220 protein-coding genes and 3 pseudogenes (2 of these 223 running past the window's edge) are annotated in these 230,686 nt (G+C 42.7%); 178 read left to right on the top strand and 45 right to left on the bottom strand.

The annotated features are described in order from the left end of the window. The 5 genes from G7035_RS15395 to G7035_RS15415 form a co-directional block, all read left to right on the top strand. Window positions 1–1,323: the end of a WIAG-tail domain gene (locus tag G7035_RS15395; RefSeq protein WP_019688256.1), read on the top strand. Its footprint begins 5,454 nt before the window's first position; the window shows 1,323 of its 6,777 coding nt (coding positions 5,455–6,777); the start codon falls outside the window, past its left edge; the stop codon is at window positions 1,321–1,323. 157 nt (window positions 1,324–1,480) lie between these two features. Continuing rightward, complete coding sequence (locus tag G7035_RS15400) at window positions 1,481–1,978, top strand: hypothetical protein (protein ID WP_019688255.1); 498 nt, start codon at window positions 1,481–1,483, stop codon at window positions 1,976–1,978. Between the two features lie 181 nt (window positions 1,979–2,159). Next, window positions 2,160–2,870 carry a response regulator transcription factor gene (locus tag G7035_RS15405; RefSeq protein ID WP_016821908.1) on the top strand — a complete coding sequence of 237 codons (711 nt, stop codon included), beginning with the start codon at window positions 2,160–2,162 and terminating at the stop codon, window positions 2,868–2,870. Window positions 2,871–2,872: 2 nt separating this feature from the next. After that, window positions 2,873–4,252 carry a sensor histidine kinase gene (locus G7035_RS15410; protein ID WP_016821907.1) on the top strand — a complete coding sequence of 460 codons (1,380 nt, stop codon included), beginning with the start codon at window positions 2,873–2,875 and terminating at the stop codon, window positions 4,250–4,252. Between the two features lie 213 nt (window positions 4,253–4,465). Beyond that, a complete protein-coding gene (locus G7035_RS15415; protein ID WP_019688254.1) occupies window positions 4,466–5,533 on the top strand; it encodes an ABC transporter ATP-binding protein in 1,068 nt (355 codons plus the stop codon). A 146-nt stretch (window positions 5,534–5,679) separates the two neighbouring features. Here the strand turns inward: G7035_RS15415 and G7035_RS15420 are convergent, their stop codons facing one another. After that, on the bottom strand, window positions 5,680–6,963 hold the full coding sequence (locus G7035_RS15420; protein ID WP_019688253.1) for a pectate lyase family protein: 1,284 nt from the start codon (window positions 6,961–6,963) through the stop codon (window positions 5,680–5,682). 399 nt (window positions 6,964–7,362) lie between these two features. Between G7035_RS15420 and G7035_RS15425 the strand changes: the two genes are divergently transcribed. Beyond that, complete coding sequence (locus tag G7035_RS15425) at window positions 7,363–8,100, top strand: cyclase family protein (RefSeq protein ID WP_017426786.1); 738 nt, start codon at window positions 7,363–7,365, stop codon at window positions 8,098–8,100. Between the two features lie 123 nt (window positions 8,101–8,223). Here G7035_RS15425 and G7035_RS15430 read toward each other — a convergent pair whose 3' ends face one another. After that, window positions 8,224–8,637 carry a DUF4183 domain-containing protein gene (locus G7035_RS15430; RefSeq protein WP_017426787.1) on the bottom strand — a complete coding sequence of 138 codons (414 nt, stop codon included), beginning with the start codon at window positions 8,635–8,637 and terminating at the stop codon, window positions 8,224–8,226. A 449-nt stretch (window positions 8,638–9,086) separates the two neighbouring features. On the opposite strand from G7035_RS15430, the gene G7035_RS27680 reads away from it, so the two are divergent. Then, entirely contained in the window at window positions 9,087–9,674 is a 588-nt protein-coding gene (locus G7035_RS27680) for a DUF4183 domain-containing protein (RefSeq protein WP_019688251.1), read from the top strand. A gap of 39 nt (window positions 9,675–9,713) precedes the next feature. Here G7035_RS27680 and G7035_RS15440 read toward each other — a convergent pair whose 3' ends face one another. Continuing rightward, window positions 9,714–10,325, bottom strand: coding sequence for an oxidoreductase (locus G7035_RS15440; protein WP_019688250.1), 612 nt, complete (start codon window positions 10,323–10,325; stop codon window positions 9,714–9,716). 305 nt (window positions 10,326–10,630) lie between these two features. Here G7035_RS15440 and G7035_RS15445 point away from each other — a divergent pair, with 305 nt between their 5' ends. The 3 genes from G7035_RS15445 (at window position 10,631) to nfi (ending at window position 12,658) form a co-directional block, all read left to right on the top strand. Beyond that, complete coding sequence (locus G7035_RS15445; protein ID WP_019688249.1) at window positions 10,631–11,215, top strand: TetR/AcrR family transcriptional regulator; 585 nt, start codon at window positions 10,631–10,633, stop codon at window positions 11,213–11,215. Between the two features lie 74 nt (window positions 11,216–11,289). After that, a complete protein-coding gene (locus tag G7035_RS15450) occupies window positions 11,290–11,871 on the top strand; it encodes an NAD(P)H-dependent oxidoreductase (protein ID WP_019688248.1) in 582 nt (193 codons plus the stop codon). A gap of 82 nt (window positions 11,872–11,953) precedes the next feature. Continuing rightward, window positions 11,954–12,658 carry a deoxyribonuclease V gene (gene nfi, locus G7035_RS15455; RefSeq protein ID WP_019688247.1) on the top strand — a complete coding sequence of 235 codons (705 nt, stop codon included), beginning with the start codon at window positions 11,954–11,956 and terminating at the stop codon, window positions 12,656–12,658. A 90-nt stretch (window positions 12,659–12,748) separates the two neighbouring features. Here the strand turns inward: nfi and G7035_RS15460 are convergent, their stop codons facing one another. Together G7035_RS15460 and G7035_RS15465 are read right to left on the bottom strand one after the other, a co-directional pair. Then, window positions 12,749–13,078, bottom strand: coding sequence for a hypothetical protein (locus G7035_RS15460; protein ID WP_013372497.1), 330 nt, complete (start codon window positions 13,076–13,078; stop codon window positions 12,749–12,751). Window positions 13,079–13,330: 252 nt separating this feature from the next. Continuing rightward, window positions 13,331–14,524: a glycoside hydrolase family 5 protein gene (locus G7035_RS15465; RefSeq protein WP_019688246.1), complete on the bottom strand. Its 1,194-nt coding sequence runs from the start codon at window positions 14,522–14,524 to the stop codon at window positions 13,331–13,333. Window positions 14,525–14,711: 187 nt separating this feature from the next. Here G7035_RS15465 and G7035_RS27990 point away from each other — a divergent pair, with 187 nt between their 5' ends. From G7035_RS27990 to G7035_RS15505, 9 genes are all read left to right on the top strand, one after another. Then, on the top strand, window positions 14,712–14,909 hold the full coding sequence (locus G7035_RS27990) for a hypothetical protein (RefSeq protein WP_230877310.1): 198 nt from the start codon (window positions 14,712–14,714) through the stop codon (window positions 14,907–14,909). Then, window positions 14,891–15,610 (top strand): PTS transporter subunit IIC, encoded by a 720-nt coding sequence (locus G7035_RS15470; protein ID WP_230877466.1) that lies wholly within the window; start codon window positions 14,891–14,893, stop codon window positions 15,608–15,610. The genes G7035_RS27990 and G7035_RS15470 overlap by 19 nt, the downstream gene beginning before the upstream one ends. Before the next feature lie 73 nt (window positions 15,611–15,683). Further along, the gene (locus tag G7035_RS15475; RefSeq protein WP_019688245.1) at window positions 15,684–16,025 is read left to right on the top strand and encodes a cupin domain-containing protein; all 342 of its coding nucleotides are present in this window, start codon (window positions 15,684–15,686) and stop codon (window positions 16,023–16,025) included. A gap of 153 nt (window positions 16,026–16,178) precedes the next feature. After that, on the top strand, window positions 16,179–16,622 hold the full coding sequence (locus G7035_RS15480) for a HEAT repeat domain-containing protein (RefSeq protein WP_016821892.1): 444 nt from the start codon (window positions 16,179–16,181) through the stop codon (window positions 16,620–16,622). A gap of 274 nt (window positions 16,623–16,896) precedes the next feature. Continuing rightward, on the top strand, window positions 16,897–18,657 hold the full coding sequence (locus tag G7035_RS15485) for a cache domain-containing sensor histidine kinase (protein ID WP_017426797.1): 1,761 nt from the start codon (window positions 16,897–16,899) through the stop codon (window positions 18,655–18,657). A 2-nt stretch (window positions 18,658–18,659) separates the two neighbouring features. Continuing rightward, window positions 18,660–19,460, top strand: a complete 801-nt coding sequence (locus G7035_RS15490) for a response regulator (RefSeq protein ID WP_017426798.1) — start codon at window positions 18,660–18,662, stop codon at window positions 19,458–19,460. Window positions 19,461–19,596: 136 nt separating this feature from the next. Beyond that, the gene (locus tag G7035_RS15495; protein WP_019688244.1) at window positions 19,597–20,940 is read left to right on the top strand and encodes an extracellular solute-binding protein; all 1,344 of its coding nucleotides are present in this window, start codon (window positions 19,597–19,599) and stop codon (window positions 20,938–20,940) included. A gap of 27 nt (window positions 20,941–20,967) precedes the next feature. Beyond that, window positions 20,968–21,849, top strand: coding sequence for a carbohydrate ABC transporter permease (locus tag G7035_RS15500; RefSeq protein WP_013372488.1), 882 nt, complete (start codon window positions 20,968–20,970; stop codon window positions 21,847–21,849). A 56-nt stretch (window positions 21,850–21,905) separates the two neighbouring features. Next, window positions 21,906–22,787 (top strand): carbohydrate ABC transporter permease, encoded by an 882-nt coding sequence (locus tag G7035_RS15505; protein ID WP_019688243.1) that lies wholly within the window; start codon window positions 21,906–21,908, stop codon window positions 22,785–22,787. A gap of 345 nt (window positions 22,788–23,132) precedes the next feature. On the opposite strand, the gene G7035_RS15510 is transcribed toward G7035_RS15505, so the two are convergent. From G7035_RS15510 to G7035_RS15525, 4 genes are all read right to left on the bottom strand, one after another. After that, window positions 23,133–23,642, bottom strand: coding sequence for an ankyrin repeat domain-containing protein (locus G7035_RS15510; RefSeq protein ID WP_019688242.1), 510 nt, complete (start codon window positions 23,640–23,642; stop codon window positions 23,133–23,135). A gap of 20 nt (window positions 23,643–23,662) precedes the next feature. Beyond that, window positions 23,663–23,800, bottom strand: a complete 138-nt coding sequence (locus G7035_RS15515; protein WP_196478903.1) for a hypothetical protein — start codon at window positions 23,798–23,800, stop codon at window positions 23,663–23,665. Window positions 23,801–23,948: 148 nt separating this feature from the next. After that, entirely contained in the window at window positions 23,949–24,557 is a 609-nt protein-coding gene (locus G7035_RS15520) for a hypothetical protein (protein WP_182096014.1), read from the bottom strand. After that, the gene (locus G7035_RS15525) at window positions 24,544–27,726 is read right to left on the bottom strand and encodes a contractile injection system protein, VgrG/Pvc8 family (protein WP_019688239.1); all 3,183 of its coding nucleotides are present in this window, start codon (window positions 27,724–27,726) and stop codon (window positions 24,544–24,546) included. The genes G7035_RS15520 and G7035_RS15525 overlap by 14 nt, the downstream gene beginning before the upstream one ends. A gap of 324 nt (window positions 27,727–28,050) precedes the next feature. Here G7035_RS15525 and G7035_RS15530 point away from each other — a divergent pair, with 324 nt between their 5' ends. The 4 genes from G7035_RS15530 (at window position 28,051) to G7035_RS15545 (ending at window position 32,010) form a co-directional block, all read left to right on the top strand. Beyond that, window positions 28,051–29,013, top strand: coding sequence for a helix-turn-helix transcriptional regulator (locus tag G7035_RS15530; protein ID WP_019688238.1), 963 nt, complete (start codon window positions 28,051–28,053; stop codon window positions 29,011–29,013). 109 nt (window positions 29,014–29,122) lie between these two features. After that, a complete protein-coding gene (locus tag G7035_RS15535) occupies window positions 29,123–29,749 on the top strand; it encodes a type 1 glutamine amidotransferase family protein (protein WP_019688237.1) in 627 nt (208 codons plus the stop codon). 51 nt (window positions 29,750–29,800) lie between these two features. Next, window positions 29,801–30,325: a VOC family protein gene (locus G7035_RS15540; protein ID WP_019688236.1), complete on the top strand. Its 525-nt coding sequence runs from the start codon at window positions 29,801–29,803 to the stop codon at window positions 30,323–30,325. 179 nt (window positions 30,326–30,504) lie between these two features. Continuing rightward, window positions 30,505–32,010, top strand: a complete 1,506-nt coding sequence (locus tag G7035_RS15545; RefSeq protein WP_019688235.1) for an alpha/beta hydrolase family protein — start codon at window positions 30,505–30,507, stop codon at window positions 32,008–32,010. A gap of 274 nt (window positions 32,011–32,284) precedes the next feature. Here the strand turns inward: G7035_RS15545 and G7035_RS15550 are convergent, their stop codons facing one another. The 4 genes from G7035_RS15550 to G7035_RS15565 all read right to left on the bottom strand — a co-directional run bounded on the left by G7035_RS15550 (window position 32,285) and on the right by G7035_RS15565 (window position 38,455). Beyond that, on the bottom strand, window positions 32,285–33,712 hold the full coding sequence (locus G7035_RS15550; protein ID WP_019688234.1) for a pyridoxal phosphate-dependent decarboxylase family protein: 1,428 nt from the start codon (window positions 33,710–33,712) through the stop codon (window positions 32,285–32,287). Between the two features lie 622 nt (window positions 33,713–34,334). Further along, the gene (locus G7035_RS15555; RefSeq protein ID WP_013311396.1) at window positions 34,335–34,694 is read right to left on the bottom strand and encodes a putative zinc-binding protein; all 360 of its coding nucleotides are present in this window, start codon (window positions 34,692–34,694) and stop codon (window positions 34,335–34,337) included. A 282-nt stretch (window positions 34,695–34,976) separates the two neighbouring features. After that, complete coding sequence (locus G7035_RS15560) at window positions 34,977–35,504, bottom strand: hypothetical protein (RefSeq protein WP_019688233.1); 528 nt, start codon at window positions 35,502–35,504, stop codon at window positions 34,977–34,979. 2 nt (window positions 35,505–35,506) lie between these two features. Continuing rightward, window positions 35,507–38,455 (bottom strand): contractile injection system protein, VgrG/Pvc8 family, encoded by a 2,949-nt coding sequence (locus tag G7035_RS15565; RefSeq protein WP_019688232.1) that lies wholly within the window; start codon window positions 38,453–38,455, stop codon window positions 35,507–35,509. 460 nt (window positions 38,456–38,915) lie between these two features. On the opposite strand from G7035_RS15565, the gene G7035_RS27685 reads away from it, so the two are divergent. Continuing rightward, on the top strand, window positions 38,916–39,047 hold the full coding sequence (locus G7035_RS27685; protein ID WP_019688231.1) for a hypothetical protein: 132 nt from the start codon (window positions 38,916–38,918) through the stop codon (window positions 39,045–39,047). A gap of 340 nt (window positions 39,048–39,387) precedes the next feature. Here G7035_RS27685 and G7035_RS15570 read toward each other — a convergent pair. Further along, window positions 39,388–39,640, bottom strand: a pseudogene (locus G7035_RS15570) (phenolic acid decarboxylase); the annotation flags it as partial. A 200-nt stretch (window positions 39,641–39,840) separates the two neighbouring features. Here G7035_RS15570 and G7035_RS15575 point away from each other — a divergent pair. Then, window positions 39,841–42,081, top strand: a complete 2,241-nt coding sequence (locus tag G7035_RS15575; protein WP_019688229.1) for a carbohydrate binding domain-containing protein — start codon at window positions 39,841–39,843, stop codon at window positions 42,079–42,081. A gap of 702 nt (window positions 42,082–42,783) precedes the next feature. Here the strand turns inward: G7035_RS15575 and G7035_RS15580 are convergent. Then, entirely contained in the window at window positions 42,784–43,509 is a 726-nt protein-coding gene (locus G7035_RS15580; protein ID WP_019688228.1) for a hypothetical protein, read from the bottom strand. Window positions 43,510–43,780: 271 nt separating this feature from the next. On the opposite strand from G7035_RS15580, the gene G7035_RS15585 reads away from it, so the two are divergent. From G7035_RS15585 to G7035_RS15605, 5 genes are all read left to right on the top strand, one after another. Further along, window positions 43,781–44,830, top strand: coding sequence for a helix-turn-helix domain-containing protein (locus tag G7035_RS15585; RefSeq protein WP_019688227.1), 1,050 nt, complete (start codon window positions 43,781–43,783; stop codon window positions 44,828–44,830). Between the two features lie 635 nt (window positions 44,831–45,465). After that, window positions 45,466–47,313, top strand: a complete 1,848-nt coding sequence (locus G7035_RS15590) for an ATP-dependent nuclease (RefSeq protein ID WP_019688226.1) — start codon at window positions 45,466–45,468, stop codon at window positions 47,311–47,313. Window positions 47,314–47,318: 5 nt separating this feature from the next. Further along, window positions 47,319–49,289, top strand: coding sequence for a UvrD-helicase domain-containing protein (locus tag G7035_RS15595; protein ID WP_019688225.1), 1,971 nt, complete (start codon window positions 47,319–47,321; stop codon window positions 49,287–49,289). A 161-nt stretch (window positions 49,290–49,450) separates the two neighbouring features. Continuing rightward, window positions 49,451–51,529 carry a retron Eco8 family effector endonuclease gene (locus G7035_RS15600; protein ID WP_019688224.1) on the top strand — a complete coding sequence of 693 codons (2,079 nt, stop codon included), beginning with the start codon at window positions 49,451–49,453 and terminating at the stop codon, window positions 51,527–51,529. 253 nt (window positions 51,530–51,782) lie between these two features. Next, a complete protein-coding gene (locus G7035_RS15605; RefSeq protein ID WP_019688223.1) occupies window positions 51,783–52,805 on the top strand; it encodes a reverse transcriptase family protein in 1,023 nt (340 codons plus the stop codon). 292 nt (window positions 52,806–53,097) lie between these two features. On the opposite strand, the gene G7035_RS15610 is transcribed toward G7035_RS15605, so the two are convergent. Next, a complete protein-coding gene (locus G7035_RS15610) occupies window positions 53,098–53,325 on the bottom strand; it encodes a helix-turn-helix domain-containing protein (RefSeq protein WP_019688222.1) in 228 nt (75 codons plus the stop codon). 108 nt (window positions 53,326–53,433) lie between these two features. On the opposite strand from G7035_RS15610, the gene G7035_RS15615 reads away from it, so the two are divergent. The 7 genes from G7035_RS15615 to G7035_RS15645 all read left to right on the top strand — a co-directional run bounded on the left by G7035_RS15615 (window position 53,434) and on the right by G7035_RS15645 (window position 61,647). After that, the gene (locus G7035_RS15615; RefSeq protein ID WP_019688221.1) at window positions 53,434–53,700 is read left to right on the top strand and encodes a hypothetical protein; all 267 of its coding nucleotides are present in this window, start codon (window positions 53,434–53,436) and stop codon (window positions 53,698–53,700) included. A gap of 422 nt (window positions 53,701–54,122) precedes the next feature. Beyond that, on the top strand, window positions 54,123–55,517 hold the full coding sequence (locus tag G7035_RS15620) for a TldD/PmbA family protein (RefSeq protein WP_019688220.1): 1,395 nt from the start codon (window positions 54,123–54,125) through the stop codon (window positions 55,515–55,517). 3 nt (window positions 55,518–55,520) lie between these two features. Beyond that, the gene (locus G7035_RS15625; RefSeq protein WP_019688219.1) at window positions 55,521–56,864 is read left to right on the top strand and encodes a TldD/PmbA family protein; all 1,344 of its coding nucleotides are present in this window, start codon (window positions 55,521–55,523) and stop codon (window positions 56,862–56,864) included. Window positions 56,865–57,079: 215 nt separating this feature from the next. Further along, a complete protein-coding gene (thrC, locus tag G7035_RS15630) occupies window positions 57,080–58,471 on the top strand; it encodes a threonine synthase (protein ID WP_019688218.1) in 1,392 nt (463 codons plus the stop codon). Between the two features lie 419 nt (window positions 58,472–58,890). Beyond that, a complete protein-coding gene (gdhA, locus tag G7035_RS15635) occupies window positions 58,891–60,267 on the top strand; it encodes an NADP-specific glutamate dehydrogenase (RefSeq protein ID WP_019688217.1) in 1,377 nt (458 codons plus the stop codon). 283 nt (window positions 60,268–60,550) lie between these two features. Then, window positions 60,551–60,943 (top strand): MarR family winged helix-turn-helix transcriptional regulator, encoded by a 393-nt coding sequence (locus G7035_RS15640; protein WP_049789358.1) that lies wholly within the window; start codon window positions 60,551–60,553, stop codon window positions 60,941–60,943. Between the two features lie 50 nt (window positions 60,944–60,993). Continuing rightward, window positions 60,994–61,647, top strand: a complete 654-nt coding sequence (locus tag G7035_RS15645; RefSeq protein WP_016821829.1) for a nitroreductase family protein — start codon at window positions 60,994–60,996, stop codon at window positions 61,645–61,647. A 120-nt stretch (window positions 61,648–61,767) separates the two neighbouring features. On the opposite strand, the gene G7035_RS15650 is transcribed toward G7035_RS15645, so the two are convergent. Together G7035_RS15650 and G7035_RS15655 are read right to left on the bottom strand one after the other, a co-directional pair. Then, window positions 61,768–62,931, bottom strand: a complete 1,164-nt coding sequence (locus G7035_RS15650; RefSeq protein WP_019688215.1) for a VanZ family protein — start codon at window positions 62,929–62,931, stop codon at window positions 61,768–61,770. A gap of 7 nt (window positions 62,932–62,938) precedes the next feature. Continuing rightward, on the bottom strand, window positions 62,939–64,282 hold the full coding sequence (locus G7035_RS15655) for an amino acid permease (protein WP_193775538.1): 1,344 nt from the start codon (window positions 64,280–64,282) through the stop codon (window positions 62,939–62,941). A gap of 371 nt (window positions 64,283–64,653) precedes the next feature. On the opposite strand from G7035_RS15655, the gene G7035_RS15660 reads away from it, so the two are divergent. Then, the gene (locus tag G7035_RS15660; protein WP_080561210.1) at window positions 64,654–66,606 is read left to right on the top strand and encodes an AraC family transcriptional regulator; all 1,953 of its coding nucleotides are present in this window, start codon (window positions 64,654–64,656) and stop codon (window positions 66,604–66,606) included. A 117-nt stretch (window positions 66,607–66,723) separates the two neighbouring features. Here the strand turns inward: G7035_RS15660 and G7035_RS15665 are convergent, their stop codons facing one another. Continuing rightward, window positions 66,724–67,776, bottom strand: coding sequence for a 2,3-butanediol dehydrogenase (locus tag G7035_RS15665; protein WP_019688213.1), 1,053 nt, complete (start codon window positions 67,774–67,776; stop codon window positions 66,724–66,726). 342 nt (window positions 67,777–68,118) lie between these two features. On the opposite strand from G7035_RS15665, the gene G7035_RS15670 reads away from it, so the two are divergent. After that, complete coding sequence (locus G7035_RS15670; protein ID WP_016821824.1) at window positions 68,119–69,156, top strand: LacI family DNA-binding transcriptional regulator; 1,038 nt, start codon at window positions 68,119–68,121, stop codon at window positions 69,154–69,156. A gap of 85 nt (window positions 69,157–69,241) precedes the next feature. Then, window positions 69,242–69,886 (top strand): hypothetical protein, encoded by a 645-nt coding sequence (locus G7035_RS15675; RefSeq protein WP_019688212.1) that lies wholly within the window; start codon window positions 69,242–69,244, stop codon window positions 69,884–69,886. A gap of 97 nt (window positions 69,887–69,983) precedes the next feature. On the opposite strand, the gene G7035_RS15680 is transcribed toward G7035_RS15675, so the two are convergent. Then, window positions 69,984–70,913, bottom strand: a complete 930-nt coding sequence (locus tag G7035_RS15680) for an AraC family transcriptional regulator (protein WP_019688211.1) — start codon at window positions 70,911–70,913, stop codon at window positions 69,984–69,986. 261 nt (window positions 70,914–71,174) lie between these two features. On the opposite strand from G7035_RS15680, the gene G7035_RS15685 reads away from it, so the two are divergent. The 3 genes from G7035_RS15685 to G7035_RS15695 all read left to right on the top strand — a co-directional run bounded on the left by G7035_RS15685 (window position 71,175) and on the right by G7035_RS15695 (window position 73,612). Next, the gene (locus G7035_RS15685) at window positions 71,175–71,912 is read left to right on the top strand and encodes an SDR family oxidoreductase (protein WP_016821821.1); all 738 of its coding nucleotides are present in this window, start codon (window positions 71,175–71,177) and stop codon (window positions 71,910–71,912) included. 171 nt (window positions 71,913–72,083) lie between these two features. Continuing rightward, entirely contained in the window at window positions 72,084–72,362 is a 279-nt protein-coding gene (locus G7035_RS15690; RefSeq protein ID WP_016821820.1) for an ArsR/SmtB family transcription factor, read from the top strand. Between the two features lie 77 nt (window positions 72,363–72,439). Continuing rightward, window positions 72,440–73,612: an MFS transporter gene (locus tag G7035_RS15695; RefSeq protein WP_019688210.1), complete on the top strand. Its 1,173-nt coding sequence runs from the start codon at window positions 72,440–72,442 to the stop codon at window positions 73,610–73,612. Window positions 73,613–73,705: 93 nt separating this feature from the next. On the opposite strand, the gene G7035_RS15700 is transcribed toward G7035_RS15695, so the two are convergent. Both G7035_RS15700 and G7035_RS15705 read right to left on the bottom strand, forming a co-directional pair. Further along, a complete protein-coding gene (locus tag G7035_RS15700) occupies window positions 73,706–74,515 on the bottom strand; it encodes a GNAT family N-acetyltransferase (RefSeq protein ID WP_019688209.1) in 810 nt (269 codons plus the stop codon). A 92-nt stretch (window positions 74,516–74,607) separates the two neighbouring features. Then, on the bottom strand, window positions 74,608–74,787 hold the full coding sequence (locus G7035_RS15705; protein WP_013311365.1) for a hypothetical protein: 180 nt from the start codon (window positions 74,785–74,787) through the stop codon (window positions 74,608–74,610). A gap of 183 nt (window positions 74,788–74,970) precedes the next feature. Here G7035_RS15705 and G7035_RS15710 point away from each other — a divergent pair, with 183 nt between their 5' ends. The 5 genes from G7035_RS15710 to G7035_RS15730 all read left to right on the top strand — a co-directional run bounded on the left by G7035_RS15710 (window position 74,971) and on the right by G7035_RS15730 (window position 78,071). Beyond that, the gene (locus G7035_RS15710; RefSeq protein ID WP_016821817.1) at window positions 74,971–75,342 is read left to right on the top strand and encodes a hypothetical protein; all 372 of its coding nucleotides are present in this window, start codon (window positions 74,971–74,973) and stop codon (window positions 75,340–75,342) included. Window positions 75,343–75,778: 436 nt separating this feature from the next. Further along, entirely contained in the window at window positions 75,779–76,564 is a 786-nt protein-coding gene (locus G7035_RS15715) for an isocitrate lyase/PEP mutase family protein (protein WP_017426842.1), read from the top strand. A gap of 137 nt (window positions 76,565–76,701) precedes the next feature. Further along, the gene (locus G7035_RS15720) at window positions 76,702–77,262 is read left to right on the top strand and encodes a bifunctional transcriptional activator/DNA repair enzyme AdaA (RefSeq protein ID WP_019688208.1); all 561 of its coding nucleotides are present in this window, start codon (window positions 76,702–76,704) and stop codon (window positions 77,260–77,262) included. A 22-nt stretch (window positions 77,263–77,284) separates the two neighbouring features. Further along, a complete protein-coding gene (locus G7035_RS15725; protein WP_019688207.1) occupies window positions 77,285–77,770 on the top strand; it encodes a methylated-DNA--[protein]-cysteine S-methyltransferase in 486 nt (161 codons plus the stop codon). A gap of 13 nt (window positions 77,771–77,783) precedes the next feature. Further along, window positions 77,784–78,071 (top strand): antitoxin Xre/MbcA/ParS toxin-binding domain-containing protein, encoded by a 288-nt coding sequence (locus tag G7035_RS15730; RefSeq protein WP_019688206.1) that lies wholly within the window; start codon window positions 77,784–77,786, stop codon window positions 78,069–78,071. A gap of 148 nt (window positions 78,072–78,219) precedes the next feature. Here G7035_RS15730 and G7035_RS15735 read toward each other — a convergent pair whose 3' ends face one another. Then, complete coding sequence (locus tag G7035_RS15735) at window positions 78,220–78,777, bottom strand: YdhK family protein (protein ID WP_019688205.1); 558 nt, start codon at window positions 78,775–78,777, stop codon at window positions 78,220–78,222. 288 nt (window positions 78,778–79,065) lie between these two features. On the opposite strand from G7035_RS15735, the gene G7035_RS15740 reads away from it, so the two are divergent. Then, on the top strand, window positions 79,066–79,905 hold the full coding sequence (locus G7035_RS15740; protein WP_019688204.1) for a MetQ/NlpA family ABC transporter substrate-binding protein: 840 nt from the start codon (window positions 79,066–79,068) through the stop codon (window positions 79,903–79,905). Window positions 79,906–79,973: 68 nt separating this feature from the next. Beyond that, window positions 79,974–81,149: an aminotransferase class I/II-fold pyridoxal phosphate-dependent enzyme gene (locus tag G7035_RS15745; RefSeq protein ID WP_019688203.1), complete on the top strand. Its 1,176-nt coding sequence runs from the start codon at window positions 79,974–79,976 to the stop codon at window positions 81,147–81,149. Window positions 81,150–81,193: 44 nt separating this feature from the next. Here the strand turns inward: G7035_RS15745 and G7035_RS15750 are convergent, their stop codons facing one another. From G7035_RS15750 to G7035_RS15765, 4 genes are all read right to left on the bottom strand, one after another. After that, window positions 81,194–81,679 (bottom strand): DUF5381 family protein, encoded by a 486-nt coding sequence (locus G7035_RS15750; protein WP_019688202.1) that lies wholly within the window; start codon window positions 81,677–81,679, stop codon window positions 81,194–81,196. Further along, window positions 81,672–82,508, bottom strand: a complete 837-nt coding sequence (locus G7035_RS15755) for a hypothetical protein (protein WP_019688201.1) — start codon at window positions 82,506–82,508, stop codon at window positions 81,672–81,674. Before G7035_RS15755 ends, G7035_RS15750 begins: the two co-directional genes overlap by 8 nt. A 33-nt stretch (window positions 82,509–82,541) precedes the next feature. Next, window positions 82,542–83,627 carry a WXG100 family type VII secretion target gene (locus G7035_RS15760; RefSeq protein ID WP_019688200.1) on the bottom strand — a complete coding sequence of 362 codons (1,086 nt, stop codon included), beginning with the start codon at window positions 83,625–83,627 and terminating at the stop codon, window positions 82,542–82,544. Between the two features lie 275 nt (window positions 83,628–83,902). Next, window positions 83,903–84,649 (bottom strand): MORN repeat-containing protein, encoded by a 747-nt coding sequence (locus tag G7035_RS15765; protein ID WP_019688199.1) that lies wholly within the window; start codon window positions 84,647–84,649, stop codon window positions 83,903–83,905. 157 nt (window positions 84,650–84,806) lie between these two features. On the opposite strand from G7035_RS15765, the gene G7035_RS15770 reads away from it, so the two are divergent. Both G7035_RS15770 and G7035_RS15775 read left to right on the top strand, forming a co-directional pair. Next, the gene (locus G7035_RS15770) at window positions 84,807–85,733 is read left to right on the top strand and encodes a cell division protein ZipA C-terminal FtsZ-binding domain-containing protein (protein ID WP_019688198.1); all 927 of its coding nucleotides are present in this window, start codon (window positions 84,807–84,809) and stop codon (window positions 85,731–85,733) included. An 11-nt stretch (window positions 85,734–85,744) separates the two neighbouring features. Further along, complete coding sequence (locus G7035_RS15775) at window positions 85,745–86,455, top strand: DUF1963 domain-containing protein (RefSeq protein WP_230877311.1); 711 nt, start codon at window positions 85,745–85,747, stop codon at window positions 86,453–86,455. Window positions 86,456–86,460: 5 nt separating this feature from the next. Here G7035_RS15775 and G7035_RS15780 read toward each other — a convergent pair whose 3' ends face one another. Beyond that, complete coding sequence (locus tag G7035_RS15780; protein ID WP_016821802.1) at window positions 86,461–87,192, bottom strand: hypothetical protein; 732 nt, start codon at window positions 87,190–87,192, stop codon at window positions 86,461–86,463. A 132-nt stretch (window positions 87,193–87,324) separates the two neighbouring features. Here G7035_RS15780 and G7035_RS15785 point away from each other — a divergent pair, with 132 nt between their 5' ends. The 30 genes from G7035_RS15785 (at window position 87,325) to G7035_RS15930 (ending at window position 117,968) form a co-directional block, all read left to right on the top strand. Further along, the gene (locus G7035_RS15785; RefSeq protein ID WP_016821801.1) at window positions 87,325–87,801 is read left to right on the top strand and encodes a DUF6097 family protein; all 477 of its coding nucleotides are present in this window, start codon (window positions 87,325–87,327) and stop codon (window positions 87,799–87,801) included. Between the two features lie 46 nt (window positions 87,802–87,847). After that, a complete protein-coding gene (locus G7035_RS15790) occupies window positions 87,848–88,315 on the top strand; it encodes a hypothetical protein (RefSeq protein WP_016821800.1) in 468 nt (155 codons plus the stop codon). A gap of 44 nt (window positions 88,316–88,359) precedes the next feature. Then, complete coding sequence (locus tag G7035_RS15795; RefSeq protein WP_016821799.1) at window positions 88,360–89,154, top strand: hypothetical protein; 795 nt, start codon at window positions 88,360–88,362, stop codon at window positions 89,152–89,154. 123 nt (window positions 89,155–89,277) lie between these two features. Then, the gene (locus G7035_RS15800; protein ID WP_039269172.1) at window positions 89,278–90,066 is read left to right on the top strand and encodes a YwiC-like family protein; all 789 of its coding nucleotides are present in this window, start codon (window positions 89,278–89,280) and stop codon (window positions 90,064–90,066) included. Between the two features lie 15 nt (window positions 90,067–90,081). Then, complete coding sequence (locus G7035_RS15805; RefSeq protein WP_016821798.1) at window positions 90,082–91,188, top strand: TIGR04053 family radical SAM/SPASM domain-containing protein; 1,107 nt, start codon at window positions 90,082–90,084, stop codon at window positions 91,186–91,188. After that, window positions 91,181–92,602, top strand: coding sequence for a protoporphyrinogen oxidase (gene hemY, locus G7035_RS15810; RefSeq protein ID WP_019688195.1), 1,422 nt, complete (start codon window positions 91,181–91,183; stop codon window positions 92,600–92,602). The genes G7035_RS15805 and hemY overlap by 8 nt, the downstream gene beginning before the upstream one ends. A 108-nt stretch (window positions 92,603–92,710) precedes the next feature. Beyond that, the gene (locus G7035_RS15815) at window positions 92,711–93,418 is read left to right on the top strand and encodes a DUF542 domain-containing protein (RefSeq protein ID WP_016821796.1); all 708 of its coding nucleotides are present in this window, start codon (window positions 92,711–92,713) and stop codon (window positions 93,416–93,418) included. A gap of 48 nt (window positions 93,419–93,466) precedes the next feature. After that, window positions 93,467–94,318 carry a molybdate ABC transporter substrate-binding protein gene (gene modA, locus G7035_RS15820; protein ID WP_019688194.1) on the top strand — a complete coding sequence of 284 codons (852 nt, stop codon included), beginning with the start codon at window positions 93,467–93,469 and terminating at the stop codon, window positions 94,316–94,318. Further along, on the top strand, window positions 94,315–94,992 hold the full coding sequence (gene modB / locus G7035_RS15825) for a molybdate ABC transporter permease subunit (protein WP_019688193.1): 678 nt from the start codon (window positions 94,315–94,317) through the stop codon (window positions 94,990–94,992). The genes modA and modB overlap by 4 nt, the downstream gene beginning before the upstream one ends. A 199-nt stretch (window positions 94,993–95,191) precedes the next feature. Next, window positions 95,192–98,866 (top strand): nitrate reductase subunit alpha, encoded by a 3,675-nt coding sequence (locus G7035_RS15830; RefSeq protein ID WP_019688192.1) that lies wholly within the window; start codon window positions 95,192–95,194, stop codon window positions 98,864–98,866. Beyond that, window positions 98,856–100,445: a nitrate reductase subunit beta gene (gene narH, locus G7035_RS15835; protein WP_016821792.1), complete on the top strand. Its 1,590-nt coding sequence runs from the start codon at window positions 98,856–98,858 to the stop codon at window positions 100,443–100,445. The genes G7035_RS15830 and narH overlap by 11 nt, the downstream gene beginning before the upstream one ends. Next, window positions 100,438–101,004 (top strand): nitrate reductase molybdenum cofactor assembly chaperone, encoded by a 567-nt coding sequence (gene narJ, locus G7035_RS15840; RefSeq protein WP_019688191.1) that lies wholly within the window; start codon window positions 100,438–100,440, stop codon window positions 101,002–101,004. Before narH ends, narJ begins: the two co-directional genes overlap by 8 nt. Beyond that, window positions 101,001–101,684 (top strand): respiratory nitrate reductase subunit gamma, encoded by a 684-nt coding sequence (gene narI, locus G7035_RS15845; protein ID WP_013372381.1) that lies wholly within the window; start codon window positions 101,001–101,003, stop codon window positions 101,682–101,684. The genes narJ and narI overlap by 4 nt, the downstream gene beginning before the upstream one ends. A gap of 45 nt (window positions 101,685–101,729) precedes the next feature. Continuing rightward, entirely contained in the window at window positions 101,730–102,182 is a 453-nt protein-coding gene (locus tag G7035_RS15850; protein WP_016821790.1) for a GAF domain-containing protein, read from the top strand. Window position 102,183: 1 nt separating this feature from the next. Beyond that, window positions 102,184–103,248, top strand: a complete 1,065-nt coding sequence (locus G7035_RS15855) for a PAS domain-containing sensor histidine kinase (protein WP_017426863.1) — start codon at window positions 102,184–102,186, stop codon at window positions 103,246–103,248. Window positions 103,249–103,255: 7 nt separating this feature from the next. Next, window positions 103,256–103,903 carry a response regulator transcription factor gene (locus G7035_RS15860; RefSeq protein WP_038978085.1) on the top strand — a complete coding sequence of 216 codons (648 nt, stop codon included), beginning with the start codon at window positions 103,256–103,258 and terminating at the stop codon, window positions 103,901–103,903. A gap of 207 nt (window positions 103,904–104,110) precedes the next feature. After that, the gene (locus tag G7035_RS15865) at window positions 104,111–105,307 is read left to right on the top strand and encodes a nitrate/nitrite transporter (RefSeq protein ID WP_017426864.1); all 1,197 of its coding nucleotides are present in this window, start codon (window positions 104,111–104,113) and stop codon (window positions 105,305–105,307) included. Between the two features lie 108 nt (window positions 105,308–105,415). Next, entirely contained in the window at window positions 105,416–106,435 is a 1,020-nt protein-coding gene (locus G7035_RS15870) for a ThiF family adenylyltransferase (protein ID WP_019688190.1), read from the top strand. A gap of 86 nt (window positions 106,436–106,521) precedes the next feature. Next, window positions 106,522–106,965, top strand: a complete 444-nt coding sequence (locus G7035_RS15875) for a molybdenum cofactor biosynthesis protein MoaE (protein WP_026065414.1) — start codon at window positions 106,522–106,524, stop codon at window positions 106,963–106,965. After that, entirely contained in the window at window positions 106,958–107,191 is a 234-nt protein-coding gene (locus G7035_RS15880; RefSeq protein WP_016821782.1) for a MoaD/ThiS family protein, read from the top strand. The genes G7035_RS15875 and G7035_RS15880 overlap by 8 nt, the downstream gene beginning before the upstream one ends. Before the next feature lie 68 nt (window positions 107,192–107,259). After that, complete coding sequence (gene moaA / locus G7035_RS15885; RefSeq protein ID WP_019688189.1) at window positions 107,260–108,276, top strand: GTP 3',8-cyclase MoaA; 1,017 nt, start codon at window positions 107,260–107,262, stop codon at window positions 108,274–108,276. Window positions 108,277–108,671: 395 nt separating this feature from the next. Continuing rightward, complete coding sequence (gene licT / locus G7035_RS15890) at window positions 108,672–109,499, top strand: BglG family transcription antiterminator LicT (RefSeq protein WP_019688188.1); 828 nt, start codon at window positions 108,672–108,674, stop codon at window positions 109,497–109,499. 116 nt (window positions 109,500–109,615) lie between these two features. Beyond that, complete coding sequence (locus tag G7035_RS15895) at window positions 109,616–111,532, top strand: beta-glucoside-specific PTS transporter subunit IIABC (RefSeq protein WP_019688187.1); 1,917 nt, start codon at window positions 109,616–109,618, stop codon at window positions 111,530–111,532. A gap of 28 nt (window positions 111,533–111,560) precedes the next feature. Then, complete coding sequence (locus G7035_RS15900; protein ID WP_019688186.1) at window positions 111,561–113,018, top strand: glycoside hydrolase family 1 protein; 1,458 nt, start codon at window positions 111,561–111,563, stop codon at window positions 113,016–113,018. A gap of 226 nt (window positions 113,019–113,244) precedes the next feature. Next, entirely contained in the window at window positions 113,245–114,081 is an 837-nt protein-coding gene (locus G7035_RS15905; RefSeq protein WP_016821777.1) for a methyl-accepting chemotaxis protein, read from the top strand. A 106-nt stretch (window positions 114,082–114,187) separates the two neighbouring features. Then, the gene (locus tag G7035_RS15910; RefSeq protein WP_206704146.1) at window positions 114,188–114,538 is read left to right on the top strand and encodes a hypothetical protein; all 351 of its coding nucleotides are present in this window, start codon (window positions 114,188–114,190) and stop codon (window positions 114,536–114,538) included. Between the two features lie 86 nt (window positions 114,539–114,624). After that, window positions 114,625–115,431 carry an alpha/beta fold hydrolase gene (locus G7035_RS15915; RefSeq protein ID WP_019688184.1) on the top strand — a complete coding sequence of 269 codons (807 nt, stop codon included), beginning with the start codon at window positions 114,625–114,627 and terminating at the stop codon, window positions 115,429–115,431. Window positions 115,432–115,455: 24 nt separating this feature from the next. After that, window positions 115,456–116,439: a sensor domain-containing diguanylate cyclase gene (locus tag G7035_RS15920; protein ID WP_019688183.1), complete on the top strand. Its 984-nt coding sequence runs from the start codon at window positions 115,456–115,458 to the stop codon at window positions 116,437–116,439. A gap of 40 nt (window positions 116,440–116,479) precedes the next feature. Further along, window positions 116,480–116,875, top strand: coding sequence for a hypothetical protein (locus tag G7035_RS15925; RefSeq protein WP_019688182.1), 396 nt, complete (start codon window positions 116,480–116,482; stop codon window positions 116,873–116,875). A gap of 130 nt (window positions 116,876–117,005) precedes the next feature. Continuing rightward, window positions 117,006–117,968 carry a helix-turn-helix domain-containing protein gene (locus G7035_RS15930; RefSeq protein ID WP_019688181.1) on the top strand — a complete coding sequence of 321 codons (963 nt, stop codon included), beginning with the start codon at window positions 117,006–117,008 and terminating at the stop codon, window positions 117,966–117,968. Window positions 117,969–118,057: 89 nt separating this feature from the next. On the opposite strand, the gene G7035_RS15935 is transcribed toward G7035_RS15930, so the two are convergent. Then, window positions 118,058–119,653: an S-layer homology domain-containing protein gene (locus G7035_RS15935; RefSeq protein WP_019688180.1), complete on the bottom strand. Its 1,596-nt coding sequence runs from the start codon at window positions 119,651–119,653 to the stop codon at window positions 118,058–118,060. Window positions 119,654–119,954: 301 nt separating this feature from the next. Continuing rightward, a complete protein-coding gene (locus G7035_RS15940; protein ID WP_019688179.1) occupies window positions 119,955–121,715 on the bottom strand; it encodes a methyl-accepting chemotaxis protein in 1,761 nt (586 codons plus the stop codon). 251 nt (window positions 121,716–121,966) lie between these two features. Between G7035_RS15940 and G7035_RS15945 the strand changes: the two genes are divergently transcribed. The 3 genes from G7035_RS15945 to G7035_RS15955 all read left to right on the top strand — a co-directional run bounded on the left by G7035_RS15945 (window position 121,967) and on the right by G7035_RS15955 (window position 124,137). Beyond that, entirely contained in the window at window positions 121,967–123,166 is a 1,200-nt protein-coding gene (locus G7035_RS15945) for an MFS transporter (RefSeq protein WP_017428314.1), read from the top strand. Window positions 123,167–123,386: 220 nt separating this feature from the next. Further along, window positions 123,387–123,713, top strand: coding sequence for a hypothetical protein (locus G7035_RS15950; RefSeq protein ID WP_016821768.1), 327 nt, complete (start codon window positions 123,387–123,389; stop codon window positions 123,711–123,713). A gap of 16 nt (window positions 123,714–123,729) precedes the next feature. Then, the gene (locus tag G7035_RS15955; protein ID WP_230877312.1) at window positions 123,730–124,137 is read left to right on the top strand and encodes a hypothetical protein; all 408 of its coding nucleotides are present in this window, start codon (window positions 123,730–123,732) and stop codon (window positions 124,135–124,137) included. A 129-nt stretch (window positions 124,138–124,266) separates the two neighbouring features. On the opposite strand, the gene G7035_RS15960 is transcribed toward G7035_RS15955, so the two are convergent. Both G7035_RS15960 and G7035_RS27405 read right to left on the bottom strand, forming a co-directional pair. Next, window positions 124,267–125,091 (bottom strand): hypothetical protein, encoded by an 825-nt coding sequence (locus tag G7035_RS15960; protein ID WP_019688177.1) that lies wholly within the window; start codon window positions 125,089–125,091, stop codon window positions 124,267–124,269. Beyond that, window positions 125,084–125,266 (bottom strand): hypothetical protein, encoded by a 183-nt coding sequence (locus tag G7035_RS27405; RefSeq protein ID WP_019688176.1) that lies wholly within the window; start codon window positions 125,264–125,266, stop codon window positions 125,084–125,086. Before G7035_RS27405 ends, G7035_RS15960 begins: the two co-directional genes overlap by 8 nt. 278 nt (window positions 125,267–125,544) lie before the next feature. Here G7035_RS27405 and G7035_RS15965 point away from each other — a divergent pair, with 278 nt between their 5' ends. From G7035_RS15965 to G7035_RS16005, 9 genes are all read left to right on the top strand, one after another. Next, complete coding sequence (locus G7035_RS15965; RefSeq protein WP_019688175.1) at window positions 125,545–128,292, top strand: alpha-L-rhamnosidase; 2,748 nt, start codon at window positions 125,545–125,547, stop codon at window positions 128,290–128,292. A gap of 28 nt (window positions 128,293–128,320) precedes the next feature. Beyond that, window positions 128,321–129,514, top strand: a complete 1,194-nt coding sequence (locus G7035_RS15970) for an MFS transporter (protein ID WP_019688174.1) — start codon at window positions 128,321–128,323, stop codon at window positions 129,512–129,514. A gap of 28 nt (window positions 129,515–129,542) precedes the next feature. Further along, window positions 129,543–130,541, top strand: a complete 999-nt coding sequence (locus G7035_RS15975) for an AraC family transcriptional regulator (protein WP_019688173.1) — start codon at window positions 129,543–129,545, stop codon at window positions 130,539–130,541. Between the two features lie 90 nt (window positions 130,542–130,631). Next, window positions 130,632–131,666 (top strand): phosphotransferase, encoded by a 1,035-nt coding sequence (locus G7035_RS15980; RefSeq protein WP_019688172.1) that lies wholly within the window; start codon window positions 130,632–130,634, stop codon window positions 131,664–131,666. A 56-nt stretch (window positions 131,667–131,722) separates the two neighbouring features. Continuing rightward, the gene (locus G7035_RS15985; RefSeq protein WP_019688171.1) at window positions 131,723–132,883 is read left to right on the top strand and encodes an immunity 26/phosphotriesterase HocA family protein; all 1,161 of its coding nucleotides are present in this window, start codon (window positions 131,723–131,725) and stop codon (window positions 132,881–132,883) included. Between the two features lie 30 nt (window positions 132,884–132,913). Beyond that, a complete protein-coding gene (locus G7035_RS15990; protein WP_019688170.1) occupies window positions 132,914–133,432 on the top strand; it encodes a hypothetical protein in 519 nt (172 codons plus the stop codon). A 35-nt stretch (window positions 133,433–133,467) separates the two neighbouring features. After that, a complete protein-coding gene (locus G7035_RS15995) occupies window positions 133,468–134,127 on the top strand; it encodes a DUF2625 domain-containing protein (protein ID WP_019688169.1) in 660 nt (219 codons plus the stop codon). A gap of 28 nt (window positions 134,128–134,155) precedes the next feature. Further along, window positions 134,156–134,590 carry a hypothetical protein gene (locus G7035_RS16000; protein WP_019688168.1) on the top strand — a complete coding sequence of 145 codons (435 nt, stop codon included), beginning with the start codon at window positions 134,156–134,158 and terminating at the stop codon, window positions 134,588–134,590. A gap of 53 nt (window positions 134,591–134,643) precedes the next feature. Further along, the gene (locus G7035_RS16005; RefSeq protein ID WP_019688167.1) at window positions 134,644–135,180 is read left to right on the top strand and encodes an SMI1/KNR4 family protein; all 537 of its coding nucleotides are present in this window, start codon (window positions 134,644–134,646) and stop codon (window positions 135,178–135,180) included. 153 nt (window positions 135,181–135,333) lie between these two features. On the opposite strand, the gene G7035_RS16010 is transcribed toward G7035_RS16005, so the two are convergent. Both G7035_RS16010 and G7035_RS27690 read right to left on the bottom strand, forming a co-directional pair. Next, on the bottom strand, window positions 135,334–136,944 hold the full coding sequence (locus G7035_RS16010) for an endo-beta-N-acetylglucosaminidase (protein WP_256620795.1): 1,611 nt from the start codon (window positions 136,942–136,944) through the stop codon (window positions 135,334–135,336). Then, complete coding sequence (locus G7035_RS27690) at window positions 136,881–138,080, bottom strand: endo-beta-N-acetylglucosaminidase (RefSeq protein ID WP_256620794.1); 1,200 nt, start codon at window positions 138,078–138,080, stop codon at window positions 136,881–136,883. Before G7035_RS27690 ends, G7035_RS16010 begins: the two co-directional genes overlap by 64 nt. 188 nt (window positions 138,081–138,268) lie before the next feature. Between G7035_RS27690 and G7035_RS16015 the strand changes: the two are divergent. From G7035_RS16015 to G7035_RS16060, 10 genes and pseudogenes are all read left to right on the top strand, one after another. Then, window positions 138,269–140,112 (top strand): annotated as a pseudogene (locus G7035_RS16015) (sensor histidine kinase). Further along, the gene (locus G7035_RS16020) at window positions 140,105–141,628 is read left to right on the top strand and encodes a response regulator transcription factor (protein WP_029515151.1); all 1,524 of its coding nucleotides are present in this window, start codon (window positions 140,105–140,107) and stop codon (window positions 141,626–141,628) included. Before G7035_RS16015 ends, G7035_RS16020 begins: the two are co-directional and overlap by 8 nt. A 185-nt stretch (window positions 141,629–141,813) precedes the next feature. Next, the gene (locus G7035_RS16025) at window positions 141,814–143,292 is read left to right on the top strand and encodes an ABC transporter substrate-binding protein (RefSeq protein WP_019688164.1); all 1,479 of its coding nucleotides are present in this window, start codon (window positions 141,814–141,816) and stop codon (window positions 143,290–143,292) included. Between the two features lie 110 nt (window positions 143,293–143,402). Beyond that, complete coding sequence (locus tag G7035_RS16030; RefSeq protein WP_017428298.1) at window positions 143,403–144,332, top strand: ABC transporter permease; 930 nt, start codon at window positions 143,403–143,405, stop codon at window positions 144,330–144,332. A gap of 23 nt (window positions 144,333–144,355) precedes the next feature. Beyond that, entirely contained in the window at window positions 144,356–145,276 is a 921-nt protein-coding gene (locus tag G7035_RS16035; protein ID WP_019688163.1) for a carbohydrate ABC transporter permease, read from the top strand. 21 nt (window positions 145,277–145,297) lie between these two features. Continuing rightward, window positions 145,298–147,601 carry a glycoside hydrolase family 3 N-terminal domain-containing protein gene (locus tag G7035_RS16040; RefSeq protein WP_019688162.1) on the top strand — a complete coding sequence of 768 codons (2,304 nt, stop codon included), beginning with the start codon at window positions 145,298–145,300 and terminating at the stop codon, window positions 147,599–147,601. Beyond that, a complete protein-coding gene (locus G7035_RS16045; RefSeq protein WP_019688161.1) occupies window positions 147,601–150,714 on the top strand; it encodes an alpha-mannosidase in 3,114 nt (1,037 codons plus the stop codon). Before G7035_RS16040 ends, G7035_RS16045 begins: the two co-directional genes overlap by 1 nt. 67 nt (window positions 150,715–150,781) lie before the next feature. Continuing rightward, entirely contained in the window at window positions 150,782–152,101 is a 1,320-nt protein-coding gene (locus G7035_RS16050) for a glycoside hydrolase family 125 protein (protein WP_019688160.1), read from the top strand. Continuing rightward, window positions 152,098–155,253: a beta-galactosidase gene (locus G7035_RS16055; RefSeq protein WP_019688159.1), complete on the top strand. Its 3,156-nt coding sequence runs from the start codon at window positions 152,098–152,100 to the stop codon at window positions 155,251–155,253. The genes G7035_RS16050 and G7035_RS16055 overlap by 4 nt, the downstream gene beginning before the upstream one ends. 38 nt (window positions 155,254–155,291) lie before the next feature. Continuing rightward, window positions 155,292–158,084 carry an alpha-mannosidase gene (locus tag G7035_RS16060; protein ID WP_019688158.1) on the top strand — a complete coding sequence of 931 codons (2,793 nt, stop codon included), beginning with the start codon at window positions 155,292–155,294 and terminating at the stop codon, window positions 158,082–158,084. Between the two features lie 149 nt (window positions 158,085–158,233). Here G7035_RS16060 and G7035_RS16065 read toward each other — a convergent pair whose 3' ends face one another. Further along, window positions 158,234–158,818, bottom strand: coding sequence for an RBBP9/YdeN family alpha/beta hydrolase (locus tag G7035_RS16065; protein ID WP_019688157.1), 585 nt, complete (start codon window positions 158,816–158,818; stop codon window positions 158,234–158,236). A gap of 349 nt (window positions 158,819–159,167) precedes the next feature. On the opposite strand from G7035_RS16065, the gene G7035_RS16070 reads away from it, so the two are divergent. Then, window positions 159,168–160,913 carry a methyl-accepting chemotaxis protein gene (locus tag G7035_RS16070; protein ID WP_019688156.1) on the top strand — a complete coding sequence of 582 codons (1,746 nt, stop codon included), beginning with the start codon at window positions 159,168–159,170 and terminating at the stop codon, window positions 160,911–160,913. A gap of 111 nt (window positions 160,914–161,024) precedes the next feature. Here G7035_RS16070 and G7035_RS16075 read toward each other — a convergent pair whose 3' ends face one another. Both G7035_RS16075 and G7035_RS16080 read right to left on the bottom strand, forming a co-directional pair. Continuing rightward, on the bottom strand, window positions 161,025–161,594 hold the full coding sequence (locus tag G7035_RS16075) for a DUF1697 domain-containing protein (protein ID WP_017428290.1): 570 nt from the start codon (window positions 161,592–161,594) through the stop codon (window positions 161,025–161,027). Between the two features lie 34 nt (window positions 161,595–161,628). Then, on the bottom strand, window positions 161,629–162,279 hold the full coding sequence (locus tag G7035_RS16080) for a hypothetical protein (protein WP_019688155.1): 651 nt from the start codon (window positions 162,277–162,279) through the stop codon (window positions 161,629–161,631). 181 nt (window positions 162,280–162,460) lie between these two features. On the opposite strand from G7035_RS16080, the gene G7035_RS16085 reads away from it, so the two are divergent. The 4 genes from G7035_RS16085 to G7035_RS16100 all read left to right on the top strand — a co-directional run bounded on the left by G7035_RS16085 (window position 162,461) and on the right by G7035_RS16100 (window position 166,704). Then, a complete protein-coding gene (locus tag G7035_RS16085) occupies window positions 162,461–163,456 on the top strand; it encodes a hypothetical protein (RefSeq protein WP_019688154.1) in 996 nt (331 codons plus the stop codon). Further along, complete coding sequence (locus G7035_RS16090) at window positions 163,453–164,544, top strand: hypothetical protein (RefSeq protein ID WP_230877313.1); 1,092 nt, start codon at window positions 163,453–163,455, stop codon at window positions 164,542–164,544. The genes G7035_RS16085 and G7035_RS16090 overlap by 4 nt, the downstream gene beginning before the upstream one ends. An 83-nt stretch (window positions 164,545–164,627) precedes the next feature. Next, window positions 164,628–165,566: an ADP-ribosylglycohydrolase family protein gene (locus tag G7035_RS16095; protein WP_019688152.1), complete on the top strand. Its 939-nt coding sequence runs from the start codon at window positions 164,628–164,630 to the stop codon at window positions 165,564–165,566. A 217-nt stretch (window positions 165,567–165,783) separates the two neighbouring features. Continuing rightward, the gene (locus G7035_RS16100) at window positions 165,784–166,704 is read left to right on the top strand and encodes a hypothetical protein (RefSeq protein WP_019688151.1); all 921 of its coding nucleotides are present in this window, start codon (window positions 165,784–165,786) and stop codon (window positions 166,702–166,704) included. 43 nt (window positions 166,705–166,747) lie between these two features. Here the strand turns inward: G7035_RS16100 and G7035_RS16105 are convergent, their stop codons facing one another. Next, window positions 166,748–167,317 (bottom strand): TerD family protein, encoded by a 570-nt coding sequence (locus G7035_RS16105; RefSeq protein ID WP_019688150.1) that lies wholly within the window; start codon window positions 167,315–167,317, stop codon window positions 166,748–166,750. 178 nt (window positions 167,318–167,495) lie between these two features. On the opposite strand from G7035_RS16105, the gene G7035_RS16110 reads away from it, so the two are divergent. The 7 genes from G7035_RS16110 to G7035_RS16135 all read left to right on the top strand — a co-directional run bounded on the left by G7035_RS16110 (window position 167,496) and on the right by G7035_RS16135 (window position 175,707). Further along, a complete protein-coding gene (locus G7035_RS16110) occupies window positions 167,496–169,883 on the top strand; it encodes a polyprenyl synthetase family protein (protein ID WP_019688149.1) in 2,388 nt (795 codons plus the stop codon). Window positions 169,884–170,018: 135 nt separating this feature from the next. Then, window positions 170,019–170,558 (top strand): CueP family metal-binding protein, encoded by a 540-nt coding sequence (locus G7035_RS16115; protein WP_019688148.1) that lies wholly within the window; start codon window positions 170,019–170,021, stop codon window positions 170,556–170,558. 285 nt (window positions 170,559–170,843) lie between these two features. Next, complete coding sequence (locus G7035_RS16120; RefSeq protein ID WP_019688147.1) at window positions 170,844–172,907, top strand: methyl-accepting chemotaxis protein; 2,064 nt, start codon at window positions 170,844–170,846, stop codon at window positions 172,905–172,907. 330 nt (window positions 172,908–173,237) lie between these two features. Then, window positions 173,238–173,834 (top strand): tyrosine-type recombinase/integrase, encoded by a 597-nt coding sequence (locus G7035_RS16125; RefSeq protein WP_237709736.1) that lies wholly within the window; start codon window positions 173,238–173,240, stop codon window positions 173,832–173,834. Further along, window positions 173,752–174,057, top strand: a complete 306-nt coding sequence (locus G7035_RS27695) for a tyrosine-type recombinase/integrase (RefSeq protein ID WP_259347986.1) — start codon at window positions 173,752–173,754, stop codon at window positions 174,055–174,057. The genes G7035_RS16125 and G7035_RS27695 overlap by 83 nt, the downstream gene beginning before the upstream one ends. A 131-nt stretch (window positions 174,058–174,188) precedes the next feature. Then, complete coding sequence (locus G7035_RS16130) at window positions 174,189–175,088, top strand: GIY-YIG nuclease family protein (protein ID WP_019688146.1); 900 nt, start codon at window positions 174,189–174,191, stop codon at window positions 175,086–175,088. A gap of 151 nt (window positions 175,089–175,239) precedes the next feature. Next, on the top strand, window positions 175,240–175,707 hold the full coding sequence (locus G7035_RS16135) for a DUF2691 family protein (protein WP_019688144.1): 468 nt from the start codon (window positions 175,240–175,242) through the stop codon (window positions 175,705–175,707). A 202-nt stretch (window positions 175,708–175,909) separates the two neighbouring features. Here the strand turns inward: G7035_RS16135 and G7035_RS16140 are convergent, their stop codons facing one another. Further along, window positions 175,910–176,197 carry a hypothetical protein gene (locus G7035_RS16140; RefSeq protein ID WP_115293078.1) on the bottom strand — a complete coding sequence of 96 codons (288 nt, stop codon included), beginning with the start codon at window positions 176,195–176,197 and terminating at the stop codon, window positions 175,910–175,912. Between the two features lie 171 nt (window positions 176,198–176,368). On the opposite strand from G7035_RS16140, the gene G7035_RS16145 reads away from it, so the two are divergent. The 25 genes from G7035_RS16145 (at window position 176,369) to G7035_RS16265 (ending at window position 195,076) form a co-directional block, all read left to right on the top strand. After that, on the top strand, window positions 176,369–176,572 hold the full coding sequence (locus G7035_RS16145; RefSeq protein ID WP_019686344.1) for a helix-turn-helix domain-containing protein: 204 nt from the start codon (window positions 176,369–176,371) through the stop codon (window positions 176,570–176,572). A gap of 226 nt (window positions 176,573–176,798) precedes the next feature. Beyond that, on the top strand, window positions 176,799–177,242 hold the full coding sequence (locus G7035_RS16150; protein ID WP_019688338.1) for a hypothetical protein: 444 nt from the start codon (window positions 176,799–176,801) through the stop codon (window positions 177,240–177,242). A 54-nt stretch (window positions 177,243–177,296) separates the two neighbouring features. Beyond that, window positions 177,297–178,745: a hypothetical protein gene (locus G7035_RS16155; protein ID WP_147288174.1), complete on the top strand. Its 1,449-nt coding sequence runs from the start codon at window positions 177,297–177,299 to the stop codon at window positions 178,743–178,745. A gap of 120 nt (window positions 178,746–178,865) precedes the next feature. Then, window positions 178,866–179,282, top strand: coding sequence for a DUF2569 family protein (locus G7035_RS16160; RefSeq protein ID WP_019688336.1), 417 nt, complete (start codon window positions 178,866–178,868; stop codon window positions 179,280–179,282). A gap of 230 nt (window positions 179,283–179,512) precedes the next feature. Further along, a complete protein-coding gene (locus G7035_RS16165) occupies window positions 179,513–180,004 on the top strand; it encodes a GNAT family N-acetyltransferase (RefSeq protein WP_019688335.1) in 492 nt (163 codons plus the stop codon). Between the two features lie 240 nt (window positions 180,005–180,244). Beyond that, window positions 180,245–180,613 (top strand): hypothetical protein, encoded by a 369-nt coding sequence (locus G7035_RS16170; RefSeq protein WP_115293077.1) that lies wholly within the window; start codon window positions 180,245–180,247, stop codon window positions 180,611–180,613. A 72-nt stretch (window positions 180,614–180,685) separates the two neighbouring features. Next, window positions 180,686–181,453 (top strand): hypothetical protein, encoded by a 768-nt coding sequence (locus tag G7035_RS16175; RefSeq protein ID WP_230877786.1) that lies wholly within the window; start codon window positions 180,686–180,688, stop codon window positions 181,451–181,453. A 150-nt stretch (window positions 181,454–181,603) separates the two neighbouring features. Next, entirely contained in the window at window positions 181,604–182,200 is a 597-nt protein-coding gene (locus tag G7035_RS16180; RefSeq protein ID WP_019688353.1) for a hypothetical protein, read from the top strand. Between the two features lie 167 nt (window positions 182,201–182,367). Continuing rightward, entirely contained in the window at window positions 182,368–182,670 is a 303-nt protein-coding gene (locus G7035_RS16185; RefSeq protein WP_019688352.1) for a hypothetical protein, read from the top strand. A gap of 241 nt (window positions 182,671–182,911) precedes the next feature. After that, window positions 182,912–183,802, top strand: coding sequence for a phosphotransferase (locus G7035_RS16190; protein ID WP_019688351.1), 891 nt, complete (start codon window positions 182,912–182,914; stop codon window positions 183,800–183,802). A 191-nt stretch (window positions 183,803–183,993) separates the two neighbouring features. After that, window positions 183,994–184,446: a GNAT family N-acetyltransferase gene (locus G7035_RS16195; protein ID WP_019688364.1), complete on the top strand. Its 453-nt coding sequence runs from the start codon at window positions 183,994–183,996 to the stop codon at window positions 184,444–184,446. 165 nt (window positions 184,447–184,611) lie between these two features. Then, the gene (locus G7035_RS16200; RefSeq protein ID WP_019688363.1) at window positions 184,612–185,079 is read left to right on the top strand and encodes an NUDIX domain-containing protein; all 468 of its coding nucleotides are present in this window, start codon (window positions 184,612–184,614) and stop codon (window positions 185,077–185,079) included. A 160-nt stretch (window positions 185,080–185,239) separates the two neighbouring features. Then, entirely contained in the window at window positions 185,240–185,761 is a 522-nt protein-coding gene (locus tag G7035_RS16205; RefSeq protein ID WP_019688362.1) for a hypothetical protein, read from the top strand. A 180-nt stretch (window positions 185,762–185,941) separates the two neighbouring features. Beyond that, entirely contained in the window at window positions 185,942–186,307 is a 366-nt protein-coding gene (locus tag G7035_RS16210) for a hypothetical protein (RefSeq protein WP_019688361.1), read from the top strand. 207 nt (window positions 186,308–186,514) lie between these two features. Further along, a complete protein-coding gene (locus G7035_RS16215) occupies window positions 186,515–187,513 on the top strand; it encodes a ubiquitin family protein (RefSeq protein ID WP_196478864.1) in 999 nt (332 codons plus the stop codon). A gap of 280 nt (window positions 187,514–187,793) precedes the next feature. Continuing rightward, window positions 187,794–188,405, top strand: a complete 612-nt coding sequence (locus G7035_RS16220; protein WP_019688359.1) for a hypothetical protein — start codon at window positions 187,794–187,796, stop codon at window positions 188,403–188,405. Window positions 188,406–188,549: 144 nt separating this feature from the next. After that, complete coding sequence (locus G7035_RS16225) at window positions 188,550–189,398, top strand: DUF5677 domain-containing protein (protein WP_019688358.1); 849 nt, start codon at window positions 188,550–188,552, stop codon at window positions 189,396–189,398. Between the two features lie 167 nt (window positions 189,399–189,565). Then, window positions 189,566–190,120, top strand: a complete 555-nt coding sequence (locus G7035_RS16230; RefSeq protein ID WP_241753136.1) for a GNAT family N-acetyltransferase — start codon at window positions 189,566–189,568, stop codon at window positions 190,118–190,120. After that, window positions 190,120–190,281: a hypothetical protein gene (locus tag G7035_RS16235; RefSeq protein ID WP_154654548.1), complete on the top strand. Its 162-nt coding sequence runs from the start codon at window positions 190,120–190,122 to the stop codon at window positions 190,279–190,281. Before G7035_RS16230 ends, G7035_RS16235 begins: the two co-directional genes overlap by 1 nt. A gap of 195 nt (window positions 190,282–190,476) precedes the next feature. Next, entirely contained in the window at window positions 190,477–190,935 is a 459-nt protein-coding gene (locus tag G7035_RS16240; protein WP_029515178.1) for a hypothetical protein, read from the top strand. Between the two features lie 184 nt (window positions 190,936–191,119). After that, complete coding sequence (locus tag G7035_RS16245; protein ID WP_019688355.1) at window positions 191,120–191,488, top strand: hypothetical protein; 369 nt, start codon at window positions 191,120–191,122, stop codon at window positions 191,486–191,488. A gap of 223 nt (window positions 191,489–191,711) precedes the next feature. Beyond that, complete coding sequence (locus G7035_RS27410) at window positions 191,712–192,002, top strand: GNAT family N-acetyltransferase (protein ID WP_019688350.1); 291 nt, start codon at window positions 191,712–191,714, stop codon at window positions 192,000–192,002. Between the two features lie 314 nt (window positions 192,003–192,316). Further along, on the top strand, window positions 192,317–193,489 hold the full coding sequence (locus G7035_RS16255) for an HNH endonuclease (protein WP_019688349.1): 1,173 nt from the start codon (window positions 192,317–192,319) through the stop codon (window positions 193,487–193,489). 185 nt (window positions 193,490–193,674) lie between these two features. Beyond that, on the top strand, window positions 193,675–194,325 hold the full coding sequence (locus tag G7035_RS16260; protein WP_049789360.1) for an HNH endonuclease: 651 nt from the start codon (window positions 193,675–193,677) through the stop codon (window positions 194,323–194,325). A gap of 103 nt (window positions 194,326–194,428) precedes the next feature. Then, window positions 194,429–195,076: an NHL repeat-containing protein gene (locus G7035_RS16265; RefSeq protein WP_019688347.1), complete on the top strand. Its 648-nt coding sequence runs from the start codon at window positions 194,429–194,431 to the stop codon at window positions 195,074–195,076. A 217-nt stretch (window positions 195,077–195,293) separates the two neighbouring features. Here G7035_RS16265 and G7035_RS16270 read toward each other — a convergent pair whose 3' ends face one another. Beyond that, window positions 195,294–196,133 carry a toll/interleukin-1 receptor domain-containing protein gene (locus G7035_RS16270; RefSeq protein ID WP_019688346.1) on the bottom strand — a complete coding sequence of 280 codons (840 nt, stop codon included), beginning with the start codon at window positions 196,131–196,133 and terminating at the stop codon, window positions 195,294–195,296. Window positions 196,134–196,413: 280 nt separating this feature from the next. On the opposite strand from G7035_RS16270, the gene G7035_RS16275 reads away from it, so the two are divergent. From G7035_RS16275 to G7035_RS16290, 4 genes are all read left to right on the top strand, one after another. Further along, window positions 196,414–196,992: a hypothetical protein gene (locus tag G7035_RS16275; RefSeq protein WP_019688344.1), complete on the top strand. Its 579-nt coding sequence runs from the start codon at window positions 196,414–196,416 to the stop codon at window positions 196,990–196,992. 175 nt (window positions 196,993–197,167) lie between these two features. Continuing rightward, complete coding sequence (locus tag G7035_RS16280) at window positions 197,168–197,674, top strand: hypothetical protein (RefSeq protein WP_019688343.1); 507 nt, start codon at window positions 197,168–197,170, stop codon at window positions 197,672–197,674. A 360-nt stretch (window positions 197,675–198,034) separates the two neighbouring features. Beyond that, window positions 198,035–198,742 (top strand): hypothetical protein, encoded by a 708-nt coding sequence (locus tag G7035_RS16285; RefSeq protein WP_196478865.1) that lies wholly within the window; start codon window positions 198,035–198,037, stop codon window positions 198,740–198,742. Between the two features lie 189 nt (window positions 198,743–198,931). Beyond that, complete coding sequence (locus G7035_RS16290) at window positions 198,932–199,876, top strand: restriction endonuclease (protein WP_019688340.1); 945 nt, start codon at window positions 198,932–198,934, stop codon at window positions 199,874–199,876. A gap of 128 nt (window positions 199,877–200,004) precedes the next feature. Here the strand turns inward: G7035_RS16290 and G7035_RS27415 are convergent, their stop codons facing one another. After that, the gene (locus G7035_RS27415; RefSeq protein WP_115293076.1) at window positions 200,005–200,292 is read right to left on the bottom strand and encodes a hypothetical protein; all 288 of its coding nucleotides are present in this window, start codon (window positions 200,290–200,292) and stop codon (window positions 200,005–200,007) included. A gap of 171 nt (window positions 200,293–200,463) precedes the next feature. Between G7035_RS27415 and G7035_RS16295 the strand changes: the two genes are divergently transcribed. The 7 genes from G7035_RS16295 to G7035_RS16320 all read left to right on the top strand — a co-directional run bounded on the left by G7035_RS16295 (window position 200,464) and on the right by G7035_RS16320 (window position 205,681). Next, the gene (locus tag G7035_RS16295; protein ID WP_019688142.1) at window positions 200,464–200,676 is read left to right on the top strand and encodes a helix-turn-helix domain-containing protein; all 213 of its coding nucleotides are present in this window, start codon (window positions 200,464–200,466) and stop codon (window positions 200,674–200,676) included. A gap of 193 nt (window positions 200,677–200,869) precedes the next feature. Continuing rightward, window positions 200,870–201,166: a DinB family protein gene (locus G7035_RS27420; protein WP_230877314.1), complete on the top strand. Its 297-nt coding sequence runs from the start codon at window positions 200,870–200,872 to the stop codon at window positions 201,164–201,166. A 68-nt stretch (window positions 201,167–201,234) separates the two neighbouring features. Next, complete coding sequence (locus G7035_RS27830; protein WP_330165458.1) at window positions 201,235–201,402, top strand: DinB family protein; 168 nt, start codon at window positions 201,235–201,237, stop codon at window positions 201,400–201,402. A 243-nt stretch (window positions 201,403–201,645) separates the two neighbouring features. Next, window positions 201,646–201,843 carry a hypothetical protein gene (locus G7035_RS16305; protein ID WP_016821717.1) on the top strand — a complete coding sequence of 66 codons (198 nt, stop codon included), beginning with the start codon at window positions 201,646–201,648 and terminating at the stop codon, window positions 201,841–201,843. A 185-nt stretch (window positions 201,844–202,028) separates the two neighbouring features. Next, window positions 202,029–203,072 carry an ABC transporter substrate-binding protein gene (locus tag G7035_RS16310; RefSeq protein ID WP_016821716.1) on the top strand — a complete coding sequence of 348 codons (1,044 nt, stop codon included), beginning with the start codon at window positions 202,029–202,031 and terminating at the stop codon, window positions 203,070–203,072. A gap of 1 nt (window position 203,073) precedes the next feature. After that, the gene (locus tag G7035_RS16315) at window positions 203,074–203,850 is read left to right on the top strand and encodes a (2Fe-2S)-binding protein (RefSeq protein WP_019688141.1); all 777 of its coding nucleotides are present in this window, start codon (window positions 203,074–203,076) and stop codon (window positions 203,848–203,850) included. 109 nt (window positions 203,851–203,959) lie between these two features. After that, window positions 203,960–205,681 (top strand): helix-turn-helix domain-containing protein, encoded by a 1,722-nt coding sequence (locus G7035_RS16320; RefSeq protein ID WP_019688140.1) that lies wholly within the window; start codon window positions 203,960–203,962, stop codon window positions 205,679–205,681. Window positions 205,682–206,100: 419 nt separating this feature from the next. Here the strand turns inward: G7035_RS16320 and G7035_RS16325 are convergent, their stop codons facing one another. Then, window positions 206,101–206,850 carry an SDR family oxidoreductase gene (locus G7035_RS16325; RefSeq protein ID WP_019688139.1) on the bottom strand — a complete coding sequence of 250 codons (750 nt, stop codon included), beginning with the start codon at window positions 206,848–206,850 and terminating at the stop codon, window positions 206,101–206,103. A gap of 240 nt (window positions 206,851–207,090) precedes the next feature. On the opposite strand from G7035_RS16325, the gene G7035_RS16330 reads away from it, so the two are divergent. The 19 genes and pseudogenes from G7035_RS16330 to G7035_RS16420 all read left to right on the top strand — a co-directional run bounded on the left by G7035_RS16330 (window position 207,091) and on the right by G7035_RS16420 (window position 219,826). Beyond that, the gene (locus tag G7035_RS16330; RefSeq protein ID WP_019688138.1) at window positions 207,091–207,660 is read left to right on the top strand and encodes a TetR/AcrR family transcriptional regulator; all 570 of its coding nucleotides are present in this window, start codon (window positions 207,091–207,093) and stop codon (window positions 207,658–207,660) included. Between the two features lie 390 nt (window positions 207,661–208,050). After that, complete coding sequence (locus G7035_RS16335) at window positions 208,051–208,500, top strand: GNAT family N-acetyltransferase (protein WP_019688137.1); 450 nt, start codon at window positions 208,051–208,053, stop codon at window positions 208,498–208,500. Between the two features lie 89 nt (window positions 208,501–208,589). Next, entirely contained in the window at window positions 208,590–209,003 is a 414-nt protein-coding gene (locus tag G7035_RS16340) for a GNAT family N-acetyltransferase (RefSeq protein WP_019688136.1), read from the top strand. A gap of 265 nt (window positions 209,004–209,268) precedes the next feature. Continuing rightward, window positions 209,269–209,730, top strand: a complete 462-nt coding sequence (locus G7035_RS16345; protein WP_230877315.1) for a DMP19 family protein — start codon at window positions 209,269–209,271, stop codon at window positions 209,728–209,730. 126 nt (window positions 209,731–209,856) lie between these two features. After that, window positions 209,857–210,306, top strand: a complete 450-nt coding sequence (locus G7035_RS16350; protein WP_019688134.1) for a hypothetical protein — start codon at window positions 209,857–209,859, stop codon at window positions 210,304–210,306. After that, window positions 210,300–210,857 carry a hypothetical protein gene (locus G7035_RS27425; protein WP_230877787.1) on the top strand — a complete coding sequence of 186 codons (558 nt, stop codon included), beginning with the start codon at window positions 210,300–210,302 and terminating at the stop codon, window positions 210,855–210,857. The genes G7035_RS16350 and G7035_RS27425 overlap by 7 nt, the downstream gene beginning before the upstream one ends. 11 nt (window positions 210,858–210,868) lie before the next feature. After that, window positions 210,869–211,150: a hypothetical protein gene (locus G7035_RS27430; protein ID WP_230877788.1), complete on the top strand. Its 282-nt coding sequence runs from the start codon at window positions 210,869–210,871 to the stop codon at window positions 211,148–211,150. 683 nt (window positions 211,151–211,833) lie between these two features. Next, complete coding sequence (locus tag G7035_RS16360) at window positions 211,834–212,184, top strand: MerR family transcriptional regulator (protein ID WP_019688133.1); 351 nt, start codon at window positions 211,834–211,836, stop codon at window positions 212,182–212,184. Window positions 212,185–212,414: 230 nt separating this feature from the next. After that, window positions 212,415–212,939 (top strand): hypothetical protein, encoded by a 525-nt coding sequence (locus G7035_RS16365; RefSeq protein WP_019688132.1) that lies wholly within the window; start codon window positions 212,415–212,417, stop codon window positions 212,937–212,939. Window positions 212,940–213,075: 136 nt separating this feature from the next. Next, a complete protein-coding gene (locus G7035_RS16370) occupies window positions 213,076–213,660 on the top strand; it encodes a hypothetical protein (protein WP_230877318.1) in 585 nt (194 codons plus the stop codon). 29 nt (window positions 213,661–213,689) lie between these two features. Then, on the top strand, window positions 213,690–214,313 hold the full coding sequence (locus tag G7035_RS16375) for a hypothetical protein (RefSeq protein WP_019688130.1): 624 nt from the start codon (window positions 213,690–213,692) through the stop codon (window positions 214,311–214,313). 71 nt (window positions 214,314–214,384) lie between these two features. Then, window positions 214,385–214,825 carry a hypothetical protein gene (locus G7035_RS16380; RefSeq protein ID WP_019688129.1) on the top strand — a complete coding sequence of 147 codons (441 nt, stop codon included), beginning with the start codon at window positions 214,385–214,387 and terminating at the stop codon, window positions 214,823–214,825. A 110-nt stretch (window positions 214,826–214,935) separates the two neighbouring features. Further along, window positions 214,936–215,409: a hypothetical protein gene (locus tag G7035_RS27435; RefSeq protein ID WP_019688128.1), complete on the top strand. Its 474-nt coding sequence runs from the start codon at window positions 214,936–214,938 to the stop codon at window positions 215,407–215,409. Between the two features lie 48 nt (window positions 215,410–215,457). After that, window positions 215,458–216,339, top strand: a complete 882-nt coding sequence (locus tag G7035_RS16395) for a class I SAM-dependent methyltransferase (RefSeq protein ID WP_019688127.1) — start codon at window positions 215,458–215,460, stop codon at window positions 216,337–216,339. Between the two features lie 42 nt (window positions 216,340–216,381). Continuing rightward, window positions 216,382–216,600, top strand: coding sequence for a hypothetical protein (locus G7035_RS16400; RefSeq protein ID WP_019688126.1), 219 nt, complete (start codon window positions 216,382–216,384; stop codon window positions 216,598–216,600). A 79-nt stretch (window positions 216,601–216,679) separates the two neighbouring features. Continuing rightward, window positions 216,680–217,135 (top strand): DinB family protein, encoded by a 456-nt coding sequence (locus G7035_RS16405; RefSeq protein WP_019688125.1) that lies wholly within the window; start codon window positions 216,680–216,682, stop codon window positions 217,133–217,135. A 21-nt stretch (window positions 217,136–217,156) separates the two neighbouring features. Continuing rightward, a pseudogene (locus G7035_RS27920) lies at window positions 217,157–217,779 on the top strand (class I SAM-dependent methyltransferase). A 406-nt stretch (window positions 217,780–218,185) separates the two neighbouring features. Further along, window positions 218,186–218,785, top strand: a complete 600-nt coding sequence (locus tag G7035_RS16415) for a YdeI/OmpD-associated family protein (RefSeq protein WP_019688122.1) — start codon at window positions 218,186–218,188, stop codon at window positions 218,783–218,785. A gap of 36 nt (window positions 218,786–218,821) precedes the next feature. Next, entirely contained in the window at window positions 218,822–219,826 is a 1,005-nt protein-coding gene (locus G7035_RS16420) for a phosphotransferase enzyme family protein (RefSeq protein ID WP_019688121.1), read from the top strand. 142 nt (window positions 219,827–219,968) lie between these two features. Here the strand turns inward: G7035_RS16420 and G7035_RS16425 are convergent, their stop codons facing one another. Together G7035_RS16425 and G7035_RS16430 are read right to left on the bottom strand one after the other, a co-directional pair. Continuing rightward, the gene (locus G7035_RS16425) at window positions 219,969–220,832 is read right to left on the bottom strand and encodes a sulfurtransferase (RefSeq protein WP_017428242.1); all 864 of its coding nucleotides are present in this window, start codon (window positions 220,830–220,832) and stop codon (window positions 219,969–219,971) included. Window positions 220,833–220,907: 75 nt separating this feature from the next. Next, window positions 220,908–221,852 carry a DMT family transporter gene (locus tag G7035_RS16430; RefSeq protein WP_019688120.1) on the bottom strand — a complete coding sequence of 315 codons (945 nt, stop codon included), beginning with the start codon at window positions 221,850–221,852 and terminating at the stop codon, window positions 220,908–220,910. Window positions 221,853–222,084: 232 nt separating this feature from the next. Here G7035_RS16430 and G7035_RS16435 point away from each other — a divergent pair, with 232 nt between their 5' ends. The 7 genes from G7035_RS16435 to G7035_RS16465 all read left to right on the top strand — a co-directional run bounded on the left by G7035_RS16435 (window position 222,085) and on the right by G7035_RS16465 (window position 229,103). Continuing rightward, the gene (locus G7035_RS16435) at window positions 222,085–222,990 is read left to right on the top strand and encodes a hypothetical protein (RefSeq protein WP_019688119.1); all 906 of its coding nucleotides are present in this window, start codon (window positions 222,085–222,087) and stop codon (window positions 222,988–222,990) included. A gap of 212 nt (window positions 222,991–223,202) precedes the next feature. Further along, on the top strand, window positions 223,203–223,916 hold the full coding sequence (dapD, locus tag G7035_RS16440) for a 2,3,4,5-tetrahydropyridine-2,6-dicarboxylate N-acetyltransferase (protein ID WP_013372273.1): 714 nt from the start codon (window positions 223,203–223,205) through the stop codon (window positions 223,914–223,916). 182 nt (window positions 223,917–224,098) lie between these two features. Continuing rightward, the gene (locus tag G7035_RS16445; protein WP_019688118.1) at window positions 224,099–225,235 is read left to right on the top strand and encodes an N-acetyldiaminopimelate deacetylase; all 1,137 of its coding nucleotides are present in this window, start codon (window positions 224,099–224,101) and stop codon (window positions 225,233–225,235) included. A gap of 75 nt (window positions 225,236–225,310) precedes the next feature. Next, window positions 225,311–226,420 carry an ABC transporter ATP-binding protein gene (locus tag G7035_RS16450; protein ID WP_019688117.1) on the top strand — a complete coding sequence of 370 codons (1,110 nt, stop codon included), beginning with the start codon at window positions 225,311–225,313 and terminating at the stop codon, window positions 226,418–226,420. Continuing rightward, complete coding sequence (locus G7035_RS16455) at window positions 226,410–227,222, top strand: ABC transporter permease (protein WP_016821692.1); 813 nt, start codon at window positions 226,410–226,412, stop codon at window positions 227,220–227,222. The genes G7035_RS16450 and G7035_RS16455 overlap by 11 nt, the downstream gene beginning before the upstream one ends. Next, window positions 227,212–228,033: an ABC transporter permease gene (locus G7035_RS16460; RefSeq protein ID WP_016821691.1), complete on the top strand. Its 822-nt coding sequence runs from the start codon at window positions 227,212–227,214 to the stop codon at window positions 228,031–228,033. The genes G7035_RS16455 and G7035_RS16460 overlap by 11 nt, the downstream gene beginning before the upstream one ends. Next, the gene (locus G7035_RS16465) at window positions 228,030–229,103 is read left to right on the top strand and encodes an ABC transporter substrate-binding protein (protein ID WP_016821690.1); all 1,074 of its coding nucleotides are present in this window, start codon (window positions 228,030–228,032) and stop codon (window positions 229,101–229,103) included. Before G7035_RS16460 ends, G7035_RS16465 begins: the two co-directional genes overlap by 4 nt. Window positions 229,104–229,628: 525 nt before the next feature. On the opposite strand, the gene G7035_RS16470 is transcribed toward G7035_RS16465, so the two are convergent. Continuing rightward, window positions 229,629–230,686 carry the 3' portion of an aminotransferase A gene (locus G7035_RS16470; protein ID WP_019688116.1) on the bottom strand. 97 nt of this gene lie beyond the right edge of the window, so 1,058 of the gene's 1,155 nt are visible here — the last part of the coding sequence; its start codon lies off the right edge, out of view — the gene reads right to left on this strand; it ends in the stop codon at window positions 229,629–229,631.

A 230,686-nucleotide genomic window follows, 5' to 3' on the forward strand; every position in this document is an offset into this window, starting at 1 on the left:
GGTGCAGTGAAGTCCGTGCATATTGCCCCGGAATCGATCCAGTCGCACCATCTGCACACTGGAACCATTCAGGGCGAGCATCTGGCGTCCCAGTCAATATCGACGGAGGCCTTACAGGATGAGTCCGTTACGTCCGACAAACTGGCAGATGAGGTTGTGACAGCTGCCAAAATATCTCCACATTCCGTCCAGCCATGGCACATTACGGACGAAGCCGTGCAAGCCCATCATTTGGCAGAAGAGACCATCCAGTCGAGCCATCTGGCGCCGGAATCTATCACCTCAGCCCACTTGCAGCCTTCGGCAGTGACGATCCAGCATATTGCGCCAGGGAGCGTATCTGTTCACGCGCTCCAGGCAGGCAGCGTGAACGCTGAGAAGCTTGCGCTTCGCGCGGTGCGTGCTTCGAATCTGGCGGAAGCCAGTGTAAGCTCCGTACATTTGACAGAGCATGCCGTGCACTCCCAGCATTTGTCCGATGGGGCGATTCAAGAGTCAGCACTGGCAGAGGGGGCTGTGCAGTCCCGTCACATTTCACCGGATTCTGTTCAATCTGAGCATTTGCAAGCAGGAGCTATTCAGTCACAGCATATCGGCTGGCAGGCGGTGTCAGAGCAAGCTATACAGGATGGAGCAGTGACGTCCGGCAAACTCGCAGATGGAACGGTGGAGTCCCGCCATGTGGCTGAGGAGGCAATTGAAGGTCAGCATATTGCAAAGGAAGTCATTGATTCGCACCACATAAAGCCCGGCTCGGTGACACTGGATCAATTATCCACAGATATTCATCTCTCGGGGCTTTTACCGGAGGAAGGGATCAGTGGCGACAAACTTCAGGCAAACAGTATATCCCGCGGCCATCTGCAGGATCAGGTCGTCAACAGTGAGGTGCTAAGCCCAGAAGCTGTAGGTCCAGAGCATCTACAGGCTGCTGCGGTACAAAGTCATCATGTGGCAGAGCAGAGCATCGAAGGTCATCATCTGGCAGAAGGTTCCGTTGGCTCACGTGAGCTGGAACTGAATGCAGTGACACCGGAGCATTTGAGCATCACCCCGGTTCGTACTTGTGCGAACCAGCCTGCATTACAGCAGTTTGGCAGAGCGCCGTTTCTTTTAAAAGGAAGCGAAGGAGAGACGGAAGTAACCATTGTATTTGGGGAGCCATTTGTGAACCCGGACTACACGTTGGTAGCGATGACGAACCATCCTCTCTTTCATGCAACACTGAAATCCCAGACGACTAATGGAGCGGTGATCGTTGTAACCAAGTGGAGTGAAACCGCGCATAACTACGGTATTATTTCCTGGATTGCCATCGGTTAGTGGAGATGATGGTTGCAACACTTATAGCGTGCAGACTCATGTGTTTTCCAGATACAGAGCTGCACGCTTTTTCATATACTTTTCACATATTTGCTCCACAATTATCCCGAATTCTCCTGATAAGCTAAAGATACTTTAAAGGAGAGGTGATTCAATCATGAAAAAATGGACTAAAAATGCAGCAGCCGTATTGACCGTAGTAAGCGTACTGGGAGGAGCAAGCAGCGCATTCGCCGCTACAGCAACCACAACTCCAGCCACCACTGCACCAGCCATCAAAACTCCTGCGGTTACGACTCCTGCTAGCAAAGCACCGTCAAAAGCGCCTGCAACGAAAACACCTGTGGTGAAAGCACCTGTTAAAAAAGCTGCAACAGCTCATAAAGCAACAACCAAAGCAAAAAAAGCTCCTGCCAAAAAAGCCATTGCGAAAAAAGTGGCAAGCCACAAAGCAAAAGCAGTGAAAGCAAAACACCGCACAGTTAAACATCATGTGAAAAAACATAACGCTGTTCAACACAAGGTAGCAGCACATAAAACTCGTGCACAACATGTCGTAGCTAAAAAAGCAACCCATAAAGTTCCAGTAAAAAAAGCAGTCCCAGCCAAAACTGCTCCAAAGGCAGCAGCTAAAGTAGTAACAACTAAGAAATAAGGTAGAAAATAAGGTAGAAGTGTAGTTAGCTTTCAGTTCACCTGGCATATACAGCAGCGATTCATGATAAGAAAAGACGGGACCGGGAACGGTATACCCGTCTTTTGTCTATTCTGCTGGGCTTCTGTTAAGCTTAAAGAAAGGATGCTAGCATCCAGAACAACGGCAAGGGGTTAAGGCCATGACAAAAATAGTAGTAGTGGATGACGATGTGTTCATTTTGCAATTAATATCTGAATATTTGAAAAAAGAGTCCTACGAGGTAACTTCCTTTTCCAGTGGGAAAACATTGGTAGAGCATATCCGAACAAACCGTCCAGATTGCCTCGTGCTTGATATTATGATGCCGGGCATTGACGGGCTTTCTCTATTGACTCAGCTTCGTGAGTTTACAGAAATGCCGATCATTATGATCTCCGCGCGCGGAGAGGAAAGTGACCGTATCCACGGGCTGGAATTGGGATGCAGTGATTTTTTGACCAAGCCCTTTAATCCAAGAGAGCTGGTGGGAAGGGTCAAAGCGATGCTGAGACTGAGCAAGGCGGGCACGTCTGCATCCGATGACAAGCAAGCAGCAGAGAGCACAAATCTTTGCCATGCAGGCAATCTGTGCATTTTTGCTGACTTTCGTAAAGTTACAGTAGACGGACAAACGTTAAATTTGACCTCACGTGAATTCGACCTGTTGCTGTTTCTTGCGAATCATCTGGAAAGGCCTTTTGGCAGAGAGCATTTGATTCAGCAGGTGTGGAGCTATGACTTTATAGGTGATGTGAGAGTCGTAGATGATCTGGTCAAACGTATTCGCAAAAAGTTGGCAGAATACCACTCTACGCTTGTCATTAACACGGTATGGGGATTTGGATATAAAGCAACGGTTCAGGAGATGTAGCCATGCGTACGATGAGAGCCAAAATTCTGCTGTCCCTGTCCATTGCCATGCTGATTACTGTCTGTATTACGGTGGTCTTATTTATTAGGCTCATCGATGACATTCTGGTGAATCAGGCCAAATCCAAGCTTCATGAGCAGGCACGCAAAGCCGTCCACATTATGAGTGACGGAGGCTTTGATCGACTGGATAATGCCGAATTTAACTATGTTATCAAGGGTGTGCTTTTATCTGCCGATTACTTTATTTTAAGCACGGATAACCGCATCATCGACTCCAGCGTCTCTGGGATGGAAGGCAAAAAGATCGAGCATTTGCTTTTGACCCGCCAAGGATTTTTTGCATCGGTTCATCCCTCTGCCCACGATCTGGTTACTACACATGAAGGCGTTGCGGTGCTTCAAGGTAAAAAGGTGTTGTTTACGAATGAAGAACTGCCCGGACAACCTTTCCGCATCTTTGTATACTCACCCTTATCTTCTTTGAGAGCCCTCTATGTACCGTTAATGAGGACTACGTTACTATCGATCGTAGCGAGTTTTCTGGTGATTCTCGTTATTGGTCTGATGATTGTTTCACGTCTGGTGCGTCCACTCAAACGATTGAAAGAGGCGGTAGGCAACTATGAGCCGAATCAGCCACAGGATAGTGAGTTTCCGCAGGCGGACAAAAGCGAAATTGGCGAACTAATAGGCACCTTTCATTCCATGTCGGCCCGCATTCAGCAGCACCACCACAGCCAAATTGAATTTCTGCAAAATGTATCACACGAGCTAAGGACACCGTTAATGTCCATTCAAGGTTATGTATATGCCATTCAGGATCAAGTAGTATCCCAGGACGAGGGACTGAGCATCATTAAAGTGCAATCCCAGCGATTAATTGATATGGTGGAAAAGTTGCTTCAGCTATCGAGGCTGGAGGCGTTGAATGAGGAATGGCCTGTCTCTCTGATTGATCTGAGAAGTATGGCGGAGGACGCTGTTCATCTATTGATGCCGATGGCCAGTGAACGCTCTATCTCGCTTCGAGTGGAGGGAGAGGGTCTGCATGTGGCCGTTCCGGCTGAGCAATTATTCCGCATGATATTGAATTTGCTGCAAAATGCAGTTCGACACACCTCTACGGAGGTTGTCATTCATTTGGAGACGGGGACAACGGCGGAGGTTGTGTGGGTTATGCATGTAGATGATGATGGGAGAGGACTAACCGAGTCTGAAGCAGCCGAGGTGTTTGGAAGATTCTATACAGGATCAAATGGCGTCACGGGACTAGGATTGGCCATCTGCCGTCAAATAGCCTCCCGACTGAATGGAGAACTACTTTGTACACGATCGCCATTAGGTGGTGCACGCTTTAGTTACATTCAACACATGTTATAAATGAGGCAAAAATGGTTAAAAATGATCACTTTTTCGCTTATATATACCACTAACGTGACATATCATGAAAGGTTTTTGGTGATATTTTAGATATTGCTTGACTGGCAGGTACTAAAATGAGTAAAATTATTCGTATATACCTTGACTCATGAACGTCGTTTTTTTAGATAGTGGTCAATAATAGTGATGAATAATAAATGAAAGAGTGATGAGATGAACCGCCTTTTGGAAGTGAAGGACTTAACGATATCTTTCAAGACCCGTCAGGGACTAGTGCAGGCCATTCGTGGCGTAAACTTTCATGTCAATAAAGGAGAGACGCTGGCGATTGTCGGTGAATCCGGCTCAGGCAAAAGCGTAACCTCACAAGCTGTTATGAAGCTGATCCCGACCCCTCCAGGCATTTATCAAAAGGGTCAAATTATGTTTGACGGACAAGAGCTGATTAATAAAACGGAAAAGCAGATGCAAAAAATTCGTGGTAAGGAAATTGGCCTGATTTCTCAGGACCCAATGACTTCACTTAACCCGACGATGAAAGTCGGTAAGCAGATCACGGAAGTGCTTTTCAAGCATGAAAAGATATCCAAGGACGCTGCTCGCAAGCGGGGGATTGAGTTGCTGAATCTGGTAGGTATTCCGCATCCTGAACAGCGTTTTAACCAATATCCGCATGAATTTAGTGGCGGTATGCGTCAACGTGTCGTCATTGCGATGGCATTGGCTGCTAATCCGAAACTTCTGATTGCCGATGAGCCGACGACTGCGCTGGACGTAACGATTCAAGCTCAAATTTTGGAACTGATGAAGGATCTTCAGAAAAAGATTGATACTTCTATCATCTTTATTACTCATGACCTCGGTGTTGTGGCGAAGATGGCGGATCGCGTTGCTGTTATGTATGCAGGGCAAATCGTGGAAACAGGTACGGTTAATGAAATTTTCTATAACCCAAAACATCCATATACATGGGGACTCCTTGCTTCCATGCCTAGTTTGGACAGCCATGGTCAGAAGCTGGCTGCGATCCCGGGAACACCACCGGATCTGCTTCACCCACCTGTAGGGGATGCGTTTGCAGCCCGCAGTTCTTATGCCATGAAAATTGACTTTGAGAAAGAGCCTCCGCTCTATCAATTGTCTGATACACACTTTGTGAAATCATGGTTGCTTCATCCAGATGCACCTGCAGTTGAGCCACCAGAAGCGGTGAAAGCTAAACTTCGCAAGTTGGATAACGCATTTGAAAAGTCGGTTTTAGTTGAACAATACGGCAGTTAAAGCAATATATAATTTATAAATAAGCAGATGATAAATAAAAAAAGGCTGTTTTCTCCGTATGGAATAATATTACGGAGGAAACAGCCTTTTTGGTGTAACACCACAGGTTGCATGAGTCTGTGGTGATTTGTATTATACGGTAGCGCTTACAGCTTGCCGGAACCGGCTTGGGAAGTGACCTCTGCCTTCACGCTGGCGGATGGGGAAATTTTATCGTTCAAGGATGGCTTCCAGCCTACAGAGGAGCTAAGACCCGCGCTGGAGCCTGCGTTTACGGCCTGTCCATTCAGAAGTGTGCCAGTATCTGACAAGGCAGTCCCACCAAAAACAGTCACAATTTTGCCTGCGGATAGTCCCGCAACGTCAATGACATTGTTTTCAGCAAAGATTTTGGAGGATTTGCCTGCGCCCCATATATACAGCGTAGGGTATTCAGAGCGTTTTACATCACCTGTATAGTAATTGTTATAGAGATGGACTTGTCCATAACGTACGCGCGGTGTGCGTTGTACTGTATTCTCATAATAATTGTGATGCAGGGTTACACGTAAAGCCCCTTCATCTGCTGTTTTGCTGTCGCTGTTGCCGATAATGGATGTTTTGTCATGATCGTAAAAGTGATTGTATGAAACGGTAACCAGATCACCCTGGTTAATCACATCGAGCAGTCCATCATGATGTTGGTATTCTTGACCGTAGAAGGTGCCGTTTCCGCTATCGGGGTGAGCCCCGTCATTGAACGTATTGTGATCCACCCATACATGCGTAGCTCCGTTAATGGTAATGCTGTCATATTCTGAATTCCAGTTGCCTGTACTGCCGTCAGTTGGGTCCCACTGCGGGAAATAATCGTAGGCATCCTGAAACTCAATATTACGGATAATGACGTTGTCTGTACCCTTTTTCAGTTGGAAGTTTGCACCATTAATGATAGCATTGTTGCCCAGACCGACAATCGTTGTATTGGATGGGATTTCAATAACGGTACGACTAGCTTGATTCTTCTGTGATGCCTTACGTGCGTCTTCCAATGTACCAGAAGGAACCTTTTTACCCCATGTAGACGGATCATACGCCTTGAGATACGCATTGAAATCATACTTAGGGTCTTTGTAATCGTTCAATCCTAGCGCTTTATTATTGTCATCGACATTGGCATTGATTGTACCTTTGACATAAATAATTTTAGGTGTAGTGTTGCTGCTTTTGCCTAACGCATCGACAAGTTGTTTGCGGTTCGTTACGGTGAAAGTATTGGAGGAAGTAGCAGTAGCTCCACCTGTCGTGCCTGTAGAAAAGGCGGCCCAACCGTTTTTGCTGCCAAGTGTCTCCTTGCCAATATCGCTTGCTGCATGAGCAGGTGCACCCATAGGAGCCAGAGTAGCGAACAATAACACGGCTGCGATTCCGAGTGAACATCTCTTTTTCATAAAATACCTCCGTATATTGGATAAATGGAGTAGACGAACGAGGGAGTCCCGGGTGCTCCTGTAGTTTCTACATGTTCTATCATACTTTGTGTACCAGTATTTGTTAATATAATAAAAGTTACATACTAAAATTTTTGTCGAATTTTTAAATAATTCAATAGAGACCTTCTTTTTCCAATCAAAATGCATATATATAAATGAAAACGTTAACAATCATAGGAAATGGGAATTGTATATATGATTATATGGAGTTATTTCAGTGAATAAAGATAAAATAGTTTTTCTAATAATGTTAACGATTCCAAGTCAAAAAGTGATGAAAAATGACAGGAGAATTATGGATTTTTGTAGTATCCTCAGGTACAATGCTTGTAATAAAGCTGAGGAGGAATCGGCATCATGGCAGAGGATTTAGCAAATGTATTGAAGTTGTTGAAGCAAAAAGAGTGGGTGGACTTGTCCCATGCCTTTTATCCTGAAATTCCCCATTTTCCGGTTTTTGATAACGTTCAGGTGGATACCTTGTTTACCCACGACGATGGCTTTTTTGTAAAACAATACTGCTTTCCAGGGCAGTATGGAACTCATATTGACGCTCCCGTTCATTTTGTGAAGGGGAAACGTTATTTACATGAGCTTTCGTTGAAGGAACTGGTTTTACCGCTGGTTGTCATTGACCGTTCAGCAGCCGTTGCAGCCAATTCCGACTATGAGCTTACGGTCGCGGATATTCTGGATTTTGAAAAAGAGCACGGACGTATTGCCGAACAGTCCTTTGCCGCCTTTCGCAGTGATTGGAGCAAGCGCTGGCCTAATCCAGATGCCTTCTCGAACAAGGACAATGCCGGAGATGCACACTGCCCAGGCTGGTCGCTGGATGCGCTGCGCTTTTTGGTAGAAGAACGGAATGTTGCTGCTATCGGGCATGAAACACTGGATACGGACTCCTCTGTAGCTTATCGAAAAGCGGGCAAACTGGTAGGGGAATATTACATATTGGAGCAGGATCGATATCAAGTTGAGGTGCTGACAAATTTGGACAAGCTGCCTCCGACGGGCGCAATCATTTATAATATCGTTCCGAGCATTCAGGATTCACCCGGTTTTCCGGTGCGCTCCTTTGCTATTTTGCCTTAATCTTGAGCTTAAAAGACCGATTCAGATATCGACATCTGAATCGGTCTTTTTCTAGCGTATACGGGGTAGTGTACAGCGTGAATGACCATTCAGTCCGGCTTGGTTCAAAATCATTGAAACGCCTTATGTGATAATCGTTACAGTAGGGGCCGAGATGGTAGGCTGAGTGGTGATAGTAGAGGTTGTACCGCTAAAATCTGCTATTTCTATAACAACCGGGACACCTGGTGTAATATCTACGGAGGCAATGACCAGACTTGCTGTGGAGAGGGTGAATAAGGAGCTCTGCTGAATGACTCCGTTAATATAATAATTAGAAGAATCTGTGGCTGTTAATGCCGGTAAAGCAACCACGGGAGCATCGGCGTCATCTACGAAGCTGGCAGCAGGAACAGTTGTTTCTGTTGCTCCGATCATCCCGGCTGTAATGGTTGCAAAAAAACGGGTAGTTGCTGGGGTTATGGTCGTGGTTATAGCACCCCCCGTTGACACTGGAGCCGTGGCTACTGCTGTAAATACAGGTTTTATGATTGGCATAGTTCTCATCTCCTTTCTTTACTGGTATGTGGTATGAGCCATTCGCTGGCTCTTAATCAATAAATGATTTTTCAACCTATTCGGAAACGGCATATGAACCTTTCTATTAATAATAGGGTAAATGGAGAAGGTCCTATTTTACTGCACAAAAAATGAAAGCGAATACTTGGAATCTGCATATTACAAATGCCTAAGACTCTAATGAGAGATGTGCATACAATACATAAGCATGAGAGGAGGAGGTGTATACGGCTGGTATGAGGAGACGTGATGCATTACTAAGAAGGCAAGGAAAGAGAACAGTACATTGCAAGATCAACAAACGAAAAAAGTGTAAGCCCAGGTATCCATTCAAAGGTAAAACAAAAACGGGGTTGCATGCCCCAAAGCATCCAAAGCTAATTATTGTACAACGGCGCTTCAGAAATACTCCTGCTAAACGGAAGAGGATGGAGCATACAGGAAAGCAAGGTATGCCCTGTTCAGCAGGTCTTCCAGGTGAAGCCGGGGTGCCAGGAGCGCCAGGAGTGCCAGGAGTGCCGGGAGTGCCAGGAGTACCAGGAATACGGGGCCCTGCAGGAACACAGGGAGCACCGGGAGTGCCCGGTCCAACTGGAGCTCAAGGTAGTGCAGGCGCAACAGGTGCACCCGGTCCTACCGGAGCACAGGGCGTAATCGGTCCTACTGGAGCCCAAGGTATAACGGGTCCAACCGGTCCGGCACCTGACATCTCCAATATTGAAATTGTCCCTACGGCTGAGCGGTATTTTTATTTTACTCCTGATCCGATTGAATCTTCAGTCACGATTATGGCGGATCAATTTTCTGTAGATGGTGTGCAGGGAGCTTCTCAGAGGTTTCATGTCGGAAGCAATAGTTATGCTAATCTGTATATTAACGGAATGTTACAAGAAAGAACGTTGTTCAGCTTGACACCTTCATCGCTGACGATTCACCTCGGCGAAGGGGAGACAATTTCCTCCGGCACACCTATTATTGTGGAAATTGTTCAATTTAGTGTGCGATACAGTGCATGACATCGCTCGCGATAAATACTTCAAGTGATGGGCATTATTTTAAAACCAAAAATGGTTATAGGGTGCAGGTCCTTCAATACGAACACCGAGTTGTTCGGCTGCCTGTCTGGGCCAGAATGGATTACGCAGCAGTTCCCGGCCTACCGCAACCAGATCCGCCCGACCATTACGCAAAATTTCCTTGGCTTGAGTACCGTGAGTAATCAAGCCTACGGCTGCGGTAGCTATACCAGCAGTCTGACGAAATTCAATGACATCTATTCCAGCTTGCGAAGCCCGTACAGCGGCATCTCTGAAGGCAAGCACAAGATTATGGATTTCTTCTAAAGACAGTGCGGAGGTCGCCCGTTCGCGGTGAGGCAAACCAGAGGCGGATACAGCTGTTTCTTGAGGCAACGAGCCCTTGCGTCCGACATGCCAAAGCTGGAGACCGACTTTAGAGCCTTGGTCATGAATGGCTTGCACCACTTTTTGCAGCGGGGAAATGTGCTCGTCGCTCCATATGCCAAGGCTGCCTGAATCTTTTCCCTGCTGGGTGACTGCATGCACTTCAAGCATGATTAGCCCCACTTGTCCTAGCGCCCGAGCGCCGTAATGCAGCGTATGCCAACCGGTTGCTTTTCCGTCTTCTGCCGCTGAGACGGTACCCATGGGAGACATCATAATCCGATTTTTTAGCTCTACATCGCGTATTTGAAGTGGTTGAAACAGTAAGCTCTATTGGGTTCACTCCTTTTTATTAACGGTTCAGAACGCCCGCCTTATTCGGTTACATATGTATTTTATAGGAATAAAATGAGGCAATACACGTATCATTTAACGTATTCATGAACATTCACTTATAAAAACATGGTATTTTAGGTTTATTACGATGGATTTTAAATTAAGCACATAGACAGGATGAGCATGCATAAACATGACTTGCATTTTAGTTAGTATTAACTTACTATAATTTTATGAACAAGAAAACACATGTAGACAGCAAAAAGAAAGATATTCTGCAGGCAGCGATGTGCTTATTTGCAACCAAAGGGATTGACGGGATTTCAGTCAAAGAGATTGGAGAGGCTGCCGGTGTGACGGATGCCGCGATTTATAAGCATTTTAAGAGTAAAGATGCAATGGCCTTGGAGGTATTTGGGCAATATTGTAATAGCTACACCACCTTAATTGACTTCTATCGCAAGCAGAGTGGGAGCTTCGTCAGCCGTTTCCATCAACTGGTGGATGAAGTGCTGAATATGCATGATGAGGACCAGTATGGATTGCTTCTACTATCACAGCATCATGAGCTGTATGTTGAAGCAAGCCAGAGCCAGAATGTGCGTCAGCCGCTGGAGGCGTTGACTGAATTCATCGAACAGGGGATTCAACAAGGTGAACTGCCGAAGCAGGATGTTCAGCTATCCGGTGTGCTCATCATTGGAGCCATTACACGCTTGTCCGTGTCCAGCCTGGAAGGGGAACTTCCACAGCTACTGGCTCCATTGGCAGCAGAGGTCAAACAACGTTTAACTGCTTTATTAAGTAAAGGTCAGTAATGACCTTTTCTTTTTAAATATAAAGTTAGTGTTTTCTAACTAAAGTCATAATATGAAGGTAGGAAGTGGCTTATATGTCTAAAAAAATATTGGTGATTCAAGGGAATCCGGTCGATGGTAGTTATGGAGAAGCGCTGGCTCAATCCTATGTAAAAGGAGCGAAGGCTGCAGGAGCAGAGGTTCGTTTGTTGCAGCTATCCGTGTTGGACTTTAATCCAAATCTATTAGGTGGATATCGTAATAAATTGCCGTTGGAACCTGATTTGATCCAAGCACAGGAGTCGATTAAATGGGCAGAACATCTCGTTTTTGTCTTTCCAATCTGGTGGGGCAGCTTGCCTGCATTAATGAAAGGATTCATTGACCGTACCTTTATGCCGGGGTTTGCGTTTAAGTATCAAAAAGGAAAACCCCTGCCTGACAAGCTTCTAAAAGGAAGAACAGCCCGCCTCATTACAACGATGGACGGTCCGCACTGGTACTATCGATTTTTCCAGGGACAGCCTGGGCATCGGATGATGAAGGATTCCACACTACATTTATGCGGTGTCAAGCCAGTGCGTTCTACGACCATTGATCTTATGAATAAGAGGACAGATCAACAGCGTAACGAATGGCTGAGCAAGGTTGAGCAGCTAGGACGAAGCATGAGCTAGGTTTTCGCCATCTCAATAGCAAACACGCTGATCCATTAACATATAGAGGACATTCGGAAAATTACATTCTAAGAGGATAGAAATGAGGCACAGAAAAATGGAACCAATCATAAATCATGAATGGGATCTAGATGAAAAAGAAGCGGTGAAATTACAGCAGGAGTTATCTTTAAAAGTTACAAAAGAAGATCGATTCCCTGAAATTCAATATGTTGCTGGGGTAGACGTGGCATACAGTGAACAAAGTGATCTCTTAGTTGCGGCCATCGTGATTTTAGATGCTAGCTCATTACAAGTAGTGGAATCCATAGTGGTTGAAGATGCTGTCTATTTTCCCTACATCCCCGGATTGTTTTCATTCAGGGAGCTGCCGCCTATAGTAAAAGCATTGAAGCAAATCAAGACCTTTCCCCAGCTGGTGGTCTGTGATGGACAAGGAATTGCCCATCCTAGACGATTCGGATTAGCCAGTCATTTAGGTGTTATATTTGATATTCCTACAATTGGATGTGGTAAAACGAGGCTATGGGGTGAATTCGAAGAGCCATCTCGAGAACGAGGGGCATGTTCGTTATTAATGGATCATGAGGAGATTATCGGCGGGGCGTTAAGAACCCAGGACAACATTAAACCTTTGTTTGTATCTGTAGGGCATCGTATTTCATTAGAAACGGCCTGCAACTGGATATTAAAGCTTTGTCCACAATATCGCTTACCTGAGACCACTCGACAAGCTGATCAGCTTGTGAGAAAAGCTTTATCACAAATAAACCAGGGGAGTATCTGATCATAATCGCTCTACATAAGGGAAAACACCACAGTGGAGCAACTAGCTCGCATTGTGGTGTTTGGAATAGCTCATGTTTTGCAATCAACGTTATATAAATATCGATGCAACGATTAAAATAAATCCGATCGCTAGACCGGCAGGGCCCCAATAATGCATAGGGATAAAAAACAGACTGTGCTGGGTTCCCATTCGATAGCGTTGTCCTGTTTCCATATCAACGAGCACCTTGTCCGAGTCGGCGTTAAGTGCTTTACCCAAATACCAGATAATAACTCCCGACACAATGAACACAAAAGCCATCGGCAGCCGGGAATCTATGGAGTCAAGCCCAAGAGCGGATACTAAACTGCCGACAATAACGAATAAAATTCCTGGAATAATGATATTTAAAATACCAAAGCCCTTCCAAATAATCACATGAAAACTTCCTTCCTAATTATGTTTACGTTCATGGTGAGTCTCTCGTCGAAATGATTTTCACATCCAACATATGTATTTATCGGTTAAAAGAGAGATTTAGTTTACAATATGACCCATTCATTAGGGAATTTACAATGTGTAAAACTGGAAAATGGAAAAAGCCGTTTCTCCACCTTTTCGTAGTTCCAGCACAAACTGGACTGAAGGAGGGAAATCAGCTTTTTTAATAATCGGATTGAAGTCCTGTGCCTATTCAGCTGCTGCCTTCGCTTGCTCCGCTACGAAAACAACAGGCTTCATAATCCGGCTCAGCATATCCTGCTTTGGACGATTCCAGGTAACCCAGTCATCCAGCAGCAGACCGCCTGTGTCACCGCTATTCGGATTCAGGGACCAATACGTAAAGTACAGGTTGTTGGCACCAATATAGTCTACGAGTACATTTTGCCATTTACCCTCAGGGGAAGACGAATCGACATTGCGACCGCCGAATTCACCAACCAGCACTGGAGCTATGTTTTGCTTACTGATGTAGCCCCAGGTTTGATCCCAAATTGCTGGCAGGTTGGACGGGAAGGTCGTGTCGTTGAACCATGGCTGCGAAGACACACCAGGACCATAGTCATGTGGTGAATATACGACACGGTTCGGCACGTCCAGTACGACAGGATAATTAGCCACACCTGTCAGGTTGCCGCCCCACCAATATTGGCTGTTGTTGCCTTGTACATTATGGTCCACACCTTCTACGAGAATCAGCCAATTTGGATTCACGGACAGAATGGCATTCCCTGCACGCTGCGCTGCGAGACGCCAGTCTGTGGAGACATCGCCTGTTCCCCAGCTTGCCTGACCGTGTGGCTCGTTGTGTAAATCTGCACCGATGACGGTAGGATTGTTTTTATAACGTTCAGCTAACATCTTCCAGTCGCTGATCCAGCGGGACTCAGGGTACTGAGAGGTATACCATAGCTCGGATTGTCCACCTGAGCCTGGGCGGTGACGGTCAAGGATAATCTGAATACCGCGTTGTCCAGCTTTTTCGATCAGCTTGTCCATAATTTGAATCGGAGTCAATCCGACCAGATCAGGATTTTTGTAGTAATCAATACTGTCAGCACGGGAGCTGGAATCAAATAACTGATTGCTGTAAGGCAGACGGATGAGATTATAGCCTTCCTTTTTCACCTGATCCAGCATGTCGTCCATTGAGCGGCTCCACAGTCCATGCAAGGTGTAATTAGGGGTTTCCAGGCCGAACCAGTTCAGACCGTTAAATGCGGCCTCTTTCCCGGATTCATCTACAATCTTGTTTCCTTGGGTGTGATAATATCCTTTCACGCTGGCTGCATCTGCCGAAGGTGGAGTGTACCCATACAGTGTAAGGCCCATGACGAGAGAGGCAATGACGAAAAATGTTTTTTTGAACCCTTTTTTCTTCATGATTCTTGCTTCCTCCTTTATATAAATGATATTGTAACCGATTACATTTTCATTTTATGTTCAAATCTTCCATCAAACAAGTTCATAAAATTCGTATATTTTTAAGATTTTGTTCGAAATTATTAGATTTGCAACAAGGTATATTTAGGTTAGGAGTCCAGCATTTATGGGGTAGGGGTATATTTATTTGTCTCTTCACTTGATTCTGTTCATGAGCTTTGCCGCTACAGCCGTTATGAAAGGTCTGGGTCTCAGTTCGCTGACTACAATCATCGTTGGTTCTTGGGTCATTGGTAGCTACATGGCGGTGTTCCTTACCTGCTCCGGAATGCCAGCAAAAATATTATCAAATCGGATGAGTATACAATTGCTCATGCTTCCATGACTTCTTACATTCTCGGTACCTATCTAGGAAAAGTTTTAGGCAATCGTGAACATGACACCGAAAATGTAAAAATAAATGACCGCATCAGTTTTTTGCGTGATCCCAATGTGGCAACGACCTTGACGATGCTGGTGCTTTTGCTGGTATCTGGACTGGTTGCTGGTTCTGATTATGTCAGCAAATTATCTGACAGCAAAGAATACCTCGTCTTTATCCTCGAACAATCAGCTATTTTTGCTGCCGGCTTGTATATCGCAAAAGCAGGTGTTAAGCTGTTCACGACTGAAATTGTACCCGCTTTCAAAGGCTTCTCCCAAGTGTTTGCACCTGGAGCAATCCCTGGGGTAGATGTTCTGGTACTGTTCGACAAATCACCTAATTCCGCGTTGGTAGGCTTCTTGGTCAGCTTTTTCACAGGTGTTGCCTGCGTCTTTCTTTTCCCGCTTATCGGACTGCCTGTTATTGTACCGGGGATCATGGCCTGTTTTCTCGCTGGCGGTGCAGCCGCGATATTTGGCAATTCTAGCGGTGGTTTTAGAGGAGCAGTCATTTCCAGTTGTCTTAATGGATTTTTGCTCTGTCTGCTGCCGGCTCTCACCTTACCGCTCTTTTCTTTTTTGGGTGCCGAAGGAGTGACATTCGCCGATCCCGACTTTACTACCCTTTCCGGATTACTTTGGCTTATTTTCCGCTGGTTTTAAACTAAACCGATTTATGAATCTTTAAAAATAACTCATCTAAATAAAATGGGTTCTAAATGAGGAGGAATGATTCATGTTTTTTAATGACCAAGATATTCTAATGGATACAGTAGACAGTAATACAACCCGGAAAGTGTTGGCCCACAGTGACCAGTTGATGTATGTCAAAGTGATGTTTGCTAAAGCTCAAACTGGGGAAATCCTGTTGCATAAGCATGTCCATGAACAGGTCACTTATGTATTGAAGGGAAGCTTTAAGTTCATGATCGATCAGGGCGAAACAAAGGATGTGCAGATTGTTAAAGAAGGAGACAGCATTCATTTTCCATCTGACACTCTTCATGGCTGCATCCCGCTGGAGGATGACGGAATTCTGCTAGATGCATTTACACCAGCACGTGCGGACTTCTTATAAATCTCCTTACTAAGCAAGGCTCTTATTAAATTGGAATCCGCTACATTTCATTCTGATCTTTTTTAGAAGAAGACCTGCAAGTATGTTATATTTAACAAACGGCAATCGTGATAAACAGCAGTGTAGTGATTTTTAGAAAAGGATGAGATTATTTTGGAAAACAACGAAACTCAGCAGGAATTTGCAGAAGTATATGAGCAGCTTAAGGTGGCTGCAAACCGAACCTCCGATTGGAAAGCGCGTCTAGCTGCGGTGAATGATCTGGGTGCATGGAAGAACCAGCAGACAATTGACTTGCTGACGCACCGAATGAATAATGATATGGTATATGCTGTTCAGGAAGCCGCTTACCACAAGCTTCAGGAATGGGGAGAAAACGTACAGCCGCCTGTGCGCAAAGAGGGTGAGCTTGTTAAGGGGCTGACGAAGATTCTGGTGCGGATTAAAAAAAGCCTGCCAGCCGACCATACCTATAACGATTTTCGCGAGAAGCTGCACAAGATGAGAGTTGATATTTATGACGCATATGAAGGTGACAAGGGTGCTGAATTTGATCAGTGGCTGGAGCAAAAATGGGCTTCGTTATCCACAAGATAATGTCTGAACCCTGTCATTGAATGTAATGCTGAGGATTATTATTGGTAATGCAAACGAAGTCTTAACAAGGATAAGGTGTTATCTTTGTTAAGGCTTTTTTAATATACATCGTTATTACGTGTTATTATCAAACGTAATGATTCCAAAGAGTGCTGGCCGTTTTCATTAATCTCTGCTAAAAAGATGCCAACAAAGGGGAACGATGAGCTAGAATAGAAAATAGAAAGCGCTATCATTATCAACTTTTCTGCAATGATTCAGGGGGAGAAGGCTTATGCGTTCAAGGTTCCAACCATTAAACACGTTGCGTAATCAGATTTTTATCGGCTTTATATTGGTGATGCTCATTATGATGAGTGTGGCGGGGGCGTTCATTTACCTCAATGTCTCTCACCTGCTAAAAGACAGCGCCGAGCGGCATATTGGTCAGACCGCAGTGCAAGCAAGCGGCAGACTGGATGCATTAATCGGCCAGATGGACAGCCTGACGGAACAAGTGGCGAATCATCCATCTGTTCAGCATATTTTGCTGGAGGAGCGCAATGGGGGCAAGGTGACTTTCGGCCAGCGTCAATCGCTACTGCAAGTGATGCATAGCTATCAGGCTTATATGCCGAGCGTTGGCTCGCTGGAGCTGTATACCGCCGAAGGGAAGATGTTGTTTCCAATTAGAGAAGGCAGTCTGGAGGACCGTATCGGACAGGCGGACATTCGGGAAGCAAATGAGATGAAAGGCAGGCTGGTCTGGATCGGCATAGATCCTGAAAACCCCCAGTCGCTGCTGGCGATTCGGCAGGTGAGCCTGGTAGATCGCTGGTTTTCACGCGGAGGATATCTGATTACCCGCATGGACCGAAGTTATTTTGGGCTAAATGGTACGTCAGCGACCAATGAAGAAGCAAATGAGACCATGCTGCTTGTAGATCGTGGAGGCGAGTTGCTATCGGGTGAACCTATGAATCAGACTAATTTGTTAGATGTATTGCACAGCAAGACACAGACGGTTCATATTGGAGAGCGCGAGTATGTGAAGGCAGTTCAGCAATCGGAACGGACAGGATGGTCGCTGCTGATCCTCATTCCAGTTAGCGTCGTCACAGACGGAATTACGGTTTTACGGACGACACTTATTATTTCGGCGTCTCTTGGTGCCGTATTGTTCCTGTTCATGTCTTTTATGTTGTCAACATTGATTACCAGACCGATAGGTCACTTGATTCAGGCCATGCGTCGTTCACGGGAAGGGGCATTGGCCCTGAATCCAGAACCGGCAGCAGCGGTTGAACTACGGGAATTAAATGCAGAGTACAACACGATGATTGTCGATATCAATGAATTGATCCATGTCATTTGCGAGAAGGAGGCTTTACAAAGCCAGACCGAGCTTAAAGCACTGCAAGCGCAGATCAACCCGCATTTTCTTTTTAACACGCTGGATGCTTTTAACTGGTCGCTACAGGAGAAGGGAGAGGAAGAACTTGCCGGGCTGATGGTGTCCATGTCGCGGCTGTTTCGTTATGTGATCGAACCGGCTCACCATGACTCTTGGGTGACACTTGGAGAAGAAATAGCACAAGTCCGTCGTTATCTGGAACTGATGGAGATGCGCCTGGGCGAACGCCTGAGCTGGCAAATTCATATGCCACCAGAGGCAGCAAGAATTCCGCTTCCTAAGCTGCTGATCCAGCCCATTTTAGAAAATGCAATCTTACATGGTGTCGAAAATCGCATCGGCAATGGCCGTGTTGAAATTCGAATCACTCCTTCGGCGAGGTTGGGCTGGACTAAGATCGAGGTAGTAGATAACGGACCTGGAATGACACAGGAGGAACTTGCAGCTGTGCGTACAGCGTTGATGGAGGGATCTGCTTGTCAGAGCAAGGGAACTGGTATGGGACTGGTTAATGTGCAGCGCAGGCTTGCTCTCTATTATGATAGCGCATCTTATCGAACGGACGGCGTGCTGATCCACAGTGCTGTGCAGGAAGGAACTGTGGTCGCTTTTGAAATTCCTGATGAATACGGGGGGCGGTAGGAATGAGTTTTTCATCCAAGACTATTGTTATTGTGGACGATGAACAAAGAACACGTCAGGGGATACATCAGACACTGGAGCAGTGGGCCTCCGGGAAATACCGAATTATGACATCGGGGAATGGCCTGGAGGCATTACATATGCTGCAAGCGGAGAGGGTTCATCTGCTGATTACAGATGTCCGTTTGCCGGAATTCAGCGGGCTGGATTTAATCCGTTCTCTGGAACGGGAGTCATATCGTCCGGCGATCATTGTGATCTCGGGATATGCGGAATTTGATTATGTCCAGCAGGCGCTTCGTCTCGGAGCCGTTAATTACTTGCTCAAGCCGATCGATAAGCAGGAGCTGCTGAATGCGGTAAATGAGGCGCTTCAGCTGGAAGAGGAGCGGCAGCGATACAAGAAGCTGGACAAGCTGGCTGACCCTGTTCTGCTGGAGCTTGACCTCCAAACGGCTACGCTTAGCGATCCGGTACGGCAAGCCTTCGCCTATATGGCGGAGCATCTACACGAGCCCATTACGATGGCGCAGACTGCGGCGCATTCACACCTGAATGCGAGCTATTTTAGTGTTTTATTTAAGGAGCAAAGTGGTTTGTCCTTCAGCGAATATCTGCACCGGTTGCGGATTCAACGGGCCAAGGAGTTGCTGCTGCATACCCAGTTGACGATTGCCCAGATCGGTGAGCGCTCAGGCTACCGGACAGATAAATATTTTATTAAAGTATTCAAAGCGACCGAGGGGGTAAGTCCCAGCCGCTATAGGCAGCAGATGCGTAAAGGACCGGAGAATATCGACTGACATATAGGCTGCTCACAACCCAATAAAAGTGGAATTATACCCAATGAGCGTACCCTGTTGGAAGCAGGAATAGAGTGCTAAACTTACAAATGATAACGGTTACAAAAAATATAATTACAATAACGGAGGTCTAACGATGTCCAACAAGTATTCAGTTCGTAAGCGCTCACATCGAAAATGGGTTGCTGGGTTGACCCTGCTGCTGTCATTCATGCTAGTGCTGTCCGGTTGTGGTGTTGGTAAGGATGGTCAAGGCGGTTCCAGTGGAGCAGGGGGCAAGGTTACGCTCAAAATGATGCACCTGTGGCCAGAGGGAAGCTCGGCACAGCAAAGCAAGCTTGTAACTCAGATTATAGATCAATACCAAAAGGATCATCCGAATGTCGTCATTCAGCAGGAAGTGCTGGAAAATGAACAATACAAAAACAAACTCAAAGTGCTATCAGCTTCCAATGAATTGCCAGATATCGGTATCACCTGGGCAGCGGGCTTCATGGAGCCTTACGTTAAAGGCGGATTATTTACGCCGATGGATGACCTGCTGCAAGGTTCCAAGCTGAAGGACAAATTCGTACCGGGAACGACCGATGCCTATGCGCTGGATGGCAAAACGTATGCGCTTCCGATCGAATTGAACATAACACCCATTTATTACAACAAAGCCATATTCCAAAAATACAACTTGAAGGTACCTGCGACATTTGATGAATTTAAGCAGGTGGTGAAAACACTCGTAGATCATGGAGTTGCACCGATTGCATTGGGCAATAAAGATCGCTGGACGGGCTCGCTTTGGTACATGTATCTGGCAGACCGTATAGCAGGTAGCGAAACGCTGAAAAAAGCAATTGACGGCTCAGGATCGTTCGATGATCCTGGTTTAATTCAGGCGGCCTCCGAAATTCAGACGCTGGTGGATATGAATGCCTTTAACAAAGGATTTAACGGCTTGTCCAATGATGAAGGAAAATCCGAGTTTATGAACGACAAAGCGGCGATGTATTTGATGGCTACCTGGGAGCTGCCGAATTTTACGACTAATCCCGAAATTCCACAAGCGTTTAAAGATCAAATTGGCTTCTTTAAATTCCCGATGGTTGCAGGCGGCAAGGGCGACGAGAACAGCTGGGTAGGAGGTCCGGGAGTAGGCTTGTTCGTTTCGGAAAATTCCAAAGTGAAAGCAGAAGCCAAAGCATTCGTTGAATACTTCGTAGAAAAATGGGGAGAGCAATCGGTCACACAGGCAGGCGTTATTCCAGCGACAAAAGTGGATACCTCCAAAGAAAAATTGCCCAAGCTGTATGTCGATCTGCTGAATGGGCTGAACGAAGCCAGCAACATTACATTATTCGCTGATGTTCAGATGAAGCCGAATGCGGCACAGGTGCATTTGAATATGATTCAGGCGTTGTTTGGTAAAGCGGTGACACCGCAGCAATTTGCCGACCAGCATAAGGCTGCCATTGAGAAAGGAAATTGAAAATTGACCACCTAAGGAGGTCTGACCGTGGAAAAGGTCATGTCCAATAAGCTCGTCATTGCTCTCTATGTGTTGCCTTCCCTGCTGTTGTTATTCGCCGTGATTTATGTGCCCATCGTACTGACCGGCTATTACGGTCTGAATCAGTGGAATGGAATCGGCCCTATGACTTTCGTAGGGCTGGACAACTATCAACATCTGTTTACAGACGCGGCGTTTTGGCAAAGTGCCTGGCATTCGCTGCTGTTGGCCTTGTTTTCAGGTATCAGTCTGATCGGTTATCTGGTCGTTGCGATGATTTTGTCAGGAAAAATCAAGGGAGCGAACCTGCTGCGGAAAATTTATCTGATTCCCATGCTGCTGTCTTCTGTAGCGATCGCTCAATTGTGGCTCAAAATGTATCACCCGACCAACGGAGTGCTGAATTCTTTGCTGGCGTCAGTCGGAGTTCACAACCCACCCGAGTGGTTAGCTAATCCGTCTCTGGTGCTGCTTGCCTTGTTCATTCCGATTATTTGGCAATATGCAGGCTTTTATATCCTGATCTATTATGCCGGACTGAAAAACATTCCCGAAACGCTGATGGAGGCTGCCCGCATCGACGGAGCCAGTGCCTGGCAGATTGCAACTCGTATCAAATTACCTCTGCTGCGCGAGGTAATTAATGTGACGATCATATTGTCGATTGTCGGCTCGCTCAAATATTTTGACCTGATCTACGTCATGACGGACGGTGGGCCAAACGGAGCCAGTGAAGTGATGGCTTCGTACATGTACCACCAGGCGTTCCGCAGCTTCGATTTCGGATATGGTAGCGCTACAGCCTTTGCCTTGCTGCTCATCTGTCTGGTTGCTACGTGGGTGATTCGCAAGGTGACCGCTACTAGTGATACCATCCAGTATTCATAGGACACTCATGCAATTAGATCAGGAGTAACAGAGGACAGAAAGAGGGAGGAACGGATATGAAAACCCAGGCAGCCGCCAACTATCCGCTTGGAGTCGCTATCCGCGGCAAACTGTTAACTCGGGTCGGTTATGCCGCTTTGTATATACTGTTGATCATCTTGGCGGTGACGCAGCTTTTACCACTGGTATGGCTGATGCTTTTCTCGCTTAAAAATAATCAGGAAGTGTTTAACCTTCCACCGTTTGCATTTCCGTCCCAGCCGCATTGGGAAAACTATATGAATGTGTGGACCAGTGGCAATATCGGGCGGTATTTCTTCAATAGTGTATGGATTACGGTCATATCCGTGGCGTTGACCGTGCTGCTCGCAAGCTTTGTTACATTTGCCATTACACGTATGAGCTGGAAAGGAAGTCAGCTGGTCCTCGGGCTCTTTATGGTCGGACTCATGATTCCGGTCCATTCCACCTTGATCCCGCTGTTCAGTATGTTTCTCAAACTGCACTTAACAGACACTTCAGTGTCCATCATCCTGTCGTATGTCGCTTTTAATCTACCGACCACGATGATGATTTTGCTGGGCTTCTATTACGCCCTGCCCCGTGAAGTGGAAGAAGCGGCCGTTATGGACGGCTGCTCTGTCAACCGGATGTTCTTCCGGATTGTGCTGCCCATGACCACCCCCGTCATGGCAACGACGTCTATTATTAACATGATCTACAACTGGAATGAGTTTATTTTCGTCAATACGTTCATCAGCTCCGACGAAAATAAAACACTGACCGTCGGCGTTCAAAACTTTATCGGACAATATACGACCGACTGGGGCGCTATCGGAGCCACGTTGATGATCAGCATTTTGCCCATTTTGCTCGTGTTCCTCATTATGAGTGACCGGATTGTGGAAGGAATCGCAGCCGGGTCGGTTAAGGGGTAAAACAAATATTCCCTGATTAGAAGAGCACCCCCTAGTGTAGACATTAGAACGAACCTCTTGGTTTGTCCGATGAATGCTAGGGGGTGCATTTTTATGTGACTAGTTTGAGTTGAAGGAAAAAGAGGTGGAAAATTTATGAATTTAAGTTTTTTCAGAAAGTAAATGTTGAGCAAACATGTTGATATTTATGATGCCGACCAATTGCGTGAATCCATCAGACGTTATGGTGTGGTTGTCAACTCTGATAGGGAGGGATGAAGAGGTCTTATTATACTACTTATAAAACATTATGACCAATTTGATTGTAACATTTCGGTAGCGAATACTATTAAATTAAGTCTTTTTCTATATTTTTTCATCCATCTTCTGATTTAAATATTCAGCAATTTCTGTTTGTCCTCTTTCAATGGCAAATGCATAAGCATCCATATCTTTAATGTTGTCACCAGAGTATTTTGTAGATATATCTATATTATTCTCAACTAGCAATCTGACAATCTCAAAATGACCACCATATATTGCAGCGAACAGAGGATTTCTATCTGGCTCACTAGTATCAATCTCAGCATTCTGGTTAATGAGATATTCAGCAATATTTAAGTGCCCTTTTGTAGCTGCTCTTTCAAGGGCATTTGTAGAAAAAGTTCCACCCTGCGCATTAATATCTATCCCTGCATTAATTAGATATTCAATTATTTCTAAATGTCCATAAGCTGCTGCTACATGTAGCCATGTACCAAAGGGTGTCATCCATGTTAACATTTCTGGTTCTTTCTCAAGTAAATATCTTAACCTATCCAATTGGCCACTTTTTATAGCACCTCTAATGTCTTTCGCACTTTGAACTTTATCCATTTTAGTTTCTCCTTTGAATTTTATCTTCTAGAAGCAGCCTGTTTCCCAAGGTCTTCTAGTATTTCAATAATATCATCTAAGTCTGCGCCTGCCGCATCAACTCCCTTTAAGTTATTAACAACATTTTCCACAACATGGAAAATTATATTGTCAGGCACTGGGGAGGGAGCTTTTAAGAAACCGCCCGCCAGTCCATACACTAAAAAAGGCCACAATACGGGCGGTAGCTCACATTGTGGCGTGTTTACACAAAGTTATTGACAGACTCTGGGCCGACAGTCTACTATTCCTGAAAATGCCCAATTACTAATCATTCATCTTATTTTCATCTTCTAAAATAATAATCCTATAAGTTTTATCTTTGACAATTAGTTTATTACCAACTGAAATGTCAATATCATCAAACTTTGTACCTATAATGGTTTTCAGTTCATTCAGATCTGGTATTTCGTTAACAAATAAATATAGGTTATTGATTTTTAAACTTTCAATGTCAATATCCATTTCTATTTTAGATATATCTTGATCTTTACGTTCAACGTTTTTGACTCTACAAATAATTTTGTCTCCATTATCCATACCTGCCTTACCTTTACCAAACCGTCTTTCAAACTCTTCTTTCTCTTTTCGAGCAGTTTCTAATCCATAACGAGATATCAAATATCCTTGTACTATTTCATAACTCATGCTAAAAAGTGAAGAAAGCTCGTAGTAGTTTGGCAGTCCTTCTTTGAAAATATGAACCAATTCACATATAAGGTCATCAAAGTTACTCTCCTTTATGATTATCTCTAATTGACCCCTCTCGTCGTTCCCAAACCAATCAAACCCATTTGAATCTGTGTCTACAATCACTCCGGCAAAATAGGGTTTAGCATATAGGAACTTCCTTTCTTCACTATTATTTGTATACATTAAAACTACCTCCCATCAATTCAGCAAATTCTTTCATCCATGCCATATCTAGCGCCGCTTGATCTCTTTGCCTTAATAATTCTGCGTACTCAGGTTTAGTAAGTACATTCTGTTTTGCTTTATTCAGAGTTATTTGCGTATCCATATTATCCCAACTCCAACCATTTGGTCCCCGTTCTATACTAAGTGTTGTTCCATTCGGTAATGTAGCTCTTATTTCTGCCATATCAAAGCCCCTTGCTGTTTCTAAATCCTGCCAACTAAACACACCATTATTAGGATGGTTATGTGTATATACTCCATCTTTAGACAAAACTTTATATTTTGATACATCAATCTTACCTGGATGATAGTCTGTGATAAGTTTACTTATCGGGTTACCATTTTTATCGAATATAAGACCCCACTCATGAGGTTCAACTGCATCTCCATCTCTCGTCATTTTAAAGTAATCCTCTGCGTTCTTAACATTTGGTGGTGATGGGTCATTAATCGCAAATCGACTGTAGTCCCGTCCTGTTTTACCTTCAAATGTAGCCCCACTACCTGCTTTAATAACATCACCCGTCCCCCCAATCTCTTTTCCTTTATTGAGCTTCAGGTTTGGAAGTTGGGGTGGCTCTGTTTTGATTTTAGTACCTGCATGAATAGGTTCTTTAACGGGCAATTTTAGTGTAGGTTTCGGCTTTAAAAATGAACCGGTTCCCTCAACAATCCCTACTAGACCAATAATGTTGGACCAATGTTCTGCTGACAAAGGATCTTTAGGTGTCAACGCTCCACGTATAGTCTCTGTTATTCCGAACGTAGCGAAATTGATAGCATCGCTACCAGAATTCCCCTGATTACGTGCACGCTCCATATAAGCCTGATAGATTCCCTTAGGAATACCGTACGACAAGTAATCCAAATATGCACCAACTGAATCGTAGCGTTTTTGGATCCTTTCCATATTAGCTTCATAAATTCCTGTTCCTATTTCAGTTAGGCTATCTGCCGACTTTGTAGTCACATATTGTGCTGTGTGTGCTTGTTCCATTGCTATTTGACTTTTTATCATCGCACTACTACCCGTATATTCCAGGTAACGATCCCACCAAGACTTAGGCTTCTCAACTTGTTGTTTAGGCTGTTGCTGTGCCATGCGGCTGTCGTAATCGGCTCTCCAGCGTTTTCTTACTTCTTCCGGAACCTGCTGATACGCATGAACCATGGCATTCGATTCTTTAAGCAGGTTCTGTACTAGTTCCAATGGGCCTCCGGAATGCGCTATATGACGGGCGCTCGTAAACACTTTCCCAAGAATCCATTTACTATAATAGGCTTGTTTAGCTTTCTCATGCTCGTGTAGACTAATCAACCCTTGCATGGCCAAACCAGCCAAGTGTTTCAATGGATGAATACCGTTCCCTTTAGCTCCTCCAACGGTAGGGGTTCCTTTGCTCCGAACAGGGATCGCTGCAGTTGCTCTCAGAATCATACCTCCCGCAGGTCCGCCTAAAGCTCCCGCTACAACACCAGCCACTTTTCCCATCACTGGAATGGAGCCTAACAGTTTTGATACTGTACCCAATAAAGCATCAGCCTGTTTTTGTGCCGCCGGAGTCGTAATCTTTGCAATAGGTGCAGAAGCTGCGCTGCTGGATGAAGCCTTGGCTGCTGCTGCGGATTGTGCCGCCTCATATGCCTTTATGTTCATCAATGGCGGTTCTGGAACAGGAGGGAGGTCAGCTACGAAAACAGGTGCCTTCACCGTGCCTTCCTGATAAATCACTGGAGCCTTGGTATCTGTCTCACCATCCAGCACCATGCTGCTGGCACCGCCTTTTAAATACAGCGCCGTTCCAGCTTCGAGGGAAAGTTTCTGCCCAGCATCAAGCTTCACGTGACCACCCTGAATCTGCACATTCCCGGGACTATCAATCGTAATGCCGCTACTTTCATGCAGTGTAATGGAAAATTCACCGGAAGTGGATAGGGTCAGATCATGCTTAGACATTTCTACGCTGCTACCTTGCACATGTTGCCATACCTTCACATTCGGCTGACCATTGGTGTGGCGTTGTTGTCGCAGTGAATCCGTGACATAGGCATCTTGTTCGCGATGGGTAGGCAAATACAATTCCACCTGTTCCCCGACCTCAGGCATATCGTACCAGCCACTGTGTTCTTCGGCGACATAACGGGTGGCGATGGGAAACCAGCAGGCTTTGGCAGGATCTTGCTTCGGGTCAATGTCTAGTTGAAGCTGTACGAAATCCTGCTGTACCTTCAGTACTGTTCCTGTCAGCGAAATTCCAGTAGCCTGATCATTTTCATAGCGGGCATAGCGGATATCTTGTTCGGATTGAAGATCGTAACAGGTGCGCAGTAAGCCATCCGTTAGTGTGGTCACTGCTCGAACCACGACCAGTTCTTTGCCTTGTCCAATGGGTAACGTGATGAGGTCGCCCAGCGCATAGTATTGTAGGCTTTCGATCATATAGGTGATATACGAGCCAGCACGTTCTCCCGGCTTTTCCGCATCCAGCTCATGAAATGTTTTCCGTACTCGATAAAATACATCCCGCTCGATCTTATGCTGCTTGCCTTCCGGCATTCCGAAGAAAACCTTGGGCGAAGCTGCGGTTACCTCTGGCACAAGTACGGAACCAAAGCGAGAAGCGAGGCGTTTTAAAAACGCCCAATCAGTCTCCTCATATTGTAAAACAAATGTCTCCAATTTGGCATGGTTGCTTACCGTGTCAATGGCATCTCCATACTGATACTTTCGAACCAGCGCAGTGACCAGATCATCATAGGTACGGTGAGTATCTTGATAGGAGCGCCTTTTACGCTTAATATCCATTTGGTATGAATGGGAAGCGGCCTCTAGTTCAAACGTATACAGGCCTCGCACACAGTGTACGGACATACGTGTAACAATCCCATGGAACAGCCTTCTTAGCGATTGTCCCTGATCATTCAACTGACGAATCACAATCGGCTCTTGATCCATATTTTGACCAATACAAGCTGCTCCCTGTTCTTCAGAGAGCAACCCACTGATATGTAAATAGGCATGATCGTTAATGGCACGTGTTATTTGAAGTTGTTCGATGTGTAATGGCTGAAAGGGACCATAAAAGCGTAGGCTTTCATATCCAATCCCATCTAATAATACGCTCAAGTGAGTTCATGACTCCTTTCTAGATGCGATGGGTATTTCCAAGTAAAGCACGTCATCTATGTAATGTATTACTGGGGTTGTTTGGTATTAAGAAACAAGAGTTGATATTTAATAAACAACCCAGCATATGTATTTATCGGTTAAAAGAGAGAGTTAGTTTACAGAATGACCCATTCATTATGGTATTTACTATGTGTAAATCTGGAATTAGAAGATATGAGAGGGAAGTATAAGATGGAAAAAAGCATATAATAGGTGGTATGAGGGAGTATAAAGTGATATTTATAAAAGATTGAGCTTTAATGAGAGAGGAGGGTTCATATTATGCCAAAAAACGATAATATGCTGGCCATTCTATGGATGCTGAATTCGGGTGTAAAAATGACGGCAAAACAAATATCCGAAAAGTTAGAAATAAATATAAGGACAGTTTATCGGTATATTGATGCACTATGCGCCAGTGGAGTGCCTATCATATCCGACACGGGTCATCATGGCGGGTATAGCCTGCTGAATAATTTTATTAGAGCACCCTTACTATTTGATATGGAGGAAAAAAAGGCACTCCTTCATGCTGCTGTTTTTGCAAAAGAAGCTGGATCTCCTTTAAGTGAGGCATTAAGCAGTGCGACCTCAAAATTGAAAATGTATTCGAATCAAGAGCAAGAAAGTATACTTAGCCGTCATTTAGCCGGATTTGAAGTGATAAATCGCATAGGAGATCCTTCTCTTCAGCCGATATTGGCAGAATTGGAGCAGGCTGTAGCCAACCAATTCTCTGTCGAAATGGATTATCGCACGAGCCATGAAGAACAACCCAAGAATAGGGTGATAGACCCCTATGGAATGGTTTACTGGAACAACAAATGGTATACTGTTGCATTTTGTCACCTAAGAAATGAGATCCGTAGCTTTCGGGCAGAACGGATTTTACAGATCAAACGCACTCCAAGCCTATTTAAGCGTCCTGAGGCTTTTTCAGCTCGTGAATTTTTCATGCAAAATCTGTTACCTGATTTAGTGGGCAAGGACGGTTTAATTTCTTTAATGATCGAAGGCAGGTCAGAGGCATTGGATGACTTATGTCTACATTGGTTTTTGGGGCATCATCTGAAAGAGCGAACCGCTAACCAAGCCATCTTTTTGCTTGAGGAAAAATCACTTCATACATATGTCCCTCATTTACTCCTACCCTACGGGAAATCCATTCAGATCATCGAACCACAGAGCTTGAAGGAAAAACTTGTTGCGGTTGCGTCGGAGTTAATGGAATATTATCAACGTTAGAAGCTTCACTGACAGCAGATGTCAGTGAAGCTTTTTTATAATGAGAATAATCACGGGTTACCGAGGATTGGTATCACTTGATAAATTATAAAATAGGGAGAACCTGTGAATGAATAGTACGGTATATCTTTATGTATTTGACACCATGGCAGACTGGGAAATCGGTTACTTAACTGCCGAACTGAACTCAGGAAGATATTATAAAAAAGGGCTGGGCCCATCCAAAATAGTTACCGTGGGAATGGAAAAGACTCCTGTCACTACCATGGGCGGATTGACAATCCTGCCTGACATCAAACTGGATGAGTGCAGCATTAAGAGCACAGATGCATTGATTTTACCTGGTGGAAATACATGGACAGAAACCATTCACCAACCCATCTTAAAAATCGCTGAGAGGTGTTTAGAGGAAGGTATATGGGTTGCTGCGATTTGTGGTGCTACCATCGGACTTGCCCAGGCAGGATTGCTGAATTCACGTTCGCATACAAGCAATGATCTGGAATACCTTAAAATGATCTGTCCCACCTATACGGGCGAAAAGTATTACAAAATGGAGTCTGCTATAACGGATGGAAAACTGATCACTGCATCTGGAACGGCTCCGTTGGAATTCACCGTACATGTTTTGAAAGCTTTGGGCGTGTTTTCTTCTAAAACATTAGAAGCCTGGTATAGTCTAAATAAGACTCGTGCATCCAAACATTACTATGAGTTGATGGATTCAATCCAATAAAGGTATGAGCATTAAATTGAACTGTTAAGATCATTTAAAGGAGGAGTTAAAATGACTGAAAGCAGAGAATATGTGGGAGTGTCAGGTAAATATACAAGTAAGGGTATACCCAACGGCTTTACATCTATTACCCCGTTTATAACCGTGAAGAATCCTTCGGAAGCGATAGAGTTTTATAAAACAGTTTTCAATGCAAGGGTTAAGGACATTACTGAATATCCTGATGAGAATGGCAATACAATCATTGTTCATGCGGAATTAGATTTTGGAAATGGTTTTTTGCAGCTGGGAGCAGCGAATCCGACATATCAATTGGTTTTGCCGCCAGATGGAGATAATGCGTGTTATTCTTTCGGAATTTACGTTATGAATGTGGATCAGGTCATTGAAAAGGCGGTAGCAAGAGGAGCGAAAGTAAGGGAACCCGTTACAAACTTTGTTTCAGGGGATCGATTCGCAAGTATATTAGATCCTTGTGGAGTAAGATGGTCTATTATGACCAGGATCGAGGATTTGTCCGAAGAAGAAAGCAGTCGTAGGGTTGCTGAATGGGCCAAAAGCTTTAGTGGAGAATAAATGCATGCGATCACTTTTTGGTAAAACGTATTAATCAGCACATTACATGCTGCTTTTTGCGCCATCGTCACGCGACCTTACAAGAGTGTTAGGCAATTGTCATCTAGATCAATGGTATCAGCCTAGCTACTTCTCTATACTAATCCATTGATATGATTATTTTTTAAGGGGGAGTTGGCGTGAGGATTTTTGAAATGCTGCTATTCTTTTCAAGTGCTTGTTTGTTGGCACTCCTGTTCCTTACCAATCAACGTATCCGAAGATCAGCCTTGCTCCTGACAAGCGGAGCAAGCTCCATTTTTTTAGTGATACATTTGCTTGTCGAAGGATACAGGGTTCAGCTTTTATTTTTATACGGATTTACGATCCTGATGCTTATGCTTTCGCTTATAAACGTTTTCATAACGCCGAAAGTCGTTCGGACTGCCTCGCGAATCCGTAGGGTGCTGGGCCGCCTTTTTATCGTGATTGGGCTAATCGCAACAGGGTGCTTCCTCTATGTGTTTCCCGTATTCAACTTTCCGGCGCCAACCGGCGAGTTGAAGGTAGGCACGCAAATCTTTCATTTCATCGATCCAAGCCGGGAGGAGACATTTGGCAAAACTGAGACAGGCAAGAGGGAATTGATGGTTCAGGTCTGGTATCCGACTCAAGCTAGCACCAGCAAGTACGCTCCCTTTATTCCCGATACCGAGATTTTACGTTATATGGCCGCCAACTATGGCCTTCCCGGGTTTACGTTTCAACATCTGAAGTACGTATCCAGTCATGCTTATTCGGGAGCAGAAGTCTCTTCGGCACAGACTTCATACCCGCTGATCCTTGCGAATCCCGGCAACGGCTCGTCCAGGTTCCTCCACACGTCGCAAGCTGAAAATCTCGCGAGTCACGGATATATCGTGGCAGTGATCGACCACACCTACAATACATTTGCAACCGAGTTTCCGGACGGTCGAATCACGACCAGCACAACCGACGACTTATTCTCGCCCGACCATGATTACCGGACGGAAAGCGAAAATCGTGACAAGTTGGGAAAAGTTTTAACCGGTGATGTGGCGTTTACGCTGGACCAATTCGAGCTCATCCAATCGGGACAGATTCCAAGTCAACTAAAAGGGAAGATTGATCTCGGTCATGTCGGGGTGTTCGGCCATTCCATCGGCGGAGCGACGGCCTATGACGCTTCTTACGATCCGCGAATCGCGGTTGGAATAGACTTTGATGGAGGGCTTTATCGACTGCGTGACAGAGAGGGTCTGCGAAAGCCGTTTTTGTTTATCAACACGGAAAGCTATTTCGAAAAATTAAAAATGGTGATGGATAACCGGGTCTACACGGATGCAGAGCTTAAGCGTATGGGATCAACAAGAGAGTGGGAGGATCAAGTAACGGAAGATAAAAAGTTGGAGCTTGAACGGATGCGCGAAACGGTCGACGAAGGGGGACAAGTCCTCTATATCGAAAATACGGAGCATTTGAATTTTACCGACGTACAGTTCATTTCTCCGATTTTTAAAATGCTGGGCATTACAGGACAGATTGCACCCGAAAGAGCGAATTCCGTTATCAATGCCTACATGCTGGATTTCTTTGATATGTATCTGAAAAATCAAGGCGGAATCTTAATGAAAGGACCGGATAGCCGCTTTCCAGAGGTGAAGTTCGTAACCTCGCTATTATAAATTACGGAACAGGCTGCCGATTTTGACATGCTCCCCTTCAAGTAGACAGGTTTAATAAATAAACCGCTACTTGAAGGGAAGTTTTCCTTTGTCTAAGAAGAACGAATACAATACGATTGAGAAACTAGCCATCATACACATAAAATTTTAAAAATATATTTTGACCTGCTTCAAAGAGTGACCAAAGAGGGACGGCGTGCCCCTCTTATTTGCGTGATGTTGAGCATTTTTATTTATTTACAGAAAGTGTAGCATTTCATTTCATAATTTTTCATCACAAAAAGGCTTTTGTCTCATTCAATGAGCGTGCTATATTCGATAAAAGCTGAATTGTATTCCTGATTTCATGTTCCGTAGTATCTGGGTGAATTGCACAGATTCGGAGAACCGTTTTTCCATTAAGTTGTGTCGTAAGCACTGTGGCGTACCCGTTCGTCACCATTTCTTGGGAGATCCTTTTATTGAGTGAATCTAATTCCTGGTCGGATAGCCCAGGTGGTGCATATTGAAAATTAACAATCGCTAATTGCGCGGGACATACAATTTCCCAATGATTATGTTTTTTGATTTCATCTTCAGCCCATTCTGCGAGTTGAACTCCATGCTCTATAACTTCACTGACAGCATTCGTGCCTAAAGCTTGCAATGTCACCCATAGTTTCAAACTTCGAGCAGGCCGCGTTAATTCAGGGCCCAGATCCCAATAATTAATATGTTCTTCATTAGTCTCAGCATCTTTCAAATATTCTGGATGTGTGCTGAAGCAGTCTCTGAGCTGTTGATTTTCTTTGGCTAAAACTACGCTACAGGAATAGGTCTGCATTAACCATTTATGTGCATCCCAAGTAATGCTATCTGAACGCGATATTCCGCTCAAAAGGGACTTATATTTCGAAGAAGCCAAAATTGACGCACCGTAAGCTCCATCCACATGTAACCAAATATTATGTTTTTCACATAGGTCAGCAATTTCGTTTAGCGGGTCAATGCTTCCTGTATTGGTTGTGCCTGCCGTGGCAATGATCGCAAAAGGCTTCATGCCAGCTGCCTGATCATCCATTACTTTTTTTTCTAAGGCTGAAACATCCATACGAAAATTTGTATCACTTGGAATCTTTCTGATTTGATCACCACGGAATCCGAGAATGCGTAACCCTTTGGCGACCGATGAATGAGTTTGGTCTGAAACATAAGCAGTTCCAAGGGCATATTCCTGCTCAGATAACTTTGCATTGCGTGCAGCTGCCAAAGCGGTCAAATTGGACAACGATCCGCCGGACAGAAATAAGCCTCCAGCCGTATCGGGATATCCTGCTTGGTCACACATCCACCGGATTACTTCCCCCTCTAGAAGGCTTGCGCTCGAACTCAGCATCCAGCTTCCGGCGTGGGTATTATAAGCGCTGGTCATGATATCTCCTAGCCAAGAGTAAAGAGACATTGGACTAGGAACCAATGCGAAAAAGCGAGGGTGTTGCATAAACGTTTGATAAGGATAGACGTTTTTCCTCATTTCATTGACAACTTCTTTTATCGGTCTTCCTTTTTTGGGAAAACCAATTTCCCGTAAATGAGCTATGGTATCCTCATCTGCAGTGTTGATTACTTTTTGAGAGCGGATATTGTTATTTTCTGCCATGTATGAATGTATGAACTGCTCAATAATTTCACCTAATTGCTGATTTGGTTCTTGATTCATCATAAGCATCTCCATCTCCTTTGTTTAACTTCAACCAAAGTATAATATAACATCTGTTGTCATATTGTGATATTCACCGATTTCATCATTAAGTTTATTTTTAGGCTCTTCGCTATTACGCAAAGTAGTTCTCAAAGGCAAAGAGGGCTATTCAAAATCCCCGTTCAGTGCAAATGCAGGAAACGTGATGTTGGGAATGAGATAGTACTCCAGTTCAAGGCTGGTAAGCAGCTATATAGTGCTGTGTTGCTTGGATGGTAACGACGAGTAATTTTACAAGACAGCTAAGGAGACGAGGGATATTGTAATATAGGGGGGGAACCTTAGTTATCTGAAAATAATTTAATACAAGAATAAATATATAGTACTTGTAAGAAAATTGTTCGAAAACGCTTTGCCAGATGTTGCAACTGAGCTATTTAATGATTTAAAAAATGACTCCAATTAGAGCTCCAAATTCTTGAGGATTTTTATATCCAATGATTCAACTGGGAGAAAAAAATACTGGTGGCCCCTAAAGATGTGTTAGGAGCCACCAGTACAAACTAATTTACAATATTGTTACATAATATGAGCCAGCTATACTTTTACTATATATACACAACACCTTAACTTCGGTCGGGAATTATTGTCCAATTTGTTCTAAGATTTGTGTGTAAGCATTCCTATAATGATCGGGGTTAGGATCTTCTCCTATTATTTTGGGTACATCAAAGTCAGACAGCAGGAAATGGTGTTTGGGTTGAACTTCATGTCTTGCTAAGCAACTCTTGCAACAGGACAAGGGGCAGCCGTCAATTGCAATGATGTCACGTCCCGATTTTGCTGTTCTGACAAGTGGTTTGACATCACCGCCAACACCAGCTATACAGGACATTTCAGCGACTTTTTCTCGATCCATTTGTATAGCGATCATGTTAGCGGTTTGTGCTGCGGAGGAACATCCAGAACAAGAATAGACAAGAGGTAAATCCGTTCTTTTCATCTTTGTACACTTCCTTGTTTTTTTCTTTGTGGTCCATCACGGTATCTTTGGTTTTAGGTAAAATAAATTTTAAATTGTTTGTATTTTAACTTAAATTTACAGTCTAAACCGTGATCGTGATCACGACAATATTTTTGTGAAATCTGTTATAGGGCTAATTGTGTGTATATATAAATCAGCTAGATCTTTAGAAAAAAAGCTCATCCCAACTCATAGATTGAAGTTAGAATAAGCTTTTGAAAGTTTAATGTTTAGGTACACTTAAACTAATCAATTTCCGTGTTAAAGAATTTTAGACAATTTTGTACCATCAAACTTGTCACCCCATCCTCTATTTTCTTCTATAGAAAATTTTAGAAATGGGTCGATACTTGGCAATGGGAAATCGTAATCTATCATGAGTTTTATAATTCTCTCCAAAGATTTCAAACTGCTTTCGCCGTATCCTTCGATTACAGCGTACGCATGACTGATACCAAGGTCATAAATACCTCGCAGTAGGGCGTCGACTGACGCATCTATATTTTGATATAAGCTATACAAATATATGAATTCATCTTTACTCAACTTTTCAAACTCTTCCTCCTCGTATGTTTTGAATTCTGTTAAATTCTCAGGAATTAATTCAACGACTATATCGTTCCAATCATCCAAGTAATGTATATTAGTGAATTCCCATAAATAATTTAAAACGATCTTCCAATCATTAATGTCATACTTCAAGGCTATAATAGCGTTCTCAAAACAGCTAATACCAAATGCAACTCTACCTCTCATTGAAATATGTCTAAATTTTTCCATGTCCATCATCGTTAGTCTCCTTTATACCATCCGGTTAGTGCGTCAGCAACATTTCCTTTAAAAGTAAATGTGCAGTTTTCGCAAGCTATTTTTGCTGCTCCAAATTCGTGTGGAGTTGTTTTAATAGTGTATAAATATAAATCATTTACATTAGCCTTTTGATTTAGTGCTTGATTCACTGCATCTACTTCTGCGCAATTTCCCACTCCATATTCATTAAGAGAATCTTTTGGCAATAATCCTGCTTTGTCTTTGCTTCCAAATAACACTACATTCTTTTTATCTCCACTAAGTTGTATACCTTTATTCATTCCATAATAATACTTCCCTGTTCTTGCGTCATAAGCTACAGCAGCTGTATTGAAATTATCCATTTTCCTTTTTGAAGGAGCAAGCTTTTTTTGCATGCTTGACCAATCAGTAATAGCCTCAAGTAATTTTTTATCAGAAGGTAACTTAGGTTTACCAATAATCGTTCCTTCAGTTTTGGGTGGTTCAATAGGTTTAGAAGATGCAGGTTTTACGACTCCTGGTTCTTCAACGATAGACACTGGAGTTGTAATTGATTTAGAAGGTATCTTTATGTTTCTACCAAATTTAGCACCGTATAAACTTCCAACCATCTGAAATTCAGAAAATACGCTGCTGACAATAATCGCATTAGCCTGCCATTTTGGTATTTCTTCGCCTGTCCAATAGTTTTTTCCTTCTCTAGCTGCTTTAATTTGTTCTACAAAAATATCCACATTTTCTGGTTCGTGATGTAATTTGATTTCTCCATTTTTGATAGCTTCGTTATAGGCAAGAGAAGCCTGTGCAGCTTTCTGATCGGTAACTCCATTTTTGCTGAGAACCCACATAGTACCCATAAATTTTTTATCATACTCATCGAAATTATAGGATACTTTGGCTTTTTCAGCTGCCACGTAGCTATTATAATTTGCTCTCCAGCGTTGTCTCAGATCTACAGGAACCTGCTGATATGCATGAGCCATGGCATTTGACTCTTTTAACAGGTTTTGGACCAGTTCCAGTGGACCACCCGAAAGTGCTATGTGACGTGCACTTGTATACACTTTGCCTAAAATCCACTTGCTATAATAGGCTTCTTTAGCTCGTTCATGCTCGTATTGGCTTATTAGCCCTTGGAGCGCTAAACTAGCCAGATGCTTCAGCGGATGCAAACTACCTTTAGGAGCACCGCCTCCAGCACGACTTGTTCCCGTGCTACGAACAGGAATAGCTGCGGTTGCTAGCAGCACTGAGCTTGCAACAATCGCCGCAGGTCCACCTAAAGCTCCCGCAACAACGCCAGCCACTTTTCCCATCACTGGAATGGAGCCTAACAGTTTTGATACTGTACCCAATAAAGCATCAGCCTGTTTTTGTGCCGCCGGAGTCGTAATCTTTGCAGTAGGTGCAGAAGCTGCGCTGCTGGATGAAGCCTTGGCTGCTGCTGACTGGGCTGCTTCATAGGCTTTTATGCTCATGAGTGGCGGCTCAGGCACAGGAGGGAGGTCGGCTACGAAAACAGGTGCCTTTACCGTACCTTCCTGATAAATCACTGGAGCCTTGGTATCCGTCTCACCGTCCAGTACCATACTGCTGGCTCCGCCCTTCAGATACAGCGCCGTTCCAGCTTCGAGCGAAAGTTCCTGCCCAGCATCAAGCTTTACGTGACCACCCTGAATCTGCACATTCCCAGGACTGTTGATGGTAATTCCGCTACTTTCATGCAGTGTAATGTAAAATTCACCGGAGGTGGATAGGGTCAGCTCGTGCTCAGACATTTCGACGGAGCTACCTTGCACATGTTGCCATACCTTCACATTTGGCTGTCCATTGGTGTGGCGTTGTTGTCGCAGTGAATCCGTTACATAGGCATCTTGTTCGCGGTGGGTAGGCAGATACAATTCCACCTGTTCCCCGATCTCAGGCATATCGTACCAGCCACTATGTTCTTCCGCGACATAACGGGTGGCGATGGGAAACCAGCACGCTTTGGCAGGATCTTGCTTCGGGTCAATGTCCAGTTGAAGCTGTACAAAATCCTGCTGTACCTTGAGCACCGTTCCTGTCAGCGAAATTCCAGTAGCCTGATCGTTTTCATAACGGGCATAGCGGATATCTTGTTCGGCTTGAAGATCATAACGGGTGTGCAGTAAGCCATCTGCTAAGGTTGTCACTACTCGAACCACGACCAGTTCTTTGCCTTGTCCAATAGGTAACGTGATAAGGTCGCCTAGTGCATAGTATTGCAGGCTTTCGATCATATAGGTGACATACGAGCCAGCACGTTCGCCTGGCTTTTCCGCATCTAGCTCATGAAACGTTTTCCGAACTCGATAAAATACATCCCGCTCTACCTTATGCTGCTTGCCTTCTGGCATTCCGAAGAAAATCTTGGGCGAAGCTGCGGTTACCTCTGGCACAAGTACGGAACCAAAGCGAGAAGCGAGACGTTTTAAAAACGCCCAATCCGTCTCCTCATATTGTAAAACAAATGTCTCCAGTTTGGCATAGTTGCTTACCGTATCAATGGCATCTCCGTACTGATATTTTCGAACCAGCGCAGTGACCAGATCATCATAGGTACGGTGAATATCTTGATAAGAGCGTCTTTTACGCTTAATATCCATCTGGTATGAATGGGAAGCAGCCTCCAGTTCAAACGTATACACGCCTCGCACACAGTGTACGGACATATGTGTAACAATCCCATGGAACAGCCTTCTTAGCGATTGTCCCTGATCATTCACCTGACGAATCACAATCGGCTCTTGCTCCATATTTTGACCAATACAAGCTGCTCCCTGTTCTTCGGAGAGCATGCCACTGATATGTAAATAGGCATGATCGTTAATTGTACGTGTTATTTGAAGTTGTTCGATGTGTAGTGGCTGAAAGGGACCATAAAAGCGTAGGCTTTCATATCCGATCCCATCTGATAATACGCTCAAGTGAGTTCATGACTCCTTTCTAGATGCGATGGGTATTTCGAAGTGAAGCATGTCATCTTGCATTTGCTTCTGAATTATCGAAGCTACAGATGAGTACAACAGTGAGTCAAAATAGATATGTATTACAAGGTTTGTACGCTATAAAGGGACGAGAGGTGATATTTAATAAACAACCCAGCATATGTATTTATCGGTTAAAAGAAAGATTTAGTTTACAGAATGACCCATTGATTGGGGGATTTACTATGTTTATTTTTGGAAGTAGGAGGATGAGAGGGAAGTGTAACATGAGTTAATATAGGAATATGGTAATATGCAAGTGCCGAGATCGGATACCATTTTTGAACGTAAGGATTTGGAGTTGAACAAAATAAGGTTATTCCCTTCTGTGACGTGCAATCAACTTGCTGTGGTTCAATTACTTTAATAAAACAGATGCAGGGAAGGTCAACATATACCAATGATGTATGTATTTGCGGGGAATAATGGAAGCGATAAAAGTACGATTGAGAACCTGGTTGTTGACCGACTGGGAATTAGCGTAAATATTGATTCTAATGCCCTGCCCAGAGGAACCGAAGAGACTTTCTGAGATGGATATTGTGAACAGACCTGAATTCTCGGAATGGGAGGATAAGCATCATTACAAGCAAGCATTGGAGAATGAAGCTTTGTACTGGCAGGGCATGAAGGACGGAGCATAGTTTGTATATGTTGTATTAGAGATGATGCTTCATGATGAAAAAGAGAAAGAAGAATAGCCAATGGAGATTAGATGGTTATAGAGAACATTAAAAAAGATGCTGGGCACCTACCAATCTGGTCATACCCCTGTCAAGTAGACAGGGTATGACCAGGTTGGTAGGTGTTTTAATTTGTCTTACGTTATGAGGCACAGGCTCAGGCTTTTCAGTTCAATTCGTCTTGATTGACTATGCTTGCAACTTACCCGCACGAATATCATCTGTCATGCCCGCGTAAGGTGCCTGGGCAATCAACTTCTCGTTGTTCACACCTGCATTTTCAATGAAAGTAATATATGCGAATTCAGGAACTACAATGCTTCGGATAAGTCTCATACTTTTCACGCGATTCTTCCATCAGAGGGATGAAATCATTTTGATAGCGTACTTTAATCTCTGGATGCTCATGCACCCATTTCGGAAAGAAAATAATACCATGCATGGTCAATGAAATGGCTGGATGGGTTCAGTATCGGAGAAGCTTCGCCGAAAGAATTATAAACTTTAAGTCGGTATAAGTCGATTAAATAATTAAGGGCTTATATATACACAAATTTCTATATTAGAACATATCTAGCAGTGAACTTAAGCCCAGGCGTAGAAGCCGTATCTAAAAATAGAATTCATTCCAGGAGGTAAGCTATGAATAAGAGAACAGGCTTTAGATTTTTAGTTGTAATTATGATGATTTATGTATTTACTTTTAATCTGGGTGTGGAAACTGTAAAGGCGAATTCCGTATATTATGTTTCTACAACGGGGAATGACATCACTGGGACCGGTACACTATCAAATCCATGGAAAACCATACAAAAGGCAGCCGATTCCATGAAAACCGGAGATACCTGCATCATACGAGGTGGTACATACCGAGAAACAGTAACACTTCATACTTCCGGAACTTCTGCAAAACCCATAAACTTTGAGGCTTATACAGGAGAGAACGTAACGGTATCCGGTGCTGATCCGGTTACTGGCTGGAAAAATTACTCCGGATCCATCTATTATGCGGAAATGACGGGTTCCCTTGGAACAAAAAATCAGATATTTGTTAATAAGCAAATGCAATTTGAAGCCAGATGGCCCAATTCACCAACACTTGATCCCTTAAATTCAACATATGCAACAGTTGCTTCCGGTTCCACTACAACCATCAAGGATGGAAACTTAACTCAGGCACCTGGATACTGGGTTGGCAAAACGGTTTGGAGTGTTCCGGGAACAGGCTACAAATCTTATAAAAGTACCATTACCAGCTCAAGTGACGGCTCCATTACCTTTGATCAAATAGATACTGCAGCGACAGGCGGTAACAGCTATTATATTACTGGTAATCTTAAAGATCTTGACAGTGCGGGAGAATGGTATTATGACAGCATTACTGGCAGACTTTATTTATGGGCACCTGGTGGAGTTGATCCGAATACTTTGACAGTAGAAGCAAAGAAGCGGACTTATGCATTTGATTTAAGTTCCCGCTCTTACATAAATATTACCGGAATTAATATCTTTGCCTCTAGCATTAAAATGTCTAATTCTAATTACTGTAAAGTTTCTAATATGATTGCGGAATATGTCAGTCATGATTCGGATGTTACCAGACAATACAGTACAGGGATATTTATGTCCGGTACCAATAATGAGCTTAGAGACAGTACTTTGACCTACAGTTCCGGTAATCTGGTGAGTATAGAGGGAACAGGAAATAAGGTAATTAATAATCTTATTCATGAAGCAAATTATTCGGCAGCGGATATTCCGGCAATCTATCTATTGGGGGCAAACCATCTAATCAGTCATAATACGGTATATAACGCTGGGCGTCATCTGATATTTATGCCTACCCAAAACAGCCAGATACAATATAATAATCTGTACAATGCAGGAAAGCTGACAAAAGACTGCGGAATACTCTATGAATTTGCCTGGGATGGGCAAGGGACGGTAATTCATCATAATTACATCCATGATAATCTGGCAAAGAATTATTCCGGCACTGGTATCTATCTGGATAACGGTAGCAAGGGCTATACTGTGCATCATAATGTTGTATGGGGAAACTATACAGGGATAAGATTGAATACACCCAGTAATTTTAACCTGATTTATAACAATACCACCTACAGTAACGGAAATGTAGGATATTGGGGAAGTAATTTTCAGTCAGATATGTACGGCGACAGAATTTTCAACAATATCTTTACTACAGCCTTTACACTGCCTGGTACTCATATAGAGGGAAATAATATTACCTCAGAAACCAATCCGTTATTTGTGAATCCCACAGCATATGATTTCAGGTTGCAGTCTACTTCTCCAGCTATTAATGCAGGGGTTGTAATATCTGGAATCACCAATGATTATGTTGGTGCGGCACCGGATATTGGAGCATATGAGTTCGGTGGAACTGACTGGACTGCCGGGCATGATTTTTCTTCACCTCCGGACCCGGTTTTTGAGAGTGTCAGCTTACTTTATGTTAATAACGTAAGGCAATCTGATTTCGAAAAAGGGATAATCTCACCATGGGCAGCAACATATTCAGATACTGCTGCAAGTGTATCGGTACCAAGAAGCGGCTCTAAGAGTGTTAGATTGGGACCCGGAGAAGATGGTATCGAGCAGGTACTTACGGGGCTAAGTCCTAATACCAGCTATATGTGTACCGCCTGGGTTAAGGCAGACATAGGCGAGCGGATTCAGATTGGCGTTAATGGCTTTAAAGGAACGGATGCATCCGCAACATCTGACAGTACATCCTGGACAATGGTAAACATTCCTTTTACAACCGGAGCAGGCGCTACCAGGGCAACAGTGTATGCTTACAAGAATCCTGGTACAGCATATGTTTATGTGGATGATTTTGGGGTAGTTGAGCAATAAATTATTTTACTGGTTTTATGTTTGACAGGATTGTCAGAAAGTCAGAAAAACCAAGACTGCCTTGGGGCAGATGGATCAGGAGGGACACTTTCAGTAGAAAATAAAAAAAGAAAGACATAAAGACTCTGATCTAAAAATGATAGATTTTCCGCCAAGGGGCGACCAGGCCTTAGGGTCATCATTTTTGTACACTCAAGGCATGTGGAGTGCGTGGTAGTAATATATCGAGATAAGAAGCATTGATTTACAAGGGGTTAAGAGTAACTTGGATATGTTCCTGCATTCAAAAAGGCTTTAGGGTTGAGTGTCGGAACATATTTTATTTACATATACAAGGCATTTGTAATCGACAGTGTTGTTTTGTAGTGCAGAAGATTATTAGAGATGTATCGGTGTAAATTAGTAAAGAAGGGGGGACCCTCTTTTTCCAACTCAATAGCATTAGTTGAGTCTCCCCATAGTTGTTAACCATTTTCTAGGGCATGAGTGTTTCTTATCCCATAGTACGTTGCTTTGTGTTGACGATTTGTTAGAAGGAAGCCATTTTATTTTATATAGTTTACGATGCTATACGTTTTTACTTTAGATGAGCTAACATGTTTTGACTGGATCTGAATTAGAGTAGTTCTTTTCAATGCACAGAGAAGCCTTTTTTCAGTAATACCTTTACACAATTATGGATAGTGTATTAGAAAATACAATTTAATCTATAGATTCTTTAATTATCCTCAGTAACTCATTTAGTTGGCGATATTCCTCTGCTTTTTTAAAAAGAATAGATGTTAATATTGTTCTTAACGCAAATATCAGAACTAAGAATAATAGTAGAGCTACAAAAAATATAATGATAAGGACTAAATCTTTTTGTTTTAATATGTTTGGGATAATCTTATTAATAAGAGCATTCCAAATAGGTAAACTAAACACTGCAAGGAAAGATATCGGCAACCAGTTCTTGGATTTGATAGATTCACTTTTTTCATCGAAATAATCTATATAAGTATCTAAAATATTCTTATTTAATTTTTTCTTGTGAATTAAATAAGAGAGTTTGTTAATTCTTATAGCTTTTAGTACCGAAATTTCATAGCTTAATTTTTTGTACTCCATATGTTTTATATAAAAAGGGTATCTTGTTTTAATGTAGTTACGTGAAGATGTAACAGATTTAATCATGAAGATAATAGATATGATCAAAGAAAATAAAGCCCCTATTAGACACCAAAAAGAATAAGATTTTAAATTGCTTGAATAAATGAAAAAAAATGAAGTTTCAAAAATAACTGCAATTATTATTGCTATAGCGGCAACCTTTGCGAACATTGTTGATATCTTATCCATTAAACTCTTCCCTGGTGAAAGTTCTTTGAAACAAGCATCATAAATTGTTTTTCTAAATAATAAATGGGAATCTAATCTAGTTTTCATAAAAAGTCTCCTTTATTTTATATACATTATCGGTTTTTAATGAGAAATATTACATATTACTTTACTTAATATATTAAAGATAATTCTGTAGTTTTTCATGTCTATAATACAAACCTGTCCTACTATTCGTAAAATTGTCTTTTATTTTATTTAGTCAGATATTTTTCAATAAAGTGAAGCTATTAATCCGTATATAACATGAACGATGTGACATCTATAATTACCCATAATGTTCGTGTTAAAATTCACCTAAAGGAGGGTGGGATTTTTTATGACGTTAAAAGAGGAAGAATATGATATTTTGAAAAAATATATAACAGATAAAGATGCACGATATAGGCTAACTGATTATATTTCTAGACATGATGTCATTGGTCAAGAGGTATTTCCTTACATTGGGGATGCAGCAAAGCATTTTTATAAGACAGATGGACAATTTGTATATCGTCCAGTAACAAGAGATACTTTTATTAAGCGAGTTCCTATCTATTTTTACGAGCCAGATACAAGTGCACATAATATAGGAGATTTACAACAATATATACATGGTGTATTAGAAAATAGGAATTTTAACAATTTTGAACAAGATTTAGAGACACTGTACTCAACTCTTGAAAAGTTCCTTTATTATTACAAAATAGATATAGAAACTATTTTCGAATATCCAATTAAGCAGACAGGACGTTGCTCTCAAATAGATTTTCTATATAATTGGTTTCACTATCTACAACTTGCAGAAAAGTTAAATATTCAGGAACGAACACCAGAACATTTAATTGTGGCTTATAACTATGTGCTTGAAAAGTCAAACTTATGTCCAATTATTTATGATCTTCGCGAGCAATATATCGGCGATTATATCAGCAGATCGGGGAATCGGTTTAGTATGGAAGGGACATTTCCGTGTAATGAGAAGGGTGACCCTATCCTAAGATGGATTGGAGTTAAAATTAAAAATGCAGCTAAGATATGGGTAAACGTAGACAACAAGTTAAAGGGGACTCTTTATGTCGAAGCTAATCATGAAACCGCAATTTGGGGAAGAAATTGTTGGGGAAGGGACAATGATGGTAGCGACGTTTGGTATGAACTTTATATTGCTCCAATGCTTATGGAATTTGATCATGTAGCTTTAAAGTCAATCAGAAAAAGAGAGAAATTAACTCAACAGCAAGTAGCTGACTCTATTGGGGCTGCAGTAAGAACATATCAAAAATGGGAGAGTGGGCATACTACGCCTGATTGCCAATATCTATTACGGCTTATGAATGTGTTGGATATTAGAGAAGCGAAGGAGATAACAAAAACAACCAATTTTTGATTTTTTGTTCAGGGTGATTTGCTATCCTCATTTTATTTAATTAGGAAATTCCCTAAAAAGTTATATTATCTAAGCGATATTCAATATTAGGCCCTTGGTATTACTAAAGGGTCTTTTTGTTCCATATATCTCCATCAATATGCTATAGTGTAAGAAATAAAGAAAATTTATGCAGGTTTTAGTAGGAATATGACTTAGTTGTTTCTTTGGTCATGGGCATATAGTCCTTTTATATTATTTGGAATATTGCGATGGGGTGAAGGTCAGTGGCAAGGACGTATTATGCTGAAGGGATATTTCTCAGTGAGATATTCGGATCAATGTAGACACGGAAACGATGACAGAATAATGGAATAGGAGGGTCAATGATCCGTTTTAATATTCGATCGTAAAAGAGCCTTCTAAGATTAGAGTATAAAAAAAACAAAATGCTGGATACGAAAATCGTATTTGCTTTACAGTCTCTCGCGAAGACTGCCTATCATAGTAGGTATCAGGGGTATAATATAGAATTCTTTTTCCTGTCTGCTTATCACTATAGGTTATTAGTCTTCTACTTTATTTAAAAAAGGAAAATGACGAAACAGTAGTGCTAATGTAGTGGGTGGACTATCTACTAAAGGGGTGGCTTTTCTATGTTTCTTTTAGAAGTTAGAATTACAAACTTTCGAAAGTTTGGTCAAGGAACAAACGGTGAACCCGGATTGGTTCTCGTTTTAAATAAAGGTCTGAATGTTCTCATTGGTGAAAATGATGCAGGAAAATCGGCAGTAATTGATGCAATCAAATTTGTATTATTAACACAAAGCAGAGAATATTCTAGACTAGAAAAAGATGATTTTCATGCTGATTCAAATGAACTGAAAATCGAATGCATCTTTAAGGGGTTTTCAGTAAACCAAGCAAAGGATTTTTTAGAGTGGATTACTATTGATTCAGATAAACAATATAGTCTTCGTGTTTTTCTAACTGCCAAAAAGGATGTTAAAGGAAAGATATTAATTGACGATGTGCATGCAGGAAGTGATAGCGAAGGGCAAATACTACATAGTAAAGCACGTGATTTACTTAGAACGATTTATCTTAAACCATTGAGAGATGCAGAAAATGAACTTGCTGCTAAACGAAACTCACGGTTATCTCAAATATTATATTCACATCCCGAGTTTTCTACGGGGGAAGATCATAGACTGGTTGAAATCATTAAGGAGGCTAATCAAAAAATCAAGAGATACTTTGATTATGACGAGCTAACTAGTGAGGAAAAAAAGATTCTAAAATCAATCAATTTTTACTTATCAAAGTTCTCTGATAACAAAAATTTGTTGAGTTCAAATATAGAAATTGCAGCAGTTAACCTAAAAATGATCTTAGAGAAAATTGATCTTTTGCTTGTTACTACGAAATCAGGTTTAGGATCCCTTAATCAACTATACATTGCGGCTGAGTTATTACTTTTACAAATTGAAAAAACTGAAGGTATTAACCTCGCACTCATTGAGGAAATAGAAGCTCACTTGCATCCACAGGCTCAGATAAGAGTGATAGATTACCTTCAAGAATTAAGTGAAAGTAGCACATCTCCGATGCAAATACTATTAACAACTCACAGTGTCACATTAGCTTCAGTTATCAAATTGAATAATTTAATTTTGTTTGCTGAAGGCAAGTCGTTTTCTTTGGCTGAAGGTAATACTAAACTACACAATGGAGACTATAGATTTTTAGAAAGATTCCTAGACTCCACAAAAGCTAACTTTTTCTTTGCTAAAGGAGTTATGATTGTCGAAGGTGATGCAGAGAACCTATTGCTTCCTACATTAGCGGATAAATTAGGAAAATCTTTTGCTAAAAATGGAGTTTCCATTGTGAATGTAGGGAGTACTGCATTGTTGAGATACTCAAAAATATTTATTAGAGAATTAGGTCCTATTATGCAGTTACCTGTTGCAATAGTTACCGATTGTGACGAGCCGGTATCAAAGATCGATAAAGAGTCTGGTGGTATTGTTATGCTTCCAGCTAGAAAACCCAAAAAAATAAAATCTGAAAAGAAAGTCAAATATAGCGATCAAAATGTAAAAGCTTATATATCTCATGAGTGGACTTTAGAATTCGATTTGGCTTGTAGTTGCTTAAAAAAAGAACTGTTCGCCTCAATTCTCATGGCAAGGGATTATGCTAATCAAGATAAGGAATTAACAGAGGGGAGAGCGGCAAAGACATATAAGGAAATCGGTGATTATTTAAAAGAAGCTGAAACACAGATTAGTGGATGGAGCACCTATGAACCCTTCATGCTAGCTTCAAACATAGTTAGAGATGTAGTATTGAAGAAAAACATTTCAAAAGCGGTTGTTGCTCAATGCTTTTCTGAAATTTTGAATGAACGTAGCTTTACATTGGAGGAATTAGAAGATATCAGAAGCGACAGTTATCTAAAGTACCTAGTTGATGCTATAGATTATGTGACAGGAGCTTAAGGATAATGCAAATGGTAACCGTAACAGATGAAGATATTGAATACGCAGCTAAAGTTTTAAATATACCAAATGGTTTTGATGCCCCAAGAGTTAACGTTATAAAGTGCATGGAGAGTAGAGATGTAGTTGCATGCCCAGGGAGTGGAAAAACTACAGTATTACTCGCTAAGTTATTAATTCTAGCAAGACATATACCTTTAAAAAATAATAAAGGAATTTGTATTTTAACTCATACAAATGTAGCGATTGACGAAATTAAAGAACGGCTAGGTGATAAAGCCAATGAATTACTCACTTATCCAAACTTTGTTGGAACAATACATTCATTTATCAGTAAGTTTTTAGCTAATCCTGCGTTTGTTAACTACTACTCTGGAAGAATTTCAAGAGTTTTTGAACCTTTAGATTATAAATTACGATTAATAAAAAAATATAAGTCCTTGTATCCTCCATTCTCAGGAAGTAAACTAGATGGTTTCCTCTATGGAAGACTCAATAAAAAAATAAAAGAATCAAAAGACAATTCTAAAATAGCAAAGGCAAAAGATGATTTACTACGATCCTTAGAATTGGATTACACCGATAACACGATAAAAAAAGTCGCTTTTAACAAAAAAACTACTGTTTTAAAGAATCCAAACTCGGATGCTTATAAAGAATACATCACATTAATTGATCAACTTCAAAATGAAGGCATATGCTCCTACAATGAACTTCAAGGACTCGCACATAGGTATGTAAATGATTTTCCAAGAGAACTACAAAGTATTTTTTCAGAGCGATTTTCGTTTGTATTTGTAGACGAAATGCAGGATACTAGCCTACTTCAGTTGCAAGTTTTAGAAAAAATTTTTGATAATGAAAAAATGATTTTCCAATGTTTTGGTGATCCGCAGCAAACAATTTATGAATCCGATGATAAAGGCTGTTCATGGGAACCCAAAGATCCTTTATTCATAAAAAACAGTAATAGACTGAGTAAAAGTATCGCAAAAGTTGCAGATGTTGTAGCATTAAAACCTTATGGAATGCTAGGCAGAGAATCGCAAAAAGGAACCCTACTTTCGCCAGTGATTATCAGTTATAAAGATAATGATGTATCACATGTACTTGAATCTTTTGCTAAGTTGATTATCAAATATAAGCTGGATGAACTGGATAATGCGATATTTAAAGCAGTTGGTATGGTAAAGGACAAAAATGAAGGGCTATCTATTACGAGTTATTTCCCAGTATTCGAAAAATTAGAGATTAGGAGTAATGTAAACAAAGATTTTTCTGATCTTAAGAGTTACTTAGTTATGCTTGACAAAGCGGTAATTGAGAAAGAAGGTATAAAGGCGTATTATGATAGATTCATTTTAGCAATATTAAAGTACTTGCGAATAAATGATATTAGGACTGACGAAGGCAGGCTTTTCTCTAAAATATCATTTTTGAAATATTTACGTGAAAACGATGAGAGATTATATAAAACGACGCATAGATACTTTGCAAGAATAGTTTTAGCAATAGCTAAAGGGAAATGTATATTAGCTAGTTTTAATTACATTTTAGCCATTATTGTGAATCGTCTATTCTGTTTTAAAGTTAACATATATAAGGATGAATTTATGAACGGAACTCCTGTGGTTGCAACAATAGCTGTTAATGAAGAAAAAGTGAACATGTACAGATATGATGACTTAAGAATTGAGTTAGACAGTGTTCATGGAGTTAAAGGACAAACGCATAATGCCACTTTATATTTGGAAACTTTTTATTTTTCTAAAACAAATGAAAGTATTATTAAATTTTTGATTGGAGAACAAAGTTCCACCATTGAGGAACACGTTGAAAAACACATACGTGTTGCGTATGTTGCTATGACAAGACCTACTGATTTACTGTGTATTGTGTTGAATGAAGAAATTTATTTGGAGAACAAAGTAAAGTTAAATGACTTAGGGTGGATACATTACCAAGAAATAATATAGCCGAAAAAATATAAAGTTCTCAGAAGCAAGCGGAGAGGAAAAATGGAAAATCAAGTCGGTGAAGTTGTGATTATGCCTAAAAGCTTGAATGAAAAATCACTTTAGACTTTACTAAAATCAGAACCCATCCCATTTGATATCAGAAAAAGGGTGTAGTTAAGATGTCTATTAAGAAAATAACAATAAAAAACTGCAAATCAATTGAGTTTCTTGAACTGAACTTGAATATGAATATCAATTGTTTTATAGGCATTAATAATGTTGGTAAATCAAATATTATGAAAATTATTCATTTTTTTTATATCAATCTAACTAAGGAATTTTATGATGATTCAATGTTTAGTAAAAGTAACCCTTACAACGATGAAGTTGAAATTTCTATAGAGTATAATTTCAAAGGGTTATTAGATAAAGTACAAGGTAATACCAATGTCAATAATGGATTTTTAGATGACTTTTTTTCAAACATTAATTTCAGTCAATTTCATAGTGGTTTGGATCCTTTGAATGATATAGTAGAGAAAGTAAAAAAATATGCTGATAAATATATTAAAAATGATAAGTGTACGCTTACTCTAAAATACAACCGTCAAAATAAATCAATTAATTGGAATATAAAAGACTATGAGTTTCGAGCATTTATATCTGTGAGGTTCCCTGTCTTTTTTTTAGAGTCTAGAAATATTGACCTTTATAATTGGGAATCCATCTGGAAGCTCATAGGAGAAATAGCTCCGTTCAGAAAAAAAGTCTCTATAACAGGAAATATTGAAGGGATTTTTGAATTAGATGATGAGGGACGAGATAATTACAGTACAGTGATTCAAGATATTATCTCAGAAATTGAAAAATCAAATATACGAGTTAAGCAGTCAAATATATATGAAAAAATCAGTCAGATTATACAGCTTCAATTAGGGGGTAATGGCTTTGAGTACGAAGCTCATAATTTGAAAATTGGTTCTTATGGAATGAATTCTTATTCATTTATGAGCTTATATGTGAAATTAATCTTACGCCTTTTTAATAATAAACATTTATCGAGCCCGTTGATAATGATAGATGAGCCAGAACTTCATCTTCACTTAAAAAAAGTAGAGCAATTTACAAGAGAAATCAAAGAATACGAGAGATTCTCAACAACTAAATGGATATTTGCCACTCACTCCCCGACTTTTGTAAAGAACATAATCGTTGAACATGAGAACTACGAAATATTTCACGTAACCAATACAGAATTTTTTAATAAATCTTATGTATCGAGAATAAATGGATTTAAGGAAAAAAAACATAAACTAATATCAGATAATGAAGCTAATTTATTCTTCTCAGAGGTTTGTTTCTTTGTAGAAGGGGATACAGAATTAGAGGTTTTTAGAAACAACAATTTGCGTATTCTGCATCCTAAATTGAATAAAATAGATATATATGCTTTTGATGGAAAGGAGGATAAACTTAAATTAGTTAATCCGAATGATAGAAAAACTAAAATAAATTATTTAGTTATGATTGATATGGACAAGATATTGAACTACTCTCCTAAAAAGAAAAAATATATGCTTTCAGGTAGTGCTTATTTAAATGTGATTAAAAACAGAAACATTATTAAACGTGAAAAATATCACTATACAAAGAAGTTTAATGATACATTTAGAGTCAGAAGCGAGATAACACAAAGATTAAACTCAAATAAATTTGAGGTAGATTCCACAGGACTTTGTATTGAACAAAGTGAGGAACGAGCTGAACTAATCGAACTTATCCAGCAATATTATGATCAGTACAACTTTATGCCATTAGAGACAACTATTGAAGGTGCTATTATCAATAAGAGGAACTACCACTTCTTCTTGCAATGGATTAAAGAGCATGATTGGAACCAAGAGAATTTTGATAATCTGTACTCCGATTTACAGACGGAAGATCATAAAGCAACCTTTCTTAGGTTGGTCTTTTTTGGGAAAACAGATTGGTTCAGTAGTGAGAAAGAAGGAAATAACAACAATCAAGAGTTCGTGAAAAAATTAAAAGTTATAAAAGAGATACGCAAGCAATTAAAAGAATCTACACTTGATTTTGGAGATAAGACAAGCGGTTGGGTTACTAACTATCTTAATTGGTTCTTCGATAGAAAATTAAAAATAGAAAAGTCCGAGGATGTATTTGTAAATAGAAGCTTATTTCAAGCGAGCTTTCCCGAATTAGGAAAAGTTATTGAGAAACTGGAGAAATTGTTATAAACTAATTCTAAAGTACTAGGGTAAGTAGTAAAATCTGAAGTAGTTATTTATTGACTACAGATGCCATGATGACAGTTTTTTTATCCCTTATACAAGAAACTAAAAATCTCTTGTGACGTGCTTAGTAACGGGTGTAGGGAAAATCCATGGTTTGAGGCCTGCTAATTGTCGCGCTAGTATACGCTTATTGGCCTATGCATTAATTTCGAGGTTCTGGGATGTACTTACCCTTGCTTTTTTTAGGAGAATTTAAATGCGTATTGAGAGTTTAAGTAAATTCGAGAAAAAGGTTCTTCGTGATAGTGTATCTCATTATGTTGACCTTCTAACTGAAGAGCAACTACTTACAGCATATTATACGAAAATAATTAAAAAGAAGGATAAGTCCGATAGAGTTATTCATTGTATAGATAATGAACATTTGATATATAAGATTCAAAAACAACTGAAGAATAATTTTCTTGATTTCATTCCTCTTTCTAATTGTGCATACGGATATGTTAAGGGGAAGTCATATTACGATTATCTTAAACCACATGTAAAACACGGCTACTATATGAAGTTGGATATTAAAGATTTTTTTCACTCTATCAAAGAAAAGGAATTAAGGGAGGTTTTAAAATATTACGTTGATGATGTTAGTATTAATGAAAGTTTAACTATTTTAGATTTTATTACTAAAGTTGTTACTGTTAATGAGTTCCTACCCCAAGGTGCAGTAACTTCACCTGTCCTTTCCAATATTTATTTCAGATTCCTAGACATCAGAATATCTAGATATTGCCGCAAGTTTGGTATAAATTACACTAGGTATGTTGATGATCTACTCTTTTCATCTGATAATTTATTTATCCATAAGAGAGTATTTATCAATGGAATTACAAAAATTCTTAAGAGCCAAGGATTTCAACTAAATCCTAAAAAGGTTCGGAAAACGAAGTCTGAGATATCCTTAAATGGCTTTGTAGTGGGTGAAAACATTCGTTTATCTCGTAAAAAAACAGCAATTATTTCTTCACTCATTTATTACTATCAATGTTCTCCCAACAAGACTCTTGAAGAATTACTAACTGAGGTCGAAAAGAACCTTGAGATAAAGATCAAGATATCCAATCTTCATAACTTTTTAGCAGGTTATCGATCTTTTTTACTTGGTTTGTTACCTTTTGATAGCGTAGGAGTTCTTCCTGAGGTTATAACAAGAACAGACAAGAAAATTTTATATAAAATAAACGAAATAGAGAAAATATTAGATCTGACTGCTGCTAATATTTGATAGGTTTCCTCGTGGTCACACTTTTTTGCTCTTGAATGCTACGGCGCACTCAACAGTGAAACAAGAAATTCAAAAAGAGCCTTGTCCCGGTTTTTGCTCACATTTTTTTATCTTACAAGACCCCATCTCTCCACTGTCAGCGATAGGTCAGAAAATATTGTTCGGTATGCATTGCGTGGGAGAGATCTTATTATTCCAAATCAAATTGATGATCAAGTTTAAAGGTCTAGCAATCGATGCTAGGCCTCTATATGGTCTCGCTTCACAAAAACTTTCTTTCAGCAAATGATGACTATTTCTTTTCTTCCATCTCAACCAGATCAATAATCTCCCGAATATCTTCGATATTCATGGCTTCGGCTATTCTTTCGATATGATTAAAATTAATGCTTTCACGTTTACCGGATTGAAGTTCACTGAGAGCGGCGTGACGAACATCTGATAAACGTGATAGTTCTCTCAAGGAGATATTGTGTTTTCTCGTAATTTCGTTTATTTTCACAACTACTTTCTTTGCCATTAGGTTTCCCACCTTATTTTACAAATTTTTCTTGACGATACGCATAAACGTAACATATAATTTTTGTAAAACTGGTACTCATATACGTACCAAAAGGTGGGGAATATTTTGACTTCTCAGAGTGACATGGTAGCGGAGTATGAAAAGTTAGTAGAACTTGAAAAGCAATACACAGAGAGGATTCAAACTTGTATTAAATTACTTGGAGATGCGTTTAACATTATCGCTGCCAAAGCAGGAGCGTTGAGCATGGATTCAGTTAAGGAAGCGGCTTATTATTTACACTCAACGGAGATTGAACTAAACCATGTTTTGTACTATATCCGCTTAGAGAAAAGTATTTTAACTAACAAGTTAGAAATTGAAACAAAATGAAGCAAACCCAAGCATAGCAGCGGAGGGGACGGAATCGTTCTGAAGAAGCGGAGCGCTCGCCTTTGAACCCGGATTTTTACCATATAAAATATAATTAAAAAAATCTGGGGACAACAGCGATCGGAAGAATGATCCGTCCACGTAGCGTCCTTAGATGCAACATACTTGCTCAATTCACCCAGTAATCAAGCAACTCAAGCTAACCCGACATGACCCTTCACGGTCTGATCGGGTTTTCTCATTTCAATCCCTCCGTCCCTGCGCATATATCTTCTCGCCCCTCCCAACATCTCCACCCAGATAGTTACACCCACTCCCGACATCATGTATAGTAAAGTTATGGGAAATAAGCATGAACCCGCATATGTTCTTGATTACTTAAACGTACAATATGAAACATGGCAAAAACGAGGAGGAACGTGATGATACATCCAACACAGATTCAGGATATGCTGCAAGCTGCGCTGGAGACGGGCGGAGATTTTGCAGAGGTGTTCGTCGAGGACCGCACCAATGGGCAACTGGGCATGACTGGGGGCGTCGTGGATACGGCGCTGTCAGGCCGGGATTTCGGGATTGGCATTCGGATTATGAAGGAGCATTTCTCGGTGTATGCTTACACCAGCGATATGAGCGAACAGAGCCTGATCCGACTGGCCAAATCGGCTGCTAAGGCTATTCGTGGCGGTGGAGCGCCAGGTACACACACGATTACACTCCATCCCCATGCGATCCCTAACCAACATCCGATTGCGATCATTCCTGACGGTTCACAGAAACGCGCCAAGATCGACATGATGAGACGGGCGCATGAGGCGGCAAGCCAATACGATCCTTCCATCACGCAAACCTCTGTTGGGATTAGCAACTCGATCCAGAACGTATTAATCGCCAATAGCAACGGGCTGCTGGTGGAGGATACCCGTACGTATACACGCATGAGAATAAGCGCGATTGCGACGGATGGGGAGCATAGACAATCCGGGTTCCGTGGGCCGGGAGCGTATGCAGGGACTGAATTCCTGGAGAATTTGAATATCGAAGGAAATGCCAGACACGCTGCTCGCATTGCGTCTACGATGGTGAAAGCGGGATATGCGCCTAGCGGTAGACTGCCTGTCGTGATTGAAAATGGCTTCGGCGGCGTTCTTTTCCACGAGGCGTGTGGGCATGGGCTGGAATCTACGGCGGTGGCGCATGGAACTTCCGTGTTTGCCAATAAGATCGGACAGCAGGTGGCTTCACCGCTCGTTACAGCTATAGATGATGGAACAATTCCGAATGCGTGGGGCTCGCTCAATATCGATGATGAAGGAGCGCCGACACAGCGCAACGTATTGATCGAGAACGGCATTTTAAAAGGATATCTGGTCGACCGCATGGGCTCGCGCCAGATGGGTGTACCTGCGACGGGATCAGGACGAAGACAGTCCTATAAATTTGCGCCTGCATCCCGTATGAACAATACGTTCATTGCGAATGGCGAGTCTACCCGTGAAGAGATCATTGCCAATACAGAGTACGGGATCTATGCCAAATCGCTGGGCGGTGGTTCGGTGAACACCTCGACGAGCGAGTTTAATTTTGCAGTCGAAGAGGCGTACATGATTCGCAACGGTAAAATTGCCGAGCCGGTCAAAGGCGCAACGCTGATCGGCAAAGGCATTGAAACCCTGCAAAATATTGATATGGTCGGCAACAATCTGGATCATGGTCAGGGGATGTGCGGCTCGGTCAGTGGAAGTCTTCCGGTCAACTGCGGACAACCGACGATTCGTGTATCCGAAATGACCGTCGGCGGACGAAAGGGGGAATAGGCAATGAATATTCAGCAATTTCAGGAAGCGTTGTTCGCGAAAGGTCGGGAAATGGGCTACGCGGATATGGAAATCTACTATGTAAATGGACGTTCTACCTCGGTGAAGGTACTGAAGGGAGAAATTGACCAATATACCATCGTTGAAAATGGCGGACTTTCCTTCCGTGGCGTCATTAACGGAAAAATGGGCTATGCCTCTACGGAGAAGCTGGAACCAGATGTGATCGACTTTTTATTGGAAGAAGCACGTAGCAACGCGGATATATTGGAGAGCGAGGAGCAGGATGAGCTGTTTGTAGGCTCTGAGAGCTACCCTAAGCAGCCTGCTTATGCCTCAACGCTTGTCGACACAGCTCCTGAGATTCTGATCGAAGCGGCGCTGGAAATGGAGCGTACAGCGCTTGCCGCAGATCCACGAATCGTGATGGCTCGACATTGCTCGGTCAGCGTTCGTGAGAATGAGGTCCTGATTGTGAATACCAAAGGACTGCATTGTCATCGTCACAAAAGTCTGGCGACCGCTTATGTATATGTGATTGCAGCAGATCATGGCGAGACGGTTACCGGGGGCTGGCATGATTATTCGCTGCGGAGCGTGGAGGAGATCGATATTGCGGATGTGGCGCATAAAGCCGTACAAGAGGCTGTTTCCAAGCTGGGTGCGCACACGATCCAATCGGATAACTATCCAGTCATTTTCCGTCATGATGCAGCCGCGCAATTGCTGGCTGCCTATACGTCGGTATTTTCTGCGGAGTCGGTGGATAAAGGCTTTTCACGCTTGGCTGGGAAGCTGGGGCAAAAGGTGGCAAGCGAACATATCACGCTGATTGATGATCCGCTAATGGAGAACGTTCCGGCAGGCAGCACGTTTGATGCGGAAGGCAGTGCGACACGCCGCAACGAGATCATCAAGGCTGGCGAATTGCGGACGTATTTCCATAACCGCAAGACGGCCCGCAAGGCCGGGGTACAGAGTACCTCTCATGCTTCCAAAGGCAGCTATAACGGTAAAATTGGGGTGTCGTATCATAATCTGTACGTGGCGCCAGGCACGTGTACATTGGAGGAGATGATTCGCAAGACGGACCGCGGGTTGATGATCGTCGAGCTGCAAGGGCTGCATGCGGGTACCAATACGGCGTCCGGTAATTTTTCGCTGGCTTGTCTGGGATACTGGATTGAGCAGGGGCAGGTGGTCAGAGCGGTCAATCAGATTACCGTATCAGGTAACTTCTTTGACGTCCTACAGCAGGTAGAGGAAGTTGGCAACGATTTGCGTTTTACGGGAAGCTGCACATCTCCTTCGCTCAAGTTGGCTGCACTTTCGATTTCAGGCTCCTAATGACTGGAGTAGCCTGCTTTTTTTCACACTTACGGCCTGTTCCTGACGTTCTAATTGTCTAGCAATCACAGATGCCTGATGCATCGGGGTATGGTAAAGTAGGAGAAAGTCTTTAAAATATGAAAAAAAGGCTTGGTTACAGCACCGCGACAGGGTATTATAGACAATAATATATTCGAAAAAGGTTCGAATTGAATTTTTATTGGGGGATGTATATGAGATATATAAGCACTAGAGGTCGAGTAGAAGCCAAGGGATTTATTGATACCGTGCTCATGGGGTTAGCTGACGATGGAGGTCTGATGGTACCGGAGCAGATTCCGACCGTGTCGGGAGCTACGCTGGAGCAGTGGGCTACATTGAGCTACAGAGAGCTGCTGCTGGAAGTTTTTGCGCTGTATATCAATGATGAGATTCCTCGTGAAGATTTGGAACAACTGGTAGAGCGCAGCTATGCAAGCTTTCGTCATCCGGAAGTTACGCCAGTGAAGAAGATCAACGATTCCCTGTCTATTTTGGAGCTGTTCCATGGACCTACGTTCGCGTTCAAGGATGTGGCGCTGCAATTTATGGGTGAATTTTATTCCTACGTGTCCAAAAAGCAGAATGAGATCATTCATATTCTGGGTGCAACCTCGGGCGATACCGGGGCAGCAGCCATTCAGGGCGTGCGAGGCAAGGAAGGTATCAAAATCTGTATTTTGCATCCGCATCAAAAAGTGAGCAAGGTACAAGAACTGCAAATGACGACGGTAGACGATGAGAACGTGCTGAATCTATCTGTAAAAGGGAACTTTGACGATTGTCAAAAAGTGATTAAGGACCTGTTTGCAGATTTGGACTTCAAAGCCAAACATCATCTGCGGGCGATTAACTCGATTAACTTTGTGCGTATTTTGGCGCAGACGGTATATTACTTCTATGCTTATTTCCGGGCGCAGGAGTCTGCGGGTACGAAGAAGATCAATGTCAGCGTGCCATCCGGCAACTTTGGCAATATCTTTTCCGGCTTTCTTGCGAAGAAAATGGGTCTGCCCATCCACAAGCTGATCATTGCCACGAACGAAAATAACATTTTGGAGCGCTTCGTGAAGACTGGCGAATACCAGCCGGGCGATTTCAAAAGCACATACAGTCCTTCCATGGACATTCAGGTGGCAAGTAATTTCGAAAGATACCTGTACTACTTCCTCGGAGAGGATGCAGCCAAGGTATCTGAATACATGAATAACCTCAAAACAGAGGGACGGATTGTGATCGGTGCAGAGGATTTGAAACGTGTCCAGCAGGATTTTGAAGCGCTGGGTGCTTCGAATGAGCAGTGTCTGGAGCTGATCAAAAAATACAAAGCTGAATACGATTATTTGCTTGATCCGCATACGGCTTGCGGTATTGCTGCGTATGAGGCGTATAATGGGGCAGACGAAGTCTGTGTGACCTTCGCGACAGCACATCCGGCCAAATTCGATGAGGCGATCCGTCTGGTGGACATTAAGCAGGAATTCCCGGCGCAAATTGAACAATTGTTCTCCAAGCCGCAACACCAGCAGGTGGTAGAGCATGACGAGGCAGAAATTGTGCGTCAGCTTGAAGCCTTTTATGTGTAACAGAATATTTTCGTAATGGTGAGTTGTTACATTCTTACGAATGGGAAAGAGGCTGCGCCCTGGGCGCTAGCCTCCTTTTTTTATATCCATATTTTCCAGACATGATGTATGTTTTAGTTTCAATTTGTTCACATTATAATGCCACATAGAGTAAGGTGTTAGAGCCTTAGAAATCGTGAAAAAAGCCCGTAAATTAAGGGATTTGGCTTTAGGAATATAACAGGCAGTGGTAGGTTCATAGAGTTATTTAATGAAGGATACAAAAATCTTTTATAGGGAAATTGGATGTATTTATATAAAAAATCATGTATAGTTAACTAAATTTTATGAATACATAAAGTTCCACTCTCGAAGGTGCAGAATAAAAGTCATTCCGTCATTTAACAGAGGGGCTAATTATAAAAGGGGTGTATTAAATAATGACCATGATCCGTCCAGAGCAGAGTCAACAAGCAGCAGCCGAATATGTGCAGTCCGTTTTTGAGAAGGTTATCGCGCGCAATCCTCATGAGAATGAATTCCATCAGGCCGTCAAAGAAATTTTGGATTCGCTAATTCCGGTATTGGCTAAGCATCCTAAGTATATGCAGCAGGGGCTTTTGGAACGGCTGGTGGAGCCAGAACGTGTCATTACCTTCCGTGTACCTTGGGTAGACGATGCAGGCAACGTACAGGTCAACCGTGGCTTCCGCGTACAGTTTAACAGTGCGATTGGTCCTTATAAAGGTGGACTTCGCTTCCATCCATCTGTGTACCTGGGTATCGTCAAATTTTTGGGCTTTGAGCAAATTTTCAAAAATGCGTTGACGGGTCTTCCAATCGGTGGTGGCAAAGGCGGTTCGGATTTTGACCCCAAAGGTAAATCAGATAACGAAGTGATGCGTTTTACACAAAGCTTCATGACGGAGCTGTATAAATATATCGGCCCAGATGCCGACGTTCCGGCAGGGGATATTGGTGTAGGTGGCCGTGAGATCGGATACATGTTCGGGCAATACAAGCGGATTCGCGGAGGACATGAAGGCGGCGTCCTGACAGGTAAAGGGATTCATTACGGAGGTAGTCTCACACGTACGGAAGCAACTGGATACGGTTGTGTGTATTTTGTAAACGAGATGCTGCAAGCTCAAGGTTTGTCCTTTGAAGGACAACGTGTTGTTGTGTCGGGCTCGGGGAACGTATCCATTTATGCGATTGAAAAAGCACAGCAGCTCGGTGCTACAGTCGTGGCATGTAGTGACTCGAATGGTTATATCTATGATCCAGACGGTATTGATCTCAAGCTGGTGAAGCAGCTTAAAGAAGTGAATCGTCTGCGGATTAGCGAGTATACGAAAGAGCGTCCAGGCGCAATCTATACAGAGGGCTGCTCAGGTATCTGGTCAATTCCATGCGACATCGCATTGCCATGTGCAACACAGAATGAAATTGACGAGCAAGCAGCACAGTTGCTGGTAAGCAATGGCGTAAAAGCTATCGGTGAAGGTGCGAATATGCCGTCCTCGTTACAGGCCATTGAAGTATTTTTGGAGAACGGAGTTCTGTTTGGACCAGCCAAAGCTGCTAATGCAGGTGGAGTAGCGGTTTCGGCGCTCGAAATGTCGCAGAACAGCATGCGCCTGTCATGGACCTTTGAGGAAGTGGATGCCAAGCTGCATGATATTATGAAAAATATCTATGCTAACAGCGTGAAGGCGGCTGAGGAATACGGCGTGCCAGGCAATCTGGTGGTCGGAGCGAACATCGCCGGATTTGTGCGTGTGGCTGATGCTATGCTGTCTCACGGGATTATCTAACTCAACGCCACAATTCCTTATGTCTATTGTACAATGATTAAACAACCTAGCTAATAAAAGCAAAATTGAAGCTGAGCGGCTCCGTGTGAGTCGCTCAGCTTTTATTTGGCATGAGGCACTTTATTTTTCTCAGGGACTTGATTTATTGCTAAAGAGGATGTATATTACTTGATAGATCAATAATTGATGGATCAAAGGTTGGATCACGAGGCCCAGCGATATGCTAAAGGGAGGAGAGATTGATATCACCCAGACACCATCCGAGGCTGAGTATATTTTTGATATGCTGCTGCTACTGAACAAGCAGATTAGCTCCAAGTTCGAGCGGTGTGCAGGAGTCAGCGCATCCAGATTGCAGCTATTATGCAAGCTGTATCAAGTGGAGGAGATTAGTCAAACGCTGCTGCAAAAAGAGGTTGGCATTGACGCTGCAGCCGTTACGCGTCATTTGAAGCAACTGGAAGCGACAGGAATGGTCACACGACGCACGAAGCCAGAGGACAATAGGGTTACCTTGGTAAGCCTGACCGATTATGGGCGTGTGCGTATTGTCATCTTTAAGCAGGAGCGCTCGCAGTTTGTAGCTCAGCTGCTACAAAGCTTTGACGAGACTCAGCGACATCAGCTAGCCGATATGCTGCAAGTGATGAATAGTCATATATCCAGTATGGACTGACAACATTGTCATATTACAATTACCCACAGAGGAACAAAGGAGAGATTGGAATGAGTAATACGAATACATCCAATATTGTAAAAACGAATGATTTTAAAGAAATCGCATTGGGACGCCGTTCGGTAAAAGTATACGATCCGTCCGTGAAGATCAGCCGCGAGGAAATGACTGAGATTTTGACGGAAGCTACACGTGCACCATCATCCATTAATCTGCAACCTTGGCGTTTCCTTGTGATTGACAGCCCGGAAGGTAAAGCAACCCTGGCACCATTGGCTCGTTTCAACCAACGTCAAGTGGAGACCTCTTCGGCCGTGATCGCTGTGTTTGGGGATCTGAACAACTTTGATAATTTCGAACAAATCTTCGGAGAAGCTGTAGAACTGGGCTATATGCCACAAGACATTAAAGAAATGCAACAGGAAAAAGTAACAGCCCATTTTGCTGCCCTTGATCCCGTTGTGAACAGAGAAACAGTTCTGATCGACGGTGGTTTGGTATCTATGCAGCTTATGCTGGTGGCACGCGCTCATGGCTACGATACCAACGCTATCGGTGGTTATGAAAAGGATCAAATTGCCGAGGCCTTTGGTATGGACAAAGATCGTTATGTTCCTGTTATGCTCATTTCGATGGGTAAAGGAATCAACGAGGGGCACCCGTCCACACGTTTGCCGATTGATCAAATTGCACAGTGGAAATAAGTTAAGTTATATCTATACGCAACATAAAAAACAGGCGGAGCAAAGGACATTCCTTTGCTCCGCCTGTTTTTAGTTTGCCGGATGTAACGCTGATTCGGGAATTGATGACGTCCTTTAGTCTTAGGGTGATCCTTGACCTATATTCGCATCTGGTGTCTGTCCAGAGTCAGCAGTGTCATACTGAGGTGGATGATCACGCTTGGGCCATATAATCTGGTGAGAAGTATGGCTAAGCTCCTCATAAAATAACGGTGCTTTCTTGAACAGGCGTATGACCAGATGGAGAAAGAACCATCCGTTCAACACCAATAGCACAAGACCGATCAGCACACTTACCCAAGGGGACACTTGAGACCGCAGCACAGGTCCACCCAGTACGTAATTCAGTCCAAAATACAACCAGTACAAGAGACTGTACCGCTTGATGAGCTCCCACAAGGAAACTCGTTTTCCTCTCCCTGTAAGATGAATACGTACCAGCCATTTCCCTGGAGTCCGTCCATTCGTCAGGTAAGGAACCACCATAAAGTATATCCCACTGGAAACCCAGAAAGCAGCAGATACATGCAGGGACTCCGTGATGCCGAATAACCCCGTCCAAAGGATAGAATCCACTAAGAAGGCTACTCCTCGTCTCGTATAGGACACCCGTTTGGTTGTAATGTCCACATGCTTGTCCAGATGCTCCAACCGGGGAAGAAAGCGTGAAAACCATTCGCCGAGCAGAAAGCCCAGCATACCGCCCAAAGTATTGGCCATCAGATCGTCCACGTCAAATACACGATACGCATGGTCAAAAAATCCATACAATCCTGTCAGCTGTGTCACCTCAAAGAAGAGAGACAAGGCGAAGGACAGAATCAGACACCAGCCCCATCGTGCACGGAAGTAATAACGTAAGAACATACCGAAAGGCATGGTCATCATTACGTTAAAAACCACTTGCAGAAAAGCACGCTCCTTCAGTAGATGCAAATAACTGGAAGGATGAGCAGGTGAAACGGATGTTTCTCTTATGATGTCTTGCACGAACTGCAAGGGCATCCACTGCAAAGCTCCCCCGGCCAAAGCTGCATTATGACGCGATGCCGGAAGCGGTAGTATGACTAAAAAGAAGGCGTTCATCAAGTATAAAAGCATCAAGTAAAGCAGCCACGCTCTAGCCTTGTGAATATAGCCATGTCTGCGATATTGCACGATAAGGAACGGAAGTGTAAACAATAACGCAGCAACAGGGAAGGCCAGAAAAGCATATGAAACGGGAAACAGATAAGATTGAATCATGAGCTGTTTAAGCCTGCTTTCTCCGGAACTTCACCAAAGACCAGATGACCAAAAATGCCATGAAAGCCACGCATACGCTGATGCTGATCCGATTTTGCGGGTCAATCAAGAACAGGAAGGCAATGACCCAAAGGCATCCGACCGTAACCGCCGTCACATAAGGGAATCCCCATATCTTGAAGGTAGGCTCCACTGGATAAGATTTGCGCAGTTTCAATTGGGACAGGCAGATGCAGCTCCAGACGAGCAGCACGACAAAGCCAGGTACAGCCATCAAAATACGGAACAGCCCTTCCTGAGCGACGTATGCGACCATGGAGCCAACAATCAGGATGACCGCGCACAGTTTGAGACTGTTCACCGGAACTCCATTGGAGGACAGGCGCGCGAGTGATTTGGGACCTTCTCCATTAATCGCCAGCGAATGGAGCATGCGTGTAGCCCCGTAAATTCCCGAATTGGCGGCTGACAGTACAGCAGTGATCAGAATAAAGTTCATGACATGAGCTGAGCCTTGAAGCCCTACAGAAGACAATACCTGTACAAACGGGCTGGTACTTGCATCCAGTTGGTTCCAGGGAATCAAGCCACAAATAATGAGAATAGGCAGCGTATAGAACAAAACAACGCGAAGAATAAAGCTTTTAACCACTTTAGGCAGTACCTTTTCTGGATTTTCAGTCTCCGTCAACGTCAATCCGATCAGCTCAGACCCTCCGTAAGAAAAGGTAACGACCAGCAATGCCGAAAAGATTGCTAGCCAGCCATTGGGGAAAAACCCGCCGTGCTGAGCGTAGTTGCTTAAATAAGGTGGAGTTTCAGTGGGGATAATCCCAAACAGTATACAGCCACCCAAGGCAATGAAGATAATAATCATGGCAATTTTAATGCCTGCCAGCCAAAACTCCAGCTCCCCTAAACCGCCGACACTCAGCATGTTGACGACAATAATGAAAGCCGCACTCGCTAAACTGAGGAGCCATAGAGGGACATCTGGCAGCCAATATTGCAGGAAGCTTCCCGCGGCAATGACCTCAATGACACAGACAGCCAGCCACATGAAGCAATACAACCAGCCGATAATAAAAGAAAGTCGTTCTCCAAAAGCCTTGCGAATAAAATCCTTCATATTCATGTTGGGGTAGACGGTAGCCATCTCGGCAATCGCACCCATAACGACCAAGAGCAGCAGTCCTGCGAAGACATAGGATAAAATAACTCCAGGTCCTGCCAAGCTAATCGTTTCGGTACTTCCCTTAAAAATACCCGTCCCGATGACTCCACCCATAGCCATAAAGGTAATATGCCGTGGTCGAAGCTTTTTGTGTAAAGTTGCTTCATTTGATTTCAATATGAAATCCTCCTTCATCATAGTGTACAGCTTCAGCATAGCCCAAGCAGGGTTACTTCAATTAGACTTATACTACATGAAAATATCCAATTAGGAAATGAAAGAAATAGGATCTGGTAGGGAGATTAAAATAGATAGAGGAAAAAATGTAGAAACAGAGACAGAATGATATTGTTGACGATTGTTGTAATATCGATATCATTCTGTCTTTATGTTATATTCACCTTGTTTCGCGCGGGAATAATTGTTTCATGGTAGCCAAAGTAAAGGATGATATATAATGAGGTTGGTTTGGAAAAAAGTATGAATTTATGAAGCGGAGGCTTTGATACGTGAAGGATCGGCAAAAGCAGACAGGTTCTCAATCCGGGATGAGCAAGGGGCATGAAGCTGATGAGCTGAACAAGCTACTGTCCGTATGGCTCCATTCGTCGATCCGTGTCATGGATGTCCGGCACATTCGACTGGAAGCGGAAGAGCTGGTTCAATTATATCGTCTTCCAGCGCACGCTTTTGTGTTCATGCTACAGGGTAGCGTGCACTTGGATGATGATTGGAAGGATGCATCCCATTCAGGCTATGTACTACATGGTGGCAAGGGCTTTGAACTGAATATCAAGCCTTCATCATGCGGGATCGAATATATTCTTGTACTATATAAAGCAACTTCTTTATCAGGACGCACAGTTTATCATCAACCTTCGGCAGCTTATGGTTTCATACCGCCCTATCCGGCTATACTATATCAAAAGCTGCAGCTACTGGCGAACACATGGCAGGATCAAGAGGCGTTATCCAAAGTTCAGGCGCAGGGTCGGTTCTATGATTTTGCATATGAATGTATGCGCCAATCGCAGGAACCGCAGGCTCGGACCTCCACGCGGGATGTCGTGGCACAGGCAATTCGATTTATGCAGGCTCATTATGCGGAGTCCATCACGCTGGAACGTTTGGCCGGATTATTGGAATGTAGTCCGCGACACCTGACCCGGTTATTTAAAAAACAAACGGATAGTAGCCCGATTACGTACTTGATTCAATTACGGATGGACAAGGCGAAGGAGCTTTTGCGGAAGACGGATGCTACTTTGCAGGATATTGCTGCGAGTGTGGGGTATTCAGATGTCTATTTCTTTAGCCGGGCATTCAAAAAATATACTGGCGTATCCCCGGTTCATTATCGGGACAGCTTATATTCATCTGCTTTTGTTAGTGATATGCGTCTGGATAATCCATCAAGCCTGTCTGAATGTTCCATTGATTCAACAGGTGGTGCCCTGCATACTGGTATTGAGGATAATAATCATTATCAAAACCATGACGAAGGGATTTTACAAATGAATAGAAACACAAAGCATTCCATGGCATTTATTGTATTGCTTAGTTTTACCCTGCTGCTGAGCGCGTGCTCAGGCACATCCAGTCCTACGGCAACCGATGGCGCTTCGCAAGGGAACAATAATACATCAGCAGAACCAGCATCACAGGAAAGGGTACTGAAGGATGCACTTGGGCATGAGGTGAAGGTTCCGGCTCAGCCTCAGCGTGTGCTCGCTTCTTATCTGGAGGATCATCTGGTGGCGTTGGGTGTTAAACCGGTAGCCCAATGGTCGGTGGGTAAAAATTCAGTTCAAGCTTACCTGCAAAAAGAACTGAAAGATGTTCCTGCCATCGCTTCAGATCTTCCGTTCGAGGCGGTTCTGAACTTCAAGCCTGACTTGATCATTATGGACAGTGCGAGCATGGTGGAAGGCGACAAATATGATCAATACTCCAAAATTGCTCCAACCTACGTTGTGGGCAGTAATATGAATAATGATTGGCGCCAAGAGCTGCTGACCGTGGGTGAGGTGCTGAATAAGAGCAGTGAAGCGAAGCAGGCATTAAGCAATTACGACAAAAAAGCAGCAGAGGCGAAAGCCAAGCTCAGTCAGACGGTAGGACAAAAAACGGCTGCGGCATTGTGGGTAACGGATAAAAACGTATATGTGGTGAACCAGAATCTATCTAGCGGGGATGTATTGTACAAGGATTTGGGATTCAAGATTCCACAGGTCGTACAAGAGATTTCCAAAACGGCCAAGGCGAACTGGAGCAACTTATCCCTGGAAAAACTAGCTGAGCTGGACGCTGATTATATCTTTATCGTGAACAGCAAAAATGTGAGTAAGGATGAGATTATTAAAGATCCAGTCTGGGCAGGAATTCCGGCAGTCAAAGAAGGCCATGTATACGAATTTGGCAAGGATTCCAGCTGGCTGTATACAGGTACAATTGCAAACAGTCAAATGATTGATGATGTTCTGAAAAATGTAATGAAGTAAGCAAAACGGTAATCAAAAAACGCTGCTCATCTTGACGACAGTATGTCGCAGGAAGGAGAGCGTTTTTTTATATAAAAAGATGCCTGCAAAGGGCAGACATCTGATTTATTTTCGATATTAGGATTGCGGAGATACCAGGATTTTAACCTGATTTTTTTCTTTCAGAAGACCTTCAAAGCCTTGCTCGATCACTTCTTCGAGCTTAATACGTTTGGTCACAAGTTTGTCAGCAGGGAAATATCCTTTTTCCATCAAGCTGATGACAGCCGGGAATACATCACGGTAGCCGATAATACCAGTCAGATTGCGTTCCTTCATGACAATATTGTTCGGTTTGATCGGAGCTTCTTTTTCAAAAATGCTGACGATCATGATTTGTCCGCTGATTTTAGTGGATTCAATCGCTTGAGTCAGCACAGGAGGTACTCCAGTGACTTCATAGGCTACATCTACGCCACCGTTAGTCCGTTTGTGCAGTTCTTCCACAACATCATAAGTTTTAGGATCAAGCACGATAGCACCCAGCTCTTCAGCTTTAGCTTTACGCTCCTCGGAAAGCTCTACCGCATAAATCTCAGATGCGCCCGAAGCTTTCAACGCTTCAATAACCAGCAATCCGATAGGACCAGCGCCAAACACGACAGCTTTGTCGCCGACTTTCAGTTGGCTTTGACGTACAGCATACAAAGCAACGGCCGAAGGCTCTACCAAAGCGCCTTGCTCGAAGGATACGCTTTCTGGAATTTTGTGAACCATGTGCTCGTCAGCTGCGACATATTCAGAAAATCCACCGCCGCCGCCTGCCAAACCGAGGAAGCCCATTTTATCGCAAAGGTTATATTTGCCTTGTCTACATGCATCACATTCTCCACATGCAAAAACCGGTTCTACGACTACACGGTCGCCAACCTGAATTTTAGTTACACCTTCACCGATTTCAACGACTTGTCCAGAAAATTCATGTCCCATCACAATCGGAGCTTTTTCGCCAGTCAGTGGATGCTGAGCGTTTTCAGGAATGAAGATCGGTCCTGCTACATATTCGTGAAGATCACTTCCGCAAATGCCACACCATTCCACTTTGATCTTTACTTTTCCTGGAAGAGCAGCGGGTTGCTCAATGTTTTCCAAACGTAAATCTTTTACTCCATGCCATCTCAATGCTTGCATGTCTTGTCATCTCCTTGATGAATATATGATCATTGCCGCTATAAAAGTGAATGAATAAGGAAACGTTTCCGAAAAATAATATGTCACAATTTTTACACATTGTCAAACCAAATTAATGCAAAAAGCACTTGATTTTTTTGTGAATATAATCACTTGTGACTATGGCGCTATATTTGACTCGTTGCTTAGTACAAAAGAATTTTTACTACTTTTGCAGGTGAAGCAGAGGCTAGAAAGAAAACGAATTCAATTTTTAGAGGTGCATTCTGTGGTATAATATCTATATTAGAGAGTTTATGTATATAGAGAGAAAACGATTCCGAGCGTGAAAGGATTTTGGGTGTGTCAGAGCAAAAGAAAGTAACTATAGAGGATGTAGCCAAGCGGGCAGGGGTCGGTATTGCGACTGTCTCCAGGGCTATTAATGATAGCGAGGGCATCAGCCCCAAAACAAAGGCATTTATTTTGCAAGTAATTGAAGAAATGGGTTTTACGCCCAATACCTCAGCTCAAAGCCTAAAGGTGCGGCAGACACGGCAAATTGCGCTGGCTGTACCGGATATCCGGAACGCGATCATTCCAGAGATTGCTTGGTCCGTAGAACAGGCCGCCAAGCAGCACGGTTATCGTGTCGTGCAGATCAATACGGCCGGGAATGCCAGGATGGAGCTTGAAACGGTGCGTGAGGTTAAGAAGCTGCATGTAGACGGGCTCATCATTATGCCGCTGGCGTATCCCAAAATGTTGGTTGATCTGATTAACAAAGCGAACGTTCCCGTGTCTATTATTAACTATGGCAAGAAGCTGGGTGAAGACGTCAAAGCGGATATCGTCAGTCTGGCCCGGCAAGAGGGAAGACTTGTGATGGAGCATTTGCTTAAAATCGGAAGAACGAGAATTGCTTATGCAGGTGCAGCGAAGGACAAAATCGAGGAGAGATACTTCGCTTATGAGCAGTCTCTCCAGCATGTGGACCCTTCACTGGTGTATTTTGGCGATGACTTTTCCTTCGAGACCGGGCTACGGGCAGCCGATTATTTTTACAGCTTGAAAAATATGCCGGATGCGATTTATGCAGTTAATGATATGGTGGCCATAGGAATCGTAAACCGCTTTAAGGATTTGGGTGTAAAAGTACCGCAAGAGGTTGCAGTGGTCGGTATTGATAACAATTTGTGGGCTACGGTAACGACCCCGCAGATCAGCTCAGTTTCTATCATGGGGGAAGAGGTGGCACGCCTGGCTGCGGAACTGCTGCTTAAGCGAATTCAGGAACAGACCGTGGGGGATTATGAGCGTATACAGTTTGAGCCTCGTTTGATTGTCAGGGAATCCAGCGTCTCCGTGATCCGTAAGCCTACGGTTGGGCATGACGAGTAAAGTAAGTCTAGCTCTGCACCCTATTCCGTTATAACCATGGATGAATGGCTGCAGGCGTAATAGATATGGATAGGAGAGTGGATTCATGTCAAAAGGTAGCGTGTTCGTTTCTGGAGCTTGTACTACATTATTGCTGGCTGTAATCCTAGGGTGTACTCCCCATGCTGACCCTGCGTCGCCGTCTGGAGCAAGCAATGAGGAGCCCAAGCAAAGTGCGGCCAGTGCAACCAGTACGCAGCATACCCAGCAAAGTAAAGAGGAACTTGTACTGTCCTTTTATAAGGCTTCATCCCTCAGTGATGAAGCAAAAGTACGTCACATGACGGACCATTTGGCAGGTATCGATTGGGGAAAGATGAACGAAATCAGTGAACATCAAAGCATGGACATCATCGAATATTTATATAAGCAGCGCGCTTTGATTCCTTCGGAAAGTTTCCCGAATGTGATCAAGGGCACTGCTGGCTTGGATGGAGCGCTAACTGAAGAATACGATAATCTTATGGAAGATTTGTTTACAAGGGACAAAACTACGATGATCCGAGCATTGGCAAATATGGACAAAACCAACCGCGTACAAGGTATAGGGGGCATCGGGTATGCTCTCAGCTATAGAGACCCGAAGGAAGTCAAGAAAGAGATTAAACAATGGCAGGCAGGACAACAGCTTACTACGGCAGAGAAGGATGTTATTCGTGCTCTGTTCGCCAAGCTGGATAATCCGTACTGATGCTGAATGAGTGATGATCTTTGCCTCGAAGTATATAAAATGAAAAGCTGCTTCTCTACCCGAGGCAGCTTTTTTGTGCTGTTTGTACATCCTGCGATTATGATTGGAGGTAATCCTGATCTACACGCAAGCGCTTGATATCACGAATTGGAGGGAGGCCGAACAAGCGAGCGTATTCACGACTGAATTGAGAGGGACTTTCGTAGCCTACCTGAAAACCGACATCTGCCGCATCTGCTGATTCAGATAACAACAGGCGACGGGCCTCTTGCAGACGTAATTGTTTTTGATATTGCATTGGGCTCATAGCTGTAACCTCTTTAAAATGACGATGTAGCGACGAAGGACTCATATTAGCCAGTTGGGACAATTCATCAATTCGCAACGGCTTATCATAATCTTGTTTAATTCGCTTTATGACTTCTGCGATCCGGTTTGAATGGCTACCAGTCATGACCAGTTGTTTTAAGGACTCTCCCTGCTTCCCCTGTAAAATCCTATACAATATCTCACGTATAACTAATGGAGCCAGCACCGGAATATCCTGCGGTCTTTCCAAAAGCCGTACGAGCCTTACTACGGCATCCAGCAGTAGGGAGTTGGTCTGGCTTACATACAAGCCTCGTCTGGAATCAGGTATTGGGCTAGTAGGAAAAGCAGCTTCTCTGATCAAATCCAAAACTTGATGCGGATCAAAATTGAGCCGGAGGCACAAGTACGGAGCTTCTGCTGAGGCTTGTATCACCTGCCCGGAAATTGGTAAATCTACCGAAACCACAAGGTAGTCGGATGTGCCGTAATAGTAACTTTCCTCTGCGAGTATCACGACTTTTTTTCCCTGAGCCACAATGCATAAGGCGGGTTCATGGACCTGATAAATTGGAACGGTGGTAGTCGAACTTCGGACGAAGTGAAGTGAAGGGATATCTGTAGCGTGAACTCCGTCGTGACTTGTAAATTGTTCTATGAGACTGGTCAATTCGGCTTGCTTTTCCGTGGTAGAACTCTCAATTTCGGTTGCTTTCACTATACCCCTCCCTTTTTTACACCGTAGTAATCTTCACTCTTCAGTGGACAAATTTACTTTGAGATGCGCTTTGTTTTTCGATATGGATTTGAATTCATATTAAGTGTCTTTGGAGGATTAGGCAATAATTTGCTCTGATTCTTCTACCATCTCCAATCACCATCGTCTCATAATAAAGATGTAGAAACAATGCTCAATAAACATGTGAAAAGGAAAACAGCATTCTACTTCAATAATTTCTTAACTAAAGGAGGAATAAGCATGTTAGATATTAAAGGGAAAGTTGCAGCTATTACAGGAGCAAGCAGTGGAATCGGTGAAGCTACTGCTCGTTTACTTGCTCAACATGGGGCTCATGTTGTATTAGGAGCCAGACGCACAGAACGACTGGAGGCTCTTACCTCCGAAATTCGTTCAAAAGGGGGATCGGCTGATTATATGCAACTGGATGTGACCCAAAGGGAGCAGATGGAAGCGTTCATTAAGTACGCTGAAAAACGGTTTGGACGTGTGGATGTCATTGTGAACAATGCAGGAGTGATGCCTCTTTCAAAATTGGAAGCCCTGAAAGTAGAAGAATGGGACCGCATGATTGATGTTAATATACGAGGCGTTCTGCATGGGATCGCGGCAGGGCTTCCCATCATGAAAAAACAAGGATTTGGTCAGTTTATCAATATTGCTTCTATTGGCGCGTATAGTGTAACGCCGACTGCAGCAGTATACTGCGCAACGAAGTATGCAGTTCGGGCGATTTCTGAGGGGTTGCGTATGGAGGTTGGTGGGGATATTCGTGTAACGCTGGTATCACCGGGAGTAACCGAATCCGAGCTTGCCGACAGTATTTCAGATGAAGAGGCTCGGCAGGGAATGAAAGAATACCGCCGTATTTCGATTTCGCCGGATGCCATTGCTCGTTCCATTGTGTATGCCATGGAGCAGCCTGCGGATGTAGATGTGAATGAAATCATTGTCAGACCCACGGCAAGCACAAATTAACTCCATGCAATAAAATCCGTGGTTCCATCTCTGCATTCAGATTGTTTTGTCCCCTATCCTTCTTTGCCGATGGGGGATTATTTTATGCGGGTTTACTTTTACCAATGTTTGTGTTAAGTTAATTTCGACAAACATCGAAATTAAGACTGGAACCGAAGGGAGACGAACAGGGTGAAAGAGACAACAGAGATGCAGCAAGCTGTAAAAATATATAAAGCACTTGGAGAACCGACTCGTCTCAAGATAGCACTTCTGCTAAAAGAGGAAAGTGATCAATGCTGCTCTGTACTGGGCGAGAAGCTGAACAGTGTAGCTATTTCAACGCTATCGCACCATTTGAAGCAAATGGCAGAGTCGGGGCTGCTCACATACCGTAAAGAGGGGACGTTTATTTATTACAGTTTGGATGTGGAAGCAGCACAGAAATATGCCCCGTTCCTGTTGACATAATTTTTTTTAGTCTTAATTTCGATATTTGTAAAAATACAAAAATATAAAAAAAATAAAGAAAAGAGGCGTTTTTTAAAATGCAGAGCACGTGGAAGGTGTACATTTTGGCCATTGTCAGTTTTTTGGTAGGTACATCTGAGTACATTATCTCAGGTATTTTGGATCAGATTGCGACAACCATGGGGATTACGGTGTCCGCAGCGGGCCAGTTGATTACCGTCTTTTCTCTTGCTTACGCGATAGGCACGCCGATTCTGATGGCAGTAACCGCTAAATGGGACAGACGCAACCTGCTCTTGAGTTCCTTAGGATTATTTGCAGTAGCCAATATGCTCTCCTTTGTCTTGCCAGGTTTTGGGATGTTTATTGCCGCACGTATTCTGATGGCCCTCGGGGCGGGGATGGTCGTGGTTACTGCACTGAGCATTGCTGCAAAAATAGCCCCAGTTGGCAAGCAGGCCAGTTCTATTGCTACAGTCACTATGGGTTTTACAGCCTCGCTGATTATAGGTGTGCCGCTTGGGAGAATGATCTCTTCTGCATATGGCTGGAAAACCGTATTTCTCGGCATCGCTTTAGCGGGGATTATTGCCTTGATCGTTATCGCTATGACAATCCCTCGCTTGAAAGGAGATCAACCGATCCCTTTACTGCAGCAGTTTGCACTTCTGAAAAAGCCTGAAGTTGCCTTGGGATTAGGCATTACCTTTTTTTGGCTAGGAGGTTATTCACTCGCGTATACTTACATCTCACCGTACTTGCTGAATGTATCAGGTGTAGGAGAGGATATGCTAAGCTCAGTATTACTCGCCTTCGGAATTGCCAGTCTAATCGGGTCAAAAATTGGTGGATACAGTGCGGATAAAAAGGGTATACCCTTTACATTATTAGGGGGCATGATGTTGCACGGTATTTCGTTACTCTTAATTCCTTTTGCCGCGCATTCCCTGATTGCACTATTTGCTTTATTGATCCTATGGTCGTTCGCAGCCTGGACAACCGGACCTACTCAACAATATAACTTGGTCACTCTCATACCGGAATCTTCCGGTGTGATGCTGAGTCTCAACCAGTCTACCATGCAGCTTGCTATGGCAGCGGGAGCCGGAATTGGCGGTGTAGTTGTTGGTCAGGTTACGCTGGCCTCCATCCCTTGGTTTGGAGCAGCTGGTGTCGCTATCGCCATGGTAGCTGTATATTTACTTTCACGAAGATCTTCGGTTCACACGGAATTGGGTGTGACAGAATAAAGAATTATAGAAAAATGAGCTCAGCGGTAGATGGCATCGCTGGGCTTGTTTGTTTTGAATGAGCACTCATATGCTCTCTGAAAGCAGGAAGGTCTATCCAAACGCAATATCAGTAATTTTGCCGCCTTCTTTAAAACCGATATTTTTATAAACTTGATTGGAAACTGAATTTTTTACATCTGCGTAAAGCATGGGGGTTAGCTGCTCATTTTTTAAAATGGAACATAACCCCGATACAATTGCGCTGGCACAACCTTTTTTTCGCCAGGTAGGGGGAGTATAAACAGCATTAATACGGCCATGCCTTGGAGAACGATGAGCAATGTTAGCCATGGACACGGGCATACTATTTACAATCCAAAGATATAAATTCCCTGTCTCGATCGCTGCCTTCGCAGCTGATATTTGACTAGTCGGATCAACTGAACGGTCTAAAGCATCTTTTGAAAAACCAGCTAGAAGCTGGGCAACTACCTGTACGTCCTCTGAAGTGGCTTGTCGTATGATCCCCTCAACGCCGGAAGGTTTGTTGTATTCAGGACAGAAATAAGATTCCATAACCATATGAGTATGTACCTGAGCAGTATGCCGCTCGGCGTAAGCATGTGCGAAATTCTCGGCTGTTTCGACATCACCACATACACCTGATAGGTTGGTTCCTTCTAAATAATGTAAGAGTTCTTCGATATAGGTTAACTTATGGTTGCCGATGATTTGCTGCGAAATCCATAGCCAAGCCTTATGTCCGGGTGATTGAGCGAAAATCATATTTCCATCAAACGTTTTAAGGCATGTTGATTCTTCTGACTCACATATTCGATGAAGCAAATTATATCGAACCTCATCAATCAAAAATGGATTGTGATTTAATAGATCATCGAATGGGACTAGCTGCTCAATCATGGCTTTGCCTCCCTAAAAAATGAGGTTTGATCTAATGTACTTGTATATGCTATGAAAATAAACTGCTACGAAGTGCTGCTGTTATATCTCTACTAAGATTTAAACTTCCGCGCTATAAGCTTCTTATTCTTTTGTCGCCAAATCCATCTTTCGATAAAGTTTTTTTCTTTTCTTTCCTGAAGCGTTTCCTTCATCCCTTTAATGAGAAATTCGGATCTTCGCTTGTCGTTCCTGCTAATTTCACGTAGTTCCTCAATAAATTTATCGTCCATGTCTGCATCTCCGTTAGTTCAGGATTTTCCAAATTACTAAGATAAATTATACAGAACGTATGTTCCTTTTTCAAGTCTGCGTCTACTCTATTCAACACATAACCATTTTTAGATGAATGCTGTGAGGCCCGCGCCAATTGAATAGGGAAGCATATGCTAGAGTTGAAAGGAGGAATTTACAACATGACTAATAAAGCATACGTATCTCAAACGTATCCACGCCTTACAGTCTACAATGAAGAAAATTTTCGGGGTTCTAGCAGAGTATTCAGAGGAAACCTAGGTATCCGCAACACCGATAATATTCTCGACGGCATCGAAAGTCTGCGTTTCTTTTCTACCAGCAGCAATGCTACACTTGTACTCTTTACTGGCACGCGGTTTAGAGGTAACTTCCGTGTGTATAGAGGCAATCGCAGCATCGCCGACCTGGATGATCTGATTCGCGGGAATGATGTGGAATCTATTATCTCTACCAATCAACGTTTGACGTTGCAGCAAATCCGTAATATCCGCAGTACTGGCAGACTGCCATCCGGCTATCGGATCATCTAACGGTCTTTAGTTTATAAATACGCTATTTTACTAGACTGTTTCAGAAGCTTGCAGGTTTGGGGCTTCTGGAACGGTTTTTGTATGATGGAACTGGAAAATATGAGTAATACTTTAAAAGTAAAACAAAATCATGGACAAGTCAACGATGTACACTCATGTCGGCGATGAAAACAATCGCATTTTACTTATAATGTGAAATAATACATTTTAAGCGTATGGCATACTTCTTTAAAATGAAATTTAAATTTTAAATATAGTATGGAAAGAAAGGAAGGAAGGAAGGCTAGTCTATGAATTGGTTTAAAAAGTTTCCTGTTTTTCAATAGCTTCGTTAACATAAAGAGCAATTTCGCAGACCATAAGTGCAAGAATGAGGACGAAACAAATACAGCCTCTTGATAGAATGAGAAACATCACCTATTAGGAGGCTATATTTATGAACAAAATCCAGCAATTTCATGCACTTCATACTTCAAAGGAACCTTTATTTTTGGGGAATGCTTGGGATTTGCTATCTGCCGTGGCTCTGGAGAAGGCAGGCTTTAAGGCGATAGGTACAACGAGTTGGGGGATTGCCAATACACTTGGGTTTGCAGATGGAGAGCTTATTGATTTTGACCAGCATATAAGCATCATTCGCACTATTGCAGAGCATGTTCAAGTTCCTGTGTCGGCAGATATTGAAGCAGGATATGGGGAGGATGCGGCAACGATTGTCGAGCATGTATTAAGGACAGCCGATGTCGGAGTGGCGGGGATTAATATTGAGGATTCATTAAAACAGCAAAAGGGACTTCGAGAAGTGAGGGCGCACAGTGACCTGCTGTCCAAAATAAGAGCTGCCTTGGATGTTCATGGGTTTAAAGAGTTTTTTATAAATGCGAGAACGGATACATTTTTGCAGATGGAGACTCCACTTTCGGAGACCATAGAAAGGGCCAAAGCGTATGTGGATAGTGGTGCTGACGGAATTTTTGTTCCAGGTTTAAAGAGTGATGAAGAGATCAGAGAGGTTGTATTTCATATACATGCTCCGCTTAATGTTTTATCTTTGCCAGGTCTGACGAATGTCCGCCAGCTTCAGCAGTTAGGAGTCAAACGGTTTAGCTTTGGAAATGCGTTTTCTGATAAGATAATAGTTGCTTTGCAAAAGAATGCGGAACAGTTGATCAACCTTCAAGATACTTCAGATTTATATGAGGATTTTGCAAAAATCCCATAAGCGACTTCCAATGAACAATATATAGATCGAAATGGTTTAGTTCGTCTATATATTGCACTTCGGAGCGACTGGAATCGAATTTTACAAAATCCTGAACTATATGAGTATGAACTAGAGAAAGGACGGATTCTTTGATCATGGCTAAACCTAGTCTTTCTTTTGAAGAAATGTGGGAGAAAATTATAGCATGTGATCGTAAATATGACGGGGTGTTTTTTACCGCTGTGAAAACAACCCGTATATATTGCCGACCTTCCTGTCGATCCCGAAAGCCGAAAAAAATCAATGTCGAGTTTTACTTTGATGTGGACACCGTGGAAAAAGCGGGTTTTCGCGCTTGCAAAAGATGCCAGCCTCATACAGATCATTCGCCGTATATCAGGCTTGTCCAGAATGTGATAGCTTTTTTAATCAATCATTATAAAGAAAAACTAGTATTGCAGGATATTGCGGATCATGTTGGAATAAGCACTTTTTATTTGGATCGGATCTTTAAACAAGAAACCTCGGAAACCCCGCGTATGTATTTGGAAAAAATAAGAGTAGATAAGGCAGCTTATCTTCTTAAAAATACAGATCTTACGAATCTTGAAATTTGCTATGAGACAGGCTTCCAAAGTCCCTCCAATTTCTATAAGTCGTTTCGCAACTTGAACCAATGTTCTCCTAGTGAGTATAGAAATTTGAATAAGGATTAGAAAAGGAAGGTGGATATCCTTAATGAGCAAGTTATACGTATTAAATTATGTATCGCCGATTGGAGAGATAGAGATACGGGGCACCAATGAGGATGTCTATTCCATTATGTTCTCTAATCGGAATGAGCCTTTAACGATGCTTACAGAAGAAGCTCCAATCCAAGTATTAGAGGAATGCGCCAGCCAGCTTGACGAGTATTTTAAAGGTGAGCGCTTTGAATTTTCGTTTCCTTATGCTTTTGAAGGTACGGACTTCCAGCAAAAAGTATGGAATGCGCTGGTGACCGTGGGTTACGGTACAACGACAGCTTATAAAGATATTGCTCTCGCTATTGGAAACGAAAAAGCAATCCGAGCCGTTGGCAGTGCGAATGGCAAAAATAAGCTGAGCATTGTGATTCCATGTCACCGAATTATCGGATCAAATCAGAAACTAACTGGCTATGCAGGTGGCCTATGGAGAAAAGAATGGTTGCTCCAGCATGAGAAGCGTTGTCTGAGATCATAAGGAGGGTTCATGGATGAGAGAGACATATTTAAAAGAGTTTAAGCCGGAAAGCTGGGTCAACATGGTTCAGATCTATCAGGAGCGATATGATCAGGTAGATCCGGCGATAAGGGCAAAGGTAGCCAAAAGTAAAATTCCAAAGGAGATTCAGATTGTGCTGCTGCCCGACATGGGCGAGTATTTGCTAACTTGGATGGATAAAAAGGTTCCCGCACTTGGTCACGAAACACCGTCGGATTATTTAAAAAGCGAAGAAGGGACCAAGGCACTGAAGGCAGCCATTCTACGTATGCCGCGTTAAACCAACTGACTCAAGGAAATACATATGAACATTGAACATTGGCTAGAAGTGAAGCCAACTAGGTTTGTCCAAACCCAATAAAGCTGTACAAAGGGAGCCGTTGCCCGGCTCCCTTTGGCGATCACAAGCAACCTATGATAAAAGAGTCCTAATTGGCTGAAAGCTCACTCTCCGTCACCCATTTATGATTTTTGACAGGCTCTCCTCCTGTAGTCGGCGTATAGTCTACCATATATACGGTCGTTGGCTCGGCGGAATCTATGATAGCCTTAGCCCCATCCATCCCCTTCATGTGGTCTGCCGCCAGAATAACTTCTGTGCCAGGTGCATAGGGCTCGCTGCCCGCATCCTTAATCTCTTCATGAATAACCCACTTATGATTATTCACTTTTTCTCCTCCAGTGGTTGGTGTATAGGAGACTGTATAAGCAGTAGTCGTATAAGCACCCACAACCGTGGCCGTAGCGCCCTTCATGCCTGCCATATGATCGGCTTGAATGGTCGCTTGGCTGCCAATTTTGAAGGCTGGGTTTTCAGCTTCTTTTAGTCCAGCAGGAAGCTCACTGGAGGTGGAATGGTTCATATCTGATGCGTCATGCTGTTGACTGCTGCTTGTCGTATGCTCCTGGGCTGGCGTGTTACTGTTCCCGCACCCACTCAAAATAATCATGACTGCACCAGCAAGTAAAGTCCATTGTATTCTCATATTCAATAGCTCCTTTAGGGTTATATTCTCACATTCAAATATACCCATAGGGGGTATGTTTGAAACGGAATTATTTTACAAACTTGTGAAGTGCTTTGTTTTCAAGTGGAGAGCCCGAAGCGACCCCCTTTTTAGTTTTGCGGAAGATACGTAATTTAAATGTTGTTGACAGTGAATAAAAAATCATTGTAATATCTACAAAACATATCAAATTACTATGTTTTAAAAGTTTTAAATATTTTAACTCACCAAAACTAGACCATATCAAGGAGCAGGGGGAGACTCAAAATGAAGAAACAATGGATTTCATTTATATTGCTGCTGGGCGTAGTTGTGCTTTTTATTTCAGGCTGTGGCAGCAAGAATACGTCGGGCAGCGTTGCGGACGAAGAAAAGAAAACACTGCATATCGGCTTTAATCCCGGTCCATATAGCGATCAGTTTAAGAATGGTGTGGCTCCATATTTGGAGAAGAAGGGGTATAAGATTACATATAAAGAGTTTACAGACGGGGTTCAGCCCAATGTAGCCGTGGCTAATGGAGATATTGATGCCAATGTGTTCCAGCACTCGCTCTATCTGGATTCAATGAATAAGCGGGAGAATATTGATCTGGTTGGTGCTGTGCAAGTTCCGACTCCTCCAATGGGATTGTACTCCAGTAAGCATACCAGCCTTGACGAAATCAGTGCTGGAGCCCAAATCAACCTGCCCAACGAGCCAGTCAATATGCTGCGTGCGCTGAACATTTTGAAGGAAGTAGGTTGGATTACCTTAAAGGACAATATCGATCCATTGCAAACTTCGGTGAACGATATCACCTCTAATCCGCATCATCTACAATTTGTTGCTACCGACCCGGCACAAGGGCCACGTGCATTGGAGGATGTTGATTTTGCGGCTATACAAGGGAATTTTGCTGTATCGAATGGAATGAAGTTAACCTCAGCATTAAAGCTTGAAAAACTGACAGATCCATTCACAAATGTGGTAGCTGTGGACAGCAAGAATAAGGACAAGCCCTTCGTCAAAGACATTATTGAGGGATATCATTCCGATGAATTCCAAAAGTACATCCAATCGAATCCTGTGTATGAAGGCTACAAGCTGCCAAGCTATTTTAAATAACTGAGGTATTATCTTATGTGGGCTGACTTACCTAGTCTGTATCTTATGGATAGAAGGTGGAGATAAACGTGATTTTTTCATCCTCTGATCTCGTCAAGGCTCTGCCTGACAACTATTTTAGCGCAATTGATGACAAAGTGAATCTGTATAAAAGCAAAGGAATAGATGTAATTAATTTGGCAGCCGGCAACCCAGATCAGCCAACACCACCGCATATCATCAACGCTTTGAAGGAAGCGGTCGATCAACCGATCAATCAGGGCTACCCGCCTTTTCATGGGAAAAGAAGCACGCTGGAGGCTGTCGCTGCGTTCTATCAACGGGAGTATCAGGTGGAGCTAGACCCTGACCGGGAAGTTGCTGTATTCAATGGCTCAGCCATAGGTGTAATGGGGATTCCGCAGGCATTGCTGAATCCCGGTGATTGGTTGTTGACCACCGATCCGGCATATCCCCAATATTATTCCGCTGCTGCGCTGGCAAGAGCTCGTATTCATACGATTCCTCTGGATGAGAAACATGGATTCTTGCCGGACTATACAACCGTACCTGAAGAAATCGCAAAGCAGGTCAAACTGCTCATGATTAATTATCCGAACAATCCGACAGGAGCGGTAGCTTCCGTAGATTTCCTGACGAAGACACTGGATTATGCTGCTCGGCACCAGTTTCCGGTTATGAATGACTTTGCATATGGTGCTCTTGGATTTGGCGGGCATAAGCCGATTAGTCTATTGCAAATCCCTGGCGGCAAGGAATATGGTGTCGAGACGTATACAGCTTCCAAAACGTATAACATGGCTGGATGGCGCTTTGGCTTTGCGGTTGGGAATGCGTCCGTTATTGGTGCGCTTAAGCATTATCATACGCATGCCTACAGCACTGTTTTTGGCGCGGTACAGGATGCAGGAGCTGTCGCATTGCTGGGCACACAGGAGCCAGTACGGAAGCTCGCGGCGTTATATGAGCGGCGACGTGATGTTCTCATTGCAGCGTTACGAAATATTGGCTGGGATGTTGCCGCTCCCCAAGGGTCTTTTTTTGCCTGGTTCAAGGTGCCGGAGGGGTATACATCGGCTTCCTTTGCAAACTTTTTATTGGACGAGGCGCATGTTGCGGTTGCCCCTGGAGAAGGGTTTGGTCGTGCAGGAGCTTCTTATGTGAGGGTCAGCCTGGTGAACAGTGAAGAAAGACTGCTAGAGGCGGTACAGCGCATCGCAGCAACGGGTGTCTTTCAAGCATAAAGAATAAGCTGGAATAAAAGAAATTCATGGAATGAGAGCGCAAATCAAAAACGTTTTTTCTTCGGCTTGCCATACTGGTTAATGAGAGTTCGAAGTTGTTTCCCGGCTTGATTCAGTTCCATATCGTTCAACACATAATCGGTGCTGACTTCCCAGGTGCTGCGGTCATTCAGATGAAAAATAAAGGTGGGGAAACGAGGGCGCAACCATTTGCGGATGGAGGCTCCCTCGAATTCAACTTTAGTGATTGCAGACCACGGGACAGTTCGAATACCGTCGGAAATACTGTGTTCATCAAAGATGAACAGGAAGGTATCCATACGAAGCGTTCTGTTCAAACAGACCACCAAATAACTACCAAAAAAAGGAAGTCCAATCATAGCAGACGTAATAAAGAAGAAGATTTGCAGAGCAGAGATATCTTCGTCGATAAAAATGAGCAACAGTAAAAACAGACAAATCAGCACAAACATCAAGCTACCAAGGGCTTTCCAAAATGCCAGAGATCTGCGATATACAATTTTATCCACGGAATACCGCCTCGTCGGGTACAAACCCCTGAATGAAATGAGTGATCCGTTCTCTCCATTCAGATTCAGTCACACTTTCAATGCGCAGACATGGGGTGGCCTGCATATCCAGTTCTGTATTTCTTACGATCCACACATCATTCGTTCCTTTAAGAACAAATAGCAGATTTGTAACGGAAGGCCCCTCTTCATCCGTGTCCGTGTATACCATCTGGCTCAAATTATCGAGGCTGCAGTGATTACGATTAAAATCTTCTCGCCAGTCTTGTATCATTTGCTCAGCCGACTCTTGAAGCTTCCACGTTGCCATTTGCTGCATCGTGAAGTTGGATGAGGTTAACTCATTCCACTGTTCTTCTGTCAGATCGACGTATCGGCTGTGTGCATTGAAGTTTGGGGAAAACAGGTCGAATAATTGATCAATGTCGTGATGCCAGTCTTCTGGGGAAGACCAGCGAAAGAAATGGAGTTCATTGTGGCTGGAGAGGTGATACAAAAAACGGCCATTTCCATGGTGTATCGTTAATGTATTTTGCTTGTCCTGTTGCTCCTTGTATCCACGCAGCATTTGGCGGCTTTGTACCAGATGAGCCAGCATGTCAACAATGAACGTATCAAATTCAAGCTGCTGTTGCTCGTCATCCTGCTGTTCCAACAAGCCCTTGGATACCAGGCTATGTGTTGCAGCATGAAAAAGCAGTTCCCAGCGATCCTCCGTTAGTTCCCCGTAATAGGATTGGAGCAGACCCGAAGCCATATCCTCTGCACCCAGTGCAGTCAAGGCAAAGCCTAGTTCCTCAAGCGTTAAAATTACCGTTTGTTTGTCCATAGTCAGGCTCCTTCTCTATCTGTTAAGTGTATGTTATTTAAATAGTTTGCTGGCCCAGCGTATCCCTTTTTCGGCGAACTTGGCGACTTTTCCACCTGCCCAGCTTCCCACTGTACCGCCAACGTATGCACCGACGGCTGCACCAACCGGACCGCCGATAGCACCGCCTACGGACCCCAAAACGACAGCACCGCCATAAGTTGCGGCAGTTTTGATCGCTACGTTAGAAGCAGATACAGCCACATCCGTTCCGGTAAGCTTCCCACTTTTCCATTTTCCAGCCAGACTGATGCCCTCGCCCACAATATTCATGGTGGCATTAATAGGGTACAGCTTTTTGGCGATCATGCCGGGAATTTGGCGGGTGGCTATGCCGTAACGTCCTTTTTCCACCCCGGCGATAACGTTGCGCGTCCACTGAGGAAAGCTATTGGCTTTGTTGAATCCAAGGCCGAGCTTACCCATTTGAAGCTTTCCGGCTAAACGGTCAAAGCCCTTCAAACCTTTCATGACAATACCTGGTTTAGCGAATTGGCGGTTTATGCTTTTGCCCAAATTACGCATAAAAGCATTGTTACCTTTGCCTTTCACCCATGCCGCATTATGTATAACCGCCCGAGTGGGATTTTTCAGACTTTTTTTGAATTCTACTGTTTTGGTGAGCACAAGTGTGGAAGCCAGACCGCTATAGATCGCTGTCCCGGCAAAGCCCAGTTGCCCCCGCCATTTATTGGCCTCTGACAGGCTGTTAATGGCTATATCTGCTGGATCGTTTCCTCTTTTTTCGGAAGATGCTCCTTCATTGCTCTTAATCTGCCCGCTCTGATTACCTTGGTTAACCCCTGTGTCTGCTTGGGTATCTGTTTCCTTGAATTTTACTGCAATGGAACGCAACTCTGTGCTGACAGAACCGACCGTTTGAGTAAAAGCATCCATTTGTCCACGTGCTTTATGAAAATCCTGATAAAAGCGTTGCTGTGTCGTTCCTGCCCAGCTATTCTCTAGCATTTGAATTTGCTGTGACAGTTGTCCGCAAATTTGTGCTCCCAGTTCACGTGCCTGTGCGAACTGCCTGGAAACCGCCTCTAGTTTCTCAGGAGGAACCATAATTTTAGCCATGATGTCCACCTCGGATGATTAAAATAATTACTTAATATTTTAGTGATTCTAGCGGTGGTTAGCAAAAAAAGGAGGGGGTTTTTGTTAAAAATAAGTCATTTGTATGAGTTCATGAGGGGGTATAAGGGAAAATAGTAGGAGTTGTTATGATTCGAAATTCTTACATGTTACTCATAAAGAAGATGAAAAAAAGCCTCTCTGTTCAAATGGAGCTTTCCATAAGAATGAGAGGCCATCATGCATAGAAGCTACTATATAATGTGCGACACTCTAGCTTATTTTAAAGGAACCTGCTTGGACAGCTTTTCAAACTGCTGCAAGTGAGGGGTGATCTTGGCGGTAATCCCTTTGAGATATTTGATGGCCGCTTGTCTTTGACGTTCTTTGGTTGCGACCTCTTCAGGGAACATGGAGTATTCCTTTTGAACGGAGCCATTTTTATAATTTACGGAGAAAAGCTCTCCTTGCTGCCACCTTTGGACCAGATCCTGATTACTGTGCAAAATATTTAGCACTTCTTTGCCATTTTTATAAGTAAAGCTGTAGTCTGGATCGGCTACAGCATGGATCACTTGGTAGCCGTTCTGTAATCCATTGTTCTGAAAAGTACCGACTTGGATTTCATTCGAACGTATCGTTCCGTCCGTTTGCGTCACTTTATCAGTCTGCGTACCCTTGCCACTTATGGTGTCATTGCTCCACGTTCCGCTATATACGACTTTATGATGTTGTCCATCTGCATCCGTGTATTGATTTATATATTTCCCAGTACCTGATCGCTTGCCATTCACAAAATCACCCGAATACTGCTTATATTCGCTCCATTTGATCGTACCGCGCCCGTGTGGCTGACCATTCTCAACCTCTCCATAGTAAGTAGCCTGCCCGGATAACTGAAGCAATTCCTTGGTTGCAGCTGCATTCGCTGCAGGTATATTTACCAACAGCGCTCCAGAAATCAGCGATGCAGACACCATAATAGGCAGGGACAAAGCCTTTCCTTTTTGCCAAAGTTTTTGCATCATGAGTTCTCCCCTTTCGAAGCTTTGAGTTTCTACGAATCATGTTCAACGACCCAGCACTTTTAACCTATTTTGTGCTTGGTGGTTTATAGTTTAATATAGATTGAGAATTATAGGAAACTATAAAGTAAAAAATAGGTAATAAGGAGGAGGGATTTTGATTTTACCTGAATGTGGAAGTGAGGATGTATCGAGCATCCTTGCCGTAGAGTTGGTACAGAAGCCTGTGAAGACCATAAAAGGAATCCATCAAGTGGAGCCAGATGCTAATATCTATTGGCTGATTGATGTGGAATTCAGTGGTTTTACGTTGTCAGATGAAGATATTTTGCAATTGCTTAAGGGGTATATTGTGTATGGGCATGTCCATGATTTGCAGATATGGACTAGTGTGGGACGCAGACCGGCAGGCGAATGCCATTATGATAAAATCTGTATTTGTATGGATATATTCGATAATGTAGAGATGCAGATTCGATGGGAAGAAGCCAAGGTTACTGACTTTATGAACACACTGCCAGCGCGATTTGAGGAGAAGGGTACCGTTCGTGTGCTTCCTCGGGAGGACGCTGCTCATGCACGTGCAAAAGCGGAAAAACTTCAAGCATTTGTAGATCAGGAAGGTGAGAGGGAACACACTGTCATGCTTAGGCTGGTAGCAGATCAAGGTCAATCTTACCGTGGAGTGGACATCTGGGATGTCATGCTCAGCCTTGGAATGGAGTGGGGAGATATGGATATTTTCCATGCACACCATCACGGTCCGGGAGGCTATGATGAACTATTTAGCGTACATACGGGAACCGATCCCGGCTTCTTTTGGTTGAGTACACTCGCAGAGGATCGCTTTGCAGATTTGATTTTCAGTATGGATGCGGTACGAACGGTGCAGCCGCAAGCTGTGTTTGAGGCGATGTGGAAAGGTGCCGAATATGCGCGCGCCAGACTCGGTGGGACATTAGTGAATGAACAGGAGCTGCCAGCTGTACAGGAAGACTATCTGCGCCAGATTCAAGAGATGGAAGACCGCTTAAGTGAGTTTGGTTGTAGAGCAGGCGAGGATGTTGTGATGTTTCTATTCTAGGTTAGAAAGGAGTGATTTCGTTGTCCAGCAACTCCATTGAGAAGCTAAGAACGATTCTAAGACGTAAAGCTACTATTTTCCATACAGGGGGACGCAGACCGTCGGGTTCCCTTGATCAGAGCTGGATCGGTAGAGTCACAGTAGCTTTACCGACAGAGGAACAGCCGATTGATGTACAGGGAAATGTTATGGCTCCGATCATGCAATTGTATCTGCCTGCTATGCCTTTTGTTCCTCAAGCTATACTTGATATCAAGCTGTTGACAGTCTTCCTGTCTCCCGATGTACTGGATCATGAGGATATGGAAGGATATATGTGTATTCGTGAGTATACGTCGGTAGAGGATTTGGTTGAAAAAGATTTTGGTCCGGCATTTATGCAAATCAAAGCATTTCCGCTGTTCCCCGAGCTCAAAGAGAATGATTATCCAGTCTGGGATGGGGAAGATATTCCTGAGGAATACGGCGATGCCCTCAATGATATGGACGAGGAGGAGCCCGACTATTTTGAGGACATCGTAGAGGACATATATGCGGTTCACAAAATGGGTGGCTATCCCAGCTTTATTCAATCGGGCATCGACTTTGGCGAAGGCTGTGAATTTGTGTTTCAGATTGCGTCAGATGCCAAAGCCGAATTGAATATTGTCGATGGGGGTAGCTTTTATTTTGCCAAGCATCAAAATGAAGGAACCTGGCGAGGTTACTTTGATTTTTATTAATAAGCTCATGTAGGGAAGAGCCTGGAAGCGATCGTTTTGTACAGCATGGTTCGAATACTTTTGAGTCTATCGAAGTTTTCCTGAAAAGTAACTCCGGCATGTTGTTGCAAGCCTTCTTCGAAATCTTTTTTATAATGGAGCATAGCTTCCGGGTAAAGGCCAATGATATGAATTTGATTCCATGTCGGAAAGGCGTCATGATGGTGCCACACTTCCAATGTTTCAAGGGCAATCATCATGTAGCACCACTTTTTATGCTCAAGAATGTTTCGCATGGCAGGGCCGTTATTGTGAATCATAATGTGCCGAAATTCATCCAAATATGGGGCTTGCACATCTACATATTCAACAGCAAAAAAGGGCTTGAATGCACGCCGCTGTACATGTTGCGGTGGTGTGGGGTAATTCGATTGGGGCGTGCTGATCATCAATTCGCTGCGTACCTCTATTTCTATTGGGAAGCCTGTCAGCTGTTGCTTTAACTTCACATATTGCTCGGCGACCGATTTGCTTTCAACTTGTAGAAGCAGCAGGAAGTTCCATGAATCGAATTCTCCGCGCTTTTCTGCCGTCAATCTGAATCTGTAGACTTCATAGCCTTGGATCGTATGCTCAACCATACATTGTTCCAAAAATGGTTTGACATTTATATTAAAATATTGAATGTACCGTGACATGGATAATTTAGGAATACGATAGCTTTCAGCCAGATAGAGTTGGTGATCAACAGACTGCATGACCAATCTCCCTTCTGTTTTATATTAGACTATCCTATCTTATCATTTGTTTATAATTTTCCATACATTGTCATGTTCAGTGTGAAACGATATACTCGTAATTTAGAAACTATTGAAATGAGGTAAAAAGATATGAATGTTTTAGGTCAGTTAGGATCTGCTATCCAGAGCAGCCTATTTATTCAATCCGAACTGAAGAAAGCACATGCATTGATTCAAAAGCACGACCTGCCTGTAGAGCAGGTGGAAGATGATTTTCACAAGCAAATTATCTTGCTGGAGCAATATGCTGGCACTCGCATTTTTCAGCAAGGGCTTGCCAGATACAAAGTAATCAATGCAATGCTTATGATCCTATCTGTGATTATATTGCTGGCAGCAGTTATCGTTGCAGTGGTGGAATATTTGCAGCCGGAGCGGCATCTGCTGCAAGTGTTGGCGAATGCCATGTTTGACCACTGGGTTCCCTCTATTACGATACTTAGTGTTGTATTTGTGGGTGTGATCGTTCTTGCCATCGTGAGAAATGTTTATGCCAGACGATTACATACGCGTGTGCTGGATCGGTCCTGGCAGGCCATTTTCCATCATGTGGACAAACGAGGATAAAGAGTAGCTGTAGAAGATTGGCATATCAGTTTAAGGAGTGGCAGCAATGAATGACTGGGAATCGGGCATCATTCAAGTTGATAATGAGCATGCGATTTATTCTTCTTTAACAGAAGAGCAGTTGTTAGAGACCGATTTGTACACGAAATATTTTCATTCTGTAAGAAAGCTAGGGAATGATTACATTTGGTATCATTTTGATCAGGTTCCTTTGCTGCACCGGTATTTTTTTGTGTCTGTATGCTTTAAGGATACGAGTCTAGTGGTTGTGGAGATTTCACTCCAAGGCAATGAATTTCCAACTTCATGGGATAATTGGTCTGAAGAAGGGGAAAGAAAGCGTCAAAGGGAGCATGATCGTTTGTTACAACAACATTTGTCCGTAAAGCCAAACTATCGTCAAACCAAGCCTTACCCCTATATGGAATATGAACTTGACTGGGGGAAAATCTCTTCTTATTTTGACCCGCGGTCGGGAAATACGGCCGTTGCTTTTAAGTATAAAGGTGAATAGCGATCTTGTAGGTGAGACTGTTGGGATAAGTAAGGAGAAGTGTGATGGATAAAAAAGCAAAGAAAATACTCATGAACACTTTCTGGTCCAGCGGCTGGAAGCAGGAGCGAGGACCCTTTTCGGGTGAGGATTTTGAATATGCCAAAAGCAAGGGCTTGATGTTCGATCCGATCACCATTACACATGATGAGATGATAAAAAGGTTATATGAGCTGCATCAGCAAAAGGCTACAAAAGAGCGAGTGGCAGCGGCGTTTCTGCACAGTCTTTCCACGAAAAAGGTTCATTTGCGAAGCGCCTTATCGAGCTGGGCATTAACCGCAAAACTGCCTATGCATACCTATGGGGAGCGACCTGTCGTCCTGCCCAATTACAGCAGCTGTGGGGATTGTAATTTTCATAAACTAATGTCCGATAAGGAATACGTCAATAAGGATTTGAATGTGCTGAATTTTGAACGGATCAAATGGGGCGGTATTCGGCTGAATCACCTTCTTTACTGCTGGATGGACCTTGAATTGTTTAGTCAAGAAGAGGAGTTCCAGGTTTCGGATGAGGATCTGGCTATCCTTCATAACATGCTGGAAGCCGTTCAGGACTGTGAGGCTCAGAATGGTGCGCGGCAATTGGAGAAGCGCTGGAAAGATGTGTTCCCATCCAGCAAAAATGAACGCGACGTGGTTATGGAGGTATGGGGATATGCTGGCTTGCTGGCACCACGGGACACACCTCGTAGACGCCGCGGCGGCAATGATGATTTTTATTCGGTAGCAGCCTGGCAAGGAGATGACGGATACTCCCAGGAAGCGCTGGACTATTATTTTGGTACGTTTTTATAAAGAAAGTGAAGGTTTATCTTCAGGTTAGGCTATTCCCCCAAACAAAAAAGGGAACTCCCTGATTGGTTCAATTGGACAGAATACTTAGAATTAAAGTAGGGTGAAAAATTGAATTTTGGGGGAATGGATGATGAGTCGATTAACCGAAGCTATAAAGATGTTACACATTGTGAAAAAAGGATCAAGGCTTTGAAAGGGATCAGTAGATACATCCCCAATCAGCATGGAGCCTGGGCAATGCTCATTCTTCCATTTTTGTTTGGCTTAGCTGCTTCTCCAAAACAATTCATTCATATACCTCTATTCGTATGCTGGTTTTTTATCTATTTATTTAGTTTTCCTGTTCTTCAATGGATCAAAACGGGAAACAGTAAAAGATACCGTAAACCTGTTGTTATATACGGAGCAATACTCCTTCCTCTTTTGGCTTCTCTAGTATGGGTTAAACCTGCGTTGATCTGGTACGGAGTTCTGCTCCTGTTCTTTTTTATGGCTAATATGTATTACGCCAAAATGAAGAATGAGCGTGCTTTGTTAAATGACATTACCGCGATTCTGCTTTTCTGTTCTTTTATATACCCTGTTGTTCATATTGGAGAAGGTGGAGATTGGACATTAACCACAGAGCTATTTTTGCTGTTGGTATGTTATTTCATAGGAACGGCTCTTTATGTTAAAACGATCATCCGTGAAAGAAAAAATCCACGTTACTATTATGCGTCTATTATCTATCATCTGATCATTGTGCTGTTGGCCGCCTGGATCAAGGTGTTTTTGGTTATTCCATTTTTAATTTTGTTCATACGAGCTATATGGCTTCCTAAATTCGAGTTAAAGGCAAAGCATGTAGGCATGGCTGAAATTGGATTTTCATTGATGCTCTATGTATCTGTGCTGTTGTTATATTTTTAAAAAGGAGAGACATCAATGATATCTTTGCAAACGCCACGAGATTATCGCGTAGACCCGTTTATCGTCATTTGGGAGGTAACGAGAGCTTGCGCATTAAAATGTCTTCACTGTAGAGCGGAAGCCCAATATAAGCCTGACCCTCGTCAGCTGACATTTGAAGAGGGCAAAAAGCTGCTCGATCAAATCGCTGAAATGAATCAACCACTGGTGGTTTTCACAGGTGGAGATCCGTTATCGCGTCCTGATTTATTTGAGTTGGCTCAATATGCAATTGAGGAGAAAAAGCTATCGGTTTCCATGACTCCCAGTGCTACCCCAAAAGTGACAAGAGCAGCGGTCGAAAAAGCAAAGCAGGTTGGCTTATCACGATGGGCTTTTAGCCTGGACGGTTCATGCGCGGACATTCACGATCATTTTCGCGGGACTGTGGGTTCTTACAATACGACTATGCGGGGAATTGGATATTTGAAGGAACTGAACATCCCTATCCAAGTGAACACCACCGTGTCCCGATACAATCTTCATGATCTGGAGCGAATTGCAGAAAAGGTAAAGGAAATGCAGGCGGTGTTATGGAGCTTGTTTTTTCTCGTTCCAACCGGGCGTGGTATGGAAAAAGATATGATTACTCCTGATGAGCATGAGGCTGTAATGAAGTGGTTGTATCAGATACAGCAACAGATGCCCTACGGTGTAAAGGCTACCGAAGCACCTCATTATCGAAGGGTTGTCCTACAGGAAAAGCACAAAGCAGGACAGCATAACACAACGTCCGAACAAAAAAGGGCAGATGTCTTGGGACGCGCCCCGAAAGGCGTAAATGATGGAGATGGATTTGTTTTTATCAGTCATATCGGCGAAGTGTACCCGAGTGGTTTCCTACCTCTAACTTGCGGGAATGTACGAAAGGATAGTTTGGCCCATATTTATCGGCACTCTCCGATTATGAACCATCTTCGGGATAAATCTCTGCTTAAAGGCAAATGTGGAGTTTGCGAATTCAATACAGTCTGTGGAGGCTCCAGAGCAAGGGCTTTTGCCATCACAGGAGACTATTTGGAGAGTGACCCTTATTGTGCATATATGCCTGGAGTGGGGAAGGAAACGTGTGCTCATGAATAAAAATGCTAAAAGAGTTGTTATCCTTGGTGGAGGAATAAGCGGTTTAAGTGCTGCCTTTTATGTGAAAAAGTTAGCGGAGGACAGGCAGCTTGAAGTGGAGATTACACTGGTGGAGAAAAGCGACCGTCTGGGAGGAAAGCTGCAAACGGTTCGCCAAAACCATTTTATGATCGAAAAAGGACCGGATGCTTTTCTGGCCAGAAAAACAGCTATATTGGATCTGACTATGGAATTGGGGCTGGAAGCCGATTTGGTGTCAACAAACCCGAAGGCCAAGTCGGCCTCCATTTTGCATAAAGGCAAGCTGCATACTATGCCAATGGGCTTTATTTTAGGCATTCCAACAAAGTTAACTCCCTTCATTCGGACAGGGCTAATCTCTCCACTGGGAAAAGCGCGCGCAGCCCTGGATCTAATCATTCCAGCCAAGCAAGGCGATACGGATGAATCTCTGGGGGATTTTATCAAGCGACGTCTAGGTAAAGAGGTGTTGGAGCAGATTACTGAGCCTTTGCTATCTGGTATTTACGCTGGCGATACGTATTCTCTTAGCCTCAAGTCAACCTTCCCTCAATTTAAGCAGATGGAACAAAAGCATCGAAGTCTGATTATAGGTATGGCTAAAGGGGCAGGGAGAAGATCGGGTGCACCTAACAAATACCCAGAAATCGCCAAGAAGAGCATGTTTCTTTCCTATCAACATGGATTATCGACCATCGTGGAGCGGTTAAAGGAAAAGCTCGACACCGTCCATTTTGTGATGGGACAGCGTGTGGCTGAGGTGAGAAAAGAGGACGGTTATCAAGTAGTACTAGACCATGGGCAAATCATAGATGCAGATGCAGTGATCTGCGCTGTTCCAGCCTTTGAAGCGGCCACATTATTTTCCGATATCGCAAGTGTGAGCTGGCTCCATAAGATTAACTACGTTTCGGTAGCGAATATTTCCCTTGCGTATAAAAATTCAGACCTTGATCTTGCCTATGAGGGAACTGGATTTTTAGTTCCCCGCAAAGAAGGAAAAATGATTACGGCCTGTACTTGGTCATCGACAAAGTGGAGCCATACCGCACCTGAAGGATATACACTCTTACGGACTTACATTGGGCATGCAGGCGCACAGGGATGGGTTCAGATGACAGACGATGAACTTGTAGCTGCGGCGCGCAAAGACCTGAAGGATTTAATGGGAATCGATGCTGAACCTGAATTAACTGAAGTCAGTCGGTGTAATCAATCCATGCCACAATATCCGATAGGACACAAAGAGCAGATGGCGAAGGTGAGACATGATTTGTCACAGGATTTTCCGCGTGTATTTTTATGTGGTGCTGGTTATGGAGGGGTTGGCATTCCGGATTGTATCGCTCAAGGCAAAGAAGCAGCTGAACAGCTGGTCTCAGATTTTTTATAATCAGGCTCTTTCCACGAGTGAAAAAGGGATCGCCCTAATTGGTTCAGCCTTGAGAGAGACATAAAATGAGAGTTAAGTATAAAACTGAAGTAAGATGGGGGAATGAAAATGAGCCAGTTAACGGAAGAAACATGGGTAGCGGACATTGTAAAAGAAGTACCCAAAACAAGTGACTTGTTCCGTAAACTACGGATTGACTTCTGCTGTGGCGGAAAAATATCGCTCCGTGAAGCGGCTGCCAGCCGGGGGCTGCACGCTGGTGAACTGCTGGCGCGGGTGCATGAAGTGGAGGAAAATCAGGCACAGCATAAGCAAATGCAACCCTCCTCACTAGAACCCAAAGAACTGATCGCCTATATTCAGGATGAGTATCACACAAAGTTGTGTGAAGAACTAGCGGCGCTCACACCGTATATTACCAAGCTAACACGGGTTCATGGCGAACGCTATTCGCACCTGAAGCGAGTGAATGAACTTTATACCTTGCTTAAACAGAAGTTAACGGTACATATTCAATTCAAGGAAAGTCTTCTGTTTCCGTTGATTCAAGCGTTTTTTCAGGACTCGACGTTTGAGCGTGTGGACGCACTTCTTTTTCACTTATCCGAGTTGCAAGACGAGCACCAAGCGGTTGTGGATTTACTGCAGGAGCTGCGTTTGATTACCAATGGCTTTGAGCCGTTACAGGAAGCTTGTGGCACACATCGACTTGTATTGAAGCGTTTGGAGGATCTGGAAGCGGACATTTATAATCATATTCTTCTTGAGAATTGTACACTAGTTGAACGTACCAGACAGGCACAACCCCATTCATAATGAAACCTATCACTTCATGACAGGCTAGACGTAAGGAGTCAAACAAAAATGAAAAAAATTATTAGACATAGCCAGGCACTCTTTTTTGCTTTTTGTGTTGTGTTATTACTAGCAGGGTGCGGTGCGGGGCAACAATCAGCTTCAAGTGGTAGCAGCGCGGTCCAGAACGAGGTCTCCGGCCAGGATTCATCGAAAAAGGTAGAAACTGTTGAGCTGACCATTTCCGCAGCTGCGAGCTTAACAGATGCACTCAAAGAAATCCAGACATTGTACGAATCATCCCATAAAGGTATTCAATTGAATTTCAACTTTGGTGGTTCTGGTGCACTGGAAAAGCAGATTGAGCAAGGAGCTCCATCGGACTTGTTTTTGTCTGCTTCGAAGAAAAACATGAAGTCTCTCGTAGATCAGCATTTAATAGAGAGCAATAAACAAAAAACATGGCTGACGAACGAGTTGGTAGCGGTGCTCCCTGCTGACGGGACGACGAGCATCACGAGTGTAAAGGATGTAATGCAAAAAGAAGTGAAAAAGGTAGCAATCGGTATTCCTGAGAGTGTTCCTGCAGGCAAATATGCACAGGAAGCACTGACGAACGTTAAGCTTTGGGATGTGTTACAAGACAAGCTCGTTCAGGCAAAAGATGTTAGACAAGTGCTGCAATATGTAGAAACGGGTAACGCAGATGTCGGATTTGTGTATAAGACAGATGTGTTAACTTCGCAAAAGGCGAAAATTGCTTTTGAGGTGGACTCTAAAACTTATTCAACGGTTGAGTACCCTATCGGGATCATCAAAGCTTCCAAACACATCCAAGAAGCCGAAAGCTTCTATGAATACCTTCAATCGCAAGAATCTCTGAACATTATGGCTAAGTATGGATTTACCATACCGAAGTGAGCATGCAGGCTATAGATTGGAGCGAATATTGGCCTCCGATTCGATTATCGTTACAGATTGCACTGTTATCCAGCGTTTTGGTGATCCTATTAGGCTTGTTTGCGGCATGGTCCATGTCGCGGTTAGGATTATTTAAAGGGAAAACACTCGTTGAAACCGTGCTTATGCTGCCTTTGGTGCTCCCGCCGACGGTAGTTGGATTTTTACTGCTAATCTTACTCGGACGAAAAAGTGGGTTTGGACGTTTGGTGGAGTATTGGTTTGGCGAGCCTATTGTATTCTCATGGTGGGCTGGGGTCGTGGCCGCGGTGGTTGTGGCTTTTCCCCTAGTCTATCGGACACTGAGAATGGGATTCGCTGCAGTGGATCGGGACTTGGAAAACGCGGGGCGCTCGATGGGGGCAAATGAATGGCAGGTCTTCCGATATATCACCTTTCCTTTGATTTTCCCTTCTTTTAAAGCGGCCTTTATACTTGGTTTTGCCCGTGGGCTGGGCGAGTTCGGTGCTACGCTGATGATTGCCGGAAATATTCCGGGTAAAACACAAACGATTCCTACAGCCATCTATATTGCAGTGGATTCTGGTCATCTTCCTATGGCCTGGGCTTGGACATGCTCTATCATATTCATTTCCTTTATAATGCTCCTGTTAACAGGCCAAAAGAACAATTAATCTATTCATACAAGCTTCCCTCTGGTAGAGGGGGGCTTTTTTTGTATCTTTCCTTAGAACGAGGGATTTTCTATAGCGCTATAGGACATTCCCTAATGGGAACGGAGAGGAATGAATTTCATAATGAGAGTAAGCGAATGAATCTTTCCCATGGGCTTGCGACGGACTGATTCATTCTGAAAAGGAGCGTTGATCACCGATGAAAAAGAAATACAGTCTCAACTTCTTCAAACCAATCGAGAGCTATTCCGGAAATTGGTCAATCCTTGAAGAAAAAAATAGAGAATGGGAAAACGTGTACCGCCAGCGTTGGTCTCATGACAAAGTGATTCGTACGACGCATGGTGTTAACTGTACCGGCTCCTGTAGCTGGAAGGTTTTTGTTAAGAATGGCATCATCACTTGGGAAAATCAGCAAATCGATTATCCCTCCTGCGGTGCAGACATGCCGGAATTTGAGCCGCGTGGATGCCCGCGTGGTGCTTCATTTTCCTGGTATGAATACAGCCCGTTACGTGTGAAATACCCATATATGCGCGGTAAGTTATTGCGACTATGGCAAGCTGCCCTCAAGGAGCATAGCAATCCGGTAGACGCATGGGCCAGCATTGTGGAAGACCCGGAGAAAGCCAAGCTCTACAAATCGGCTCGCGGCAAAGGCGGGCATGTTCGTGTGGCTTGGGATGATGTTCTACACCTGATTTCGGCGCAATTAATTTATACCATTCGTAAGTACGGTCCTGACCGGATCGCAGGCTTCACACCCATTCCAGCGATGTCAATGATAAGCTACGCCTCGGGAGCGCGGTTCATTTCATTGCTTGGTGGGGAAATGTTGAGCTTTTACGACTGGTATGCTGATCTTCCGCCTGCTTCTCCCCAAATTTGGGGTGAGCAAACGGACGTACCTGAATCCTCAGATTGGTACAACGCGGGCTACCTGATCATGTGGGGCTCGAATGTGCCGCTTACCCGGACGCCGGATGCCCACTTTATGACGGAAGTACGCTATAAAGGAACCAAGGTCGTATCCGTGGCTCCGGATTTGGCGGAAAATGTGAAGTTCGCTGACAACTGGCTTGCACCCAATCCGGGTACAGACGCCGCTGTGGCACAGGCGATGACCCATGTCATTCTGGATGAGTTCTACCAGGAACGTCAGGAACCCATGTTCATTAACTATGCCAAGCAATATACAGATATGCCATTCATGATTCTGCTTGATCCCCACGAAGGGGCCTGGAAAGGTGGACGTTTTCTGCGGGCGAGTGATCTGGGAGATGCTTCACAGCACGCAGACTGGAAACCGGTCATATTCGATGAAGTAGCAGGGGAAATGATGGTCCCGAACGGTACAATGGGACAGCGCTGGGAGCAGGATAAGAAATGGAATCTGATCCTGGAACGGGAAGATGGAACCAAGGTTGAGCCTGCGCTCACGGTGGAAGGTCATGACGAGCAATGGGAAGAAATCGTATTCCCTTATTTTGATAACACAGGTAACGGAACATTCAAACGTGTCATTCCGGCGAAAAAAGTACGTCTGGCTGATGGTTCAGAGCGCTTCGTAGCCACCGTATATGACTTGATGATGAGTCAGTATGGTGTCGTTCGCAATGATAGCCCTCATAATGCAAAGGATTATTACGATGCAGCTTCTCATTACACTCCTGCCTGGCAGGAGAAGATCACGGGAGTCAAGGCATCGGTCGTAGTGCAAGTTGCTCGCGAATTTGCTCAGAACGCTATCGACACTCAAGGACGTTCCATGATCATTATGGGGGCGGGGATCAATCACTGGTTCAACAGTGACACCATTTATCGCTCCATCTTGAACCTGGTCGTACTGACGGCTTCCCAAGGTGTTAACGGTGGAGGCTGGGCGCATTATGTAGGTCAAGAGAAGTGCCGTCCTATTGAAGGTTGGTCAACGATTGCCTTTGCCAAAGACTGGCAGGGACCGGCTCGGTTGCAAAATGCTACTTCGTTTTTCTATTTTGCAACAGAACAGTGGCGCTATGAAGAAAGCGGCACCGACACATTGAAATCGCCGACTGGGGGAGAGGTCAGTTACCAACATCCGGCGGACTACAATGTACTTGCTGCACGGTTGGGCTGGATGCCTTCTTACCCGCAGTTTAATAAAAACAGCCTGCTATTCGCCGAAGAGGCGGCGCAATTAGGCAAGAAGTCAAACGAGGAAATCATTAACCACACTGTGGAAGAGATTAAATCGCGTAAGACCCGTTTTGCTATTGAAGATCCAGGGGCAGCGGAGAACTTCCCGCGTTCGCTCTTTATTTGGCGGTCCAACCTCATTTCCAGCTCGGCCAAGGGACAGGAATATTTCATGAAGCATTTGCTCGGAGCCTCCGACGCGCTGCTTGCCCGGCCGAACGAAGATCAGAAGCCTGAGGAAATCGTCTGGCGGGAAGATGTGGAAGGAAAGCTTGATTTGATGGTCGCACTTGATTTCCGGATGACCACAACACCGTTGTACGCGGATGTCGTACTTCCGGCGGCAACCTGGTATGAGAAGACGGATTTGTCCTCGACAGACATGCATCCGTTCGTGCATCCATTTAATCCTGCGGTAAATCCGCTTTGGGAATCACGTTCGGACTGGGATATTTACCGTCAGTTGTCTGAAACCTTCTCGAACATGGCCAAAGAGCATCTACCGGGAATATATAAAGACCTTGTAACTGCACCGCTTGGGCATGACTCCATAGGCGAAATTGCGCAACCGATGGGTCTTATAAAGGACTGGACGAAAGGCGAGGCCGAAGCTGTGCCGGGTAAAACCATGCCTAATTTCAGCATCGTAGAACGCGATTATACCAAAATACATGATAAATACGTCTCGCTCGGTCCAAATTTGGCTACTGGAAAAACGGGCGCGCATGGCGTTAGCTTCTCGGTAGCGGATGAATATGAGGAATTGAAGAAGCTGAACGGGGTTTATTACGATGAGTCCATCAAAGATGGACTACCGAAGATCCAGACAGCTCGCCAAGTGGCTGATACGATTCTTCATCTTTCGTCTGCAACCAACGGTCGTGTCTCGCAAAAAGCCTACGCAGAGGCGGAAAAGGATCATGGTGTGAAGCTGATGGACATCTCAGCCGACCGTGCCGCCGAGAAAATCACGTTCCAAAGCATTACAGCGCAGCCGCGTGAAGTTATACCGACACCGGTATTCAGTGGCTCTAACAAACAGGGACGTCGCTACTCGCCATTTACCACGAATATTGAGCGTCTCGTTCCGTTCCGGACTTTGACAGGAAGACAGCATTTCTATATCGATCATGAAATCTTCCAGCAGTTTGGGGAGTCGCTGCCTATCTATAAACCGACTTTGCCACCGATGGTATTCGGCACGCGTGATCGGGAAATCAAGGGTGGTCAGGATTCACTTGTGCTTCGTTATCTGACTCCACACGGGAAATGGAATATTCACTCCACCTACCAGGATAATCAGCATATGCTTACGCTATTCCGCGGAGGTCCTACGGTATGGATCAATAACGAAGATGCAGCAACTCATGCTATTGCCGACAATGACTGGCTGGAGGTGTACAACCGTAACGGTGTCGTAACCGCCCGAGCAGTTGTCAGTCACCGGATGCCAAGAGGAACGATGTTTATGTACCATGCACAAGATAAGCACATTCAAGTGCCAGGCTCCGAAATCACGGATACACGCGGGGGCAGTCATAATGCGCCAACAAGAATTCATCTCAAACCGACCCAGATGGTTGGTGGATACGCTCAGCTTAGCTACGGATTCAACTATTACGGTCCGATCGGCAACCAGCGCGATGTGTACGTAGCGGTACGTAAAATGAAGGAGGTTAACTGGCTTGAAGATTAAAGCTCAAATTGCCATGGTCATGAACCTGGATAAATGTATTGGCTGCCATACGTGCAGCGTGACGTGCAAAACAACTTGGACAAACCGCAAAGGTGCGGAATATATGTGGTTCAACAACGTGGAAACGAAGCCTGGTATTGGTTATCCAAAACGCTGGGAAGACCAGGAACAGTATAAGGGGGGCTGGCAGCTTCGCAAAGGGAAGCTTGAACTGAAGTCAGGGAACAAGCTGTCCAAGATAGCGCTCGGTAAAATTTTCTACAATCCCGATATGCCTGAAATGAAGGATTATTATGAACCCTGGACTTACAATTATGAACATTTGACCAACGCCAAAGAGCAGAAGCATTCTCCGGTAGCACGTGCACAATCTGCTGTAACAGGTGAAAAAATGGATCTGAATTGGGGACCAAACTGGGAGGATGATTTGGCAGGTACCCATGTGACAGGCCCTCTCGATCCCAATATTCAGAAAATTGAAGAAGAGATTAAATTCAATTTCGAGAAGTCGTTCATGCTGTATCTTCCTCGGCTTTGCGAACACTGTCTGAATCCAAGCTGTGTCGCATCCTGCCCTTCAGGTGCCATGTACAAACGGGACGAGGATGGCATCGTGCTTGTGGATCAGGAAGCATGTCGCGGCTGGAGATATTGCATGACGGGTTGTCCTTATAAGAAAGTGTACTTCAACTGGCAGACGAACAAAGCAGAGAAATGTACCTTCTGCTTCCCGCGCGTAGAAGCCGGGTTGCCGACCGTCTGCTCCGAGACGTGTACCGGACGAATTCGTTACCTTGGCGTTCTATTGTATGACGCGGATAAGGTGCAGGAGGCTGCTTCTAAAGAGGATGAGAAAGATCTGTATAAAGCACAGTGTGATTTGTTCTTGGACCCAAGTGATCCAGCGGTAATTGCGCAGGCAAAAAAAGATGGGATCTCGCAAGATTGGATTGAGGCTGCGCAGAACTCACCGGTCTACAAGCTTGCTATTGAGTATAAGCTGGCATTCCCGCTTCATCCGGAATACCGCACGCTGCCGATGGTCTGGTATGTACCACCACTTAGTCCGATCATGAATTACTTTGAAGGGAAAGACTCCATCGAGAATCCAGATATGATCTTTCCAGCTATCGAAGAAATGCGCACGCCTATTCAGTATCTTGCCAATATGTTGACGGCGGGCGACACCCAGACGGTGAAAGAATCGCTGCAGCGGATGGCTATGATGCGCTCCTATATGCGTGCCCAGTCCACAGGACAATCTTTCGATGAAAGCCGTCTGGAACGCACCGGCATGACAGCACGTCAGGCCGAGCAGATGTACCGGCTTCTGGCTATTGCCAAATACGAGGACCGTTTCGTTATTCCAACATCGCATAAAGAGGGTTATTCTAATCCATATCGCGCCCAAGGAGCTGCTGGTTACGGTGATACCTTAGGGAATATGGAAGGTTGTGGAGTTGGAGGAGCTGGCTGTAGCGGTTGTAGCCTGGCAAGCTCCACGGGAATGGAAGAGCCTTCGAAATCAGGCAAGCAAATGTATGAAGAAAACTTCTACGGGGGTATTTGGCGTGATTAATGTAGCGAAACTGTATGAATTCAAGCCTTCATTCGGGTTTTTCGCCCAACAACTCATGTACCCGGAAAAGCTGGATTTTCATCCGGCTTTTCTGGAAGCATCATTTGATCCGGATCATCCTGCGTATACGTATGCTCATAAGTACTGGTCTCTTATGCAAGAGTTTAGTATGGAAGAGATCCAGGAACTGTATACAGAAACCTTCGATTTTCAAAAAAATTGTGCACTATATATGACTTACTTCAAGTTTGAAGATGCAAAAGAAAGAGGACAAATGCTGGTCAAGTTAAAGGTTCTCTATGAAATGTATGGTCTTGAAATGCCAGATGGTGAGCTGCCGGATTATCTGCCGCTCATGTGTGAATTCCTGTATGCCGCCGAATGGGTACAGGATGCAAAGACGACAGAAAATTTCCGCATGCCGATCGCGATTTTGGAAGACGGCACTTATCATTTGCTTAAAGCGCTGGAAAAAATGGAAAGCCCGTATTTTCATCTGGTCAAGGGACTGCGCGAAACGCTTAAAGCTTGCGTAGAACAGGAGGCAGTCACGCTATGATGATGGAGCAGTTTTTATGGGTCATTTTCCCTTATATGTGTGTGGTCATTTTTATCGTAGGCCATATCTTCCGCTATAGAACGGACCAATTCAATTGGACGGCAAAATCGAGCGAATTTATTGAAAAGAAACAATTGATGATCGGAAGCCTCTTATTCCACCTGGGGATCATTCCAGTTATTTTCGGTCATGTGTCTGGTCTGGGTATACCCAAAACCTGGATGCATGCACTGGGGGTAAACGATCATCTATATCACATTGGAGCGGTCTATATTGGTGGAATATTTGGAGCCATGACGTTCCTTGGGATGTTGATACTTACCTCTCGACGTTTTACAATTCGTAATGTGCGTCGTTTAAGTACAGCTTCTGATTTGATTGTAAACGTATTGCTGTTGGCGCTTGTGTGCATGGGGATGTTTGCCACACTCGTAACGAATGCGGTTCAGCCGGAATTTGATTATCGGGAGACTATCTCGATCTGGTTCCGCGGTTTGTTCATATTCCGTGTTGACCCTACACTGATGAGAGACGTACCGATCTCGTTCAAGCTTCATGTCCTTATGGGTTTTGCGATTTTTGCATTCTGGCCGTTTACCCGGCTTGTACATGTGTGGAGTGTTCCGTTGAATTATGTACGCAGAAGTTATATCCTTTACAGAAGACATAAATCAAACTAGGAAAGCGGGCCCTGCCTTCTTTCCTAGTTTTATTAGGAGAGAGTGATGAATAATAAGATGGATTATCAAAGGGAGCTTGAGCGAATACGCGAACATTTCGGTTATGATTTTATGGCACTTGCTCTGGTTGAACCGGCCGAATATCAATACGTCATTAAATGGAAAAACGCCGCTGGCAATTTGAATGATCGATTTAAGCGGATTGTACTGCAATCTGGAAAGGGTATAGCAGGAGTCGTGTTTAAAACCGGGAAATCTATCTTTATTCCATCTGTTCATCAATTTGTTGGGGCAGACAACCTGTTTAACTATCCAATCGTTCAATCCGAGAAGCTCAAGAGTCTCGGCGCTGTACCCCTGTGGAATGATGCTCGCGTCGCGGGTGTACTGCTGGGTGGATTTCGAGAAGAACAGCTGATGACCGAAGCTATGATGCGTGATTTGGAAACCTTGGCACATAGGGGAATTGGAGAGTTGAACGGGAAGGAAGTGATCTGAATTGACATTGTCTATAGGGACAGACTCTTTGAGTGCGCTAATGGTGAAGATGTTTGAGAACAGTACAGAAGCTATCTTCTTTTTTGATAGGGAAGGGAAAACCCTAGCCATGAACCCGGCGGCTGAGGAGATTGTAGACGATGACGTTCTCATTCAACTCTATGAAGGACAGGACAGGGCCTTATGTGGAACATGCAGAGGCTATACAAGCGACACAGAGCCCCGCACCTGCCTTGACTGTTATTTCAATGTGCCTGAATCCAACAATTTTGCTTCTTTTCAGGTTTATCTGGAGACGAAAAGCAATGGAATGGTTCCCTATGCAGCTTCTTTTCATACGATTGATTCTACAAATGGAATCCGGGTGCTGATGCTGAGAGATTTGACCCCGCAATTTCAGACGCAGGAGAAATTGTATCAGAACAAAATGATGAAACATGTTATTGAAGCACAGGAAAACGAGCGTAAACGGCTTTCCAGAGAGCTGCACGACAGCGTCGCCCAGGAATTGATGAGCGCGGTTGTTGAACTACGGGTATTAAAATACATGACGAATGATGAGCAGCTCATTAAAAACATGAAACAAACAGAAGCATCCATGACACGCTTGCTGGATGATATCCGCAACCTGTCTGTGGATCTTCGTCCTGCTACCCTTGATGATTTTGGACTTGAGGCGGCATTCCGTTCCCACTTTAAGCGGGTCGAGCAAAGTTTTGGTCTAGTGGTTGAGTTCGTATCTGATCTTCCCCAGAAGCGGTATGGAAGCGAAAAAGAAACAGTCATTTATCGCGTCTGTCAGGAGGCTGTGCTCAATGCGTTGAAGTATGCCCAGGTGGATACCGTTAAAGTTACTTTGTCGGAGCACGAACACGCGCTTCGTTTGACTGTAGAGGATAATGGGATTGGCTTTGATAAGGGGGGCAAGCCTATTGGGACAGGACTAGGCTTGTATGGTATGCAGGAGCGAGCAGAACTGGTAGGTGGAAGTTTTGGCGTCCTTTCGAATGTTGGCCAAGGAACCAAAGTCTTTTTACAAATTCCGATTGGACACGAGGAGGAATAGAAACTTGATCAAAATTGTATTAGCGGATGATCATGCCATTGTACGAAGCGGATTTTCCATGATTCTCAACTTCCAATCGGATATGGAGGTTGTCGGAACGGCTGCGGACGGGATTGAAGCGTATACTATGGTAGCCAAACATCAGCCGGATATTCTAATTATGGACCTCAGCATGCCTCCAGGCGAAAGTGGTTTGATCGCCACAGGCAAGATTAAAGAGGACCACCCTGACACTAAAATTCTGATACTGACCATGCATGACGACGAAGAATATCTATTTCATATTTTGAAGAATGGTGCTTCAGGGTACGTTTTGAAAAATGCACCAGATGAGGAGCTATTGCTTGCCATACGAACCATTCATGGGGGCGGGACTTATATCCATCCTAAAATGGCCACTTCTCTCGTGCGTGAGTTCATTAAGAAAGACACAACATCACAAACCGAAGATCCGTATGAGATTCTGTCCAAGCGCGAGCTGGAGATTCTCCCTTTGGTTGCAAAGGGATACGGTAACAAGGAAGTTGCCGAAAAGCTGTTCATTTCTGTCAAAACCGTGGAAGCGAATAAAGCTAAAATCATGGAGAAGTTGAACTTAAAAAGCCGGCCTGAGCTGGTCCAATATGCTTTAAAGAAAAAAATGCTGGATTTCTAGTTTATGAAGAAGATTATTTTTAATCCAATAATATATCTACAATGAATCAAGCAGCTTCTTACGAGAAGCGGCTTTTTTATTTTCAGGGACTCCCCTGACCGGGAAAGGGGAGTCCCCTATATTCGAAAGGAACGGCTAGCGGCTACAATGGGAACAGAAAAATACAAATCAAACATTCGACAGAATAAAGTTGAAAAGGTGAGTTAAATGATTAGAAAAATGCAGTTGCCGCTACAAACATTGAACCTGATTCTTGGATTCATGGTGTGGGTCATCATTTCTTCCCTCATGCCGTTCATTACGGAGGATATTGCGATTCCACCCGGAAAACTGGCCATGGTTACGGCGATTCCGGTCGTGCTTGGATCGATTCTGCGCATTCCGCTTGGTTATTATGCCAATATTTTCGGGGCGAGAATCGTTTTCCTCGTTAGCTTTGTTTTGCTTTTGTTTCCGGTCTACTATATCAGTGAAGCTTCGACGATGACGGATTTAATTATCGGTGGCTTGTTCCTTGGGATTGGGGGAGCGGTGTTCTCAGTTGGAGTGACTTCACTGCCCAAGTATTATCCGAAAGAAAGACATGGCTTTGTCAACGGGATGTATGGTGTGGGCAACCTGGGGACAGCGGTAACGACTTTCTCCGCTCCCATTGTAGCGACACAGGTAGGATGGGCACTTACAGTCAAACTGTACCTTATCCTATTGCTTGTTTTTATCGTTTTGAATTTCTTCTTTGGGGACCGTCATGAAGCTAAAGTCAAGACCCCCATTATGGAGCAAATCAAAGGGGTTTACAAAAATGAAAAGCTTTGGTTTTTCTCGCTCTTTTATTTTATTACGTTTGGCTCATTTGTAGCGTTCACGGTGTATCTACCGAATTTTCTCGTATCGAATTTCGAACTGGATAAAGTGGATGCAGGGATGCGTACAGCAGGCTTTATCGCGATTGCTACATTCTTCCGCCCGATCGGTGGCTGGCTGGCGGATCGTTTTCAGCCCTTGTTCCTGCTGGTAGGTACGTTTGCTGTATATACGGTCGCTGCGATTCTTTTGGCTTTTTCCCCAGACATCACCCTGTATACCGTAGGGTGCTTGGCTATCGCTGTGAGTGCGGGAATCGGGAACGGTGTCATTTTCAAGCTAGTTCCATTTTATTTTAATAAACAGGCAGGCATAGTGAACGGAATTGTATCCATGATGGGTGGCCTGGGTGGCTTTTTCCCTCCGATCTTGTTATCGACGATTCATGCGGCTACTGGCCAATATTCCATTGGGTTCATGTTACTCTCCCAAGTGGCACTGGCTAGCCTGATTCTCGTCATATGGCTATATTATCAAGGACGTTTCCCCGTAACTGCCGAGCAGAACCGCTTTGAGAAACAAAAGGAACTTCAGCAGTAAAGCATTAAGAGTGGAGAAATTATAAAGACACCTTTAACGTTTCTAGCGAGAGCCACAGGAAAAAGCACAAAGTTAACGATCGCTCTTCAACGTTAGGGGGACATTGTGATGAAGGAACGTTATTCAAGACAGATCTTATTTAGACCCATCGGCAGTGAAGGACAACGTAATCTGTCTGAAGCTGTTGTTACCATTATCGGCTGCGGGGCACTAGGCTCCGCCATCGCTGAAACATTAGTAAGAGCGGGCGTCGGAGAGATTCACCTGGTTGACCGTGATTATGTGGAGACGTCGAATCTGCAACGCCAGCAGTTATTCACGGAGCAGGATGCTGCACAAATGCTCCCCAAGGTAACGGCTGCTGAAAAAAGGTTAAAGGCGATACGAGAAGACGTACGCTTGTATACCTATCTCGACAGCTTGGATGCCGGGCTTGCTCAAGAGCTTGCTGGTAAAAGCACATTGCTGATGGATGCAACGGATAATTTTGAAACCCGGCTGCTTATAAACGATGCTGCACGAAAGGCTGAAATTCCATGGATTTACGGCGCCTGTGTTGGAAGCACAGGCGTTGTTTTTCCGTTCGTGCCGGGCAAGTCAGCTTGTTTTCGTTGCCTACTGCCATCGCTGCCGGCAATCAATCAGACCTGCGATACGGCTGGAATCATCTCGCCCGCAGTTCAAGTGACGGCTGCTCTCCAAAGTGCAGAAGCCATGAAGTGGCTGAGCGGTAAACATGATAAAATGCGCAGCAAGGTTCATTTATTTGATCTATGGGAAAATACGCAGATGGACATAGGGATTTCCCGCATCCGCAATCAGAATTGTCCGACCTGTGGAGAACATCCTGTGTTTCCTGCACTGACCGCATCCCGTCGCTCGGCGTATGCTTCGCTGTGCGGACGGGATGTAGTGCAGGTTCTTCCAGACCCTCATCGTCCGATTACGTTGGACGATGCAGAGAAAATGGGCAGGCTTATGGCGGAACGTGTAAAAAGGACCCCTTATTTCGTTGAATTTTATGCCTTTGAGCACCGAATGATTTTATTTAAAAACGGAAGGCTCCTCATTCACGGTATTGGAAGTATTGCCAGAGGTCAAAAGCTATACCATCAGTTGTTCGGTTAAACAAGGGATATAGATCCAGGAAATATAAATAGTGAGCAGAGTTTTCATAGCAGAGTAGCTTGCCAGGTGGCTGGAAGGTGGAAAAGATGAGTGTATTTGAAATCGTGACGGAGCCCATTCTTCCGCAGATTTATGCAGATTATGTCTTAAGACCAGAAGCGGGAGCGGTGACCGTGTTTACAGGGCACGTAAGAGAGTGGACCCAAGGCGTACGGACATTATATCTTGCTTACGAGGCCTATGTGCCTATGGCTGAGAAAAAGCTTGCAGAGATTGGCCACGAAATTGAACAGAAATGGGAAGGGACAAGAGTAGCAATTGCACATCGGATTGGTGAGCTTCAGATCGGTGATATTGCCGTTGTCATCGCTGTTTCTTCACCACACCGCTCGGATGCGTATAAGGCGAATGAATACGCAATCGAACGAATCAAGGAAATCGTTCCGATCTGGAAGCGAGAGATATGGGAAAACGGAACACAATGGATCGGACAACAAAAGAAAAAGCCGGAGGAAATCAGTCATGATTAAGCTGTACTATTTTGCGGGACTCCGTGAAGTAACGGGAAAATTCGAAGAAATGGCAGATTTGGCAGGCCAAACTGTAGGGGAATTATACAGTTGGATCACAGATAAATACCCGGATATGCCGATCAATTCTACACGAATTGCAGTAAACGAGGAGTACGCGTTGCTTACAGATGTACTGCAGGATGGAGATATCGCAGCTTTTATTCCGCCTGTCAGCGGCGGCTAGTGAAAGTGCTTGTCATGTGTCCATGTCCGCAACGTCAAATACAGCTAATGAAAAAAGAAGGTGGTCACATGAGTTCACATCCGCTGAAGGACCCATTGCGGCGTCCGATTCGTGATTTACGTATATCTGTTACGGATCGCTGCAATTTTCGCTGTTCCTACTGTATGCCAAAAGAAATTTTCGGCGACGATTTTGCCTTTCTTCCCAAAAGCGAATGCCTATCGTTTGAAGAGATTCATCGGCTTACGGAGCTCTTTGTAGGCCTTGGGGTCAAAAAAATACGACTCACAGGTGGTGAGCCGTTAATGCGACCGAACCTTCCCGACCTTGTCTCTAGTATTTTGTCTATCAGTGGAGTTGAGGATATAGGGTTGACCACAAATGGTTTGCTACTAGGGCAACAGGCGCAACACCTCTATGACGCGGGACTGCGACGGCTTAATGTCAGTGTAGACGCTCTGAACCCCGAGCTATTTGGGCAGATGAATGGACGGGGCATTAAGCCTGCGTTTATATTGAAGCAGATCGATTTTGCAAGAGAAATCGGTTTTGAGATTAAGGTCAATATGGTGGTTCAAAAAGGTGTTAATGATTCTGAGATTTTGCCGATGGCTGCTTATTTTAAGGACCAGGGAATAACTCTTCGTTTTATTGAATTTATGGATGTAGGTAACGATACCGGATGGAGCTTCAAAAAGGTAGTAACAAAAGAAGAAATTATGGAGCGACTTAAGAATGAGTACGAGTTGGAGCCGGTAGATCAGAATTACTTTGGAGAAGTGGCAAAACGTTACCGTTATAAAGACAGCGACGCGCAAGTTGGCTTTATTACTTCGGTTTCGGATTCGTTTTGCTCATCCTGCACGCGTGCCCGTTTATCTTCTGATGGTAAGTTTTATACGTGTTTGTTTGCTTCAGACGGATTTGATTTGCGCCAGATGCTTCGTAACGGGGCGAATGATCAGGAATTACTTGATGCGATTACTTCAGTATGGGAACAACGCATAGATCGGTATTCCGATGAACGTACAGAACAGACTACAAACAACAGAAAAAAAATTAACATGTCCTACATTGGCGGCTGACATTTTTATCCTGGTAATGTGCCGTATTCGATGTGGATATTCCCAAAAAGAAAGCGCAAACATTTTTGTTGGCAAAACTTAAATTCGATGTTATTATGATCTTGGGATTGTTACTGAAAAGGCAAAACCCGGGACATGGAACTGGACTTCCATGTGTTGGGTTTTGCCTTTTCTTTTGTATACAGATTTGCAATAACGTAGAAAGGTGAGTGATAGTGTAGGGCTTATTCCTCTTTATGAATGCGCTTTCATTTTAATGGGTTTATAAATCTACACATTATAGTTTGGTTTACAGCGAAAGCTTGATCGGCTATTACCGTCTTGTGACCTATCTGAAATATCGCCCAGCATCTAAATCCTTTTTTAGATTATTGCGGGATCAGGGGGCAGCCAGAATGATCATAACAAAGATATTTAATAATAACGCCATAATAGCCAAAGATTCAAAAAGGCATGAATTTGTTGTTATGGGTCGTGGAATTGCATTCAAAAAGAATGCAGGAGAACAAGTAGAAGAGCATTTAATTGAAAAGGTGTTTGTACTTAAACAAAAAGATGCTTCAGAGAAATTTAAATTACTGTTAGAGGATGTCCCTACAGAATATGTTTCGTTATGCTATGACATCATTGAATATGGAAAGAGCATATTGGAAGCACAGCTGAGCGACTATGTATATGTTTCGCTTACAGATCACATGAACAATGCATTTAAAATGTTTGATGAAGGGTTTAAAAATGCAAATCCGCTCATCTGGGAAATTAAAAAATTTTATCCTAAAGAGTTTGGAGTTGGCTTAAAAGCGCTGGAGTTTATTGAAGACGAAACAGGTAAACGATTGTCTGAAGATGAAGCAGGTAATATAGCTCTTCATTTAATCAATGCTCAAGTCAACAGCTCCTACCATAAAGTAGCGAATGTCGCTCAGCAAACTCAAAAAATACAGGATATCTTAAATATTATTAAATATTCTTACAATATAACTCTGGATGAACACTCGACCAGCTATGAACGATTTATTACACATTTAAGGTTTTTCTTTCAGCGATTAATTCAAAAAGAAAAAAAATTAGCACTGGAAGATGATTTTCTATTAAGGCAAGTGAAAGCAAAGTACAAAAAAGCTTACAACTGTATGCTAAAGATTGAGAAATACTTGGACACGGTATTGTCAGATGAAGAAAAACTGTATATAACGATTCATATTCAGCGCGTAACTCAATGACCAATTGAATAACTCCTTGGATTGTTACTGGTAATGCAGGCGAAACCAACCTAGATCGAATTTGATCTATTTTGGTTTTGCCTTTTTTTATAAATACAAATAAAGGGGCAGTTACAATGAAGTATGAGACATTAGCAAAAGACATCCTCAGAAATGTCGGCGGCAAAGAAAATGTAAATAGTCTAACTCATTGTATTACACGCTTGCGCTTCAAGCTAAAGGATGAAAACAAGGCCAATACAGAGGTTCTGAAAAGTATGGATGGGGTCGTCACTGTGGTAAAAAGCGGGGGACAATACCAAGTTGTGATCGGTAATCATGTGCCCGAGGTTTATGCGGATGTTGCTGCGATAGGCGGCTTCCAGGCAGGTGATTCAGAAGAAACATCAGGTGAAAAAGTCAGTTTGTTCAATAGGTTTATTGATACTATTTCAGGTGTATTTACACCCACGCTGGGTGTCTTGAGTGCCACGGGTATGATTAAGGGTTTTACGGCCTTGTTTGTAGCTATAGGCTGGCTGACTGTTACATCGGGTACCTATCAAATTCTCAATGCTTTAGGAGACTGCTTGTTCTACTTCTTCCCTATTTTCCTGGGGTATACGTCGGCCAAAAAGTTCAATGCCAACATTTTTATAGGTATGGCGATCGGGGCGTCACTTGTTTATCCAACCTTTAGCACGATAACAGCCTCGGGTAAACCGCTATACACTCTATTTAGCGGCACTATATTTGAGTCACCAGTATACATCACCTTCTTAGGTATTCCGGTCATTCTGATGAGCTATGCATCAACTGTTCTTCCGATTATCATATCCACCTATGTAGGCTCAAAAATAGAAAATTTCTTTAAAAAGGTCATCCCTAGCGTAGTGAGAACATTCTTGGTTCCGTTTTTCACTTTGTTAGTTATTGTACCCTTAGCGCTGATTGTGATTGGACCACTCTCGACTTGGGCAGGTCAACTGCTTGGCGCAGCAACGCTCTTTGTGTATAACTTAAGCCCAATTATAGAAGGTATCATCATGGGTGCTTTCTGGCAGGTATTTGTTATTTTTGGACTGCACTGGGGTCTTGTTCCTATCGCTATGAACAACTTGGCGGTGCTCAAATTCGATCCGATCCTTGCTGCGACGCTGGGAGCTTCCTTTGCTCAAACAGGTGTTGTGCTGGCGATTTTGTTCAAAACCAAAAATGTAAAGCTGAGATCCCTTTCCATTCCAGCTATCATCTCCGGGATCTTTGGTGTAACAGAACCAGCGATTTACGGGATTACATTACCACGTAAGAAACCATTCATTTTAAGCTGTATAGCGTCTGCGGTAGGCGGCGGTATTATAGGCATGATGGGAACGAAAGGCTATATCATTGGCGGCTTGGGCATTTTCGCGATTCCGAGCTATATCAGTCCGTCAGGAATAGACAGCGGATTTTATGGGGCTGTTATCGGTATCCTGGTAAGTTTCGTATTAGGCTTCTTGCTTATGTTCTTTGGCGGATTCAAAGATGATGAAGTGAAAGAAACGAAAAAAGAAGCGAGTACAACAGGTGCAGCAAAAGGAGGAGAAGCATTAGTAAGGCAGGAGACGGTAATCAGCCCGTTAATGGGTGACGTAAAACCGTTATCTGAGGTAACTGATGAAGCCTTTTCCACAGGTGCTTTGGGTAAAGGGATTGCCATTGAGCCTTCCGAAGGCAAGGTTGTTTCACCTGTAGATGGTGTATTAACATCCTTATTTTCGTCAGGTCATGCCATCGGAATTACCAGTGATCAGGGCGTGGAGATCCTCATCCATGTAGGCAAGGATACGGTCAAATTAAAAGGCAAACATTTTTATCCCAAAGTAAAACAAGGGGAAGCCGTCAAAAAGGGACAATTGCTCATGGAGTTTGATCTGGAGGCTATCCAAGAGGCTGGTTATGTTCTGACTACTCCTGTAATTGTTGCCAACACTGCTAGTTACTTGGATGTTATTGAAACGGAGAAGAAGACGATTGGTTATAAAGAGGATTTGTTGACGGTCATGGTCTAAGCTACCCATATTTTAGGAGGAATGAACTATGAACAATAATATAACCAAGGAGTTTCCACAAGGATTTTTATGGGGAGGGGCCACGGCTGCTAACCAATTTGAAGGTGGGTATAACGTGGATGGTAAGGGACTAAGCACTGCTGATGTAATAACAGCCGGGACGCATACTATTTCCCGAAGAATTACGCCTGTATTGGAAGAAGGAATGAACTATCCAAGTCACGAGGCTATTGATTTCTACCATCATTATAAAGAGGATATCCGATTATTTGCTGAAATGGGTTTCAAGGTTTTTAGAATGTCCATCGCTTGGTCCAGAATATTTCCTAACGGAGATGATACAGAGCCGAATGAGCAAGGCTTGCAGTTCTATGATCGTGTGTTCGCAGAATTAAAAAAGTACAACATTGAGCCGTTGGTTACGATCTCACATTATGAAGCACCGTTTCATTTAACCCAAAAATATAACGGCTGGTCAGATCGCAGAGTGGTAGATTTTTATGTAAGATATTGTGAAGTTCTTTTTAACAGATACAAAGATGTTGTAAAATACTGGCTCACCTTTAATGAAATCAATATCTTAACCTTGTCTTTTGGGGCGTTCATGGCTGGAGCGATGATGCCAGAGGGGAATGGAGAGCTTGCCCATGCTACAGTGAAGGATGAGCAGGTCCTGTATCAAGCTTTGCATCATCAATTTGTAGCCAGTGCAAAGGCAGTAAAGCTGGGGCATGAAATCAATAAGGATTTTAAAATTGGCTGTATGATTGCTTATATGTGTTCATACCCACTTACCTGTAACCCCGATGATGTTTTGCTCGCTCAACAAAAGGATAACTTGAATAATTTCCTATGTTCAGATGTTCAAGTAAGAGGTGCTTATCCCGGATTTGCCAAACGATATTTTAAAGAACATAATATCCAAATTACGATGCAGGACAATGATGAGGATGTCTTAAAAGAAGGTGGCGTAGATTTCTATACCTTCAGTTATTATTCATCTACTTGTGTCAGTGCAGACCCCAATCAGGAGAAGGTGGGTGGGAATTTATCCATGGGATTAAAGAATCCCTATTTAAAAGCAAGTGCCTGGGACTGGCAAATCGATCCGCAGGGATTGAGATGGTCGCTCAATAACATTTATAACCGATATGAAATTCCGTTAATGGTTGTGGAGAATGGTCTGGGCGCCGTGGATACCGTAGAAGAAGACGGCTCCATTCAGGATGATTATCGAATTGATTATCTGAAGCGACACATTGAGCAAATGAAAGAAGCCATTGCTGATGGAGTAGATTTAATCGGTTATACTCCTTGGGGATGTATTGATCTGGTTAGTGCAGGAACCGGAGAAATGAAAAAACGCTATGGATTCATATATGTGGATAAGGATAATGAAGGGAAAGGGACACTTGCCAGATTCAGAAAGAAGAGTTTCTATTGGTATAAGAACGTGATCGAAACCAATGGAGAACAGTTGGATTAAGCCTTAGTGTGTGTCTTCAAAAAGTGATACAGTCAGCGCGTACCAATCCCATAGGTATGCGCTGTTTGGATTTAAAACGACTTCCCTTCAGTAAACGACGGAGGTTGTATACAATTTAGGGGATCAACATAGTCAATCGTATGTTAATTTTACTAAACACATGGGGTGAAAATGTCGAAATAAAGGGTAGGGTGGATAACAAAATATAAGGAAGTGGATACATATTATGAATCAAGTAGAAGCTGTTTTGTCTGCCATGCCGTTTATTAGAGAAGCTGCACGACATGATGTTTTAATATCTGTAATGGATAAAGAAAAATTTCTATTCTTTCAGTCGGGGAAAAGTTTAGTCTATGATTTCAAGGCAGGCGACCCTCTCCCTGATGTACACAAGAACTTCAAAATGCTAGTAGGCGGAGAAAAGACCCGAGTTCGCTATGATGCCGAAGTTTTCGGGTTTGCTGCTGATTCTTACTTTCATCCGATAAAGAATGAACAGAATGAGATTGAGGCAGTAATGTGCATCACCTATAGTATGGATAATCAGGATCAACTTAAGAAGTTGATGAGCCAAGCAGAGGATGTTACAAGCAAGCTAGTGGAAGGGATTCAGCATGTAGCAGCCCATTCGGAGGAGCTTAGTGCGACAGCCGAGGAAATTTTAAGCAATACGAAAAAGGCGGTTGAGGACTCTGGTAATGTGACTGAGGTGGCTGGCTACATCAAGGAAATTTCAGAGCAGACAAACTTGCTTGGACTAAATGCAGCCATTGAAGCTGCTCGGGTGGGTGAGGCAGGAGCAGGATTTGGGGTTGTTGCCGCAGAAATCCGCAAGATGTCTACGGGCACCAAGGAAGCCACTGGGCGAATCGAGCAATCCTTGCAAGCTGTCAGACAATCGGTTTATAGTATGGAACAAGAGATTACGCAGATTACTGTATCTTCCCAAGAGCAGGCCAAGCTTGTGTCGGAGTTCATGAATATTATTGATCAATTAAATGATACCAACCAAGGCTTGAGAGGTTTAATAGAGAAAATCACGAATGATGTGGATGTAAAATAAAGATTGGAAGAAGTCTCGGTCTGTGAATTGTGCATTCCGTCATGGAAATGTGATCACAGGGCGAGACTTTTTTAAGTTTATTAAATCATTTGGAGTGGATACATATATGAATTTGAATGGGTTGAATGAACAGAGTTACACAGAACTAGAGGATTATTGGGTGCGTGTATTTCTAAATTTAGTACAAGATCAGGATAAAGAGAACTGGGTGATTCCTTATTACAACACATCCTTTTCTAATGGTCAGAAAGTTATGGATATGAACCCCATTTTTTCGGCTAAATCGAAAATAAGTCATAAATCCATCAGAATCATTCATGAAACGGTTAATGAGGGGGATGATGTTCACTATTGGTTAGATACGAATGGGAAAAACGAATTAGTTATTATTTGTTCCCCATCACAGCAACATGTGCACAAGGTAAAGGGGATCATTAAACGCTGGATTTATGAATGAGATCCATTATCCATAATCAAATCTTTTCCGATATAATAGGGAAGAGAAGCCATAGAACAGATACTACCTCAGAGAGGTGATTTACAATGACCGTTGATATTCTCCGACGTAATAATGTAAAAGTGTTGGGTACAGGCAGCCAGACGATTGTATTTGCTCACGGCTTTGGATGCGATCAGGATATGTGGCGTTATATCGTCCCTAGCTTTATCGACAACTACCAAATCGTCTTATTTGATTACGTTGGTTCTGGAGATTCCCAAATAAAATACTATGATTCCCAAAAATACAGTGACTTGCAAGGATATGCCCAAGATGTGCTGGATATTATGGAAGCGTTAGAATTACGGAATACCATATTCGTCGGACACTCCGTTAGCAGCATGATCGGAATGCTCGCATCCATCCGAAGCCCTCAATATTTTGAACGCATTGTCATGCTCGGTCCTTCTCCACGCTATGTGAATGACCTGCCTTCTTATTATGGAGGTTTCGATAAGAGTGATATTGATGAATTACTGGATATGATGCAAATGAACTTTATTGGCTGGGCTAGTTACATGGCGCCCATTGCTATGCAAAATCCCGAGCGAGGGGACTTAACCGAAGAGTTGGAAAAGGCATTTTGCTCCAGAGATCCTCATATTGCACGGCAATTCGCAGAGGTTACATTTTTTTCAGATTGCCGTGTCGATCTTCAGCATGCTTCGGTTCCTACGCTTATTCTCCAGTGCTCTGATGATAGTATTGCTCCAATTGAGGTAGGGGATTATTTGCATACCCATCTTAGAAATAGCAGACTTCAGCAGATGAGAGCAAAGGGGCATTATCCTCATTTAAGCCAACCAGGAGAAACGAGCGATTTAATCAAAGAATATTTAGCCAGTGTGTAATATTGAAAGAAAGGCAGTCGTGCAATGGATATTCAATTAGATAAAGCTCCCTGTGGATACTTTTCAATTTCGGACGCTGGGATCATTCAATCGGTAAATCAAACTTTATTGGACATGCTTCTTTATGAACGCGATCAATTGCTCGGGCGGCCGATTGAAACGACAATGTCTGTTACGAACAAGCTATTTTTTCATACTTATTTTTATCCCTACATCCAGTTGTACGGGCATGTTGATGAGATGTACTTCTCGTTTCGCACAAGTGATCGACAGGATGTGCCTGTACTTCTAAACGGGATTCGGCAGGAACGCAATGGAGAAGCTGTTATTGATTGTGTAGTGCTTATGATGCGTAAGCGGATTGAATATGAGAAAGATATACTACAGACCAAAACCAAGCTTCAGGAATTATATCAGGCGACGAATGAAGCAAACCAGAAGCTTGAACGGTTGCACGAAGAATATGAAATCAAACAGCAGGAACTAGTGCGGATCAATCACCAGCTAGAAACGATGGCGTCAACCGACCCGTTAACTGGGCTTAAAAATAGAAGATATTTTCAAGATCAATTACAAATCAGCCTAGCCTCCTTTCAAGAGACCGGAATACCTTTCTCGTTGCTGATCATTGATATTGATCGTTTCAAAAGCATTAATGATACTTATGGTCATCCGGTGGGCGACCTGGTGCTCACTAATCTGGCTGAGTTACTACAATCCATGTCACGGGAGATAGACATTGTCGCTCGTTATGGTGGCGAGGAGTTTGTCATTATTCTTCCGGGCAACGATCAAGAGGAAGCCATTCGTACGGCAGAAAGATATCGTTCCATGACGGCCTCAAGGGATTGGGGAGAATACAGCATTACTGTGAGTATCGGTGTGGCAACGGTTACGCAAGCGGATACGGAACAATCGATAGTTCATCAAGCGGATTTGGCACTGTATGCTTCTAAGAGTGGCGGGAGAAACCAGGTCACGCATTCAGCAAGTCTCGTAAAGAGATAGATAGAGGCTTCATTAACTATATGAAGAGCTGGAGGATAAAATGGGCGAAGCGTACAAGCTGGACTGTGATATCTGTGCTTATACTGAGAACATATTTGTCGGGTTTGGTTTATTGTATATGCGTTTGGAATCCATTGCTTCGTTTGTACAGGATGCTGCCCTTAAACGGCGTATTGAGGAATTCATAGGCAACCCTTCGACGAGATATGATGCTTATGACGCTCTGTATGTGTGCCCGGTCTGTCAGGCCATCCGCAATGAATTGTTTATTGAGATGGAATCGGACTCATCACAGTATAAAATTTCTTATGCTTGTCCTAGATGCGCGAGTGTTATGCAGCAGGAACACATTGAAAACAATGTGCCGGTTCATTTGAGCTGCCCAGCATGTGAGAAGGGTAAATTGAAGGCAACGTTTTATATGGATTGGGATTAATAGATTCCCCGAATATCTCCACAGCATACTCCAATAAGCCTGGTCAAACCAGTCAAATTCAGCTAATATTAATGATAACGATTCTCATTTGTGGTATCAGAATGAATGAAAACCTTTGAGGTGGACGCTAGTGAATTCAAATTCGTTATCATTAATATATCAGCATTATTTAGAAAAAACTCCGTTTAGAAAACAAAACGAGCATACGTATATAATGTTACCGGAAGCGGGCGACGGACATATTTACCGAGTTACGACTTACAGCGGAATCGAGATTGTGTATTCGCATATTCAATATCACGAGCCTTATCCGACGAACTTTGCCTCCAGAGGACAAATGATTGAACTTCAATTTGCACTTTCGGGTCAACGTCATGTAAATATAGCTGGTCTGGACTACACGCTCCCGATAGGGCGGGGTGCTCTTATTTTTTTACAGGATTTCAAAGCATATTTCCATCCTCCCGTTAACGAACAATACCAATCCTTTGCGCTTGGCATTCCTGTCTCGTTGTTTAATTATGCAGCTTCACAGTTGGCAGCTCGTCGACAGGTAGCTATTGAATTTAGTCAAATTCTGAAGGGTGCCGCGTTCCATCATCTTAGTTTTGAACTGGATCACAGAAGTATAGTGATGATTGAACATTTGATCAAAGACTTGAAAAGTGTGCATAGATCGCCTTTATTAATGGAAGCAGCGGCACTAGAGATTTTGAATAGGTTTATGATTCAATTATTTGATTTAACTCCCATGCCCGAAGGCCTATCTAAAGAAGATGTCAGAAAGTTGCATATGGCTCGGCAAATCCTTGAATCCAGCATGATTGATCCTCCTTCACTGATCGCATTATCAAAAAAGGTTGGATTAAATGATTTTAAATTAAAAAAAGGATTCAAAGCATGTTTTGGAACAACTGTATTTGAACATTTGCGCCAAATTCGTCTTGAATATGCGATGAAGCTGCTTCGAAGCCAGGAAAGCAATGTAACAGAAGCTGCGATGGCTGTAGGATACAGTAATGTGAGTGCATTTTCAGAGCAATTTTTCCGGGAATACGGAGTGAAGCCATCATCTTTAAAGAAATTATTTTAAAAATTCTGTTTTGACCATGTTAAAAAATATTAAGTAAACAAAAAGCTGGAACCCTGTATAGATAGGATTCCAGCCTTTTTATTTCGTGCTTATTTCACGAAAGTTTCAATGCCATCTGTATTGATGGTTGAAGTATGGGTACGAGACGCTTCTTCAATATTTTTGAATGCCCAGTAATCTGTTGGTACATCCTTCCATGTAGCCTGAATGGTTCCTTCCAGGGGTCCTCGTTTTAAGATTGTGTTCAAAATTGTAACGGTTTCTACGCGTGTTATATATTTATTGGGTTGGAAGCTTCCATCATTATAGCCGGTAATCCATCCTGCATTAGCTAACGCTACAATGGAATCTCTTGCCCAATGTTTTTCGATATCGGTATAAGGAGAAGCTGCGGTTTGTGTTCCTTTAAGCTGCTTCCAGGATGCGAGTATTGCTGCCATTTCTGCACGGGTAATGGGTTGCTCTGGTCGAAATGTTCCATCTGCATACCCATTCATGAGGTGCTGTGTCGTAAGTGCTATAATCGAATCCTTTGCCCAATACGTGCTAGGTACATCTTTGTATGTCGTTGAGCCTTCTTTTGTCTCCAACTTCATAATCCTAGCCATCATTGCAGCGGTTTCAGCCCGTGTAATCGACTGGTCCGGTCGGAAAGTACCATCCTGATAACCCGTTATATATTTTTCATGCGCAACCTCGGATTGCTCTACTGGCATGATTTCTGGAGTCGGTAAAACCGTTGAAGAAACCGATGGTGATGAAGGTGTGGTTGTTTCACTGGAAGAAGATGAATCACTGCTATCCGTGTTATCCTTCTTATCTTTTTTATTGCTACTGCTGCTGTCGTTATTGCTAGTATCACCAGTTCCGCCAGTGTTTTCAGTACCACCAGTGCTTGCATTTCCATTTACAACCTGTATATACGCTTCAGATGTACTCGGGGCAAATCGAGCATCCCCGCTGTATATAGCAGTGATCGCGTGGCTTCCCACACTTAAGTCTCTTGTAGTGTAGTACCCATTGGCATAGCCGTTCGAAATGCCCACCGGCTCCATCGTCAGCGTATCTAATACATTCGTGCCGTCCATAAGAATGACCGTTCCAGTTAAATCGCCCGACGTTTGTGGGTTTGAAGTTGTCCTCACGCTAAACCTTACTTCTTGACCTTGACTAGACGGATTCGTCGAACTCAATACTGTAGTTACTGTAGGTCTCAGTGAAGGTGTAGGCGCAGGTGCAGATGCATTTACGACCTGAATGTATGGCTCAGATGTACTGGGAATAAAACGAGCATCCCCACTATATATAGCCGTAATCGGGTGACTTCCCACACTTAAATTACTTGTGGTGTAAGTGGCAGTGGCATATCCATTCGCAATGCCATTTGGCCTCATCGTCAGCGTATCTAATATATCCGTACCATCCATAAGGACCACCGTGCCGGTTAAATCCTTCGTAATTTGTGGAGTTGAGATGGTTTTGATGCTAAACGTTACGGATTGGCCTTGTTTAGAAGGGTTTGTCCAACTCGTTACCGTGGTTTCAGTAGCATACACAGCATCCGTTACACTAGGTGCTGGTGGGGAGGTTGCATACACTGCACTCTCGGAAAAACTCCATGTCCAGGTTCCAAATAAAACGATAACAGCAAGATAAGATAAACAAAAAGACTTGATTTTACGCATAAATTTCCTCCATAAAATTCCGGTGTCACGATGAACTTACTAAGATCCTCCATGATGACTAACCTACTAATATAATTTTCTTTCTTACACTACTGATTTACTATACTAAATGCCTCTGAACCAATTCTGAACCAAATCGATAAAAACCGTGCCCAATTCACATGGCTAGAAGGGGATCACGATTTGCGAGCCTTTTCCGTAATTTCTCAGAGCAAATGCAAAAAGGGTCAACCAGAAAGAAATGGTTGACCTCATAATATGAATGACAGTTTAGCGTGATATTTTGGAAAGACTTATTCCGTTAGTATTTAAATTTGACCGTTAGATCCTGTAATTTCTGTGACATATCCGACAAGGTCGTTGCCAGGCTGGTGATCTGCTGCATCGAAGCTAGCTGTTCTTCTGCAGACGCTGCAATATTCTGCGAGTTGTCCGCCGCTTGGAGCGCCAGACTCGATACGTTTTCTCCACTTGCTGAAATTTCCTGGACACTTGCGGTTATTTGCTCCGTGATGCTTGCAAGCTCTTCCGTTTGCTGTGCGATATGATTGGTGGACGCCACAATTTTATTAAACTGCTGCTCCGTCTCATTGGCAATTTTAATGCCGGAGTCGACATCCTGTTTTACGCGTTCCATGGTCTGAAGCGAATGCTCCATATCTTTGCGCATATTCTGAATCAACTCAGAAATCTGCCCGGAAGACTGATTCGATTGTTCGGCCAGTTTTCTTACCTCTGAAGCAACTACGGAGAAACCGCGGCCTTCTTCGCCTGCACGGGCAGCCTCAATCGAAGCATTTAAGGCAAGCAGATTGGTCTGCTGTGCGATATCCGTAATGGCATGTAGCATCGTGTCGATCTGTTGAGTGCGTTCATCCAACATTCTCATAACCGCATCGGTTTCATTGACAGAATGGTTAATCAAGTCCATTTGCTTCACTGTATGTTGTACAGCAGTACCGCCAAGGCTCGCCATTTCCATCGCGTCTGCAGACGATTCAGCAATAGTCAAGGAGCTATCCGTGATCCGTTGCATACCTATTGAAATTTCCTCAAGCGAGCTGGTTGTCTTCTGAAGCATCAGTTGCTGCTCCTTCGCACCGGCCGCCGATTCCTGAATTGCGACGGTGATATGCTCGGTTGCCTGTCCAGTGTGCTCTGCTCCAAGGGTCAATTCTTTCGAGGAAGCAGCGACCTGCTTTGTGGACAGGTTTACCTCACCGATCAGAAATCGAATATTTTTAATCATATGATTGAAGTCCTGTGCAAGCTCACCGATCTCATCTTTTGAATTCATTTTGACTTCTTGGACTGTTAAATCACCGTCCGCAACTGAGTTAAGCCGCTTTGCAATCGTGATAATAGGTTTCGTAAAACGTCCCGAAACAAAGCTTACGATAACTGCTCCCAGAATAACCGCAACAGCCGTAATAATCAGGACAATATAAAGGACTTTGGTCGCTCCGCTGTTAAATTCGTTAAAATATGCTCCAGAACCGATGATCCACCCCCAATAAGGATCCTTTTCAACGTACGAGATTTTCGTCTCTACTTGATCTGTACCAGGTAAAGCCCATTTATAAGTGACGAATCCCCCGCCGTTTGTACCGGCTTTTACAAACTCTTTTCCCACATGCACACCGTCTTCGGATACGGCATTTATTAAATCCTGGCCTTCATTTGAAGGGTTCATCACTGAAACGGCATCTTGGTTGACTGCCCACGGATAACCTGTTTTACCTACAGTATATTTAATCTTTACCGGTCTTTTGTTATTAGCATCTTTTACACCGAGCAGTTCGATGCGCAGTTTTTCCTGTGCTTCCTCCAATGTTAAATTACCGGCTTCGACTTGCCCATTGAGGAAACTAATCATACCAATTACCATTTGCACACTATTCTTAAGTGCCACTTTGCCTGATTCATTCATTTCATTCTTAGAAACAACATAAGAACTGCTTCCAATCACAAAAGTAGGTACAATTAAAATAATCAAGCACATTATGGTTAACTTCGCCCTTAACGATCTCACCTTCATGATTGATCCTATCTTTGTTTTCACTGTGATTTCCCCCTTAGAGATCGATATACAGACTCAACCCACAACTGCGTTTTGTTACTAAAGGTAAAAAGACTGTACATCATATATCGTAAAAACTCGTCAGGAAATTAAGCCCTTTCAGCCTGGCTGCTGTTTTATAGGCTAAATTAAATCCGTTTAACCGCAAATTTATCCGTCTATAGGCAGTAGCTTTTTGGTATGCTCCGTATACTTCTGCATAGAGAGAATCTATAACAGAGGAGTGTGCGAGGATGAATAGAATAAAAGGGAGCATCTTTTTCAGTGTTTTTGTGGCTATGCTAGGGCTCATGCTCATTGCTCCAATTATGCCGCCCCTTATTCGTGAATTAGGCTTAAGAGAAAGCCATTCCGGAATAATTATATCGCTTGGTTCTATAACGATGGCCTTAATGGCTCCAGTATGGGGAAATCTGAGTGATGCAAAGGGCCGCAAGCCTGTGATTTTGCTTGGGTTTATAGGGATGTGTGTAAGCTGTCTGTTGTTTACGCTTACCCTTTTTGCAGGATTAAAGGGTTGGCTCAGTGGGGGACTGCTGTTAGTCCTGCTGATTGTTACACGCGGCTTAATTGGCGGCTTTATCCCGGCGGTGTTGTCATCTTCCCAAGCTTATATGGGGGATGTAACGGAGGGTGAAGAGCGTGGAAGTGGTATGGCTATTATTAGTGCGGCGAATGGGCTTGGGCTGGTATTTGGCCCCGCGATTGCAGGTGCCTTTACTTTAATAGGACTGTTATGGCCCTTATACTTTGGAATTGTCATTGCCGCTGTTGCATTCGTGGTGTCTCTACTGGCGATTCCGGCCGCCCAGCCTGTTATTCAGCAAAAACCTGCTCGAATTAATCCCCTCCAGCCAGGTCTAAGAATGTATTTGTTTGCAGGCTTGGTTACGATGATTAGTATTGTGACTATTCAGGTTATAGGTGGTTTTTATTTTCAAGATCAGTTAGGTCTTACATCCGAAGAAACAGCAAGAGTTGTTTCCTTTGGACTTATGTTCTCCGGAGCAGCGATGCTGATCGTGCAGATCATCCAAATGAAATGGCTTAAATGGCAGCCTAAGCCGATGATTTTGCTCGGTTCTCTATTCCTGATTGCTGGAATGGCATTTTTTCTGATTTCAGCCAGCTTGGTCCTTTACTATGCAGCGTTCTTTATGTTTGGCATAGGCACGGGCTTACTGATGCCCGGATTTATGGCAGGTGCTTCGCTTTCGGTCAGTCAAGAACAGCAAGGGGGAGCAGCAGGGCTGGTAGCTGCGATACAGGGAATTTCCGCGATCATTGCTCCTATTTTGACGACCACTTTATATCGAGTAGACAAATATATTCCCTTTATTCTTATAGCGGTTCTGGTTGCTTGTATGGCTATCGTTATGCTGGGGGTAAAAAAGGGAGACGGGAATAGTAAGCCTGTGCCTGACAAGGCATGATAAATAAAAGAGTGGTTAGATGAATCCATAGGCTTCCGGAGTATACTCACCGGAAGCCTATATCTATTATAATAAGTTATAAGAAATTTCAGGAAAATCAGAAGGGAGTGAAGAGCTTATGGAAATCCGGCAAAAATGGGTGGCATTAAACAAAAAATACAGTTTGTACGCACTCAGGTCTTTAAATCAGGTTTTTTGAAAACGTGTTGGAGGAATGTAGATGGGTTGGGAGTATGGAATTAAGGTCGCAAATGTTAAGGATATTAAAGCGCTAATGGAACGCTTAGCTGAAGCATTGCCTAGGATTGACGGATATCGGATGCAAAGGGATGAGGATGGCTTTGTCCTGCTTCAGAATAATTCTGATTGGCCTGAAGCGCTCCAGATTTCATTGGAAGAGGCAAGAAATATTGAAGATTTAGAAGATGATGAACCTTATATCTATTGTCTATTTCATATCGGCGGCGGAGATGCGATGAGGTTGAGGGAAGGAATGTGCAGGGTGCTGGAAGAAGAGAAATGCGCTGCGGATTGGTTCGAGTTATAGCCGAAGAAAGGGGTGGGTGAGATTGAGTAAGAAGGACAAAAAAGAGATTCAGGCACTAATCTATCGCTATAGCGGTCCACGAGCCAATATTGGATATACTTTTGAACCGCTGCGTTATGGGGATACTGATGAACCGAAGCTGGAGGAGATGATATTCATCTACGCAGATGACTTTGATATCGTGCTGTCTGCGTTAAAGTCCAAATATCCACTTGTCGATCCTGATACGGGAGAAACGTATGAGGCTTTTGACCCCTGCTGGGATAATCCGATTCAGGCGTCGGTATGGCATGAAATATTAACACAATTGGATACTTGGCCTGCCAAGGAGCCAGAATTACGCCTATTTATTGATTCCTTTACAGCATGGGTCAGAGCGCATCTGAAGCAAGCAGATGGTATTATCGTGACCGGAAATCTGTAGTGAAGGCCATGCACTGCAATCCGTATTTTCGCTGCCCCTCGCTTCGAGGGGCGCCGGACGGCGAGCCACTGAGTCGAGTGCCTGGTTCTTTGCAGTACACGCGACAGTCTCGTTGTTGCAACTGGATTATTAACGGTGCTTTTGGTTTCTGATTAACGTTTGCTCCAATTCGGTATCTCCCATAAATTTGCTGGCAGATACAGCAAGCTGATATTGATTGGTCCCCATATTGTTAGCGGCAGGTTGAAGAATCCCTTTTATTGTTTGCCATAATGAAGAGGTCTGCAGGCTTTTTGCCCCAAAATGCAAGATGATATGGATACAGGAGGTAATAATATTGCGACCAAGTCCGTACAGGAACCATTCTTTTTCCTTCGTAATAAGCGGAATAATGGTTACCATCGTTTCCCACGCTTCATCCAATCGACCTGTTTCAATGAACTTCTCTGCCAAGTTAGATGCAGTAGAACAGTAATTATGATGATTTCCTTCTGTTTTTTCCATTTCGGCCAGCTTTTTAAGGGCTTCAATTTCACCTTCTGGATGGTTGCGCCATCTCTCATGATAAACGAGTGCCTGTAAATTTTCTTTGTTCCAATCCGTCTGCTCTCTGATCCACAAATCGATAAATAATGATAGATACATATCTTCTCCGAGCTCACTCGCGATATTGATGCAATCCTCAAGATCAGCTGTATCTTTGCTGAACAAATATGTTTCCAAAATCAACTCAGGGTCAAACCCGGCATATGTATCGAAATTGGCCTTCTTAGCCTGCTGGAACAAAATTTGGTCCTGCTCACGCTCATACTTTTGCAGTAAAAAAATGGCGTAATACAGAGCATCGCCAATCCCCTGAAAACTGTTCGTTTCCCTGTCTATAATCTCATTCACGAGCAGCCTTCTCACAATCGGTTCGTAATGCGGGGCATCTCGATCCTCACGATTATACATAGCCAAAAGCACCTTCAAGCGTGGTATAGTTGGCATCACTTTTTCCATATTCCTCATTGTGTTGCTCCAAATAGTCAACCTTCGAAAAATCGGCGTGATCACTTATTAGACTCTGCAGCATTTCATCATAGGGTGCCATCATCTGATCCAGCAGCCCTTTGTAGTTCGTTTCCAATACTGTGATTCTCCTTTCTTGATCGGCTTAATACTACAATCCATATGTATATAAAACAAGCGATTTCCTTTTGAGACGGGATCGCTTAGTATAGCAGCGCTGTATACACGTACATATTTTTCTAATAAACCCATTTTAAGATTCAATATAAGGGGTGGACATTCAACACCTGTAAATCAAGCATACAACATGCAGGGATACAACATTGCGCACAACTATTGGAAGCGTTTTAATTTGAGTATAGAAACACAAAAGAAGACCTCAGGGAGGACATACGAATGCTAAAAGTGAAAGCGCTTAGATGTGAACATTTAAACAATCCGATTGGACTGGGCTGCCTAAAGCCGCGACTAAGCTGGCAAATTGAATCTGACAACATATACGTTTTCCAAAAACGCTTCCAATTGCAGGTATCCATAAATCCTGCTTTTGAACCGCTGCTCTGGAATCATTTTTCCTATTCGGAGCAATCCATTTTGTTTCCCTATGAAGGCCCTCCACTGGAATCAGGACAACGATATTATTACCGGGTAAAAGTTTGGGCTCAGGGAGCGGGGGACACCGAACCGGAGGAATCGGAATGGAGTGAGTTTGGCTTTTGGGAAATGGGACTGCTCCATGAGCAGGACTGGAAGGCACAATGGATTACAGTGAAGGAACGTAGCCTCCATGAAAAGTTTCAGACGAGAGCCCCTTTTGCTTCCTCCAAGTGTTTTTCAGTTGAGGGAAAAGTAAAAAAAGCAGTCATTTATGCCACAAGCCTTGGTCTATATGAGCTGGAGCTAAATGGACAAAGAGTAGGCGATGCCTATTTTACCCCGGGATGGACAGATTATAACGATCGTGTCCAGGTGCAAGCCTATGATGTGACTTCTACCATTCGAGAACAACATAATCGCATCACAGCCACGGTAGGAGAAGGCTGGTACAGCGGCTATCTAGGCTGGCAAAAGCGCAAGGATACCTATGGGAACACGAATGCTTTGTTATTTCAAATGAAGATTAGCTATGAAGATGGCCGTTCAGAACTCATTTGCTCAGATTCTTCCTGGGAGGAAACGAGCTGTGCCATTTTGATGTCGGATATTTATAACGGCGAAATCTATGATGCCCGATTGGAGCAGCAGGCAGGCGAGCATCGCTCCTTGAATGAACGGAAAATGATGCAGGTCGTCCCGTTTCCGTTAAGTCATCTGGTTGCTCAGGAGAACGAGCCTGTCCGTGTAATGAACCGATTAAAGCCTGTTGAGCTGATTCAAACGCCTAAAGGCGAACTGGTTCTTAACTTGGGTCAAAATATGGTAGGCTGGCTGGAATTTAAAGTTGAAGCTCCTGAGGGTACGGTTCTGAATTTGATACATGGTGAAGTGCTGGATCAGCAAGGGAACTTTTACCGAGATAACATTCGGGATGCAGCGCAGCAGATTACGTACATTTGCAGCGGCAAAGGGACGGAGATATTTAGGCCGCATTTCACTTTTCAAGGCTTCCAATATGTGAAACTTGAGGGCTTTCCGGCTGGCGTAGACATTGAAGATTTTACGGGCGTTGTTTTGCATTCAGATATGGAGACAATTGGCTTGTTCGAGACATCCGATCCAAAGCTCAATCAACTCCAGCACAATATTGTATGGGGGCAAAAGGGGAACTTCCTGGATGTGCCGACCGATTGCCCGCAGCGTGATGAGCGATTAGGCTGGACCGGCGATGCACAGATTTTTGCCAGAACGGCCAGCTTCAATATGAATAGTGCTTCCTTCTTCCGAAAGTGGCTGAAAGATTTGGCTTACAACCAGCTGGAGAATGGGGCTGTGCCTTTTGTCGTGCCGGACGTCCTCAAAGGAACCTTTGCAGATAATATGGACAAAACGACGGCAGCATGGGGGGACGCGGCGGTTATATGTCCGTGGACGATCTATCAATGTTATGGGGATAAGCAGATTTTGGCTCAGCAGTATGACAGTATGAAAGCATGGGTCGATTATATCCGTGCCCAGGGGACTGAGGAGCATCTGTGGGATAGTGGTTTGCAACTGGGAGACTGGTTGGCGCTGGACAGCGAGGAAGGAAGCTATTTTGGAGCGACCGATGGAACGCTGGTAGCGACTGCATACTTTGCGTATTCGACTCATATTTTGGCGCAGACGGCCAAACTGCTGAATCGCTATACCGATTACAACACCTATCAAAGCCTGCATGAAGGGATTAAAGCCGCTTTTGCGGACCGTTATTTTGATGACGCTGGCAAGCTGACTTCGAATACCCAAACTGCACAGGTTGTGGCTTTGCACTTCGGATTGGTACCAGAAAGCTATAAAAAGCAAGTGATCCAGGAGCTCGTACGGCTGATAGAAAAAAATGATATGCATCTGGATACCGGCTTTGTGGGCACGCCCTATCTATGCCTAGTTTTATCCGACAATGGCTATACAGATGTAGCTTATAAAATTTTATTCCAGAAAGATTATCCTTCCTGGCTCTATCAGGTTGAACGTGGGGCCACGACCATGTGGGAGCATTGGGACAGCATCAAAGTGGACGGCTCCTTCTGGAGCACTGATATGAATTCGTTCAATCACTATTCGTACGGTTCAGTTGGAGACTTTATGTACCAAAATATTGCCGGAATCGATGTGCTTGAAGCGGGCTACAAAAAGTCACGGTTAGCACCCAAACCGCCTATTAATCTTACTTCGGCCCATGGCAAGCTGGAGACACCATATGGTGCGCTTGCTGTCCATTGGGAAATCGTGAATGAGGTAATGCAGATGACGGTTCACGTACCACATAATACGACAGCTGAGATTACGCTTCCAGGCGTTATGGAGCTGGATGCGCTACAACAGACCATTACCACACAATACCCGTCCATTCAGTATCCGCCTGGTAATGTGCCACGAGAGCTGGCCGGAAAATTAGGTTCTACCGGAGAACAGGCGACTTTCCAAAAGAGTGGAGACCATGAATTGACGTTTATCGTCGGATCTGGACAGTATACGTTCCAGTACAAATACAACCAGGGCTAAATAACATAGACTAGAGGTGAGAAGCTTGATGAATATCAAAAACAAAATATGGTTTAAAACGGCGTTGCTGTCTATTTCCTTAGTCCTGACATCAGCGAGTGCTATTTCGGCTGTCATCCCGATGATGCTGAACCAATTACCGGGAGTCTCCAGTTCGCTGATTGAAAGCGTAGTTACGATCCCGTCCTTCTCGATGATGCTGTTTGTGCTGCTGAGTGGTCCGATCTCTTCTCGCCTGGGTAAAAAAAATACAGTCCTGCTAGGACTTTTGCTCGTGGTCATCGGCGGAATACTTCCTATGCTCACTACGAATATTACATGGATTCTCGCGTTGCGTTTGGTGCTAGGAGCAGGTCTGGGGATGTTCAATTCACTGGCTGTCAGTTTAATTAGTGATTTTTTTGAAGGGGACGAACGTGCTCAATTGGTAGGCTTTCAAAGCGCTGTACAAGGGCTCGGAAGCAGCTTGGCTACCTTTGTGGCAGGACAGCTTGCCCTAATCGACTGGCCGTTTGCCTTTTTGTGCTATGCGATCACGATTCCGATCGCACTGTTATTCTTTTTTATCATCCCTGAACCAGAGCGCGAGGAGCCTACAGTGAGCTCCATAGGAACGGGTCACAGAGGTGGGGGAATATCTCTATCTGTACTTGGATTAGGAGCTGCACTTTTTCTGTTTATGACTTTTATTATGATTGTGTATACCAAAACAGGCATTATGATTGCTGAGAAGAGTATGCCTAATGCAGGATTTTTAGGGACCGCTTTAACGCTGTTCTCCTTATCAACCATGATTGCAGGCTTCTTGTTTGGTAGAATATATAAATGGTTCAGAAATTACGCACCTTTTATCTCCAGTTTATTAACAGCGACAGGTTTTGTCCTGCTGTGGTTTGCTCAGAATGTGACCATGGTTACGGTTGCCATGCTGATCATTGGCTTTAGCTTTGCGCTGTTTATTCCTTATATTTTTACGATACTAACTAAAATCGTACCTAAAGGCAGTGAGACGATATCTATTTCGATTGCAATGGTAGGCTCCAATTTGGGAGCGTTTGCTTCGCCTTATGTTATCAAGTTAGTTGGGGTGTTGTCTGGGAATGAAACTGCCTCATTTTCCTTTCTCGTCTCTGCGATTGTATTTATGATTGCTGCGCTCCTCTGTCTGGGAATCGCTATTAGAGGAAAGGGAAGCAAAACACAGACGGCAGTTCACAGTTAATGGGAGTCTGAAGGAGGAGTCTGTGTTTATGAACCTTCATGAGCTGGATCAGTTGCTGAGAAGTAAAACTGAAATTGAGCTTCTGCAACAACAAAGCAATCAGGTGATTAATGATCTCTCCAAAGAATCGGAGAATGAGCGATTTTTTGATATGAATCTGAATATGTATCGAATGCCCGCTTTATTCTTTTTCGGAGAACATGATATTTATATTAGCAAGCACAACAGGTTTGCTCCGATGCTAGAGCACATGCATGAATTTATTGAATTAAACTATGTTTACTCAGGTAAATGCAACCAAATTATAGCAGGCAAAGAGATTCAGCTTTGTGAAGGTCAAGTGTGTGTTCTGGATAAGGATGTGCCGCACAGCATCTCTCCTTTGGGAGAAAACGATATACTGATTAATATCCTGCTGCAAAGAGAAACGATCTCGTCCCTCTTTCTACAGCGGCTATCCAAGAAAAAAAGTTTGATCGGCGAGTTTCTCGCCAACTCTGTCCTCCAGCATCAGCATCATAATCACTTTATTATTTTTGAGTCGCAGCATAATGAGAACCTTCAGTATATATTGCGTAGAATCTTAATCGAATATTTTTCCAGGCAAGAGGACTCTATGGAGTTGGTCAAGGCTTATTTGCCAATTGTATTTGGAGAATTGGTTCGTGTATTGGAAAGCGAGCATAATATTCATGTAAACCAACAGGAAAATCATATTACCTCTATTCTGAATTATATGGAAGAGCATTATCAGCATTTAAGCCTTCAGCAATTATCTAACCATTTTAATTACAATAGCACGTATTTAAGTAACAAGTTAAAAAAAGTAACGGGTCTTACTTACACTCAGCTCATTGCCAACATTAAGCTTAATGCCGCCTATTCTTTGGTTGTGAATACCAACCTGCCGTTTGAAATGATATTTAAGCAGGTTGGATATAACAGCATGAGTTTTTTCTATAAAAAATTTAAGACCGCGTATGGTGCCACCCCGCAAAATATCCGAAACAAACAAATGAGAAAATGAAGAATACACAAGGACGTCCAATTTGAATTGGGCGTCTATATGTTATAATATCGGCAAATTCATAAGCTAGTAATGTAAAGGGGGATATCCTTGGAAGCGGTACTAAGACGGAACTGGCCAGAGTGGAATGGAACATTGCAAAGACGAACCGGGGGCTGGAATAATACGACGTATTTTGTTAAGAGCGGTGGGCGAAGCGGGGTGCTGCGCGTCTACGATACACACAGGGATCGGGACAAAATTGAATTTGAGCATGCGGTTTTGCAGGCGCTGAGCAAGCAATCTCTATCCTTCAGGGTTCCAATGCCAATTCGAACGATTACAGGAGAGACACTTGCACAGGTTGACAAGGATAGTGGCAAATATGTGTGTCTATTCGAATACATAGAAGGTATATCACCCTTGGAGCAGGACCCTAGCTTTGCCCATTCTTTTGGCGAGGCTGCTGGTGAACTATCTGCTGTACTTGCAACACTTAATCTTGATATGACCCCAGTCTATCGGCCGTATTATGCTTTGCAGCAATCCTATCCATTATGTAGCCCGGAAGTAATCCAAGGCTTTTGTTTAAACCCGCCGGAGCCTCTCAAGAATTTACATGAAGAGCTGCGCCTGATAGGAAAAGTATATGAAGAGATTACAGATTCACTTCAAGCATTGGAAGAGTTGCCGCATCAGCTTGTACATGGAGATTTGAACGCTTCTAATTTATTAGTAAAGGATTCTGATCATAGCCAGGTGGCTGCACTGCTTGATTTTGAATTTTGCACGTTAGACGTTCGGGTGATGGAACCGGCGGTCATCTTATCAGGATTTTTGGGGCAACCGGAGGAGACAACGGCTGTTCGTGATTTTTGTCGGGGCTTCAGCCGCCAGATCCGTTTAAGCCAACCCGAGATCGACGCTTTGCCTGTGTTGATGCTGCTTAGAAAGGTAGACGTATTTCTTCATTTTGTGAGTCGCTTTCTGGAAGGAACAGATCAGCCACACGTATTGCAAGAACAGGCCAAACAGATCACAGCCGACTTGCTCCAACTGTCTACCAGCAGTAGCTGGATTCAGGAGGAGTTGGCCCAAGCGGAACAATGTATGAATAAACGAGCTACATGCCGTGTTATGTTATAATTTCTGGAATAACAGAAATGAAGTCTATTGAATTAAACTCGGAACAGGAGGAGCATATGAATAGTTGGTTAACCAACGCGTTACGACCCTATTTTGGGCTGGAGACGCTGGAAGAACATTGGGACGTGGTAGAAATTAAAGAAGGATATTTTATTTGTATGGATGGAGATGTTATTCGCAAGCGAATTTCTTCCAAAGAGGATGCTTATGGAGAAGCTGATGTAGAGATTTTTACCCGTGATCGGGCAGTTGTTCTGCCTAAAACGGCTCGTGGCAAAGAGAAAAAACTGAACTATACAAGTGTTTCGAGCATCTCAGCAGAAGGTGTGACCTTTTCAGCAGGTATTCGAAGAGATCGTCCTATTAGTTATGTTACTGCTGTGAATAGCAAAACTGGCGTGAGATTGCCCATCACTGGATGTGAGCATTTACATAGTAAAGAAGAGATCATGGATTGGCTTCAACGTTACCCGTCACTTGTGCCTAACGATTATGATCGAAAGCTGGATCGATTAAAGCATATGAAAAACCAGCGCTATAAAACCATTCCAGGAGACATCTTTCGTGTGGAAATAGACCTTTTTACAGATGGGTATGTATTGGTCGTCGGTGATTTGCGCCAAATGCAAAAGGATCAGTTGTTTGCAAAGGAGAGCATATGGAACAGTGTCATGACGATGCCTTTATTCGTACGTCCGTATTTGTGTACAAGTCGTGACCGTTCAATAACTTTAGAATCCATCACAGCCGCCCCGTTATCGGATACAACCTGGATTGTTATGGATGATTCCTTTATGCGAGGGTCCTACGAGTGGGTAGGGCATAAAGCATTGGTAGAAGAGGATATTGTGTTTCCGATGGGTTACGGCATTAGCACGGATAGCAGTAAAGAAAGAATATATAGGCTGTCCTGGGGAACGGGCACAATTTCCAAACCGGAAGGGGAGACAGTGTTCAAGTCTTCGCGGGAATTTTTAAATAACGGTGTGTATTCAGGTATTATTACGGACTGTTTTGGTCCTTGGGAAGAGGGGGAGTGGCACAAAACGCTGGATAATCCGTTGTATCGGGAGGAGCGTCGAAAAGCACTGGCCGAATTCGGATTCCCGGAAGACATTTCGTACGATGAGTTCAACCGCCAAACGGGAGGCCTGACGCGTTCGGAATATCTCGCATACTTGACAAGAATCTATAGCGGAAAAAGAAAGAAGAAATGACACGGTTATACATCCTTTTAGGAGGGGCCAATGAAATATCTTAAAGATTGTCCGGAACCAGGCATGGGAACCTGGTATTTTGAAATAGACTCAGACGGCGTAGCCTATCGGCAAATTGTGATCCAAGATGACGGTACTTTTATTGCTTCTAATCGTAAGCACGAGCAATATCATTTCTTGTTAGCCGAGAAAGCAATTGATGATACAGAGCCCTATTATACGAAAATTACAAAAAAAGAGTTTGAAGAAATCTGGTCTAGCAATCTTCACACCTTTAACAAGGAATGGCATCAAGTCAAAACCGTACTGCCGGTTGGGATTAAGGTAAGCGGATATATTGAAGCATTTTTTCCACACGGAACACTTATTCATATTTTCCAGCACAATGCAGTCGGATTGGCAGACACCCATTCATATGCGGAAAAGACCCCATCTGAGTGGATGTATCCGAGGCATGAGATCACGGCGATTGTCCAAGGCTACGACGAGCTGAATCATTGGGTGATTTTAGAGCAAACGCAGGTTTTCGAAAATCAGTTCACAGGTTGAAAGATGGATATCGGAATACAGGAAGGAGAATGGATATGCATACGTTAACGGTTGATGAGCTGGTGGATCAGGACAACCATGCATGGGAAGAGGTCAGAAATATTCTGCAAGAAGGGAATAATCCATATCGTATTGTACTGGCAGAATCGGAATCTGCTAGGGGAGATTCGCTCTACCGTTTGCAAGTGAGCACAAAATCGTACTTGGGAACGGTTGCCTATGAAACAGGAGGGATCATATTTGACCACGGATGGATCACCTTACTGGGTGCAGGTGGGCCTGAAATTTACGGTAGTTTGGCTTCGTGGAACGGGCTGCAAGAGCCAGTGAGCGTCCCTGCACTTGGGGGAATGCTGATTGTGGCCTATGATGCAGCAGGTGGCTTCTTTGGATTGGATACAGGGAAGTTTGGACGCAGCGGCCACATCTACTATTTTGCACCGGATGCATTGGAGTGGGAATCCACTGAACTGGCCTATTCCGGTTTCTTGAGCTGGTTGGCTGAGGGAGATTTGGGCTTGTTCTACCAGACATTCCGTTGGAATGGTTGGCAGTCGGATATGGAGCAACTTCAGCCAGGAGAGGTATTTGCTTATTATCCGCCGCTATGGACTCAGGAAGGTGGCGGAGAGACCAGCCACAAATCACCTATAGCCATAACAGAAGCGTGGCAGGCGGTGACGGATCGGGAATAGCCGCGAGTGGGGAGGGGGACATAAGATCATGAATCATTCCATTCAATCCAAACTGGTGCAGCTGAATGAAATACTTTCTCAAAATAACATTGATCATTACTACATTTATGATTATACAAGTCGCCCCAAGCTGGTACTAGCAGGGAGCTTTGACTTTAGCTATTATCACAACATAGAGATTACATTTTACGAGGTCTCGTTTCTTTCCTGTCCGGGCGGTGTATTTTCAATTGAATGCTTTAGACTGGCTAATGACAAGGAATTGGAAATGTTAAAAACCGTCTCTTACGGATTTCATGAGGGGCCTGTGATTTGTATGGAGGATCAAACGTTCGGCACTCGATTTTTTATTGCTGCTGAAAGCTTGGATTACGAGCTCAAGACCGTTTTTTACTATAAACGTGAGAACCTTCAACCTCATGAAAGTGTGGCTGAATGGGTTGAAAAAGATGGAGAAGGTTGAAAAAGGTAGCAACAACAACTTTTAGAGACGTCAAGGCAGGGAGGTTGGTTATTATGTGGAGAATTCATTTTGAGCAACAGTTTGTAAAATGCCCGGAAGCAACTGGTGAACAAATCGGGGATTTTTTGAGCACATGGAACATCAAGCTATCGGAGCAGGAAATTCACGAAATCCAACAAAGACAAGTGAACCCTTTCCCGAAATCGTCTCCATTTTATGATCAATATAAACCGCTAGATCCTGTGGGCTGGCATCTGCCCCAAGAACAATTTCCTGATAGTTACATAGAATTGCTGAAATACTCTAATGGCGGGGAATTTCAAAATGGAGAACGTTATTTTCAATTTTTCAATACCGAGGATTTGAGAGAAATGAACCTCGCCTACGAGCTGCCAGAGTATATGCCCGGTGCCGTGTCGTTTGCGATGGATGGTAGTGGAAATCACTATATGTTTGATATGAGAGAGGAAAAAAGAAACAACGAATACCCCATTCTTTTTGCTCATTCTGGTAGCTTGGGGTATGACGAATGTGAACAGGTTGCCCATTCATTTATAGAGCTGTGTACGGAAAAATGGGAATTATATTGATAGGTGCATGATCCTGCCCAATATATAGCAATAGCGAGAAGTCTATTGAATTGGGGACTTCTCGCTATTGTGCCGTATGCTCACGTCCCTATAGCTGAATTTGAGCTAGTTGTTTGAACAACGAATCGACGGTCTCGGAATTCTTGCACCAAGCTATCTTACATATGTGGTGGCCTGATTGCCAGCGTAATCTTCAAGCACGATCTTTAGCGAGCTGGTACGAGAAGTAGGGGTAAAAGTGAGTTCACTTAATTTTGTTCTTCCCCGGACAATGTAAGGAAACTTTTTTGATACATAAGTTACACCAAATAGTTTGGGCACATCGTTTTCGTATACATATAAATAATGCCAGTCCTTCAAGGTGGGTAGAGCAAGCGTATACGTTGATCCGGTGACCGTCACATTCTCTTTTGCATAAGGCTCTATCATCGTGTCTGCGAGATGCCCGGTATAGGCTACAGGTTCATGATCGCCGGTGACGATACGTAGTGTATAGCGATCACCGTTTGTGGGCAGATCGGTAAACGTAGCCGTTTCAGCGCCATTGTCCGCCATAATGGTTTTATGGAATACGGTGTCCGTATAGTCGGTGATTAAGGTCAATTTAACCGTTCCGTCCGCTTTAGAGGGATTTTTCCACGTTACTGTAGCCTCCCCGTTTTCTTTCGTCTCCACCTTAATATGACTGACGGCAGCATTCAGATCGTAGCTTAATCGAGCCGGTTCGCTTTCCGTTCCATCAGCCCCAACTGCGGTAAGCATTAATTCACAAGATTTATGGTTTAGGGATTTAATATAATAGGTTGAGTCATAAATTCCGCCGATATAGGAACCGTTCTCATACAGATTGTATTGTTTAACTTTGGAGTAATCCTCAAGGTCCCAGGCTACGAGCATTTCGTTCGTATCGGTCAGTGCCTTGGTGATTTTAAATCCTGTCGGCGCGGCTGGTTTCCGGGCAGAACCGTCTGTTATCTTGATTTGGCCGATATTCATCTGATAGTTTTTGATTGTTTTATTCGTATTATCAAAAGATAAACCGAAAGCTGCAATTGTTTTTCCTTGATAGGGACTCAAGTCCAAATTGCGGCTAACCCAGCCCGTGGTTTGTTTACCAGAGTTAGGGATGCTGACTTTTACGACTTGGCCGGGGTTATCCTTGAACATAAGTCCGATGCTCAGTACTGAGCTGTCATCAGAGGAAGGCTTATTGTACGTGATGGACAAGTTTGAATTCTGATTAACCGACAGATCCGTTTTATACAGGCGTAAAAAGTTATCTGAATTCAGCTCTCCATTAACGACAAGGGAGCTGCCGCCCTGATAAGCGCCCACAGGCTGATAGGTAAACCGAGTACCTTTGGTATAATTCGGGCCATAGTCGTAGTCAACCGAGAGCGGTTTACCTTTGGTATCGAGCCACCATTGCCAGGTCACCGGGATATCCTGAATATTAATGTTGGACCATTCCTTCGGATTGGAAACAACTCCATTCACTACATACTGCAAGCCATGGCCGGTATTGAAGCTGGTGTTAAAATGGGAGCCACGGATGACAGAACGTTCGGCGATATATGCCGCGATACCGTCCCAGTTTGCACCTGAAGCTTTTACATCAGACAAATCTACACTTGGGTTTCTTTGTGCACGAACGGGATTCTGATTCGGACCGGACCACCAGACACGGTCGCGGATAAAGGTCATCCATTGATAGGCATTGTCAGCTCTGCGATTGGTGTCCTGCCCGCCAAGCTCTTCATCCACGCATTATGTGTGAAATCGGCTCCCAACGTTGCGATACTGTTCATCGGCTGCCCGTTATCACCAATGTTCAGACGAAGGTCGTATTTTTGCTTCCATCTGCCAAAGTCACCGTTCCCGCCCTCAATCCCGGCAAAAACAGTTTTAAGAGGGTTCAGACCCAATTGCTTGGCATGGTCACGGGAGCTTTTCAGCTTCGCTTTGTCCCACCAATAATTCAGAAAAATAGAATCGGATACCTGTCCGTATTGCTTGTCTTTGACAAAAGGACTATTCACAGCATTAAACTCATTTTGATAAGCGATTTTACCGGTTTCGTTTACGGTGGAGTCGTACCATTGCACATACATGCCCTGATCCCGCAAGTATTTCATAAACTGCTTGTAACGCGGGATGTCCTCCTTAGCTACGCCTTTTGAAGCTTCCTCCTGGTTGATGAAGTAGCCGTCATAGCCATAAAATTTCGCCATTTCGATCAATTTTTTGGCTACTAAAAATTCTCCCTGAGCATCCTGTACGAGCATTTGCTTATACGTTTGCGGTCCACGGTCATTATCCGAGAAAAAGATACAGGCGATGGAGAGAACGCCGTTTTTGTGCGCCGCATTCGTATAACCCGGATTTGGAATGTTCAGAATGCCGAACTCAAACCACTTTTCCGTCCAATCCTTTTGTGGATCGTATAGCTCTTCAGGGACATGGGCGGTAGGCATACCATGCCAGTAGCCGTAATAGTCGGTATACTGCCAGTAATTGAACAAATATTGGCTAAATTTATTGGTATAGGGATAGCTATCGAAAAAAGCGTTACCATAATCGCCGCTGAGTGTAAACATTTGCGTGTCAGGGCTTAAAGCAGACTGAGCCTGTGTGGCTGCAAAGGGGCTGTTTCGTTGTTGCAGTGGGACACGGGCGCGAAGCATATCTCCATAGACATCTTGGGTGGGAGTCCAGTCCAAAATATGTGAGCTGGCGTATCCATGCTGATAAGGCTGATTCGGCCCTTTGGCGCTTTCTCCTTTATACGGGAGGGTATCGCCTGCATACACGGATGGAGAGAGGGTTTGACTGAACAGGACAGAAGTCAAAACCAGAGCAGTCCATTTTAAAGCGAACTTGTGAACCTTGTTACGTTTCATAGCTCATCCCCTAACGAGTATTTATCTCCCTAAAGATAATCAATAAAACGGTTTTTACATAGAGGATAAATTAAAGATATAGCGTTTAAATTAAAGAAAATCGCGTTTTTCATGAATGCGCTTACTTATCTCCTGCGAAGGACATGGTATACTTTATTTACGCATCACGATTCTGGAGGGCTTATACCATGAAAAGGGGTACTAGATACACTGCTTATTTTAAAAACAACATGTTCCTGAGGATACTAGTGTTGTTCTCCTGTATTGCGATTTTGTCCATCATTACAATTGCATATGTCACGTATGTTTCCATTTCGCAATCTATTGTTCGGCGGGAACTGGATACCCAGAAAGTAGCTATGGAAAGTGTTGACCGTTATATCCATCTCCGGCATGAATCCGTCCAGAACATGGTGCGAGATATGTACCGGAATGAGGTTCTCTCAATGAATGTTTCCTTTTTTATGGACCACGCGTATTCCGAATATGTACAGCACCGCATGGACGAAATGTACATGGAGAGTCATGATTACTCAACAGATGTACTCACCTATTTTAAAAATTGGTTGGATGAAAATAGCGATATCAGCAATTTGATTTTGTACAGTGCCGACCAGCAATATCTGTCTACTTTCAATGAGAACAAGCAATTCAAGCAATTCCCGGTGCATGCGGCGCGTTCCTTTGTACCGGATGTGATGGCTGCAGAAAGCAAAAGCGTCTCTACTCCGAATTACTGGATTCGGAAGGCGGTCGATCAGTGGAGCCCTCGTTATATTCGTTACAAGTCCCCATTAACAATAAGCAAACACTCAAAAATACCGGTCAGCTTTTAGTATTTCTAAATTCCAAAAGTATCTCCAATGCACTTGCCAGCTACGGGAACAACCTGAAGGGAGAAATTATCGTTCTGTCCAGCAATGGAACCGTTCTGTTCGATTCAAGGAATAACTATTACGGAAAAACGTACCCTTATGTCGAAGTGACCCGATCATTATATGACGATGTGGATTCCGATGCCGGGATCATTCAGACGAAGAAAAATATGTATATTAACAAGCTGATTTCTCCGGACGAAGGATATGTCGTGATTGGGGCAGTCCCCCATGAGGAAATGGCTCAATCGTACCGGGGCATTCGTAATACGATTTTGACCATCAGTGTCATCTGTATTCTGTTTGCTGTGTTGTTCCCTGCATTCTTCGTCATTAACTTTGCTAAACGAACGAATCGGATTATTAAATTCACTCGTCAAGTAAAAAATGGTGACCTCACAGCTCGCATTCAGGACCTCCGAGAGGACGAGTTGGGACAAATCTCTCGAAGCTTCAACGATATGCTGGACGAACTTAATCTATATATTGAACGGGTGTATAAAGCAGAGATCAAACAAAAGCAAACGGAACTTGTGGCCTTGCAGGCACGTATTCATCCACATTTTTTGTATAACACGCTTGAAGTGATACGTATGAGGGCCATTTCCCAGGGAGCCAAGGATGTAGGAGAAATGATCTATAGCTTATCAGTGTTGTTCAAAAGCCTGGTTCAGCAGAAAAAAATATACACGCTTAAAGATGAATTGGAGGCTTGCAGATTATATCTTGAGTTGTTCAGAATACGCTACAAGGAAAGGTTCAATTACACGATTACGGTCGACCCCGAGTTGTATACCCGCTCTGTCATGAAGCTGATGCTTCAACCCATCATTGAGAATTATATTGTGCATGGTATCCAAAGCGACAGGAATGATAATGTGTTGACCATTGAGGTTCGGGAAACGGGGGAGGCTCTGCTGGTTGAGATCCGTGACAATGGGAAAGGCATTGAAGGAGAGCGTTTGAAAGAGATTTTGGAGGAACTGGAACGCCAGGAGGAAAACGGACAAATGTTTGGACTACGCAGTGTGCACACCCGACTTCGGTTTCTACACGGAGCCGATTACGGGATTGAACTGGAGAGCGGCAGCGGTGAGGGAACGACGATTCGGGTACGATGCCCCAACAGGGAAGGGATGGATGCCGTATATGTATAAAGTATTTATTGTAGACGATGAGCCTTTTATCATTGAGGGATTATACGATATTGTGGATTGGCCCTCTTTTGGGCTAGAAATTGTCGGACATGCGGAAAATGGCTCTTTGGCGCTGGAAGCGCTGGCGTCCAGACCCGTGGACGTACTGATTACGGACATTTCCATGCCAACGATGAATGGTCTCAGGCTGATTTGTGAGGCGAGAAAGCTGCATGCTGACTTGAAGGTGATTATTTTGAGCGGATTTAATGAATTTGATTACTTGAAGGAAGGCATGAAGCTGGGCATCGAAAATTATCTTTTGAAGCCGATTAATGTGGAAGAACTGGAATCCACTTTATGCAATACAACGGAGAAGCTGGATAGGTTCTGGATGGATCAACGATATGAGACGTTCGGGGTGCAGGTGCTTAAGGAAAATACGTTGTATCGTTGGCTGACAGGACAGATTGCGCCTACAGAATTTCAGGAACGTGCTGAATTGATAGGTTTTTCGTTAAATATCCCCTTCATGGCGGTAGCCGTGTTACGGACGGAGGGGGATTCGGTAGGAATGCATCAACAGTTAAGGCAGTACATTCAGCATCAGCCCGATTTAACATTGTTTCTCGATGTTGATGCGGATAGTGTAATCATTGCCGCACTGCCGAATTATGATGAGGGCAGACAGGACTTGATTATGCTGTTGGAGGATTTTTCTGTTCAGTGGTCAACGGACGGGGAAGAAACAGTTTATATCGGGATAGGCAGCGCCGGCTCGCTTGTTGCTGCTCCACGCAGCTATAATGAAGCTAAAAGGTCACTGGAATATTTTGTGCTATATGATGACCGCCGGATCATTGACTATACGTTGCTAGAGGAGGGTGGGGGAAATGCTGGCGAAACTTGTTCCATCGAATGGAAGGATTATGCGAAGCTGATTATAGCAAGAGACCTAGATGCGCTTACCGCACGGATTCAGAGTGATTTTGAGCAAATCCAGCATCTTGAAAGGGTTACCCCGGATGAATTGCGGAATATGGCGCTGGAACTGGTGATCCGGTTCAAGATGGAACTGGAGAGCATCAAGCATTCCAATGAGTCGGAGCGGTTTCAGCAGGGGTTGCACCAGATAAAATGCTGTACGACATGGGCAGAGCTGGTGAGCGCGCTTCAGCATGTGGCGACAGAGACGGTGAATTCACTACTGCAAGATATGAAGAACCCTATTGTAAGCCAGGTGCTGTCCTATATCCATGTTCATTATGCCAAGGAGTTATCATTAAAAATATTAGGTTACCAGTACCACCTTCACCCCGTTTATCTCGGTCAGTTGTTTCATAAGGAAACGGGCGAAACCTTTGCTGAATATATCAATCAATACCGAATTAAAAAAGCCAAGGAGCAGCTTAAAAGCACAAATCTCAAGGTAAACGAAATTGCGCGGAACGTAGGGTATTGGGAGACGGGATATTTTTATAAGCAGTTCAGAAAATATGTGGGCATTTCCCCGACAGATTATAAAGGATTGGGATAAATACCAGGTGTACATGGATTTCTTTAATTTGTACCTTGGTTTATTAAGTTTATCTTCTTTATGAAAGTGCTTACATTAGTTAAGGTTAACGTAGTTGCTTCATCAATGAGGATTTCGCAAAAATCCTGAAACAGAAATGAATGAAACGACAGGGTCAGATTCCATTTCATAAGGGAGGATCATACATGGGTAAAAGCAAAAGAAGCTACTCGTTTGTTCTAGTAATGTGTATGGTTTTGACGCTCATTCTCAGTGCATGTGGAGGAAGCAGCGGTGGCGGGGAAACGACGAATGAGGGAGCGGAAAAGCCGGTAGAGCTGATCTGGTATACCATTGGTACACCTCAAAAAGATGTAGATCGGGTGATGGAAGAGGTTAGCAAGTACACCCAAAAGAAAATCAACGCCACGATCAAAATGAAAATGGTCGATTGGGGCGACTACCCGCAAAAAATGCAGGTGAATGTGGCTTCGGGAGAGCCCATGGATATTGTATTTACGGCTTCCGGTGGTTTTGATTATGTACAAAATGCCAGAAAGGGCGCATTCATGGAGCTGGACGACTTGCTTGACAAGTACGGTCAGGATATTAAAAAGACGATTGATCCTGCGTTTCTGGAAGGCTCCAAGGTGGATGGTCATCATTATGGCATTCCTGCCAACAAGGAGCTTCCACAGCAAGAGGTATGGCGGTTCAATAAAAAATTGCTAACCCAATACAAGCTGGACCTTTCCAATGTCCGCTCGCTGGATAGCCTGGAGCCACTGCTCAAAACGATTAAAGAAAACGAGCCCGGCGTAACGGCATTCGGTATGGACAAAAACTATGTTCCCTATGTTCCATATGACTATATCATTCAAAACCTGCCGATGGCTGTCAAACTGGATACTACGGACTATAAAATCGTAAACATCTTGGAAACACCTGAAATGAAGCAGGCGCTGACGACGATGCATAAGTTTTACAAGGCCGGATATGTATCACCGGAAGCTGCAACTACAGGCTCGACTAATGATTTAACTACGTCCGGAAACTGGTTTCTGGATCGTGCGCAAACTCAACCACTAGCCGATAATCTATGGTCTGCCAGCTACGGCTATCCGGTGATATCGACACCTGCCAGTGATCCAATTGTGACCAATACGTCTGTTCAGGGCTCCATTATGGCAATTTCGGCTAACTCGGCAAACCCTGAAAAGGCGATGCAGTTCCTGAACCTGCTGAATACAGATCCAGTATTACGTAATATGGTTGACTCTGGTATTGAAGGAGTGCATTACAAAAAAACAGATGGCCAATATATCGAAAATCTGGCTGATTCCAAAAACTATGATATGCCTTCGTATTCACTCGGTAACAATATGCTGCTGTATCTGAATCCGAATGATCCTGCTGACAAATGGGAGCAATTCAAGAAGTTCAACTCGGAAGGAAAAAACTCTCCTATCCTGAGCTTCAACTTTGACAGCAGTAAAGTATCCACGGAGATGGCAGCGGTGCAGAACGTCAAAGAGCAATTTTGGGCTTCGCTGATGACAGGCACGCTGGAACCGGAAACGAATCTCCCGAAAGTAATTGAGAAATTCAAGCAGGCTGGGCTGGATAAGGTGATGGCGGAAGCGCAATCCCAGCTTGATGCCTGGAAGGCACAAAACAGCAAATAATCCTTTAGGTTGTGAAATAGAAGCAGATCGGGCGGGTGTAAGTTACGCCCGGTCTTTTTCCAATAGCTATTTTAGCTGATTTTCTCATTACAGATTGGGAGGGGATACCTATGGCCGCATTTTTCAGAAATGTGATTCGAAACAAAGTTATGCTGTTCATGGTGCTGCCTGGCGCTATCTGGTTCTTTTTCTTTTCATATCTGCCGTTGGTTGGTACTGTGGCTGCCTTCAAGCAATATCGTTTTAACAGGGAAGGATTCTGGGCCAGTATTTATACGAGCAAATGGGTGGGCTGGGATAACTTCAAGTTTCTGTTCAATAACAATGATGCCTATGTCATCACACGAAATACCCTTTTGTATAATCTGGTCTTTATTATTCTTGGACTTGTGTTTTCAGTCGCTATGGCTATTCTGCTCTCCGAGCTGATTAATAAACGGTTGGCGAAGCTGTACCAGACAGGCATGTTTCTCCCATATTTTCTATCGTGGGTCATCGTGGGCTACTTTGCCTTCAGCTTTCTGAGCATGGATCGGGGGATGCTGAATCAAATTATCGCAGGGTTTGGCATAGAGCCCATTCAGTGGTATTCAGAGGCTGCATATTGGCCGTATATCTTGATTCTAGTCAGTCTATGGAAGGCAATCGGCTATAACAGTGTCGTATATCTGGCTTCGATTTTGGGTATCGACAAATCCTTGTATGAAGCAGCCATGATAGATGGAGCCAGCAAGTGGCAGCAAATTCGTAATGTGACGATCCCTTTGCTCTCGCCGATCATTATCATTATGACGCTGCTTGCAGTCGGACGGATTTTTTATGCGGATTTTGGTTTGTTCTATCAGGTTCCGAGGGATTCGGGCACCTTATACTCAGTAACGAACGTCATCGACACTTATGTATATCGCGGTTTGAAAACGACAGGCGAAATCGGGATGAGCACGGCGGCAGGTTTGTATCAGTCGGTGGTTGGCTTCGTTCTCGTCATCCTATCCAATTATGTTGTGCGAAAAATAGATAAAGACAGCGCTTTGTTCTAAAAAAGAGGAGAGGGGTGTGGACTATGGCTGCTGGAAAAAAAAGAAAAAAACGAGATTTCCATCATATTTCACGGGGCTGGAATGTTGTTCTGAATGGGATAGCAGGGATGTTCGCGTTCCTATGTGTGTTTCCGTTTTTGTTTGTCGTCATTATTTCCCTAACCGATGAGAAAACGCTGGCGCGGGACGGATATCGTTTGCTCCCGGCTCAATGGAGTCTGGAAGCCTACCGCTTCATATTTCGTACCAGTGATACGCTACTGCGCTCCTATGAGGTGACGATTGCTGTAACGGTCATCGGTACGGTGATCAGTCTCATTCTTATTTCGTTATATGCGTACGCCATTTCACGAAAGAGCTTTCGTTACCGGAGATTCTTTTCCATTTTTGCGATTTTAACCATGCTCTTTAATGGTGGAATGATCCCGACCTATATGGTCGTTTCCCAATTGCTCGGGCTTAAGGATACGATTTGGGCTTTGATTTTGCCGCTTGCCATGAATGCCTTTTATATTATGATCCTGCGCACATTTTATAGCACCAGTGTGCCTGATGCCATTGTCGAATCAGCCAAAATAGATGGGGCAGGCGAGTTTTACACCTTTTTAAAAATCGTGCTTCCACTCTCTCTGCCTGGACTTGCCACCATTGGCTTATTCAGCACGCTTGGTTACTGGAATGACTGGTTTAATGCCCTGTTGTATATTGACAATCCCAATCTGGTGCCGCTTCAGTCTATGTTGATGCGGATTGAATCCAGCATTCAGTTCATCCAGCAAAATTCGCAAAACAGCTCTATGAGTCTGGCTGCACTTCAATCCATTCCGCAGGATACCTCGCGGATGGCGATGGTGGTGCTGGCGACGCTGCCTATTATATTCGCCTATCCTTTTTTTCAGCGTTACTTTGTGCAGGGACTTACGGTTGGGGCTGTGAAGGAATAACAGGGAAGGAGAGACATGAACATGTTGATTTATAAAGACCAAAGCAAACCGATCGAAGAACGGGTAGAGCACTTAATCGGTTTGATGACAATAGAGGAAAAGGTAGGACAGCTTGTGCAGCCCTTTGGCTGGCAAGTGTATGAGCACACAGACGGAGAATTGTCCCTACATCATGATTTCAAGCAGCAGGTACAAAATGGAGGAGTCGGCTCCTTATACGGGGTACTTCGCGCTGATCCGTGGACCGGAGTGACCTTGGAGAATGGCTTATCTGCCAAAGAAGGGGCGGAGGCCGTGAACTTGATCCAACGTTATGCGATAGAGCATTCCCGACTGGGTATCCCGATACTGATCGGTGAGGAATGCTCTCATGGGCATATGGCGATTGACGGCACTGTTTTTCCGGTTCCGCTGTCCATAGGCAGCACATGGAATGTTGATTTGTACCGCGATATGTGCCGTGCGGTTGCGAGTGAAAGCCGCGCTCAGGGCGGGGCTGTCACGTATTCGCCCGTGCTTGATGTTGTGCGTGATCCGCGCTGGGGACGCACGGAGGAATGCTTTGGCGAAGACCCTTATCTCATCGGCGAATTTGCTGTTGCCGCAGTGGAGGGGCTTCAGGGGGAAAGCTTATTCAGCGAACATAGCGTAGCTGCCACACTAAAGCATTTTGCAGGCTATGGCAGCTCGGAAGGCGGACGTAATGCCGGACCTGTGCATATGGGCAGGCGCGAGCTTTTGGAGGTCGATCTGTATCCATTCCAAAAAGCGGTAGAAGCAGGGGCCCAATCTGTTATGCCAGCCTATAACGAAATCGACGGGGTCCCGTGTACAGTGAATACTGAGCTATTGGATGATATTCTTCGTCAGGCGTGGGGATTTGACGGTCTGATCATTACAGATTGTGGCGCAATTGAAATGTTAGCGAGCGGACATGATGTGGCCGAGGATGGATCGGATGCCGCTGTGCAGGCGATTCGCGCAGGAATTGATATGGAAATGTCCGGGGAAATGTTCGGCAGTCATCTGGTCGAGGCGGTTCATGCTGGCAAGTTGGAGACGGGCGTGCTGGATCGGGCGGTTCGCAGGGTGCTCACGTTAAAATTCAGGCTCGGTCTGTTTGACAAACCGTATGTGAATGCAGAACGAGCGGAGCAGGTAATTGGTCAGGCGGAGCATATTCGATTGGCTAGACAGCTTGCGACCGAAGGGATCGTGCTACTTAAAAACGTCAATAGCACGCTTCCCCTGCCGAAAACCTCCAAGCGTATTGCGGTCATCGGCCCGAATGCAGATCAGATCTACAACCAACTGGGCGATTATACGTCACCGCAGCAGAGAACCCGTGTGGTAACTGTACTTGATGGTATCCGTGGCAAGCTGGGCAAGGATCATTCAGGTGTTCTGTATGCACCTGGCTGCCGGATCAAGGGAGAATCCCGGGAAGGCTTTGATAATGCACTGGCATGTGCGGCTGAGGCCGATACCGTGGTGATGGTGGTTGGAGGGTCCAGCGCCCGCGATTTCGGGGAAGGGACGATTGATCTGAAAACCGGCGCATCGAAGGTATCGGATCACGATTGGAACGACATGGAATGCGGCGAAGGCATCGATCGGATGACGTTGGGGCTTGCGGGCGTACAGCTTCAACTCATGCAGGAAGTCTACAGGCTGGGGAAAGAGCATGTCGTCGTTTATATGAACGGGCGACCGATTGCTGAGCCATGGGTGGAGGAGCACGCACATGCCATTGTGGAAGCATGGTATCCCGGTCAGGAGGGAGGGCATGCAATCGCAGATATTTTATTTGGGGATGTGAACCCTTCGGGACGTTTGACTCTTTCCATCCCTAAACATGTGGGGCAGTTGCCGGTATATTACAACGGCAAGCGTTCCCGGGGCAAGCGGTATCTGGAAGACGATGCCGAGCCGCGCTATCCGTTTGGCTATGGTCTTAGCTACACGACGTTTAGCTATGAAAGGCTTACACTAAGCGCTAATTCGATCCGAGCGGGCGAATCCGTTACGGTTACAGTCGATGTAACCAACACGGGCGACCGGGAAGGGGCTGAAGTAGTTCAGTTATATATCTCGGACACGGTGAGTTCGGTGACCCGTCCAATCAGGGAACTTAAGGGCTTTTGCAAGCTTGTATTACAGCCGGGAGAAACACGGACGGTGGTGTTTGTAGTAGGCTCCGACAAGCTGCAATATATAGGGCATGATCTACAGCCAATCGTTGAGACTGGGCGATTTTCTATTCAAGTAGGCAGGCACTCCAAAGATACCCTGTGTGCCGAGCTGATCGTACGGGAGGATGAATAATGGAGCGTATCAAACGCCTGATTCGGGAATTGTCGGAATGCCAATGGCTGGAGAAGCTGGATTTGCGGAGCTGGAACATTACACGCTCCACTTACCTGGCACCAGGTCAATACGAAGGCGCCGAGCCTTTAACGGAAGGACTGGACCTCAAGCGATTCCCCAGCAGTCAGGGGACGACTTATTTTTTTCGAATGCGGCTGAATGTACCAACAGCGTGGTTGAGAGAGCCTTTTGGATTGGTGTTTGAGTCCGGGGGAGAAGGTTTGCTGCGAGTCAATGGTGCTTCCTATCACGGGCTTGATCGCAATCATACCTATGTCACGCTAAATCCAGAGCTCATCGGGTCTTCCCCTGAGCTGGAGATTGAGCTGTTTGATCCGGTACCTGAGCCCGTAGATCCGCTCAATCGGCAGGCTGTCATTCAACCTCCGATTTCTTCTATTACAAGCTATCTTGTACGGCCCAATAAGCCTGTGCAAAGCCTGATGTATACCGTTACCGTTGTTAGCGAAGCTGCTCTACTGCTGCCTGAGGGCGACATCCGTAGCATACGCTTGCTGAAAGCCCTGTATGAGGTGATGGATTGCTTTGCGAATTTGGAGGAAGACGCCATTCGAGCAGGAGGAGCGATCTCAGCCACAGAAAAGGAGCTGATTCGTCAGGTTCAGGAGATCGGCGGAAATGCGCAAGCTTTGGAACACATGGTAGGACAGTCGCACATCGACATTGCTTGGCTGTGGCCGATGCGCGAGACCGTACGGAAAACAAGCCGAACCTTCTCAACGGTGGATGCGCTGATGGATGAATACCCGGCCTATCAATATGCACAGAGCCAGCCGCTGCTGTTCTCTTTTGTAAAGGAAAATGATCCAGAGCTGTATGAACGAGTCAAAGCGAGAGTCGGTGAAGGACGGTGGGAACTGGTCGGGGGGATGTGGGTAGAGCCTGATTTGAACCTGCCCAGTGGCGAATCACTCATCCGCCAAATGCTGTATGGTCAGCGCTTTTACCAACAGGAATTTGGCCAAACCTCTCATATCGAATGGCTGCCGGATACGTTTGGCTACTGTGCGTCCCTGCCGCAGATTTTAAAGCATGGGAAGATAGACTATTTTATGACGACCAAGCTTGGCTGGAATGATACGAATGTGTTTCCTTATGATTTGTTCCACTGGGTGGGCATCGATGGGACTTCGATGTTGTCCTACCTCAATCATGGCGTGAATGAAAATACACGGCCACAGGACATTCGTGACCACTGGCAGTCCTATCGTGAAAAATCGGCTCATCCTGAGCACATGTTGCTCTATGGACATGGAGACGGCGGGGGCGGAGTTACGCGTGAAATGCTGGAATATATAGAGCGTTCTTCGCTAATGGTGGGATTGCCTGCGAGTCAGTTCAGCACGGCGGGACAGTTTTTCGCAGGCATAGATCAGGCACATCCGAAGTTTCCCAAATGGCATGGTGATTTGTACCTTGAGTTGCACCGAGGAACCTACACGACCCACGCCCGCAACAAACGCAATAACCGGAAAGCGGAGGGAGTCTACCGCGAGGCAGAACTGTGGAGCACGCTGGCATTACCACAGCTGGAGCCGGAGCAGGTGGAGGATATCTGTTCGGCATTGCATGAGGGCTGGAAGCTGATTTTGTTGAATCAGTTCCACGATATTATCCCTGGCTCGGCGATTACCGAGGTGTACGGCACTTCGGATAAGGAGTATCAGCAAATTTTCGAATGGGGACATGTCGGGCTTCAACAGGGGATTACGACGCTGGCGGCTCAAGTGAACACGGAAGGATCGAGAACAGGAACACCGTACCTGGTGTTTAACAGCCTGGGCTGGAGCCGTAATGCTGTGATTCATATTGCTACGGAATCGGCACAGGGATGGTATGCCTATCACTACGCTAATGATGAAGCCGAGCGGCTGGACACCGATGTGGAGGAAGGCGGCATTTCAGTGCGTATTCCGGATATTCCTGCGCTGGGCTACAAAACGATTTGGTTGGAGCGAGAACAGGCTCAAGCAGGTGAGAAGCCCGGGATCGCTATGATATCCGGACCGCTGGGGGACATCTGGGAGACGGCATTTTATAAGGTGCAATTTAACGAGCGGGGCGAAATGATTCGCCTGCTGGATAAAGCGGCAAACCGTGAAATTTTGAAGCAAGGGGAACGGGCAAACCGTTTTTATTTTTTCCATGACCGTCCGACGCTGTGGGATGCCTGGGATTTGGATGACCGCTATGAGGAACAGGTAGCAGGAGAAGCCGAGTTGCTGGAAAAACAAGTAGTGCTTCAGGGAAAAACGAAGGATGTGCTGCGCTTCCGATGGCGAATCCATCAATCTGAAATGACACAGGATGTAATCTTTTATCATCATGAGCGGCGAATTGATTTCAAGACGCATGTGAGCTGGAATGAAGCGCACAAGCTGCTAAAGGTAGGCTTTCCTATAGATGTGGTTACGGACAAGGCGACTTATGAAATTCCGTTCGGTGCCTTGGAACGGCCGACCCATCGGAATACGAGCTGGGAGCAGGCGCAGTACGAAGTATGTGGACACCGATTTGCGGATATTTCCGAGCACGGGTATGGCGTGAGTCTGCTCAATGATTGCAAATATGGCTACGACATTCAAGACAGTACCATCCGTCTGTCTCTGCTACGAGCACCCAAATGGCCGGATAAAGATGCCGATCTGGGCGAGCACGATTTTACGTATTCGCTTTATCCGCATGTTGGAGATTGGCGCAGCGCCCATACTTTGCGTCATGCGGCTGAGCTGAATCAAGATATGCCTGTTGTGCAGCAGCAAAAGCACAATAGCGGAGTGCTGCCGAGCAGTGGATCGTTCATTAACTTTGATAGCCGTCACGTTGTGCTGGATACGATCAAGTCGGCCGAAGATGGGCTGGGGACGATTCTTCGTTTGTATGAATCTTCTGGGGGACGGGAAACGATCAAGCTGACCTGGCCTTACACGTTCAAAGCAGCCTACGTGTCGAATGCGCTAGAGGAACCCCTGCAGCCGCTTGAGCTGGAAGGCAGCTGTCTCACATTGTCTTTTACACCTTATGAAATTAAAACGATACGTTTGCAATAGATATGCAGAATTGGAATGACTATAAGCGCACGGGTGTTTGCCGACAGATAAAGGAGCGAAAAAGCTATTGGAACAATTCAGACTTCCCAAAATACCAATGCCCGACCTTGATTTGCCGCAGGCTGTTCAGGACGTACTCAAGGAAGCAGAGCAAGCACTGGCTCACAGGCCGAAGCTGCTGAAGCTGTTTAAAAACTGTTTTCCAAATTCACTGGAGACGACGACCAAGCTAATGGATGATGGGACAACGTTTCTCATTACAGGGGATATTCCAGCTCTTTGGTTGCGGGATTCTGTAGAGCAGGTCATTCATTATGTGCCGTTAGCCAGGGAGGATGCTGATTTACAGCGCATCATTGGGGGGCTGATCAAGCGCCATATTCATTATGTCCTCATAGACCCGTATGCGAATGCGTTCAATGAGACAGCGAATGACTGGCACTGGAATGCGACCGATGAGACGGAGATGTCACCATGGGTGTGGGAACGAAAATTTGAAATCGACTCGCTGTGCTTTGTCATTCGGCTAGCTTATATGTACTGGAAGGAAACGGAGCTTACCGATATTTTTGATTCAAAATTCAAGACGGCTCTGCGCAAAATAGTGGATGTGTTCAAAACGGAGCAGCGTCACCAAGAGCAATCTGCGTATCGGTTTACGCGTAATAACGGCATTCCCACAGATTCCTTGCGCAATCAGGGACTCGGTATGCCTGTAAATTATACGGGGATGATTTGGTCGGGCTTCCGTTCCAGTGATGATGCTTGCGATTTTCACTACAATATACCCGGCAATATGTTTGCAGTGGTTGCTTTGCGGCAGATGCAGGAGTTTGCGGAGTGGGTATTCCGTGATATGGACTTTCTGAACGAGCTGAAGGAGCTGGAGGCTGAGGTGGAGCACGGTATCCGCTTGTACGGCATTTACCGCCATCCGGTATTTGGGCCTATATATGCTTATGAAACGGACGGATTTGGCAACTACTGCCTGATGGATGACGCGGGTACGCCGGGATTGATGTCCATTCCGTATTTGGGCTATACGACGGCGGACGATCCTATCTATCAAAATACGAGACGCTTCGCTTTAAGTCAGGAGAATCCGTTTTACTTTGAAGGCAAGGCGGCTAAAGGGATCGGAAGTCCGCACACGCTGCCGGGTTACATCTGGCATATGTCCCTGTCAATGCAAGGGCTGACGGCCCAGACCGCAGAAGAAAAGCTGGAGATAATCCAGATGCTGGAAGAGACAGATGGGGACACCGGCTATATGCACGAGGGCTTTCATGCCGATGATCCTACAGTTTACACGAGAAAATGGTTCGCCTGGTCCAACAGTCTGTTTGCCCAGCTTGTGTATAAGGCCATGAAGGATGGCTTGTTATGAATGAATCCACAGTAAGCCCATCCATCGTTGTTTTTAGTGAGCAAGGCTTTCCCGCTATAGGGAGCCTGTTGCCAGATGAGGCATTTCAGGGAGTTGCAGAGGTGGTGGTCGTAGGAGCCGATGAACTGGCTGAAACGCTAAAGCATATGGACAACGGTTGCTTTGTCAATCTGCATGCGCCGTATTTCCCCAAGTCTGCCTGGACCGAAATCGTGGCATTTCTCCACAGGGGAGGGGGGCTGCTTAACGTCGGGGGAGCACCCTTTAAGATTCCGGTCCGCAATCCTGCTGATGAGCATGGAGATTGGTGGATTGAGACTGAGCAGACTGCATATCATCAGGAGCTGCAAATTCATGAGGTGCTGCGAGTGGATGCGTCGAAGGTAGCTTCCCTGGTCGCATCAGAGGATATTCCTGTACTGTATGGTCAGGAGTCGCTGTTTGAGGTGACAGATACGTGTAATCTCGTTCCACATACGACCAAAAGCAGCGATCTGCCACACCAGATGGGCTCTGCAGGGCCGATGAATACGCAAATTTATCCTTTGCTTAAGGGAGTAAGTAAGGACGGTCGGGATATTGCTGCCCCGGTCGTGCTGTGGGAACATGCCCGGGGTCTGTTTGCCGGCGCACGTTGGATGTTTATCCATGTGCCGTTGAGAGCTTCCTTTTGGGAACAGGATGGTGAGCAGTTGCTTGCCCAATGGGCACGTTTTTGCGCCAAGGGGATGACGGAGCTATCTATCAAGCCGAACTATGCTGCTTATGAGTCCGGGGAACGAGCCATATTGACACTTCAAACCCAGAGTTTGCAGCGAGAAGGAGCCACGCCCAGAAATCACGAGATATGGAGCTTTGACCTGACGGTGGAGCAAATATTGGATGAGTACAGTCAGCAGGTATGGAGCAATCGCTTGCAGATTGAGGTTAGCAAAGAACAGAACTTTGTACGTATTCCCCTTGGTTTTTCCATTCTAAGCGGTTTATATCGGGTCATTTGCCGAGCTGAATCATCGGATGGTGAAGTGCGTATATTGCGACAGGGTTTTTGGGGGCAGGATGCCGAACTGCTGGCTGAAGGACACGTCATCATGCGCAGTCGGGATTATTTTATAAAAGACGGGCGTCCGTTGCCTGTTGTTGGTATGACCTATATGACCTCAGATGTGGCACGGAAATTTTTGTTTTTGCCCAATGCAGCAATTTGGGATCGGGATATGGCCCAGATGGCCAAAGCGGGCATCAACTGGATTCGTACAGGGGTATGGACGGCTTATCGCAACATGATGCAGATAGACGGGCACGCCTCGGAAGAGGTACTTCGCGCGATTGATGCTTTTCTGCTGACAGCCAAAAGGCATGGCTTGCAGGTGACGTTCACGTTCTTTTCTTTTACGCCGGAAACATGGGAAGGGGTTAACCCTTATCTTGATCCGCAAAGCGTGGAAGCACAAAAGCGATTCATTCGCAGTATTGTCAGTCGTCACACGGCTACAACCCATGTGGATTGGGATCTAATTAACGAGCCTTCGATGTTTGATCCGTCGCGTATTTTCGCAGACGGTCCACGCTCTGCGAGGGACTCATGGGAACAGGCGGCGTTTAGTACATGGCTGGAGCAACGCCATGGCAGCATTGAGGCTTTGCAGGAAGCCTGGAATATGACGCCACAGCAGCTTTCCTGTTTTGCTTCTGCCACAATCCCCGAGCCGGAGGAGATCAACTTCGGCGTTCAGGATATGCATCAGGCCAAAAAGGGAGCCAAATGGCTGGATTACTGTCTATTTTCGATGGAAATGCACAATCTGTGGGCCGAGCAATTGGCGACTACGATTCGGGAGCTTTGTCCCGGACATTTGGTAACTGTAGGTCAGGACGAGGCACTGGGCGCGCAACGGCCATCTCCGTTTTTTTATGAGGCTGTGGTGGATTATACGACGGTGCATTCATGGTGGCTGAATGATCATTTGGTGTGGGACGGTATTTTTGCCAAAACACCAGACAAACCGAATCTCGTGCAGGAAACCGGAATCATGTATGTTGAGACGCCGGATGGTCGAGCCAAGCGTTCGGAGGAGGAGCTGCGCGACATGCTGGAGCGCAAGTATGCGTATGCCTTTTCGACTGGCGGAGCGGGTGCGATTCATTGGATCTGGAATACGAACTTTTATATGGATAATGCCAATGAATCGCACATCGGTGCGTTACGTGCGGATGGGACCGAGAAGCCAGAAGCAGAGGTATCTTACGATTTTGGGCGTTTTATGAATGATATTCGCGATCTGTTTACAGACCGGAAGCTGGAGGAAACGGCTGTTGTATTCCCGTATTCCAATGATTTCTCTAACCGGTCACTTGCCTTTGCTGCCACGACACGGCTTACCCGGGTGATGTCCTATAATCTCAAGCAGCCGTTCCGTGCCGTCTCCGAGTATCATCTGGACTCGCTCAAGCGGCAGTTACCGAAACTGATTATGATCCCCAGCGCGCACAATTTCGATAGTACATCGTTGGAGCATCTTCTGGAAATGGTGCGAGTCTTCGGTGTGACGCTACTAGTCACCGGACCACTGGGGCTTGATCCTTACTGGAAAATGACCGAACGGGTTGATGCCATTATTGGTCAGCGTACGCTGGGGAACGTCCAACGGGAGGAAGTACTGAGTCTGGAGGGTCAAACCTACTCTGTCTCATTCGGTCAGCGGCGAATTGCTGAGGTCGCTAAAGAGGAACTACTATCACCGGAAGCGGATGGAGCGATGGGTGATGAAGTCGTGAATCTGCCGCTTGGCAGGGGGCGCTTGATCTGGAGTCCGCTTCCACTGGAGTTGAATGGCAGAGATGAGCCGATTGCCGAATTGTATCGTTACGCCTTCGCTGCTGCCGGGGTGGAGCGAGAGCTGGAATGGATAGACGGTGGCGATCAGCCGGGGCTATATGGACGTAAGCTGAATTTCAAGAATGGGGGCCTATATATTTTCGTATCGGAGTTTTCCCGGGATACCCAAGTGCGTGTTCGGGATAAGGAGACTGGATTATCCTACGCTTTTCTGTTGCCAAGGAGCCGCTCTATCTTGTTTGCTGTGGGTCGAGAAGGTCAGTTGCTAGCAGTATATCGTCCCGAGGACGTGACGATTGAAGTGATACAGTGAACAATGGCAGGTCAAGACATACGGTGAGGAGATATGCGATGAGCGAGCAAAGGGATGAATCAATCAACAATCAAGCGATAAGCAGGGAAGTAGACACATACACGGGCAGCAAGACGACAGCACATATTATTTCGCATACCCACTGGGATCGGGAGTGGTATTTGCCTTATGAGAAGCACCATATGCGCCTGATTAGCCTGATGGATTCTCTGCTGGATAAGCTGGAGCAGGACCCGGATTATAAAAGCTTTTATCTGGACGGGCAGACGATCATTCTGGAGGATTATCTACAGGTTCGGCCCGAGCATAAGGAACGTTTGGAGCAGCTTATTCGCAATGGTCGTATTTTTATCGGACCCTGGTACATTTTGCAAGATGCTTTTCTGACCAGCGGCGAAGCCAATGTACGCAATATGCAGATTGGTCACCGCGATGCCGAACGTTACGGCAGTCCGTCCAAGATCGGATACTTCCCCGATACGTTTGGCCTGGTTGGGCAGACTCCGCAGTTCATGCAGCAGTCGGGAATTACGAATGTTTTCTTTGGAAGGGGAGTAAAGCCGACAGGGTTTAACAATACGGTGTCGGATAGAGGCTACGAGTCCTCCTTTTCGGAACTGTTATGGACGGGGCCAGACGGATCGGAGGTACTCGGTATTTTATTTGCCAACTGGTATTCCAACGGCAATGAGGTTCCTGTAGATGAGGCGGAAGCCAAAATGTATTGGAAGCGTAAACTGGATGATGCGCAAAAATATGCTTCAACTGGCGAGCTGCTGTTCATGAACGGTTGCGATCATCAGCCTTTACAGCTTGATTTACCGGAAGCAATCCGTACGGCACAGAAGCTTTATCCGGATATCGAGTTTGTTCATTCCAATTTCAATGATTATCTGATTTCTCTGAAACGGACTTCCCAAAGGCAACTCTCGTCAGTGAAGGGAGAGCTTCGCAGTCAGCGCACGGACGGCTGGGGAACGCTGGTGAATACGGCTTCTGCTCGGGTGTATTTGAAACAAATGAACCAGTTGGGACAAGTGATGCTGGAAAAAGTGGCAGAGCCGCTTGCGACCGTCGCGCATCTGCTGGGGCAGGCTTATCCTCACCATTTGTTCACCTATGCCTGGAAAACACTGATGCAGAACCATCCGCATGACAGTATTTGCGGCTGTAGTGTGGACGAGGTGCACCGTGAGATGGTGACCCGGTTCGATAAGAGCCGTCATGTAGCCGAGAGCATTGTGGATGAAAGCATTGAGGTCATTGCGCAAGCCGTGGATACGACGGGCTTCAGTCGCTTTGGAGAAGATGCATTGCCACTCGCGATTTTTAATACGTCAGGCTGGGAGCGCAGTGGTATAGTGTCGGCAGAACTGGAAGTGGTGCGTCTGTACTTCCGTGAAGGATACACGCTTGAAGAGGCCGCCCATCGAGCGAAAACAGTGGATCTTTCCGGGCGTATACTGGTGGACAGTGAAGGGAGTCCGGTGGCATGCAAGATGGAGGACCTCGGGCTCCAGTTCGGTTATGATTTGCCGGATGACCGATTCCGCCAGCCTTACATGTCTCGTCGGGTTCGCCTTACCTTTGAGGTTGAACGTGTGCCCCTGCTAGGCTTAAAAACCTATGCTTGGCTGAGAAGTAGTGTCGAGACGGACTCCTCTTCCCTTTTTCATGGCAGTCGCAGTATGGAAAATGATCTGCTTCACGTCGAAATTGCGGATAATGGCTCTTTTACCCTGACAGATAAGCGTACAGCCCGTAGCTACAAAGACCTTGGCGTATATGAAAATGTGGGTGATATCGGCAACGAGTATATGTTCAGACAGCCCGAGGGAGAGCAGGCACTGACTACCAAAGATTTGATCGCTGACATTCGTGTGCTTGAAGATACACCTTTTCTGGCATCCATCGAGATTATCCATCATTGGGAAATCCCGGCCTCTGCGGATGAAACGCTGGAGCAGGAGCAGCGAGAACTGGTTTATTATCCGTACCGCAAGGCTCAGCGCTCCTGGCAGACCGTTCCGCTGACGATACGGACCGTCATTTCTTTATCTAGGAACAGCAGAGTGGTTTCCATGGAAACCACCTTTAACAACCAGGCCAAGGATCACCGTCTTCGTGCTCTGTTTCCGACAGATATAGTTTCTGGTGAGCATCGGGTGGACTCGATGTTTGAAATTGCAATCCGGGACAATGAACCTGCACCTGAGTGGGAAAACCCAAGCAACACACAGCATCAGCAGGCGTTTGTGGATGTAAGCGGGGAACAGGCGGGTCTAACCGTAGCCAATCTCGGGTTGAATGAATATGAAATCATGCGTGATGGTCGTAACACGATTGCAATAACGCTGCTTCGCTCAGTTGGCGAGCTGGGGGATTGGGGATGGTTCCCGACGCCGGAAGCGCAGTGCCCAGGTGAGCGCACCGCTCGTCTGGAAATCATTCCACATGATGGCGACGGTATTCAGTCCGGCGCGTATACAGAAGCCTATCAATACCAAATTCCTTGGATTGTAAAACAAACGGGGATTCATACGGGTACAGTTGCTTCAGATTATGCGCCGTTTGATTGGCAAAGCACGGAGCTTGCCTTTTCCTCTATGAAAATGAATGAGCTGTCGGGGGATGTGCTGCTACGCTGGTACAATATGAGCAATAGTATAGCCGAATTAATTATCAAGCCCGGGCCGCACCAGTGCGATTTTTATAAAAGTAATATCCTCGAAGAACCAGGAGAAGACATCGTAGTGGATTCTTCTAATGAGTTGCTTCAGTCTGTAAAGCTGCATGAAATTATCACACTGGGTTTTAAATTGAAGACCTAACAATAAAGTAAAGAAGGCCATAGCAAATTAACAAGCCCCGATGGAATAGCTTATCATCGGGGCTTGTTATCGTTTGCTAAAAGTAAATAGTAGCTAGGTTTACGGATTCAATCCGCGTTGCTTTTTTGACACAAGGCTCTCCTGACATGCTATTCATTTGCATTCATCATCTCAAGTAACACTTGATATACCACCGGTAAGGTGGTAAAACCGTCACTTTGCAAAAAGTGCCCCCCATGATCTACTTCGTGAAAATCAGCCTGCATATCTTCCGCTAGTTTCTTACTAAGTGCAAAGGGGACAATCGTATCGTCCTTTGAAGCTATAGCTGCACGTGCCTTTAGTGAATCTATAATTTGCTGATCATCCAAATGGTCAATTGTAAACTCATCTAATGATGGTAGGCTTGGCACTGGGTCAGTAAAACCGGAAACGAACACGGCGCCCCCCAGCGGTTCCGAGATATTTACTTGCTGCAGGTACCTTAATATGGATACACATCCCAAGCTATGACCAATAAAATAGGTGTCTTTATGTAGAACTTTAATATTTTGCAATAGATACTCAATCCACTCATTAAGCTTGGGCGCTTGCGAGTTGGGCATTTCTAGTATATCTACCGAAACCCCATCTTCCTGTAATTTGTCTTGTAACCAAGGAAACCAATGATCTGCTGGCGAAGCGGTGTATCCATGGATTATATATACTTGCTTTTGATTTTGTATGTTTGTCACAATACGTTCTCTCCCATCATCCAGTGTTTAGAACTTAATTTGCATATGTGCCTCACTTCATGCAGGCATTCCCCTCTAGTTTACCAAACTCCCCATGCTTATAAGTACTAAAATTGTGGATTTACGTAGCAAGTCCATGTATAAATTTTCCTGTTATAATATTCATTATTTTTGCAGTACTGTAATTTGACTTATAAATTTAAGCGCTTTCTACCGATATATATAGCATCACGTTTTGTAATCTACTTCATATTGTTGTTTGGAGGGCAGCATCAGGGGGGGATCGGAGTACTCGTGAAAGTTGAGAGCAGCGTGAACTATTATCCATAGACGAGCTGGAGGGGTTTGGATGAGTAACAAGCTATCGGACAGGACGAAAAAAGGAAAAGGGCTTAGAGATTTAAAGGTCACAACAACGATGATCTCCATGATTGTGATCAGCTTGGTGGGTTTGCTCATTGTATCGTTGGTAGGGGTTATCGGTATGTATCAAGCTAAAGAGGGTCAAGGTATTTTGTATGTGGATCGCTTTCAACACCAAACCAATATTCTTGAAGTCAAAAGTGATTTCTACAATATGCGGGCCAATTATACAAAAATACTCGACAATAAAGAGTATACAGATAAACAATATAAGCAGGTACAGAAAGGAAAGGATAGTGTTACAACCGGGCTAAATGAATTTTCACAAAGGACATTGGATGCAAAGGAACAGAAATTGTATGAGGAACTAAGAGGCAGTATAGACACGTATTTTCAGGATATTGAACAGATCATGGCCGTCAAAAAAAATACTGGAACCTATGACACAGAAGAGAGAGGTCGGATTAATAAATCTAGTACGGCCATAGTTACGATGCTGACTACCATTTCAGATTATAACAATGAGCAATCCGCCAACCTATATCAAAATACGCAAAATGAGATAAAAATGCGTACAATTGTGTTGATCACGGTTCTGGCTCTCGTGCTGGCTGTTCTGATCACAATCTCCTTTGTGGCCATTCAAAACATTCGTTCCCGGATGAGCACCATTACGAAATACTGTGAAGAGATTACCCAAGGCAATTTAACGGCAGCACTTGATCCAGCCTTGCTCAAAGGAAATAATGAGATCGCTGTCATTGCTCGTGCTATTCAGCAAATGACAGATTCAACCTCAATGGTCATTACGGGAGTGATCAATGAGTCGCGCCAAATTAACCAGCTTAGCGATCAGACGAATCTGAATATGACAGATCTCAATGAACGGATTCGCGATGTATCCGCCACGGTCGAACAGCTGTCAGCAGCTATGGAGGAGACTTCAGCATACACCGAAAATATGAATCATTCTGCGGATGAAATGCAGCGGGCAGCAGAGTACATCTCGGTCAAAACTCAAGAAAGAGCTCAGTCTGCCTATGATACAAGTGTAAAGGCCGAAACGTTGAAGCAGGCGGCTAGTCAATCCAATAAAGCGGCCAAGGAAATTTACCAGAAGGCTAATGCAAAGATGACAGAAGCATTAGAACGAGCTAAGGCAGTAGATCAAATTCGTATACTTTCTCAGTCTATCTTGGAAATTACGGCACAAACCAATTTGCTGGCCCTAAATGCATCTATTGAAGCGGCTCGTGCCGGTGAGTCAGGTCGAGGGTTTGCGGTTGTAGCTAACGAGATTCGTAAGTTGGCAGACGGCTCCAAACACGCGGTAGACCAAATTCAGAGTGTTACTCAAGAGGTTGTGCAGTCTGTAGAAAATCTGACTACCAATGCCGAAGAATTACTGCACTTCCTGCAAACCCAGGTGGGCAAGGATTATCAGCTGCTTGAGGACACAGCGGGACAATATTACACTGATGCTGTTGAGCACACGAACACAGTCAATGATTTGAACGCTACCTCTAAGCAGGTAAATGAAACCATCCAAACCATGGTGAGAGCGATCCATGAGATTGCAACCGCCAGCGAACAGTCTGCTATATCTACCCAGCACATTGCTGAGAATATGGTGTCATCAACGGAAAAATCTCGTGAAGTGGCACACCAGTCTGATCAGGTGAAGGAAAGCGCAGCTCGACTGAATGAGCTGGTCGAAGGCTTTAAAATTTAACGAGGACCATACGGTGATGGGTATTTAAATGAAGGACGAAGAAAAACAGTTGGGAGCCGTAAGAAGGCTCCCTTTTTGAGCAGACTCTACTAGATTGCTTTCGTCATCCAGTCAGGAGTCCAAATCTCGTAACTCTTCCTGTTCAGCCATTTGCATCAGCTTATAAATCTGCCGGGTTGTGTTCACATTCCGCACCGTCATTTGCTGATACAGCTTGGTGCCGACTAATTTCGTTAACCCGCTTTTTGTGACTTGTTCCTTGCTGACAGAAAACAAAATCGCCCCGGGCGTATACATGACGTGCCCAATTCCCGGTTTCAAAGGAAGCTTGTCCAGAACGGTAATATCGTTAATTTCATCCCACAGAAACATTACGTCACTTTTCATCTGTGTATCATTAGCCCATTCATCCGGCAGTGCCTCCATAATGCTCTGAATCTCCTTCATATTACGGACGATGACACGGATGGGTAAGCTAAAATCCTCCAGAATCGCCTGTTCCAATACGAGCGATAGCTCCTGGTTGGACCGCTCCTGACTGGAAAATATGATATTTCCAGAATTGATGTAAGTCGTCACATGCCCCATACCTGCATGTTCAAACGTTTGCTTGAGCTTCTTCATCTCGATCTTGTTGTTGCCGCCGACATTGATGCCCCGCAGTAATGCGATATAGATCATAAAAAGCCCCACCTCTCTTTAACCAATAGGATTTCTAACAAAAGGATAGGTAATTCAGCAAATACGTGGTTTGGTTTTCGCCCAACAAATGATGCAGCAATGGTTTTACGTGCTCGATATATGCTGCTTTGGTTTCGTATGTATCTTCATCTATCAATTCTCCCTTAAAGGTACAGGCACCTTCAATCAGGATGGAAAGAGCCGTAAAGAAGTTAGCTAAAGAGTCAGCCACCTGCTGCGCCCCACCACTCTCAATTGCAGCATATACAGGCGAACCGGGTGCGCTAGTATCGACAATGACTGGATCGTCATTAAACGTGGCAATTACAACATGATGGGATGGCCATGAAGATGACTCATGAACAAGCTCATCAGACGTAATAAAGCGATAACCCAACTGTTGGCGATATAAATGTTCTGGTGCGACAAAAAAGAGAACTGCGGCATCCCCAACTTCAACTGCCGCGTTTTTAAATTTGTGTGTTCCCGCTGCCTTGGCATCGATCATTTCATAGTGGCTATACATGTACGCAAGCTCAGGAGATAGAGGAATCCGACTGTCCCAGCAATCTGTTATACTCTCTGAACGGGGCTGGATATCGTGGTCTTGGAACAGCCCGTAGGCTTCATTATACAAGTTTTGCTGGTGTACAAACCGGGTAAGCGCTTCGTTTAACTGTTTCATAGGTGTGTATTCCTTTCTAGTCGTAGGCTATGACCTGCGACATCACGTTTTACTTTTAGCATTAAGATATCATAATATAGAACAGAAGAACATATGTTTCTGTATTTATGCCGCCTTGCCAGTCGATCCAGAATAATTTTAAAATATAGGAGTTCGAAAATAAGGTGTAAGGAGGAGAAAAATGTCTTTTTCTGAAATATACGATTACAAATTAAGAGCCTACTTTAATGAGCGCATTTCTGATTTGAATCATGAAGATCTATTTTATTCCTATCCTGATCAAGAGCAAAATTTAAGAATATTAACTCTGAATATAAATGAGCAGGATCATATTTCTTTAGTGCGATGGCATGATTTATTTGACAGGTCGCTATTTACAAAAATGGATCATCCCATTCTAAGCGTAACGGATGCTGAACGTCTGATTCGATTGCTTGCGCTTATTTTTAACATGTTTGATATACATAAAGATGCTGTCTATAGCCGAAAAAACTTATGTTGTGTTTATTATCAATATCAGATTTCACATGTAGCAGAGAGAGGAAATGAATACTTGCTTACTTCAGATAGGCTATCTTTCCTTCACCATCTTTTATTTGAATTGGGTTTAGGGGATGACATTTATGATCGTCTAACGATTGAAAATAGCAAGATGATGTACAGGATGGAAGACGGACAGCAATATGATTTGCACATTCTAATTGACATTTTGCATGAGCATATTAACAAAAATGAGATGGATATGGATACCCGAGCAGCGCTGGGAAAAATAAAAATTTTGCAAGGAGAGTTGATCAACTTCATCCTGGGCAGTCATGATGTATATGATTTTCCGTATGATGATTTCAACAAGTCGTTTGTAGAAGCAACGAGGTTTATACAAGCCTATAACTCTAATAAAAATAGGTTATTAGAAGTGCTGATCGACTGTATCAATGAACATCAATCTCCAACAGAGCAGTTCATCTCCAATATGATCATGATGAATTACTCCTATTTTATTCTCAAAAGTAATCCTAGCGAAATTACATATTTTAAATGTTTCTGCAAGAAAAAACCGGGTGTTTTTATGAAAGTATTGTCTGCATTGCTTGAACTCAGATTTTTTATCGATAAATCCAGCTTCACAAATACGGGTATAAATTATTATTTATCCAGATTAAAAGGGGTTAAATGATGCCATTTCATCACGTTTCTTTACCCGATTTACCACAGACGATCGGACGTCTTACAGCCATTTATCCACTAAAGGGTGGCTCTCAGGGAAGCATAACCTTGCTGGCATTGAACACACAAGCAGAACTGTGGAGGCTAGAGCTTTGCTCTGGTAATGCCGAATTGTGTACACGTATTTGTATTCCTGATTTTAATCCCCTGCAACCTGTCCAAATGGTGACCAGCCCTGACGGCAAGTACGTAGCCATATCCAATCGTTTTGGCCGGCATGCGGCAGTGTATGATTTAGTCCATGCTCAAGAAAAAATGCAATTATCGCGGGACGAATACCATTATGATAAAAGTATGTTCCCTCTGGCATTTGCTCATCGAGATGGTGCATGTATTCTTGTTCATGGAACGGAATGGAACCGGCTGGATCTGACGGATATAGAAACAGGGAGGCTTTTGACAGCAAGACCTAGCCCTGTTTATAACAACGAAAGCAAAGATGAGCATTATCTAGATTACTTTCATGGGAGACTGCTGGCTTCTCCAGAGGGAAAGTGGATGGCGGATACAGGATGGGTATGGGCTCCATTAGGAGTGGTTCGAACTTGGTCATTATCTGATTGGCTGCTGAACCCATGGGAATCGGAAAATGGTCCGTCAGTTCGCCATCTTTGGCAAACCATAGATTGGGATGGGCCAGTGTGCTGGACAGGACCCGATACATTGGCGGTATGGGGACAGATGGATGCCGATTTACTGGAGGAGGAAGATTGGGGAGAGGAAGGCGTGGAACCGGCGGTTGTCCTATTCGATATGACTCAGCCAGGGTACCGACGTGTGCTTTCTGCGATCCCGCCTCTAAACTGCAAGCCTGATGAATACGGGATTTACCCATATCCCCAAGCGGATATAACCGCTTGCGGCGACCGATTATTCTTATGGGGAAAAGAAGTCCCGCTTCAGGTATGGCGGCTTTCAAGCGGTGTGCGCGAATATATAGATACGGAGCGATTTCCACTCATTTACCATCAAGAGGCAGGAATTTTCATTGAATTAAATCCAGATAGCGGTTGTACAGCCTTGAGCTACGACGAATAAATGGCGTACCGGATATTCTTCCTTCCTAGTGATATGGAAATATATGCATTAGTTATAACAATTACAAAGGAGTGTACATCAAAATGGCACTTAACAAGGATTGTTTTTATGGATGTCTCGCTGGACTAGCCGTAGGTGATGCTTTGGGAACCACAGTAGAATTTAGCAGTCCAGGCACATTCGAACCTGTAACGGATATTGTAGGCGGTGGTGTATTTGGGTTGAAGGCAGGGCAGTGGACAGACGATACGTCTATGGCGCTCTGTTTGGCCGAGAGCATGGTGCGAAAAGATAGCTTTGATCCAGCAGACCAAATGCGCCGCTACACCAATTGGTACCACCTGGGATATATGAGCAGCACGGGAACGTGCTTTGATATCGGTGGTGCGACGAGAACAGCACTGCATCGCTTCGAAGCCACTGGAGATCCGTATAGCGGGTCCGTTGACCCCATGACTGCTGGTAATGGCTCGATTATGAGGCTTGCACCTGTGGCGATGGCCTATGCGAACCGCCCGGAAGAGGCCGTGATGTACGCTGAGCTGAGCTCGCGCACCACCCATGGAGCAGTCGAAAGTGTGGAGGCCTGTGCCGCGCTTGCTTCAATTCTTGTGGCAGGTCTGCGGGGAGCGGACAAAGAATCCATGTTATCAGCTGATGTCTGCTATAAGTGGCGGCAGGAACAGTCAGCTTATTCGGCAGCCATTGAAGAAATCATTCAGGGATCTTACAAGCATAAGGAGCCGCCTGAAATCCAAGGAAGCGGTTATGTTATTCGTTCCCTTGAGGCTGCGCTGTGGGCATTTTACCATTCGGCTTCATTTGAAGAGGGGGCACTGCTGGCCGTAAATCTGGGAGATGACGCAGATACGACCGGAGCAGTGTACGGCCAGATTGCAGGGGCTTATTATGGGCTAAGCAGTATCCCGAGTCACTGGCGCGAGAAGCTGGCAATGAAAGAGACGATTGATGAGCTGACTGAGGCTTTATGGCAGAAGGCCGACAAGGACCGGACACTTTAAGAGGAACAGAGCATTTGTAAATATCAAGCTGGGTTGCTTTTATTATGAAGCAGAACCCGGCTTTTTTGGTTCACTATATTTTGCCGATGACTCATCTCTTGGGATTACTACCCATATCGCCATACTTCCACCCTCCTCAGTTACTTGTCGTTATGACAAAATGAAATCCAATACAAATAAAACTTCACTTTACTGATCTTTTAGAGGAGGAACTACATTGTCACATCTAGATAAACAGCTTTATTCATTTGTCGATATTTCCAATAATATAGAAGGGTTTGAGATCGTTTCGACCCAATTTGGTCCTGATGGACGCGTGTATATTTTGCTCATTGATAAAGTCCCAGAACGAGTGCGGGGGATGTTCACGCCTGCTTCTCTTAAAGAGAGACGTACTTACAAGGTACTCATTCTAGACGATCACATTCAAGAGGTGTGTTTGGAGGGGCAGCAGTTCAACTATCATTATGTACAGCCGCTACAAGATTATTTGTTACTCGTCGGAGCACGATGCCATTATTACGGACCTGATCAATACGATCTAAATGGTAAAATTATTGATTATGAAGGTCGTACTGTGAATGAACTACTGCTTGGAGACGGTATCCAGAGTGTTCAGGCTACAAAAGAAGGTACGATCTGGACCAGTTATTTTGATGAAGGTATATTCGGGAATTATGGTTGGAATGAGCCTGTGGGGTCCTCCGGCCTTGTCGCCTGGAATAAAGAGGGACACAAAATATATGAGAACCAAGCGGCAGACATTCATGATTGCTATGCTTTGAACGTGGTTAGCGAGCAGGAAATCTGGTTTTATTACTATTCAGATTTTTCATTAGGACGTATTTCCGGTAGCGACCTTACGAATATTACGTTTATGAATCCGAGGATTTCCGGCTGCTCCGGGGTGGCTACAGATGGGTATCACTTTTTGTTCGACGGCGGGTATGGCAAGAATGGACAATATGTCTTGAAAAAGAATGTGAAGCCAGGCAACTTGAGCAAAGGACAACACATTTGCTTTTTAAATGACGATCAAGAGTTCCTTCAGCCGCACGAACAGGATTTCAGAAAAGACCGCCTGCTGCTCCGTGAAGGTTCTCTGCTGTATCAGGTGGCTGTTGAAGAGATAGCATAAAAACCCACGTCAGACGTGGGTTTTTCCTTAACACCAAAAATACTTATTCATACGTTTTGACAAGCTCATTCAGGGAGGTAATGGTGCTGCCTTCCCCAATAGCACCGAATTTCCATTCCCCTCCATAGCGGTATACTTCACCTACACGGATGCTACACATCCCTTTATAGTCCTCTGTCAAATTGTATCGGAGAATCTCTTCATCTTGCGACGCATCCAATACTCGAATATAAGCATTGTTCACCATACTGAAATCCTTACGTCTACCAAAGCTGAAAAAACGGAATATATTCACAATAAATACGACTCTATGCACTTCAGGTGGTAGTTGTTGAAGGGATACAGTAATGACTTCATCATCACCGGCACCATGTCCTGTCAAGTTGTCACCACTATGTACGACGGCCCCGCAAGGGCTATTTTTGTTTCCGAAATATACTAGATTTTTCGTCTGGGTTAGCTTGCCGTTCTCATTAAGAAGCAGCGCTGACGCATCAATATCCATGCTTCTACCCCTCATAGGGTCCCATCCAAGCCCTACTTTCAGCACGGATAAGTGTGGATTATTTTTGGTTAGGTCTACCTTCTGTCCTTTAACTAGACTAATACTCAACGTTATGCCTCCCTATCATTATTTTTGTTCTACTCTGAAATTGTAGCATATATATAGAAGGATATAATCTATTCGTAACTTCACAGATTTTTTTCCGTATAAAGATAAAAACATGATCCAAATTCGTTCGCTCAGGGAGAAATGCAACCATGTTTAAACAAAATGAGAAGTTGAGGTAATGCATCATATGAATGAAAAATTTCGAGCCGATACAGGATACCAGCTGGCTGAGCAGAAGGCGCTCCAGTATTTTGCATCACTCTATAATCAGGTCAAGGATAAGACTTATGTGACTTCTCTTACAGAAGATATCCATATATGGAAAAGGAATCATATCCGTCCTTCTTCATGGTTATCCTTCATTTCGCGGAATAAGAGAAAGCCGGATACTCGGGATTATGACAGATACATTCAATGGCTGAGTTACACAGGCAAATTGGATGATTATCTGAAGCGAAGTGTCTCTTATATTTACATGAGGGATCTAGGCAAGGCTCTAGATTCTGCGAACACACAGACCCGGATTCAGCGCGTTATTGCTGACGTGAAAAGATATTTGCTTCAACCCACCCGTGCTAATAGAAGAAATCAACCGGAGTTTATGAATATAGCCAGGGTGTATCGGTGGTCTCAAAAGGAAGGGATCGAAGCCACTGTAATCTGGCTAATCAACAAGCTTAACTCTGTATCTTCTCATATTCCCGAGGAAATGGATGCAGAGCACGCCCAGCGCAAACTGATTAAAATCATCATTGGAGTTATTCTGCATGTGATGGAAGAAATGGACGAAGCCGTGTCACCTGTTGAGCGTTCGCGCAGACTGGATGAAGCGATTAGGCTTGGGTATTCCTATGGGTTGACTTATCCTTTTATTGATGATCTTCTCGATTCTCAGCTGTTGACCATTCAGGAGAAAGAGCAATACTCCCATATGATACGTAACGCGCTTCTTACCGGATCTGTGCCAGAGCTGGGCGACTGGACCGGTGAGCATATGAATTTCATTTGCTATATCCATTCGGAGCTCTCGGATGCTTTTGAGTATATTAAGGCACATCAGCGGCCAGACACACAGCAAACCTTTTTCGAGCAGTCCTACGTTTTCTTTCATTCTCAAGATATCGACCGGGATAAGAATCTAGCGCGAACTCATTACACCAATGAAGAACTGTATATACCCGTGATTTTAAAATCTGCTTCTTCCCGCTTGATTGTCCGTTCCGTGATTAGTGCTCCTGAGGATGAAGGGTTTGAGCAACGAACATTCTTTTATGGTATCTATAACCAGCTTGCTGATGATTTTGCGGATATGGCTGACGATATGAGAGACGGTGCAGTAACACCCTATACCTATTATTTAAAATATCATCATCAAAGATCGGATTTGATCAATCCCTTCGAGCTATACTGGGCGGTCATTTCTAATTTGATCCATAACGTGTATGACTCGGATGCTATGGCTCGCGAGGTAATACTGGACCGTGCAATAAATGGACTCAAACGTTATAAAGAACGGGTAGGTGCAGAAAAGTACAATGAGATAATGGAGATTTTTGCATCCGGGAATCCTGAATTCAATCGTCTCGTTCAGAAAATGGTAGGCAAAGCAGAGGATGTAGATTTCTTCGATAAGCTGCTTCGGGACCAGATGATTACCCATCTGAAAAACGATTCGAGGGAAAAGGAAGACTTTATGAATACGGTCAAAACAGTCCGTGATCAGATTAACAACCAATTGAAAATTACCAAACCTCCTGGGATCGAGGTCATGAAAGAACAGCTTATTGATGCTGCAAATTATAGTCTTGAGGGGGATGGGAAAAGGATACGACCTATTTTGACTTGGGTCATGGGCGTAAATGAATATGGATTAGACGCTTCGGCAATCGTACCTCTTCTGCGATCACTGGAATATATGCATACAGCCTCCCTGATTTTTGATGATTTGCCTTCCCAGGATAACGCTTCTACCCGTAGAGGGCGTCAGACATTACATCAGGTGCACAATAGCGCTACTGCGGAATTAACCGGACTATATCTGATCCAGAAGGCCATCGGGGAGCAAGCATCACTGAGTCAGTTCAACGCTGAGACTGTGCTTGCCTTGATCCAATACTCGGCCCGTAAGGCAGAGGATATGTGTATGGGTCAGGCGATGGATCTGGATTCCAAAGGAAAGGCTTTGACCTTGGAGCAGCTGAATATGATGTGCTTTTACAAAACAGGAGTGGCGTTCGAGGCTTGTCTCGTTATGCCAGCCATGCTTGCACAGACCGAGGAATCAGAGATTGCTGCTTTGCAGAAATTCGCCCATCATATGGGGATTGCTTTTCAGATCAAAGATGATTTGCTTGATGTGGAAGGAGATACGCTCTTACTTGGAAAACCTGTGGGTCAGGATTCGGATAACAATAATTCGAATTTTGTGTCCATCCTTGGTTACGAAGGTGCCAGTAAAGAGATGTGGGAGCACTACTGTCTTGCCATGGAAGCATTAAAAGAGGTGCCCCGCAATATCTCTTTTTTGAAGCATCTGATGAATTATATTGTGAACCGGGATCGTTAAAAAGAATTGTGCCCCAGATATGTCTGAATAAACAAGCAAAGATGTGAATATCTGGTGACTTCAGTACCGTATTTTGTCCGTTACGGCGCGTTCTCCCTTATAATGATTTAAAACGGACAAGGAGATGAACTCCAGATGAAAAAAGGAATCTTGGTCGCTTCAGGGTTGGTTGTTGCGGCATTGGGGACGTACCTGATTGCAGGAAATATGCAGAAAGAAGGAACGAACAAGATCGAGACAACCGATATCAAGCAATTGGTGCATGATTTCAGCGCAGGCAAGGGAACAGGTCAATCCGCTTCCATTAATTCCAGTCAGTTGATGGTCACAGGGGACAATACCCAACCCATAACTTATGATTTGCCTGACAACGAGTTTTTTGTTTCGATTGCGCCATATGTAGAAGAGACCCACCCTTGTGCAACTCATAGTCTAACCGGCTGCCAAGGCGAAATAAAAAATGGAGAATTCAATGTGACCGTTCACGACTCCGAAGGGAATATCATCATGGAGAATGCTGCCATGAAATCACAACCCAATGGTTTTATTGATCTATGGCTACCGAGGGATAAAACCTACCGCATTAGCGTGAATCATGAAGGTAAAACGGCCAAAACGGAATTCTCTACATATGAGAAAAACGATACATGTATCACAACGATGCAGCTAAGCTAACGACAGAGAATAATGGGGGTGAGCTTACAGATCGCTCGAACGCTTTAAGTCTGCAACACCTCGCGTGTTCATAGCTTTTTTTAGAAAAGAGCCTGCGTCTGACGGAGGCTCTTTGTGCTGCCCTAATCTTTTGCTGGAGTTACTGAACGGGTTGGGAGGAAATCTATGAGGAATCAGATAGCAAAACTTTAAATTGTGTATACTAAAAACCTATTAAAATAGCTGCAAACTTCCGACATATTATCTAAGAGCTTTTCGCTCAATATTCCTTGGGGAGATGGCAGCATGTCACAAAATATGAAGAAGCGCGTATTCAGATCATCCAGTATCGCCAACACATTGGCCATGGTCTTGTTAGTTATTATCGTTGTCGTCTTTGCAACCTTGGGGACGTTCATGTATGCGAGCACGCAAAGTATGCTTGTCAAGCAGCAAGAGGCCATGCTCCAGACCAAGACGCAGGCCACCGTCAGTCAATTTGATGCGTTATTTAAGGAAAAGGGCTCGCTGGTCAAACAAATGTCAACCAACACTTTATTTAGACAATATATAGAAACCACCGAATCAGCAGAGATGGCGAAAACTTCTCCATATGCTGCGGAAACAGTAGCAACTCTAGCAGCCATTGTAAAGGAAGAGCCATCTTTTGCCGACGCCTGGATTGCAGGAATACATGGCAAAGGCTTCTTTCTTCAGAATGATGGTGCTGCTTCCAAACCGGATTTCGATATCCATTCGCGTCCGTACTTCAAGCCGGCTGTTGAGGCAGACGGTTTGTACTACTCAGAACCCTATAAAGACGTCAATACGGGGAGTGTCGTCATGGGCATTTTCTATCCGATCAAAGATAGCAGCAACCAATTAATCGGCTTTGCAGCTGTAGATATTGCCTTCAAAGACATCCCTGCCGTTATGCAAAGCTATTCGCTTGGAAGCACAGGTTATTCGATTCTTGCGTCCAAAACAGGTGATATTTTGTATCACCCTGATCAAAATAAAGTGCTGAAAGAAAAGATTAACGAAAGCACAGGTGATCTTGGCGAGATCGGTAAGAAAATGATTGCTGGTGAGTCTGGAGTGCAGCTAATTAATGATAACGGCGAACGTCGTTACATTGGGTATGCAACCAGTAAAGATACGGGGTGGTCCGTAGGCTTAACCATCTCTGAACAAGAGGCGCTCTCAGAATTAAGAAGCTTTACCTGGATTACGATTGGCGGTTTTGCCGCAGCCACCATCCTGCTGGTTGTAATTTGTTATATAACGCTCCGTTATCTGTTGAGATCCATTCCGAAATTGCTCGCCAAAATCAAGCTAATTGAAAATGGAGATTTGACCGTTCCGTTTGATACGAATTCCCATAACGAAATCGGGCAAATTTCTCAAGGGGTTTACAATATGGTTCAAAAAATTCAAGGTATGCTCCAAATGGTGGGCGGCTCAGCTCAAGTGTTAAATCAGTCTTCTCATGATTTGCAATCCATTTCTTCCAGAACCGCAATTACGATGAACGACACTGCGACAGCAATTAATGAAATTGCCAATGCAACGAATTATCAATCCATCGAGACGGATAACATTTTACAAAAAACCGGTGCCTTATCCGGCCAAATTGACGAAATTGCCAATGATGCCAAAACCATCGAAACGATGGTGCAAACCTCTGCCGAACAAAGCGGACAAGGGCTTGCAGTAGTAGATCAGCTATCCAAATGGGCGGAAGAAAATCATAACTCCACACAAGCGATGTCGGCTATCATTCAGGATATCGATCTGAGCCGTCATGAGATTTCGGGCATCGTGGATACGGTCAACCAAATTGCAACGCAGACCAACCTGTTGGCGCTCAATGCTTCCATTGAAGCTGCGCGTGCAGGAGAACAGGGCAAAGGGTTTGCCGTGGTTGCCGGGGAGGTTCGCAAGCTGGCTGAGCAGACGGCACTGGCGACACAGGAAATCTACAAGAAGGTCCGCGTCATCGAAGAAAAAACTAGCGTATCGGTTGAGCATACCGTTCACGGTCTGAAAATCGCAGAAGAAAATGCGAGATCGGTGGAGGACACGAAGCAAGTGTTCTTTAGTATTAACAAGGATTTGGAAGATTTGAAATTACGAATGATCCAGATCAGCACCAACACCTCCAAAGTCCACAAGCACAAAGATGAGATTTTACAGGCGTTGGAAATCATCTCTTCCACCACAGAAGAGAACTCCGCTTCAACCGAAGAGGTTAGCGCCAGCACGCAGGAACAATTGGAGAGCTTCGAACAGGTTGCTGAACTATCCAAACAATTAAACCAATTGTCCACTAAGCTTCAAGACGAATTAAAACAGTTTAAGGTTGAGTAACATGGTAGGTGGCGGCGATGCTATGGGATGATGTGACGGAGGAACTGGACAAATAAAGGTAGAGCATTTTATGATAATATAAATTGGACTTAATGATCAATAATTCACTCTGAAAGAATCAGGGACTTAAGATGAATATCCATCTTAAGTCCCTTTTTTTGTGTAAAATTAGATTTCCAATTTTTTGAACGGCTGATATACTAAGGAGGCAAGTGAGATGAAGATAAACCTACTTTATCGGGATAAAAAAACGATCGGCGGGACGCGTAGGCTGATGCGGTTCCCTTTTCTACGGAACGAGGTGAATGGAACCCGGATCAGTGGCAAGAAATGCGCGATGCATTGGTGGCAAGGGGCTACAGCAGCAAGACGATTAAAGCATACATATCGCAAACGGAACGCTTTTTTGCAAGATTGCAAGGGACCGAAGCAAGCACAAATGATGCGACGGTGCAAAAATACGCGTCGGCGCTGCTCGAAAAAGGCCTTTCGCACGCTTATGTTAACCAAGCGATCAGCGCACTGAAATTTTACTTTCGCCATGTGCTAAAGCAGCCCAAATCCGCCGCCTATGTTCGTCCGAAAAAGGAGAGTAAACTGCCAGATGTGCTGTCCCTGAATGAGGTTATGCGTCTGTTGAAAGCAGTGAAAAATCTAAAGCATAAGGCTATTCTGTACCTGACGTATACATCCGGGCTACGGGTAAGCGAAGTGGTGAGGTTACGTCTTGAAGACTGCGACCGTGAACGGAAATTACTGAAAGTTCGTCATGGAAAGGGCAGGAAGGATCGGCAAACGCTGCTATCCGAAGCGGCTTTTGGCGGTGGTCGAGCAGTATATAGGGGTGGAGCGGCCAGAAGACTGGCTGTTTCCAAGGCAGAGGGAAGGCCGCCACCTGACGGAACGTTCAGCGCAGAAAGTGTTTGAAAAAGCGCTGGCTGAAGCGGGCATTCGCAAACAGGTGAGTATCCATTCGCTAAGGCATTCTTTTGCGACCCACTTGCTGGAGAATGGGATTGATCTTCGCTATATTCAGGAACTGCTAGGGCATCAGAGTGTGCGAACGACGGAGCGGTATACACATGTGAGCAGACGGGACATTGGGCGGATTAAAAGTCCGTTGGATCGGATGAGCGGGCTGGAGGATTGAAACGCAGAAAGTGCGGGAATAAGGAGAAAAGTGCAGGATTTACGAAGTTCGTGAATATGACGAAGAGAGCATTCTTTCGAAAGTGCGTAAATAATACGTTATGAGAAATCAAATTAAAGGGGAAACCAAGAGTGGGAAAAAAACTAACTATATTTCTTGTGGATGGATCAGAAACAGGACCTAGAACAATTGAAATCGGTAATTGGTCAGGTAAGGCTTTATATTCACAGCGTTCTTCTTTGCCTAAAATCATAGAGCGACCCGAATTTAATAGACCAGGAGTCTATATTCTAAAATCTTTACCTAACAACGACAACTATAATGAACGCATATACATAGGTGAAGCAGAGAATCTTAAAAAGAGATTAAAGCAACACTTAGCGGATTCAGAAAAGGATTTTATCGAATTTGTAGCCTTTATAAGCAAGGATGAAATGCTTACTAAATCTCATATCAAGTATTTAGAATCTCGAATTATTTCTTTGTCTAAGGATGCGAAAACAGCCGAAATTGATAATGCTGTACAGCCTGAGTTAACAACTCTCCCTGAAGCTGATATTTCAGATATGGAATACTTTTTAGAGCAGATGAAGTTGATTTTTCCAGTAGTTAATTTTATGTTCTTGGTTCCTTCTACCCTTAAACAATCAAATGATAATATAATTTCATCACCTCAGGTTAGTAGTGATATCATATACACGCTAAAAAGCAAAAGAGCTTCTGCTAAATTGATAGAAACTGAAAAAGGCTACGTAGTTCTATCTGGATCTCAAAGCTGTAAACAGACGTCAAGTTCAATTTCCGAGGGATGGATCAAGCAGAGAAACAAATTGATAGAAACTGGAGTTCTGATTGATGGCGGGGAATTTTATATATTTAATGAGAATGCGATTTTCTCCAGTATCAGTGCAGCGACTGCTGTAGTATTAGGCCGTCAAGCAGCAGGCCCTGTAGAGTGGATAGATGTTAACGGAAGAACGTTTAAGCAAAATCAAGAAAAGAAATTTGAAAGTGAAAGCAATGAAGAGTAATTTGACATCTCATAACATACATATTCAAGCAGCGGCTCCGATGGAGCCTTGGTCTGCTGGAGGAATTCGAGAAGGAATTTCAGCAGACAACCTCTTCGGGGTTCATGAATACAGAAACGTTATCAGAAATCAGCGTGAAGTGGGTGAATAAATGAATAGAGGCATAAGTTTTGAAATTCCAAATTCTTATGGAAACCATCTTGGAGAGATTTTAAAGCCAATAGATATAACTACTTTCAGTTGGTTTATTGGTGGAGAAGAGTCATATTTTATTGTTGATGATACTTTAGGGGGTAGTCTCTTTCCAGACATGGTTACTGGAATGGATGGAGAAGATCTTAAAAAGATTATTGATTACAACAAGTACTACTTAATATTTGCGAATTTAAAGGCGTATCCAAAAGGAGCAAATATAATAGATGTAATGTCATATGAAGAATATATTGCGAGTGAGTGTCAGATTATTCTTCTTGTGATTGATAGCGTGTACATAACAGTTTACTGCAAAGACTTTGAAAAACTTGAGGACTTATATGATCACATAAAGAGAAAGGGATATAAATCTCTGGAATATATAACTGATGAAAATGATACAAGGACAAGACTATCAGTTTGGTGATTAAAAACAAAAAAATGATTGTTGTAAGTAATTCAAGGAAGACGCTGAAATCGGATAACATAATATTCAAGCTGCGGCTCTAATGGAGCCTTGGTCTGCGGAATGAATTTCGGAGAGGCATTTCAGCAGACAACCCCGTTGGGGTTCATGAATATAGAAACGTTATACGACAGAATCAAAATGAAAAAGAGCCAGAAGGCTCTCAATCTAAATATATATGTAATTCGTTATGCAGGTGAAGAGCGTCCTTAAAACCTTGCAAATAAATTTCACGTTCTAAAATAGCTTGAACAGAAAGCTCAGCATCATCGTAAAGGAATAGGGTCTTCTGTATATTCTCCGGTACTCCTTCATGTAACTGCTTGAAGTAGAGATTCCGCTCGGATGAGAACCGGTTGTAGCTGGAGTTGTTTTTGATAAGCTCGCCATATAAAAATTCAATTCGAGTCTGAATCAGTGAATCAAGTAAGACTTCTAAAGAATTATGCATTTTGAACACCATCCAACGTATTTGATTTTATGAATAAAAGTTCAACTTATTAAATATAATTTTAACATAACAAACAATTAAGTCAATACATGTTGAAGATGTTTTTGATAAAGAAAATATACTTTCATATAATTAAAGAAAAATTCACTTGATGTGTGAAAGGAATATCAGATGATTAGTTATAAACCTTTTCAAAAATTATTGATCGACAGAGAGATTAAGAAGCAGGATTTATTGAAAATGACAGGTATCTCGTCTGCAACAATGGCGAAACTCAATACGAACGAATATGTGTCATTAGAAGTGATTGATAAATTATGTACGGCTTTAGGTTGTCAGCCAGGAGATTTATTGGAACATATAGCAGAACAATGACAGAATAGAATCAAGAATGAATGTTGGTTAATCGAAGAAGTGATTCCATCGTATAACATAATATTCAAGCAGCGGCTCCTTTGGAGCCTTGGTCTGCGAGAAGATTTCAGGGAAGCATTTCAGCAGACAACCCCTTCGGGGTTCATGAATACAGGAACGTTATGTGAAATTGAGAAGATGCTTAAAGAATTTAGTCGAAGATCTATTTAATATAGGAGAGATATTTATGGAAAAAATAAAGTTTTTCTCACCGGATGATTTATCTTGCGGAATGAACTTGCAAAAGAGTGAAGTTATTTTAAATGAATATTACCAAGGTACAAGAAAGATCGAAAATATTAATGATGCTATCGAAATTTACAATATCAAAAAATTCTTTGATAACAAATTATATTTAACAAAATGGACGCCAACGGATATCGAAAACTTTGAAAAAATTATCGCTAACATTTTTGGTACGGTAGCTAGGTATGTAAGGTCTGTTGATGACAAAAATTTAGAGAATACATACCAAGAAACAGTTTTTTATTATAAATCAGATTTTTGGAGGCTTATTGATAAGTTCAAAACATATCAAAATATCTCAGTAGATATTATTGAGAAGCTTCTTTTTTCTTCTAAAGTTAGACTGAATGAAATATTAAAAAGTAAAAATCTCACTGAGTATTAAGGAATCGAATTAAAAAAATATATGCTTAGTGAAAAATCGACTGCGGAGATTCTTTTGGATAAATATGAGATAAAACATTTTAGAGAGAAAGAAGAAATATATCTTCCAAAAGAATTAAGCAATCACGACAAAGAAATTATACTTTTAAATTATATAGATAGTGATGTGCCTAATTTAAACTACTTGAGACTTATTAAAAATATTCAAAGTAATAAAGATAAGATTGAAGTCTCTCCAAGAACTTTATTAAAGGCTAAAAGAAAAGCAGAAGAGCAAGAAGAACGGTTTTTTGAGAAAAGTTCAGGTATGGAAATGGAAACCACCGTTATATTCTCAAAACACGCGGAGAAGGAAGTATTTCTAGACAATGAGGGGGTAAAAACTACAGCGACCTATAGTTCTAAATGGATTGAAGATAATTTAGATCAAGCTACTTTACTCAATAATTTTATATATATGTTTGAATTTGTTGATAGACAAATGAGATGTGCTTTTGTCAATAAAGAAAGTGAGATGGGAGCCTTTGAAAGGTTTGCATTCATGTCTGCTCAGACTGGATATACCAAAGGCGTTGCATTTGACCATAAAAATATTTTTGCATTACTTCAGATGAATGGTTACTACAATCAACTTTTTAGTAATGGAATTAGATTAGAAGAGGTCATTGAATGGTTTTTTGTTGAATATCTTTTTGAAGAATTTAATGCATTTGGTTTTAAAGTTGCTATGCCCTCAGCCAATTCAACCTTTCTTGAAAAATGTACTGCTGTGATGCCCGCATTAGAATCAACTCTTAAGCAGTTTATTTTATACGTTGAAGAAAGACAAATTGATTTTGAGTTGCTGGAAATTCGTTCTGAACATTTAGTGTATAAAAATATTCCTTCTTTAATTGATAAGAAATATGTATATGGTATTGGTGAAGAATTTAAACAGGTAACTTTTTTGCTCTTTTCAGATCAAAGTGGACTAGGGTATGTTGGTGAAAATCGAAAAACTTATAATGATTTCTTCGATTTATTAAGAAATGAACAATTAAAAATGAACGATTTTCTATCATTTGATATGCCTCGTGTTCAGTGGTTAATTGACCAAGACTATTTGAAAGTTGACAGTGGCGGATTCCTTGTTTTTTCAGACAATCTTCTCGTGGCAATACTTTATGATTTGTACAAGAACGATGTAGTTGCTTATTGGAATTGTCCACCTGAAGCAAGAGAGAAACTAGATCAGTTAGCAGCTAGAAATGTTATAGAATTTGAGAATACACTTTTTTCAAGACCGGAATATCATTACATTAATTATTTACTTAACAAATCTCAATTTAATAATGGACTAGATTTAAGGAACAAGTACAGTCATATGCAACCATTTTCCGAGGATGAAGAGAAAACGCATGCTCATAATTATTATGTCTTTTTAACTTTGTTTATTGTCACAGTGATAAAAATAAACGATGAATTTTGTAGTGAATTATCTTCAGAAAGTATCAACTTCACATAACATAATATTCACGCTGCGGACATTCGTCGTACACTCGGCATACGCCGGGTCGTGAATACAGGAACGTTATCTGAAACCAATGCTCAATGCAAATAAAAGACAAAAATTAAGGAGCCAATAATGCAATTATCTCAGAATAGTATGAGTGGAATTAAAGGCTGGCTGCTTTTCTTTGTGATCTATTCTTTTTATCTACTTATAAGTAATTTAATAGGTCTTTATTTCGAATTTTATATTTATATGTTAGTTGGAACAATTGGTTGGAATCTTGCTAGAAATATTTCTGTCGGAATATATTTATTTTCTGAAGTCTTAATTATTGTTTCTCTAGTGCTTATATTGAAGAAGAAAAGGAAAGGACCAAATATAATAATTCAAATTGAAATAATCACTATAATATTTGGATTTTTAAACTTCATTCTCACAATTAACAAAATAGATGAACTCCCAAGTTTAATCTCTACAATTATTTTTGGATCAATATGGATTTTGTATTTTAAAAACTCAAAACGAGTCAAAGCAACATTTGAAAGTTAATCAAGAAGGCATTGGCATCAGATAACAAAATATTCACGCATCGGGCCATTCGGCCCTCGGTCCGGCAGAGACATTTTGGGGAGTGGAAGCAGCCGGACAACCCTGCACTGGCTAAGTCCGTCGGACCCGGCGCGTTCGCTCCTTAAGCCAGTGAGGGTTCGTGAATACAAGAACGTTAGGCGAAACCTCGAAGTGAATTGAAAAAATAAAAAAAGGAGTTAGATACAAATATGGAATTGAAACTTGTCCCAGTAAGCCCTGAAGATAAAAGTACACTAATTAATTTGTATGAATTGTACGAGTATGACTTCAGCAAATATACAGGTCGAGATGTAGATAGAAACGGAAAATTTGAAGTGAACATAGATTATTATTGGGAGGGCGACGAACGGTGGAATCCATTTTTTATAGAAGTAGCAGATACAATCGTTGGCTTTATAGTAGTCCTTTTTGAGAATATGGATACTGATCCAGATCCGACACATGTGATATACGATTTTATGATTTTACAGAAATATAGAAGATCAGGTATGGGGCGTAAAGCAGCAATAATGGCATTTAACATGTATAAAGCGAATTGGTTAGTTTCTCAGATGGAAGAAAATATTACGGCAATAACCTTTTGGAGAAGCGTAATAAATGAATTTAAAAAAGGCAATTACACGGAAAGATATAGAGAAGAACGAAAAAAATATATTCAAGAGTTCACTACAAAGATCTAATGACACTAAAGTAGGGTTATTTCAGAGCGGCATCGCCTAACACCAAATTCATGCTTCGGGCATACGCCCTGGGTCCGGCAGGGGGATTTCAAGGAAGCGAAAGCAGCCGGACAACCCCGCACTGGCTAAGTCTGACGACCGGTTCGCTATCGTTCACTTAAGCCAGTGAGGGTTCGTGAATTCAAGAACGTTATGTGAAATCAGCTAGGAATAAAAAGATTATATTTAGGAGCAAGCACTATGAAGCGAATTTACAAGCATATCGAAGAATACACAGATCAGGAAATAAAAGATATTTTAACTCGTCAAGAAGTAGAAGAACTTATATATTTACCACTTTCAGTTGGAATGTATCATCACAATTGGAAGTTTGCTCAAGATATATGTCTTAAAACAGCGGAACATGATAATCCAAATGTAAGAGCGAATTCTGTATTGGGATTAGCACATATAGCAAGAACTAAAAAACAGTTAGATAAAAGACTAGTAAAACCAATCATTTTGAAAGAATTAAAAAATAATATAGAACATAAAGGAATAATATTAGATGCTATAAGTGATATAAATTTATTTATGAAGTGGAAACTAGCAAGGAAGCATAATTATTAGTTGACTCGAAGAAGAGCTGACCTCACATAACATCGCATCTACGCTGCGGGCGTTGCCCTTGGTTCGCTAGAAGTGGAAAGCAGAGAAGCCGGGATCAGCTCACAACCCTGCGAGGCTAAGTCCGTTGGACCCGGCGTTTTGCGCCTTAAGCCTCTCGGATTCGTAGATACAGGAATGTTATATGTAATCATCTTTAAACTAGGAGGAAGTATGCCAACATATTTCTCAATACAGTATTCCTTTCCCTATGACTATTTCTATGCTAACTTTACTCAAGAAATCTATGAAACGATATTTGAATGTTTTTCTTTTAAATCAGGTTATTGGAATTCTGAAGATAATAACCTGGAAGAAATTATCTCATGGAATTCTAAACTATTGTCAGATAAGTTTAAATTGGAATTTGATCAGCATGTCAGACATAATTACAAACAAGTATTGTTACAGTCGAATCAATTTAGTCATTTAAGATTATTTTGGACGTATCAATCCAATGAAATCATTTTACATCTGATATTACCGGAAGACGAAATAGAGTTGGATGACGATAGTTGGAAATTCAATGGAGAACAAATCGCTCCTCTACTAAATCTCTCAGTGAAAATTTGGGAAAAATATAGATTAAATATGGTGCAAACTTATAGAGAATTAGGAGCACCTGTTAGTTTAAGAGAAGTTTTAAAGGGCAAATTAGCTTCGACGGATCCATTTTCAATTATGGGATTTGAACTTTTTGAGAAACAGGAGAATCTTGAAAGTAACTACAAAACAATAGTAATAAAGAACGGTCTTCTTATAATTGAGCAAGAATATGTGAGCTTATTCAATGAGGTCAGATGACTACATATAACATAATATTCACGCATCGGGCATACGCCCTCGGTCCGGCAGAGGGATTTCAGAGAGCAGAGGCAGCCTTGACACACCTGGCATACGTCAGGTGTCGTTAATACAAGAACGTTAGACGAAACCATTAAGGAGAAATACATTATGAGATTTCAAATAGGTGATGAAACAGATAGACACTTGGTGAGTGTAATTGTCCATGAATTTTCACGATGTGAATTAGCATTTGACCAATTTATTAAATTAAGAGGAATAAAGCATAAAGGAGACTTGGTTTTTGACAATAAGATCGATCTCATGACGTATAATGCATACTCTTTATTTATTCAGCACCTTTATGAATATTTTAAAGGATGCGTTACTCGATCAAGAGAAAATACAGGTAATATTTCGTTTGAAGTTATTGATAGCTTGATGAATAGAGAAGTAAATAAAATCCAAAAAAATTGGCGAGACGCTATAGATAATAATTATGCGCCTAAATGGGCTAATGATAGAAGCTACTATGAGGATGTATGTCCAGAAAACTTCGGAAGAGATTTCCGTAATATTAGAAACAATGTTGCTCATGTAGATTTCAGAAGAATAAATGGAGGAAGCCGACTTACTTTAACACAATTTTATAAAGACTATCATAAATACGCTATATTGCTGTTTTATAACGGTAGGGATTATTGGAGCATATCCGATTATGGAGATTTAGATTTTGGTGATATTACTTCCTTTAATAAACTCACCTAAATGATGTTCAATACGTCGAAAAGAGCAATGGCATCGTCTAACATAATATTCACGCTGCGGACATTCGTCCTTGGTCCGGCATTCGCCAGACACTCAGCATATGCTGAGTCGTGAATACAGGAACGTTATCGGAAATTACCGTAAAATCTAAAGGGAGATGACACATAATGAGATTTCAACAAATTAAGAGAGTAACAGTTCAACTAAGTGAAACTGATATAAAAGAGAATAGAATTCATTTTGATCAAGCTACAATCCATCATTTAGGGTTAACTGATATATCAAAAATTCAAATTGATGGTGATGAAGATCACTATTTTAGAGCCGATGATTTTGGGCATGGCGCAAGGATTGAAAAATTAAGTTTTATAAACGAGAATTTTAATCATTTATTTTATGTGAATAGAAATATTGAGATTGAAATCCTATCAAGAAAACCATGTAAATTAAAATTTTATATAATCCAATAAGAATTTGGAGGTTTTTCGAAGAGGACAGTAACAACCGATAACAACACATTCACGTATCATCCGACTGGCACCGACCTCGGTCCGTAGGAGGTATTTTGAGGAAGTGGAATCAGCGGACAACCCTGCACCGACTAAGCGCATCACGCTCAGGCCTTCGGCCTTTAAGTCGGTGAGGGTTCGTGAATGCAGCAACGTTAGATGAAACCAATACAAGATCTTAAGTAAGGGGTAGAGATATATAATGATTGAATATAATATCGAAACGATTAATAGATTGTTTCAACAGCACCATATAAATGATGAGATTGTAAGTTTTCAAAGCCTATCAGGAACAACTTCTGGAATAGTTTTAAAATTAGAATCAAAGCATGGAATTAAGTACATTTTGAAGTCTGATACTCCAATCCAGATTGAATTAGTTGAACATTTGCTTCATACCTATAAGCATTCAGTATTATTACCTAAAGTTCTTTTATCAGCCCAAGATAAGTCATATTTTGTTTATACATTCATTGATGGTATAACTCATTTTAATCGTAGTAAAAAAAGAAATTGGATGAGAATCCTAGTAAAAGAACTGCTCAACCAATATGTTGAACATCAGGGGGAAAATACATGGGGAAGAATAGAATTCCCTCGAGAAACATGGAAGGAATTTAATGAAATTAGCATTGAAGAAGCAAGAATGAATCTGAAGAATGTATTATCGCCAGAAGACTATCAATACGTAAAATTAATGTCAAAAAAACTATTTAATGATGATTCAAAGCAAGGAAATAAGTATTTATTGCATGGGGATACAGGCGTTCATAATTTTGTTTTTAATGATTCAACACTAATTGGTGTGATTGATCCGTCACCGATGGTGGGACCAATCATATATGATTTTTTATATGCATTTTGTTCTTCACCTGATGATATTAATACTGATACTTTGTTTGCCGCATCGGATTTACTTGAACAAGGTAATGTTGAGAGAACCAGATTAATTAAGGAAACACTGATACATCTTTATTGTCGAATAGGACTTAGTGTACGGCATCATCCAAATGACTTGACTGAATATATACAGGCATGGGGATATTGGAAACAATTGTGTAAGCAAATCGATGAAGGCACTGGCATCATCTAACAAAATATTCACGCATCGGGCCATCCGGCCCTCAGTCCGGCAGAGGAATTTCGGTGAAGCGAGTCCAGCAGACAACCCTGCACTGGCTAAGTCTGACGACCCGCGCAAGCGCGCTTAAGCCAGTGAGGGTTCGTGAATAGAGAAAACGTTATCTGAAATTACCGATAGAACATCAGAAAGAAGGCGAATTCGTGGGAGTTTTATTAAAGAACATTGATAAAACAAATTGGACAAAATGCATTTTTCTAACGACTGATCCTGATAACAATCATTATCTTTTAGAGAAGTTTGTAGCTTCAAATGCTGTTTCAATTGCACAATCAAAGATAGAGCGAGGATGGATAACCAAAGCTATTTATGATGGGGACACCATTGTAGGATTTGCAATGTATGGATATTCAGAAGAAAAGGATTTTTTTGAAATATGCCGTTTAATGATTGATCATAAATTTCAGCGTCAAGGGTTTGGTAAAAAGGCGTTAAGTCTAATCATCGAAGAGATGAGCAAGAATAAGCAATGCTCTGAAATCTATATATCATTTGAACCCGAAAACTACTCTGCAAAAAAACTATATGAAGAATTTGGATTTGAAAACACAGGAAAAATCTTAGATGATGAAATGCTTTATTGCTTGAAGATATAGATAAATGTAAGAAAATTCGAGATGCCGGTGACTACAGATAACATAATATTCACGCTGCAGGCATACGCCGGACACCCAGCATACGCTGGGTCGTGAATACAGGAACGTTATACGAAAACTTGTTAACTCCATTAAAAACCAATAATTTCAAGGAGGCATTTCAAGATGATAGGGCAACAACAACCACAAAAGTACCATGTGCTGGCTCGAGGAGTCATATTGAGCAATAATCATCTTTTGGTTGCTCACTGCATAGGCATGGATAACACCTTTTTACCAGGAGGACATGTTGAGCTTCATGAAAGTATTAGAACATCTTTATATAGAGAGATAAATGAAGAACTTGGTTTAATAAGTGAAGTCGGGCCTTACATAGGAGCAGTAGAAGCGGAACACGAAGATGAAGGAACATATCATCAAGAGATAAATCATGTTTTTACTGCTAGATTAGAAAACGCAGATTATCGAAAGAATCCAGAATCAAAAGAAAGCCATTTAGAATTTTATTGGATACCTATAAATGAGATGGATCAGCATAATCTCCTTCCTCAACCTATGAGAAAGATTGTTCAGAACTATATAAATGATGTTAAAGGGCCTTATTTGGAGAGCACATTTAAAGAAATTGAGTGAGATTTTTCGATGAAGAAAAAGTCTACGTATAACATAATATTCATGCATCGGACATTCGTTCTCGGTCCGGCAGGAGCCGGACACCCAGCATGCGCTAGGTCGTGGATACAGGAAGGTTATATGACAGTGCGAAGATAGAATTTAAAGGAGGGAACTCGTGATGACAAATAAAGAATACAAAGAGCTAGTAGAAGCTAAGTACGGTAAGTCCTTAAAAGAAGTAATGTATGAATTGTGTGTGGATAGAAGATTAGATAAATGGGACGGAGCTAAAATATTAGACGTGCCTGAAAAAACATTTGTTGCTTGGAGAACCCAATTTCGTTTTGGTCCTGATCAGTTAAGATATGATCAGGCTGTAAAGATGAGAATTGAAAGAATCAATGAGTATAAAAAGCAATTGGAAAACATAAATCTACGAAGAAAATTTACACATAATAAAGATAAATCCTTAAAAGGATTTCGAGAGCTAATTGAAAGGAAAATGGAACTGGAGAAGTTAAGAAGAACTTTATTAGAAGAAGAGGATTCGCTTAGTGATATGTCTGTTCTAATGAGAATTGGAATGCTTGAAGGTGTGCTAGACTATCTAGATGAGTATGAAAAGCATGAGGAGAATATAGAAGCTCGTTTTCTTAAAGAAGTAGAGATGATGGAGTTATTTCTAAACAGAGAAGTCTAATACAAGTAACTCAAGGCACCGACATATAACAGTACATTCACACTTCGGACAAGCCTCGATTCGGTAGATGATTTTCAAGGAGTAGAGGCAGCCGGACACACCCAGCATTCGCTGGGCGTCGTGAATATAGGAACGTTAGCTGAAATTGCTGAAATTAAAAAAAGGTTCTTGAGGTGAACATTGGGAGTAAGAAAAAAATACAAACGAAAGATCATACGTGCAAATCGGTTATTCTATTGGTATGTTGAACCGGATATTGATGATGAAGGAATAATTAAATTACACATTTTAGCTGAGAATAAGAAGTTTTTAGTTACCTATGAAGTAGGACAGCATAGCATTAAAAATAAAACCCCTATAATTGTAATCATTGGAAAGGAATTTGAAGGATGGACTAAAGAATATATAGGATACAGAAGAGTGATAACACCAAATTGGAATGATGAAATAATTACTCCAAACTTGATAGGTGAAATAATTGATTGGTGCCTTTTAAGGGATAAAGAAATAAAAGTCGTTAATTGGAAAGGAGAGTTAATAGAATAAGAGATAATATCGAGGAGCCAACAATATCAGCTAACATTATATTCACGCATCGGGCATACGCCCTCAGTACAGCAGAATGGATTTCGGGGAAGCAGAAGCAGCTGGACACCCAGCATCGCTGGGTCGTGAATACAGAAACGTTAGCTGAAATCATTGATAAGAATAAAAATAGATAACAAAACTTCCTAGTTATATGAGTTTTTTAGCTTGAAAAATATAGATTATCTAGAAAGAAGGAATGGGAATATGCTTTATAAACTTTATCCGCCTTTTTTAGTTGTTCCTGAAGAACAAGATTTCTCAGATGCTTGGGAGTCCTTTTGTTTCAAAATCTTATCACTTGAGAAGAGTAAAAATAATTTACACAGAAGAAATCCCCCTGAACAGGGTGTAGACCTATATGACACAACTGATAAAATTGCCTATCAGTGTAAAAGCGTAGAATCAGGGAAAAGTGGGGATTTCAACGTTACACAGGCTGTAAATTCATTGAAATCTGCACTAGCTATCAAGGATGAGTTAGGTTGGAATACATACATTCTTTGTTCAAACGTTAATGTTTCAGGTTCAGCAGAAAACAAGTTGAAAGAAATCTTTCCTGATATTATTATCAAATCTCAAAACAATTGGGAGTCAATGTGTGAAAAGTATAGTGATAAGGTGGAGAGGAATTTTAATAGGCTAGTTAAAATACCTTCAGAAAGAGTAGTGGCAAGTATAAAAGAAGAAATTTATGATTCTTATTCAGCTGACCTTATAAACAAAATCGAAAAGGAAAGCTATGATATTTTTTTGTTTACTAATAGATATGACACCATTTATAAAGTTCCGGTTTCTCCTGATTTTTCTATAGGACAATTATTAAATATACTTAGGATTTTTTTCAAACTACCTGAATCAAAACAAATTAGCTCAGAAGGCATTTCAGTATCATTAAATCATTCAATTATGTTTAACAAGAAAAAACAACCACTGAGCAAATCACTCAAAGAAGTTGGAATAAAAGATGGTGAAGTTGTAACCTATTGGACGAAGATAATCTGGAAGGACAACTTTGAATTGAGAACAGATGTTATGTATAACATGACATTCGAAATGACACAGAAAATGTTTAACAAGGAAGAACGGGCAAGAAAAGCCATAGAAATCTTTCAGTCGGAAATTATCAAATGCTTCAAAAAATTTAACAAACAGTACATCAAATAATTAGAATAATAAGTTGTTTTTGTTCAAATCCATATAGTTTTAAATCAGTAAAAGAGACTTTAATGTATTTCAAGATGCCAAGGACTCCAGCTAACAAAGCATTCACGCATCGGAGCCTGACGACTCCTCGGTCCGAAAGAAGCATTCCGGTGAAGTGAGATCAGCGGACAACCCTGCACCGACTAAGCGCGTCGCGCCCGGCCTGGCGGCATTAAGTAGGTGAGGGTTCGTGAATGCAAGAACGTTATACGAAATCATCTTACATAAGAGGAGACCAAATATGAATTCTAATGATTTTTCATGGAAAGAAGTCTATTCATACTGGAAGCACTTTATTGAAGAGTATAGCTGTAGATCTATTAACGAACAAAGTTTTAAAAAAATTAAAATACAACCACAGTTAAATCCTAATTTTAATATTGGAACTGAAATAATAGATTGGTGGCCAACCAATGAAGTTGAATATAGAACAAAGAAACTAAATGATCGAGGCATTTTAGGTGCTGATTGGGATACAGTAGTCGGTTTTAATCGAACAGCTGAAATGTTATGGAACAACAAAGAAAGTAATGAGCAGCAAGCCCTGATTTGGATTGCTGCCGGACTGAATGAAATATTATCTCATCTTCCAGAAGAATGGAGAGGTGATCCATATAGATTTATCTATGAAACCAAATTGAATATCATGAAAGAATTTGAAAATAGAGATATGTGGTCGTGGCATGGATCAACCAGAAAATTTTTGCCTGTTACCGTTAATAAATTTATGGAATTATACTCTAAACCAATGGAGATATATAACTTAATGAATATCATAGCCATTGATAATGTCTTTTCAAGAAATGCATGGACATTAGTTTGTGTTTCTCGAGAAGAAGATGACTCCGTATAACATAATATTCACGCATCGGGCATACGCCCTCGGTCCGGCAGAGGGATTTCAGAGAAGCAGAGGCAGCCGGACACACCTGGCATACGTCAGGTGTCGTGAATACAAGAACGTTAGGCGAAATTAATACTTGCAAGGATGATGATAATGATGTTCTGGAAATCCCCGGAAGCAATAAATGAAGAGCAATTAAAATCGACAAAAGATATGATAGATAAGTGGCTAATATTAATTGATAAGATTAGGGAGAATCTTCTTCAAAACTCTACTATTCTTGAAAACAATAAAGACTATGCAAATCAAAGACATATAATATTGTCAGAGTTAAGTATGGCCCAATTCTTCACTTTCAGTTCAATATCAACATTAATTTCGAATGCACATTATTCGGATGCATTCACATTGTTAAGAGTATTATACGAAGGACATTTACATTTATGGAATTTATGGAATTGTGATGATGAAGAGTTTCAAAAATACTTAGCGTTAGTAGTAATGCATGAATGGGGAGTAGCCAATGAAGTTCTATCTATAAAAGATACTATACTTAAAGAAGAATACTACAGTAACGAGAGGTTAAAAACCTTAAAACACCGTTATGATGAGGCAAGACTGTTATTCAATTGCAGGGAAGGCAAGATCCCAAAGAACTATACAACCAAGACGATATTAAAGCTAGCTCAAGAAGTTGATGAATCAGAAGGTGGTAAACCTTTTAGGCAATTAATGCATAGCAGGTTATACTCGTCTGGGTCGGAATATGTGCATCGCAGTTTCTATGGATTGCGAGAAGGATATGCAGTAGTAGAACACAATGGAAAACATGTATTGTTTCCAAATCCGCGTAGAGGGATAGAGACTTGTTGGTGGGCGACCTCCATAGAATTAGATACAGTAATATGGCAATCGACTTTTTTGGGAGTAGAGGATGTTACTAAGATAATGAAAGAACTTAGAAATGAAGTAAGAGAATTAGCTAAAGAATGGTTGTTGTGAGGGGGGAATTAACTCTGCCTAACGATGTGTTGACACATCGGCGGACAAGCCGCCTCGGTCCCGGAAGATAAGTCGAAGAAGCTATTGCAGGGACACATGCATTCACCCAACCGCATCGCGGCCGGCTGAGATCGTGCTAGTCGCACTACTCTGGCAGCTTAGGGTGAATGGACGTCGTGAACACGGAAACGTTAGGCGAAACCGCAAGAGCGAAACCAAAAGGAGCCAATATGGAACTAAAACTTGTTCCGGTTAAGCCGGAGAATAAAGACACATTAACTAATCTGTATCAATTTTATGAATATGATTTTAGTAAATACACAAATCGAGAAGTAAATAGGAATGGGAAGTATGAAATTAACTTAGATTTTTATTGGGAAGGTGACGAAAGGTGGAACCCTTTCTTTATTGAAGTGGAAGGTTCAATCGTAGGTTTTTTGGTAGTTCTATTTGAGAATATGGATGTTGATCCTGATCCAACACATATAATCTACGATTTTATGATTTTACAGAAGTATAGAAGAGCAGGTATAGGTCGTAAAGCAGCAATAATAGCATTTAACATGTATAAGGCGAATTGGTTAGTTTCGCAGATGGAAGAAAATATTACGGCAATATCCTTTTGGAGAAGCGTAATAAATGAATTTAAAAAAGGCAATTACACTGAAAGATATAAAGAAGAACGAAAGAAATATATTCAAGAGTTCACTACAAAGATCTAATGACACTAATTGAGGGTTATTTCAGAGCGGAATCGCCTAACAACAAATTCACGCTTCGGGCATACGCCCTCTGTCCGGCAGGGGGATTTCAAGGAAGCGGAAGCAGCCGGACAACCCTGTACTGGCTAAGTCTGACGACCCGTTCGCTATCGCTCACTTAAGCCAGTGAGGGTTCGTGAATACAGGAACGTTAGCCGAAATACTTGTAAATTCATAATTATAGGGGTTGTTTATGTGCTTGTTGTTCATTGGTCACCTGTGAATTACTCAAAAAACATCTTGAAAAACGGAATTAGAAAAAGTCGGAACGGGGTTTACTGCTTTCCTTTAACAGGACATATTGCATTGGATCGTTGGTGGATGAAAGCATTAAAGAGTTTAGAAGAGACGGAAAGAAATATAATGGATTTGTATTTAGAGTGGAAGAGTCTGATTTTCCTGCTTATTTTGGTCATTTTATAGGACACATGACAAGTGACAGAAGCGAAAAACCTATAAAAACGCTAATTGAATTAGGTATGGAAATACAGAATACAATCATTTGGAGGATCGGAGAAAGAGCTGTATGGAATAATATCGAAGTACATAACCATGATCAGGATTTTTTAAAGCTGGGGAAGGAAGTAATTAAGAAAAACCCAGATGTTTATAAGGAAACTTTAACAGATGCAGCATTCATGGAATACATCCTAGAGGACTGTCAACTTGTTTTGACGAATTCTATAAATGCTAGTCGAATCATTCGGGTTATCTCACCAACTAAAGAGTTTGGAAAAGTCTTATACAAGCAAAAGAAAGATGAGTATTTTGAGTGAAAACTCGAAGAGGATCATTACTTCGGCTAACATAATATTCAAGCAGCGACTGTGTGAAGCCTTGGTCTGCAAGGTGGATTTCGAAGAGGTATTTCAGCAGACAACCCCTGATGGGGTTCATGAATACAGAAACGTTATGTGAGATCAGCTAGGAATAAAAAGGCTATATTTAGGAGCAAGTACTATGAAGCGAATTTACAAGCATATTGAAGAATACACAGATCAGGAAATAAAAGATATTTTAACTCGCCGAGAAGTAGAAAAACTTATATATTTACCACTTTCAGTTGGAATGTATCATCACAATTGGAAGTTTGCTCAAGATATATGTCTTAAAACAGCGGAACATGATAATCCAAATGTAAGAGCGAATTCTGTATTGGGATTAGCACATATAGCAAGAACTAAAAAACAGTTAGATAAAAGACTAGTAAAACCAATCATTTTGAAAGAATTAAAAAATAATATAGAACATAAAGGAATAATATTAGATGCTATAAGTGATATAAATTTATTTATGAAGTGGAAACTAGCAAGGAAGCATAATTATTAGTTGACTCGAAGAAGAGATGACCTCATATAACATCGCATCTACGCTGCGGGCGTTGCCCTTGGTTCGCTAGAAGTGGAAAGCAGAGAGAGAAGCGGGATCAGCTCACAACCCTGCGAGGCTAAGTCCGATGGACCCGGCGCTTTGCGCCTTAAGCCTCTCGGATTCGTAGATACAAGAACGTTATCTGAAATTACCGATAGAACATCAGAAAGAAGGCGAATTCGTGGGAGTTTTATTAAAGGACATTGATAAAACAAATTGGACAAAATGCATTTTTCTAACGACTGATCCTGATAACAATCATTATCTTTTAGAGAAGTTTGTAGCTTCAAATGCTGTTTCAATTGCACAATCAAAGATAGAGCGAGGATGGATAACCAAAGCCATTTATGATGGGGATACCATTGTAGGATTTGCAATGTATGGATATTCAGAAGAAAATGATTTTTTTGAAATATGTCGTTTAATGATTGATCATAAATTTCAGCGTCAAGGGTTTGGTAAAAGGCGTTAAGTCTAATCATCAAAGAAATGAGCAAGAATAAGCAATGCTCTGAAATCTATATATCATATGAACCCGAAAACTACTTTGCAAAAAAACTATATGAAGAACTTGGATTTGAAAACACAGGGAAAATCTTAGATGATGAAATGCTTTATTGCTTGAAGATATAGATAAATGTAAGGAAATTCGAGATGCCGGTAACTACAGATAACAATATATTCACGCTGCGGGCATACGCCCTTGGTCCGGCATACGCCGGACACCCAGCTACGCTGGGTCGTGAATACAGGAACGTTATAAGAAATCGTCGAAAGAGGAGAACTATGAATTCTAAAACCAAACTTGCACTTATGCAACGGAAAATTGATTCAAAGCTTGCTGAACAGCTTATTGCTCGCGGTTTTACACTTGGAAAATTGAAACAACAAAGTAGCGATGAATTAAGAGGTCTGGGATTAATGAAGGAATCAATCGATATAATTCAAAATGAATCCAGGCCTCCTATACCGGAAGATACGGTTCGAAAGCTTCTGTTTGAATCAAATTATACTTGTTGTTTATGTAAGGATAGTAGTAAATCCATCATCATTCATCACATTAATCCATGGGAGTCATCCAGGTCCCATGATATCAATAATCTAGTAGTATTGTGCTTACAACATCATGATGAAGCACATACTAAGCATGAGTTGTCTATAAATTTAACACCTGGTCGAATTCGAGATGCAAAAAAGAGATGGCTTGAAAGTGTACAAGAAAAGGGAATAAATAATGCATTAAAAGTAAGTAATACAGATGGTGCTTTCTATGACTACTTTAATTTAAACAGAATATTTGAGTTGGCAGAAAGCTTGGGATTTGATAAAAAAAGTTGCAGGTACTTTCCTATTGCATTAGAGTACGGGTTTATTAACGAACTTGGACTAATAAAACCCATAAAAAGTTGGTCAGACAAAGATATTGAAGAAAAAAGATACTGGATAGATTTTTTTGAAGGGACATATTTATATCATTATATGAAAGACATTTTTTCTCTTGTTGTACAAAAAAGTAATTTTATATACATCAATGAAATTTGGAGTAGATCTAAAATAGTTGCTCTTATAAAACCAGGTGATTTTATTTTAGTGCAAGGTTTATTTTCATTCCAACCACTAACCAAAAAACAAATTGGTATGAGTCAACTGAAAAAAGGATACCGTAAAGCGAAAGGGATTAAAATTGAATTTGAAATAGACTTGTTTTACTGCAATAGTGAGAGTTCAAGAAGCCATCTGTCAGGTAGAAATGTAAAAACTTTATATGCTGTAGTTAGATCAATTAAAGTTGAAGGAAAGTTCTTGGTTATTACTTGTACAGCACTAGCTAGTGGAACAGGTTTTAACAGACTAGATGATCCATACCTATTATATCCTAATATGAGATTGCATGACGATGAAGAATATGATGATGTAGAACTTAATGACGAAGATGAGCATGAGGGCCAAATTATATGAGTGTTTCAAGTAGTCGCCGACATCTTATAACATTATATTCAAGCATCGGGCACATGCCCTCGATCCGGCAGAGGGATTTCAAGGAAGTGGGGCAGCTGGATAAATCTGGTATTCGCCAGGCGTCGTGAATACGAGAACGTTATGTGAAACTCCTTGTAAAACTAAAACAAAAAGGACTGATCCTTATGAATAACACTAAATCGTGGCTGGAAGAGATAATAGAGGCATTAAATGAGCTTGGTGGTGAAGGGACATTACTAGATATTTATACTCAGATTGAGGATCGGAAGCAAATGGAGTTAACAAAGGCTTGGAAAAATACTGTAAGAAGAACTATTTATGATAATACGAAAGATAGTGTAGGGAGACGAGATGTTTTTTATTCTGTTGAAGGTAAAGGTAATGGCATATGGGGGTTAAAGGATTTTGAAGCTAACAAAGAAAATATTGAAATAACTGAAGATGATACCGGATTTCCTGAGGGCAAGAAAAAATTAAGGTTGCATTTAAGTAGAGAGAGACGACCAGCGGTCGTAAGAGAGGCGAAAAAAATATTTAAAGAGAAAAACGGTGGTAATTTGTTTTGTGAGATATGCGGTTTTAATTTTTCTTCTGTATACGGTGAGCTAGGAGAGGACTTTATCGAAGGTCACCATGTAATTCCAGTATCCGAGTTGAATGAAGATCATAAAACCAAGGTAGAAGATATCGCAATGGTTTGTTCAAACTGCCATAGAATGCTGCACAGAAGAAGACCTTGGTTAACTAAAGATAAATTGAGAGATCTAATAAAACATTTAGCATTTCAGGAAGTCAAGGAGCATCACATAACATAATATTCACGCTGCGGACATTCGTCCTGGGTCCGGCATCACCGGACACCCAGCATGCGCTGGGTCGTGAATACGGAAACGTTAGGCGTAGGGAAGAAGGAATATAATGCAGTTAATACATAGAAGAGGCTGGGGAATATTCGAGGATGAAGAAGAGGTTTATTTTCATCTAATGGGTGAAAAAGGTGAAGAGCTTGGTTATGCTAAGTGGTCCAATTCACAGGTGAATACTATTTCTAAACAAGAATACTTTTATCATAAGTACGGTCCATACTATGTTGAAATTATGAATTACTTTCAGGACAATCTAACTGATTCATGCAGGTCATTAGATGGCTCCGTCTATGTATCAAACTACCAACAATCAGACATTCATAAGTTTGATAGTAACGGAAATCTAGAATTTATCCATCAAGATATGTTTGATACAGTCTATGGTTTTGCTGTTTCTGAGGATCTAATTTGGGTTGTTTACCCAACAAGGAATACAATAAAATGTTATAACCTTAAAACATACAAAGAATTGTATTCTATAGGAGACATTGAAGGAACCTTATTTAACTTACCTGAAAGTATATACTTTTACGATGAACTTCTTTACGTCTGTGATATGGGAAATCAACGAATATGTACTATACATCCGAAGAGTAAAGTAATAAGTTCTTATAAAGTATTTAGAGAACCGGTATGGGAATATATAAGATCTAATAACTATGAGATCGTAAGACTGAAGTCAGGGATTTTTCGGGTATAACTGTCCGCATCGCCTAACATCACATTCCTACTGCGGGGCATTCGCCCTTTGGTCGCCGGAGGCATTCAGGGGAGAGGATTCAGGCGACACATTGATTTCCCTAAGATAAGAGCTTATTAAGGTAAACATAACGTCAGGAATGTACATACGTTAGCTGAAATGCTCTTGAAAAATTAAAGACTTACTGAAGATGCAGGATCCTCAGTAAGTAAGGGGTTTATTTAATATTCCCAATGTAGCGTTTTAAAGTAGGAACAATTTCATTTGCTATTTTTTCAATGTGCATGTCACTCTCTCGGACAAAATACTTAAGGTCAGTTAAGAACAATTCTAGTTTATCGGGAGAAACATCATGATTTACAACTGATATAATAAGTACATCTTTTTTTGAAGAATATCTGTTAAGGAAATTAGTTAATTCAGTATCACACCAATTAGAATTTAGAAAATCATTTGTTATCCAAAAGATAACTGCTGCTGATTTTTTAATTCCTCTTTGAATGGCTTTAGTAATAGATTCTCCATAATCAATGTTAATTTTATCAAACCATACGGGTAATCCGGCTCCATTTATATAGGGAATTAAATCTTCAATTTCTGATTTATCCTTAGATGCATGACTTAAAAATACAGGTAATTGATTTCCTAAAGCAGTACTAAATTTGTAACCTATATTTTCAAGTTCTTCTTTCTCCGGAAATGCAAATAAATGAGATATTTGAGATTCAATTGGAATTCCGTCCATTAAGTTAATGCTATTAAATCTTCTGTTACCCATTTCAGTAAACAATTCACTCATTGTGATATCTGATCTATAACGAAGTCCAGCACTTAACATTAATTCTTTCATAGTATTGATATGGCCTTCAAGTGGATCGTCATAACCAATTACAACGAAAAATTCTAAACAAAAGGGATTTGAATTTGTAAATATACTAATCATCTGTAGTGACGATGAATCTTGCTCTGTCATGAGGTTTTGTAGGACTGAAATGACTGGTTTTCTAACACCGTAATCACATTCCCAAACATAATCCTTACTTAATCTACTTGTCATAAAATACTCCTTAAGTTGTTTTTGTTCCAGTATATTACAAACTAAAGGTTTTTGGTAGAATAATCTAAGAAGAATATCACTTCAGCTAACGAAATATTCACGCATCGGAGCCTGGCGGCTCCTCGGTCCGCAAGAGGAATTTCGGGGAAGTGGAATCAGCGGACAACCCTGCGAACCTAACCGCAGTCGCGGCCGGGGCTATGCCCCTTAAGGTTCTCGGGTTCGTGAATGCGAAACGTTATACGAAACCCCTTAAATCCAAAAAAGGACATGAAAATATATGGATGAACACTTGAAACCTAATAGGGTAGAGCTTGAATTCTTAAATCTAGCGTACAATAGTTTTTATGATATTTTTGATGAGATATTTGAAGACTCATTTTGGGAGAAGGATGCTTATTATCGGTTCTCAAAAGTCAAAGATGCTTTTACAATCTATGCTGAATTATTGAATTATGAACCAATTAAGTGGGTAGTTGAAGAGATGAAAAAACGAAGACCTCCTATGGAAGCCGAAATTGGAAGTGAACTATTTAAGTTTGTAAGAAATCTGTTTGCTCATTTTCCATTCTACAAAAATTGGGATGAAGTATGGGTAAGTAAGACACTATGTAATTGGGTTAGAGAGGGACAATCAATTGATCGATTTCTTAGGAAATATACTGGTCGTACTGAAGTGAAGTATAGATTCTGGGAAGCAGATAAAAAGAAAATGACATATTTAAGCATTAGGTTCTCAGATCAGTATACAGAGAATACAAGAATTTATTTAAAGGACATTTTAACTGAAACTGAAGGTGTCAAATTTTCTTTAATATTAATGAAGCAAATAATAGATACACAAGTGATCAAGGAATGATATGTAGACAATTTAAAGAGGAAGGGGCCTCGTATAACATTATATTCACGCATAGCATACGCCCTCGGTCCGGCAGAGGGATTTCGGGGAAGTAGAAGCAGCCGGACACACTTGGCATTCGCCAAGCGTCGAGAATATGGGAACGTTATACGAAATTCAAAGACGGGGGAGTTTTATGGAAGAGTGGAAAATAGCCATATTGAGTTATTTGGATTATTGCTTAGAAAACTATATAGATAATCAAAAAATGAAAAATTTATTATATCCTTTTAATTTTAATAACCACTATACGGATCGAATGAGTGAAAAATCAAGGCTGTATACTATGAATGTTGAGAAAAATTTGAAGGAACTAATGTTGATTTATTATAAAATAATTAACTTTTATGATGAGTATAAAGAATCGGATATGTCACGTTATAAATATTTAATTAAAACTGAGTTGGAGCATTTTGTATTGCGTTATAGGATTATTGTTAATAAGATCGCTTTAATTAAAAAGGAGTCTAAAATAATTGATTTTTCAAGTGTTGATACTAGATATTTTGAAGAATCAATAGAGTATGAACAACTAATAGGAATTCGCAACAGTATTGCTCATGAGAGTATAAGGAGTCATGTTTTTGATACAACTGAAGACAAGAGACTATATTTTCAGTTTTATACTAATCGAAGTACATGAAGTTTTTGTAAATCCGCTCGGCTCAGAAATTTATGATTTGAAGTATTGGCTATCTTGGATGTTAATACTCTTACTAAACTTTATAGATGATATTATTAGAAATATATTTGTATCAATGCAAAGAATTTGCGATGAAGATGGAAGTATTTTCAATGAAATTACGAAATGTGATCAAATGATGAATAATAGACATTCGATATTGGATACATATTTTGATGACATTCCGTTATTTATAAGTGAAATAAGAGAATTGAGGAATCACATAATCAAGTTTTAGAGTAAAGAAAAAGTAAGGTTAAAGACATCACAAACTCAATTTGCTTATGTTAATGATTAATTCTTAAAGGAGAGGCTGTGTTGGTGAGTAACTACAGTAATAAAATAGCTAATGGGTTTAGAGTGATTTTGGGTTCGGGTGAACTGTATAGACCTACATATCCTCTTAATTTCATAGAAAATATATGTGAAAATGATAAGGTTGAGGATCTCGATATTGCTGGTTCAGTTGAAAAAGAAATTCGATATTTATTTTGTATATATGTAAAGATTCTAACCGAATTTGAAAATTATAAACTTGACAAGTTGAATCTTTATGGTCACTTAGTATCTAATGAATTGGAACACTTTATTCTAAGATATCCTGTAGTATTCGATATTATAGAGAAACATTTTTTATGTGTAGTAGGTGATAATTTCAAAACTATTGAAGAAGTTGTTCCGCTAGATAATGAACTTAAAAGTATGAAAAAAGTGAGAAATGAGATAATTCACCATGGGGCAGAATGCATTGTTAAAGGTGATATATACGGTCCTGGTTTTAGAATTTCTTTCAATCGTCATTCAATGGAGAATCATCAGCCTAATCGATTTCTTTTACTTGATAATCATAGTGAATTGTATAATGTTACTTATTTTATTACGTGGATGCTAAATTTATTGATGAATTACCTTATTCTTTTTTTTAAAACTGCAAATGAAATAAGAACAAATATGCACTTAATTACTGAAAAACAAATTAATGAAATTAAAAGTATGGATAAACGCTATGGGGGGCATTTTCGAAAATAAGATTTTTCAACAATGAAGCGGAAATTTATAAGGGGAATTTGGAAGAACTATTGGTTCATACTATAATTTATGAAAAAGCTATTGAAAATTGTCTAACAGATAGTTACCAAAATTACTGAGGAATACCACTTCGGTAACTGTCGGAACGTTAGTTGAAATTCAGAAAACGTTTAATAGAAAGGAACAAAAATGCCAATTCTAAATTTTAAAGAAATACCTCAAGCTAATGTATCAGACGGTAATCAAGACATGTTTGAGCAATTTGCACGAGATTTTTTTCTTATGCTCGGATTTGAAATTGAAACGGGACCTGATCGTGGGCAAGATGGAGGGCGTGATCTAATAATTATAGAAAAAAGAACCGGTATTGCTGGCGTTTCCACTATAAAATGGTTGGTTAGTTGTAAACATAAAGCTCACTCTGGTCGCTCTGTGACTGATAATGACGAACAAGATGTAATTGATAGATTAACGGCGCATGATTGCAATGGTTTTATTGGATTTTATTCATCTGTACCGAGTGCACCCTTGGCTAGGAAATTAGAAGCTTATAAAAATCGTTACGAGATACTAATATTTGATAACGAAAGAATAGAACAATCCCTTCTTGTTGGTGAAGATGGAAGATTCCTTTGCAGGAGATACTTTCCTAATTCTTTTTACATATGGGAAACCACTGCATTTCGACCGACAGTGTTACTTTCTCAATATGAGCCTTTACGCTGTAAGAAGTGTGGACGTGACTTATTAGAAGAAGAGGTAATCAATAACGAGCAGGGCATTGTGGTTTTTGTTGAGAAGTACAATAAGGACAACTTGGATACTGAAGAGATTGTAGATATTTACTGGACCTGTAAAGGAGAGTGTGATCGTGAAATTGAAAATATTTATTTAAGTAAAGGCTTCAATACTAAATGGGAGGACATTTCTGATATTGCTATCCCTGTTAAGTATCTGCAATGGAATTTAGCAGTATTAAATAGATTAGAAGAAGGAATGGATAACTATAGTCGCCAGGCATACGATAATCTTAAACACTTTATCATCCGGGTTTCACAATTAGTATTAAAAGAACAAACCGATAAGCAACGCGAAAGATTCAAGATGCTTCAAGAGATTCCAGAGTATTTCTAAGAAGGCCCTGAACATCGTCTAACATAATATTCACGCTGCGGGCATACGCCCTGGGTCCGGCATACGTCGGGTCGTGAATACAGGAACGTTATACGACAGAATCAAAATGAAAAAGAGGCAGAAGGCTCTCAATCTAAAGATATATGTAATTCGTTATGCAGGTGAAGAGCGTCCTTAAAACCTTGCAAATAAATTTCACGTTCTAAAATAGCTTGAACAGAAAGCTCAGCATCATCGTAAAGGAATAGGGTCTTCTGTATATTCTCCGGTACTTCTTCATGTAACTGCTTGAAGTAGAGATTCCGCTCGGATGAGAACTGGTTGTATCTGGAGTTGTTTTTGATAAGCTCGCCATATAAAGATTCAATTCGAGTATGAATCAGTGAATCAAGTAAGACTTCTAAAGAATTATGCATTTTGGACACCATCCAATGTATTTGATTTTATGAATAAAAGTTCAATTTATTAAACATAATTTTATCATATCGAATAATTGAGTCAACACATGTTGAAGATGTTTTTGATATAAAAAATATACTTTCATATAATTAAAGAAAAATTCACTTGGTGTGTGAAAGGAATCTCAGATGATTAGTTATAAACCTTTTCAAAAATTATTGATCGACAGGGAGATTAAGAAGCAGGATTTATTGAAAATGACAGGTATTTCGTCTGCTACAATGGCGAAACTCAATACGAACGAATATGTATCATTAGAAGTGATTGATAAATTATGTGCGGCTTTAGGTTGTCAGCCAGGAGATTTATTAGAACATATAGCAGAACAAATGACAGATTAGAATCAAGAATGAATGTTGGTTAACCGAAGAAGTGATTCCATCGTATAACATAATATTCAAGTAGCGGCTCCGTTGGAGCCTTGGTCTGCGAAGTGGATCTCGAAGAGGCATTTCAGCAGACAACCCCTTTGGGGTTCATGAATACAGGAACGTTATGCGTAATTATTGCGATTCTAAAGAAAGGAGAAATACAATGGATCAAATCAAATATCCGATTGGTCAATTTCAACCCATAAACAATCTTTCAAATGATGAAATAATAAATCTTATTAAACAAATTCCTGAATTAATTAAGCGATTAAATACATTGCTGATTGGTCTTGAACAATACCAATTGGAGACTCCGTATCGGCCGAATGGTTGGACAGTAAGGCAGGTCATACATCACTTAGCTGATAATGATATGAATGCGTACCTGAGATTTAAAAGAGGATTAACTGAAAATAATCCATTAGCAAATACATATAGAGAAGATCTGTGGGAGAATTAATTGATTACAAGAAGTTGCCCGTAGAGAATTCGCTATCACTTATTGAAGTATTGCATCATCGCTTTTTGGTGTTGCTGAATGAACTTAGTATAGAAGACTATAAACGGACTATACAGACTGAAGTATTAGGAATAATTACATTAGAGACAGCTATACAAAGATTTATTTGGCATAACAAACACCATGCATCCCAAATCGAAAACCTAATAAGAAGAGAGAAATGGAAAGACATATAAGAGAGAGGATAATTGTAAGGAGTTCAAAGATGGTAGTAACAACGCATAACATCATATTCGAGCAGTGGCTCCTTCTAAGCCTTAGTCTGCCAGAAGGATTACAGGGAAGCATTTCAGCAGACACCCCCTAACGGGTTCATAAATACAAGGACGTTATAGGAAATACTTGATAAAAGGAGAAAGCAAAATGTTTTAGAAATATCTGCGGATGAAAGGGTATTAAAGATAGATGTTTCACCGAAAATGGCTTATGAATCCAAAGGAACATTTTATGAGTCCCACATTCAGAATTTAATGAAGAGTACCCACAAATTTATCATACAAACCTCTGTTGTAGTTTCAATGGAACAAATGGATATGGAATGTACATTGACGCAAGAGGTAGAAATCAATGAAAAGAAAAAAGGGGAGATTCTTGCTTTTGTTGGCTTGATACATTAGACGATGATTATGCAGTAATTAGTAAAAGAGTTGATAGAATTGGAAATGAAGATGTAGCGGTTTACATGTCGCATTAGTCCGGCTGAAATGTCGCAAAAGTACATGGTAACGCGATGTGGAGATATATTATACTCGCCTTATATTTCGATAATGAAAATCATTATCATACATAAGGAGGATTCACCATGAATAAAGGAACAAAGAGGCAAGCTGCCGGAAGCATGGCACATGCTAACCATAAATCACGATTTTTAATGGGCTGGATGCTGGCCCTTGTTCTTGTACTGACGGCTTGCGGTGCCGGAGCAGGTACAAATGGCGGCAATGAGTCGTCTGCTACAACTCCAACGGAAACGCCTTCAAATGAAGCGTCTCAGACTGCCGGAGCTTTCCCGGTTACGATCTCGCATAAGAAGGGTGAGTATACGCTTAACGAGAAACCAAAGAAAATTGCTGTGCTTGATGTCAAATTTCTGGATCAATTGCTAGCCGTTGGCGAGCAGCCGGCAGGCAGTGTTATCGCTGAAGGCAATACCACATTTCCAAAATATTTAGGCGATAAGCCGGGTGACGTACAGGTTTTAGGTACACGGGACAAGCCCAATCTGGAAGCGATTGTAGCATTGGACCCGGATCTTATTTTAATGACTGATTTTCAAGAGAAAGAGTATGAGCGTGTAAGCAAAATAGCCCCCACAATCGTACTTGACTTCTACGAGGATTGGCGAGATACGTTAGCTACGGTGGCTGCGATCACAGGTAAGCAGGCAGAGGCAGAAACTGTGCGTAAGGCTTATGAGGACAAAATTGCAGGACTGAAGGAGAAGCTGTCGGAGAAATTGGGAGAGGAAACGGTAGCACTTATTCGTCCGAGAAAAGAAGGCATTCGTGTTCATGGTCTTGAGCATCGAACAGGAGGAATTCTGTATGAGGATTTGGGCTTAAAAATGCCTGCATTAGTCCAGAAGATCAAAGATGATACCTCCGTTGAAATCTCGATGGAGAAAGTTCCTGAGATTGGAGCAGATCATTATTTTGTTCTGTCTGATGAGTTGTTTGCGGCAGAGGCAGAGGCTTTGGATAGCAGCTCAGTATGGAAATCCCTTGATGCAGTCAAAAATAACCGTGCATATGATGTTAATTCTACACTTTGGATCGCTTATTATGGCCCACTTGCAATTAATATTATTGTAGATCAGGCATCGGAAGCACTGTTGGGATCGAATTAAAATGGACCATTATCTATCGACTGACTTATGGCAGCAAACGGTGGAAGAACACTCGATTCGGCTTGGTGAGCCGTCTGAAGATAATGTCCGTATTATTGCTTTGAGTCAACTACATGAAGAAGCTGCATGCCGAGAGTATTTAAGCTGGCTTCAAGAGTATATTGGTGCGCCTGACATGAGGGTAGCTGCTTCGATGTTAGCTAAGCGAATCGGCTACCTGTGGATTGCTCCGTTACTGACCGCGATGAGCGTTCATCATCAGCATGTTTCTTTTCGGCTAGACAACAGCTTTCTCTATCATCCGACGCTCACAGCTAATGAGGGGGAGACGCGTTTTCCTTTTCTGGCTATGAACGGGCTTCGGGCAGAAGCACTAACGGGAGACAGGGAAGTATGGCGGGAAAAGGTGGTAAAGGAGATGTTTGCGTTACACTTTGCACCGCTGTTAAAGACGCTTGCTGCGATTGCTCCTCTTTCGATGAGTATCCTTTGGGAGAATATCATGATACGCATTGTCCCATTATATACTCCTGAAGTAGACAATGCTGAGCAAGAAAGTCAGCACATCCAGGCAGATTTTTCATATCTGACGCAAGGAGCGCCCGGGCATTTGTTCGGTGTAAAAAGAAATCCGTTCACTCGGTTCACAAAAAATAAGGACAGCATTCCAGCCGTGAAAAGCAAGCGTACCACCTGTTGTTTTTATTACCAGATGTCAGGGGAATATTGCAGAAAATGTCCGAAAATTGACAATGAGAATAAATCTCAATTAAAATGACAACAGCAACAATTTTACTTTTGCTAACAGGCCTGGTTGTAGTTAATTGGTTAAGCCTAGTCATGTGAGTCACTCTAGCAAAGGATGCTATTGTCAGGAGATGAGAGAAATGCCGCTACAAGAACAGACAAGTCTATGGAGTGATACAACGATCAAGATGCTTGACGAGTATAGCGGTACTTTGCAGACAGGCAGTGTTCTTCGCGAAACGGAATTAACTTCGAATGTGTTGTTGCTGGCATACGGAGGGGAAGGGGAGCTTGCAATGAATGGTGAGGTTTGCCACATTGGAGCTTCTTTTGCTGGTCATATTGTTAAGGGGACATCCTTAACGCTGACGGCCAGATCAGACGACATTTATTATATCGTGATCATGTACAAGGCTTCTTCCATGGAGGGAGCCTCTCTTGTTTTGCCTTCATATCGCAAACACCCGTTGCGCACTTCATTTGTGCAAAATTCGGTAACCCAAGCAGTATGGATTGAGAATGCAGAAAAAATCGTTGCCAAATGGCGTCGTGGCGAAGGCATGGAACGTTTTCATGCCAATGCGTTGCTTCAGGGTATGATCTACGAACTGATCATGGATTACGAACGTGGTCAGGGAGGAGAAGCGTCTGACATGGTGGATGTTGTCGCTTCATATATAGCGTCGCATTATCGCCAGAATCTGGAGCTTAAAGAGCTGGCAGCCCTTGCTGGATGCAGCTTAAGACAGCTGCAGCGACGATTCAAACAAGAGAAGCAGCTCGGACTGACTGAGTATGTCATTCAGTTGCGCATGGAGAGTGCATCGCGGATGCTGCGTCATACGGATGCTCCCATCGGTGAAATTGCTGACAGAATGGGCTATCGCGACATGTATTATTTCAGTAGGGCGTTTAAGAAATATTATGGCATCCCTCCGCTGCGTTATAGGCTTGATGCCGCTTCGAAAACAGATATAGACTATGCTCATTCCTTGCAGCGGAACCGCACAGCTTCTTCATATGAGTCGGCCCAAGGCTCGGTGATATGCCATATGCGAGGGGAATACTATGTTATCGGATCTCCGAAGCGTATCGCTGTACTCGATGTGCAATATGCCGATCATTTGCTTGCGCTGGGGCTCTCTCCAGCAGGTAGTGTAGGACTAGCCAATGCAGTGTTACATTTCCCTCAAACGATCAGGGCAGGACTTCAGAATACTGAATTACTCGGAACATATGAGTACCCCGACCTGCTTGCAGTGGAACGACTGTCTCCGGATCTAATTATTTGCACCGAGGTACATGAGCCGCACTATGAACAGTTAAGCCGGATCGCTCCAGTTCTCATGTTTAAGCGCAATGAAAACTGGCAGACTATTCTGACTCTGTTCGGTGAACTGACAGGCAAACGAGAAGAGGCAAAGCGTATTATAGCGGATTATCACCGACGAACCACATTGCTGTCCGAAGAACTTGCTCCCGTTCTGGCAGGCAAGAGCGTGGCACTGATCCGTCCGCTGGATTCTCTGGTTCGCGTGCATTCTGCCTCTCATCGTACAGGGGCTGTGCTGTACCATGATCTAGGTCTGCCTGTTCCGTTATTTGTGGCAGATACCTCCGACACGGCCTATCACATCTCAGTTGACAGACTACCGGCTGTACATGCTAGCCATTACTTCTTGCTTAGCCATGAACTCATGCAGGAGGGAATATCCGCAACAGAGCAACGTGTCTGGGGAATGCTTGATACCGTTGAGCGCCAGCACATACACTCGGTCGATGCCGCGACATGGATCGGCTGTTATGGACCCACAGGCATCAATGGCATTGTGGATCAGATCGCTCAGGCTTTGTTGGCTTGATGGGAGAGGAAGTTGCTACTTGTGCTCATAGAGATTTTAACAGGAACTAAAGACAGTTCATCTTTGCCTTATGTCATAGAGGGAAAGTTGAACTGTTTTTTTATGGCCAATCCATCAGATAACATCATATCCACGCATCGGAGCCTGCGGTTCCTTGGTCCGGCAAAAAGGAATGCCAGGGAGGGACAGGCGGACACATACGCACTCCGATATTACCTAACAAAGGGCTGTTTTAACTTCAGGAATACCTAAATGCTATGTGAAATCAACGAAATTATTTAAGTGGTAGACATAGGTGTGACTGCTTGGCGCTTTTTCTTACTTCACAAGCAAGTTGCAATAAAATGAACATGAAGTAGATAGAGCTGAGTGCCTACTTCATGTTCGCTTAAATTTTTGCAAATTGAATCACAGGTGGATCAATGAATCTTTGGAGGTTCAGAATTCATCGTATCGTTAAGCTGGGTCACAAAAACACCTTCGTTCGGGCCAGGGTTATTTCGAAACATTTTCGCTTCATCCACCAAAATTTCGTCTGTATCCGTGCCGAGTATCTTTATTGTTGCATCAATGAATGAAGCAAGCGGCATCGCCCGTGGTTCATCGTTGTTGCTTTGAACCCATGGGGGTACAATTTCTATTACTTTTACCGATGTGTCTTTAAGCATGTACCTTTGGGACAGCGTATAGGTGTGAAGTGCTGCCTTCGTCGCGGAATATACAGCAGTTGTCGCTAATGGTACAAATCCAAGTATTGAAGTCGTGTTGATGACAACCGCTTCTTCTTTGGACTTCAAATGCTCAATGAATGCAGAAGTCAACCGAATGGGACCTAGCAAGTTTGTAGTGACAGTCGAAATCAAAACATCCTCATCGATCACGCCCGCCGCGTTATCAGACTGTATGATGCCGGCGTTGTTAATTAAGACGTTCAAATCCGGGTATTCTTCGATTAACTGCTTGGCGGCCGCCTCTATGCTGGCAGGATCTTGTACATTCAATTCCACTGCGGACATGCCAGGATTCGCTTTGATCGTCTCCTCCAGACGCTCTTTACGTCGACCGGAGATAATAACTTTGTTTCCAAGATTGTGGAGAGCTATTGCTAACGCACGTCCAATCCCTGAACCACCGCCTGTAATAAAAATCGTGTTTCCTGTAAGTTTCAATTTTTAAACCCTCCTAATTCAATGTGATTTAAATCATTCTAAAGATTGTAAATCAATAGCTTTCATGATTATGGCTTCTTTAAAATTGAACATATGTTGAATCATCAACATAAATTTTATAAAGTGAATGTATCAGAGCGATACATGGGGTTCAATGGTTAAAACAAGCGTGGGTGTTGATTTTTCAACAGAGGACTTCGAAATGTTCATTTTTTCGGATGGTAAAAAGGGGAGAAGGATATGGACAAGCGTATTCAAAAATCGAGGCAAGCCATTATTGATGCTTTTATGAGGCTGATGTCAGAAAAGGAATTCGAGAGAATTACGATCAATCAAATTGCGGAGGAAGCGAATGTCAATCGTGGAACGGTTTATTTGCATTTCACTGACAAGTACGATCTGCGCGATCAATGTATGGAAGCTCAAATTAACGAGTTACTACGCAATTGTATGTCTGAAGATAATTTCTTTCATGTCCCTTCCAAAACCGCACTACTGCGCACGTTTGAATATTTGGAGCAGCATGCTTCATTCTATTCAAGAATGCTGACGAACAAGGGAAGTACGGTTTTTCGGAACCAAATGGAGACAATGTTTCGGCAAAGTCTGAGCGCGCATCTGGATTCGATCAACCTCGATCAGGAAATGAACAGGGACATTACGGTGCAATTTTTAATTTCAGCAGCAGTGGGGGTATTGGAATGGTGGATTACCCGTTCAATGCCATATCCGGCAGCGGTCATGGTTGAACAATTTTGGAAATTGCTGAATTGTGGTGTCGAGGGACACGAACGAACATCGTCCATTTGACTCTTTAATTTAGAGTTTTTTTAAGGATGGAACCCATAATGTGGATATATTCTCTGTCGATTATGGGATTAATATAATTCGAAGAGATGGGGGAATATTTATTATTTTTGATGCTGGTGGAATAGTGGTTCAATTGAATTGATAGAAATAGGAATAACAGAAGAAGAGTCACTAAAAGCTCAGAAAAGCGAAAGATATGCATATGAACTAATAATCAAACTACAAAGTAGATTGATTTTGAATGCATAGTGAAGAAGTTCGGTAACTTCTGATAACATAATATTCAAGCATAAGAATCCTCACAGAGCCTTGGCCTGTTGGGATGGAGTTCAAGGAGGCATTTCAGCAGACAACCCCGGAAAAAATAAAAAGACAATGGAGGTATGTTTGGTGCTGACATTAGAAAAAGCTAGAAAAAATGATGCACAAAAACTTGCTGAAATACAAAAGGCCAGTTTTGAGGATGAATCAAAGCATTTTAATATTAACGGAACCGTTGGGCCCATAGGATATGATTCCATAAGTTGGCAAGAAGAGATGATGCAAAATTGCGAATATTTCAAGATACTCTTTAATGGAGAATTAATCGGGGGAGCAATGATATTTGTAGAATGTAATCAAGTGCATAATCTAGGAAGGATCTTTATTGATCCCAATTTTAAAAATCAAGGAATTGGAACGAAGGTGATGGAGAAAATTGAAAGTGCATTTCCAGATAGCACAGAATGGTGGCTGGATACTCCTAGCTGGAGTGTGAAGAATCATCACTTTTATTCAAAGTGTGGGTTTATTAAGGTTAGAGAAGAAGGTGACTTATACATTTTTAAAAAGACTTTATAAACTTATGTAATGTACAAACGTTATGATACATCAGTGCTAAGTGTTACCAAGAAGATATTTAATGAAAAGCATGAAAGGGAGGATTTACAATGAAGATTGATTTTGCCATTGAATCAGATTATGAGTATATCTCGTTAAGAGACAAGCACATACATAAAACACTGATAAGACCAAAAATAAAAGAAAATGAAATTCTAATAATTAGAGAAACCAATCAAGAAATAGGTTGGATGAGATACGGATTTTTTTGGGACAACACACCATTTATGAATATGATATGGATAGATGAGGAGTACAGAGGAACAGGCATTGGTAAAAAAGTTGTCCAGTATTGGGAGGAATTAATGAAACAAAAGGGATTTGAGATGGTCATGACCTCAACACAGTCGAATGAAGGAGCTCAACATTTTTATAGGAAGCTTGGATATAGAGATGCTGGATGTTTAATGCTTGAGAACGAGCCTCTGGAAATAATACTGACAAAGGAGTTGAACAAAAATTAACGTTGAGGAAATCAATGAAGGAAGTGACATTTAAAATGTAATATTCAAGCTGCGTCTCCAATGGAGCCTAGGTCTGCGAGTTGGGTTTCGAAGAGAGATTTCAGCAGACGCCCCCTTTGGGGTTCATGAATACAGAAACGTTACATGAACCATGTAAAACCAAAACTATGAAATCAAGGTGAATATGATAAGCACCCTAAATCATGTTATAAAGCTATTAATTCCGCCCCATAATAACTTTTCGGCTACAGATCTTGTGGAACACATGGGTAGTGTTATCTACGGGGAAGAGGCTAGCTCAATACGAGACATAATTTATGAGGTACCAGAATCTTTGCGGACTATTATTTTGTTAATAGATTTTGATACAGAATTATCAATGAATGGAGTTTTCGGATTTCTGGAAAATGCTACTGGAAAGTACTTGAATGAAACAATTGCTGCTTTAAAGCTAATTAGAGCGGAAGAAGATTCGTCTATTATGGAGGGAATAAGGGGTCTTATTGAAGGTATTAATTTTAATGGAAAAATAAAATTGGAACAATATCAAGTTACACCATTTGAAGAGAGACATGACATTAATAAGAGGCTGCTTGAAAGAATTAAAGAATTGGCCGATGGACTGTACATATATTCAATAGATAGAGATATTTTTGAGTACTTAATTGGTTATCTCTCTGACAACTGGATTGTATTGTTGCAAGAGCTTAAGGATGTTCGTAAGTAATTCGCAGAAGTGTGTTGGTATCGTCTGACCCGGGATCGCTGGGCGCTGTGAATTCCCTCGGTCCGGTAGAAAAATATAGGAAGATGGCAATTTCATTTAAATTAAATATGGTATGGAAGTGAATTGATGGAGGGAACAATCATAACTTGTATGAGTATAGGCGTTTATGCTCATGCACTTACAAGGGGCAATAAATACATCGTAAAGAAAGAAGATAGGGACAAGTATAGAATTACTGGAAACCATGGAAAAGCAGTTTGGATATCAAAAGCTCATTTTATCGAAGGAAATATAGAAGTGCCTTATTTAGAAAGATGGAAGTTTGATGATGATCCAAAGGAGTTTGATTTGGTGGAGGTGACCCTTACTTTTTCGGATGGAAGTGAACGATGGAGTTTGGTGACAACCCCTCAAAAATTAGTGAATTACTTTAAAAAAGAAATGGAAATACCAGGGTTTAATATTAAACATCTAATTATAGCGAACACAATGGACCACGATGATATTGAAAAAATATTAAAATATTTAGAGGCCAATGATGAATTAACAGAAGCAAGCAAAGCGTTGGAATGTTAATTTGGAGAGAGCAAACGCAACGTCCTGTTGTTCGAAGAAAGGGGCAAATTATGATAGGTGAATTACTTGGTATTGGTAATACTGCAAGTGTCTATGAATGGGGGAAAACCGAAGTAATAAAGATTTTTCATAATCAGAGCCACTCAATGCACGAGGCAAAAAAGGAAGCAAAAAATGCCGAGATTATAAATAACTTAAATCTTAGAGCACCTAATTATTCGGGCCTGTTGGAGTATAAGGGCACGTCGTGTCTTATTTATGAGAAAATTGATGGGCCAACAATGCTAAAACAAATAGATCCAACGAAATTAAGTATTTCTCATTATGCTAAGCTAATGGCGCAACTTCATTTTGAATTGCATAACATTGAGATCAAAATGAACTCAAATCTAAAAACTGAATTAACCAACAAAATTAATACTGCTGAAATGATTAAAGAATATGAGAAGCAAATAGTTATAAATGTGCTTAATACATTGCCTGGAGGTAATGCACTTTGTCATTATGATTTTCATCCGGCAACATCATCCTTTCATCCAAGGGACCTATAATTATTAATTGGATGAATGTTTTGGTTGGTAATCAAGCGGCAGATGTTACTAGAACTTCAATGATGATTCAATCACATGCACTACCGTCTAATGCTCCCGGTTGGCTAATTAAGAGAGAATATCGTGAATTTTTTAATAGAGAGTATCTAAGAGAGTATTTAATGCTATCTGGAATGAATCCCAATTTCCTTGAGGAATGGATGGCACCAACTTTAGCAGCTCGAGTATGTGAAGTAAACGGTGAAGATCGGAATGAAGTTATAGATAAATTACAAACTATTATAAAAAATTAGAAATTCTTTAGCTCAAAACACAATAGAAAGAGGGATATAGAAATTACAAAGCTAGTTGCAATAATACGAAGAAACCTTTTTACCATTAACATATTGCCAATAGTTATATTTCATCTAACTTTGTTTCCTATTTGGATGCTGATAAATGTTTTTGAAGAATTATGGATTGTTACTTTCTTTTCTGCAATGGGAACAACCATAATTATTCCTTTTTGTTTGGTAGTCATTAATGGATGGTTCAATAAAGATCATAACAATTATTACTTTATAAAGAACTGGATATTAATATCAATTTCAACATTACTATCACATGCCCTAAACTACATGAATTGGGGGCTATCCTCTCAAAGTATATTGCATCCTGATTCAGAAACATTATTAATATTGAAATGGGAAGTTATAATTTCTTTATTGGTAGTTTTAATAATGAGTTGCATGCAACAGATCGACTTGAATAATACAAAAAAAGTAGAATAAAGAATATATAGAGTCAACAGCTAGGGAGTATTTCGGAAGAAATGAACTTCTGATAACAATAATTCACGCTTCGACCTGAGTCTGCCAAATGAGATTTATCTCAAAGAGGGATTTTAGCAGATGACCCCTGACGGGGCTCATTAATGCAGAAACGTTATCTGAAATACGACTAAATGGTTAATTTTTATTTATAGGAGAGAAGGGCAATGAAGCGACTAAATCTAAGTACAATAATTAGTTCTTTCATATTAGGTTTATCAATTGTTATTAGTGGCTTGTTTATTAGTCACACTGGAGACAAGGAGCTGCATAAAGACGGAACAAATCAAAAAGAATATAAACCACTAATGACAATCAAAGAAACAGCTGAATACTTGAACATAACTGAACCCCAAGTAAAAACAATCATATTTAGTGAAGAGACTATATTAAAGACCACTGGTTCATATTCTGGTAAGATGTTTCCCCTTATTAGAATTGGAACTGATATTTATATAAGTACAGATGGATTAAAAGAATGGTTAAAGGAGTCAACAACACAGAGAACACAATATTAGAGAGAGTATTTGAAGAAGATCATACATCAGATAACAACATATATACGCTGCGTAACTGACACTCCTTGGTCTGCCCGAGGTATTTTGTAGAAACGGATTTAGGCAGCCAACCCACTGCCTAACCGCATCACGGCCAGGGCTGGCGTCACTTAGCCAGTGAGAGTTTGTAGATACAAGAATGTTATCTGCGATTATTAAAGCCTAAAAGGTATAATAGGAGGAAGAGTATCTTGACCACAACTTTTACTAAGATAACTGGAGTTGGTTTTATTATTTTATCAGTATTAAGACTAACCCCTTTTATGAATGCTACTGGAAAATGGTTGTTATATATCTCAATTGCAGCGTTCTTTCTTATTTTATATGACTTGCTGGAATTTATTGTTGAATGCATATGGATAAAGAAAGGATTAATGCTAAGTAAATTTTTATTCAGTTTACGTTCTATATTTCTTGGATGTGCGGTGATTGCTATAATCGTTTTACCTAATATAAAGATCAATATTTCTGTCAAAGAAGTTAATACTTTTAGCGACGCTTTTACACTAATTAGCTTGGGTATAGCAATTACACTAATTGGGTTTAAAACCGAAAAAGAACAATCCATTTTGTATAATAGGAGAAGGGAAATAGATAATGAGGTCAGAGAATTTCTTAATTCAATTGAAGGACAAAATATAATTAATGAACACATAGAAAAACTAAGAATAGAAAATACACAACAGATTAATAATTTGAATGCTAATTCTAAGTAGTAGCAACATCAGATAACATAATATATACGAGCTGTGCCCCTTCGGAGCTTCGGTCTGCAATCAGGTCTGACAACCCCTGGCAAGCTTCATGAACAAAGTAGCGTTATAGGAAAGGGATGCAAACTATAGAAAGAAGGTGTTTAAGTTGTTTGGTTTATTTAAGAAAAAGAAAACAATATTTGAAGATCAACTAAACCAACTTTCTGAATTGGGCATCTTCATGAGGGCAGGTTTAAAGAAAGAATTACTTTTAGAAGAAACTTCAAGAAGTGAATATGAAGAAGATCCCTACAACTTGCTACTACTTACTTTAGGTGGAGAAGTTGAAGTGAATGGTGAATTTATAAATGTATCTCATGAAATTTGGTATTTGGATGCTGAATGTATTGAGGATCATAGAGATTATGTAAGAGTAATAATGCGATTAGAGAATATGACAAAACTTAATTTAAATAAGATAACGGATTACGTAGATATTCAGAATAGCACAGTATGGGTCTCCTTTGAATATATGAATGAATTTATAAGATGGGAAATGAAAGTAGAGGATGATTGGTTGGATATGGATATATTTAGGAGATTTAATGAGTTAACAAAGACTGAACAATCCATGAAATTGTATATTTCAAATTTAGATCAAGGCTGCCTAGTGGGCTATTTTAATCAAGAACAAGTGATCGAATTAAATGAATTAACAAAATATAAATTTGAAGAGTATTAGTGAAATATGACTAAAAAGGAGCCAAAACAATGAGTGAATTGACTTCAGGAAGTTTATCACTATTGAAATATAAAGAGGCAATTCTTAAGCATGATCCTGTATACGCGGAGGATTTAAATGACAAATGGTTTGTTTTTATAACCAAAGACACAGAAGAAAGTGAAGAAATTCCGGAAAGCCTATTTCAAATTTCAGAAAAAATCCCAGTGTTATATTTTTATAATTTTGAAGATCACTGTTGGGGATACCGTGTAGTCTACAATTCACAAGAGATAGCAAGTCTTCATATATCATATGTTTTATTAGATACTTCAATTATTAAGCTTGCAGAACAAAGATATCCAGAGGAAGATCACATTGAATTTTTATATGTCGACCCTAGAGGGGACAAAATCAGAATTGAATTAATTGAAGAAGTTCTGAGATCTAATGAATACAATGAGAAAATAGCAAAACAGTTTACAAATTGCAATTTAGAAACATTTAGATTTTTTGAACTGGATAATGAACAAATAAAACAATTAGAGGATATTTTAAATAATAGTTACTATACACAATTAGAATCTGAGCATGAATTAGTAGAAGAGTTTAAAGAATTATTAAACATTGAGGAAATGAGTTGGATACGAGCAGATAGAATGAACGAAGATTAGAAGCAAATAGATAGTGAGGACTCGTGAAATATAAGCACGTTAGGTGAAACGCGGAGTGTTAGGAGGTTTGCATGAATTACGATGAAGTAGCGAATGAAGTATTCTTTGAAGATGGAAGTCTAAGGGACATTTATATATTGGATACAGACATCCAAATATGGGCTATAATTTTTGAGTATTTGGAAAGTAACGAAATTAATTATCGAGTGACTATAGATGGGCTAATTACAAGAATTAGGGATATTGCTGAATTGTTAAGAATTAAAAAAGAAGCAAGTATTGGGATAACTATTGAATATAGTGAAATTGATATTTGTGGGCATTTTTATGAAGGAAGCGTTATTGAATTTGATATTTCACCATTACAGATAGACTCAGAGAAAAAAATAGATATACTCATGAACTTCCTAAAAAGCCTAAGTCGAAAACTAAACAAAACGATAATTATTACCCCAGAGATGACTATGGAAGAGGTGCTAGTTCGAGTAGAGCCTAAAGGGAAATTGAATTAAGTAATTCACACTGTGGTCGCTTTCGCTTCCTTGGCCACGAAACATTATCTGAAATACAGCAAAAAACTTTATGGAGTGATGGATCTTATGGATGTAAAAAAGCTAAGAGATTGGGTAGACAAACACAATATAAGAAGTCGGGCATTAGAGGTTTTTGGCTTAATTTAAATAACTATAGGCTCGAGGAGCCTGAGCAATTTGATGAGTTATTTTGGGATTATGATAAAGATTATTTAAAGATCTTAATAGAGGATGTTTCCTTACATATCAAGAGCTTGGAATATTTAGACCCAATTAATAGAGATCTTGAGTATGTTGAAGTGAAAATTAGAATCGAGTATCGAACAAATCATATAGGTTATTACAGGCTGATCTTCAATCTAGATGGTACGGTAGAGGATGATTTTTTTATTTCTGAATGGACTGGATTGAGGTTATATCAGACAAGAGCCTTATTAGAGGATATTAAAGAAGAAATAGAAGCTGAAAGAATAAATGGAGAAATAACAGAAAAAGAGGCTATTAAGTTAAAGGAAATAATAGATGAGAAGAAGGACATGATTAGAAAGGAATTTAGTCATTAGAGCAAGTTATGGGAGAAGCGACGTAATTAAATAACAAGGGGGATTTTTATGTCTGAATACTACTGGGACAATAAAATTGATTACCTAAGAAGTACCCGCTGGTTGTACTATAACGATGATTATTTGGAATTTCTTATACAAAAGGTGTGGAAGATAAATAAGCCTGTAGAGATCGTAGATTATGGATGCGGATTTGGATATTTGGGACTAAAGCTTCTTCCATTGCTACCAAATGGATCAACATATACTGGCATTGACAAAGGCATGGAATTAATAAAGCAAGCCAATGAAATATTTTCGAAACTCTCTTATAATGCTGAATTTATAGAGTGTGCTATTGAAAAAGTGGAATTAGAAAAGAAGTATGACATAGCAGTCAGTCATGCTTTTTTATTACATATGCCAAATCCAAAGAGTATTCTACAAAAGATGCTTGATTGTGTTCAGGATAATGGAATGGTTATCTGTTTTGAACCACATTGGATTGGTAATATGGCGAATTATTATCTAGACGGAATTGAACAAAGCGATGTCATCCGGTTAGGGATTCTACAGGAGTTATATGAGAGAGATCATAAGCGTACGGCTAAGGACGGAAATATAGGCATCCAAATACCGATCATGCTAACCCAGCTAGGCTTAAGAAATGTAGGGTGTAGGGTTAGCGATAAGGTGAACTTTCTTGATCAGAACATGGATACGGAAAGTAAAAACATGCTTTATAGTTCTTTGAAAGAAGAAGGCTTGGGACAAGAACCTAATGATATTTCAGAGGTACTCAAAAATTTATTGGCCAGAGGATTAAACGAAATGGAAGCTCAAAAACAATATGAAGCAGAAGCAACTTTTTCTAAAGAGTTCAGTGATAAATCTTGGTTAGTATATGCACCTAATATGAAGATTTCTTTTGGGACAGTTATAGGAAATTAGTGCAAATCATTATAATACCAATACAATCAAAGGGGAAGCGCTATGCACTCTAAAGAGAATTCCACGTATAGCCTGGCTATAGAATGTAAAGACACTCAGTATTTATTTGAAAATACGGAGAATAAAGAGTTAAATGCAATTGCATTACTTGAGAATGGATCATCCAATAGAGTTATTCAAAAAAGTAATTTTAAGTTTGTTGGTGAGATAGAAATAGATGCTGAAAGAAATAATCATTATAGAATTCATAAAAATTTTTAGCAAACCCCACTTTTGGGGTTCATGAATACAAATACGTTATTCTAACTAACGCAAATCTGAAAAGAGGGGTGTGGAAACGATGAATGAAAAGTCGCAGTTACTAGAGGAGTTCAAGGAATGGATATGTTTTGTTTCTGAGATTCGTGAAATGGATTGGCAAATAAAGATTGCCGAAGATAAATGGTCAGTTCACGATATCGTAAGTCATATACTGCTGTGGGATAAATACTTTTATGAAGCAGCCATACATCCGATATTAAACAATACGCCTTTGACATTAACACATATTGATTTTAATCAATTTAATCAGGATGCTGTTGAATATGGGAAAACAAAAACGAAGGAAGAATTAATTGAAATGACTATTCAGTACCGTAACATGATATTGCAGAGTATAGAGAGTATGGAAGATGATAAGTTTACTAAAGAATATGTTGACGGGAAGTTTACTGTAATATCTTATTTAAGAGATTTTATCTGGCATGATCAACATCATATAAAACAGATTGATGAGCTTAAAAGAAGAGCTATGTGAGTATATAGGCAGGTGAATAATATGAGAGATTATTGGAACAAAAGGTTTGCTGAAGAAGGAATGATTTGGGGTTGTGAACCAAGTCAAACTGTAACGCAAGCTATAGATTTGTTCAAAAAGAATAATGCACATCATATATTGGTTCCTGGTGCTGGATATGGGAGAAATACTAAGATGTTCTCTTCTTGTTTTCAGGTTGATGGAATTGAGATATCTAGTTCAGCTATAGATCTAGCAAAAGAATGGGATTTAAAAACGAATTTTATTCGAGAATCGGTGTTAGAGTTTCGTACAAGCAAAAGGTATGACGGCATATATTGTTATGATTTATTACATTTATTTTTGTTGGAAGACCGAAAAAACTGATACAGAATTGTGTGATGCATTTGAAGGGACAGGGAGTGATGTATTTTACGTGTTTTTCTGATCGCGATTTTAATAATGGCGTGGGTAGAAAAGTTGAGGAAGGAACATATGAATACAAGAAAGGGAAATATGCTCACTTCTTTACTGAAAAAAATTTAATTGAACATTTTAATGATTTGAATATATTAGAAACTGGTTCCATAAAAGAATATCTGACACATGCAGAAAAACAACAAGAATATGAATTAAGATATATAATTGTTCAAAATATTGGATAGCTATTTCGGGGAAGTAATTCAACAGACACATCCTAACAATTAACTGCCGCAAGTGGTAGCCGGACTGTTAGTCCTTAAACGCTAGGACATCGTGCATACAGATCGTTATATGTAATTGGAACCGAAGGGAATAAAAAAATGAGAATATCTATGTATAAACGTAATTTATTTATTGTTAGTTATATGTCAATTGGGTTATGTAATTTATAGATGAGATGAGGTGAACATATAATAAATATAGCAATGTGACGGCTATTCTTCGATGGGCTGAATTCGTATAATAAAAATATACGTTTCGGCTTTGCCCTTGATATCGTGATTTCTTCTGTATTCGTATCGAAAATCGATTATCTGTAAATATTTATACATAAACATGATGAGCAAAAACAAATAAGGGGGAGCTAACATGACAAATAGAGAGGAAATGAATCCTAAGGTTGATGTGTATTTAGGAAAAGTGAACAAATGGAAGGCGGAAATGGAGAAGTTGAGAGCAATCATGCTTGACTGCCAGCTAACTGAAGAACTGAAGTGGGGTAAACCTTGTTACATGTTTCAGAATAGTAACATAGCTATAATACAAGGCTTTAAAGAACACTGTGCGCTTATGTTTTTCAAAGGTGCTTTGTTAAAAGACCCCAATGGTATTCTAATCAAACCTGGGGAGGATACGCAGGCGGGGCGCCAAATTCGGTTCACAAATATTGAAGAAATTGTTGAGATGGAAACCATCTTGAAAACCTATATTATTGAAGCCATTGAAGTGGAAAAAGCCGGTTTGAAAGTGGATTTTAAAAAGAATACAGAACTTATTTTTCCTGAAGAATTTCAAGCTAAATTAGATGAAAATCCTGCTTTGAAAACTGCTTTTGCTGCATTGACGCCGGGACGACAAAGAGCATACATTATGCATTTTGCTGCGCCCAAACAATCTAAAACTCGGGAATCGAGGATTGAAAAATGTATGCAGGACATTCTCGCTGGAAAGGGATTAAATGATCGATAAATTCGATGAGAAATTAAATTGAAGGGAGATATTCATTTGGATATTTTTCCGTTGGAGATATCTGTACTATCTGCCGATGCACTTCGTGAGTACATTTCAAGGGAATATTTTTCTTATGGCTTACTTAAATGCCGGTTATTTTATAGAGGCATACATGACATATATAGAGTTAATGCAGACGAAAAAGAGTATTTCTTTAAGGTATACCGTCAAGGGATCAGAAGCATGGAAGAAATACAAGCAGAGGTAGATTTGCTCAATCACCTAAGATCATCAGACATTAAAATCACTACACCAGTTACAAGACATGATGGAAAATTTATTTCACAGTTCAACACTGCAAATGGGATAAGGTATGGAGTGCTATATACGTCTGTTGGAAAACATGAGTTTAATCAAATTGAGGAAACGGCTGAATTAAATGAGAGATTAGGTAGTTATATCGCTACAATTCATAATGCTTGGGACAAATGTGAGCTTGGAAAAAAACGATGGAATCTAGATGCTGCCTCATTTATAGATAATTCTATGGATGCTATCAGACAGTTCTCAACCATTCATGATTTTGACCTGCATTTTTTAGAGGAAGTTGCAAAGAATGTGAGCGATAAACTAGAGTGTTTAACTGTTGAAAGACCGCAATATGGTATATGTCACGGCGACATATATAGTGGGAATATCCGAGTTGACGCTAACAGCAATCCTATCCTTTTTGATTTTGATTTCTGTGGAAATGGATGGAGAGCATATGACATATCTATGTATGCTTTCCCATTTGGCATGGGATGTGACGAAACGAAATTAAAAAAGAGAGAAGAACGAAAATATCAATTCTTAAATGGATATAACAAGGTTAGAGCTATGAGCCAAAGTGAAGTAGATTCTATTGCCCTCTTTATTCCCTTCAGAAGAATTTTTAATATTGGCACTCTATACATTTCTTATCTTCCAAATACTTGGGGAGACTCTGCTGTCATCAGAAATGTAGATGAAGATATTAAACTGCTTCAAAAGTGGTTGGAATTAAACCCTATATTTTAATTAGTATGAAAAGCTAATGATAACTATATTCCGAAATCAACCTAGAGATCCTTTACATAAATAAAGCAAACCCACTGCCATGAGTCTAACCGCTTAAGGCAGTGGGTTTGTCTTTAAAACCTTTATATCCGTTAAAAACGGATTATTCCTCCCCGGTCGCCACCGGATTTTCCTCATAGCTGATCCAATCGCTCCAGCTTCCTGGATAGAGTCTCACATTACTAAATCCTGCCTCATTCAAGGCCAGAACATTCGGGCAGGCGGATACGCCTGATCCGCAATATACGATGATCTCAGCGTCCTGATCAAGATCAGAGAAATGCTGTTTCAACTGCTCTGCATTTTTAAATGCACCCTTTTCGTCCAAGACCTCTTTCCAGAAGAAATTCACTGCACCGGGGATATGCCCCGCTGCTTGATCTATAGGCTCTTCCAGTCCCAGGTAGCGTGGCCGCTCTCTGGAGTCGATCAATATAGGTGAAAACCCGATATAGGAGCCAACAGGAACAGAAGCTTCGGATATACGTTGTACTTCTTTCATACTTGTGAGCATTTGTGGCTGAATATTTGCCACAAAGGTCGAGGGAATGCGAATCGGCTGGTCTGCCGTAACGGGGAATTTTGCTTCCTTCCAAGCGCTGTAGCTTTCTTCCAGCACGTATACCTGCTCATGACCAAGGTAGCGCAGCAGCCACCAGAAGCGGGAGGCCATCATCCCCCCTTGGTCATCATAAGCGACGATGCGTGAACCTGCATTGATCCCGGCACGGCTCAGACGTGCAGCAAGTGTATCTACATCAGGTAGTGGATGGCGACCACCATGCTCGCCTAGAGGAGCGGTAAGGTCTTCTTCCAAATCGAAGTGAATCGCCCCAGGAATGTGGTCTTCATTAAATTCGGTCCGTCCAGCCCCGGCTTGTCCGAGCACGGAACGGCAGTCGGCAATGATTATGTCGGGTTCATACAATCGGGCCAACAGCCAGCGCTTAGATACGATGGATTTCATAGAGGATTCCGCCTTCCTTTTTTTTAACAGTAAATTTAATCCATTGAGTATGGTTTATGAAAATGGGGTAATAAGCTAAGAGCTAACCTTCAGGGGGGGCTCATTGTCAGGCATTTCACTTTGGTGGACAACTTGCTTTTTAAAATCCGTTCCGTATCGGATGAAAACCCATACTCCAAACAGAATGAAAAAGCCTGCACCAAACTGCAAGGCAGACAGCCTTTCCCCGAGCAGCACCCATGCCAGCAGGGAAGAAATAACAGGCTCACCGAGTACCGCCATCGACACCGCGGTGGCGTTTATGTATTTGAGAAGCCAGTTAAACAGGTAATGTCCGAACAGCGTAGGCACTATGGCAAGCAGCAGGAACAGCCCCCATTCCCGTGGCGCATATCCAGTAAAAGGTATAGCATTGACCACATTATACAGCGCAAGCGATGTGGCTGCGATGATAAAAACCCAAAAGTTATAGACAAAAGCGCTCAAATGCTCGCGTAGATGCTTGCCCATTAGCATGTGGATGGACACGGCGATCATGCCCAAGAAGGACAGTGCATCTCCGAGCAGAGCTTGTCCTGAGACATGAAAATCCCCTGCGCCGATGGCCAGTGAGCCGACAAAGGCCATACCCATTCCGAAGAGCATAGCGCGATTCGTGCCTGTCCGGAAAAACAAAAAAGAACCGAGCATGACAAGGATCGGTTCCAATGTCATAATAACGGTAGAGCTTGCAACGGTGGTCAGTCGCAGCGAGCCCATCCACAGCAAGAAATGCAGCCCTAGCGCGATTCCGGACCAGAGGATCAGCATCCACTGCTTGCGAGTGAGGCTGAATAGCTCGGTGCGGTATTTCCAGACCAATGGCAGCATCAGAAGATTGGTCAGGTACAGACGGTACATAGCGATGACGGACACCTCGGCTTCAGACCATCTGACGAATATCGAGGAGAACGAAATAGCGATAATACCTATGATGTACAATAATTCAAAGGAAAACGACGGTTTGTGTGCTTGATTCATGTGGCAGCTCCATCCGTATGAAAGAAAATAAATACGTTAAAATTCTTTCTAACGGTATCTCGAAAATGAGGTTTAATATAGCTCATTATACCGTACCTGGCATTCCCATGGTATTAGGATTTTGCAAAATACTGAGAATATAATCAACGGGAGCGAGAGGGAGGATTTTAAGTGAGATGCTGCATAGAACTTTTGCTGCACAAGCTCGTCTAACATAGTGGAGGTGGATTTTATGAAGAAACATAACACATTTTCAATCATACTACTGACTGTCGTGGCAGTGCTGGCTCTATCAGCCTGTGGTACGAAAACGCAAACCAATAACAATGCACCTTCAGGGGCAGACCAACCGCAAACGCAACAGCCGCAAGTCGCACCAGAGCCGGTTGCTGAACCGCAGGTTAAAAAAGGCACAGGCGTATACAACGGAGCTGCTGACCCACATACGGTAGAGATTGAAACCAACGGCGAAGCCCAATCCTTCCAATTAGGGGAGGGGATGGATACGGTAATAGCTGGACTTAAAGAAGGTGATCCAGTAGCGTTTGAATATAACGAAAAAACAGTAGAGGGCGACGCGACAGCGAAGCAACTGACTTTAACGAAAATACAAAAGACAGAGGCTGCAACAGATGGTAATCAAAACGGAAGTTCTGGTCAGCAAGTAGGCGGGGAACGCGCGAAAACTCAAACTTTTGAGCTTACTCTTGAAGGGAAAAAGGAAAAGCAGACAGCAACCTTGGCAAAGGGAGAGGGATATTCGCTGTATGTGTTTGATCCGATGTCCCTGTTCCCAGATCAAAACCGTGTCGCCTTAGCGGTGGATGATAACTACTATGCCGAAATTACGAAGTTGCCCTCCAACTTTAATTTAGATGAGCTTCAAAAAGAAGGCGAGAAGGACTTGACTTCCATTGGCAAGGTGCAAAAGCTGGACAAAGCAGACGTGCCTAAAGCGCTGACCAGCAGCCGTCTGTTCTTGCAAGCGAACGATTCGAAGATTACACGACAATATATTGTTGTAGAAAATACTACGGGCGCTTTCAGCGTCAAAGTGAACATTCCACAAGGGGAGCCTGCTGAAGGATTCGAATCCTTCATATATACATCGCTGGAGAGCCTGCAAGCTAATAAATAATCCTGATGTAAAGTCAGATGGATGCTGGCTTATAATTATGAATTTAAGGCAGTTAAACTGCTGAAATTTGTTGTTTCAGGTACTAGGTTAGCGCTTCGAGGGTCTAATCTGTAATTGCGAGACCTGCACTTTTGTGCTATAAAGGATGAGAGAATAAGATCATTCCGGCTTGCGAAGTCGTATGAAGCGATGAAGGAGTTGTTAGATTTAATATGTCCATCGAAATGAATACACAAGAAGTCATCAACGTGATTAAAAACAGCAAGAAAAAGACGCCTGTTAAAGTATATGTAAAAGGGGCTTTGGCTTCCGCATCTTTTGGCGAGAACGTTCAAGCTTTTATTTCTGGAGACAGCGGTGTGGTATTTGGTGATTGGGCCGATATCAAGCCGGTACTGGATAGCGCAAACGCTAAAGAAGAAGATTATGTGGTGGAAAATGACCGCCGTAACTCCGCTGTTCCTATGCTGGATTTGAAAGGCATTAATGCACGCATTGAGCCAGGCGCCTATATCCGTGATATGGTAGGCATCGGTAACAACGCAGTCATTATGATGGGTGCAGTAATTAACATTGGCGTTACGATTGGTGAAGGCACTATGATTGATATGAATGCTGTACTTGGCGGTCGTGTTAAAGTAGGCAACATGTGCCACATCGGTGCAGGCGTTGTCCTTGCAGGTGTCATTGAGCCACCTTCCGCACAGCCCGTTATCGTAGAAGACGAAGTATTGATCGGTGCGAACTCGGTTGTACTGGAAGGCGTACGCATTGGTAAAGGTGCAGTTGTCGCAGCCGGAGCGGTTGTAACTGAAGATGTGCCTCCATACTCTGTAGTAGCGGGTACACCTGCACGTGTAATCAAACAAGTCGATGACAAGACCAAATCCAAAACTGAGATTTTGAAAGAACTGCGCGTTTTGTAAGAAGGCAAAGTTTTTTATGTACCAAAGGTGAACGATTCCTTGTCAGGAGCATGATGCACTGACAGCATAACTTAGGGACGAAGCACAACGGACAAGGCTCGGCGGCTGCGCCGGGCTTTTGTCCTTTTGTTCTTTTGCCAGGTAAGAGCTGATGAGCTATAAAGAGGAGGCGTAGCAGCAAAATGAGTACAGCCAATTATCGTTCTTTTGTTCAAATACGAAGGGATCTGCATCAAATTCCCGAACTAGGGTTTGAGGAATATAAAACACAACGATACTTGCTGAACTACTTGGAAACGCTCCCTCAGGAGCGGCTGGAGATTCGTACATGGCGTACGGGCGTGTTAGTATTCATTCATGGAACGGCTCCTAAGCGCCGCTATGGATATCGTTGTGATATGGATGGTTTACCCATCGAGGAAGAGACGGGTTACGATTTCCGTTCGACTCATCCTGGCTACATGCATGCTTGTGGACACGACTTACATATGACGATTGGATTGGGAATTGTGACTCACTTTGCGAGCCATCCGATGAAGGATGATCTGGTCGTGTTGTTTCAACCTGCGGAGGAAGGACCTGGTGGAGCCTTGCCTATGCGGGACAGCACGGAGCTGGCCGACTGGATGCCGGATGAAATTGTCGCATTGCATGTTGCACCAGAATATCCTGTAGGCACAATTGCTACTCGCCCGGGTATCCTGTTTGCCAATACGTCAGAGCTTTTCATCGATCTCAAGGGTACGGGGGGACATGCTGCTTATCCACACAAGGCGAATGATATGGTAGTAGCTGCTTGCCAGCTGGTAGGGCAATTACAGACGGTGGTAGCCCGTAACGTGAACCCACTGGATGCCGCAGTCATTACCGTTGGCAAGGTTAGTGGAGGCACGAAGCAAAATATCATCGCGGAAACCGCTCGTTTGGAAGGTACAATCCGTACGCTGTCTGCCGATACGATGACGCTGGTTAAATCACGGATTGAGGCGCTGGTGCGCGGTGTGGAAGCTGGGTTTGAATGTCAAGCGGAGATTCATTATGGCTCCAATTATTTGCAAGTGTACAATGAAGCCAAGGTGACTGAGGAATTCATGAACTGGGTCAGTAACCGGCAGGATGTGCAGCTCGTTGAATGCGGAGAAGCGATGACGGGAGAGGATTTCGGGTATTTCCTGGAGCGAATTCCCGGTCTGATGTTCTGGCTTGGGGTGGATACGCCTTATGGCTTGCACCATGCCAAGCTGGAGCCTGCGGAGGAAGCCATCGAGGTGGCCATCCGTGTGTTGACAGACTATTTTACATGGAAGTCTCAAGGGTGAATGATACAGCCTGAATAATTATGTTTAATGAAGAGAATGTAATGGAATGAAGTCGAATTTTTGAAGGAGGGTGTTATGGGAGAGCAAACCATCATCCGATTTGAGCGGGTGACCAAACAATATGACAACGATCCCCCAGTGCTGGCGGATGTCAGCTTTGAGATTGAGCGTGGTAAATTTTATACACTGCTGGGCCCTTCCGGTTGTGGCAAAACGACAATTTTGCGTATGATTGCAGGTTTTGCAGAGCCGACAGAAGGCTCTATTTATTTGAATGATAAACTCATTAATCGTGTTCCGGCCAATGAGCGGCAGGTCAATACGGTTTTTCAGGATTATGCGCTATTTCCACATCTGAACGTGTTTGAAAATGTAGCCTTTGGTCTGCGAATCAAAAAGATGAACAAAAAGGACATTCAGGAAAAGGTGACACAGGCGTTGTCCTTTGTCAATCTGGAAGGCTACGGTGAACGGGAAATTTCCGAGATGTCCGGGGGGCAGCGTCAGCGTGTAGCGATTGCACGGGCTATCGTCAATGAGCCTGATGTTCTTTTACTGGATGAACCTTTGTCGGCACTGGATTTAAAGCTGCGGACAGAAATGCAGTATATTTTGCGTGAAATGCAGCAGCGCCTGGGAATCACTTTTATATTCGTTACGCATGATCAGGAGGAAGCGCTGGCCATGTCAGACGAAATTTTTGTCATGAACAAAGGCAAGATCGAGCAGAGCGGTACCCCAAATGATATCTATGATGAGCCGATTAATCGGTTTGTTGCTGATTTTATCGGCGAATCGAATATAGTTCCTGGACGTATGATCGCGGATTATCAAGTGGAATTCAATGGTCGACAGTTTGAATGTGTCGATGGAGGATTGCGTCCGGACGAACCGATTGAAATTGTGATCCGGCCCGAGGATTTGGAGATTACGAGTGTTGCTGAAGGCAAGCTGCGGGTAAAGGTGGATACTCAATTGTTCCGTGGTGTTCACTATGAAATAAGCTGCTATGATGATTCAGGACAGGAATGGCTCGTGCATTCTACCAAAAAGGCGGAGCTGGGAAGTGAAATCGGCCTGAAATTTGACCCGGAAGCCATTCATGTCATGCGCTTTGGGGAGACAGAGGAAGAATTTGATCGACGTCTGGAAGCCTATGAAGAGGTGGATCAGCATGTCCGGTAATACAAGAGCAGCGTATCTGCTGCCTTACTATTTATGGATTGTGCTGTTCGTGGCGGCGCCAGTTGTCCTTGTATTTTACTATTCACTGTTTGATGTGGATGGTCATCTCACATTCAGCAACTACGCTCAGTTTCTGACACCTGTTTACTTAAGCATGACGCTTAGCTCGTTTTGGTATGCATTTCTGATTACGGTATGTTCACTGCTCGTGGCGTATCCAGCGGCATATTTACTTACTCGCACCAAGCATAAGCAGCTGTGGCTGTTGCTCATTATTTTGCCTACTTGGATTAACTTGTTGCTCAAAACGTATGCCTTTATTGGCATTTTCGGAACCTATGGTCCGGTGAACGCGGTGCTAGGAATGGTTGGGTTGGGTGGTCAGCAAATATTGTTTACCAGCTCCAGCTTTGTGTTTGTATCTGTGTATATTTTTGTGCCTTTTATGATTTTGCCCATCTATAATGCGTTGGAGGGTTTGAATCCTTCACTGCTGGACGCAGCCCGTGATTTGGGAGCCTCCAAATGGACCGCGTTTCGCAGGGTTATTTTCCCGTTAACACTTTCGGGTGTGCGATCCGGCTGTATGGCTGTGTTTATTCCAGCGCTGTCGCTGTTTATGATTACCCGTCTGATTGCGGGTAACCGTGTGATTACGCTGGGAACGGCGATAGAGCAGCATTTTCTGGTTACTCAGGACTGGGGTATGGGCTCTACAGTTGCTGTGTTCCTGATTTTGGCGATGGCGATCATTATGCTGCTCACCTCGCGAACGAAACGGAGGGTGCGGCATGGCAAATAAAAACCGATTCGGAAATATTTATTTGGTGATTGTTTTTCTCGTGTTGTATGCACCTATCTTGTATTTGATGTACTATTCCTTCAACAGCGGCGGGACCATGCACGAGTTTGAGGGCTTTACACTTCAATATTACAAAGAGGTGTTCGCAGACACCCGTTTGATCATTATTGTCATTAACACTTTGGTGATTGCTTTGCTGTCGTCTGCATTGGCTACGATAATTGGGATCATGGGGGCACTGGCTATTCATCAGATGCAGAACCGTCGAGTCAAAAATACGCTGCTGTCGCTCAACAATGTATTAATCGTGAACCCGGACGTCATTATCGGCGCTTCCTTCCTCATTTTGTTCACGATGGTTGGGATTAAGCTGGGTTTTTACTCTGTTTTGTTATCCCATATTGCGTTTAGTGTGCCGATTGCGGTCATTATGATTTTGCCACGCCTTCAGGAAATGAGTCCATCTCTGGTCGATGCCGCGCGTGATTTGGGTGCCAGCCGGCTGGATGTGCTAACCAAGGTGATTTTGCCCTTTATTAAGCCAGGAATTTATGCAGGCTTTTTTATGGCGTTAACGTACTCGCTGGATGATTTTGCGGTGACCTTTTTTGTGACTGGCAGTGGCTATTCGACCTTATCAGTGGAAATATACTCACGTGCCCGTCAAGGGGTTTCCTTGTCCATCAATGCGCTGTCCACGCTCATATTCCTGTTTACTGTGCTGCTGGTGGTGGGCTATTACTTTATTATGCGCAAGGCGAATCGTAATGGTAAAAAAGAGCCTGCGGCGGAAATGGGGGTGCCTAGATGAAGTCGCTTGTGCGCGTGTTTCTGTCCATTTTCATTATCTCGTTTGGCCTGATGGGCGTGGCAGCCTGGCTGAACTCCAGCCAAGGCTACTCCGGTGGTAACACACTGACGGTGTACAACTGGGGAGACTACATTGATCCTGAGCTGCTGGAACGGTTTCAGAAGGAGACGGGCATTACCGTCATTTATCAAACATTTGATTCCAATGAAGCGATGCTGACGAAAATCGAGCAGGGGGGAACTTCATTTGATGTAGCGGTTCCCTCGGAATATGCGTTGGCTAAAATGAAGCAGGAGCATCTGTTGCTCCCATTGGACCACAGCAAACTGCCGAATTTGAAGCATGTAGATGCTCATTATCTAAACCTTTCGTTTGATCCGAATAACCAATATTCGGTTCCGTATTTTTGGGGTACAGTCGGGATTGTATTTAACCCGGAGCTGACGAAAGGCATTGATTTTCATAGCTGGGATGGCCTATGGGATCCGAAGCTGCGTAATAACCTGTTGCTAGTTGATGGAGCTAGGGAGATTATGGGCATGTCGCTGAACAGTCTCCACTATTCCTTGAATGATACGAACCAGGCGCATTTGCAGCAAGCTTTGACGAAGCTGGAGAAGCTAGCACCCAATGTCAAGGCAGTGGTTGGCGATGAGATTAAAATGCTGCTGGCCAACGAGGAAGCTGCTGCTGGAGTTGTATGGTCCGGTGATGCTTCCGAAATCATGGATCAGAATGATAAGCTGGATTACGTCGTGCCAGATGAAGGATCCAACCTGTGGTTCGATAATATAGTTATTCCAAAAACGGCCACCCATGTGGACGCGGCTCATAAATTTATCAATTTTATGATGCAGCCCGATGTAGCCGCTCAAAATGCCGAGTTTGTAGGTTACTCCACGCCAAACAAGGATGCAAAGAAATTGCTGCCTGAAGATATCTCAGGCGATGAGCGGTTCTATCCTCCATCTGAAATTACAGATAAGCTGGAAGTATACAACAATCTGGGTAAGCGAATGCTCGCTCACTATAATGAATTGTTCCTGCAATTCAAAATGCATTTAAAGTAGGGGAGTGGCGTTGTGGATCAGGGAATGGTGCTTTAGAGGCCGCTGCGGAGGCGGATGGTGCTTACCATCGCTGTTAAATTCCAATTTTTATGATTGAATATGTAAAGGTGAAAATCGGAATTTAAAGGCGACCGCTTCGCTTGTCCAGCACCATTCCGCCCCCTCCGCTGCGCCGTGCTTAAAGCCACGTACCTATGAATCCCCCACGCCGACGGTGAGGGAGTAGGGGAAGAGTGAAAAGGCCCTTGAACCACCAACGTAGGTGGTTCAAGGGCCTTTTTTGTGTACTCACCGCGCGAAGCGGTAAGTAATGTCTTTAACCCTACCACTTCACATACCTTAGAAAATTGTGGGACTTTAAGGCGGGCAGCGAGCGAAGCGGGCCAATTGAATCTGGAGAAGCGGCAGCGTTCGCCTTTGCTGAGGGATTCTTACCTATAAATGTTTTATACAATTAAAGAATCCCCAGCAACAGCGATCGGAAGATCAAATGGACTGCGTAGCGCCTCTAACCACCTTAACTCCCTACAACCCTCTAACAAACCTCTCTATTTTATCCAACCCTTGCTCCAGTACATCCTGTCCGTAGGCGTAAGATAAGCGAATGTAGCCTTCCCCATAGGAAGAAAAGGCATCTCCCGGCACGACAGCCACTCCTTGCTCTTCCAGCAGCTTTAAGGTGAAGTCCATCGAGCTTAATCCAAAATGGGCGATGGAAGGGAAAAGATAAAAGGCTCCTTCGGGCTTCTCCAGTGGAATTCCCATATCAGTCAGTCTTCCGTGTACATAGTCGCGACGTCGGCGGTACTCATCGCGCATCGGAAGTGCATCATCCACCCCAGCGGTCAGGGCTTCTAGTGCTGCATATTGGCTAATTGAGCTAGCACAGGTCACGTTGTATTGATGCACTTTGACCATGTGCTGTGTGATTTCAGCAGGTGCAAGTGTAAAACCAATGCGCCATCCTGTCATGGAATGTGATTTGGACAGACCGTTAATGACGACTGTACGCTCCCGCATACCTGGAAGAACTGCAATAGATACGTGCGGTGTATCGTAAATCAGTTCACTGTATATTTCATCCGAGATGATAAACAAATCGCGTTCCTTGAGCAAATCTGCGACGGCTTCCAGCTCTTCGCGGCTCATTACTCGTCCGGTTGGATTCGAAGGATACCCGAGAATGACTGCTTTTGTCCGCTCAGTCAGATAAGGCTCTAGTACCTCGGCCGTTAGCTTGAAGCCGCTGTTGCGGGTGTCAGCCAACACTGGAATGCCACCTGACAAACGGATCAATGGCTCATATCCTGGGTAGATCGGCACAGGTAGAATGACTTCGTCTCCGGGTGACAAAATCGTGCGCAGGGTAATATCCAGCGCTTCACTGGCTCCGTTCGTCACGATAACCTCATCCTGTCCTCGGTAATTCAGGCCGTATTTGCGATCTACAAACGCTGCTGCGGCTTCGCGTAATTCCGGTAGTCCCGGATTAGGTGTATACGTGGTCCGACCTTCATCAATCGCCCGATGGGCAGCCTCCATAATATGTGCAGGGGTGGGGAAATCTGGCTGCCCAATCGTTA

The sequence above is a fragment of the Paenibacillus polymyxa genome (assembly GCF_015710975.1).
Taxonomy (GTDB): domain Bacteria; phylum Bacillota; class Bacilli; order Paenibacillales; family Paenibacillaceae; genus Paenibacillus; species Paenibacillus polymyxa.

What these genes read in the sequence shown, in the direction of transcription:
- G7035_RS15400 (WP_019688255.1), top strand. Translation starts at nt 1,481, where the DNA reads ATGAAAAAATGGACTAAAAATGCAGCAGCCGTATTGACCGTAGTAAGC.
- G7035_RS15405 (WP_016821908.1), top strand. Translation starts at nt 2,160, where the DNA reads ATGACAAAAATAGTAGTAGTGGATGACGATGTGTTCATTTTGCAATTA.
- G7035_RS15410 (WP_016821907.1), top strand. Translation starts at nt 2,873, where the DNA reads ATGCGTACGATGAGAGCCAAAATTCTGCTGTCCCTGTCCATTGCCATG.
- G7035_RS15415 (WP_019688254.1), top strand. Translation starts at nt 4,466, where the DNA reads ATGAACCGCCTTTTGGAAGTGAAGGACTTAACGATATCTTTCAAGACC.
- G7035_RS15420 (WP_019688253.1), bottom strand. Translation starts at nt 6,963, where the DNA reads ATGAAAAAGAGATGTTCACTCGGAATCGCAGCCGTGTTATTGTTCGCT.
- G7035_RS15425 (WP_017426786.1), top strand. Translation starts at nt 7,363, where the DNA reads ATGGCAGAGGATTTAGCAAATGTATTGAAGTTGTTGAAGCAAAAAGAG.
- G7035_RS15430 (WP_017426787.1), bottom strand. Translation starts at nt 8,637, where the DNA reads ATGCCAATCATAAAACCTGTATTTACAGCAGTAGCCACGGCTCCAGTG.
- G7035_RS27680 (WP_019688251.1), top strand. Translation starts at nt 9,087, where the DNA reads ATGGAGCATACAGGAAAGCAAGGTATGCCCTGTTCAGCAGGTCTTCCA.
- G7035_RS15440 (WP_019688250.1), bottom strand. Translation starts at nt 10,325, where the DNA reads ATGGGTACCGTCTCAGCGGCAGAAGACGGAAAAGCAACCGGTTGGCAT.
- G7035_RS15445 (WP_019688249.1), top strand. Translation starts at nt 10,631, where the DNA reads ATGAACAAGAAAACACATGTAGACAGCAAAAAGAAAGATATTCTGCAG.
- G7035_RS15450 (WP_019688248.1), top strand. Translation starts at nt 11,290, where the DNA reads ATGTCTAAAAAAATATTGGTGATTCAAGGGAATCCGGTCGATGGTAGT.
- nfi (WP_019688247.1), top strand. Translation starts at nt 11,954, where the DNA reads ATGAGGCACAGAAAAATGGAACCAATCATAAATCATGAATGGGATCTA.
- G7035_RS15465 (WP_019688246.1), bottom strand. Translation starts at nt 14,524, where the DNA reads ATGAAGAAAAAAGGGTTCAAAAAAACATTTTTCGTCATTGCCTCTCTC.
- G7035_RS15475 (WP_019688245.1), top strand. Translation starts at nt 15,684, where the DNA reads ATGTTTTTTAATGACCAAGATATTCTAATGGATACAGTAGACAGTAAT.
- G7035_RS15485 (WP_017426797.1), top strand. Translation starts at nt 16,897, where the DNA reads ATGCGTTCAAGGTTCCAACCATTAAACACGTTGCGTAATCAGATTTTT.
- G7035_RS15490 (WP_017426798.1), top strand. Translation starts at nt 18,660, where the DNA reads ATGAGTTTTTCATCCAAGACTATTGTTATTGTGGACGATGAACAAAGA.
- G7035_RS15495 (WP_019688244.1), top strand. Translation starts at nt 19,597, where the DNA reads ATGTCCAACAAGTATTCAGTTCGTAAGCGCTCACATCGAAAATGGGTT.
- G7035_RS15505 (WP_019688243.1), top strand. Translation starts at nt 21,906, where the DNA reads ATGAAAACCCAGGCAGCCGCCAACTATCCGCTTGGAGTCGCTATCCGC.
- G7035_RS15510 (WP_019688242.1), bottom strand. Translation starts at nt 23,642, where the DNA reads ATGGATAAAGTTCAAAGTGCGAAAGACATTAGAGGTGCTATAAAAAGT.
- G7035_RS15520 (WP_182096014.1), bottom strand. Translation starts at nt 24,557, where the DNA reads ATGTATACAAATAATAGTGAAGAAAGGAAGTTCCTATATGCTAAACCC.
- G7035_RS15530 (WP_019688238.1), top strand. Translation starts at nt 28,051, where the DNA reads ATGCCAAAAAACGATAATATGCTGGCCATTCTATGGATGCTGAATTCG.
- G7035_RS15535 (WP_019688237.1), top strand. Translation starts at nt 29,123, where the DNA reads ATGAATAGTACGGTATATCTTTATGTATTTGACACCATGGCAGACTGG.
- G7035_RS15540 (WP_019688236.1), top strand. Translation starts at nt 29,801, where the DNA reads ATGACTGAAAGCAGAGAATATGTGGGAGTGTCAGGTAAATATACAAGT.
- G7035_RS15550 (WP_019688234.1), bottom strand. Translation starts at nt 33,712, where the DNA reads ATGATGAATCAAGAACCAAATCAGCAATTAGGTGAAATTATTGAGCAG.
- G7035_RS15555 (WP_013311396.1), bottom strand. Translation starts at nt 34,694, where the DNA reads ATGAAAAGAACGGATTTACCTCTTGTCTATTCTTGTTCTGGATGTTCC.
- G7035_RS15560 (WP_019688233.1), bottom strand. Translation starts at nt 35,504, where the DNA reads ATGATGGACATGGAAAAATTTAGACATATTTCAATGAGAGGTAGAGTT.
- G7035_RS27685 (WP_019688231.1), top strand. Translation starts at nt 38,916, where the DNA reads ATGATGTATGTATTTGCGGGGAATAATGGAAGCGATAAAAGTACGATT.
- G7035_RS15575 (WP_019688229.1), top strand. Translation starts at nt 39,841, where the DNA reads ATGAATAAGAGAACAGGCTTTAGATTTTTAGTTGTAATTATGATGATT.
- G7035_RS15580 (WP_019688228.1), bottom strand. Translation starts at nt 43,509, where the DNA reads ATGAAAACTAGATTAGATTCCCATTTATTATTTAGAAAAACAATTTAT.
- G7035_RS15585 (WP_019688227.1), top strand. Translation starts at nt 43,781, where the DNA reads ATGACGTTAAAAGAGGAAGAATATGATATTTTGAAAAAATATATAACA.
- G7035_RS15590 (WP_019688226.1), top strand. Translation starts at nt 45,466, where the DNA reads ATGTTTCTTTTAGAAGTTAGAATTACAAACTTTCGAAAGTTTGGTCAA.
- G7035_RS15595 (WP_019688225.1), top strand. Translation starts at nt 47,319, where the DNA reads ATGCAAATGGTAACCGTAACAGATGAAGATATTGAATACGCAGCTAAA.
- G7035_RS15600 (WP_019688224.1), top strand. Translation starts at nt 49,451, where the DNA reads ATGTCTATTAAGAAAATAACAATAAAAAACTGCAAATCAATTGAGTTT.
- G7035_RS15605 (WP_019688223.1), top strand. Translation starts at nt 51,783, where the DNA reads ATGCGTATTGAGAGTTTAAGTAAATTCGAGAAAAAGGTTCTTCGTGAT.
- G7035_RS15610 (WP_019688222.1), bottom strand. Translation starts at nt 53,325, where the DNA reads ATGGCAAAGAAAGTAGTTGTGAAAATAAACGAAATTACGAGAAAACAC.
- G7035_RS15620 (WP_019688220.1), top strand. Translation starts at nt 54,123, where the DNA reads ATGATACATCCAACACAGATTCAGGATATGCTGCAAGCTGCGCTGGAG.
- G7035_RS15625 (WP_019688219.1), top strand. Translation starts at nt 55,521, where the DNA reads ATGAATATTCAGCAATTTCAGGAAGCGTTGTTCGCGAAAGGTCGGGAA.
- thrC (WP_019688218.1), top strand. Translation starts at nt 57,080, where the DNA reads ATGAGATATATAAGCACTAGAGGTCGAGTAGAAGCCAAGGGATTTATT.
- gdhA (WP_019688217.1), top strand. Translation starts at nt 58,891, where the DNA reads ATGACCATGATCCGTCCAGAGCAGAGTCAACAAGCAGCAGCCGAATAT.
- G7035_RS15640 (WP_049789358.1), top strand. Translation starts at nt 60,551, where the DNA reads ATGCTGCTGCTACTGAACAAGCAGATTAGCTCCAAGTTCGAGCGGTGT.
- G7035_RS15645 (WP_016821829.1), top strand. Translation starts at nt 60,994, where the DNA reads ATGAGTAATACGAATACATCCAATATTGTAAAAACGAATGATTTTAAA.
- G7035_RS15650 (WP_019688215.1), bottom strand. Translation starts at nt 62,931, where the DNA reads ATGATTCAATCTTATCTGTTTCCCGTTTCATATGCTTTTCTGGCCTTC.
- G7035_RS15660 (WP_080561210.1), top strand. Translation starts at nt 64,654, where the DNA reads ATGAGCAAGGGGCATGAAGCTGATGAGCTGAACAAGCTACTGTCCGTA.
- G7035_RS15665 (WP_019688213.1), bottom strand. Translation starts at nt 67,776, where the DNA reads ATGCAAGCATTGAGATGGCATGGAGTAAAAGATTTACGTTTGGAAAAC.
- G7035_RS15675 (WP_019688212.1), top strand. Translation starts at nt 69,242, where the DNA reads ATGTCAAAAGGTAGCGTGTTCGTTTCTGGAGCTTGTACTACATTATTG.
- G7035_RS15685 (WP_016821821.1), top strand. Translation starts at nt 71,175, where the DNA reads ATGTTAGATATTAAAGGGAAAGTTGCAGCTATTACAGGAGCAAGCAGT.
- G7035_RS15695 (WP_019688210.1), top strand. Translation starts at nt 72,440, where the DNA reads ATGCAGAGCACGTGGAAGGTGTACATTTTGGCCATTGTCAGTTTTTTG.
- G7035_RS15700 (WP_019688209.1), bottom strand. Translation starts at nt 74,515, where the DNA reads ATGATTGAGCAGCTAGTCCCATTCGATGATCTATTAAATCACAATCCA.
- G7035_RS15705 (WP_013311365.1), bottom strand. Translation starts at nt 74,787, where the DNA reads ATGGACGATAAATTTATTGAGGAACTACGTGAAATTAGCAGGAACGAC.
- G7035_RS15710 (WP_016821817.1), top strand. Translation starts at nt 74,971, where the DNA reads ATGACTAATAAAGCATACGTATCTCAAACGTATCCACGCCTTACAGTC.
- G7035_RS15715 (WP_017426842.1), top strand. Translation starts at nt 75,779, where the DNA reads ATGAACAAAATCCAGCAATTTCATGCACTTCATACTTCAAAGGAACCT.
- G7035_RS15720 (WP_019688208.1), top strand. Translation starts at nt 76,702, where the DNA reads ATGGCTAAACCTAGTCTTTCTTTTGAAGAAATGTGGGAGAAAATTATA.
- G7035_RS15725 (WP_019688207.1), top strand. Translation starts at nt 77,285, where the DNA reads ATGAGCAAGTTATACGTATTAAATTATGTATCGCCGATTGGAGAGATA.
- G7035_RS15730 (WP_019688206.1), top strand. Translation starts at nt 77,784, where the DNA reads ATGAGAGAGACATATTTAAAAGAGTTTAAGCCGGAAAGCTGGGTCAAC.
- G7035_RS15735 (WP_019688205.1), bottom strand. Translation starts at nt 78,777, where the DNA reads ATGAGAATACAATGGACTTTACTTGCTGGTGCAGTCATGATTATTTTG.
- G7035_RS15740 (WP_019688204.1), top strand. Translation starts at nt 79,066, where the DNA reads ATGAAGAAACAATGGATTTCATTTATATTGCTGCTGGGCGTAGTTGTG.
- G7035_RS15755 (WP_019688201.1), bottom strand. Translation starts at nt 82,508, where the DNA reads ATGGACAAACAAACGGTAATTTTAACGCTTGAGGAACTAGGCTTTGCC.
- G7035_RS15760 (WP_019688200.1), bottom strand. Translation starts at nt 83,627, where the DNA reads ATGGCTAAAATTATGGTTCCTCCTGAGAAACTAGAGGCGGTTTCCAGG.
- G7035_RS15765 (WP_019688199.1), bottom strand. Translation starts at nt 84,649, where the DNA reads ATGCAAAAACTTTGGCAAAAAGGAAAGGCTTTGTCCCTGCCTATTATG.
- G7035_RS15780 (WP_016821802.1), bottom strand. Translation starts at nt 87,192, where the DNA reads ATGCAGTCTGTTGATCACCAACTCTATCTGGCTGAAAGCTATCGTATT.
- G7035_RS15785 (WP_016821801.1), top strand. Translation starts at nt 87,325, where the DNA reads ATGAATGTTTTAGGTCAGTTAGGATCTGCTATCCAGAGCAGCCTATTT.
- G7035_RS15790 (WP_016821800.1), top strand. Translation starts at nt 87,848, where the DNA reads ATGAATGACTGGGAATCGGGCATCATTCAAGTTGATAATGAGCATGCG.
- G7035_RS15795 (WP_016821799.1), top strand. Translation starts at nt 88,360, where the DNA reads ATGGATAAAAAAGCAAAGAAAATACTCATGAACACTTTCTGGTCCAGC.
- G7035_RS15800 (WP_039269172.1), top strand. Translation starts at nt 89,278, where the DNA reads ATGGATGATGAGTCGATTAACCGAAGCTATAAAGATGTTACACATTGT.
- G7035_RS15805 (WP_016821798.1), top strand. Translation starts at nt 90,082, where the DNA reads ATGATATCTTTGCAAACGCCACGAGATTATCGCGTAGACCCGTTTATC.
- hemY (WP_019688195.1), top strand. Translation starts at nt 91,181, where the DNA reads ATGAATAAAAATGCTAAAAGAGTTGTTATCCTTGGTGGAGGAATAAGC.
- G7035_RS15815 (WP_016821796.1), top strand. Translation starts at nt 92,711, where the DNA reads ATGAGCCAGTTAACGGAAGAAACATGGGTAGCGGACATTGTAAAAGAA.
- modA (WP_019688194.1), top strand. Translation starts at nt 93,467, where the DNA reads ATGAAAAAAATTATTAGACATAGCCAGGCACTCTTTTTTGCTTTTTGT.
- G7035_RS15830 (WP_019688192.1), top strand. Translation starts at nt 95,192, where the DNA reads ATGAAAAAGAAATACAGTCTCAACTTCTTCAAACCAATCGAGAGCTAT.
- narI (WP_013372381.1), top strand. Translation starts at nt 101,001, where the DNA reads ATGATGATGGAGCAGTTTTTATGGGTCATTTTCCCTTATATGTGTGTG.
- G7035_RS15850 (WP_016821790.1), top strand. Translation starts at nt 101,730, where the DNA reads ATGAATAATAAGATGGATTATCAAAGGGAGCTTGAGCGAATACGCGAA.
- G7035_RS15865 (WP_017426864.1), top strand. Translation starts at nt 104,111, where the DNA reads ATGATTAGAAAAATGCAGTTGCCGCTACAAACATTGAACCTGATTCTT.
- G7035_RS15870 (WP_019688190.1), top strand. Translation starts at nt 105,416, where the DNA reads ATGAAGGAACGTTATTCAAGACAGATCTTATTTAGACCCATCGGCAGT.
- G7035_RS15875 (WP_026065414.1), top strand. Translation starts at nt 106,522, where the DNA reads ATGAGTGTATTTGAAATCGTGACGGAGCCCATTCTTCCGCAGATTTAT.
- G7035_RS15880 (WP_016821782.1), top strand. Translation starts at nt 106,958, where the DNA reads ATGATTAAGCTGTACTATTTTGCGGGACTCCGTGAAGTAACGGGAAAA.
- moaA (WP_019688189.1), top strand. Translation starts at nt 107,260, where the DNA reads ATGAGTTCACATCCGCTGAAGGACCCATTGCGGCGTCCGATTCGTGAT.
- licT (WP_019688188.1), top strand. Translation starts at nt 108,672, where the DNA reads ATGATCATAACAAAGATATTTAATAATAACGCCATAATAGCCAAAGAT.
- G7035_RS15895 (WP_019688187.1), top strand. Translation starts at nt 109,616, where the DNA reads ATGAAGTATGAGACATTAGCAAAAGACATCCTCAGAAATGTCGGCGGC.
- G7035_RS15900 (WP_019688186.1), top strand. Translation starts at nt 111,561, where the DNA reads ATGAACAATAATATAACCAAGGAGTTTCCACAAGGATTTTTATGGGGA.
- G7035_RS15905 (WP_016821777.1), top strand. Translation starts at nt 113,245, where the DNA reads ATGAATCAAGTAGAAGCTGTTTTGTCTGCCATGCCGTTTATTAGAGAA.
- G7035_RS15910 (WP_206704146.1), top strand. Translation starts at nt 114,188, where the DNA reads ATGAATTTGAATGGGTTGAATGAACAGAGTTACACAGAACTAGAGGAT.
- G7035_RS15915 (WP_019688184.1), top strand. Translation starts at nt 114,625, where the DNA reads ATGACCGTTGATATTCTCCGACGTAATAATGTAAAAGTGTTGGGTACA.
- G7035_RS15920 (WP_019688183.1), top strand. Translation starts at nt 115,456, where the DNA reads ATGGATATTCAATTAGATAAAGCTCCCTGTGGATACTTTTCAATTTCG.
- G7035_RS15925 (WP_019688182.1), top strand. Translation starts at nt 116,480, where the DNA reads ATGGGCGAAGCGTACAAGCTGGACTGTGATATCTGTGCTTATACTGAG.
- G7035_RS15935 (WP_019688180.1), bottom strand. Translation starts at nt 119,653, where the DNA reads ATGCGTAAAATCAAGTCTTTTTGTTTATCTTATCTTGCTGTTATCGTT.
- G7035_RS15945 (WP_017428314.1), top strand. Translation starts at nt 121,967, where the DNA reads ATGAATAGAATAAAAGGGAGCATCTTTTTCAGTGTTTTTGTGGCTATG.
- G7035_RS15950 (WP_016821768.1), top strand. Translation starts at nt 123,387, where the DNA reads ATGGGTTGGGAGTATGGAATTAAGGTCGCAAATGTTAAGGATATTAAA.
- G7035_RS15960 (WP_019688177.1), bottom strand. Translation starts at nt 125,091, where the DNA reads ATGTATAATCGTGAGGATCGAGATGCCCCGCATTACGAACCGATTGTG.
- G7035_RS15965 (WP_019688175.1), top strand. Translation starts at nt 125,545, where the DNA reads ATGCTAAAAGTGAAAGCGCTTAGATGTGAACATTTAAACAATCCGATT.
- G7035_RS15970 (WP_019688174.1), top strand. Translation starts at nt 128,321, where the DNA reads ATGAATATCAAAAACAAAATATGGTTTAAAACGGCGTTGCTGTCTATT.
- G7035_RS15975 (WP_019688173.1), top strand. Translation starts at nt 129,543, where the DNA reads ATGAACCTTCATGAGCTGGATCAGTTGCTGAGAAGTAAAACTGAAATT.
- G7035_RS15985 (WP_019688171.1), top strand. Translation starts at nt 131,723, where the DNA reads ATGAATAGTTGGTTAACCAACGCGTTACGACCCTATTTTGGGCTGGAG.
- G7035_RS15990 (WP_019688170.1), top strand. Translation starts at nt 132,914, where the DNA reads ATGAAATATCTTAAAGATTGTCCGGAACCAGGCATGGGAACCTGGTAT.
- G7035_RS15995 (WP_019688169.1), top strand. Translation starts at nt 133,468, where the DNA reads ATGCATACGTTAACGGTTGATGAGCTGGTGGATCAGGACAACCATGCA.
- G7035_RS16000 (WP_019688168.1), top strand. Translation starts at nt 134,156, where the DNA reads ATGAATCATTCCATTCAATCCAAACTGGTGCAGCTGAATGAAATACTT.
- G7035_RS16005 (WP_019688167.1), top strand. Translation starts at nt 134,644, where the DNA reads ATGTGGAGAATTCATTTTGAGCAACAGTTTGTAAAATGCCCGGAAGCA.
- G7035_RS27690 (WP_256620794.1), bottom strand. Translation starts at nt 138,080, where the DNA reads ATGAAACGTAACAAGGTTCACAAGTTCGCTTTAAAATGGACTGCTCTG.
- G7035_RS16020 (WP_029515151.1), top strand. Translation starts at nt 140,105, where the DNA reads ATGTATAAAGTATTTATTGTAGACGATGAGCCTTTTATCATTGAGGGA.
- G7035_RS16025 (WP_019688164.1), top strand. Translation starts at nt 141,814, where the DNA reads ATGGGTAAAAGCAAAAGAAGCTACTCGTTTGTTCTAGTAATGTGTATG.
- G7035_RS16030 (WP_017428298.1), top strand. Translation starts at nt 143,403, where the DNA reads ATGGCCGCATTTTTCAGAAATGTGATTCGAAACAAAGTTATGCTGTTC.
- G7035_RS16035 (WP_019688163.1), top strand. Translation starts at nt 144,356, where the DNA reads ATGGCTGCTGGAAAAAAAAGAAAAAAACGAGATTTCCATCATATTTCA.
- G7035_RS16040 (WP_019688162.1), top strand. Translation starts at nt 145,298, where the DNA reads ATGTTGATTTATAAAGACCAAAGCAAACCGATCGAAGAACGGGTAGAG.
- G7035_RS16045 (WP_019688161.1), top strand. Translation starts at nt 147,601, where the DNA reads ATGGAGCGTATCAAACGCCTGATTCGGGAATTGTCGGAATGCCAATGG.
- G7035_RS16055 (WP_019688159.1), top strand. Translation starts at nt 152,098, where the DNA reads ATGAATGAATCCACAGTAAGCCCATCCATCGTTGTTTTTAGTGAGCAA.
- G7035_RS16060 (WP_019688158.1), top strand. Translation starts at nt 155,292, where the DNA reads ATGAGCGAGCAAAGGGATGAATCAATCAACAATCAAGCGATAAGCAGG.
- G7035_RS16070 (WP_019688156.1), top strand. Translation starts at nt 159,168, where the DNA reads ATGAGTAACAAGCTATCGGACAGGACGAAAAAAGGAAAAGGGCTTAGA.
- G7035_RS16075 (WP_017428290.1), bottom strand. Translation starts at nt 161,594, where the DNA reads ATGATCTATATCGCATTACTGCGGGGCATCAATGTCGGCGGCAACAAC.
- G7035_RS16080 (WP_019688155.1), bottom strand. Translation starts at nt 162,279, where the DNA reads ATGAAACAGTTAAACGAAGCGCTTACCCGGTTTGTACACCAGCAAAAC.
- G7035_RS16085 (WP_019688154.1), top strand. Translation starts at nt 162,461, where the DNA reads ATGTCTTTTTCTGAAATATACGATTACAAATTAAGAGCCTACTTTAAT.
- G7035_RS16090 (WP_230877313.1), top strand. Translation starts at nt 163,453, where the DNA reads ATGATGCCATTTCATCACGTTTCTTTACCCGATTTACCACAGACGATC.
- G7035_RS16095 (WP_019688152.1), top strand. Translation starts at nt 164,628, where the DNA reads ATGGCACTTAACAAGGATTGTTTTTATGGATGTCTCGCTGGACTAGCC.
- G7035_RS16110 (WP_019688149.1), top strand. Translation starts at nt 167,496, where the DNA reads ATGCATCATATGAATGAAAAATTTCGAGCCGATACAGGATACCAGCTG.
- G7035_RS16115 (WP_019688148.1), top strand. Translation starts at nt 170,019, where the DNA reads ATGAAAAAAGGAATCTTGGTCGCTTCAGGGTTGGTTGTTGCGGCATTG.
- G7035_RS16120 (WP_019688147.1), top strand. Translation starts at nt 170,844, where the DNA reads ATGTCACAAAATATGAAGAAGCGCGTATTCAGATCATCCAGTATCGCC.
- G7035_RS16125 (WP_237709736.1), top strand. Translation starts at nt 173,238, where the DNA reads ATGCGCGATGCATTGGTGGCAAGGGGCTACAGCAGCAAGACGATTAAA.
- G7035_RS16135 (WP_019688144.1), top strand. Translation starts at nt 175,240, where the DNA reads ATGAATAGAGGCATAAGTTTTGAAATTCCAAATTCTTATGGAAACCAT.
- G7035_RS16140 (WP_115293078.1), bottom strand. Translation starts at nt 176,197, where the DNA reads ATGCATAATTCTTTAGAAGTCTTACTTGATTCACTGATTCAGACTCGA.
- G7035_RS16145 (WP_019686344.1), top strand. Translation starts at nt 176,369, where the DNA reads ATGATTAGTTATAAACCTTTTCAAAAATTATTGATCGACAGAGAGATT.
- G7035_RS16150 (WP_019688338.1), top strand. Translation starts at nt 176,799, where the DNA reads ATGGAAAAAATAAAGTTTTTCTCACCGGATGATTTATCTTGCGGAATG.
- G7035_RS16160 (WP_019688336.1), top strand. Translation starts at nt 178,866, where the DNA reads ATGCAATTATCTCAGAATAGTATGAGTGGAATTAAAGGCTGGCTGCTT.
- G7035_RS16165 (WP_019688335.1), top strand. Translation starts at nt 179,513, where the DNA reads ATGGAATTGAAACTTGTCCCAGTAAGCCCTGAAGATAAAAGTACACTA.
- G7035_RS16170 (WP_115293077.1), top strand. Translation starts at nt 180,245, where the DNA reads ATGAAGCGAATTTACAAGCATATCGAAGAATACACAGATCAGGAAATA.
- G7035_RS16180 (WP_019688353.1), top strand. Translation starts at nt 181,604, where the DNA reads ATGAGATTTCAAATAGGTGATGAAACAGATAGACACTTGGTGAGTGTA.
- G7035_RS16185 (WP_019688352.1), top strand. Translation starts at nt 182,368, where the DNA reads ATGAGATTTCAACAAATTAAGAGAGTAACAGTTCAACTAAGTGAAACT.
- G7035_RS16190 (WP_019688351.1), top strand. Translation starts at nt 182,912, where the DNA reads ATGATTGAATATAATATCGAAACGATTAATAGATTGTTTCAACAGCAC.
- G7035_RS16200 (WP_019688363.1), top strand. Translation starts at nt 184,612, where the DNA reads ATGATAGGGCAACAACAACCACAAAAGTACCATGTGCTGGCTCGAGGA.
- G7035_RS16205 (WP_019688362.1), top strand. Translation starts at nt 185,240, where the DNA reads ATGACAAATAAAGAATACAAAGAGCTAGTAGAAGCTAAGTACGGTAAG.
- G7035_RS16220 (WP_019688359.1), top strand. Translation starts at nt 187,794, where the DNA reads ATGAATTCTAATGATTTTTCATGGAAAGAAGTCTATTCATACTGGAAG.
- G7035_RS16225 (WP_019688358.1), top strand. Translation starts at nt 188,550, where the DNA reads ATGATGTTCTGGAAATCCCCGGAAGCAATAAATGAAGAGCAATTAAAA.
- G7035_RS16230 (WP_241753136.1), top strand. Translation starts at nt 189,566, where the DNA reads ATGGACGTCGTGAACACGGAAACGTTAGGCGAAACCGCAAGAGCGAAA.
- G7035_RS16235 (WP_154654548.1), top strand. Translation starts at nt 190,120, where the DNA reads ATGACACTAATTGAGGGTTATTTCAGAGCGGAATCGCCTAACAACAAA.
- G7035_RS16245 (WP_019688355.1), top strand. Translation starts at nt 191,120, where the DNA reads ATGAAGCGAATTTACAAGCATATTGAAGAATACACAGATCAGGAAATA.
- G7035_RS16255 (WP_019688349.1), top strand. Translation starts at nt 192,317, where the DNA reads ATGAATTCTAAAACCAAACTTGCACTTATGCAACGGAAAATTGATTCA.
- G7035_RS16260 (WP_049789360.1), top strand. Translation starts at nt 193,675, where the DNA reads ATGAATAACACTAAATCGTGGCTGGAAGAGATAATAGAGGCATTAAAT.
- G7035_RS16265 (WP_019688347.1), top strand. Translation starts at nt 194,429, where the DNA reads ATGCAGTTAATACATAGAAGAGGCTGGGGAATATTCGAGGATGAAGAA.
- G7035_RS16270 (WP_019688346.1), bottom strand. Translation starts at nt 196,133, where the DNA reads ATGACAAGTAGATTAAGTAAGGATTATGTTTGGGAATGTGATTACGGT.
- G7035_RS16275 (WP_019688344.1), top strand. Translation starts at nt 196,414, where the DNA reads ATGGATGAACACTTGAAACCTAATAGGGTAGAGCTTGAATTCTTAAAT.
- G7035_RS16280 (WP_019688343.1), top strand. Translation starts at nt 197,168, where the DNA reads ATGGAAGAGTGGAAAATAGCCATATTGAGTTATTTGGATTATTGCTTA.
- G7035_RS16290 (WP_019688340.1), top strand. Translation starts at nt 198,932, where the DNA reads ATGCCAATTCTAAATTTTAAAGAAATACCTCAAGCTAATGTATCAGAC.
- G7035_RS27415 (WP_115293076.1), bottom strand. Translation starts at nt 200,292, where the DNA reads ATGCATAATTCTTTAGAAGTCTTACTTGATTCACTGATTCATACTCGA.
- G7035_RS16295 (WP_019688142.1), top strand. Translation starts at nt 200,464, where the DNA reads ATGATTAGTTATAAACCTTTTCAAAAATTATTGATCGACAGGGAGATT.
- G7035_RS27420 (WP_230877314.1), top strand. Translation starts at nt 200,870, where the DNA reads ATGGATCAAATCAAATATCCGATTGGTCAATTTCAACCCATAAACAAT.
- G7035_RS16305 (WP_016821717.1), top strand. Translation starts at nt 201,646, where the DNA reads ATGGCTTATGAATCCAAAGGAACATTTTATGAGTCCCACATTCAGAAT.
- G7035_RS16310 (WP_016821716.1), top strand. Translation starts at nt 202,029, where the DNA reads ATGAATAAAGGAACAAAGAGGCAAGCTGCCGGAAGCATGGCACATGCT.
- G7035_RS16315 (WP_019688141.1), top strand. Translation starts at nt 203,074, where the DNA reads ATGGACCATTATCTATCGACTGACTTATGGCAGCAAACGGTGGAAGAA.
- G7035_RS16320 (WP_019688140.1), top strand. Translation starts at nt 203,960, where the DNA reads ATGCCGCTACAAGAACAGACAAGTCTATGGAGTGATACAACGATCAAG.
- G7035_RS16330 (WP_019688138.1), top strand. Translation starts at nt 207,091, where the DNA reads ATGGACAAGCGTATTCAAAAATCGAGGCAAGCCATTATTGATGCTTTT.
- G7035_RS16340 (WP_019688136.1), top strand. Translation starts at nt 208,590, where the DNA reads ATGAAGATTGATTTTGCCATTGAATCAGATTATGAGTATATCTCGTTA.
- G7035_RS16345 (WP_230877315.1), top strand. Translation starts at nt 209,269, where the DNA reads ATGGGTAGTGTTATCTACGGGGAAGAGGCTAGCTCAATACGAGACATA.
- G7035_RS16350 (WP_019688134.1), top strand. Translation starts at nt 209,857, where the DNA reads ATGGAGGGAACAATCATAACTTGTATGAGTATAGGCGTTTATGCTCAT.
- G7035_RS27425 (WP_230877787.1), top strand. Translation starts at nt 210,300, where the DNA reads ATGTTAATTTGGAGAGAGCAAACGCAACGTCCTGTTGTTCGAAGAAAG.
- G7035_RS27430 (WP_230877788.1), top strand. Translation starts at nt 210,869, where the DNA reads ATGAATGTTTTGGTTGGTAATCAAGCGGCAGATGTTACTAGAACTTCA.
- G7035_RS16360 (WP_019688133.1), top strand. Translation starts at nt 211,834, where the DNA reads ATGAAGCGACTAAATCTAAGTACAATAATTAGTTCTTTCATATTAGGT.
- G7035_RS16375 (WP_019688130.1), top strand. Translation starts at nt 213,690, where the DNA reads ATGAGTGAATTGACTTCAGGAAGTTTATCACTATTGAAATATAAAGAG.
- G7035_RS16380 (WP_019688129.1), top strand. Translation starts at nt 214,385, where the DNA reads ATGAATTACGATGAAGTAGCGAATGAAGTATTCTTTGAAGATGGAAGT.
- G7035_RS16395 (WP_019688127.1), top strand. Translation starts at nt 215,458, where the DNA reads ATGTCTGAATACTACTGGGACAATAAAATTGATTACCTAAGAAGTACC.
- G7035_RS16400 (WP_019688126.1), top strand. Translation starts at nt 216,382, where the DNA reads ATGCACTCTAAAGAGAATTCCACGTATAGCCTGGCTATAGAATGTAAA.
- G7035_RS16405 (WP_019688125.1), top strand. Translation starts at nt 216,680, where the DNA reads ATGAATGAAAAGTCGCAGTTACTAGAGGAGTTCAAGGAATGGATATGT.
- G7035_RS16415 (WP_019688122.1), top strand. Translation starts at nt 218,186, where the DNA reads ATGACAAATAGAGAGGAAATGAATCCTAAGGTTGATGTGTATTTAGGA.
- G7035_RS16425 (WP_017428242.1), bottom strand. Translation starts at nt 220,832, where the DNA reads ATGAAATCCATCGTATCTAAGCGCTGGCTGTTGGCCCGATTGTATGAA.
- G7035_RS16430 (WP_019688120.1), bottom strand. Translation starts at nt 221,852, where the DNA reads ATGAATCAAGCACACAAACCGTCGTTTTCCTTTGAATTATTGTACATC.
- G7035_RS16435 (WP_019688119.1), top strand. Translation starts at nt 222,085, where the DNA reads ATGAAGAAACATAACACATTTTCAATCATACTACTGACTGTCGTGGCA.
- dapD (WP_013372273.1), top strand. Translation starts at nt 223,203, where the DNA reads ATGTCCATCGAAATGAATACACAAGAAGTCATCAACGTGATTAAAAAC.
- G7035_RS16445 (WP_019688118.1), top strand. Translation starts at nt 224,099, where the DNA reads ATGAGTACAGCCAATTATCGTTCTTTTGTTCAAATACGAAGGGATCTG.
- G7035_RS16450 (WP_019688117.1), top strand. Translation starts at nt 225,311, where the DNA reads ATGGGAGAGCAAACCATCATCCGATTTGAGCGGGTGACCAAACAATAT.
- G7035_RS16455 (WP_016821692.1), top strand. Translation starts at nt 226,410, where the DNA reads ATGTCCGGTAATACAAGAGCAGCGTATCTGCTGCCTTACTATTTATGG.
- G7035_RS16460 (WP_016821691.1), top strand. Translation starts at nt 227,212, where the DNA reads ATGGCAAATAAAAACCGATTCGGAAATATTTATTTGGTGATTGTTTTT.
- G7035_RS16465 (WP_016821690.1), top strand. Translation starts at nt 228,030, where the DNA reads ATGAAGTCGCTTGTGCGCGTGTTTCTGTCCATTTTCATTATCTCGTTT.